This is a genomic window from Geobacillus sp. PLS 41, from assembly GCF_056494105.1.
The window spans coordinates 1-230,686 of record NZ_CM151395.1; the positions used below are offsets into that span (position 1 = coordinate 1).

General features: G+C 51.8%; 182 protein-coding genes, 2 rRNA genes, 16 pseudogenes, 4 CRISPR repeat arrays and 2 riboswitches (1 of these 206 cut by a window edge). Of the genes and pseudogenes, 64 read left to right on the forward strand and 136 right to left on the reverse strand.

All coding sequences use genetic code 11. The features are described from left to right. The 3 genes from ACVX3G_RS00005 to ACVX3G_RS00015 all read right to left on the reverse strand — a co-directional run bounded on the left by ACVX3G_RS00005 (position 1) and on the right by ACVX3G_RS00015 (position 6,527). Positions 1-2,921, reverse strand: a 23S ribosomal RNA gene (locus ACVX3G_RS00005). A gap of 731 nt (positions 2,922-3,652) precedes the next feature. Continuing rightward, a 16S ribosomal RNA gene (locus tag ACVX3G_RS00010) occupies positions 3,653-5,211 on the reverse strand. Together the 16S and 23S rRNA genes form the textbook arrangement of a ribosomal RNA operon. Before the next feature lie 452 nt (positions 5,212-5,663). After that, complete coding sequence (locus ACVX3G_RS00015; protein WP_033845649.1) at positions 5,664-6,527, reverse strand: nucleotidyltransferase-like protein; 864 nt, start codon at positions 6,525-6,527, stop codon at positions 5,664-5,666. Between the two features lie 375 nt (positions 6,528-6,902). Here ACVX3G_RS00015 and ACVX3G_RS00020 point away from each other — a divergent pair, with 375 nt between their 5' ends. Beyond that, complete coding sequence (locus tag ACVX3G_RS00020; RefSeq protein ID WP_011229983.1) at positions 6,903-7,256, forward strand: YgzB family protein; 354 nt, start codon at positions 6,903-6,905, stop codon at positions 7,254-7,256. A gap of 24 nt (positions 7,257-7,280) precedes the next feature. On the opposite strand, the gene perR is transcribed toward ACVX3G_RS00020, so the two are convergent. The 7 genes from perR to ACVX3G_RS00055 all read right to left on the reverse strand — a co-directional run bounded on the left by perR (position 7,281) and on the right by ACVX3G_RS00055 (position 12,757). Further along, complete coding sequence (gene perR / locus ACVX3G_RS00025; protein ID WP_020279379.1) at positions 7,281-7,739, reverse strand: peroxide-responsive transcriptional repressor PerR; 459 nt, start codon at positions 7,737-7,739, stop codon at positions 7,281-7,283. A 224-nt stretch (positions 7,740-7,963) separates the two neighbouring features. Beyond that, positions 7,964-8,440 (reverse strand): thioredoxin-dependent thiol peroxidase, encoded by a 477-nt coding sequence (gene bcp, locus ACVX3G_RS00030; protein WP_011229981.1) that lies wholly within the window; start codon positions 8,438-8,440, stop codon positions 7,964-7,966. 66 nt (positions 8,441-8,506) lie between these two features. Beyond that, positions 8,507-8,911, reverse strand: a complete 405-nt coding sequence (locus ACVX3G_RS00035; protein ID WP_011229980.1) for a potassium channel family protein — start codon at positions 8,909-8,911, stop codon at positions 8,507-8,509. A 169-nt stretch (positions 8,912-9,080) separates the two neighbouring features. Continuing rightward, positions 9,081-10,034 carry an L-lactate dehydrogenase gene (locus tag ACVX3G_RS00040; RefSeq protein ID WP_011229979.1) on the reverse strand — a complete coding sequence of 318 codons (954 nt, stop codon included), beginning with the start codon at positions 10,032-10,034 and terminating at the stop codon, positions 9,081-9,083. A gap of 145 nt (positions 10,035-10,179) precedes the next feature. Then, positions 10,180-10,965 carry an ABC transporter permease gene (locus ACVX3G_RS00045; protein WP_011229978.1) on the reverse strand — a complete coding sequence of 262 codons (786 nt, stop codon included), beginning with the start codon at positions 10,963-10,965 and terminating at the stop codon, positions 10,180-10,182. Positions 10,966-10,968: 3 nt separating this feature from the next. Then, positions 10,969-11,760 carry an ABC transporter permease gene (locus ACVX3G_RS00050; protein ID WP_011229977.1) on the reverse strand — a complete coding sequence of 264 codons (792 nt, stop codon included), beginning with the start codon at positions 11,758-11,760 and terminating at the stop codon, positions 10,969-10,971. Continuing rightward, on the reverse strand, positions 11,753-12,757 hold the full coding sequence (locus ACVX3G_RS00055) for an ABC transporter ATP-binding protein (RefSeq protein WP_011229976.1): 1,005 nt from the start codon (positions 12,755-12,757) through the stop codon (positions 11,753-11,755). Before ACVX3G_RS00055 ends, ACVX3G_RS00050 begins: the two co-directional genes overlap by 8 nt. Positions 12,758-13,150: 393 nt before the next feature. Here ACVX3G_RS00055 and ACVX3G_RS00060 point away from each other — a divergent pair, with 393 nt between their 5' ends. Together ACVX3G_RS00060 and ACVX3G_RS00065 are read left to right on the forward strand one after the other, a co-directional pair. Further along, positions 13,151-14,437: a glutamate-1-semialdehyde 2,1-aminomutase gene (locus tag ACVX3G_RS00060; protein WP_013146305.1), complete on the forward strand. Its 1,287-nt coding sequence runs from the start codon at positions 13,151-13,153 to the stop codon at positions 14,435-14,437. Positions 14,438-14,565: 128 nt separating this feature from the next. Next, entirely contained in the window at positions 14,566-15,645 is a 1,080-nt protein-coding gene (locus ACVX3G_RS00065; RefSeq protein ID WP_014194924.1) for an FUSC family protein, read from the forward strand. Between the two features lie 13 nt (positions 15,646-15,658). On the opposite strand, the gene nikC is transcribed toward ACVX3G_RS00065, so the two are convergent. From nikC to fabL, 7 genes and pseudogenes are all read right to left on the reverse strand, one after another. After that, entirely contained in the window at positions 15,659-16,558 is a 900-nt protein-coding gene (gene nikC, locus ACVX3G_RS00070) for a nickel transporter permease (protein ID WP_011229973.1), read from the reverse strand. A 15-nt stretch (positions 16,559-16,573) separates the two neighbouring features. Beyond that, entirely contained in the window at positions 16,574-17,578 is a 1,005-nt protein-coding gene (locus ACVX3G_RS00075) for an ABC transporter permease (protein WP_014194923.1), read from the reverse strand. A 70-nt stretch (positions 17,579-17,648) separates the two neighbouring features. Next, positions 17,649-18,476 (reverse strand): annotated as a pseudogene (locus ACVX3G_RS00080) (ABC transporter substrate-binding protein); the annotation flags it as partial. Positions 18,477-18,785: 309 nt separating this feature from the next. Beyond that, positions 18,786-19,319: a nucleoside tri-diphosphate phosphatase gene (ntdP, locus tag ACVX3G_RS00085; protein WP_011229972.1), complete on the reverse strand. Its 534-nt coding sequence runs from the start codon at positions 19,317-19,319 to the stop codon at positions 18,786-18,788. 134 nt (positions 19,320-19,453) lie between these two features. Beyond that, positions 19,454-19,663: a YgaB family protein gene (locus tag ACVX3G_RS00090; RefSeq protein ID WP_011229971.1), complete on the reverse strand. Its 210-nt coding sequence runs from the start codon at positions 19,661-19,663 to the stop codon at positions 19,454-19,456. Positions 19,664-19,890: 227 nt separating this feature from the next. Next, the gene (locus tag ACVX3G_RS00095) at positions 19,891-20,082 is read right to left on the reverse strand and encodes a gamma-type small acid-soluble spore protein (RefSeq protein WP_011229970.1); all 192 of its coding nucleotides are present in this window, start codon (positions 20,080-20,082) and stop codon (positions 19,891-19,893) included. Between the two features lie 58 nt (positions 20,083-20,140). Then, complete coding sequence (fabL, locus tag ACVX3G_RS00100; RefSeq protein WP_011229969.1) at positions 20,141-20,890, reverse strand: enoyl-[acyl-carrier-protein] reductase FabL; 750 nt, start codon at positions 20,888-20,890, stop codon at positions 20,141-20,143. A 60-nt stretch (positions 20,891-20,950) separates the two neighbouring features. On the opposite strand from fabL, the gene ACVX3G_RS00105 reads away from it, so the two are divergent. Next, complete coding sequence (locus ACVX3G_RS00105) at positions 20,951-21,175, forward strand: hypothetical protein (RefSeq protein WP_011229968.1); 225 nt, start codon at positions 20,951-20,953, stop codon at positions 21,173-21,175. On the opposite strand, the gene mutY is transcribed toward ACVX3G_RS00105, so the two are convergent. The 4 genes from mutY to ACVX3G_RS00125 all read right to left on the reverse strand — a co-directional run bounded on the left by mutY (position 21,172) and on the right by ACVX3G_RS00125 (position 25,059). Next, positions 21,172-22,272 carry an A/G-specific adenine glycosylase gene (mutY, locus tag ACVX3G_RS00110; protein ID WP_020279373.1) on the reverse strand — a complete coding sequence of 367 codons (1,101 nt, stop codon included), beginning with the start codon at positions 22,270-22,272 and terminating at the stop codon, positions 21,172-21,174. The genes ACVX3G_RS00105 and mutY overlap by 4 nt on opposite strands. Before the next feature lie 105 nt (positions 22,273-22,377). Beyond that, positions 22,378-23,643 carry an L-lactate MFS transporter gene (locus tag ACVX3G_RS00115; RefSeq protein WP_014194917.1) on the reverse strand — a complete coding sequence of 422 codons (1,266 nt, stop codon included), beginning with the start codon at positions 23,641-23,643 and terminating at the stop codon, positions 22,378-22,380. Positions 23,644-23,659: 16 nt separating this feature from the next. Then, positions 23,660-24,451 (reverse strand): formate dehydrogenase accessory sulfurtransferase FdhD, encoded by a 792-nt coding sequence (fdhD, locus tag ACVX3G_RS00120; RefSeq protein ID WP_033024728.1) that lies wholly within the window; start codon positions 24,449-24,451, stop codon positions 23,660-23,662. A 260-nt stretch (positions 24,452-24,711) separates the two neighbouring features. Beyond that, complete coding sequence (locus ACVX3G_RS00125; RefSeq protein WP_011229964.1) at positions 24,712-25,059, reverse strand: Na-translocating system protein MpsC family protein; 348 nt, start codon at positions 25,057-25,059, stop codon at positions 24,712-24,714. Between the two features lie 266 nt (positions 25,060-25,325). On the opposite strand from ACVX3G_RS00125, the gene fdhF reads away from it, so the two are divergent. The 5 genes from fdhF (at position 25,326) to ACVX3G_RS00150 (ending at position 30,764) form a co-directional block, all read left to right on the forward strand. Then, a complete protein-coding gene (gene fdhF / locus ACVX3G_RS00130) occupies positions 25,326-28,289 on the forward strand; it encodes a formate dehydrogenase subunit alpha (RefSeq protein ID WP_479454561.1) in 2,964 nt (987 codons plus the stop codon). After that, positions 28,282-28,770 carry a helical membrane plugin domain-containing protein gene (locus ACVX3G_RS00135; RefSeq protein WP_011229962.1) on the forward strand — a complete coding sequence of 163 codons (489 nt, stop codon included), beginning with the start codon at positions 28,282-28,284 and terminating at the stop codon, positions 28,768-28,770. The genes fdhF and ACVX3G_RS00135 overlap by 8 nt, the downstream gene beginning before the upstream one ends. Positions 28,771-29,282: 512 nt before the next feature. Further along, complete coding sequence (locus ACVX3G_RS00140) at positions 29,283-30,266, forward strand: metal-dependent hydrolase (RefSeq protein ID WP_011229960.1); 984 nt, start codon at positions 29,283-29,285, stop codon at positions 30,264-30,266. 107 nt (positions 30,267-30,373) lie between these two features. Then, entirely contained in the window at positions 30,374-30,535 is a 162-nt protein-coding gene (locus ACVX3G_RS00145; protein WP_011229959.1) for a small, acid-soluble spore protein K, read from the forward strand. Positions 30,536-30,602: 67 nt separating this feature from the next. Further along, on the forward strand, positions 30,603-30,764 hold the full coding sequence (locus ACVX3G_RS00150; protein ID WP_011229958.1) for a YpzG family protein: 162 nt from the start codon (positions 30,603-30,605) through the stop codon (positions 30,762-30,764). Between the two features lie 75 nt (positions 30,765-30,839). Here the strand turns inward: ACVX3G_RS00150 and ACVX3G_RS00155 are convergent, their stop codons facing one another. The 3 genes from ACVX3G_RS00155 to recX form a co-directional block, all read right to left on the reverse strand. Beyond that, positions 30,840-31,181: a YfhH family protein gene (locus ACVX3G_RS00155; RefSeq protein WP_011229957.1), complete on the reverse strand. Its 342-nt coding sequence runs from the start codon at positions 31,179-31,181 to the stop codon at positions 30,840-30,842. A 395-nt stretch (positions 31,182-31,576) separates the two neighbouring features. Continuing rightward, positions 31,577-32,857, reverse strand: a complete 1,281-nt coding sequence (locus tag ACVX3G_RS00160; RefSeq protein WP_012749415.1) for an IS110 family RNA-guided transposase — start codon at positions 32,855-32,857, stop codon at positions 31,577-31,579. A gap of 263 nt (positions 32,858-33,120) precedes the next feature. After that, entirely contained in the window at positions 33,121-33,930 is an 810-nt protein-coding gene (recX, locus tag ACVX3G_RS00165; RefSeq protein WP_011229956.1) for a recombination regulator RecX, read from the reverse strand. A 93-nt stretch (positions 33,931-34,023) separates the two neighbouring features. On the opposite strand from recX, the gene ACVX3G_RS00170 reads away from it, so the two are divergent. From ACVX3G_RS00170 to ACVX3G_RS00185, 4 genes are all read left to right on the forward strand, one after another. Continuing rightward, positions 34,024-34,941: a TIGR01777 family oxidoreductase gene (locus tag ACVX3G_RS00170; RefSeq protein ID WP_014194913.1), complete on the forward strand. Its 918-nt coding sequence runs from the start codon at positions 34,024-34,026 to the stop codon at positions 34,939-34,941. A gap of 244 nt (positions 34,942-35,185) precedes the next feature. Continuing rightward, positions 35,186-35,740 carry a GNAT family N-acetyltransferase gene (locus tag ACVX3G_RS00175; protein ID WP_047757546.1) on the forward strand — a complete coding sequence of 185 codons (555 nt, stop codon included), beginning with the start codon at positions 35,186-35,188 and terminating at the stop codon, positions 35,738-35,740. A 130-nt stretch (positions 35,741-35,870) separates the two neighbouring features. After that, positions 35,871-35,999, forward strand: a complete 129-nt coding sequence (locus ACVX3G_RS00180; protein WP_011229953.1) for a YfhE family protein — start codon at positions 35,871-35,873, stop codon at positions 35,997-35,999. Between the two features lie 89 nt (positions 36,000-36,088). Further along, positions 36,089-36,274: a YfhD family protein gene (locus tag ACVX3G_RS00185; protein WP_011229952.1), complete on the forward strand. Its 186-nt coding sequence runs from the start codon at positions 36,089-36,091 to the stop codon at positions 36,272-36,274. A 109-nt stretch (positions 36,275-36,383) separates the two neighbouring features. Here the strand turns inward: ACVX3G_RS00185 and ACVX3G_RS00190 are convergent, their stop codons facing one another. Continuing rightward, positions 36,384-37,214 (reverse strand): glycosyltransferase family 8 protein, encoded by an 831-nt coding sequence (locus tag ACVX3G_RS00190; protein WP_011229951.1) that lies wholly within the window; start codon positions 37,212-37,214, stop codon positions 36,384-36,386. 484 nt (positions 37,215-37,698) lie between these two features. On the opposite strand from ACVX3G_RS00190, the gene ACVX3G_RS00195 reads away from it, so the two are divergent. Together ACVX3G_RS00195 and ACVX3G_RS00200 are read left to right on the forward strand one after the other, a co-directional pair. Next, on the forward strand, positions 37,699-38,883 hold the full coding sequence (locus ACVX3G_RS00195; protein WP_014194911.1) for a CaiB/BaiF CoA transferase family protein: 1,185 nt from the start codon (positions 37,699-37,701) through the stop codon (positions 38,881-38,883). A gap of 109 nt (positions 38,884-38,992) precedes the next feature. Beyond that, positions 38,993-40,192 (forward strand): acyl-CoA dehydrogenase family protein, encoded by a 1,200-nt coding sequence (locus tag ACVX3G_RS00200; RefSeq protein WP_023633705.1) that lies wholly within the window; start codon positions 38,993-38,995, stop codon positions 40,190-40,192. A gap of 84 nt (positions 40,193-40,276) precedes the next feature. Here the strand turns inward: ACVX3G_RS00200 and ACVX3G_RS00205 are convergent, their stop codons facing one another. From ACVX3G_RS00205 to ACVX3G_RS00240, 8 genes are all read right to left on the reverse strand, one after another. Next, positions 40,277-40,594 carry a DUF3870 domain-containing protein gene (locus ACVX3G_RS00205; RefSeq protein WP_011229948.1) on the reverse strand — a complete coding sequence of 106 codons (318 nt, stop codon included), beginning with the start codon at positions 40,592-40,594 and terminating at the stop codon, positions 40,277-40,279. A gap of 151 nt (positions 40,595-40,745) precedes the next feature. Next, on the reverse strand, positions 40,746-43,358 hold the full coding sequence (locus ACVX3G_RS00210; protein WP_014194908.1) for a DUF2309 domain-containing protein: 2,613 nt from the start codon (positions 43,356-43,358) through the stop codon (positions 40,746-40,748). After that, the gene (locus ACVX3G_RS00215) at positions 43,351-44,856 is read right to left on the reverse strand and encodes an NADH dehydrogenase subunit 5 (protein ID WP_014194907.1); all 1,506 of its coding nucleotides are present in this window, start codon (positions 44,854-44,856) and stop codon (positions 43,351-43,353) included. Before ACVX3G_RS00215 ends, ACVX3G_RS00210 begins: the two co-directional genes overlap by 8 nt. Before the next feature lie 333 nt (positions 44,857-45,189). Then, complete coding sequence (locus ACVX3G_RS00220) at positions 45,190-45,558, reverse strand: Na-translocating system protein MpsC family protein (protein ID WP_011229945.1); 369 nt, start codon at positions 45,556-45,558, stop codon at positions 45,190-45,192. A 431-nt stretch (positions 45,559-45,989) separates the two neighbouring features. Then, complete coding sequence (locus ACVX3G_RS00225) at positions 45,990-47,696, reverse strand: ABC-ATPase domain-containing protein (RefSeq protein ID WP_014194905.1); 1,707 nt, start codon at positions 47,694-47,696, stop codon at positions 45,990-45,992. Between the two features lie 249 nt (positions 47,697-47,945). Continuing rightward, the gene (locus ACVX3G_RS00230) at positions 47,946-48,734 is read right to left on the reverse strand and encodes a MerR family transcriptional regulator (RefSeq protein ID WP_014194904.1); all 789 of its coding nucleotides are present in this window, start codon (positions 48,732-48,734) and stop codon (positions 47,946-47,948) included. Positions 48,735-48,847: 113 nt separating this feature from the next. Continuing rightward, positions 48,848-49,132, reverse strand: coding sequence for a hypothetical protein (locus ACVX3G_RS00235; protein ID WP_011229941.1), 285 nt, complete (start codon positions 49,130-49,132; stop codon positions 48,848-48,850). An 80-nt stretch (positions 49,133-49,212) separates the two neighbouring features. Then, a complete protein-coding gene (locus ACVX3G_RS00240; protein WP_014194903.1) occupies positions 49,213-50,670 on the reverse strand; it encodes a protein adenylyltransferase SelO in 1,458 nt (485 codons plus the stop codon). 193 nt (positions 50,671-50,863) lie between these two features. Here ACVX3G_RS00240 and ACVX3G_RS00245 point away from each other — a divergent pair, with 193 nt between their 5' ends. Then, positions 50,864-51,331 (forward strand): hypothetical protein, encoded by a 468-nt coding sequence (locus ACVX3G_RS00245; RefSeq protein WP_014194902.1) that lies wholly within the window; start codon positions 50,864-50,866, stop codon positions 51,329-51,331. Positions 51,332-51,523: 192 nt separating this feature from the next. On the opposite strand, the gene ACVX3G_RS00250 is transcribed toward ACVX3G_RS00245, so the two are convergent. From ACVX3G_RS00250 to ACVX3G_RS00290, 9 genes are all read right to left on the reverse strand, one after another. Next, positions 51,524-52,156 carry a response regulator transcription factor gene (locus tag ACVX3G_RS00250; RefSeq protein ID WP_013146334.1) on the reverse strand — a complete coding sequence of 211 codons (633 nt, stop codon included), beginning with the start codon at positions 52,154-52,156 and terminating at the stop codon, positions 51,524-51,526. After that, positions 52,149-53,183 (reverse strand): sensor histidine kinase, encoded by a 1,035-nt coding sequence (locus ACVX3G_RS00255; RefSeq protein ID WP_014194901.1) that lies wholly within the window; start codon positions 53,181-53,183, stop codon positions 52,149-52,151. Before ACVX3G_RS00255 ends, ACVX3G_RS00250 begins: the two co-directional genes overlap by 8 nt. Continuing rightward, positions 53,180-53,911 (reverse strand): cell wall-active antibiotics response protein LiaF, encoded by a 732-nt coding sequence (gene liaF / locus ACVX3G_RS00260; protein ID WP_011229936.1) that lies wholly within the window; start codon positions 53,909-53,911, stop codon positions 53,180-53,182. Before liaF ends, ACVX3G_RS00255 begins: the two co-directional genes overlap by 4 nt. A 64-nt stretch (positions 53,912-53,975) precedes the next feature. Then, a complete protein-coding gene (locus tag ACVX3G_RS00265) occupies positions 53,976-54,599 on the reverse strand; it encodes a PspA/IM30 family protein (RefSeq protein ID WP_011229935.1) in 624 nt (207 codons plus the stop codon). 27 nt (positions 54,600-54,626) lie between these two features. Further along, positions 54,627-54,986, reverse strand: a complete 360-nt coding sequence (locus tag ACVX3G_RS00270) for a lmo0954 family membrane protein (RefSeq protein ID WP_011229934.1) — start codon at positions 54,984-54,986, stop codon at positions 54,627-54,629. Positions 54,987-55,627: 641 nt separating this feature from the next. Next, positions 55,628-57,031 (reverse strand): 23S rRNA (uracil(1939)-C(5))-methyltransferase RlmD, encoded by a 1,404-nt coding sequence (gene rlmD, locus ACVX3G_RS00275; RefSeq protein WP_033845641.1) that lies wholly within the window; start codon positions 57,029-57,031, stop codon positions 55,628-55,630. Further along, positions 57,028-57,894, reverse strand: a complete 867-nt coding sequence (locus ACVX3G_RS00280) for a DNA-3-methyladenine glycosylase family protein (RefSeq protein WP_014194896.1) — start codon at positions 57,892-57,894, stop codon at positions 57,028-57,030. The genes rlmD (ACVX3G_RS00275) and ACVX3G_RS00280 overlap by 4 nt, the downstream gene beginning before the upstream one ends. 178 nt (positions 57,895-58,072) lie before the next feature. After that, positions 58,073-58,864, reverse strand: a complete 792-nt coding sequence (gene pdaA, locus ACVX3G_RS00285; RefSeq protein ID WP_014194895.1) for a delta-lactam-biosynthetic de-N-acetylase — start codon at positions 58,862-58,864, stop codon at positions 58,073-58,075. Positions 58,865-59,046: 182 nt separating this feature from the next. Beyond that, positions 59,047-60,594, reverse strand: coding sequence for a fumarate hydratase (locus tag ACVX3G_RS00290; protein WP_014194894.1), 1,548 nt, complete (start codon positions 60,592-60,594; stop codon positions 59,047-59,049). A 229-nt stretch (positions 60,595-60,823) separates the two neighbouring features. Here ACVX3G_RS00290 and yfkAB point away from each other — a divergent pair, with 229 nt between their 5' ends. Beyond that, positions 60,824-61,948 carry a radical SAM/CxCxxxxC motif protein YfkAB gene (yfkAB, locus tag ACVX3G_RS00295; RefSeq protein ID WP_011229929.1) on the forward strand — a complete coding sequence of 375 codons (1,125 nt, stop codon included), beginning with the start codon at positions 60,824-60,826 and terminating at the stop codon, positions 61,946-61,948. Positions 61,949-61,977: 29 nt separating this feature from the next. Here yfkAB and ACVX3G_RS00300 read toward each other — a convergent pair whose 3' ends face one another. Both ACVX3G_RS00300 and cax read right to left on the reverse strand, forming a co-directional pair. Then, a complete protein-coding gene (locus ACVX3G_RS00300; protein ID WP_011229928.1) occupies positions 61,978-62,766 on the reverse strand; it encodes a YfkD famly protein in 789 nt (262 codons plus the stop codon). A 151-nt stretch (positions 62,767-62,917) separates the two neighbouring features. Beyond that, positions 62,918-63,970 (reverse strand): calcium/proton exchanger, encoded by a 1,053-nt coding sequence (cax, locus tag ACVX3G_RS00305; RefSeq protein WP_011229927.1) that lies wholly within the window; start codon positions 63,968-63,970, stop codon positions 62,918-62,920. Positions 63,971-64,116: 146 nt separating this feature from the next. Between cax and ACVX3G_RS00310 the strand changes: the two genes are divergently transcribed. Continuing rightward, the gene (locus ACVX3G_RS00310) at positions 64,117-65,250 is read left to right on the forward strand and encodes an MFS transporter (RefSeq protein ID WP_014194892.1); all 1,134 of its coding nucleotides are present in this window, start codon (positions 64,117-64,119) and stop codon (positions 65,248-65,250) included. Positions 65,251-65,374: 124 nt separating this feature from the next. Next, positions 65,375-65,521 (forward strand): BH0509 family protein, encoded by a 147-nt coding sequence (locus tag ACVX3G_RS00315; protein ID WP_011229925.1) that lies wholly within the window; start codon positions 65,375-65,377, stop codon positions 65,519-65,521. Positions 65,522-65,866: 345 nt separating this feature from the next. Here the strand turns inward: ACVX3G_RS00315 and ACVX3G_RS00320 are convergent, their stop codons facing one another. Further along, the gene (locus tag ACVX3G_RS00320) at positions 65,867-66,700 is read right to left on the reverse strand and encodes a YihY/virulence factor BrkB family protein (protein ID WP_011229924.1); all 834 of its coding nucleotides are present in this window, start codon (positions 66,698-66,700) and stop codon (positions 65,867-65,869) included. 51 nt (positions 66,701-66,751) lie between these two features. Beyond that, positions 66,752-67,240 (reverse strand): low molecular weight protein-tyrosine-phosphatase, encoded by a 489-nt coding sequence (locus ACVX3G_RS00325; protein WP_013146347.1) that lies wholly within the window; start codon positions 67,238-67,240, stop codon positions 66,752-66,754. A gap of 349 nt (positions 67,241-67,589) precedes the next feature. Here ACVX3G_RS00325 and ACVX3G_RS00330 point away from each other — a divergent pair, with 349 nt between their 5' ends. The 7 genes from ACVX3G_RS00330 to ACVX3G_RS00360 all read left to right on the forward strand — a co-directional run bounded on the left by ACVX3G_RS00330 (position 67,590) and on the right by ACVX3G_RS00360 (position 72,994). Next, positions 67,590-67,814, forward strand: coding sequence for a DUF1128 domain-containing protein (locus ACVX3G_RS00330; RefSeq protein ID WP_011229922.1), 225 nt, complete (start codon positions 67,590-67,592; stop codon positions 67,812-67,814). Between the two features lie 129 nt (positions 67,815-67,943). Next, positions 67,944-68,048, forward strand: a riboswitch (SAM riboswitch). A 125-nt stretch (positions 68,049-68,173) separates the two neighbouring features. Beyond that, entirely contained in the window at positions 68,174-68,881 is a 708-nt protein-coding gene (locus tag ACVX3G_RS00335) for a phosphoadenylyl-sulfate reductase (RefSeq protein ID WP_011229920.1), read from the forward strand. Positions 68,882-69,154: 273 nt separating this feature from the next. Then, the gene (sat, locus tag ACVX3G_RS00340) at positions 69,155-70,315 is read left to right on the forward strand and encodes a sulfate adenylyltransferase (RefSeq protein ID WP_011229919.1); all 1,161 of its coding nucleotides are present in this window, start codon (positions 69,155-69,157) and stop codon (positions 70,313-70,315) included. Between the two features lie 12 nt (positions 70,316-70,327). Continuing rightward, positions 70,328-70,939, forward strand: a complete 612-nt coding sequence (cysC, locus tag ACVX3G_RS00345) for an adenylyl-sulfate kinase (protein WP_011229918.1) — start codon at positions 70,328-70,330, stop codon at positions 70,937-70,939. Positions 70,940-71,087: 148 nt separating this feature from the next. Next, positions 71,088-71,864 carry a uroporphyrinogen-III C-methyltransferase gene (gene cobA, locus ACVX3G_RS00350; protein WP_011229917.1) on the forward strand — a complete coding sequence of 259 codons (777 nt, stop codon included), beginning with the start codon at positions 71,088-71,090 and terminating at the stop codon, positions 71,862-71,864. A 10-nt stretch (positions 71,865-71,874) separates the two neighbouring features. After that, positions 71,875-72,621: a sirohydrochlorin chelatase gene (locus ACVX3G_RS00355; RefSeq protein ID WP_013146355.1), complete on the forward strand. Its 747-nt coding sequence runs from the start codon at positions 71,875-71,877 to the stop codon at positions 72,619-72,621. A gap of 88 nt (positions 72,622-72,709) precedes the next feature. Beyond that, positions 72,710-72,994 (forward strand): acylphosphatase, encoded by a 285-nt coding sequence (locus ACVX3G_RS00360; protein WP_011229915.1) that lies wholly within the window; start codon positions 72,710-72,712, stop codon positions 72,992-72,994. Positions 72,995-73,156: 162 nt separating this feature from the next. Here the strand turns inward: ACVX3G_RS00360 and ACVX3G_RS00365 are convergent, their stop codons facing one another. Then, positions 73,157-73,924 carry an arginase family protein gene (locus ACVX3G_RS00365; RefSeq protein WP_021321836.1) on the reverse strand — a complete coding sequence of 256 codons (768 nt, stop codon included), beginning with the start codon at positions 73,922-73,924 and terminating at the stop codon, positions 73,157-73,159. 165 nt (positions 73,925-74,089) lie between these two features. Between ACVX3G_RS00365 and ACVX3G_RS00370 the strand changes: the two genes are divergently transcribed. Next, positions 74,090-74,437, forward strand: a complete 348-nt coding sequence (locus ACVX3G_RS00370) for a YojF family protein (protein WP_011229912.1) — start codon at positions 74,090-74,092, stop codon at positions 74,435-74,437. A 13-nt stretch (positions 74,438-74,450) separates the two neighbouring features. Then, positions 74,451-75,104 (forward strand): bacillithiol biosynthesis deacetylase BshB2, encoded by a 654-nt coding sequence (bshB2, locus tag ACVX3G_RS00375; protein WP_011229911.1) that lies wholly within the window; start codon positions 74,451-74,453, stop codon positions 75,102-75,104. A gap of 182 nt (positions 75,105-75,286) precedes the next feature. Here bshB2 and ACVX3G_RS00380 read toward each other — a convergent pair whose 3' ends face one another. The 5 genes and pseudogenes from ACVX3G_RS00380 to ACVX3G_RS00400 all read right to left on the reverse strand — a co-directional run bounded on the left by ACVX3G_RS00380 (position 75,287) and on the right by ACVX3G_RS00400 (position 80,550). Beyond that, positions 75,287-76,108 (reverse strand): PhzF family phenazine biosynthesis protein, encoded by an 822-nt coding sequence (locus tag ACVX3G_RS00380; protein ID WP_014194884.1) that lies wholly within the window; start codon positions 76,106-76,108, stop codon positions 75,287-75,289. After that, positions 76,105-76,746, reverse strand: a complete 642-nt coding sequence (locus tag ACVX3G_RS00385) for a precorrin-2 dehydrogenase/sirohydrochlorin ferrochelatase family protein (protein ID WP_014194883.1) — start codon at positions 76,744-76,746, stop codon at positions 76,105-76,107. Before ACVX3G_RS00385 ends, ACVX3G_RS00380 begins: the two co-directional genes overlap by 4 nt. Positions 76,747-76,974: 228 nt before the next feature. Continuing rightward, a complete protein-coding gene (locus tag ACVX3G_RS00390) occupies positions 76,975-77,544 on the reverse strand; it encodes a hypothetical protein (protein WP_025039075.1) in 570 nt (189 codons plus the stop codon). 177 nt (positions 77,545-77,721) lie between these two features. Continuing rightward, positions 77,722-78,093 carry a DnaJ family domain-containing protein gene (locus ACVX3G_RS00395; protein ID WP_011229906.1) on the reverse strand — a complete coding sequence of 124 codons (372 nt, stop codon included), beginning with the start codon at positions 78,091-78,093 and terminating at the stop codon, positions 77,722-77,724. A 1-nt stretch (position 78,094) separates the two neighbouring features. Beyond that, positions 78,095-80,550, reverse strand: a pseudogene (locus ACVX3G_RS00400) (putative bifunctional diguanylate cyclase/phosphodiesterase). A gap of 344 nt (positions 80,551-80,894) precedes the next feature. On the opposite strand from ACVX3G_RS00400, the gene ACVX3G_RS00405 reads away from it, so the two are divergent. Further along, complete coding sequence (locus ACVX3G_RS00405) at positions 80,895-81,347, forward strand: C40 family peptidase (protein ID WP_011229904.1); 453 nt, start codon at positions 80,895-80,897, stop codon at positions 81,345-81,347. A gap of 308 nt (positions 81,348-81,655) precedes the next feature. Further along, positions 81,656-82,663 (forward strand): rod-share determining protein MreBH, encoded by a 1,008-nt coding sequence (gene mreBH / locus ACVX3G_RS00410; protein WP_011229903.1) that lies wholly within the window; start codon positions 81,656-81,658, stop codon positions 82,661-82,663. A gap of 294 nt (positions 82,664-82,957) precedes the next feature. Here the strand turns inward: mreBH and ACVX3G_RS00415 are convergent, their stop codons facing one another. Beyond that, positions 82,958-84,631, reverse strand: coding sequence for an L-lactate permease (locus ACVX3G_RS00415; protein WP_011229902.1), 1,674 nt, complete (start codon positions 84,629-84,631; stop codon positions 82,958-82,960). Positions 84,632-85,092: 461 nt separating this feature from the next. On the opposite strand from ACVX3G_RS00415, the gene ACVX3G_RS00420 reads away from it, so the two are divergent. The 5 genes and pseudogenes from ACVX3G_RS00420 to ACVX3G_RS00440 form a co-directional block, all read left to right on the forward strand. Then, positions 85,093-85,818, forward strand: a complete 726-nt coding sequence (locus tag ACVX3G_RS00420; protein ID WP_025039158.1) for a FadR/GntR family transcriptional regulator — start codon at positions 85,093-85,095, stop codon at positions 85,816-85,818. A 116-nt stretch (positions 85,819-85,934) separates the two neighbouring features. Then, entirely contained in the window at positions 85,935-86,654 is a 720-nt protein-coding gene (locus ACVX3G_RS00425) for a (Fe-S)-binding protein (protein ID WP_014194875.1), read from the forward strand. A gap of 15 nt (positions 86,655-86,669) precedes the next feature. Continuing rightward, the gene (locus ACVX3G_RS00430; protein WP_011229898.1) at positions 86,670-88,100 is read left to right on the forward strand and encodes a LutB/LldF family L-lactate oxidation iron-sulfur protein; all 1,431 of its coding nucleotides are present in this window, start codon (positions 86,670-86,672) and stop codon (positions 88,098-88,100) included. Further along, positions 88,097-88,819, forward strand: coding sequence for a LutC/YkgG family protein (locus ACVX3G_RS00435; protein WP_014194874.1), 723 nt, complete (start codon positions 88,097-88,099; stop codon positions 88,817-88,819). The genes ACVX3G_RS00430 and ACVX3G_RS00435 overlap by 4 nt, the downstream gene beginning before the upstream one ends. A 132-nt stretch (positions 88,820-88,951) precedes the next feature. Next, a pseudogene (locus ACVX3G_RS00440) lies at positions 88,952-89,357 on the forward strand (DDE-type integrase/transposase/recombinase); the annotation flags it as partial. Positions 89,358-89,626: 269 nt separating this feature from the next. Here ACVX3G_RS00440 and ACVX3G_RS00445 read toward each other — a convergent pair. The 6 genes and pseudogenes from ACVX3G_RS00445 to hutP all read right to left on the reverse strand — a co-directional run bounded on the left by ACVX3G_RS00445 (position 89,627) and on the right by hutP (position 97,810). Then, positions 89,627-90,670 (reverse strand): annotated as a pseudogene (locus tag ACVX3G_RS00445) (amidase domain-containing protein). A 646-nt stretch (positions 90,671-91,316) separates the two neighbouring features. Next, complete coding sequence (locus tag ACVX3G_RS00450) at positions 91,317-92,507, reverse strand: ISL3 family transposase (RefSeq protein ID WP_011229816.1); 1,191 nt, start codon at positions 92,505-92,507, stop codon at positions 91,317-91,319. A gap of 1,194 nt (positions 92,508-93,701) precedes the next feature. Beyond that, a complete protein-coding gene (locus ACVX3G_RS00455) occupies positions 93,702-94,634 on the reverse strand; it encodes a D-2-hydroxyacid dehydrogenase (RefSeq protein ID WP_014194870.1) in 933 nt (310 codons plus the stop codon). Between the two features lie 23 nt (positions 94,635-94,657). After that, the gene (locus ACVX3G_RS00460; protein ID WP_020279704.1) at positions 94,658-95,386 is read right to left on the reverse strand and encodes a TerC family protein; all 729 of its coding nucleotides are present in this window, start codon (positions 95,384-95,386) and stop codon (positions 94,658-94,660) included. A gap of 343 nt (positions 95,387-95,729) precedes the next feature. Continuing rightward, the gene (gene hutH / locus ACVX3G_RS00465; protein ID WP_011229889.1) at positions 95,730-97,244 is read right to left on the reverse strand and encodes a histidine ammonia-lyase; all 1,515 of its coding nucleotides are present in this window, start codon (positions 97,242-97,244) and stop codon (positions 95,730-95,732) included. Between the two features lie 119 nt (positions 97,245-97,363). Continuing rightward, positions 97,364-97,810, reverse strand: coding sequence for a hut operon transcriptional regulator HutP (gene hutP / locus ACVX3G_RS00470; protein WP_014194867.1), 447 nt, complete (start codon positions 97,808-97,810; stop codon positions 97,364-97,366). 273 nt (positions 97,811-98,083) lie between these two features. Here hutP and ACVX3G_RS00475 point away from each other — a divergent pair, with 273 nt between their 5' ends. The 11 genes and pseudogenes from ACVX3G_RS00475 to ACVX3G_RS00525 form a co-directional block, all read left to right on the forward strand. Further along, entirely contained in the window at positions 98,084-98,929 is an 846-nt protein-coding gene (locus tag ACVX3G_RS00475) for an SPFH domain-containing protein (protein ID WP_014194865.1), read from the forward strand. A gap of 15 nt (positions 98,930-98,944) precedes the next feature. Then, on the forward strand, positions 98,945-99,121 hold the full coding sequence (locus ACVX3G_RS00480) for a type II toxin-antitoxin system antitoxin (RefSeq protein ID WP_014194864.1): 177 nt from the start codon (positions 98,945-98,947) through the stop codon (positions 99,119-99,121). A gap of 92 nt (positions 99,122-99,213) precedes the next feature. Further along, positions 99,214-99,438: a hypothetical protein gene (locus ACVX3G_RS00485; protein ID WP_014194863.1), complete on the forward strand. Its 225-nt coding sequence runs from the start codon at positions 99,214-99,216 to the stop codon at positions 99,436-99,438. A 4-nt stretch (positions 99,439-99,442) separates the two neighbouring features. Then, positions 99,443-101,698: a molybdopterin oxidoreductase family protein gene (locus ACVX3G_RS00490; protein ID WP_014194862.1), complete on the forward strand. Its 2,256-nt coding sequence runs from the start codon at positions 99,443-99,445 to the stop codon at positions 101,696-101,698. After that, a complete protein-coding gene (locus ACVX3G_RS00495) occupies positions 101,691-102,134 on the forward strand; it encodes a hypothetical protein (protein ID WP_014194861.1) in 444 nt (147 codons plus the stop codon). Before ACVX3G_RS00490 ends, ACVX3G_RS00495 begins: the two co-directional genes overlap by 8 nt. Before the next feature lie 2 nt (positions 102,135-102,136). Next, complete coding sequence (locus tag ACVX3G_RS00500) at positions 102,137-103,165, forward strand: XdhC family protein (RefSeq protein ID WP_014194860.1); 1,029 nt, start codon at positions 102,137-102,139, stop codon at positions 103,163-103,165. Continuing rightward, entirely contained in the window at positions 103,162-103,800 is a 639-nt protein-coding gene (gene pucB / locus ACVX3G_RS00505; RefSeq protein WP_014194859.1) for a xanthine dehydrogenase accessory protein PucB, read from the forward strand. Before ACVX3G_RS00500 ends, pucB begins: the two co-directional genes overlap by 4 nt. Further along, a complete protein-coding gene (locus tag ACVX3G_RS00510; protein WP_014194858.1) occupies positions 103,787-106,114 on the forward strand; it encodes a xanthine dehydrogenase family protein molybdopterin-binding subunit in 2,328 nt (775 codons plus the stop codon). Before pucB ends, ACVX3G_RS00510 begins: the two co-directional genes overlap by 14 nt. Next, positions 106,101-106,943 (forward strand): FAD binding domain-containing protein, encoded by an 843-nt coding sequence (locus ACVX3G_RS00515; RefSeq protein WP_011229882.1) that lies wholly within the window; start codon positions 106,101-106,103, stop codon positions 106,941-106,943. The genes ACVX3G_RS00510 and ACVX3G_RS00515 overlap by 14 nt, the downstream gene beginning before the upstream one ends. A 21-nt stretch (positions 106,944-106,964) precedes the next feature. Continuing rightward, positions 106,965-107,441, forward strand: a complete 477-nt coding sequence (locus ACVX3G_RS00520; RefSeq protein ID WP_011229881.1) for a (2Fe-2S)-binding protein — start codon at positions 106,965-106,967, stop codon at positions 107,439-107,441. A gap of 67 nt (positions 107,442-107,508) precedes the next feature. Next, positions 107,509-108,593: pseudogene (locus ACVX3G_RS00525) on the forward strand (MFS transporter); the annotation flags it as partial. 112 nt (positions 108,594-108,705) lie between these two features. Here ACVX3G_RS00525 and ACVX3G_RS00530 read toward each other — a convergent pair. The 16 genes from ACVX3G_RS00530 to ACVX3G_RS00605 form a co-directional block, all read right to left on the reverse strand. Then, positions 108,706-109,863, reverse strand: coding sequence for a saccharopine dehydrogenase family protein (locus ACVX3G_RS00530; protein ID WP_011229879.1), 1,158 nt, complete (start codon positions 109,861-109,863; stop codon positions 108,706-108,708). Positions 109,864-110,020: 157 nt separating this feature from the next. Continuing rightward, the gene (locus ACVX3G_RS00535) at positions 110,021-111,502 is read right to left on the reverse strand and encodes an aldehyde dehydrogenase family protein (RefSeq protein ID WP_014194855.1); all 1,482 of its coding nucleotides are present in this window, start codon (positions 111,500-111,502) and stop codon (positions 110,021-110,023) included. Positions 111,503-111,572: 70 nt separating this feature from the next. Continuing rightward, positions 111,573-113,228 (reverse strand): thiamine pyrophosphate-binding protein, encoded by a 1,656-nt coding sequence (locus ACVX3G_RS00540; RefSeq protein ID WP_011229877.1) that lies wholly within the window; start codon positions 113,226-113,228, stop codon positions 111,573-111,575. Next, positions 113,225-114,403 (reverse strand): aminotransferase class I/II-fold pyridoxal phosphate-dependent enzyme, encoded by a 1,179-nt coding sequence (locus ACVX3G_RS00545; protein ID WP_014194854.1) that lies wholly within the window; start codon positions 114,401-114,403, stop codon positions 113,225-113,227. Before ACVX3G_RS00545 ends, ACVX3G_RS00540 begins: the two co-directional genes overlap by 4 nt. Positions 114,404-115,013: 610 nt before the next feature. Further along, entirely contained in the window at positions 115,014-116,132 is a 1,119-nt protein-coding gene (locus tag ACVX3G_RS00550; protein ID WP_011229875.1) for an RNA-guided endonuclease InsQ/TnpB family protein, read from the reverse strand. A 229-nt stretch (positions 116,133-116,361) separates the two neighbouring features. After that, the gene (gene thiC / locus ACVX3G_RS00555; protein ID WP_011229874.1) at positions 116,362-118,050 is read right to left on the reverse strand and encodes a phosphomethylpyrimidine synthase ThiC; all 1,689 of its coding nucleotides are present in this window, start codon (positions 118,048-118,050) and stop codon (positions 116,362-116,364) included. A gap of 171 nt (positions 118,051-118,221) precedes the next feature. Then, positions 118,222-118,335: riboswitch (TPP riboswitch) on the reverse strand. A gap of 135 nt (positions 118,336-118,470) precedes the next feature. After that, complete coding sequence (locus ACVX3G_RS00560; RefSeq protein WP_011229873.1) at positions 118,471-119,724, reverse strand: methyl-accepting chemotaxis protein; 1,254 nt, start codon at positions 119,722-119,724, stop codon at positions 118,471-118,473. Between the two features lie 657 nt (positions 119,725-120,381). Further along, entirely contained in the window at positions 120,382-120,795 is a 414-nt protein-coding gene (locus ACVX3G_RS00565; RefSeq protein WP_011229872.1) for an RDD family protein, read from the reverse strand. Between the two features lie 286 nt (positions 120,796-121,081). Then, positions 121,082-122,608 carry a PP2C family protein-serine/threonine phosphatase gene (locus tag ACVX3G_RS00570; RefSeq protein WP_014194852.1) on the reverse strand — a complete coding sequence of 509 codons (1,527 nt, stop codon included), beginning with the start codon at positions 122,606-122,608 and terminating at the stop codon, positions 121,082-121,084. Positions 122,609-122,614: 6 nt separating this feature from the next. Continuing rightward, positions 122,615-122,899, reverse strand: coding sequence for an STAS domain-containing protein (locus ACVX3G_RS00575; RefSeq protein WP_223812669.1), 285 nt, complete (start codon positions 122,897-122,899; stop codon positions 122,615-122,617). Beyond that, positions 122,796-123,416, reverse strand: a complete 621-nt coding sequence (locus ACVX3G_RS00580; RefSeq protein ID WP_014194850.1) for an ATP-binding protein — start codon at positions 123,414-123,416, stop codon at positions 122,796-122,798. The genes ACVX3G_RS00575 and ACVX3G_RS00580 overlap by 104 nt, the downstream gene beginning before the upstream one ends. 195 nt (positions 123,417-123,611) lie before the next feature. After that, positions 123,612-125,264: a helix-turn-helix domain-containing protein gene (locus ACVX3G_RS00585; protein WP_014194849.1), complete on the reverse strand. Its 1,653-nt coding sequence runs from the start codon at positions 125,262-125,264 to the stop codon at positions 123,612-123,614. Positions 125,265-125,479: 215 nt separating this feature from the next. Continuing rightward, positions 125,480-126,889, reverse strand: coding sequence for a phosphomannomutase/phosphoglucomutase (locus ACVX3G_RS00590; RefSeq protein WP_033007774.1), 1,410 nt, complete (start codon positions 126,887-126,889; stop codon positions 125,480-125,482). Further along, entirely contained in the window at positions 126,840-127,955 is a 1,116-nt protein-coding gene (locus ACVX3G_RS00595; RefSeq protein WP_011229866.1) for a hypothetical protein, read from the reverse strand. Before ACVX3G_RS00595 ends, ACVX3G_RS00590 begins: the two co-directional genes overlap by 50 nt. Continuing rightward, positions 127,936-129,123 (reverse strand): glycosyltransferase family 4 protein, encoded by a 1,188-nt coding sequence (locus ACVX3G_RS00600; protein WP_011229865.1) that lies wholly within the window; start codon positions 129,121-129,123, stop codon positions 127,936-127,938. The genes ACVX3G_RS00595 and ACVX3G_RS00600 overlap by 20 nt, the downstream gene beginning before the upstream one ends. Further along, positions 129,120-130,163 carry a nucleotidyltransferase family protein gene (locus ACVX3G_RS00605; protein WP_011229864.1) on the reverse strand — a complete coding sequence of 348 codons (1,044 nt, stop codon included), beginning with the start codon at positions 130,161-130,163 and terminating at the stop codon, positions 129,120-129,122. The genes ACVX3G_RS00600 and ACVX3G_RS00605 overlap by 4 nt, the downstream gene beginning before the upstream one ends. Positions 130,164-130,454: 291 nt before the next feature. Here ACVX3G_RS00605 and ACVX3G_RS00610 point away from each other — a divergent pair, with 291 nt between their 5' ends. Together ACVX3G_RS00610 and ACVX3G_RS00615 are read left to right on the forward strand one after the other, a co-directional pair. Beyond that, positions 130,455-131,636, forward strand: coding sequence for a Gfo/Idh/MocA family protein (locus tag ACVX3G_RS00610; RefSeq protein ID WP_011229863.1), 1,182 nt, complete (start codon positions 130,455-130,457; stop codon positions 131,634-131,636). A gap of 229 nt (positions 131,637-131,865) precedes the next feature. Beyond that, the gene (locus ACVX3G_RS00615) at positions 131,866-132,630 is read left to right on the forward strand and encodes a sporulation protein (RefSeq protein WP_014194845.1); all 765 of its coding nucleotides are present in this window, start codon (positions 131,866-131,868) and stop codon (positions 132,628-132,630) included. Between the two features lie 172 nt (positions 132,631-132,802). Here ACVX3G_RS00615 and rlmD (ACVX3G_RS00620) read toward each other — a convergent pair. Continuing rightward, positions 132,803-134,192, reverse strand: a pseudogene (rlmD, locus tag ACVX3G_RS00620) (23S rRNA (uracil(1939)-C(5))-methyltransferase RlmD). 235 nt (positions 134,193-134,427) lie between these two features. Here rlmD (ACVX3G_RS00620) and ACVX3G_RS00625 point away from each other — a divergent pair. Together ACVX3G_RS00625 and ACVX3G_RS00630 are read left to right on the forward strand one after the other, a co-directional pair. Beyond that, complete coding sequence (locus tag ACVX3G_RS00625) at positions 134,428-134,844, forward strand: Rrf2 family transcriptional regulator (RefSeq protein WP_011229860.1); 417 nt, start codon at positions 134,428-134,430, stop codon at positions 134,842-134,844. Positions 134,845-134,927: 83 nt separating this feature from the next. Further along, the gene (locus tag ACVX3G_RS00630; protein ID WP_011229859.1) at positions 134,928-135,803 is read left to right on the forward strand and encodes an SDR family oxidoreductase; all 876 of its coding nucleotides are present in this window, start codon (positions 134,928-134,930) and stop codon (positions 135,801-135,803) included. 253 nt (positions 135,804-136,056) lie between these two features. Here the strand turns inward: ACVX3G_RS00630 and ACVX3G_RS00635 are convergent, their stop codons facing one another. The 18 genes and pseudogenes from ACVX3G_RS00635 to ACVX3G_RS00720 form a co-directional block, all read right to left on the reverse strand. Next, a complete protein-coding gene (locus tag ACVX3G_RS00635; protein WP_014194841.1) occupies positions 136,057-137,526 on the reverse strand; it encodes an alanine/glycine:cation symporter family protein in 1,470 nt (489 codons plus the stop codon). Between the two features lie 408 nt (positions 137,527-137,934). Then, positions 137,935-139,194 (reverse strand): group II intron reverse transcriptase/maturase, encoded by a 1,260-nt coding sequence (gene ltrA / locus ACVX3G_RS00640; RefSeq protein ID WP_011230853.1) that lies wholly within the window; start codon positions 139,192-139,194, stop codon positions 137,935-137,937. Between the two features lie 600 nt (positions 139,195-139,794). Beyond that, positions 139,795-139,959, reverse strand: coding sequence for a hypothetical protein (locus ACVX3G_RS00645; protein WP_014194840.1), 165 nt, complete (start codon positions 139,957-139,959; stop codon positions 139,795-139,797). A gap of 65 nt (positions 139,960-140,024) precedes the next feature. Continuing rightward, positions 140,025-141,159 (reverse strand): annotated as a pseudogene (locus ACVX3G_RS00650) (IS4-like element IS5377 family transposase). Between the two features lie 105 nt (positions 141,160-141,264). After that, positions 141,265-143,400 (reverse strand): annotated as a pseudogene (locus ACVX3G_RS00655) (heavy metal translocating P-type ATPase); the annotation flags it as partial. Next, complete coding sequence (locus tag ACVX3G_RS00660; protein ID WP_011229855.1) at positions 143,393-143,761, reverse strand: ArsR/SmtB family transcription factor; 369 nt, start codon at positions 143,759-143,761, stop codon at positions 143,393-143,395. The pseudogene ACVX3G_RS00655 and the gene ACVX3G_RS00660, both read right to left, overlap by 8 nt. Before the next feature lie 299 nt (positions 143,762-144,060). Next, positions 144,061-144,861 (reverse strand): ExeA family protein, encoded by an 801-nt coding sequence (locus ACVX3G_RS00665; RefSeq protein ID WP_011229854.1) that lies wholly within the window; start codon positions 144,859-144,861, stop codon positions 144,061-144,063. Next, the gene (locus tag ACVX3G_RS00670; RefSeq protein WP_011229853.1) at positions 144,854-146,101 is read right to left on the reverse strand and encodes an IS481 family transposase; all 1,248 of its coding nucleotides are present in this window, start codon (positions 146,099-146,101) and stop codon (positions 144,854-144,856) included. The genes ACVX3G_RS00665 and ACVX3G_RS00670 overlap by 8 nt, the downstream gene beginning before the upstream one ends. A gap of 142 nt (positions 146,102-146,243) precedes the next feature. Further along, complete coding sequence (locus ACVX3G_RS00675) at positions 146,244-146,807, reverse strand: DUF6431 domain-containing protein (RefSeq protein WP_011229852.1); 564 nt, start codon at positions 146,805-146,807, stop codon at positions 146,244-146,246. A gap of 298 nt (positions 146,808-147,105) precedes the next feature. Then, positions 147,106-147,803 (reverse strand): annotated as a pseudogene (locus tag ACVX3G_RS00680) (IS66 family transposase). Between the two features lie 199 nt (positions 147,804-148,002). Further along, complete coding sequence (locus tag ACVX3G_RS00685) at positions 148,003-148,617, reverse strand: Rpn family recombination-promoting nuclease/putative transposase (RefSeq protein ID WP_011229851.1); 615 nt, start codon at positions 148,615-148,617, stop codon at positions 148,003-148,005. A 258-nt stretch (positions 148,618-148,875) separates the two neighbouring features. Beyond that, entirely contained in the window at positions 148,876-152,217 is a 3,342-nt protein-coding gene (locus ACVX3G_RS00690) for a DEAD/DEAH box helicase family protein (protein WP_025039117.1), read from the reverse strand. Positions 152,218-152,259: 42 nt separating this feature from the next. Continuing rightward, positions 152,260-153,426 (reverse strand): restriction endonuclease subunit S, encoded by a 1,167-nt coding sequence (locus ACVX3G_RS00695; RefSeq protein WP_020279715.1) that lies wholly within the window; start codon positions 153,424-153,426, stop codon positions 152,260-152,262. 11 nt (positions 153,427-153,437) lie between these two features. Then, positions 153,438-154,895 (reverse strand): type I restriction-modification system subunit M, encoded by a 1,458-nt coding sequence (locus tag ACVX3G_RS00700; protein ID WP_020279714.1) that lies wholly within the window; start codon positions 154,893-154,895, stop codon positions 153,438-153,440. A 338-nt stretch (positions 154,896-155,233) separates the two neighbouring features. Then, on the reverse strand, positions 155,234-156,607 hold the full coding sequence (gene rlmD, locus ACVX3G_RS00705; RefSeq protein WP_020279713.1) for a 23S rRNA (uracil(1939)-C(5))-methyltransferase RlmD: 1,374 nt from the start codon (positions 156,605-156,607) through the stop codon (positions 155,234-155,236). 77 nt (positions 156,608-156,684) lie between these two features. Continuing rightward, positions 156,685-157,605 carry a diacylglycerol kinase gene (locus ACVX3G_RS00710; RefSeq protein ID WP_033012836.1) on the reverse strand — a complete coding sequence of 307 codons (921 nt, stop codon included), beginning with the start codon at positions 157,603-157,605 and terminating at the stop codon, positions 156,685-156,687. 142 nt (positions 157,606-157,747) lie between these two features. Continuing rightward, a pseudogene (locus ACVX3G_RS00715) lies at positions 157,748-159,266 on the reverse strand (SPFH domain-containing protein). Between the two features lie 22 nt (positions 159,267-159,288). Next, positions 159,289-159,828: an NfeD family membrane protein gene (locus ACVX3G_RS00720; RefSeq protein ID WP_011229844.1), complete on the reverse strand. Its 540-nt coding sequence runs from the start codon at positions 159,826-159,828 to the stop codon at positions 159,289-159,291. Positions 159,829-160,040: 212 nt separating this feature from the next. On the opposite strand from ACVX3G_RS00720, the gene ACVX3G_RS00725 reads away from it, so the two are divergent. Continuing rightward, entirely contained in the window at positions 160,041-160,907 is an 867-nt protein-coding gene (locus tag ACVX3G_RS00725) for an Rpn family recombination-promoting nuclease/putative transposase (RefSeq protein WP_011229843.1), read from the forward strand. 136 nt (positions 160,908-161,043) lie between these two features. Here ACVX3G_RS00725 and ACVX3G_RS00730 read toward each other — a convergent pair whose 3' ends face one another. The 6 genes from ACVX3G_RS00730 to ACVX3G_RS00755 form a co-directional block, all read right to left on the reverse strand. Continuing rightward, complete coding sequence (locus tag ACVX3G_RS00730) at positions 161,044-161,433, reverse strand: Mpo1-like protein (protein ID WP_011229842.1); 390 nt, start codon at positions 161,431-161,433, stop codon at positions 161,044-161,046. Continuing rightward, positions 161,430-161,945, reverse strand: coding sequence for a hypothetical protein (locus ACVX3G_RS00735; RefSeq protein ID WP_223812544.1), 516 nt, complete (start codon positions 161,943-161,945; stop codon positions 161,430-161,432). Before ACVX3G_RS00735 ends, ACVX3G_RS00730 begins: the two co-directional genes overlap by 4 nt. A 125-nt stretch (positions 161,946-162,070) precedes the next feature. Continuing rightward, positions 162,071-162,817 carry a hypothetical protein gene (locus ACVX3G_RS00740; RefSeq protein ID WP_014194826.1) on the reverse strand — a complete coding sequence of 249 codons (747 nt, stop codon included), beginning with the start codon at positions 162,815-162,817 and terminating at the stop codon, positions 162,071-162,073. A gap of 168 nt (positions 162,818-162,985) precedes the next feature. Next, entirely contained in the window at positions 162,986-164,644 is a 1,659-nt protein-coding gene (locus ACVX3G_RS00745) for an IS1634 family transposase (RefSeq protein ID WP_014194949.1), read from the reverse strand. Between the two features lie 339 nt (positions 164,645-164,983). After that, positions 164,984-165,709, reverse strand: a complete 726-nt coding sequence (locus ACVX3G_RS00750; protein WP_021322237.1) for a YiiX/YebB-like N1pC/P60 family cysteine hydrolase — start codon at positions 165,707-165,709, stop codon at positions 164,984-164,986. Between the two features lie 138 nt (positions 165,710-165,847). After that, on the reverse strand, positions 165,848-166,702 hold the full coding sequence (locus tag ACVX3G_RS00755; protein WP_464314349.1) for an IS982 family transposase: 855 nt from the start codon (positions 166,700-166,702) through the stop codon (positions 165,848-165,850). A 163-nt stretch (positions 166,703-166,865) separates the two neighbouring features. Here ACVX3G_RS00755 and ACVX3G_RS00760 point away from each other — a divergent pair, with 163 nt between their 5' ends. After that, on the forward strand, positions 166,866-168,230 hold the full coding sequence (locus tag ACVX3G_RS00760; RefSeq protein ID WP_014194571.1) for an ISLre2 family transposase: 1,365 nt from the start codon (positions 166,866-166,868) through the stop codon (positions 168,228-168,230). A gap of 635 nt (positions 168,231-168,865) precedes the next feature. Here the strand turns inward: ACVX3G_RS00760 and ACVX3G_RS00765 are convergent. The 3 genes and pseudogenes from ACVX3G_RS00765 to ACVX3G_RS00775 form a co-directional block, all read right to left on the reverse strand. Next, positions 168,866-170,071 (reverse strand): S1C family serine protease, encoded by a 1,206-nt coding sequence (locus tag ACVX3G_RS00765; RefSeq protein ID WP_014194823.1) that lies wholly within the window; start codon positions 170,069-170,071, stop codon positions 168,866-168,868. Next, a complete protein-coding gene (locus ACVX3G_RS00770; protein ID WP_014194822.1) occupies positions 170,052-170,237 on the reverse strand; it encodes a hypothetical protein in 186 nt (61 codons plus the stop codon). The genes ACVX3G_RS00765 and ACVX3G_RS00770 overlap by 20 nt, the downstream gene beginning before the upstream one ends. Before the next feature lie 23 nt (positions 170,238-170,260). Next, a pseudogene (locus ACVX3G_RS00775) lies at positions 170,261-170,698 on the reverse strand (PepSY-associated TM helix domain-containing protein); the annotation flags it as partial. A gap of 167 nt (positions 170,699-170,865) precedes the next feature. Between ACVX3G_RS00775 and ACVX3G_RS00780 the strand changes: the two are divergent. The 4 genes from ACVX3G_RS00780 to ACVX3G_RS00795 all read left to right on the forward strand — a co-directional run bounded on the left by ACVX3G_RS00780 (position 170,866) and on the right by ACVX3G_RS00795 (position 177,689). Next, positions 170,866-171,528: a response regulator transcription factor gene (locus ACVX3G_RS00780; protein WP_015373859.1), complete on the forward strand. Its 663-nt coding sequence runs from the start codon at positions 170,866-170,868 to the stop codon at positions 171,526-171,528. Next, positions 171,518-172,891: a sensor histidine kinase gene (locus ACVX3G_RS00785; RefSeq protein ID WP_014194819.1), complete on the forward strand. Its 1,374-nt coding sequence runs from the start codon at positions 171,518-171,520 to the stop codon at positions 172,889-172,891. The genes ACVX3G_RS00780 and ACVX3G_RS00785 overlap by 11 nt, the downstream gene beginning before the upstream one ends. A gap of 652 nt (positions 172,892-173,543) precedes the next feature. Then, positions 173,544-175,853: a YhgE/Pip domain-containing protein gene (locus tag ACVX3G_RS00790; RefSeq protein ID WP_014194816.1), complete on the forward strand. Its 2,310-nt coding sequence runs from the start codon at positions 173,544-173,546 to the stop codon at positions 175,851-175,853. Between the two features lie 177 nt (positions 175,854-176,030). After that, a complete protein-coding gene (locus ACVX3G_RS00795; protein ID WP_014194949.1) occupies positions 176,031-177,689 on the forward strand; it encodes an IS1634 family transposase in 1,659 nt (552 codons plus the stop codon). A 441-nt stretch (positions 177,690-178,130) separates the two neighbouring features. Here the strand turns inward: ACVX3G_RS00795 and ACVX3G_RS00800 are convergent, their stop codons facing one another. Next, positions 178,131-178,442 carry a hypothetical protein gene (locus ACVX3G_RS00800; protein WP_014194814.1) on the reverse strand — a complete coding sequence of 104 codons (312 nt, stop codon included), beginning with the start codon at positions 178,440-178,442 and terminating at the stop codon, positions 178,131-178,133. A 212-nt stretch (positions 178,443-178,654) separates the two neighbouring features. Here ACVX3G_RS00800 and ACVX3G_RS00805 point away from each other — a divergent pair, with 212 nt between their 5' ends. From ACVX3G_RS00805 to ACVX3G_RS00815, 3 genes are all read left to right on the forward strand, one after another. Beyond that, positions 178,655-179,179: a hypothetical protein gene (locus ACVX3G_RS00805; protein WP_014194813.1), complete on the forward strand. Its 525-nt coding sequence runs from the start codon at positions 178,655-178,657 to the stop codon at positions 179,177-179,179. Then, a complete protein-coding gene (locus ACVX3G_RS00810; RefSeq protein WP_014194812.1) occupies positions 179,139-179,792 on the forward strand; it encodes a PspA/IM30 family protein in 654 nt (217 codons plus the stop codon). The genes ACVX3G_RS00805 and ACVX3G_RS00810 overlap by 41 nt, the downstream gene beginning before the upstream one ends. 199 nt (positions 179,793-179,991) lie before the next feature. After that, positions 179,992-181,224, forward strand: coding sequence for an MFS transporter (locus tag ACVX3G_RS00815; RefSeq protein WP_014194810.1), 1,233 nt, complete (start codon positions 179,992-179,994; stop codon positions 181,222-181,224). Positions 181,225-181,306: 82 nt separating this feature from the next. Here ACVX3G_RS00815 and ACVX3G_RS00820 read toward each other — a convergent pair. From ACVX3G_RS00820 to ACVX3G_RS00945, 26 genes and pseudogenes are all read right to left on the reverse strand, one after another. Further along, positions 181,307-181,783: pseudogene (locus ACVX3G_RS00820) on the reverse strand (P1 family peptidase); the annotation flags it as partial. Positions 181,784-182,051: 268 nt separating this feature from the next. Then, a pseudogene (locus ACVX3G_RS00825) lies at positions 182,052-182,629 on the reverse strand (P1 family peptidase); the annotation flags it as partial. A gap of 109 nt (positions 182,630-182,738) precedes the next feature. Then, a complete protein-coding gene (locus tag ACVX3G_RS00830; RefSeq protein ID WP_156773240.1) occupies positions 182,739-182,993 on the reverse strand; it encodes a hypothetical protein in 255 nt (84 codons plus the stop codon). Between the two features lie 72 nt (positions 182,994-183,065). Next, positions 183,066-185,300: a CRISPR direct-repeat array (repeat unit 30 nt; unit sequence GTTTCAATCCCTCATAGGTACGATAAAAAC). Between the two features lie 429 nt (positions 185,301-185,729). Further along, positions 185,730-185,813, reverse strand: a pseudogene (locus tag ACVX3G_RS00835) (hypothetical protein); the annotation flags it as partial. 32 nt (positions 185,814-185,845) lie between these two features. Further along, positions 185,846-186,730 carry an Rpn family recombination-promoting nuclease/putative transposase gene (locus ACVX3G_RS00840; RefSeq protein WP_020279792.1) on the reverse strand — a complete coding sequence of 295 codons (885 nt, stop codon included), beginning with the start codon at positions 186,728-186,730 and terminating at the stop codon, positions 185,846-185,848. A 209-nt stretch (positions 186,731-186,939) separates the two neighbouring features. Further along, positions 186,940-187,077: pseudogene (locus ACVX3G_RS00845) on the reverse strand (IS701 family transposase); the annotation flags it as partial. Positions 187,078-187,295: 218 nt separating this feature from the next. After that, positions 187,296-188,438, reverse strand: coding sequence for a type III-B CRISPR module RAMP protein Cmr6 (cmr6, locus tag ACVX3G_RS00850; RefSeq protein WP_020279790.1), 1,143 nt, complete (start codon positions 188,436-188,438; stop codon positions 187,296-187,298). A gap of 12 nt (positions 188,439-188,450) precedes the next feature. Continuing rightward, positions 188,451-188,855 (reverse strand): type III-B CRISPR module-associated protein Cmr5, encoded by a 405-nt coding sequence (gene cmr5 / locus ACVX3G_RS00855; protein ID WP_025039256.1) that lies wholly within the window; start codon positions 188,853-188,855, stop codon positions 188,451-188,453. Positions 188,856-188,869: 14 nt separating this feature from the next. Continuing rightward, positions 188,870-189,757 (reverse strand): type III-B CRISPR module RAMP protein Cmr4, encoded by an 888-nt coding sequence (gene cmr4 / locus ACVX3G_RS00860; protein ID WP_025039255.1) that lies wholly within the window; start codon positions 189,755-189,757, stop codon positions 188,870-188,872. Beyond that, entirely contained in the window at positions 189,757-190,887 is a 1,131-nt protein-coding gene (locus tag ACVX3G_RS00865) for a type III-B CRISPR module-associated Cmr3 family protein (protein WP_025039254.1), read from the reverse strand. The genes cmr4 and ACVX3G_RS00865 overlap by 1 nt, the downstream gene beginning before the upstream one ends. Next, positions 190,884-192,524, reverse strand: a complete 1,641-nt coding sequence (gene cas10 / locus ACVX3G_RS00870; protein WP_020279860.1) for a type III-B CRISPR-associated protein Cas10/Cmr2 — start codon at positions 192,522-192,524, stop codon at positions 190,884-190,886. The genes ACVX3G_RS00865 and cas10 overlap by 4 nt, the downstream gene beginning before the upstream one ends. Beyond that, the gene (locus ACVX3G_RS00875) at positions 192,521-193,429 is read right to left on the reverse strand and encodes an RAMP superfamily CRISPR-associated protein (RefSeq protein ID WP_020279859.1); all 909 of its coding nucleotides are present in this window, start codon (positions 193,427-193,429) and stop codon (positions 192,521-192,523) included. The genes cas10 and ACVX3G_RS00875 overlap by 4 nt, the downstream gene beginning before the upstream one ends. Positions 193,430-193,439: 10 nt before the next feature. Further along, positions 193,440-194,771, reverse strand: coding sequence for a TIGR02221 family CRISPR-associated protein (gene csx2, locus ACVX3G_RS00880; protein ID WP_240432163.1), 1,332 nt, complete (start codon positions 194,769-194,771; stop codon positions 193,440-193,442). Next, the gene (locus ACVX3G_RS00885) at positions 194,768-195,967 is read right to left on the reverse strand and encodes a putative CRISPR-associated protein (RefSeq protein ID WP_025039251.1); all 1,200 of its coding nucleotides are present in this window, start codon (positions 195,965-195,967) and stop codon (positions 194,768-194,770) included. The genes csx2 and ACVX3G_RS00885 overlap by 4 nt, the downstream gene beginning before the upstream one ends. Positions 195,968-196,350: 383 nt before the next feature. Beyond that, positions 196,351-197,490, reverse strand: a pseudogene (locus ACVX3G_RS00890) (RNA-guided endonuclease InsQ/TnpB family protein). Then, positions 197,468-198,091 (reverse strand): IS607 family transposase, encoded by a 624-nt coding sequence (locus ACVX3G_RS00895; protein WP_025039250.1) that lies wholly within the window; start codon positions 198,089-198,091, stop codon positions 197,468-197,470. The pseudogene ACVX3G_RS00890 and the gene ACVX3G_RS00895 overlap by 23 nt, the downstream one beginning before the upstream one ends. Before the next feature lie 482 nt (positions 198,092-198,573). Further along, a CRISPR array of direct repeats spans positions 198,574-199,590; the repeat unit is 30 nt; unit sequence GTTTCAATCCCTCATAGGTACGATAAAAAC. A 393-nt stretch (positions 199,591-199,983) separates the two neighbouring features. Beyond that, on the reverse strand, positions 199,984-201,264 hold the full coding sequence (locus ACVX3G_RS00900) for an IS110 family RNA-guided transposase (protein WP_012749415.1): 1,281 nt from the start codon (positions 201,262-201,264) through the stop codon (positions 199,984-199,986). 133 nt (positions 201,265-201,397) lie between these two features. After that, positions 201,398-202,028: a CRISPR direct-repeat array (repeat unit 30 nt; unit sequence GTTTCAATCCCTCATAGGTACGATAAAAAC). A 184-nt stretch (positions 202,029-202,212) separates the two neighbouring features. Beyond that, positions 202,213-202,959, reverse strand: coding sequence for a CRISPR-associated endoribonuclease Cas6 (gene cas6, locus ACVX3G_RS00905; RefSeq protein WP_025039282.1), 747 nt, complete (start codon positions 202,957-202,959; stop codon positions 202,213-202,215). 40 nt (positions 202,960-202,999) lie between these two features. After that, positions 203,000-203,263, reverse strand: coding sequence for a CRISPR-associated endonuclease Cas2 (cas2, locus tag ACVX3G_RS00910; RefSeq protein ID WP_013522869.1), 264 nt, complete (start codon positions 203,261-203,263; stop codon positions 203,000-203,002). 10 nt (positions 203,264-203,273) lie between these two features. Further along, a complete protein-coding gene (gene cas1b / locus ACVX3G_RS00915; protein WP_020279826.1) occupies positions 203,274-204,275 on the reverse strand; it encodes a type I-B CRISPR-associated endonuclease Cas1b in 1,002 nt (333 codons plus the stop codon). A gap of 2 nt (positions 204,276-204,277) precedes the next feature. Continuing rightward, positions 204,278-204,787 carry a CRISPR-associated protein Cas4 gene (gene cas4, locus ACVX3G_RS00920; RefSeq protein ID WP_020279825.1) on the reverse strand — a complete coding sequence of 170 codons (510 nt, stop codon included), beginning with the start codon at positions 204,785-204,787 and terminating at the stop codon, positions 204,278-204,280. Positions 204,788-204,796: 9 nt separating this feature from the next. Further along, positions 204,797-207,127 (reverse strand): CRISPR-associated helicase/endonuclease Cas3, encoded by a 2,331-nt coding sequence (locus ACVX3G_RS00925; protein ID WP_025039281.1) that lies wholly within the window; start codon positions 207,125-207,127, stop codon positions 204,797-204,799. 1 nt (position 207,128) lies between these two features. Further along, entirely contained in the window at positions 207,129-207,872 is a 744-nt protein-coding gene (gene cas5b, locus ACVX3G_RS00930) for a type I-B CRISPR-associated protein Cas5b (RefSeq protein ID WP_025039280.1), read from the reverse strand. 12 nt (positions 207,873-207,884) lie between these two features. Further along, on the reverse strand, positions 207,885-208,844 hold the full coding sequence (gene cas7b, locus ACVX3G_RS00935; protein ID WP_020279821.1) for a type I-B CRISPR-associated protein Cas7/Csh2: 960 nt from the start codon (positions 208,842-208,844) through the stop codon (positions 207,885-207,887). Positions 208,845-208,848: 4 nt separating this feature from the next. Next, positions 208,849-210,807: a TIGR02556 family CRISPR-associated protein gene (locus ACVX3G_RS00940; RefSeq protein WP_240432164.1), complete on the reverse strand. Its 1,959-nt coding sequence runs from the start codon at positions 210,805-210,807 to the stop codon at positions 208,849-208,851. A gap of 43 nt (positions 210,808-210,850) precedes the next feature. Further along, entirely contained in the window at positions 210,851-211,060 is a 210-nt protein-coding gene (locus ACVX3G_RS00945; protein WP_025039279.1) for a hypothetical protein, read from the reverse strand. 180 nt (positions 211,061-211,240) lie between these two features. Between ACVX3G_RS00945 and ACVX3G_RS00950 the strand changes: the two genes are divergently transcribed. The 3 genes from ACVX3G_RS00950 (at position 211,241) to ACVX3G_RS00960 (ending at position 213,987) form a co-directional block, all read left to right on the forward strand. After that, on the forward strand, positions 211,241-211,804 hold the full coding sequence (locus ACVX3G_RS00950; protein ID WP_011229852.1) for a DUF6431 domain-containing protein: 564 nt from the start codon (positions 211,241-211,243) through the stop codon (positions 211,802-211,804). A gap of 142 nt (positions 211,805-211,946) precedes the next feature. After that, on the forward strand, positions 211,947-213,194 hold the full coding sequence (locus ACVX3G_RS00955; protein ID WP_011229853.1) for an IS481 family transposase: 1,248 nt from the start codon (positions 211,947-211,949) through the stop codon (positions 213,192-213,194). Next, positions 213,187-213,987 (forward strand): ExeA family protein, encoded by an 801-nt coding sequence (locus tag ACVX3G_RS00960; RefSeq protein WP_011229854.1) that lies wholly within the window; start codon positions 213,187-213,189, stop codon positions 213,985-213,987. Before ACVX3G_RS00955 ends, ACVX3G_RS00960 begins: the two co-directional genes overlap by 8 nt. Positions 213,988-214,235: 248 nt before the next feature. Then, a CRISPR array of direct repeats spans positions 214,236-217,394; the repeat unit is 30 nt; unit sequence GTTTCAATCCCTCATAGGTACGATAAAAAC. Between the two features lie 201 nt (positions 217,395-217,595). Here the strand turns inward: ACVX3G_RS00960 and ACVX3G_RS00965 are convergent. The 5 genes from ACVX3G_RS00965 to ACVX3G_RS00985 form a co-directional block, all read right to left on the reverse strand. After that, the gene (locus ACVX3G_RS00965; protein ID WP_014194806.1) at positions 217,596-218,522 is read right to left on the reverse strand and encodes an Rpn family recombination-promoting nuclease/putative transposase; all 927 of its coding nucleotides are present in this window, start codon (positions 218,520-218,522) and stop codon (positions 217,596-217,598) included. Positions 218,523-218,664: 142 nt separating this feature from the next. Then, a complete protein-coding gene (locus ACVX3G_RS00970) occupies positions 218,665-219,885 on the reverse strand; it encodes a TIGR02679 family protein (RefSeq protein WP_014194805.1) in 1,221 nt (406 codons plus the stop codon). After that, positions 219,882-224,003 carry a TIGR02680 family protein gene (locus tag ACVX3G_RS00975; RefSeq protein ID WP_014194804.1) on the reverse strand — a complete coding sequence of 1,374 codons (4,122 nt, stop codon included), beginning with the start codon at positions 224,001-224,003 and terminating at the stop codon, positions 219,882-219,884. Before ACVX3G_RS00975 ends, ACVX3G_RS00970 begins: the two co-directional genes overlap by 4 nt. Then, on the reverse strand, positions 223,963-225,159 hold the full coding sequence (locus ACVX3G_RS00980) for a TIGR02678 family protein (RefSeq protein WP_014194803.1): 1,197 nt from the start codon (positions 225,157-225,159) through the stop codon (positions 223,963-223,965). The genes ACVX3G_RS00975 and ACVX3G_RS00980 overlap by 41 nt, the downstream gene beginning before the upstream one ends. Positions 225,160-225,161: 2 nt before the next feature. Then, a complete protein-coding gene (locus ACVX3G_RS00985) occupies positions 225,162-226,652 on the reverse strand; it encodes a TIGR02677 family protein (RefSeq protein ID WP_014194802.1) in 1,491 nt (496 codons plus the stop codon). Between the two features lie 144 nt (positions 226,653-226,796). Here ACVX3G_RS00985 and ACVX3G_RS00990 point away from each other — a divergent pair, with 144 nt between their 5' ends. Further along, positions 226,797-227,444: a hypothetical protein gene (locus ACVX3G_RS00990; protein ID WP_014194801.1), complete on the forward strand. Its 648-nt coding sequence runs from the start codon at positions 226,797-226,799 to the stop codon at positions 227,442-227,444. A gap of 128 nt (positions 227,445-227,572) precedes the next feature. On the opposite strand, the gene ACVX3G_RS00995 is transcribed toward ACVX3G_RS00990, so the two are convergent. Then, entirely contained in the window at positions 227,573-229,231 is a 1,659-nt protein-coding gene (locus ACVX3G_RS00995) for an IS1634 family transposase (protein WP_014194800.1), read from the reverse strand. A 580-nt stretch (positions 229,232-229,811) separates the two neighbouring features. Between ACVX3G_RS00995 and ACVX3G_RS01000 the strand changes: the two genes are divergently transcribed. Next, positions 229,812-230,686, forward strand: the 5' portion of a protein-coding gene (locus ACVX3G_RS01000) for a glycine betaine ABC transporter substrate-binding protein (RefSeq protein ID WP_014194799.1). Its footprint extends 28 nt past the window's final position; only the first 875 of its 903 coding nucleotides appear in the window; the start codon lies at positions 229,812-229,814; the stop codon falls past the right edge of the window.

Here is a 230,686-nt window from a genome sequence, read left to right on the forward strand (position 1 = left end):
CCCTCGATCGATTAGTATCCGTCAGCTCCACGTGTCGCCACGCTTCCACCTCGGACCTATCGACCTCGTCATCTTCGAGGGATCTTACCCGCTTCACGCGGTGGGAAATCTCATCTTGAGGGGGGCTTCACGCTTAGATGCTTTCAGCGCTTATCCCGTCCGCACATAGCTACCCAGCGGTGCCCCTGGCGGGACAACTGGTACACCAGCGGTGCGTCCATCCCGGTCCTCTCGTACTAAGGACAGCTCCTCTCAAATTTCCTCCGCCCGCGACGGATAGGGACCGAACTGTCTCACGACGTTCTGAACCCAGCTCGCGTACCGCTTTAATGGGCGAACAGCCCAACCCTTGGGACCGACTACAGCCCCAGGATGCGATGAGCCGACATCGAGGTGCCAAACCTCCCCGTCGATGTGGACTCTTGGGGGAGATCAGCCTGTTATCCCCGGGGTAGCTTTTATCCGTTGAGCGATGGCCCTTCCATGCGGAACCACCGGATCACTAAGCCCGACTTTCGTCCCTGCTCGACCTGTCCGTCTCGCAGTCAAGCTCCCTTGTGCCTTTGCACTCTCCGAATGATTTCCAACCATTCTGAGGGAACCTTTGGGCGCCTCCGTTACCTTTTGGGAGGCGACCGCCCCAGTCAAACTGCCCACCTGACACTGTCTCCCACCCCGCTAAGGGGTGCGGGTTAGAATTTCAATACCGCCAGGGTGGTATCCCACCGTCGCCTCCACCGAAGCTGGCGCTCCGGCTTCCCAGGCTCCCACCTATCCTGTACAAGCGATACCAAAATTCCATATCAGGCTGCAGTAAAGCTCCACGGGGTCTTTCCGTCCTGTCGCGGGTAACCTGCATCTTCACAGGTAGTATAATTTCACCGGGTCTCTCGTTGAGACAGCGCCCAAGTCGTTACACCTTTCGTGCGGGTCGGAACTTACCCGACAAGGAATTTCGCTACCTTAGGACCGTTATAGTTACGGCCGCCGTTTACTGGGGCTTCGGTTCGCACCTTCGCTTCCGCTAAGCGCTCCCCTTAACCTTCCAGCACCGGGCAGGTGTCAGCCCCTATACGTCGCCTTTCGGCTTCGCAGAGACCTGTGTTTTTGATAAACAGTCGCTTGGGCCTTTTCACTGCGGCTCTTCAGGGCTCTTCACCCCAAAGAGCACCCCTTCTCCCGAAGTTACGGGGTCATTTTGCCGAGTTCCTTAACGAGAGTTCTCCCGCGCGCCTTAGGATTCTCTCCTCGCCTACCTGTGTCGGTTTGCGGTACGGGCACCTCTTCCCTCGCTAGAGGCTTTTCTTGGCAGTGTGAAATCGGGGACTTCCGGATTACTCCGTCGCCGTCACCGCTTAGCCTTATGATCCGCGGATTTGCCTGCGGATCAGCCTCACGGCTTGGACAGGCTCTTCCAGCCGCCTGCTCGCCCTATCCTCCTGCGTCCCCCCATCGCTCAAACGGGAAGAAGGTGGTACAGGAATCTCAACCTGTTGTCCATCACCTACGCCTTTCGGCCTCGGCTTAGGTCCCGACTAACCCTGAGCGGACGAACCTTCCTCAGGAACCCTTAGGCTTTCGGCGCAGAGGATTCTCACCTCTGTTTTCGCTACTCATACCGGCATTCTCACTTCTAAGCGCTCCACCAGTCCTTCCGGTCTGGCTTCTCTGCCCTTAGAACGCTCCCCTACCGATGACCAACGGTCATCCCGCAGCTTCGGCGGCACGTTTAGCCCCGGTACATTTTCGGCGCAGAGTCACTCGACCAGTGAGCTATTACGCACTCTTTAAATGGTGGCTGCTTCTAAGCCAACATCCTGGTTGTCTCGGCAACTCCACATCCTTTTCCACTGAACGTGCACTTCGGGGCCTTAGCTGGCGGTCTGGGCTGTTCCCCTCTCGACCACGGATCTTATCACTCGCGGTCTGACTCCCGGGCATAAGTCGTTGGCATTCGGAGTTTGACTGGGTTCGGTAACCCGTTTTGGGCCCCTAGCCCAATCAGTGCTCTACCTCCAAGACTCTCAAACCCGAGGCTAGCCCTAAAGCTATTTCGGGGAGAACCAGCTATCTCCAAGTTCGATTGGCATTTCACCCCTACCCACACCTCATCCCCGCACTTTTCAACGTGCGTGGGTTCGGGCCTCCAGCCGGTGTTACCCGGCCTTCACCCTGGACATGGGTAGATCACCTGGTTTCGGGTCGACGACGACGTACTCACACGCCCTGTTCAGACTCGCTTTCGCTGCGGCTCCGCCTCTTCGGCTTAACCTCGCACGCCATCGTCACTCGCCGGTTCATTCTACAAAAGGCACGCCATCACCCATCAACGGGCTCTGACTACTTGTAGGCACACGGTTTCAGGTTCTCTTTCACTCCCCTCCCGGGGTGCTTTTCACCTTTCCCTCACGGTACTGGTGCACTATCGGTCACTAGGGAGTATTTAGCCTTGGGAGATGGTCCTCCCTGCTTCCGACGGGATTCCTCGTGTCCCGCCGTACTCAGGATCCGCTCGGGAGGGAACGAAGTTTCGACTACAGGGCTCTCACCTTCTCTGGCCGGCCGTTCCAGACCGGTTCGTCTACCCCGTCCCTTTCTCACTCCCATCGTGAGCGGTCCTACAACCCCAAGAGGACATGCCTCTTGGTTTGGGCTGTTCCCGTTTCGCTCGCCGCTACTCAGGGAATCGCGGTTGCTTTCTTCTCCTCCGGGTACTAAGATGTTTCAGTTCCCCGGGTGTGCCCTCCATGCCCTATGGATTCAGGCATGGATACTGCCCCATTACGGACAGTGGGTTCCCCCATTCGGACATCTCCGGATCAACGCTTGCTTACAGCTCCCCGAAGCGTTTCGGCGTTTGCCCCGTCCTTCATCGGCTCCTAGTGCCAAGGCATCCACCGTGCGCCCTTTCCAGCTTAACCTATTGCGCTCTCGGCTTCTTCCTTTGCTTTATCGGTTATCTAGTTTTCAAGGAACGAGACTGCTTCTTGAATTTGCTTCTCTGCAGTCTTGCATCGAGGAATCCCACTTCCTCGAATCTGCTAGAAGACGCAGATGCAAAGTTGCTGCCTTGAACCTGCTTCTTCGCTGGTTTGCGTCGAGGAATTCGGCTTCTCCGAATCCACTTGTAGACGCAGACGCAAACGAGACTGCTTCTTGAATTCACTTCTCTGCAGTCTTGCATCGAGGAATCCCACTTCCTCGAATCCGTTTGTAGACGCAAAGCGACTTCTTTGAACAAACTTCCTTGCGGCTTTGTGCCGAGGAATCTTGCTTCCCTGAACCTGCTAGCAGACGCAGGCACAGACGCAAAGCAACTACGTTGAAACAGCTTCCTTGCAGCTTTGCGCCGAGGAATCCAGCTTCTCTGAATTCACTTGTAGACGCAGACGCAAAGCAACTGAAGGAATTTCTCATTCCTTCAAAACTGAACGAAACAGAAGCGCGTTTTGCTTTGAATAACGACTGATGTCTAGCTCCAGCGCCTGGCTCTCTTCTGCCAAATAACCTTCCCCCTCGGGGTGCAAGCACCCCTGCGGGTGAAGAACATTTGGCTTCGAGATCGCCAGGATGGCGATATTTCGCCGTTGCCCGCAGGACGCGGGCTGCCTTTAGGCGAAATTACGGCGCTTCCGCTTTTCTTCGTCCTTAGAAAGGAGGTGATCCAGCCGCACCTTCCGGTACGGCTACCTTGTTACGACTTCACCCCAATCACTTGCCCCACCTTCGGCGGCTGGCTCCCGTAAGGGTTACCGCACCGACTTCGGGTGTTGCAAGCTCTCGTGGTGTGACGGGCGGTGTGTACAAGGCCCGGGAACGTATTCACCGCGGCATGCTGATCCGCGATTACTAGCGATTCCGGCTTCATGCAGGCGAGTTGCAGCCTGCAATCCGAACTGAGAGCGGCTTTTTGGGATTCGCTCCCCCTCGCGGGTTCGCAGCCCTTTGTACCGCCCATTGTAGCACGTGTGTAGCCCAGGTCATAAGGGGCATGATGATTTGACGTCATCCCCACCTTCCTCCGACTTGTCGCCGGCAGTCCCTCTAGAGTGCCCACCTTCGTGCTGGCAACTAGAGGCGAGGGTTGCGCTCGTTGCGGGACTTAACCCAACATCTCACGACACGAGCTGACGACAACCATGCACCACCTGTCACCCTGTCCCCCCCGAAGGGGGAACGCCCAATCTCTTGGGTTGTCAGGGGATGTCAAGACCTGGTAAGGTTCTTCGCGTTGCTTCGAATTAAACCACATGCTCCACCGCTTGTGCGGGCCCCCGTCAATTCCTTTGAGTTTCAGCCTTGCGGCCGTACTCCCCAGGCGGAGTGCTTATCGCGTTAGCTGCAGCACTAAAGGGTGTGACCCCTCTAACACTTAGCACTCATCGTTTACGGCGTGGACTACCAGGGTATCTAATCCTGTTTGCTCCCCACGCTTTCGCGCCTCAGCGTCAGTTGCAGGCCAGAGAGCCGCCTTCGCCACTGGTGTTCCTCCACATCTCTACGCATTTCACCGCTACACGTGGAATTCCGCTCTCCTCTCCTGCACTCAAGTCCCCCAGTTTCCAATGACCCTCCACGGTTGAGCCGTGGGCTTTCACATCAGACTTAAGGAACCGCCTGCGCGCGCTTTACGCCCAATAATTCCGGACAACGCTCGCCCCCTACGTATTACCGCGGCTGCTGGCACGTAGTTAGCCGGGGCTTCCTCGTGAGGTACCGTCACCGCGCCGCCCTCTTCGAACGGCGCTCCTTCGTCCCTCACAACAGAGCTTTACGACCCGAAGGCCTTCTTCGCTCACGCGGCGTCGCTCCGTCAGGCTTTCGCCCATTGCGGAAGATTCCCTACTGCTGCCTCCCGTAGGAGTCTGGGCCGTGTCTCAGTCCCAGTGTGGCCGGTCACCCTCTCAGGCCGGCTACGCATCGTCGCCTTGGTGAGCCGTTACCTCACCAACTAGCTAATGCGCCGCGGGCCCATCCGCAAGTGACAGCCAAAGGCCGCCTTTCAACCAAAGACCATGCGGTCTTCGGTGTTATCCGGTATTAGCTCCGGTTTCCCGGAGTTATCCCGGTCTTGCGGGCAGGTTGCCCACGTGTTACTCACCCGTCCGCCGCTGACCAAATCAGAGCAAGCTCCGATTTGGTCCGCTCGACTTGCATGTATTAGGCACGCCGCCAGCGTTCGTCCTGAGCCAGGATCAAACTCTCCAAAAGAAAGTTGATTGGCTTTTGCTTTGGCCAATGCGGCCTCCGCTTTTCTATTGCGCTTCGTTTCGTTCAGTTTTCAAGGAACGAGACCTCTTCTTGAACTTGCTTCGTTGCAATCTTGCGCCGAGGAATCCAACTCCTCTGGACTCCCTCAAACGCAAATGTGTTTTCCGCTTCCTAAAGCGGCCCTTACATCATAGCATTTTTATTGTTCGTTGTCAACAGCCTTTTATTCATACCGCTCCGCAACATTTTCCCGGCGCGACAGCGATTTAAAATATATCATCGTTCGACAAGGAAGTCAAGAGCTTTTTTCGGCCGGGTTGCCTCCTTCCTTCAATGATCTTGGCAACTGACATTTGTATAAACACAATGAAATTCCTAATAGCATCCATCCTCTCACCGGCTCCCTTCCATTTTTGGGGATCAGCAGAAGGGGACCGTCAAAATTCTTTTTTTTACAACGTGTAATACCGTTCGAGCATTGTATTTCCTTTTGTCGGCATTTCCACGACGGTTAGCACTTTCCTTTCGACAAGATACTCAAGCATGATAACAAGATCAACCGAGTAAGGCGCAAACTGCGGATGACCGGTCATTTCCTCAATGCTCCAAGCACCATTTTTTTCTTTCAGCGCTTCGCATAAATGAGAGGAACCTGATTCTACGTAAGAATGAATCAAAAATTCACTGGCCAGCAACAAAAGTTCCAGCCGTTTCGGAAGCGGTTCTTCACTTCCAACGAGTTCTTCATACAGTTTATAAATCCTTCCATCCATTCGCTTGACTTGATTCCATACGGTCACTTCCGGGTAAAGTCCGTGCTCGATCACGGTCAATCGCGCCAAATGATGGAGGGCTTGCACCATATGGTTGTATGAGTCGAGCCAATGCTTGGCGGCAAACAGCGCCTTGCCCTCTGTATAATGGCGGATCAGTTTGGCAAACTCGAGTCCCATTTTCAATCGCCGTTCTTTAGGCGGGAATTGCTCAAGGCGCTGGCGCAACTGCTGAACATAGCCGTTTCGGTCAAACACGACCGTTCCGTTGAACACCCAGTCGACCGCCTTTCGATGTGACCCGAGAACAAGCCATTCATTTAACTGCCGTTCACTGACTGCATAAAGCACCGCCTTTTTCTCGTTTAGTGAATACTGTCTGAGAAGCATAGGCTCGCTTTGCGGGTCGACAATGACGAGCAGCACGACATCAAACGTATCCGTTGTTGCTGCATGGCAAGCCGTTTTTTCAATCATTAAAATTCCGTGCGTGTTGCAGCGGTTTGCCCATTCGTGACAGATGGGATGCAGCAATTCTTTCATACCTCGCGTCCGTTGCAGAAAGCCGGCCGCGATATCCGGGCGGACAAATCCCTCAGATATCCCAACATATCGATTGACAGACAACCATACGTTCCTATTTTGAGCCGGCTGTTTTTTCTGCAACGTTTTTTCCTCCCTTCCACCGTCATCAATCATCACATTGCGTTTGTGCAGATGTTCAAACAATGCTGTCAACGCCTGTTTCATTTCAGAAAGACCAGAATGCTTGCATCCATGAAGCTGTCGTTTGTTGCCGTCATTCGTTATTCGACAAAAAAAGAGGAATTCCTTTCTTTAAAACGTCGATTTTGTTGATTTCTTCTTCGCGATGGGACCCCGTTTTATGGTATAGTGGTCTATGTAGGAGGGACTGTGATGAGCATCAAATATTCGAGCAAAATCAACAAAATTCGCACTTTCGCCTTAAGCTTGATTTTTATCGGTGTCATTGTCATGTATCTTGGGCTGTTTTTTCGTACGTCCCCGGTCATCATGACGTTGTTTATGTTGTTTGGGATGTTGTTTCTTGTCGCCAGTGGCATTGTATATTTTTGGATCGGCACACTCTCGACGAGAGCCGTCCAAGTTGTTTGCCCGTCGTGCGGCAAAGTGACAAAAATGCTCGGACGCGTCGATTTATGCATGTTTTGCCGTGAACCGTTGACGTTAGACCGCGAACTGGAAGGAAAAGAGTTTGACGAAAAGTACAACAAAAAAAGAAAAAGCTGATAGCCGCCTTGTGCTATCAGCTTTTTAATGCGAATGCGCCGGCGCCCCGCTTTTTTGACAGTCAGGGCAGACTCCGTACACTTCCATGCGATGATGGTCGACCTTAAAGCCGGTGACGTGAGCGGCAAGCTGCTCGACTTCATCAAGCGCTGGATAGTGGAAATCGACAATTTTGCCGCACTCTTCACAGATGACGTGATAATGATTGGAAGTGACGAAGTCAAACCGGCTTGACGAATCGCCGTACGTCAGCTCTTTGACAAGCCCGATTTCCTTAAAGACGCGCAAGTTATTGTAGACGGTAGCTACACTCATGTTTGGGAATTTCCCTTCCAGCGCTTTGTATATTTCATCAGCCGTCGGATGGGACATCGAGCTGATCAAATACTCCAATATCGCATGACGCTGCGGCGTGATGCGTATGCCAGTCTTTTTCAGCATGTCAAGCGCTTCCTTCAGTTGCTCGTTGTCAGACACCGTCATGCACCTCACTCTCTGTGCAAAGGTGAAAAAAATTATCACTTTATAATATTTATAATTAGTCTACAAAGAATACATGCCATTTGTCAATATAGATGCCATTAATATATGGGCTCAGACGCCATTTTAACAAAAAAAGGAGGCGGAAATTGTTTCCGCCTCTTATGTCATTCATTTGAGGAGGTTACTATGTATCATACGCCAAACGATGTACATTGTCTGGACGCTTACCTAGATGACGCTAGTCGGGCGACTTCCGCAAGCGCCTCATCGACATGCCCCTTCACTTTCACCCCGCGCCATTCTTGGACCAACGTTCCGTCGGGGGCGATAATGAATGTCGAGCGATCAATGCCCATATATTCCTTGCCGAAATTTTTCTTTTTCTTCCATACCCCATACAGCTCGGCCACTTCATGCCGCTCATCAGAAAGAAGCAAAAATGGCAACTCATATTTTTCGATAAACGCCTCATGCCGATTCATCGGGTCGGTGCTCACTCCTAAAATGACGGCGTTCAACTCAGCGAACTGCGCATGGCGATCGCGAAAGTCGCACGCTTCGGCTGTGCACCCCGGGGTCATGTCTTTTGGATAAAAGTAAAGCACCACATACCGGCCGCGAAAATCAGACAGCGAAACCATTTTCCCATTGCTTGCCGGCAAGGTGAAATCTGGAGCTGGCTGGCCAATGGCAATCGTCATGTCGTTCCCCCCGTCTTCTTCGTTTTCTTTTAGCGTAGCGAAGACGAAGGGAAATTGCAACTCATATCAGCGATGATCCCAGTCAAACACGGTGCGCGTCACGATGACAGCGGGCATAATGTAGCCGAGCAGCGCTTCGGCAATGGCGATCCACCGCCCGACGCCGATCGGAGTGACATCACCGTATCCGACCGACAAAAGCGTCATACCGCTTAAATACAAGCTGTCTTCAAGCAGCGACAAACGATCTTTCGATGCGCTATTTGGGGATGGGGTAAACACAGCATGGCCGTTTACTTGCAAAATCATATAAATCATGGCAAAACCGAGCAACATCGTTAAATACCATTGGACGAGAACCCATAAGCTATCGAGTGACAGGCGATGCGTCGCTTGCACGCGCACTGTCCAAAGCGAGGTGATGCTGCCGAGCAGTACGGCGGCAACAATGCCAAGGAAGGCGTAATCCATCACGTTCCCCCCATTTTTGTCCGTCGTTCATATATACGCGGACAACCGGGCGATTATACCGCATGACCCTCCGCACCCTGCTTGAATCGGCAGCACTCCTGTATTCCACCGGATCACCCGACCCATTTGACAAGCCAGCGTCCCGTCAGATGAAGCCAATCGTTGCGCTTTACTGAGCAAAATAGCGCGCCAATACACCTTTTAACGTCGCAGCACTACGGTGGAACCATTTTTTCTCCTCCTCGTCAAGTTCAATTTCAATCACTTCGCGGATGCCATTTCGGTTGATCACAGCAGGCACACCGATGTAGACATCGCGTTCGCCGTATGGGCCGTCCAAGTAAGCGGAAACGGTCAAAATGGCATTTTCATGATGCAAAATGGCGCGCGTCACGCGGGCAAGCCCCATAGCAATCCCGTAGTACGTCGCTCCTTTTTTCTCAATAATTTGGTAGGCGGCATCGCGCACATTGACAAAAATGCGCTCGAGCTCTTTTTGCGCTTCTTCCCCTTTAGACTCGACCAGCTTGCGGATCGGCACGCCGCCGATATCAGCCTGGCTCCAGACCGGGAGTTCAGTGTCGCCATGTTCGCCGATAATATAGGCGTGCACGTTCGTCGGGGCGACGGCGAAATAGTCGCCCAACAAGAAGCGGAACCGCGCCGTGTCCAAAATCGTGCCCGATCCGATTACTCGCTCTTGCGGCAGGCCGCTGAATTTCCACGTCGCGTACGTTAAAATGTCGACCGGATTGGTGGCGACGAGAAACAGTCCTTGAAATCCGGATGCCATGACCGACTCAACGATCGAGCGGAAAATGGCAATGTTTTTGTCCACAAGATCAAGCCGCGTCTCGCCCGGTTTTTGGTTGGCGCCGGCGCAAATGACAACCAAATCGGCATCGCGGCAATCATCGTAATCGCCGTGCCAAATGTCAGCCGGCTTCGGCGCAAATACTTTCCCATGGTTGAAGTCCATCGCATCGCCCTCAGCCTTGTTTTCATTTGCATCGATGAGCACGATCTCATCGGCAATCCCTTGATTCATTAAGGCAAACGCATAACTGGCGCCGACAAACCCGGTGCCGACGACCGCTACCCGATTTCCTCTCCCGTTTTTCATCACTATTCACCTCTTCTTCCTTTTTGTGAATATATTCACATTTTATTTTACGCCACAACATGCTAACGATACAGACAAGGTTGTGTCGATTGCTTGACCATTGTTTGTCATTTTGATGGCAAATGAACAAAAACGGGCGGGGCGCCTAGCTCCCCGTCCCGCGATATCGTCTCACCCCGGCGTTCCAAAGCATGACCGAAACGGTGAAGCAAACCATGCCGACCACTGGGGTGAAAAAGGCATAACTGTACCATTCCTTTTTATCAAGAAAATAAGCAGCTGGATAAACGCCGACAAAGGCAAACGGCAGCACCCACGTTAAAATATAGCGGATGACGCGATGATAAATATCGATCGGGTAGCGGCCATAGCTGCTGATGTTGTACATCATCGGCATGATGGATGTGCGGGCGTCGGCAAAAAAACTGATCGTCGCCAGTGAAATGAAAATGCCGGCATAAATCAATGCACCGCCAATGACAAACAAAATAAACACGAAGACATCATACCAATGAAATGAAAGAGACAAGCGGCTGCCGGCATACAGCATAATGATCAGCCCGGGCACAGCGCCAAGCAACGATTCGAGCTCCATCCGCTCCAAAACAATTTGAAACAGGCTGTTTAGCGGGCGCGTCAACACACGATCCATTTCCCCCTGCACAATATATCGTTCATTAAAATCCCAAAGGTTAAAAAAGGCGCCAAATACGGCATATGGAACAAGAAAAAAACCGTAAATAAACAAAATCTCATCGCGCGACCAGCCGTGAAGCAGCGTCGTATGGCCGAACACAACCAGCAAAAATACCAAGTTGACCGCCTGAGCCATAAAGTCAGACAGCCACTCCACGAACAAATCGGCTCGATATTGCAGCTTTGTCTTCATATATTGCGCCATGTATTGAAAAAAAACCGATACGTAAAACAACGTTTACCCCCCTTGCACAACAAGACGCTTTTTCGCCGCTCTCCATAACCATCCAATCGGAAAAAGCAATACGATGCACCACGTTGCCTGCAGAAGCAGGCCATCACGGACAGCAGCACCTTTAAAACTTTCTGTCATGATCATGCTTGGGATGTAGCTGATGGCTTGAAACGGGAAATACATCATCGCCCGTTGCGCCCAATCAGGATAAAAGGAAAGCGGCAAAATGAGCCCAGAAAACAAGTCGATGATAAACCGCTTCGCCCTAAGCAACCCTTCATTTCGGAACGTAAAGAACGTCACAACCCCCGCAAGCAAGTTCAGCTCCGAAAAAATGATAAAGCTGAATAGAAGCGACAAGCCGAAAGACAGCCACGTTTTGGCGTGTCCCGGAAACTGAAGCGGCAAAAAAAGCGATACGACCAAAAGCCCAGGCAGCGATAAAAAGAAAAGGCGAAACAGCCCTTCGCCAAGCCCTTGCACAGCTTTCATCCCTAAATAGCTGTACGGGCGGATCAGTTCAATCGCTACTTTTCCATCGCGGATTTCCATGGCGATTTCACGGTCAAGGTTGTTAAAATAAAACGCCCGCGCCAGCCAGGAAATGGCGACATACGTCGTCATTTGCCCAAGCGACATCCCTTGCATCGATGATTTGCCGCCATAAATAGCCGACCAAAGGAAGTAATACGCTGCGATGTTAATGGCGTAAATCAAAATGCCAGTGTAATAGTTTGTCCGGTAGGCGAGCATCATTAAAAAGCGGATGCGGACCATTTCGACATACTTACCCATGAACCGCACCTTCCTCATAAATATTGCGGATGATCTCCTCCGTCGGCACTTCGTGAATATGGATGTCATTTAACGCACAACGGGCAGCGACGCGACTGACAACTTCCGGCACGCCTCCTGATGGAACGTGCGAGACCCAAACGTTTGGCTGTTCACCTTTTTTCCAAACAACATCCAACCCTTCAGTCAACTGCTGCAAAAAAGCGGCCGTCACCGCTTCGGCAAACGTAAAGGCGACCCGTTTTCCTTGGCCCCATCTTTCTTTCAGGCGCTCAAGCGACCCGTCGTAAATGATTTTCCCTTCATCGAGCATAATGACCCGCTCGCAAAGCGCTTCAATGTCTGACATATCGTGCGTCGTCAGCAGGATCGTCGTGCCATACCGTTCATTCAATTGCTTTAAAAACTGGCGGATGTTGAGTTTGACAAGCACATCAAGGCCGATCGTCGGTTCATCCAAAAACAACAGCGGCGGGTTGTGAATGAGCGCGGCGGCAAGCTCACAGCGCATCCGCTGGCCAAGCGACAGCTTGCGCACCGGCTTATCAAGCAGCGGGCCGATCTCAAGCATGTCAATCACCTCGGCCATATGGCGGCGATATTGCTCGTCCGAGACGCGGTACACTTTTTTCAACAGCCGGAACGACTCTTGAACAGCGATGTCCCACCATAATTGCGAACGCTGGCCGAACACGACGCCGATCGTGCGCACGAATTTTTCGCGCTCTTTATGGGGATTCATCCCGTTGACGACAATGCGCCCAGACGTTGGCGTTAAAATGCCGGTCAACATTTTGATCGTCGTGGATTTGCCGGCGCCGTTTTCGCCGATATAGCCGACGATTTCCCCTTGCTTAACAGCAAACGAAATGTCATCAACCGCTCGAACGAGCGTATAACGGCGCGTCCATAAATCGCGAAACGCTCCGACAAGGCCGGAGCGGCTTTTGTGCACTTTAAATTCTTTGCGCAAATGTTCTACTTCAATCGCGTTCATCGTTCTCCTCCTGACCTCTCCTTGGCGTCAAAGGAAAAAGGCGGCTTGCGCCCTTCTCCTATGTTGCATTATACATGAATCGCCGCCATTTTCATCTTTTTTGTTTTCCAGTCTGTTGACGCCATTGCGTTAGGCGCCGCCTCCGATTTGGAAAGAACGGCAAAATGCTTTTGTCCTAAATCAATGCCCACTCGCCGATCGACCGTCGGCAACAGTTGGATGTCAGTTCCGCCCATACGGAAACAAACGATTTCCTGTCGGATTTTTTCGAATCGGCACGTCAATGATGGGAGAAACCGATCCGTCTCCCGCTTTACACCTATAGCATTGAAGTTTGAGTCTTCTCGGTTTACTATATAAAGAGGCAGTCAGCGGAAACAGGAGGATCAAACAATGCAGTGGACCAAATCAGAACAATTATATGAAGAAGCGCTCCAGCACATTGTTGGTGGAGTGAACAGCCCGTCCCGCTCATACAAAGCGGTCGGCGGCGGTGCGCCAGTCGTGATGGAGCGGGCGCAAGGAGCCTACTTTTGGGATGTGGATGGAAACAAGTACATCGACTACTTGGCCGCCTACGGACCGATCATCGCCGGGCACGCCCATCCACACATCGCGGAAGCCATCCGCCGCGCCGCCGAGACCGGTGTGTTGTACGGCACGCCAACGCCGCATGAGATCACGTTTGCCAAAATGTTAAAAGAGGCGATCCCGTCGCTCGAGAAAGTGCGGTTTGTCAACTCGGGAACAGAGGCGGTGATGACCACGATCCGCGTCGCCCGCGCCTACACCGGACGAAGCAAAATCGTCAAATTCGAAGGCTGCTACCATGGCCATTCGGACCTTGTGCTCGTCGCCGCCGGCTCGGGGCCATCGACGTTGGGGACGCCGGACTCAGCCGGCGTGCCGCCGAGCATCGCCCAAGAAGTCATTACCGTGCCATACAACGATGTCGAATCGTTCCGCGAAGCGATGAACGTTTGGGGCGAGCAAGTCGCAGCGGTCCTCGTCGAGCCGATCGTCGGCAACTTCGGCATCGTCCTGCCAAAACCGGGCTTTTTAGAAGCGATCAATGAGATTGCCCACAAGGAAGGGGCGCTCGTCATTTACGACGAAGTGATCACCGCCTTCCGCTTTATGTACGGCGGAGCGCAAAACTTGCTCGGTGTGGAGCCCGACTTGACGGCGATGGGGAAAATCATCGGCGGGGGCTTGCCGATCGGGGCGTACGGTGGACGCCAAGACATTATGGAACAAGTCGCTCCGCTCGGACCAGCGTACCAGGCCGGGACGATGGCCGGCAACCCGGCGTCGATGCTCGCTGGCATCGCCTGCCTTGAAGTGTTGAAACAAGAGGGCGTCTATGAGCATCTCGACCGATTGGGAGCAATGCTGGAAGAAGGCATCCTGGCCCATGCTCGCCAATGCGGCCTGCCGGTGACCGTCAACCGCTTAAAAGGCGCGCTCACCGTCTTCTTCACTGACGAAAAAGTGGAAAACTACAAGCAAGCCCAGCGCAGCGACGGCGAGTTGTTTGCGAAATTTTTCAAGCTCATGCTCAAACAAGGGATCAATCTCGCGCCGTCGAAATACGAAGCATGGTTTATCACCCTCGCCCATACGGAAGACGACATCGCCTACACGATCGACGCGGTCGGCAAGGCGTTCCGGCAGCTTTGAACACCAGAAATTTCTCAACGCCCCGCCTTTACCAGCGGGGCGTTATATTTTTTCCTTGCGCACATAGGATGAAACTGTGTATAGTACTGAATGGTTCACCAAAACAAAAAGGAGAGTTTTGATCATAGATGAAACTCGGTGCCCGCATTTTCAAAACGGGGATCGCAGTGGCGCTCGCCTTGTTCTTAGCAGCGCTCTTCCAGTTTCCATCGCCGTCATTCGCCGGCATTTCCGCTGTGTTCGCCATGCAGCCGACCATTTACCGCTCCTATTTATCGCTGATCGAGCAAGTGCAAGCGAATGTGATCGGCGCCTTGTTCGCGATCGCGGCGGTTTTCATTCTTGGGCGCGATCCGTTGGTCGTCGGTTTGACGCTGATGATCGTCATCGCCCTTTGCCTGAAAATGCGCCTTGAATCATCGACGATTTCCGTAGCGCTTGTCACAGTCATTGCCATTATGGAATATACAGACCGCCAGTTCATTCAATTTGCGGCCATTCGCTTTTTAACGATGATGCTCGGTATTTTCGCCGCCTTTGTCGTCAACTTGATTTTCTTGCCGCCGAAATACGAAAAAAAGGTATATGAAAAAATCAGCGAAGAAACAGAGGCCATTTTAAAATGGATCCGCCTGCATAAACAGCAAGCAGCCGACCATCACCATTTGAAGGAAGAAATTGAAGCACGACACGAAGAAATGACCAAACTCGAGCATCTATATTTTATGTACAAAGAAGAACGCACGTATTTTCGACGCCAACGCTTCCAAAAATCTCGCAAACTCGTGTTGTACCGGCAAATGATAGCAGCGGCCGATCGAGCTTTATCTGTCTTAAAATGGCTGCACCGGCTCGAAAACGAGTTCAGCCGCTTGCCCGCCGAGCTTCGTCAAGCCGTCTGCCTGCACCTTGGCTGCTTGCTTGACTACCATGAGCAACTGTTGCTGAAATTTATCCATAAGGCAAAGCCGCTCCCTCACAGCAGACGGGCCGAGGAAATTCATCATCAGCGCGAGCGGCTCACTTCCGCCTTTTATGCGGACGGCCAGCCGCCGGGCGATTATCGGTTGTTTTCTTTAATCGGAGCGATCATGGATTATGGGGATCGCCTCGAACATTTAGACAAGCTTATCGATAGTTTCCACCATTACCATTACGATGACACGCTGGAAAAAGAGCTGGGAAAGTCAGCAGGCGGCCGCTCGTAGCGGACCGCCTGCTTCAATTTTTCATCCGTGGGTCAAGCGCATCGCGCAGCCCGTCGCCCATTAAGTTAAAGCCAAGCACCGTCAGCATGATCGCCAATCCAGGGAAAATCATCGTCCACGGCGCCTGAGTCAAGAAATCTTTGGCATCCGATAGCATTTTCCCCCACTCCGGATTGGGCGGCTGCGCCCCCAAGCCTAAAAAGCCAAGTGCGGCCGCTTCGATAATGGCCGTGGCGATCGCCAGTGTCCCTTGAACGATAATCGGCGCGAGGCTGTTGGGCAAAATATGATGGATTAAAATGCGCCAGTCGCTCATGCCGATCGCTTTCGCTGCCATAATGTATTCTTCTTGCTTAATGCTTAGCACGCGAGAACGGATGAGCCGCCCAAAGTTCGGTACATTAATGACAGCGATGGCGATGAGGGCGTTTTGCAAAGACGGCCCGAGCACAGCGACGATGCCGATCGCCAATAAAATGCTCGGAAACGCCAGCATAATGTCAAACAAACGCGAAATCACCCCATCAATCCAGCGCCCATAGTAGCCGGCGATAATGCCAAGCAGCGAACCAACCATGACCGAGCCGAGCACGGAAAAAAATCCGACCCACAGGGAAATGCGGGCTCCATATATCACGCGGGAAAAAATGTCGCGGCCAAAATCATCGGTGCCGAACCAATGCTCGCTAGAAGGCGGCTGCAACCGCTCGGCCAACTGTTGGTCTTTATAATCATACGGTGCCAGCCACGGCGCCAAGATGGCGACAAGGATAAAAAACAAAACGATCCCAGCACCGACCAAGGCGATTTTATTTTTTCGAAACCGCCGCCATGCTTCTTTCCATAAAGAAACCGATTCCGTCTCCCTAATCGCCGCCGGCGGTGTTGCCGGCGTGCGCGCTAGTTCAGCCATAGGCGCCCTCCCTCCTTAATTGTACTTAATGCGCGGATCAATGATCGCATAAAGTAAATCAACGATCAAATTAATAAAAATAAAAATGGTGGCAATGATCAAAATGCCCGATTGGATCACCGGATAATCCCGATACCCGATTGCATCATAAATATAGCGTCCGATGCCGGGCCAGCTGAAAATCGTTTCCGTCAAAATCGCACCGCCAAGCAGCAGTCCTGTTTGCAGCCCAATGACCGTCAACACGGGAATAATGGCGTTTTTCAACGAATGTTTGTACACGACCCAAAACATGCTTAATCCTTTCGCACGAGCGGTGCGAATGTAGTCGGATTTCATCACTTCCAACATGCTCGAACGCGTCATGCGAGCAATAATCGCCATCGGGATCGTCGCTAGAGCCATACTCGGCAAGACAAGATGTTGAATAACTTGCCAAAATTGATCGGTATTCCCAGAGAGAAGTGTATCGATCAGATAAAGATGAGTGATCGGCTCAACAGGGTTGCGTACGTCCTCGCGACCGGACGTCGGCAGCCAATCAAGTTCAATCGAAAACAGCCACTGCTCCATTAAGCCAAGCCAAAAGATCGGCATGGAAACACCAATCAATGCCAACACCATCGCAATATAATCAAACCATGAATTTTGAAACCAAGCGCTAATAATGCCGGCGTTCACGCCAATGATCACCGCAATCAGCATCGCCGCCAGCGACAGTTCGATCGTCGCCGCTAAATACGGCCAAATTTCTTCGGCGATGGGGGCGCCGGTGCGGATCGACTCGCCTAAGTCACCGTGCAGCAAGCCGCCGATGTATTTGACATACTGCACATACCATGGCTCATCTAACCCAAGCTTATGGGTCAAAGCCGCTACAGCCTCTTTCGTCGCTTTTTGCCCTAAAATGACTTGCGCCGGGTTGCCTGGAATGGCTCGGATCATAAAAAAGACGACAAGCGACATGCCAAACAACACCGGGATCACCATCAGCACCCTTCTCACAGCATACGACAGCACCTGACTCTCCCTCCCTTAACATGCGGCAAACAAAGAGGGGAAGATGCGCTCCTTCCCCTCTCTCAGTCGATTATTTAAACTCGACTTTCGTAAACTTATCCGAACCGGTCGGGTGCGGGTTAAAGCCTTGGATATTCGCCTTGCCGGCCAACAGCGGAGTTGAATGGACGAGCGGAATCCATGGCGCTTCTTCTTTAATGATCTCTTGCGCTTTTTTATACAGCTCGTTCCGTTTGTTTTCATCGCTCACCGTTTGCGCTTCGACCAAAATTTTATGCAGCTCATCATTCGAGAAATAGGTGTAGTTGTTGCTGCCAATGCTGTCTTTGTCAAGGAGCGCATACAAGAAGTTATCGGCATCACCGTTGTCGCCCGTCCAGCCGAGCAGGAAGGCGTCCGCTTCCCCTTTGGCGAGCTTGTCTAAATAGGTCGCCCATTCATACGTCACGATTTTCGCTTTCACGCCGATTTTGGCAAAATTCGCTTGAATGGCCTCAGCGATTTTTTGCCCGTCCGGCATATACGGACGCGGTACCGGCATCGCCCACAGTTCGATTTCAAAGCCATTCGGATAACCCGCTTTCGCAAGCAGCTCTTTCGCTTTATTCAAATCAAACGGATAGTCTTGAATCGCATCGTTGTATCCCGGGATGCTGGGAGGCATCGGGTTTTTCGCCGGTTCCGCCTGGCCGGCGTAAAACGCATCGATGATCGCTTTCTTGTCAACCGCGTAGTTCAACGCTTGGCGAACCAACTTGTTTTTCAGCGGCCCTCTCGTCGCCGTCAGTCCGACATAGGCGACGTTCATCGACGGGCGCTTGAAAATTTGAAACTCTTTGTTTCCTTCCACTTGTTTTAAGTCCGTCGGATTCAAGTCTTCCATGATGTCGATTTCGCCTCCAAATCAACTGATCACTCCTGCTTGACCGTCGCCATTCCTCATGCATGCGGGAAAAAGCAGAAAAACTGCCGACTTGCGAACAGGATTTTTCATGTCGCTATTTCTCATCTCTAATCGAGACCCCTGCTTTTAAGCATAAGCGTTAGCAAGGCAGCCCAACCGTGGGACGCACGAGGATGGCTTGACTGACAGCCTGCCGTAGGACAATCCCCCGCCTCACCATCAGCTCTTCATGCGTGCCGCTTTCGACAAAAAAGCAGAAAAAACCTGCCAGCGATGCCGAACAGGCTTTTTTCATGCCGCTATTTACGTTTGGTACGCCTGAAACACTCCGTACCATTTGTCGATGAACTCGGGCGCAAACGGCCCTTTCCGCTCCTTAATCCAGCCGATCAGTTTTTGAACGTTGTTTTTTAAAATGCGGTCGATCACATCGGGATAGTGCATTTCGCGGCGATGCCGCTCATACTCATCTTCATCCAGCAGCATGTACGTCATATCGGGAAACACTTTAATATCCAAATCATAATCGATGTACTTCAGCGCTTCTTCATCCCAAACGAACGGCGAGCTTAAATTGCAATAGTAGTACACCCCGTCCTCACGAATCATGGCGATAATGTTAAACCAATGCTTAGCATGAAAAAAACAAATCGCCGGTTCGCGCGTCACCCACGTCCGGCCGTCCGCTTCCATGACGAGTGTTTTGTTATTGCCGCCGATCACATACGATGGCGTCCCTTTTAATACGACCGTTTCCTGCCAAATCCGGTGAATCGTCCCATTATGTTTGTAGCTATGGATTTGAATGATTTTCCCTTCCCGAGGGTAAACTGGCATCATTCTTCCCTACTTTCCGATGGGAGCTTCTTCGTTATATTATACCCTGTTCCTTTTGCAAAAGGAAAGAAAAGCAGGCCGCCTTACTGAGGAAAAGGCAACTGGCGCGTTGGCTCAAGGACGCAGCCTGTCCGTCAGACACCGGGTGCCATCTGCCCTAAAAATGCGCGGCGGATGGCTTCCACCTCCCGTTTCATTTGCCGCACTTCCTCGCGCAAGGCGGCGGTCGGCGCTTCACGTTCAAGTTCATCCAACTGGCGGGTGATCTCCTCGCAACGCTCCATCTCCTGTTGCAAAAACAGCGCCTCGTCGCCTACATTCGTCCATGCGTGCTCCATCGCCATTCCGTTCTCCCTTCCCCTTTGCCGTGTGATTTCCTTTCATCATTTCGCGCCCGCACCCACAAATCCCTTTCACTAATCTTGTAAAGAGATGACAGCTTTTGTCGACAAAAAAAGCAGAGGCGCGCCGCCCCTGCTTTTTCCTTCCATCTTCGGCCTATCGCCTGCGCTCTTGTAGCAACATACGCCGTCGTCACAACCGCCAGGCGTCAGCCATGGATGATCGTTGGTTATTGATTGACATTTTGCGCTTTGCGGGCTTCCGCTTGCGCATTTTGTTGTTTTACGTGTTGCACATTCGTCTCAGCCGCAAATTCCGTCGCAAATTGGCCAGCTTGAGCGGCTTGAGCCGATTGGGCATTTTGTTGTCTTACTTCTTGAATGTTTGTGCCAGCTGCTGTTTTGTTCGGTTGTTTGGCCATTGTTCTCACCTCCACGTGCTTTACTATGCCCCGGGGGTGATCGTTCTATCCGCTGACGTTACAAAAGTAAAGATCTTCCACCATCGACAATGATCGTCTGCCCGCGAATCATCTCGGCTGCATCCGAGAGCAAAAACAAAACCGCGTTGACGATATCATCGGGTTTGACCGGGCGGCCAGCCGGCGTGTTCGCAGCCGCGTCGGCGAGCAGCTCTTCACGGTTCGGGAAGTGCTTCAGCGCATCGGTATCGACCGCCCCGCCGGAGACGGCGTTGACGGCGATGTTTTTCGGCGCCAGCTCGACAGCCAAGTAGCGGGTCAGCGCTTCAAGCGCGGCCTTCGAGACGCCGACCGCCGTATAGTTTTCCAAATAGCGGATCGACCCGAGCGAGCTGATGCTCACAATTTTCCCGCCGCCGACTTGCTCCATTCTTTTGGCCGCTTCCTGGGCGCAAAACAAAAGCGCTTTGCTGTTGATGTTCATCGTCCAGTTCCAATGCGTTTCTTCCAATTCCATCGCCGGGCGCAAGACGCCGGATGCGGCGTTGTTCACGAGCACGTCGACCCGCCCGAACACCTCATCGATTTGGGCAAACATGGCGTGAATTTTCTCAACGTCGCCGACGTTCGCTTTGACGACGAGCGCTTTTCTCCCGAGCGCTTCAATTTCGCGCGCCGTTTCTTCGGCAGCTGTTTTGCTGCGGGCGTAGTTGACCACGATATCGTATCCTTCCTTGGCCAGCCGCAAGGCGATCGCTTTGCCAATGCCGCGGCTGCTGCCGGTGACCACTGCTACTTTTCCGCTCATGTTTTTCACTCCTTATACATATAATATAGCCGAATTCCATAGATGAGGGAGGGGCTGCCTATGTACGTCGGCCGCGATATGACTGAGCTGTCGATGATTCCGAAAACGGAATGGACCGATGACGAACTCGCTTATTTTCATCATTCGTTCCAACAAATCGCTCCATATTTAAACGTCGAAGGGCAGACGATTCACCGTGAAATCATCGAGGAAATCGAAGCGCGCGGCGGCCTTGGGCGCCGTGAAGCAACGTATACACACGGCACGATGCCGGTGCCTGATTAATCGGGGCGGCGTACTCCGCCCGCCCATTCTTTATATTCGCGCCAAACACGTTGATGGGACACCGGAAAGGCGTACGCTTCGAGCTCATCTTCAGACACAAGCCGAAAAGGCTCCTTGGTGGACTCGCTGCTGATCAGGCGGCCGGGAAACACGGTCAACTGCCAGACTAAATGGGAAAACGCATGCTCAAACGAAACGATCGGTTCTGTAAGCTCTACTTGCAAACCGTATTGCTCCCCAACCATTTGCTCGAGCTTCTCTTTTCCATCTGCACCGTCCGTTTCGCAGCTGGGGAACTCCCATAAATTCGCAAGCAAACCGGTGTTGTCGCGCTTGCGAATGAGAACGCGGCCTTCATCATCGGCCAGCACCGCTACTGCGAGCGGCACTTGTTTGACCGCTGTTTTTTTCGTTTTCACCGGCAGCTCTTCCGCCACCCCTTCGGCGAACGCTTGGCAGTAGACTTGCACCGGACAAAGAAGGCACGACGGGCGGCGCGGTGTGCAAACAAGAGCGCCAAGCTCAATCAGCGCCTCGTTAAACGCTCCCGGGTTTTCGTACGCCATAATTTCGCGGACGATTTGTTCAAATCGTTTTCTCGTCGACGGTTTGGCAATATCGTCTGTCACGAGAAACAGACGCGACAAGACACGCATTACGTTGCCGTCAACAGCCGGCTCCGGGACACCATAAGCGAGGCTCAACACCGCCCCGACCGTATACGGTCCGACTCCTTTCAGCCTAGAAAATTCATCTGGATCGTCCGGCACTTTGCCGCCATAGCGCGTTTTCACTTCTTTCACCGCCGCGTGCAAATTGCGCACGCGCGAGTAATAGCCGAGCCCTTCCCACGCCTTCAGCACCTCGTCCTCATCAGCGTCAGCAAGCGCCTCCAGCGTCGGAAACCGATCGATAAACTGTTCAAAATACGGAATGACCGTCTCGACGCGCGTTTGCTGCAGCATCACTTCCGACACCCATACTTTATATGGGTCGCGGCCTTTCCGCCACGGCAGGTCGCGGCGCTCGCGGGCGAACCAGTCAAGCAAATCGCGCTGAAACTCGCGCGCTGGAAATCGCTCTGTTTCTCTTGTCATTCAACGTTTCCCCCATGATGCCTATGATCCATATCCACCTTATTATATCAAAAAACCCCCGGCGTGGCTTGCCGCACGCCGAGGGAAGACGGAAGGAAATCGTTCTCAACTTTCCTTAGCCGCCGAAACATAGGCGATTTGTTCATGCTGGGCGCGCAATCGGCGAATATCGATGCGCACGAGCAACGAGATGATGAAAGCGATGACAAACAATCCGCCAAAAAAGGCCAAACTTCCTTCATAAGAACCGGTCGTGTCTTTAATATACGCAGCAAACATCGGTCCGACGAGACCAGCCGCGGCCCAAGCGGTCAAAATATAACCATGGATGGCGCCAAGCTGCTTCGTGCCGAACAAATCGCCGATATACGCCGGGATACAGGCGAATCCGCCGCCGTAGCACGTATACACAATCGTCAGCATCACAACAAACAGCCATTTGATGGACACGTTCGGCAACAGGAAGAAAATCAAGATTTGCAAAACGAAAAACGTCGTATACGTATTCGGTCGCCCAATATAATCAGAAGCCGATGCCCAACCGATGCGCCCTAACCCGTTAAACACCCCAATGGCGCCAACTAATGCCGCCGCGGCCGTTTGGCTGATGCCGATGCTTTCCACCGCCAACGGTTTGGCCACCGCTAAAACGGCAATGCCGCACGTCACGTTAATAAACAACATGAACCATAAATACCAAAAACGTCTTGTTTTAACCGCCTCATTGGCCGTCAACTGCGCCAAATCAAGCGAAGGTTTGGCTTTTCCGGCCTTCACTTTTTCCTGAAATCCTTCCGGCAGCCATCCTTCTGGCGGTTTTTCTAAATAAAGAGAAGATAACGTCATAATGACAAAATACGTAATGCCTAAAATGAAAAACGTATTTTGGACGCCGACGGAGGCAATCAAACTGTTCATCACCGGACTCGCGATCGCTGCGGCAAAACCGAATCCCATAATCGCCAGCCCTGTAGCCAACCCGCGCCGGTCTGGAAACCATTTGACAAGCGTTGACACTGGCGCAATATACCCGACGCCGAGCCCGATCCCACCTAAAACGCCATAAAACAGATAAAGCAGATACTTGGAACCGAGAGCAACAGCTAATCCAGAACCAGTCACCCCGAGGCCAAAGAAGATGGCGGCCAATAGTCCGGATTTCCGCGGTCCGTGCTTTTCAACAAAATGGCCAAGGAACGCAGCCGACAATCCTAAAAACAAGATCGCAATGCTGAACGTGAGCGCCACTTCCTGGTCCGACCATCCAAACAATTGTTTTAATGGATTGGTAAAATTGCTCCACGCATAAACAGACCCAATCGAAATATGAATGCCGACAGCCGATAACGCAATGAGCCAACGGTTTTTCACAGCCTCTCCTCCCCTTTTACCCGATGATGATCCGACTCTCATGCGTATACACGTTAAACGCCTGCCCGCGCAAAAAGCCAACGACGGTTATGCCGAGTTCATCCGCCAAATCCAAGGCCAGCGTCGTCGGCGCCGATTTTGAGAGCAGGACGCTCACTCCCATTTTCGCCGCCTTTAACAGCACTTCCGATGAAACGCGGCCGCTGAATACAATGAGCTTGTCTTTCATCGCAACTTGATGACGCAGGCAATAGCCATACAGCTTATCGAGCGCGTTGTGACGCCCGATGTCAGAACGAATCACGACCATCTCATCCGGTGTGGCGAGCGCGGCGTTGTGAAGACCGCCCGTCGCCGCAAAGTCCGTCGACCGCTCGTGCAGCGCTTTCATGAGGCGAATGCAGTCATCCGCCTTCACCGTGATGCCGCCGACGATCGTTTTCGCCGTCTTCATGTCATTGTAAAAATAAAATTGCCGGCTTTTTCCGCAGCACGAGCCGATGAACCGCTTGGCATAAAACTGTTTGGCCGGCAGTCCGCCTGCGGCGAGTTCGACATAAGCAAAGCCCCGCTCACCATCAATGGTCATCCCTTTGATGTCGCTGCACGTCCGAATGGCTCCTTCCGAAGCCAAAAATCCGATTACCAATTCATCTAGATGCGCCGGCGTGCAAACGATCGTCGCAAACTCCTCGCCATTGACCGTTATGGTCAACGGAAACTCGAGCGCGATCTCGTCCTCTTCCTCAACAAAGCGCCCGTTCCGGTATTTCGCAATCGGTCGCCATTTCGCCGCAAACCCGCTCACCTTGCCATTCCCCCTTTCCATGCAAAATAAAACCGCCGCCTTCCGGACAAGAGGACAAACTCGCCCCTGTCAGCGAAAAGCGGCGGTAGTTTGCGCCCAGCACTTCTGCAGCGAAACCAACGCACATCCGTTTCCGAAACCTGCCTGCCAAGCGGCGAAACCGTTTAGCCGGCAAGGCTTCTACTATTTTCATCGTGCTAACTATTCATAAGCATACCACGAACAGTAACGAAAAACAATTGTTTCTGTTCACAAAATCGTCACAATTCAATCGGTTTTTCAAACACGAACACCGATACGGCCATATCTTCTTCCACTTTAATGTCGCTGAACAAATAAAGAAGCTTCGAACCGATGAGCTCTTCCATGCCGTCCGGCACATGTTGGGCGTACACGTCTTGGATCATTTTCGTTCTCGCTGCATGCACCATCTCTCGGCCTTCCGGCGTGCGGGCGATAAATTTTTCTGTCGGCGTCAAATTGCCATGCAAAATCGTAATCGCCAAGTTGTCGACAAAATACGTTTTAATCCGCTCCGGCCCTTTGCCAAACAGCTGTTTGCGCACTTTGCGCACAATATCGTTGAAAGCGGCTTCTTTTTTGGACATTTTTCTTCCCCCTTTCCGAAAGCCACCAGAAAAAGTTCCAGCCCATCCGTTGTGTTCTTCGTTTTGCCGTACTATAATAAACTATAGCAAATGTATACATAGTGGAAAAATAATAAGGCAAGAAGCGGCCTTGTTATTTTTCTACTAAATATAAAAAGTTTGGATTGGTTGTTTAGTATCGTTATGCTAAAGAACTACTCCACCCACGATGAAGCATTCGTCTCGTCGCTGGTGGAGTTTTTTATTTTGACAAAGGGGGAGCGACGATGGAAGCGCAAATGGTGACGGTAACCATCAACGGGCGTGCCTACCGCGCCAAGCCCGGGATGACGATTTTGGAAGTCGTCAATGAACACGGTCTTCCGCATCCGCAAGTTTGTTATACGCCGGAGCTTGGCGCCATTCAGACATGCGACACGTGCATCGCTGAAGTCAACGGAACGCTGCTTCGCGCCTGTGCGACGCCGGTTGAGGACGGCATGGTCGTCGAACTCGGCTCGCCGCGGGCAAAGGCAGCGCAAAAAGAAGCGATGGACCGCCTGTTGGAAAATCATCTCTTGTACTGTACGGTGTGCGACAACAACAACGGCAACTGCAAGCTGCACAACACGGCGGAAATGATGCAAATTGAACATCAAACATATCCGTACCGGCCGAAAGTCGACCCGTCCGAGGTGGACATGTCGCATCCGTTCTACCGCTACGACCCGAATCAATGCATCGCCTGCGGGCAATGCGTCGAAGCCTGCCAAAACTTGCAAGTGAACGAAACGCTTTCGATCGATTGGGAAGCGGAACGGCCGCGCGTCGTTTGGGACGGTGGGGTGCCGATCAACGAATCGTCGTGCGTCAGCTGCGGGCATTGCGTCACCGTCTGTCCGTGCAACGCGTTAATGGAAAAATCGATGCTTGGCGAAGCGGGCTTTCTCACCGGCTTGGACAAAGACGTCCTCAACCCGATGATCGATTTTGTCAAGGAAGTCGAGCCAAACTATACGAGTATTTTCTCCATTTCTGAAATCGAGGCCGCCATGCGCGAACAACGGATCAAAAAGACGAAAACGGTTTGCACGTTCTGCGGCGTCGGCTGTTCGTTTGAAGTGTGGACGAAAGGGCGGAAAATTTTAAAAATCCAGCCTGTTTCCGAAGCACCAGTTAACGCCATTTCGACGTGCGTCAAAGGGAAATTCGGCTGGGATTTCGTCAACAGTGAAGAACGGCTGACGAAACCGCTCATCCGCAAAGGCGACGTCTTCGTCGAATCGACATGGGATGAAGCGCTCTCTTTGGTCGCGGAAAAACTCGGCGCGATCAAACAGCAATACGGCGGCAACGCCATCGGCTTTATTTCATCATCGAAAATTTCCAATGAAGAAAACTATTTAATGCAAAAGTTGGCACGGCAAGTATTTGAAACGAACAATGTCGACAACTGTTCGCGCTACTGCCAGTCGCCGGCGACGGACGGCCTGTTCCGCACGGTCGGCATGGGCGGCGACTCCGGCACGATTCACGACATCGCCACCGCGGGGCTTGTCATCATCATCGGTGCCAATCCAGCTGAGGGGCATCCGGTGCTCGCTACCCGCGTCAAACGGGCGCATAAACTATTCGGGCAAAAACTGATCGTCGCCGACTTGCGCCGCAACGAAATGGCGGAGCGCGCCGATTTGTTCATCCGCCCGAAACAAGGAACCGACCAAGTGTGGCTCATGGCGGTGACAAAATACATCATCGACCAAGGCTGGCATGATGAAGCATTCATTCGCGAGCGCGTCCATTTCTTTGAAGAGTTTAAACAATTGCTCGAAAAATATACGCTCGACTATGCTGAACAAGTGACCGGCATCGCCAAAGCCGATCTCATCCGCATCGCCGAGATGATCCACGAAGCAGACGGCACGTGCGTCCTCTGGGGCATGGGGGTCACGCAAAACACGGGCGGCAGCGACACGTCAGCGGCGATCTCAAACTTGCTTCTTGCCACCGGCAACTACGGGCGTCCGGGCGCCGGCGCATTCCCGCTGCGCGGCCATAACAACGTTCAAGGCGCCTGCGATATGGGTTCGCTTCCTGCCTGGCTGCCTGGCTACCAACATGTCACCGATGATGAGGCACGAGCGAAGTTTGAACAAGCGTACGGCGTCCGCATCGATGCGAAACCAGGCCTTGACAACATTCAAATGCTTGAAGCAGCCGAACGGGGCGAGCTGAAAGCGATGTATATCGTCGGCGAAGATATGGCGCTCGTCGACTGCAACGCCAACCATGTGCAAGAGACGTTGGCGAAGCTTGACTTTGTTGTCGTTCAAGACATTTTCTTGTCAAAAACAGCGCAATTTGCTGATGTCATCTTGCCAGCAGCGCCAAGTTTGGAAAAGGAAGGAACTTTCACGAATACCGAGCGCCGCATCCAACGGTTTTACCAAGCGCTGGAGCCTCTTGGCGACTCCAAGCCAGACTGGTGGATCATTCAAGAAATCGCGAAGCGGCTTGGCGCCGATTGGAATTACGCTGGCCCGAAAGAAATCATGGATGAAATCGCCAGCCTCGCCCCACTGTACTCACAAGCGCATTACGACCGGCTCGAGGGCTGGAACAGCTTATGCTGGGGCAGCCATGACGGGGCTGACACGCCGCTGTTGTACAAAGAGCGGTTCAACTTCCCGGACGGCAAAGCCCGCTTTGCGTTAGCCGATTGGGTCGAACCGGTGCAATATCCGGAAGAGTACGATTTGCTTGTGAACAACGGCCGATTGCTCGAACATTTCCATGAAGGAAACTTGACGTACAAATCCAAAGGCATCGAGCATAAATTCCCAGAAGTGTTTGTCGAAGTATCCCCTGAACTCGCCAAAGAACGCGGCATTGAAGATGGGGCGCTCGTTCGGCTCATCTCGCCGTACGGCCGCGTCAAAGTGCGCGTGCTCGTCACCGATCGAGTCAGAGGCAATGAACTGTTCTTGCCGATGCACTCCACAGCCAATGAGAGCGCCATTAACATGCTGACCGGCCCGCAAACCGACCATCGCACGAACACGCCGGCTTACAAACAAGCCCGAGTGCGCATGGAAGTCATTGAACGGTCCGGCAAGACGCCGCTGCCGCGCACAAATCCGCGCTTTAAAAAGCGGCATCCGCAAAACGGCGTCGAGGTGGAGCGGAAGTGGCGGCGAAGCGACTACGTGCCGCTCACCGAGGAAAACAAGGGGGTGACGATCGGTGGCTAAGCCGATTACCACCATTCAAAAGCGCCAAATGACGGAGGAAGAAAAACGAACTGAAGCGCTGGCCAAGCTAAAAGCCGCTGTCGGCGACAGTGAAGAGGCAGTTCGCGAGCTCTTGGCGTTCATCGAGCAGCTCCATGAAAGCGGCCTGCTCGAAGCGGCCAACGCCTTGTTAAAAGCGCGGGAAGACGTGGCGAAAATCGTCGTCGGCCAGCTCAACCAAAAACCGGTGACAACGATGATCAACCATGCGTTCGCCATAGCTGGCCTTGTTGCTTCACTTGATCCGGAGAAAACGGCGAAACTGCTTGAGCACATCGCCGCCGGCGCGCTGGAGGCGTACGAACAAAACTCCGCCGAAACAAAAAAAATCGGGTTGTTTGATTTGCTTAAAGCGCTCAATGACCCGGACATCAACCGCGCGATCCGCTTTTTCCTGTCCGCTCTCAAAGCGATCGGCAAACGGTTCAGAAATGACGGCTAATCGATCGGCTTGCAGAGAAAAGGACAGTTGACCAATGAGCCGCCAAAAGAACGGATGGTGAACCGATCTTCCATCAGCATGGAATGCTCCCCACTTACACCTATATAGACGTTGAAGTGGGGAGCTTCTCGGTCCGAGATGATCAACAAAACGTCCCGCCTCATGCGGGGCGCTTTTCGTTTTTGGTTGAAGCGCTTCCCTTTTCGTCTGACGAACGGCTTGCTTCCTGTTTCTTTTTCTCACTCCACTGTCTATCAATCGTTTCCTTTTTTGAATCGTTGTGAAATTGGTCGTTCCGCCTCTCGCCAACGATTGTCGCTCTATGATACACTAGCCATAACCTTGTTTGTCTCTCGCCTCCTTTCGGCCAATGCCTCAAACGGTTATTGGCTGAACACAAGGTGGGGCATACTAATAGTTGCATGAAAAAGAAAGATGTGCTCCGGCCGAGAGACAACAGACAGTTTCCATCCGAACATGCAACGATGCTGCAAGAAGGAGGCGCCTTCACGTTGGATACAGGCACACATGTTTTGATGGGGGTGGCGCTCGGCAGTCTTGCTTCACTTGACCCTGCGATCGCCCATGATCCGCTCTTATCCCACGCTGTGTTGATCGGCGCGCTCGCTGGCTCGCAAGCGCCGGATATCGACACGATTTTCAAATTGCGCAACAACGCCCAATATATTCGCAACCATCGCGGCATCACCCATTCGATTCCCGCCGTCGTTCTTTGGCCGTTGCTCATCGTCAGCGTGATGGCTGCCATCTATCCGAAAACGGATTGGCTTCGCGTTTGGCTTTGGACGTTTGTTGCCGTCGCCTTGCACGTATTTGTTGACATTTTTAACTCTTACGGAACCCAGGCGTTGCGTCCGTTTACAAAAAAATGGATCGCCCTTGGCGTGATTCATACGTTTGATCCGGTCATTTTTGGGCTTCATTTGGTCGGCGTCGGCGGCTTGTTTCTCGGCGCCCATCCCGGTTATACGTTTCTTGTCGTCTACGTGCTTATCGCTGCGTATTATGGGCTTCGCTTCCGCCAGCAGGCCAACATCAAACGGCTCGTGCACGCCTCGATCGCCGGGGTGACCGAGATCATCACCGTACCGACATGGCGGCCGCGCGAATGGCATTTAGCCATTTCAACCTGCGACAAATTTTACGTCGCCCGCGTCAAACGCGGCGAGCTCATCATCCTTGACCGCTTCCAAAAGCGTGCGCTTCCCGACCATCCGGTGATGAACGCCGCCAAACGCGACGAAAATATCGCCGCTTTCTTATCTTTTTCCCCGGTTTACCGTTGGGAAATGAACGAATACGATGATTACTACGAAGTGCGCTTTACTGATTTACGCTATCGAAGCAAAGGGTATTACCCGTTTGTCGCTGTCGTCCAGCTCGACCGCGATCTCAATATTGTCAGCTCATACACCGGCTGGATTTTCAGCGAAGGCAAACTGCGCAAAAAGCTCGAACTTGCTCCAAACGGCTGATGGGCTCCGCCCCAATCATTGCCACACATAAGCGCTACAGGGTGTCCCATAATAAAAATACGTGTTGGCCATCCAACACGAGCACGCCGTTAAGGAGGGAATGTGCCGTGCGGAACAAAGCGCACAACTTCCCGAACCAAAACAACAACAAGCTCGAAGGCGAACCGCGCGCCAAGGCCGAGTACGCCTCGAAGCGGGCCGACGGCACGACCAACACCCACCCGCAAGAACGGATGCGCGCCTCCGGCGAACGAAGCGATTTCTTTTAACATGAAGGGGGAGCGCGGCATCGTTCGCCGCACTCCCCCGGCACATTCCGCAGCGAGGTGAACAATCATGGGTCACCATCGGCACAAAAAATTTTATGACAACTTTTATTCGAACCCGTTTCAGCAGCCGTGGGCCAATCCAAAACACGCCCACTCGCAAGTGAACGGCGAAACGCAGCAAACGCTTGACCTCATCATTTTAGAGCGGCAGACGCGCAAGCAGTCGTAGCGGAACAACCTAGGGAGACACCCTCCCTAGGTTTTTAGGCTCGCTTTCCGTCCGACTGTGAACTTGTCCCGCCCGTCATGATTGAGGCAAATTCGGTTTACGAAGCAGTGAAATCGGCAGCGCCTCCTCCTCTCCGTTTCCTTTCAACCGCCATCCCCAGGCAAACACTCCTTTTAAATAGCGCACTTTAAAATACTCTCCAGGCGCCCCTTCAATTTCATAAATCTCCCCAGGATGAAAATCAGCTGGATTAAGCATATACGCCTTCGCCATGGCGATTTTCCGCTCGTAGACGGCGTATTCGTTCACCATCCCCATCTGCTCCGCCTTGCGTGCCTTTTCCGTCAACATGGCGATTTCTTGTTGCAGTTCTTCTTTCGTCATTTCGCTGTACCGTTTTTGTTCTCCTTTGATCATAGGCAAGCCTCCCTCTAGAAATGTTGATTTATCAAGGCTTTTCGGCCCCTCAGGGGTGTCCAAAAAATATTTTTCGACAAAATCCCTTACATCCTTTTTCAGTTTTGTGGATATCTTACAGACCTAGGGTGCGCTTCGCGGCCACGGCTGGGGATATTTTCCTTCCGTGGGGAGAAGCGTATTCGATGCACCCTTTGGATCTCCGCGTCGCTGATGAGGACGAACCCTCCCATGTCTCCGGGCGTCTTCGCGCCAACATTCCCTCGTTCGGTCTCGTCATCAGGCGGAGGCCGGCCAAGCTCCTTTGGGGACTCAAGGTCGAATGGATGAAATCACGCCAGCTTCTCCGGTGTCATCCTGTTGTCCAACGATTCTTCCGTTCGCAGGGGGAGGCCTTAGGCCGCCCGTTGCACCTGGGACAAGACGTCCTGTTTCATTCGCTCCGCGTCAAACGCTTGTTTCTTCGTACAAATCGCAAACAGCACATTCAACAGCTTCCGGCACAAGGCGACGATGGACTGCTTTCCGGTCAGCGGATTGACGGATCGGGTCGTATAATACTCATGCAGCTCGCGAAACGCCTCGTTATGCCGAATCAGCGGAATCATCGCCCGAAACAGCACCGATCGCAGCCGTTTCCGTCCCCGTTTGGAGATGTGCTTTTGCCCTTTGCGCTGGCCGGAGGAATTCTCCTTGAGCGTCAGGCCCGCCAACTTCACCAATTGACGCGGGTCCCGATAATGGGCGAAGCTGCCGATCTCCGCCAGAAGATCGATGATCGTGGCGTCTCCCAACCCGTCGACCGTTTTCAACCATTGGTACTCCATCGTCGTTTGAACCAATGCCTTCAACTCGGCGTCCAGTGCAGCGATCTCCGCCTCCAATTGGCGGTATCGGCGGACGAGCGCGGCGATCTCAAACCGGGCCATCGCTGTCCCTTCCGTCACCCCAATCGAGTCCTTCGCGGTGTTGATCAACGCCTGAATTTTGGCCTTCTGCGGGCATTTCATCCCTTCGCTTTGCCGGTACACCTCAAGAAGCTCCTCCACCGTCCGGCCGGCCATATCAGCCGGAAGCGGCGTCCACTCCAACACCGAAAGCGCCGTTTTCCCCAGGTCGCGAAACACCGTCCAAAACTCCGGAAAATATCGGTCGGTCCAGCGGACGATCGCGTTTTTCACCGCCGTCTGTTCCTTGCGGAGCTTCTCTTTGAGCGTGCTCCCCACGCGCAAATCGGCTTCAATCTCGTGCAGCAGCCGGGGAACGAGGAATCGTCCGTCTTTTGCCAGTCTGGCAATGACCAGGGCGTCTTTGGCGTCGTGTTTCGTCGGCAGGTTGTCATCAAGTTCTTTCGACCGGCACACATGCGCCGGGTTGACCATGACCAACGGGATCCCGTGCTCCTCGAGGAAGTAGGCGAGGTTCAACCAGTAGTGCCCGGTCGGCTCCACCGCGACGATCACCTGCGGCTTTCCGAACGCTTGCATCGCCTCCTGAATCGCTTCATACAGCTGGCGAAAGCCCTCTTTCGACTGGAAGATCGGGAACGATTTGCGAAGCACACGCCCCCGGTCATCCACGAAGCAGGCGTAGTGGGTTCGTTTCGCGATATCGATGCCCACGACAAGCGTTTGTTCGGTGACTTGATCAATTTTATAGTTTTGTGTACAATTCATCTGAAGTCCTCCTTGGTATGGTGAGTGATGTGTTTGACACCCCTGCATCATACCAAGAGGGCTTTTTTTGATCAAGTCCCCGGAAAAGCTCCTAACGGGAATGCTCCTTTTTGAGCATTCCCGATGGATCGTTTTCATCCACATGGAACTCGGCAAAAGGCTCAGAACATCTCTTGATTTATGGAACTGGAACGATTTTGTGATCAACATTTAACAACAAAACTGATAATATATCCCATTTTTTCAAATCCTTTCATTCGAGATCACTCGTCATTACCGTGCATGCGCAGCCATTCATTGATCAAGTCAAGTGCGAATCCTTTTCGGTACAGGGCTTGGCGCATCTTTTGCTCATAAAGCGGCCGCGGGTGGTGCGCATAACGGCGGTGCGCTTTCTCCGCCTGAACACTGAGCGCCTCCCGTTCTTCTTGTTCAGTATGAGTGCCGCCATCCGCCAAAACGGCGGCAATCACCTCATGCGGAAATCCTTTGCGCATCAGCTGCTGCCGCACCCGTTCCAAAAACGCGCGAGCCGATTCATCCCGGCGCTGTTTTTTCGCTTTTTCGTAAAGCGAGCGGGCGATGGCCATCTGTTCATCCAACGTATACTCCGCCAAACTCTGCTCGATCAAGCGGTCGGGAACGCCGAGCCGTTCCAGTTCGGCGCGCACAAGAAGCGGCCCTTTCGCCGCCGTCTTTTTTTGCGTGCGCACATAAGCGGCGGCAAACGCCTCGTCATCGACATACCGCTCGGCGCGAAGTTTTTTGAGCACTTCATCAATCACCGAATCCGGAGCGCCTTTTTTTCGCAAGTGTGCGGCGACCTCATGCTCCGAACGCATCCGGTGCGCCAAAAAGTAAAGCGCCTGTTGATACGCCTTTTTCACCTCATCGGCATACACAATATGTTGAAGCAGGTCGTCGCTGATCTCCATCCCTTTTTTCAAGCGGAATTGAAGCAATACATCTTGATCAACTGTCAATCTCAACGACGGTGCGCCGTCACGGTGCACGACAATCCAAAATCGTTCAGCATTTTGTTCGGTTGCGGCAATGTCGGCAATCGTTCCCATTGTTTGTCCCCCTTATCTTTTATCGTATCATAAGCAGGAACTTCTGACACCAAAAGCGAAGTCATAAAATAAACCAATGGAAGGGGAATCAAGATGCGCATCGCCATCAACGGCGGCACTGGGCTGATCGGCCAGGCGCTCGCCCGCCATTTTTCCAAACAAGGACATGAGATCTACATTTTCACCCGCTCTCCCAAACCTTCCGAAGGCAACATTCATTACCTTTCCTTCGACAACCACCGAAAGCCTGAAGCTGTCGATGTCGCCATTAATTTAGCCGGGGAGCCGCTCAATCGAAAACGTTGGACGGCGAAGCAAAAAGAGATCATCCTTGACAGCCGCCTTCGCGCCACCGAAGCGATGGGCCGCTGCATCGATTCACTGTCCCGCCCCCCGTCGTTGTTTATCAACGCCAGCGCCATCGGCATTTACGGCACTTCGGACTCCGCAACATTTACCGAGCAAACGACCGATTACGGCGGCGACTTTCTAGCCCAGACCGTCCAAGCATGGGAAGCATCGGCCCGTCCGATTGAGCAGCTTGGCATCCGCACCGTCTACGCTCGCTTTGGCGTCGTGTTTGCCCGACATGGCGGCGCCTTGCCGATGATGATCAAGCCGTATCTGCTGTTTGTCGGCGGCCCAATCGGCAGCGGACGGCAATGGCTGTCGTGGATTCATCTTGAAGACGTCGTGCGCGCGGTCTCGTACATCATCGAACACGAGGAATTGTCCGGCCCCATCAATTTCACCGCGCCCCATCCAGTACAAATGGAAGAATTTGGACTGACCGCCGCCCGGCTTCTTCACCGCCCGCATTGGCTTCCGGTTCCCGCTTGGGCGCTTCGCCTTCTCCTTGGCGAAATGAGCATGCTTGTCACCGAAGGGCAACGCGTCATTCCAGAGAAGCTATTGCAAGACGGCTTCCGCTTTTCGTTTCCAACGTTGGAAGGCTGTCTCACCGATTTGCTTTTGCCCCATGACCGACAAAAAATATCCAAAAAAAATTAACAAAAAAACAATTCCCTTTTTTCTTCCGATCGTGTATGATAAAGGAGACCTTAGGCTAGTTGTCGTCATAATCGCATACGGACAGGAACAAGGGGAAGGCAAATGGTGCGTCACCAGCGCTCGCGCTGGTCCTAGTGGGTTCGATTCCCACCCCGAAATTTTTTTAATGAAGTTTTAATAAAAAAATTTCGAGGGTGGGTTCCCGCTGGGAGGCTGCCCTCGGCATCCAAAGGAGGGATTGGCCATGTTGAAAAAACGCGAGCTGCAAGACTGTCATGCGCTGTACGAGCTGATGGTGCACCCGGATGTCTTCCCTTTTGTGCGCCAAAAAGCCGGCTCGTATGAGGAGTTTTTGTTCATGACGAAACAGCTCATCGAGGCGGAAGAACGAGGCGAGCTCATTTCGCGCACGATTTTGGACGAATGGGGAAACCCGATCGGCACGATCAGCCTCTTTGACATTCAAGACGGCGCCGGCTTTTTAGGAACGTGGCTTGGCAAACCGTACCACGGGCGCGGCTACAATCAGCGCGCCAAGGAAGCGTTTTTCCACGAACTGTTTTATGAGCTTTCCATCGAAACGGTGTTTTTGCGCATCCGCAAAGTCAATGTGCGCTCGATCAAAGCGGCGGAAAAACTGCCGTACGTCACGCCGGCCAATGAAACGCGGCGGGCGCTGCTCGAGCAAATCGGCGCGGATGTATACAATTTGTACGAAATTACAAAAGACAACTACACGCTCTATACAATGCGCCATCCTTCCTTTGCCCACAATGAAGAACAGCGCAAAGAGGCATAAGCCGCGCAAGAGCGCATCTGATGCAAAAAGAGGCTGTCCAAACGGACATCCTCTTTTTTACGCATAAAAACGGCTGGTTTTGCGCAAAATGGAACTAAAGGAATATTGATGCAAAGCGAGGGAACAAGCGATGGCGGAAAAACGAAAACGCGAAAAATCGAAGCATACGCTGACAAGCGCCCAAGAAGTAAGCTATGCCCGGGATTTTAAAATGGCGGACCAAGCGGGCGGCTATACGGCCAAAAAGGCGCGCCACTAGAAACGATTGCTATTTATACGCTGGCGCCGTCCATGCCATCCTAATGATTGAATCGTACGATTCACACTTTTGGATAGGGGGCATGGATGATGGGCCGTTCTCGCGGACAACGGACGCGCGACAAAAACAAGGCGACTTTGCCGCAAGTGCCGAAACAGCTGAAATCTGACGGCATCGATGTGGAATACTCGGCAGAATTTGCCGACCATGAAGACCTTGAAGCACAGGCGCGCGCTGCGGCAGCCGGCATCCGCCGGCAAGAGCGCAAACAGTAATCGAACATGGCGCCCGCTTTGATGGGGCGCCTTTTTCCTGTGAACCGCTTCCACTTCGCTTTGCTTGGAGTGAGAGACTTTCTTTGTGAAACGCGTCTCTCAAGCCGCGCTACACCGTCGCCTCGCCCTCGAGCTCCAACACTTGGCTGTACCGTTTGTAAAACCGCCCCAACTCCCCTTTGTAATTGTCTTTCCACGGTTTTTCCTTGCCGCAATAATGGATAAAAACGGTGTTTTCCTCAATCCAAGCTAAATCGTGTTTCGGGTTGGGCAAAAGCTGCAAAAAGTCATAATAGCGCGCGTCGTAGTTGTAGCGGTAGCAGTCGACCGGTTTAATTTTGTCCCAGTACAACCCATTTAACACGTCTTGGTCAGGAAGAACAAGCTTGAACCGGTTGTCGCGAATGAACTGGTAAATGTCCGCAAGCCGAACGTGTTCGCGCATCATCGCAATGTTCATCATCATCACACCCGTGTTGAAATACCCTTTCGCGTTCGGCGTTTTTAACCGCAACTTGTTGAACAAGTTTGCCACCTTCGTCGAATGGGTATGCTCAGCCGCAATGAACAAGTTCCCTTCGAAATCCATGTCATACAGCTCATCCATCGGGTTGATCGCCACAATATCCGGATCAAGGTACAAGACACGGTCGACGTCTGGCGGCAAAAACAAATGCGCCGCCAGACGGTAATACATCTCCACCGTATAGTGGCGGAAAACAGGCGCATCATGAAACAGTTGCGGATCAACGTAAATCGGCACGAGCTCATGCCCCTGCCGGCGAACAAACTCGCCAAGCGCCTGAATCTCTTCCTCGGCAATGCGCGAGTAAAGCAAGTAAAACGTAAACGGGCGCCGGTTGTTGCAAAACAGCGAATGCATCAAGACTCTCAGCGGCGGAAGATAATTGGCGTCTGTCGTCACTAACACATGGAACACGCACCATCACTTCCTTTTTTGCGTCATCGATTCCCCTTTCTCTACAATTATATAGAAATTTAGGTGAATGTTGCGCTCTTTTCATGCCAAATTGTCCGACCGCGCGATCGATTTCTTTTCATTCATTTGTATCGAAGAGCTATTCACGCGGCTACGTGCATCTTCTCCTCGCCAGCCGGCTTTCGCTGGCGAATTTCTTGTTCGACTATTTACAATTATCAAACAAATCACTATAATAAACGTATAAGCCGTCTCCTGCCAGCTTGGCCGCTTGTGCAGACCGGACGGCCCCTGCCATCTGTCCGATAGCCCCGTTGCCTGACAGGCAGCGTTGGCAGCTTTTATGCATCGACCACAAAAAGAACTGTACGGCCTGACGGCATCTCCGCGCCGGAATGCCTTCTCAGTCCGTTCAAGCCGGTTCCTATCTTGCACGCTGTATAGGAACCGGCTTTTTGCATGTAAACAGAAAGGAGGGAAATCGATGCCAGGAGCGCTCGATGGCGTGCGCGTGCTCGACTTGTCGCGCGTGTTGGCTGGTCCGTATGCGACGATGATTTTAGGCGATTTAGGCGCTGATGTCATCAAAGTCGAAGCGCCCGGGGGGTCGGATGACACCCGGTTTTGGGGGCCGCCGTTCCAAAACGGCATGAGCGCTTACTATACCGCCGTCAATCGAAACAAACGAAGCATCACCGTCAATTTAAAATCGGCAGAAGGACAAGAGACGATTCGCCGCCTCGCCGAAACAGCTGATGTCCTCATTCACAATTTTAAGACCGGAACGATGGAACAGTGGGAACTTGGCTATGAATCGTTGTCACGCCTCAACCCACGTCTCATCTACTGCTCCATCACCGGGTTTGGCGAGACAGGACCACTCGCTCCATTAGCCGGCTACGACTATATCATTCAGGCAATGAGCGGCTGGATGAGCATTAACGGCACTGCGGACACCGGCCCGCTCAAAGTCGGCGTCGCCGTCACGGATGTGTTCACCGGCCTGTATGCCGCCATCGCGATCGAAGCGGCGCTTTTGGCCCGCGAGAAAACGGGGCGCGGGCAAAAAATTGATCTCGCACTGTTTGACTGCGCCGTGAGTGCGCTTGTCAATGTCGCCGCCAATTATTTGTTATCCGGCGACGTCCCGAAGCCGCTCGGCAATGAACACCCGAACATCGTGCCATACTCAACGTACATGGCAAGCGACGGTCCGATCGTCATCGCCGTCGGCAATGACCGACAATTTCAAGCGCTTTGCTCGTTGTTGTCCGATCACTCGCTTGGAACCGATCCGCGCTTTCAAACCAATCCCGGCCGAGTCGCCCATCGCGAAGAGCTAAACCGGCGGCTGAACGAGGAAATCAAGCGGCGGACGCGGGCCGAGTGGCAGCGCCTTCTCGCCGAGAAAGGCATTCCATGCGGACCGGTGCAGACGCTCGATGAACTGTTCCGCCATCCGCAAACGGCGGCGCGCGAGATGACAGTCACGGTGCACCATCCAATCGTCGGTCCGTTAACGCTTGTCGCCAGCCCACTGAAACTGTCTGACACGCCGGTGTCTTATCGGCTGCCGCCCCCGCTGGCCGGCGAGCATAACCGCGAGGTCGAAGCTGGATGGCAAGGCAACCCGGCCGCTGAAAACGGTCCGCACGACAAAAGCCAATGAATAAACCGTTGTTCTCCTCAACCGCTTCAGCGCCCGCTGAAACAAGGGAAACGAACGTTGACACGAAAAAACCATGAAAAACAAACAGTTGCATAGGGGGATGGAAACGATGATGAACTTCGACTTTACACCCGAACAGGAAATGCTGCGGCAAACGGTGCGCAAATTCGTCGATAAAGAAATTATGCCTTATATCAAAGAATGGGATGAGCGGGGCGAATTTGACCGCAACATTTTCAAGCGGCTCGCTGAGCTCAATTTAATGGGCGTCTGCATTCCCGAAGAATATGGCGGCATGGGCATGGATTACAACTCGCTTGCCATCGTCTGCGAAGAGCTCGAACGCGGCGATACGGCGTTTCGCACCGCCGTATCGGTTCACACCGGGCTGAACAGTTTGACGCTCCTTCAGTGGGGAACTGAAGAACAAAAGCAAAAATATCTCGTCCCACAAGCGCGCGGGGAAAAAATCGGCGCATTCGGCCTGACCGAACCGAATGCCGGCTCAGACGTCGCTTCCATCCAGACGACAGCCGTCCGCGACGGAGATGACTACATTTTAAACGGACAAAAAACATGGATTTCCCTCGCTGACATCGCTGACCATTTTCTCGTATTCGCCTATACGGACAAATCGAAAAAGCACCGCGGCATTTCCGCCTTTATCGTCGAACGGACGATGCCCGGCTTTTCGTCGCGCCCGATTAAAGGGAAACTTGGCATCCGCTCTGGCAATACGGGCGAGCTGTTTTTTGACAACGTCCGCGTCCCGAAAGAAAACTTGCTCGGGGAAGAAGGCGAAGGATTCAAAATCGCCATGTCAGCGCTTGACAACGGCCGCTTCACCGTCGCCGCCGGCGCGGTCGGCCTCATTATGGCATGTCTTGAGGCGAGCGTGAAATACTGCCACGAACGAAAAACATTCGGCAAAGAAATCGGCCGCCATCAGCTCGTCCAGCAAATGATCGCCCGCATGGAAGCTGGTTTGCAAATCAGCCGCCTGCTCGTTTACAAAGTCGGCTTTCTCAAAAACGAAGGCCGGCGTTGCACGAGAGAAACATCGCTCGCCAAATGGATCGCCTGCGACTACGCGAACCAGGCGGCCGACGATGCCGTGCAAATCCATGGCGCCTACGGCTATTCGAACGAATACCCGGTCGAGCGCTACTTGCGCAACTCGAAAGCGCCGGTCATTTACGAAGGAACACGGGAAATTCATACGATCATGCAGGCCGAATATGTGCTCGGTTACCGCCAAGACAAACCGCTGCGCAAAACGCTGCCGGCATGGCGGCCGGCTGAAAACTGAATCACCAACGAAATCATGGGCGGCCAAGCCGCTGACCCGCACCAAAACGCCGCTGCCCCCCATCAACCGATGAGGGGCAGCGGCTTATGGCTCTTTCTCCTCCATTTTGCAATATTGTTTGTACAAATCTTTTAGCGCCGCGCACAGAGCAGAATGGGCTTTCCCTAAATACCCTTCGTCAAGCTCGGCGAGCAGACCGTCGATGCCATCGCGCAGCGAATGGCCGCGAAGCAGGCGGGCCACGTAATCGCGCCCATGTTCAGTAGCCAGTGTGCATGATGCCTCCACGATCACCCCGTATTTTTTATCAATTTCCGCTGTGATCGTCAGCGTATCGTAAAGGCTTTTCGCCGCCATTCCGGCCGGCAGCCGCGCATGACCGGCGATAAACTGCGTTTTCATCCGCTTTCCCTCTTTCCTCGTCTTTCCTGTTGCTGTTATACCAGCTGCTATCTTATTTCGCGGCGTGCATCCATTTTCCCTGCCTCGTTTGGCAGTCAACGAAAAAAAGCCGCCGGCCAGACAAACCCGGCAAGCGGCATATCGTTTCTTTTTAGCGCTGCTGTACCGACGCAAGACGGCCTGCCTCCCAGTTCACCCACGCCCCGCTGTCTGGGTCAATCGAGGCGAGACGGAGCCAGCCGTTTTGGACTTTGCGCCGAAATTCGCTGTTTTCATCGAGCAACCGCTCGATATAGGAAGACGGCGCTTCAATGATGACGAGCAACCGAAGCGGAGAGTGGAACCACTCACGGTCAGATGCGGCGACGGACTGCCACGGCAAGCCGGCTAGCAAGTCGCTTCCGTTCCCTTGCATGACGCCGATGCCGCCGGTCACCGTCTGGGTCGTTTTGTCGCCGCTTCCATAGTAATTCGGTGCCACTGTCGAAGCATAATATTGCAAGTTGATCCACTGCCCAACCGTGGCCGGCCCAGCGATGATGCCGGCCAGCGCCTCACCGGTCGGATCTTCGCGCCAATCGTAGCTGTGCAAAAACACCCGGCCGTCTAAATGAACGCCCTTTGTCAACGCCCGCCGCCCAATCAGGAAAGCGGCGTTCCCCGCCAATCCCCACTCCGGACGAATTTCACTCCAGTCGACGGCGCGGCGTCGGGCTTCGGCAACCGGATCGCGCGGCATGGCGCCGACATGCGGCAGCTTCGCCATCCGCTCAGCATTGGCTTGGCGGCTGACGCCGGCAAGCGCCTGTTTCAGCTGTCGAAACGCCGCCTCAGCCGCTTCGGACAACGGCGGCACTTCCACCCAACGCAACTCGTCAACGGTCGTGATATGTTCAGCGGCGACGAACACTGTCTCATCCGGGATGACGATTCCCTCTTTCGCCAATCCATCCCGCACGTGCGGCAAGTTGGCCAACGCGGCGAATACGCGGGCGTTGAACGCCCCAGCCGCGCCGCCGCACGCCCCGCAATCGAGCGCGGACGCATACGGGTTATTTGTCGTCTCGCTCTCATGGCCGCAGACGACGACAAGCGGGGCAAATGAGGACGTCAGGCCGATGTTCACGAGAAGCTGTTTTACGTATTGCACTTGCTCTTCTTTTGTCAACCCGATCGGCAGCCCAGTCGTTTCGTCATGCCCTTGGCAATCAAGCGACAGCGTCGTCTTCGGTTTTTGTTGCGCCGACATTTCCGCCTGATGAATGGCTTGCCCGGCCCAAGCCGGCGCTGCGCTGCGGGCGATCGTATGCAAACCGAGCCACGGGCCGCTCATTTCCGGAAGCAGCAAACCAGCCAGCAGATGCTGCTTGATTTTTTTAAACGTCCGGCCGACAAAGCGGAACAGATCGCGCCGCCGGCGGTACGGCGCCGCCGTTTCGGGAGAAGCGGTTTCGTTGATTTCATGCCGCGGCGCCACAATCGCCGGGCAAGACGGATGGGCGTCATCGCTGTCAAGCACGCGCGTTTGGATCGGCAAGCCGAAAAAGCCAGCGCAGCCGTACGTTTCAAACGGGCCGACCGCCTCTACATGACGGCGGAACGGCTCGGAGCGCACATCAATGCAAAACAATAGCTGCGCTGCCGCCTGCTCTTTTGGCTCCTCAGGTTGACGGGTGAGAACCGCTTCTTTCAGCTTCGCTTCATACGTATCTTCCCACGCCTCAAGCCAAAGATGGCGGCGGCCAATTCGCCAGAACCGATCGGCGAACACCAGACGAGCTTGGCGGTCTTCGAGCGGAAGGCGCCGCCAGTCGTCCAGCGTCATGCCGCCCCAGTGGATCCAGGCGGCCAACAGCGGCCCAACCGCACGATCGTCTTCGTTTTCTTCCTCCTTCAGCGGCAGATGGGGCGCTGTGAACACCCACTCCAGCGACAAACGAACGGCCAAGTAGTTGATCAGCCCGCCGATTTCGTCACCTGCACGGCGCGATTGCCAGACCATCATCCCCGCCCAGCCGGGCAGAGCTAATAAATGCGCTTCTAAATAGGCCACGGCTTCCTCATCCTGCACCCCGAGCTGCTCAAGCGCCCGTTGCAGCGCCTCCTCTGGATGGTGAGGCCAATCGAAAAGCCGTTTCCGCTCCTCCTTGGACAAGGACGGATCAAGAGGCGCCAAACGACGCCAAGACCCGTAAAAGCCGTGTTCACGATGCGGCAGCGCCCACACCGCCTCTCCCCGATCGTAAAACAGCTTGCACCATTTGATCATTTGTTGATCCAACCGCTTTTCCAAACCAAGGCGCACAGACCGCGTGCGGATGGAAACAGAGCGCAGCGGCATAGCGGCGGCCAACTCGATCAGTTTCGGCATCTGAAGCGCTTCTTCGGGCACCGCATCGTTCCAAAGGAGGGCGCGGCATAGCCGTTCCGCTTCATGGCGCGGCGCAGGAAGCGGCTCGTCATCCAACCATCGTTGCAGACGCCGCTCGATGAAGGAAACGTCAATCTCCCCTTTGGATAGCGCCGCATGAAAAACGGCCATTGGCGGATACAAGTCGATGCCGTAAGCTTCTTGCAGTCGGTCAGCCGCGTCGACAAACGACTTGTTTTCCATCCCCATCCACGGATGGCGGGCGATAAACGCGGAAATCGGCCAAAGCGGAGCGATCACCTTCGCCGCTTCGCTGACGATCGCCTCGAGCGGACAAGCGGCTGCTTTTTTTGCCTCCGTTGACCGTTCAAGTGATATGACGCTTCTACTCATGAGCCATCCCCTCCTTTAGATAGGACGCCAAATAACGCGGGTGTGCTTCGGTCGCCGCCGGACGCGGTTCACCAAGGTGAACAAGCCACATGTACAGCTGAATGGCAAGCATGGAACTGCGCCGGTTCGCGATCCATACAGCAACCAGCGCCGCGGCAACAAACAGAGCGCAGACAAGCCATTCGAACGAAGCGGGCGGCAGAAACGCGGACGGCATCCCGTTATGAAGCAGCGCCATAAATTGATTGCGCACCGTTTCGGACGCCAACGCCAAAGCAACGACAACCGCAAAGCCCAGCCAACGGCCTTCGCGAAAATCCGTAAGCCGTCCCCAGGCAACCGTTGCCGAGGCCGCAAGCAAAAGCGCGCTCAACAACCGGGCCGGTTCGTGCGGAGCCGCCTGCCAAAAGCCCCACCCAAACAGCACGCCGAGGATGATGCCGCCCGGCCACGAACTGCCTGTTTTTCGTAATCCTGCCCGACCGACTCGCGGCACGACGGACCCGGACTGCAAAAAGAGCGTCGCTTTAAACAACCCGTGCAACACTAAATGCACTACTGCGGCCCCGTAAGCGCCCAGGGCGCATTGCACAAGCATGACGCCCATTTGCGCCATCGTCGAACCGACGAGCTGGCGCTTATAGTCAACATGAACAAAGCTAACGCCCGTGCCAATCAAAATCGAGGCAAAAGCGATCAGAAACAGCGCCACATGCGCCCACGTTTCGTTAAAGAGCGGAGAAAAGCGCCAAAGCAAGAGCCCCCCAGCGTTGACAAGACCGGCATGCATCACCGCTGACACCGGCGTCGGCGTCACGGCTGATTCCATCAGCCAGCGATGAAACGGCCATTGCCCAGCTGGAATGACGGCAGCCAACATGAGCAATCCGCTCATCACCGCCCTTTCCCATAGAGCGAGACGAGCTAAACGTTCCGCCGACAACGCCGAGACGAGCGTCCATTCACCGACTCTCGCCCCAAGCCAAACAGCGGTGAGGGCCACAGCAATCCAACTTGCCAAAAACAGCATGCCCATCTGCCAGGCAACGAACTGAGCCGGCTCCCATTCTTTTTTCAACGCGGTCAACGCCACAAGCCCCACAAGCGGCAGCCCCCAGCACACTGCGATCAACCGCAAGTCGCCGGCCGCCCACGTGAGCGAAGCGGCAAATGACGTCCATGTCAAGAGCGAGAAATACAGCCGATAGCGGCGGTCGCCGTGCAAATAGCGAACCGCAAACCGTTGAATCGCCCAGCTGAGAAGCGAAATATAAACGGCGGACAGCCAGCTCGTCGCATCAAACCGCCACGGGCCGATGTCGACCGCGCCGCCGGCGCCGATCCATCCGAATAGCGCCGCCGTCCCCGGCAACAGCAACAGCCAAACGTGCACATGCACATATCGTTCCGACACGCGCGGAAACAGCCACACGATCGCACTTAGGAAAACGACCGCAATCGCCGCCAGCCATCCCCATGCGAACCATTCGTTCCCCATTGCCATCTCCTCCCCTCATCTGCTTGCACATCGTTCGAGAGAAAAAAGAAAAAACCGGCTATGTCAATCAGGCAAAACGGCCGAAAAAGGCCGTTCCATTGCCTATCGATTGCCCATAGCCGGTTTACCTTCAACCAATCATCGCTTGATTGTTTGAAGATCTCCCGTTCGTTGTCGCGCGGCAGGCGACGGTCGGTTTCCCTTCAACGAACCTAAGCCCACGTAGGTTTTTTGAAGGGCTCCCGACAGCATCGTCCACTATTTTATTCTATACTTACTATACAAAAGTTGTTTCAATTATACAATAACTTTGTTGATTTGTCATGGAAAAATTTATTTTGTCAACTGTTTCTCCAAATCGTTGAACAGCTTAAAGACAATAATCCGCTCACCCGTTCGGGTGCTTAAATCGGTATGAAAGCTTTTTACTTTTTCACCCGTGATTTCCAAAATCATCTTCTTCAAATCATCGACGCCCGATTCCACCAAACTCGTCCGCGACCGTTTCACCGCCAGCATCCCTTCCTTCGATTCACAAAGAGCGTACTCAGCAGGTGTCAAGATGCCATGCAGGGAAACGATAATCATATCACGCAAAATATCGGTTTTCACCGACACCGAGCCGCGGCCGAGAAAATCTTTTTCCCATTTCGTCAACGCTTTGCTGATTTCCGATTCCATCCAACCTTTTGACTTGTTCATGCCCTGATCCCCCTAACCAACCCGCGGCTTCCCGCCGCCATCCGCCACGTTGCACTGATAAACATTATTATAGCCGTAATTGGTGGATAGCGCTAGAGCAAAATGGGCAAGGCGCCGACAGAAAGCGGATTCATTCGCGTTTTGCCTGAGGCATGAGGCATCGTCTATTGGAACAAGAGCAGCGGCCCCGCACCGATCGCGCCTGGGTCGATACCGGCACACGGCCGCCCCTGTTGAAACAAGAGCGTCCGTTGTTCCGTTGGCCAGCAGGGAAAACAAACGCCCTTGCCTCACATCCTGCGGCCCTATTTTTTGTTGCAGCTGGGAAAAACAAAAACCAAGCCATTCCTCCTCCCCAATAACCCCGTAATCCAACCTGCACGGAAACGTCGCCAAGAAAAAGCAAACCGGCTTTCTCCTTTCCAAGCTGGCTACTGCTGGATACACCGGAGCGACCGCAGCCGGTTCAGCGCCGCCGCCAGCTCGAAGCGGCGCGGGCGAGCGAGTTCACCCGGATTCCCTTTTCGGAACGAAACTGAGCCTAGCCCTTGACGGTCCCATTGTTCTTCGATCGCATCAAGTAGTTGGCGGATGGTTTTCTTCCCGTCGAGCCATCCTTTTCGTTCCATATACAGCAGCGCCGCGGCAATCGCCCGAGTCTGGCTGTCATCGACCAGCTGCTCAAGCGCATAAAGCAATAGATCGGTTTGCCCGTACTGAATAACGTGCCGTCCGCGCGCGACGGCTTTTGCTTTTTTTCCTTTTTGGCTGTTCAAACTTTCGGGCAGGGGAATGCGCTCGCGAATGCGGCCGAACGACTCTCCGCCTTCCGCTTTCCGTCCCGACGGCATCTCTGCAGCGATCCGCTTCGCCTCCCCGGTCACATCAAACGGGACGTACTGCTCCATTTTGATCACGCAATCAGCGATATCCAAGTAATCCCCCAACCCGCCGACGACAAGAACCGTCGAAATGCCGTAATCGCGAAATAGTTGACGCGCCTTGTCGATATACGGCGTGATTGGTTCGGCTTCTTTCGCCACGAGCGCCTGCATGCGTCCATCGCGGATGAGCAAGTTCGTTGCGCTTGTATCTTCGTCAATCAAAAACGCCGATGCCCCCGCTTCAATCATTTCGATCATGCTCGCGGCCTGTGAGGTGCTGCCGCTCGCGTTTTCCGTCGAAAACTGCGTTGTCTCTTTGCCGTACGGCAACGCGCCAATGAGCGGCGAAATGTCAACACTGGCGACGCTCCGGCCGTCTTCGGCGCGAATTTTCACCGCCCCGCTGTCGGTGATGACAAACTCCCGCCCGTCGCCGGCGATATGGTCATACACGCCGTGCTCTAACGCCTGAAGCAGCGTCGATTTGCCGTGGTAGCCGCCGCCGACAATCAGCGTAATCCCTTTGCGGATGCCCATGCCTTTGATCGGTTCAGCGCGATGCGGAACGGGGATCGCAATCTCCAGCTCTGGCGGACTTTGAAACGGCACCGCTCCACGTTGCAGCGGCTTGTCGCTCACTCCGCTCTCCCGCGGCAAAACCGCACCGTTCGCGACAAACGCCACCAATCCGTGTTCACGCAAATAGCGGCGAATGGCGTGCTGCTGATCGGCAAGCTCGACTGCCGCACGAATATCCTCCTCCCGAAGGCCGTACACCGCCCGCTCGATGACGGATGGAATTTGCTCGAAAAAGATGGCCTCGGCTTCTTTCGCCAAAATGCGCCGCCCGTTCGCCGGCAACCCGACCGACAAACAGACAGTGACCGTCTCGTCCGTCACTTGCACTGCTGTCCGCTCGAGCACCTTCTGCTCCGGTGCATCGATCAAGACGAGCCCGCTTTTTCCCGATCCGCGCGCCCGCAGCGGCCATTGCCGCAATTCGCGGTGGACGCGGCGCAAAAGCAAATCCTCACAGCGAGTGCGGCGCGGTTTCGTATCGGTCCACTCCGCTGCCAGCGCCGTTTTCGCCCGCGGCACGATCACCCGCACCTTGGACGGTTCGGCAAACGGATCGCCTTGCACATGGTCAATTGCAAGCGTAAACGTTGGGAACCGATACGTACCTTCGATCGCTTTATATGCCTTATAGCCTTTTTGGTCGATCGACCGCAGCCGTTGTCTCAGTGTTTCCATCCAACCATCCCTTTCTTTTTCCCTTGACTCCTACTTCTAACAGACACCTTTCAGAATTGGATCCAACTCCAAGAATGCCCAGCCATGCCTAATGGATTCTGCGTGACACTTCCATAGCAATGTTCAGTCCTTGCCTTTGTTCTAAAACGACCCCTATGCACCATTTTGATTGTACCGCAAACCCATCCTCTTCATCCATCACCAGCAAAAACAGCGGCCCGCCTATTCTTAGGGCGAGCCGCCTGCTGCCTAACGGTCTTTCATCCCCGTATAGATCCAAATCGCTTCTTTGAAAAACTCAGCCGCTCCCGGATGCACTTGGTCATAGTAAGCTTTGAACCGTTCGTCCTCGACATACAAACGCGCCAGTCCGGCATGCGCTTCCTTGGAATAATGATCCCACCAGAGGCCAAGCCACTGGCGGTGCAAATCCGCCGCCCGTTGCGCCGCCTCTCCGGCCGGGTTGCCATCTTGCATCGCTTCTTTCAATGCCTCAAGCACATCTTGACTGAGCCGTTCCGCTTCATCAAACTGTGCCTTCGTCATCTTCCGCAGTCTGTCGTTGGAACGATCGACCTGTTCATCGCCATACTTCTGGCGAATTTCTTCTCCATATTTCCGTTCGTTTTCTTCAATCAGCTGCTCCTTGAACGCAGCAAACTTTTCTTTGTCGCTCATCATGATTCCTCCTTCTTTAGCGGCAATCGTTTTTTCAACGCTCGCAATCAACGCATCCAGATGGCGTCTTTTTTCCAACAGCTGTTGGCGGTGCTCCCTTAGCGCTTTCAATTCATCAAAGGACGGGGAATGAATGATTTGTTTGATCGTTTCCAAATCGACGCCAAGTTCACGATAAAAGAGAATTTGCTGCAAACGATCGACTTCGCGCGGCCCGTACAGCCGATAACCGGCTTCGCTCCATCGCGCCGGCTTCAGCAAGCCAATCTCATCATAATATCGAAGCGTCCGACTCGTGATCCCCGCCAGTTTCGCCAGCTCATGCACCGTGTACTCCACTTCCCTCACCTCCCTATTCATGACGATACACCTTGACGCAACGTAAAAGTAAAGAGGAAAAAAAGAAAAAAGGGCTCAAGCCCAGCCCCCCATTGAACAATCGCTGTTTCATTTGTTAAAAGCGATGCCTTTCATCAATTTTTCCTCGTTTCCTCGATATGCGGCATCTTCGTTATCACAATCGAATGGTTCAAATCGACGTTAGGCAACAGCTGTGGTTCGCTAGTTGTTTCCATCGCCCCTGCTTGTTTCACATGAGGAGAAAGCGGCTGATCAACCGAATCGCGGATGATGATACGCTGGCGAAACGACGCATATGGTTCTTTTGTTTTGTCCGTCTCAGCCAATTGCGAAGGAAAGACGGCATCACATACAAACAACATTCCCACCACGGCAAAGAGAAGAACACTTCGCTTCACTCACACCACCTCTATCCAAATTAGACGATGCAAAAGGTGATTCGTTTCTCCTTTGCCGCTAAACGAAAACGCCATCACCATTACGTCCCGCAAAACGTCCGGTACGGGCGGTCGGACGGCGGAGGCAGTTCCGCGTATTTCTCTTGTTCCGGCGAGTAGGCGTACGGGTCAGACAGCGCTTCAAGGAAACGCTCCATCACGCTGTAGTCGCCGTCATGGACCGCGGCGGCCAACGCCTCTTCAACCCGGTGGTTGCGCGGGATCACAGCTGGATTATGGCGGCGCATCCGCTCATACGCTTCTTCCCTTGACACCGATTCTTGGCTGAGCCTTGTCTGCCAGCGCTCCTGCCACTCCCGGAACTCAGCGGAATCAAACAGCGCCATTCCCGTATACTCGCCTAACGTCAACGCCCGGAACGTGTTCGTGTAATCAGCGCGATGCGCCTCCATCAGCCGCAATAAATCCGCAATGAGCTCCTGATCCCCTTCCTGCTCCTCGGCAAGGCCGAGCTTCGCCCGCATCCCGCTAAGCCAATGGTGGTGATACCGCTTCGGATACTCATCAAGCGCCCCTTGGGCAAGCGCGATCGCTTTTTCTTCATTCTCATCAAGCAACGGCAACAAGCTTTCCGCAAACCTTGCCAAATTCCAGCCCCCGATGTACGGCTGGTTTCCGTACGCATACCGCCCTTCCGTATCAATCGAACTGAACACCGTCTCCAGGCTGTATGTGTCCATAAACGCGCACGGCCCATAGTCGATCGTTTCCCCGCTGATCGTCATATTGTCCGTGTTCATCACCCCGTGGACAAAGCCGACAAGCTGCCATTTCGCGATCAGTTCCGCTTGGCGTTCGATCACTTGTTCAAGCAAAAACAAATAGCGGTTCTCAGCTTCCTCAAAGCCAGGAAAATGGCGCCAGAGCGCATAATCGGCCAGAGCGCGCAACTCCTCTATCGTCCCCCATTGCGCCGCGTATTGAAACGTCCCGACGCGCAGATGGCTCGAGGCGACACGGGTCAACACCGCCCCAGGCAATTCCGTTTCGCGCATAATGGTCTCTCCCGTTGTGACGACCGCAAGACTTCGCGTTGTCGGGATGCCAAGCGCGTGCATCGCCTCGCTCACAATGTACTCCCTCAGCATCGGCCCAAGCGCCGCCCGCCCATCGCCGCCGCGCGAATACGGCGTCCGGCCCGAGCCTTTCAGCTGGATGTCCACCCGCTCCCCGCTTGGGGTGACGTGCTCGCCCAGCAACACCGCCCGTCCGTCGCCAAGCATCGTAAAATAACCGAACTGATGCCCTGCATACGCCTGCGCCAGCGGCTCAGCTCCGCCTGGAATTTGGTTTCCAGCGAACACAGCCACCCCATCTTCACTTCGCAACGCTTCCTCATTCAACCCAAGCTTGACTGCCAACGAACGATTGAGCACCGCAAGCTTCGGCGCGCGCACCGGCGTGGGGAGGACTTTGCTGAAAAAGCGCTCCGGCAGCCTTGCATAACTGTTGTCGAACTTCCATCCTGCGTCCAACATCGTCATCTCCTTTGCGGCCAAAACAGCCTTTTTATATGAGTTTATTGTACGGCAAAGCGGACGGCATGATAAACCGAAAACGCGCGATCCTAAACCAAAAACCGAACCGTCAACGTTCGACGAAAACCACCATATTTTCTCTTTCTTTCTCGCCCCGTTTCTTTGTATAATACCTGTGAGGAGGTGAGAAAAAGTGGAAGAGAAAACAATCATTCAAGCGGTGCTTCAAGCGCTCGAACAGCATTCTGACAAAATTAGCTCGAAAATGCAGGAAATGGAGCAACGACTGCATCATGAAATGCAAACGATGGAACAGCGACTTCACCATGAAATGCAAACAATGGAGCAACGACTCCGCAGTGAAATGCAAGAGATGGGACAACAGCTCCGCAACGAGATGCAAGAAATGGGACAACAACTCCGCAGCGAGATGCAAGAAATGGGGCAACAGCTTCGGGCAGAAATCCACGCTGTTGAGACTCGGCTTGAGGCCAAAATCGACTCCCTTCGTGAGGAAATGCAACAGATGAACAGACAACTGAACGAACGAATCGACCACCTTGAAGAAGAATTAACAGATACTCAAGCCTCGATCGAAGTGTTGACAACAAAAGTGCTCCACCACGACCGAAAACTTCGCCAACTGACCAAGCAAGCGTAACTCCTCTCAGTTAGCCAGCCATTTTCCCTGTCCACCGCACGTCAAAAACCGCTTCCGTTTCATCTTCCATGTTCATCTTGATGAAACGGAGCGGTTTTGGTGTTCACAGAACACCTACTCCCTATCAAAAAATGAATCGCGTTCGACATAGCATACTCTCAATGCATAGCGCTTGTGCCACTCACACGCTCCTCATTTCACCAAGCCATGCCGAAACGCGTAAATGACCGCTTGCGTCCGGTCTTGGACGCCGAGTTTGGCGAGGATGTTGCTTACATGCACTTTCACCGTTTTAAGTGAAATGAACAATTCATCGGCCATTTCTTGATTCGTTTTCCCTTGCGCCATCAACAAAAGCACTTCCATCTCCCGGCTCGTGAGCTGCTCATGCGGCAGGCGCTCTTCTTGTTTCCGATAGTTTCGCATCACTTTTCCGGCCACTTCCGGTTCGAACACCGATTGCCCGTGGAACGTGGCGCGAATGGCGTCGGCAATTTCGCTCGCTTTCGATGTTTTCAATAAATAGCTCGTCGCCCCTGCTTCAAGCGCGGCAAACACGTTTTCATCATCCAAAAAACTCGTCACGACAATGATTTTCGCCTCCGGCCACGCGCCGATGATTTCGCGCGTCGCCGCAATGCCGTCCATCGGTTCCATCACGAGGTCCATTAAAATGACATCCGGACGCAACTGGAGGGCGAGCTCCACCCCTTTTTTACCATCTTCCGCCTCGCCAATCACCTCCATATCTGGTTGGGCGGATAAATACGCCGACACGCCAAGCCGCACCATTTCATGATCATCGACAAGCAGTACCTTAATCACGGTCATCCCCCCTGTGCAAAAGCGGCACTTTCACTTCCAACCTCGTTCCTTGACCTTTTAAGCTGACAATTTTCAACATCCCACCGATTTCCGCCGCCCGCTCATACATGTGCTGCAACCCGTACGAGCCGCTTTTCGAACGTTCCACATCAAAGCCAACGCCATCGTCGGTGACGCGCAAAATGGCAAACCCGTCCCGTTCGATGAGCAATACTTCCAACGACTTCGCTTTCGCATGGCGCAGCGTGTTGGAAAGCGACTCTTGCAAAATGCGAAACAGATGATCTTCCACCCCTTTATCGAGCGGAACGTCTTCGATGTTCCATTTCATCTCGAGCGGCACTTTGCCCGCCAGTTCAGTAAGCAGTTCGGTCATCCCTTCTTGAAGCGATTTTCCTTTCAGATGCACCGGCCGCAAGTGCAGAAGCAGCGCCCGCATTTCCAATTGCGACTGGTGAATCATTTGTTCGACCATTTTCAGTTGCTTCCGATGGCGTTCATCATCGGGCGGCATCGTTTCCATGACGGCCGACATCATCATCGAAGCGGCGAACAATTGTTGGCTTACGGAATCATGCAGTTCCCGCGCCAGCCGCGTGCGTTCTTCGGAAAGAATGCGTTCAACGAGCCGTTCTTCCTGTTCGGCCTTTTCCGCCGCTAACTTTTGCACGCGTTTCGTTTGCGCGCGCCATTGCGCTTGCAGCTTCACGATTTGCCGCCAAAGCTCTTGCAGTTCCGGCGGCGGCTCTTCCCGATGCAACTCCCCCATCTCTCCTTGTTCAATGTGCCGAAGCGCCTGCACAACCGCTTGCCATTGCTGGCGAAAGAAGGAATCAAGCATAAGTCCAACAGCAATCCCCATACACAGGCTTACAGCGAACACAAACAACAAAAACGGCAACCCCATCACAGTTTGATCCCACAAAGACGACCACATTCCAGGCGGAAGGAAATAGAGAAAGGAAATGAGCAACGCCACAGCAAGCGCAAGCGCAAGCAAAACAGAAGCGAGCATCGGTCGGCTCATACGCGTGTCACCTCGACATTGCCAATGATCATCGAGGTGACGATTTTTAGCTTTTGCTCCGCTTGATCATACGAAGAAGTTTGATAAATGAGCGTCTCGTTGAACATTTTCTCCTGTTCCTTGCCAAACAGCGAGGCAACACCAAAAATGGCGGAATGAACGAGCCGTGTTTCAATTTCGTACGGAACGAGAATTCGAATGTTGCCGATCAACCCTCTCACGATAATGACCGCTTCCCCTTTCGGAAGCACAGTATAGCTGACATCAATGACCGTATCCCCGATCCCCGTTTGGATATTGACATCATTCCACTCATACACCCGTTCTGAGGTCGCTTGCCGGCCAACCCATACATTTTGAAACAGTGGTTGACGGCGCACGATTTCCTCTCCCCCATACGAGTTCTCAGCCATAGTCGGGCGGATCACCGTCGGATGCCGCTTCGACTGAAACAATTGCCAAAGGGCATAACCCAACAGCGCGACCATGACAAAACGAGCGGCCATCATCGTTAACACATGAATGGCCAACATGATGCAGCCAAGCCAAAACAGCCATTTTCCTTTCCGCCGATGCCATTTTTTCCTTCCAACATAAATCAAACAGACCGATATACTTAACGAAAACAGCACGCCCGGGCGAAAAAACGAAATTTCGATTGCAAAAAGGAGCAGTGTCACCAAAACAACCCAACTGACATAGTCAGTTTTCTTCCGTTGATCAAGCATGTGGGGAGCCCCCTGTTGTCCAAAATGAAAAAGGCGTAACCATGTACGCCTTTAGCATATCCGGTTATTTTCCTTCCTGCAACTGCTTTTCCAGCTGAGCGATGCGCGCATCGATCGTGCTTCGGTAATAATCGGAACGAACTTGCCGCTCAAGGCGGTCAAGGTAGACTTCCGCATCAGCAAACGCCGCCAACGCCGGGCCGGCGTCCCCGTTGACCACCCGATGGATGCGGTAGTGCGCCCGAGCCGCATTCTCCCGCCCCATCAGCTCCATGCGCCGCATTTGCATATCTTTCAGCTTATGCTTCATTTCTTCATATTTCGCTTCTAACTCAAACAGCTCACGGCTCGCTTGCTCGAGCAGCTGTTTTAAGCGGGCCGCCCGCTCCGCGTATTGCGCTTGTTCGCGCCGCGCAAATTCGGCCAGCTCCATTTCCCCGGCTTGCGCCGCCACCTCCGCCTGCTTGCTTCGTTTTTCCACCATCTGTTCGGCTTCGCGATGTTCGCGGGCAAATTGCTCTTTCAGCACATATTGGCGCTCGAGCAGCTGCCGCACCCGCTCGACTTCCTGTTCACATTGGCGCAAATAGTGATTGAGAAGCGCGATCGGGTTTTTCTTTTCTTTTTCGTCAAGCCATTCATGGAGATCGGCTTCAATGATCGTTTTCAAACGTGAGAACACACTCATCATCGATTCGCTCCTTTTCCATTGATTTCATGAATAATGCTTTTGCAGCTCCGCCCATTGTTTTTCAAAGTTGACAAACGGGTCGTCTGCTTCTGGAACGACGCGCTCGTCTTTCACTCCATTCCATTTTTTATACACGACATACAACACATACGCCGCGACAAGCGCGATGAGCGCTGGCACATTCGAAGCGCTGACAACTAACGCTGCACAGCCAATCAATGCCCACACGATTTTCCCGAACGTCGACGGGGCTTTCAAACATTTCTTGAACGCATAGTACAGCACCGCCAGCGTGATTGCCAACCCGACAAGCGGCCCAAGATGAAACAGCAGCACAAGCAACGCCACCGCGCCGGCAACGAACAGCCCGATCTTTTTTGCCATCCTTTCGCCTCCTTTCGTCTTCCATCGTACCGCAGACAACCCGAATCCCATCATGTTCCAAAGATATATTTTGTCTACGACTCGAGGCGTATTTTTGCTAAGATATAATGCCTCAGCTTCCCTTTTGCTGAATTCGAAGCGGCCAGCGTCTTATTTTTCCAAATAAAAAATCCCTTCTAACGGCGAGCCCTGTTAGAAGGAATTTCTTGTTGATGCAATAGGTGAGGCAAACGTTTCACTTGATGGCATGACCCTCCTCCACATCATGGCCGTGATTGAAAAATGCGCGCTCAGCCTTGCTCTGGTTTTCTATGAGAATGTGCGCTCCTTGAGTTGCCATTTTCATGATGGAGGGAGAGCAAAAATTGCTCATGGACATCTGTATGTTCAAACAAAATAAAGGAAGTTCCGAATTTCTTAATGTTTTCTACCATGCTGGCATGATCAGGATGGAAGTGTGTCACGAACAGATATTTTATTGCCTCTGGCTTAATTCATTTTTCTCTCATTTCGATCTTTTTTCCTTGCTTTTCCAAGGGTTCCCCCACTTTTTCTTCCTCTCTTCTTTCTCCCAAAAAGGAGTGGAAGAACCCGATTTCATTTTCCATTGACACTCCACACGGCTGAAGACGCGTGGAGTGTCAAAATTGCAGCGTTAATTTCGCCACCGCTTCCACATGCGCCGTGTGCGGAAACATGTCCACCGGCTGGATGTAGTCGATGCGGTATTGTGCGGCCAAGGCATCGAGATCGCGGGCGAGGCTGGATGGGTTGCACGAGACGTAGACGACCGTTTTCGGGCGGACGTGGAGAATCGTTTCAAGCAACGCCCGGTCGCAGCCGACGCGGGGCGGGTCGACGATGATGACGTCCGGCTTCCAGCCTTCGTTCACCCATTTTGGCAGCCAATATTCGGCTTTGCCGACGACATAGTGCGTGTTGGTGAAACCATGCTTTTTGGCGTTGTTTTGTGCGTCTTCGATCGCTTCCGGAATCGTGTCCATGCCGCGCACTTCTTTGGCATCGCGAGCAAGCCACAAACCGATCGTGCCGACGCCGCAATAGGCATCCACGATCCGCTCCGTTCCGGTGAGGGCGGCCGCTTTTTTCACTTCGTCGTACAATTTCACCGTCTGCAACGGGTTGAGCTGGAAAAAGGCGCGCGCCGACAGTTCAAACGACAAATCGCCGAGCGTTTCTTGAATGTATTCGTCGCCGGCGAGCACTTCTGTCTCGTCGCCGAAAATAAGCGACGTTTTTTCGCCGTTGATGTTTTGCACGATCGATTTCACTTCTGGAAGACGGCGGCGGATTTCCTCGATCAACAGCTCTTTGCGCGGAATGTCTTTTGTCGCTGTCACAAGCACAAGCTGGATGTCGCCGGTATGAAAGCCGACGCGGGCGACGATCGTCCGCACGACGCCCATTCTTGTCCGCTCGTTGTAAATCGGGATGTGCAAGTCTTGCAAAATCGTTTTCACGATGTTCGTGACGCGCGTCGTTTGCGGGTGTTGGACGCGGCATTCCGACAAGTCGATGAGCCGATGGGAGTTGAGGCCGTACAGGCCGGCGAGCACCTTCCCTTCCTTCATTCCAACTTGAAACTGGCTTTTGTTTCGGTAATGCCACGGGTTGTCCATGCCGATCGTCGGGCGGATGTCAAGCTTGTCGACATCGAGGCGCCGGGCATGGCGGCGGAGCGCCTGGATGACAATGTCGCGCTTCGCCTCGAGCTGCGCCTCGTACGCCAAGTGCTGCAACTGGCAGCCGCCGCACTGGTCATAGAGCGGACAGGGCGGCTTGATGCGGTTTGGCGAGCGCTTGCGGATGCGCTTGATTTTCGCCTCGGCGTAGGTTGGGTGGATGTCCGTCGCCTCAACGATGACTTCTTCACCCGGCAAGGCGCCGGGGACGAAGACGACTTGTTTTTGGAAATAACCGACCCCTTCGCCGTTAATGCCGATCCGTTGAATCGTCACGGGAAATTGCTCGCCTTTTTTGATTTTGATGTTCATTTGTTGCTTTGCCATATCGGTCCCTCTCATTCAATGCTTCGCCATAAATAAAGCGCCGCATAGCTGGCGTACGGCTTCCATCGTTCGCCAAGCGCCGCCATCTCTTTTGTGGTCGGCCGCTTCGGAAGCCCGAACCATTTTTCGACCGCCCGCTGCAAACCGATATCCGCCGGCGGGAAGACGTTTGGGCGGCCGAGGCCGAAGAGGAGGAAATTTTGCACGGTCCACGGACCGATGCCGCGCACGGCGGTCAGCCTCTCCATCACCTCGCCGTCTTCCATCTGCTCGAGTTCATCAAGCCGCAGCTTCCCCTCGGCAATGAGGCGCGACACATTGACGATATATTCGGCTTTCCGCCCGCTCAGCTGCAAGGCGCGCAAGTCCTCGTACGAGCGGGCCGCGATCTCTTCTGGGCGCGGGTAAAACCAAACGCCGTCCCGCTCCTCGCCGAACGTTTTCACAAACCGCTCTGTGAGCCGATAGCCGACTTTGAGATGAAGCTGTTGGTGGATCAAACATTTGACGAGGCAAAAATACAAATCAAAATCAAGCACCAACGGCAGCCCCTCATAACGGGCAAACAGCGGCGCCAGCTCGGTCGCCTGAAAGTAGCCGTGCACCGAGGCAAGGGGCGTCCGCCATTGAAACAGATGAGAAATCCGTTCGATGATCTCCTGTTGCCGCTCGGGATGCGGCCCCGACACGATAAAGCGCGGGGCGTCTTTCGCGCCGATGCTTTCCACCACGACAGGCACCTTTACGTCATCGAGATGAAGCGGCACGGTGACGCGCTGCCGCTCTAGATCAACCGCCAGCAGCGGATCGAGCGCCAATCGCTCCAACGCATGCGCAAAATCGTACGGCGCGGGCACGGTAATCGTTTGCTTCCACATCGTTCTCACCTTTCTCATTTGTCCGTGCCCCTATTATAACGAAAAACGCCCCGTCGAACCAACTTGTTGGCAGGACGAGGCAGCGGCATATGGTTCGGTTGACAGAACGAGGCGGGTTTTCGAATGGTCCAACACACAACGTTTCGTACCACTTTTGCGCTCAAGTGATGAAAGCGGCTTATGGGCGAAACAGCCGCGGATGGAGGCCCATCTTTTTCACCATCAACTCATCTAAGCTGGCAAACGTATACCCTTGTTTGCGCAAGTCGTCGATCACCTTCGGCAGCGCTTCGGCATTGTCTTTGGACACGGAATGCAACAGCAAAATCGCCCCCGGATGGATTTGTTTCATGATTTGGTCGTAAGCATATTGCCAGCCGCGCTGGCGGTCAGTTTGCCAGTCGACGAACGCAAGCGACCAAAAGACGTGATAATAGCCAAGGTCGCGGGCGAGAGATAACGTCCGTTCGCTGAAAATGCCGCGCGGCGGGCGAAGGTACGCCATCCCTTTTTGCCCGGTCAATTCCTCGGTCTTTTCTTTTACTTTTTCCAGCTCTTCACGGAACCGCTCTTCGCTTGCCGCCGTCAAATCGGGATGGTGCCATGAATGGTTGCCGATGATATGCCCTTCCGCCGCCATCCGTTTGACTAAATCGGGCGCTGTTTGCAAATAATGACCAGTGACAAAAAAGGCGGCTGGCACATGTTTTTCCTTTAACACGTCCAAAATTTGCGCCGTATAGCCGTTTTCATACCCGTTGTCAAATGTTAAATAGATCGTTTTTTCGCTCGTGTCGCCTAAATAAAAGGCGTCATATTTGGCGAGCAGTTCATCGAGCTCTTTTCCCGCCGATGGGGGCTCGTGGTTTTCGCTTCTCTTAAATCCCCAATGGATCGGCGCATTGCTTATGGCAAAAGCAGGGGCGGGAAAAAGCGAGAGCGCTAAAACGAGAGAAATGAGCCATCTCATGCCTAGTTCCTCCTTGGCCGCCATCTTTTCCTCTTTCTTATTGTTTTCACCCCTGACCGCTTTACGCGCGCCATTTTTTGCAAAAAAAGGCCCCAAAAGCAAGCGCTTTGGGGACAGAGAAGAAAACGGGATCAGCTTGTTTGAATACCAATAGCCATGTGCTTGAAATTCAGCTCTCCTTCTTACTTGAACACCGGCTCTTTGAACTGAGCCAGCTTTTCAAGCGACGATTTTTCCACATCTTCATGCAAGCTGTTGCCGTGCGAATCCATCGTGACAACAGCAGTGAAGTTTTCGACGCGCAAATGCCACATCGCTTCGGGGATGCCAAACTCCAGCAAATCAACGCCTTCCACGGATTTGATGCAATCGGCGTAATATTGCGCCGCGCCGCCGATGGCGTTCAAATACACGCCGCCGTGTTCTTTTAACGCTTGCAGCGTCTTCGCGCCCATGCCGCCTTTGCCGATGACAGCGCGGACACCGAATTTTTTCATGATGTCGCCTTGGTACGGCTCTTCACGGATGCTTGTCGTCGGGCCGGCAGCTTTGGCGTGCCAGCGGCCTTCTTCATCTTTTAACATGACCGGGCCGCAATGATAAATGATTTGCCCGTTCAAGTCGACCGGCGCGTCATGGTCCATCAAATATTTATGAATGGCATCGCGGCCGGTGTAAATGACGCCGCTGATGCGGACGACGTCGCCGACGCGAAGCTGGCGCACTTGTTCTTCCGACAGCGGCGGAACAAGGTCGATGACGCGTGTGTCGCCTTGTTCAAGCGCCGCGGCTGCTTCCGCTTTTTCCAACTCTTTTGCAAAATCGACGTCTTCGCCGTCTTGGTACAGCCATTCGATGATCTCACCGGTCGCCGGATCGATTTTCACGCCCATGCGCCGAAACGCCCAGCAGTTGTAGGCGACCGAAACGAAGAAGCTCGCCGGGATGCGGTGCATAACGCCGATTTTACAGCCAAGCAGCGTCGATTCGCCGCCAAAGCCCATCGTGCCGATGCCAAGTTTGTTGGCGTTTTCCATAATGTATTCTTCGAGTTGGCGCAATTCTTCAATCGGATTGACATCATCGACCGGACGGAACAGCTGCTCTTTCGCCAACTCATAGCCCGATGAGCGGTCGCCGCCGATGCCGACGCCGATAAAGCCAGCGCTGCATCCTTGCCCTTGCGCTTGGTACACCGCATGCAAAATGCATTTGCGGATGCCGTCAAGGTCGCGGCCGGCGCGGCCGAGCCCCTCGAGTTCACACGGAAGGCTGTATTGAATGTTTTTGTTTTCACAACCGCCGCCTTTTAAAATAAGGCGAACGTCAATGTAATCGTTTTCCCATTGTTCGAATTTAATGACCGGCACGCCTTCCCCTAAGTTGTCGCCGCTGTTTTTGCCGGTGAGCGAGTCGACCGAGTTCGGACGCAGCTTGCCGTTTTTCGTCGCTTCGACAATGGCGGCGCGGATCGCTTTTTTCATTTCGATTTGGTTGACGCCGACCGGCACTTTGATTTTAAACGTCGGCAAGCCGGTGTCTTGGCAAATGGGAGACACGTTTTCATCCGCCATCTGAATGTTCTCGACGATCGTATTGAGCGCCATGGCCGCCCGCGTGCCGGCGTTTTCGCGCACTTTCGCTCGAGCGATCGCTCGGCGAACGTCCTTCGGCAGCTTCGTTGATGTCTCAACGATCAAGTCATACATGCTTTGCTGGAATTTTTCCATGCTGATTCCACGCCCTTTCCTTTTGGATCGCCCTATTGGCAGTTGTCTCATCTTCTTCTATTATACTGCTTTTTCTCGGTTATGGAAAAAATCTTTCTTTTCTGTCTCATCAGTCCCCCGCCCGCCTCATAGGAATGGGATAGAGGATCAGCGGCCAAAACGATTGACAAGCGGAGTGACTGTTGCCGATAATGAACGTTGGGACTTTGAATGGAAAGAGGAGAAGACCATGCGCTCATCCACCATGCCAGCCATTACACCGGCGTATGACCCTTGGGAAGCGTACGTCGATATTGAAGAATATGGAAAACTACAACTGACGAATATTGAGTTTACCACAACGACGCTTTGCAATATGCGCTGTGAGCATTGTGCTGTTGGCTATACGTTGACAATGAAAGATCCCGAGGCGCTGCCGCTTGATATGTTGCTCCGCCGGCTCGAGGAAATTCCGCATTTGCGGTCATTAAGCATCACCGGCGGCGAGCCGATGCTGTCATTAAAATCCGTCGAACAATACGTCGTTCCCCTTCTCCGCTACGCGCACGAGCGCGGGGTGCGGACGCAGCTCAATTCGAACTTGACGTTGGATTTGTCTCGCTATGAACCAGTCATTCCGTATTTGGATGTGCTCCATATCTCGCACAACTGGGGGACGATCGACGACTTTGTCGAAGGTGGTTTTGCCATGATGGAGCGGAAGCCGACGCGCGCCCAACGCGAGAAATACTTCCAGCGCATGCTTGACAATGCAAAAGCGCTGGCAAATGCCGGCGTGATGGTATCGGCGGAAACGATGTTAAACAAACGAACCGTCCGCCACTTGGAAACGATCCACCGCCAAGTTGTCGAGGCAATGGGCTGCCGGCGCCATGAAATCCATCCGATGTATCCGAGCGATTTTGCCAGCGCTTTAGAGACGTTGAGCTTGGACGAATTGCGCGAAGCGATTCACCATTTGCTTGACATTCGCGACGAAAACGTCTGGATGCTGTTTGGCACGCTGCCGTTTTACCCGTGCAGCGACAACGAAGAAGATGTGCGTCTATTGAAGCGGCTGTATGAAAGCAAAAACGTCACCGTGCGCAACGATCCAGACGGACGTTCACGGCTCAATGTCAATATTTTCACCGGCGATGTCATCGTCACCGATTTCGGTGATGAACCGCCGCTTGGCAACATCATTCACGATTCGCTGCCAGACGTGTATGACAAATGGCGGCGCTCAAAGCTTGCTAGGGAGCTTCTTTGCCACTGCCCGTCGGCACGCTGCCTCGGACCGAACGTCCTTGTGAAGCAGACGTATTACCGCGGCGTCGATTTTACGAAGCGGTCCGCGCGCATTGGCCGATAAAAAACGTCAAGGAGCTTTTCCTTGACGTTTTATCTTGGCTGTTCACTCACCACATATGACATGTACAGGCGATCCTGCACCGGAATCCACGCCCCAACCCCTCTTGTCGTCACGTTTTTGACGACAATTTTCTTTTTGTTTCCTTTGAGCACGACGTACACTTCCCCGTATGTTACTTTCCCTTTTTCATTCACCGCCGGAGCGTACGCGTACAAATAACCTATTTTTTTCGCCGGTACGTTGTACGGTTGGTCTTTTTTCGTGCCAAGGCCGACAACCGTGCTGAAAGAGAGCGGCAAGTTCGTCTTTTCCATCGCTTTGTTTAACATCATCCGCTTAACCGCGTCTTCATTCGGCACTTTCACCGTCAACCCGCCGCGGACGTATTTTTGCATTTCTTGTTTATAGTACAACTTTTGCGCCGTATCGCCGCCGCGGTTATCAAGGAAATTCGTGTTGACCTTTTGATATTCCCAGTTCGTCGACGTTTCGATCGACTGGTAATTGAGCGGCCATTGGCCTAAATAAATCGTCGCTCGATAGCCAACGGCCCATGGCGTGTCGGTCGCCGAAGATTCATTAAAGAGATGGATCAATTCGGGATTCTCAATTTTCACATTCGCCGATCTTAACAGCTGTTTTGTAAACGAGCTCGGTTCCAAATGCGGCAAATCTTGCGTCGGGTTCGGATACGTATTTTCTTTCGATATATCAATCACCGCACCGGGCGCCGGTTTGCCGGCAGCCGCCAGCGCCGAAAACGCCGCCGCATAAAGAAGAAGCACGCTCACGAACAGCGAAACAGCCCACTTTTTCATCGTCTTCACTCCTTTCTTCCCACGTTATTCACTGTTAGTTTCTTTCAAAATGCGCCGTTTATCCGCGGCGGTGAAAATTTTCCCCGTTTGGCGCCCCACTTCCCGCACCGCCAAAAAAACACCCGGACGGCGAATACCCGGATGCAGTCACTTACAGCAAGTAAAAACCGATGCCCATGATCGTATAGGCAGCGAGCAATGTTGCTCCTTCAAACCAGTTCGTATCACCATCATTTGACAGCACGATCATCAAAAGGACGGAAGCAGCCATCGCCACCAGCTCAGGAAGTGAAAAGACAAGCGGCATTTTTTCCGGAAACAAAAGCGAAACGAGCACAAGCACCGGCGCAACGAACATGGCGATTTGCAATGTCGAGCCGACGGCAATTTCCACCGCGACATTCATTTTGTTTTTGTACGCCATAATCACCGCGGAAGCGTGCTCCGCCGCATTGCCGACGATGGCCACGATGATGATCCCGATAAACAGCTCGCTCCAGCCGAATGACTCGGCGACCGTTTCAAACGTATGAACGAGCCGTTCCGATAAATAGGCGACCGCAACCGTCGCCAGCGCCAAAATGGCGGTCGCTTTCCCTTTGCCCCATTCGGGCTCTTCATGTTCTTCCACTTCTTCTGATTTATGCTGATATACGCCGCGATGGGTGACAAGCCGGAAATAAAGGGCAGCGGCGTAAAGCAAGATCATGATGATCGAAATGCCAACGCTCAACGCGACTTGTTCGCTGTGATTCATATGCATGGTAAACACTTCCGGAATGACAAAAGCGATGAAGATAGCAAAAGTCAGCAGCCCGGCATTATGACGAGCATCATAAATGTTGAATTCTTGCCGCTTATATTTTAGTCCGCCGACAAAAAACGATAGCCCAGCCACCAAAAGCAAGTTCCCGAGCACCGAACCGGTTAAGGAAGCGAGCACGACGTCAACGAGTCCAGCCTGCAAGGCAAAAATGGAAATGATCAGCTCGACCGCGTTGCCAAACGTCGCGTTCAACAGCCCGCCAATGCGCGGTCCGGCGACGATCGCCAAGCTTTCCGTCGCTCGCCCCATATAGCTGGCGAGCGCAATGATCGTCAAACAGTACAGCACAAACATCAAGACAGTCGGCCAATGAAGAAACCCGCCGATGACCGACACCGGCACGCCGATCCATGTCATCCAAGCAAACACCTTGTTCATTTCTCTTCCACCTTTCCTCTTGATTGTTTTCGTTGCATTGACCGCCGTTTCTATGTACGATGGATAAGGGCATTCATTCGCCCTAGGAAACATCCGGCCTCGCTTGTTTGATTGGCCTGCGATTTCAACTGAAATGGGGATGCACGATGCGTTTTGCCATCTTAACCGGGATTGTCGCCGTCTCTGGTCTATCGCAAGGGATGTTGCTGCCGCTTTTGGCGATGCTTCTTGATGAAAACGGCGTCTCTTCGTCCGTTAACGGGGCGCACGCCGCCGCCCTGTATATCGGTGTCTTGACCATTTCGCCATTTTTGGAACGGCCGCTGAGACGCTATGGCTATCGGCTCCTCATTCTCCTTGGTGGTTTCATTGTAATATGTTCGCTTATTCTTTTTCCACTTTTTCCTTCTCTTTTCTTTTGGCTTGTTCTTCGCTTTGCCATCGGCATCGGCGATCATATGCTTCATTTTGCGACACAAACATGGATTACGGACTTTTCGCCGCCGACTGAACGCGGACGGCGATTGTCGCTGTATGGGTGGGCGTTCGGCCTCGGCTTCACCATCGGCCCGCTGTTGGCTTCACTCGCTTCGGTCGAGAAGGCGCTTCCGTTTTATTTAGCTGCTCTCCTTAGTTTCGCCGGTTGGATCGGCGTCTTTTGGCTGCCGAACGAAAAACCAAAGCCGCTTGAACGTTCTTCGTCGGCGGCCGGTCGGTTTATTGGCGCTTGGAAACAGGCATGGCCAGCGCTTTTGTTGCCGTTTGCCTACGGTTTTTTAGAAGCGGCTGCCCATTCCATCTTCCCGCTGTACGCCTTGCGTGAGCGGATGAGCGCTGAGCAGATCGCCTTCATCTTGCCATGCTTCTCGCTTGGGGGCATCATCTTTCAGCTTCCGCTCGGAGCGCTCAGCGACCGGTTCGGGCGGCGCGAGATCATCACCGGTGCACTCTTGGCCGGCGCCGGTTGTTTTTTGATTGCCCTCACTGTCGGTGCGTCCACGGTTGGGTTGGCTGCTTGTTTGTTCACCGCTGGCATGTTTACCGGCTCGCTCTTCTCGCTCGGCATCGCCTATATGACCGACCTGTTGCCGAAAGAGCTGCTTCCCGCCGGCAATTTGTTGTGCGGGATGCTATACAGTCTCGGCAGCATGACGGGCCCGCCGCTTGCCGGCAGCGTGGTTGATCTCTCTGCTCGCGCCTTTTTCCTTGCGGTCAGCGCTGTCCTCCTCGTTCCGGCCATTTGCCTCGTCAGCCGCCGGGAACAGGAAACAGCGGCTTGACCGTTTTTTGTTTTTTATTTTTTATTTTTTTCAAAAAAATCGTTGACCATTTTGTTCCCTCTGTTATATAATAAAACCAAGATATCAAGTTTCTGTTTTAAAACAGTATAAAGGAGTGGCGATCATGAGCAGAACGGAACGGAAAAATATGATCGAGTTTATCGAAAAAGTGCGGGGATTGTCGCGCGAGGAACTCGCCTATATGACCGATGCAGAAATTGAATACATTTATGAGCGCTATTACCACCATCACGAAGAAATCGTTGAATAAAGCGGCGGCGGCTCGATGCGCCTGTGTTTGCATGAAAGGAAAGGTGCCCTCCAAAAAGGGAAGGGCACCTTTTTTTGATTTCCATCTATACACATAAAACGACCGCCGGGGCACAATATTACAATATGTTGTGCTATGTTGAACGAAGAACCACCTTTTGAGGCAGCTTCTTTCAATGATAGCCGTTTTGGCCGTTGGCACTGCCACTCGTCTTATGCTTTGGTCTGTTTTTTCCTTTTTGCTTCGTGCCCCCGTCTTTTTTCGTATGTTTCGTCATCTTGATCCCCCCTATGCCAAGATCCCCTGCATTGTTACGATATCCCGCCTCGGCACCGTTTATGCACGCTAACGCTGCCGTCTTTTCCCTTCGCGCTCACAGTCAAACATGGCGTTGAGTTCCCCGCCCAAGACAAGAATCATGCCGGACAAATAAAACCAAACCATCAACACGATCATCCCGCCAAGGCTGCCATACATCGCCGTGTAATCGGCAAAGTTGTTGACATAATACGCGAACGCCAGCGACGCCGCAATCCAGCCGGCGGTGGCAAACAGCGCGCCGCGCACGACGTTGACGCAGCGAAGCTGTTTGTTCGGCGCGAAATAATAAAGGGCAGTAAAGACAGCAAACAATAACAGCGAACTCGTCACCCAACGAAACGCGTTCCAAACCTCCAAAAACTGTTGCGACAACCCGAGAGCAGAGAACAAAAACAGCCCGATTATCCGCCCGAAGACCGGAAGCACGAGGGCAACGATGATGACAACGATCATGCCGAGCGTCAACACAATCGACAGCCCGCGTACGATCCAAAACGGCCGGTCTTCTTGCACATCATAAGCGCGGTTGAATGCCCTCATAATGGCACTCATGCCATTAGACGCTGACCAAATAGCTGCGATGATGCTAAACGACAACAATCCCCCATTTTGCTCATTCATGAGACGATAAACGTTCGTCTCGATGAGGTGAAGCGCCTCTTTCGGGGCGTATTGCCGCACGAGCGCAAGCACATCTTCATGCGGAATCGGCAAATACGCCAACAGCGTCATTAAAAACAACAAAAACGGAAAGAGCGACAGAAGAAAGTAATACGCCAATTCCGCCGACAAACGCGGGATTTCATCTTCCGTAAAACGGCGGGCCAACTCACGGATGAACGCCAAATTTACGACCATCGGCTGCCCTCCTTCCCCGTTTTTCCCTAGACGGGTGCGCCGCCCTCAAAGTCATTTTGTTTCCTCCACACCAAGTCGATGGTCGCGGATGATCCTCTCAAGCAAATGCTCGCACCCTGAGCGGACGAGGCGATACACTTCGGCAAAATTCCCGGTATAATACGGATCAGGCACATCGTCTTTTTCCCGGTCGGGAACAAAGTCAAGCAACCGGGCGAGCACCGCTTTCGAACGGGAGCCAGCCAATCGGCGCAAATCGTTCAAGTTGGCTGCGTCCATGGCGATGATGTAATCAAATTCTTCCAAGTCACGATGATTCACTTGCCGGGCGCGGATGCCGGAGTAGTCGATCTTATTTTCAGTCAAAACCCTTCTTGTCCCCACATGCGGCGGCTCACCGACATGCCAGCTGCCTGTTCCCGCCGAATCAACGGCAATCAGACCGTCAAGCCCCCGCTCTTTCACCAAATGACGGAAGACCGCTTCCGCCATCGGCGAGCGACAAATGTTTCCAAGACAAACAAACAGCACTTTAATCATCCAAACAGCCACCCCTCTCTCTATGTCCACGGTGCTTTCCACCGTTAGTTTTCCTTCATTTCTTTTCATCTAGCCCTTTTTGTCCCTAGAAGGACGGGGATGTAACGAAAAAACAACTCCAGCGGGGGAGCGTGTGCGAATGGGCCAACAACTTTTGTGCGCGTTCACGACAACCATTTTGAAGAAAACGAGGTGTTTCACCAACCTTTTAGACTGGCACTATGCATGTGCACCTACATTTTACCACATCATCCGTTTTTCATCAGAAAAGCAAGCCAGGCAATCTCTCCCCATTCTTCCTGCACCTATGGTACAATACATAGTAACTTGCCATGAAAGGAGTAAACGAATGGATTTATCAAAACGGTCGGCGGAAAACGTCGCCTACATGATCGAACAGTTGAAGCAAAAGTTGAAAGTGCTGAACTTGGATGCCATCAAGCCGTCCCATTTTTCCGAGGAATGGTACGATGAGTTGAGAGACATTTACGAGATGGTGATGAAACGCGAGACGTTCAGCCCAAGCGAAATGCAGGCGATTGTCGAAGAGCTCGGAAGCCTGCGCAAAAAATAACGCTCCCATCTGCTGCTAGGCAGGCAATGCAGCTGTTTCGTATAAAAACAATTCCTATCGAAAAACTATGATTGACATTATCGTCAATTGTGCTAAAATTTTAATCAATTAAATGACATGCGTTGCATACGTTGCTCGGGAGTGAGGGAGGAATTGGCTCAATGAACTCCGTCAACCTGCCGCCTATAGCAAAGTGCCAATTCCAGCTAAAGAAGATCTTTAGTAAAATAAGGGGCACCCTTTCTCCCGCTCTTTCTGATTCATGCAAGGAAGGATTTTCGCCGCCGAATTGCCGTTTGGCCGCTATATATCCGACTAATTACGTGGATTTTCTTTGATTTTGTGAGGAGGAGAAACCGATGCTCACGTATGATCAGTGGGAAAAGGCGGAAAAACCGTCTTTTCCGTCCGATAATGAAACAAAAGGGGCGCTTGACGTCCTTGCTTGGGCGTATCGCGAATACGGCGATGAGATCGTATACGCGTGCAGCTTCGGCATCGAGGGGATTGTGCTGATTGATCTCATCTCCCAAGTCAAACCGGACGCCGAAATCGTCTTTTTGGATACCGGCCTGCATTTTCCAGAGACGTACGATACGATCGCGAAAGTGAAAGAAAAATATCCGTCGCTTCGCATCGTGATGAAGCAGCCGCGCTTGACGTTGGAAGAACAGAAGGCGCAGTTTGGCGACGAGTTATGGAAACGCGACCCGAACAAATGCTGTGAGCTGCGCAAAGTCATTCCGCTGCGCGAGGTGCTGACCGGGGTGACGGCGTGGATTTCCGGCTTGCGCCGCGAGCAATCGCCGACGCGGCGGCATGTCGAGTACATTAACAAAGACGACAAGTTCCGTTCTATTAAAGTCTGTCCGCTCATTCACTGGACGTGGAAAGACGTATGGAATTACGTGTACAAACGCCATCTCCCGTACAATGTGCTCCACGACCGCGGCTACCCGAGCATCGGTTGCGCCCCGTGCACCGCTCCGGCTACAGATCCGAACGACTTGCGCTCCGGGCGCTGGGCCGGCCAAGGAAAGACGGAATGCGGTCTCCATCTCGCTTAAGGAGAGAAAAACGATATGCTCCTTGCCATTGCTTTGATCGCATCCTTTTTCTTCGCCATGAACATCGAGGCGAGCGGCGCGGCGGCCTCGATAGGCGTCGCTGATGAATCGGACGCCATTCCGAATCGTCAAGCTGCTGTTTGACAGCGACGTCTATACGGTCATCGCCATCTTGAGCGTCTGCTTGGCGTCATTAGCCTGAAAAAAGAGCGCTTGCCTCATGAACATGGCAGCGGCATTTCACAACATCTATCAATCTAGGAGGTTATGAACATGAGCGTAAGCATCCCGCATGGCGGCACATTGATCAATCGTTGGAATCCGGACTATCCGCTTGATGAGGCGACCAAAACGATCGAGCTCTCCAAAGCCGAACTGAGCGACTTGGAGCTGATCGGAACGGGCGCCTACAGCCCTCTCACTGGTTTTTTAACGAAAACGGATTACGACGCGGTTGTTGAAACAATGCGTCTGTCTGACGGCACCGTCTGGAGCATTCCGATCACGCTCGCGGTAACAGAAGAAAAAGCGAAAGAGCTCGCCGTCGGCGATAAGGCGAAACTCGTTTATCGTGGCGACGTCTACGGCGTCATTGAGATCGCTGACATTTACCGCCCAGACAAAACGAAAGAAGCGAAGCTCGTTTATAAAACGGATGAACTTGCTCACCCAGGCGTGCGCAAACTGTTTGAAAAACCGGATGTGTATGTCGGCGGGGAGATTACGCTTGTCAAACGGACCGACAAAGGCCAATTCGCCTCGTTTTATTTTGATCCAGCAGAAACGCGGAAAAAGTTTGCTGAGTTTGGCTGGAACACCGTTGTCGGCTTCCAAACGCGCAATCCGGTTCACCGCGCCCATGAATACATTCAAAAATGCGCGCTCGAGATCGTTGATGGCTTGTTTTTAAACCCACTCGTCGGCGAAACGAAAGCGGACGATATTCCGGCTGACATCCGGATGGAAAGCTATCAAGTGCTGCTGGAAAACTATTACCCGAAAGACCGCGTTTTCCTCGGCGTCTTCCAAGCTGCGATGCGCTATGCCGGTCCGCGTGAAGCCATTTTCCACGCGATGGTGCGCAAAAATTTCGGCTGCACGCACTTCATCGTCGGCCGCGACCACGCTGGTGTCGGCAATTATTACGGTACGTATGATGCGCAAAAAATCTTCTTGAACTTTACGGCTGAAGAGCTTGGCATTACGCCGCTCTTTTTCGAACATAGCTTTTACTGCACGAAATGCGAAGGGATGGCATCGACAAAAACGTGTCCGCATGACGCGAAATACCATGTCGTCCTTTCCGGCACGAAAGTTCGTGAAATGCTGCGCAACGGCCAAGTGCCGCCGAGCACGTTCAGCCGCCCGGAAGTGGCAGCCGTCTTGATCAAAGGGCTGCAAGAACGCGAAACGGTCGCCCCGTCAGCGCGCTAAAGGAGGATCGCGATGAGCACGAACATCGTTTGGCATCACACATCGGTCACAAAAGAAGATCGTCGCAAGCGCAACGGCCATCATAGCGCCATCCTTTGGTTCACCGGGCTGTCCGGCTCCGGCAAATCGACGGTGGCCAACGCTGTCTCCAGACGACTGTTTGAGCTCGGCATTCAGAATTATGTCTTAGACGGCGACAACATCCGGCACGGGCTCAATAAAGATCTCGGCTTTTCCGCCGCCGACCGGACGGAAAACATCCGCCGCATCGGCGAAGTGGCAAAGCTGTTTGTCGACAGCGGCCAGTTTGTGCTGACGGCGTTCATCTCGCCGTTTGCCGAAGACCGGGCGCTCGTCCGCCGCTTAGTCGAAGAAGACGAGTTTATCGAAATTTACGTCAACTGCCCGCTTGAAGAATGCGAAAAGCGCGATCCGAAAGGGCTGTATCAAAAAGCTCGCCGCGGGGAAATCCGTGAATTTACGGGCATCGACTCGCCGTACGAAGCGCCGGAAGCACCGGAGCTGACGATCGAAACACACCGTTATTCGGTTGACGAATGTGCCGAGCAAGTGCTCGCCTACCTGCGCGAGCGAGGAATGATCCCGGCCGCGAAAACAGACTGATTCCCCCGTCCTCTGCCAAAAAAGAACGGGAGGTCATTTGACAAGGTCGTTTTCATCCCAAGGCAGACCATTTACAATAAAAGCAGCCGAGCATCCATGCCGCTTTCCAGCGGCTGGCTGAATCATGCACGAAGGGGCTGAAACAACGATGGGCAAAGTATATCTTGTCGGCGCCGGCCCCGGCGACCCGGAACTCATTACCGTCAAAGGATTAAAATGCATCCAGCAAGCGGATGTCATTTTGTACGACCGTCTCATCAATGAAGAGTTGCTTTCATATGCCAAGCCGGACGCCGAACTCATCTTTTGCGGCAAGCTGCCCGGCTTTCATGCCATGCAGCAGGAAACGATCAACCATGCGCTCGTCTGGCATGCCAAAAAAGGAAAAACGGTCGTCCGCTTAAAGGGCGGCGATCCGTTCGTGTTCGGGCGCGGCGGCGAAGAGGCCGAGGCGCTGGCCAAACATGGGATCGAATTTGAGATCGTTCCCGGCATCACCTCCGCCATCGCGGCGGCGGCTTATGCCGGCATCCCTGTCACCCATCGCGCGTTCAGCTCAAGCGTCGCCTTTGTCACCGGGCATCGGCGCGACGGAAGTCGTGACGAGATCAAATGGGAAAGCCTCGCCAAAGGCATCGATACGATCGCCATTTACATGGGGGTTCATCACTTGCCATACATTTGCGGCCAGCTGATGAAATACGGCAAAGCGCCGGAGACGCCGGCGGCGGTCATCGAATGGGGAACGACAACTGCTCAACGCACCGTCACCGGCACGCTCGCGACGATCGCCGGAATCGCCGCCAAGGAAAACATCCAAAATCCGAGCATGATCATGATCGGAGACGTCGTCCGGCTGCGCGCCAACATTCAATGGTTTGAGCCGTTGCTTGCGTCATCCGCAGCCGCTGGCGCAACATCGTGAGGCGATGGCGATGGAAGCTGTTTTATATGTCAGCCACGGCAGCCGCATTGCCGCCGCGCGCCATGAAGCGGCGCGTTTCGTCGAACAGTGCCGGAGGGCCATCGATATTCCGATTCAAGAGCTATGCTTTGTCGAGCTCGCGGAACCGGACATTGTCACCGGCGTTGACCGTTGTGTCGCCCAAGGGGCGACACGCGTCATCGTCGTTCCGCTTCTCCTTCTTTCTGCAGGGCATGCCAAACACGATATTCCAGCAGCATTGGACATCGCGAGACGGCGCCATCCGTCCGTTGATATCCTCTGTGGCGCTCCGTTCGGCGTCCATGAAGCAATGATCGACATCATGATCGACCGCATCAGCGAACAGTCCGCACCGCTTGACGGTGAATCGATGATCCTTCTTGTCGGCCGCGGCAGCAGTGATCCAGACACGAAGCGCGACATGTCCGCCATCGCTGCGCTTTTAAAAGAAAAAACGAACGTGCCGCACGTGGACGTTTGTTTTCTCGCTGCCATCCGCCCGACGCTTGATGAAGGGCTCGAACGGGCCCACGCATCGGCGTATCGGCGTGTGTTTGTCGTCCCGTACTTATTGTTTACCGGCGTCTTAATGAAAACGATCGAACGGAAGTTGCAGGGGTTCTCTGTTTCCGACAAGCAGTGGCATTTATGCTCTTACCTAGGCGATCACCCGCGGCTTGTGCTGCTCATTCAACAACAAGTATTATCGCTATCATCCGTAAAAAAAGGAGCTTGAACCATCAAGCTCCTTTTTTCATGTATTTTCCGCCTCATCTATTATATGATGGAAGCAGAACAACCGTGATGAAGGAGGACTCATCGGCGTGAAAAGAGTTCATGTCATCGTGGAAGGGCGCGTGCAAGGCGTCGGGTTTCGATACTTCGTCCAACACGAAGCGCTAAAACGGCAGCTGACCGGTTGGGTGAAAAACAATGATGACGGAACAGTGGAAATGGAAGTTCAGGGGAATGAAAGCGCCCTTCAACTCTTTTTGGACACCATTGAAGCCGGAACGATGTTTGCCAAAGTCGCCCGCATGCACATCGAGCCGCGCGATGTCCGCTCCGATGAAAAACAATTTCGCATTATGTACGGGAGCGGCTTTTGACAACTAGGCTCATCCCCTCAAGCAGCGGCCTTCCCGGCTTTTTCGGCCATCGGGCCGGCAGAAGCGCCGGCCCGATGGCCAAAATCCGAAGGGACAGCGTCTTCCTTGCTTTTCTGATCGCCAAACCAAAAGCGGTTCTGCCTTTCCCGCGCTTCTCGCCGCTCACGCCGGCCGCAAATGCGGCGCCGCATAGTGGAAATATGTCTCCAAGATGGCCATGTTCGCCTGCTCATTTTTTCCCCGCGCTTCGCGACAAAGCGGGTCGAACATGTCGACAGCGGAGGGCGGGTATTCGCCGCATATGTCCACGCCGAGCACTTTTTTATGGAATAAAAGCAACCGCAGGCAGGCGAGCAGCTGGGATAGCGGAATCACTCCTTGATCCCAGTTCGTGACCGCGTCTTCGCGGCGAAGAGCGTCTTTATCGATGCTGATATAGATGCTTCCGGTCGGGATGGCCTCGATGAGCGCTTTTGGCCATTCATCATGATCATCAAATGGAAGAACAGTCATGTTCGGAGATAAACGGAGTTGATGCGAAGAAGCAGTTGGGCCAACGATAACGACTTTTTGCAACCGCGGATGCTTAAGTGCATAGGAGACCCATGAGCCGCACGAAATGACATCATCCCCTCCTTCAGCATCCGTATGGCGGTCAAAAAGCACAAGCGTAAACGGTTCGTTGATTTCTTTAAGCAATAAATACGTGACATAATGATAGTTGCCGCTGCCGATCAGCACCGCCCCGCGCTTCCGCCGCCGCTCAAGCCGCCGCTCAATTTCAGCAAGCGCCGCTTCGCTGCAATACAAATTCGTCTCCGGCACGTCGGCAAGATCGACCCATTCGTGCGGAAACTGAAACAGCCGCTTTTGCGGTCGGTACACGCCGTCAAAATTCAGCATCGTGACACCATTGCCTTGAACCCCCATCGATCATCACCCTTCTTTCGTTGAATCAGCATTCAACGCTTTGTAGGTGCGGATGAGTCCAAGATGTGTCTCTTTTTTTATTATACAATAGGAGTCGAAATATTTCCGCTCACACGCCTCGGTCATGTACAATAATAGAAAAACAAACAGCAAGGAGGGAGCCGCTTGCAACCGATCGACACGGCAGCTGTACAAGAGGCGCTGAATCGTTTTGCCAATCGTGACGTGTATATTCATTTGGAAACGACGAACGGAGCATACGCCTCCCATCATAACGAAGGTTTTTATTCCGTCGGCGCCTACATCCGCAATGCCTGCATCCGCTTCACCCGCGGCAAGATCACCGGCCCCGGGCCATATCGCGTCGGACTGAAGCTTGATCTTGGCTGGGTGTACGCCGAAGGGCTGACCCATTGGGAATGGACAGAAAAAGGACAGTTGCTGCTAGCAGGCCATGATGATCAAGGGAAATTGGCCGTGGCTCTCGAACTGAGCAACGAACCGTTTGTGTAAGGAGGGAGTTCCGTTGAACGAACGACATGTGCTCGTTGTTTTTCCCCACCCGGACGATGAAGCGTTCGGTGTGTCGGGAACGATTGCCGAGCATGCGCAAAACGGCACGCCGGTGACGTACGCTTGCTTGACGCTCGGAGAAATGGGGCGCAATATGGGCGTGCCTCCGTTTGCCAACCGCGAAACGCTTCCACACATCCGCAAGCAAGAACTGGAGGAAGCATGCCGCATTCTTGGCATTCATGATTTGCGCCTGCTCGGCTATCGCGACAAGACGGTCGAGTTTGAGGATGAAGAAGAGCTGGCTGACCAGATCGCCGCCATCGTGGCAGAAACGAATCCATCGCTTGTCATTACGTTTTACCCCGGCTACAGCGTCCACCCCGACCATGATGCGTGTGGAGCCGCTGTCATCCGCGCCTTAAAGCGCTGGCCGAAAGAAGAACGGCCAACCGTCCATTGCGTTGCGTTTGCGAAAAACTGCGAACAAGACCTTGGCCAGCCGGATGTCGTGCGCGATGTCAGCTCGGTGATCGATACGAAGCTGGCCGCCATTCGCGCCCACCGTTCGCAAACCGAAGGACTGATGCAAGCGGCATCCAAACGCGGCGATGCACTTGCTTGGCTCAAAACAGAACGGTTTTGGACGTATCGGTGGGATGACTAAACGTATACAGGCGCCGGCCGCACCTCCAAGCTGGCTGAACCGGCACGGCCGGCCCGCCGCCGAAAAAAGGAAGCCCGCCTTTCACGTGAGGCTTGGGCGCCTTTTTCGTTGGCATAGGCAGTGAAGAAAACACCAGCCCGCCCAACCGGATCCGGAACAGGCATTGTTTCCGCTGGAATGTTTCAGATGGGTTGCAATCCGAAAGCGGCCTCGGCGGCCAGATCCCCTTTCAGCACGGTGACGGCTTTTCCTTCGAGCTGAACCCTCTCGCCTGCCACCATCACCCGCACAATGCCGCCGCGGGCTGAAGCTTGGTAGCCGACTAACGTCGTTTTCCCAAGCTTGTCCGCCCAATACGGCCCGAGGCAACAGTGGGCGGAGCCGGTAACCGGGTCTTCCGGCACACCGAGAGCTGGAAAAAAGGACCGCGATACAAAATCCACTTCTTCTGCCGCTGAACGGCTTGTCACAATGATGCCGCGCGCATCTACTTCTTGAAGCAGGCGGAAATCCGGGGTCAGTCTGCGCACCTCCTGTTCTGAGCCGATTTCCACCAAATAATCGAACCGGTTGCGCCCGATAAACAGCGGTTCAGCTGGCAAGGCACCAACAAGCGCAGCAGGAGGCGACTCAACCCGCACTGGCGTTTCGTTCGGAAAATCGAGCCGAATCCAACCATCGTTGTTTATAGCCGTCAATACTCCGCTGTTCGTGAAAAAGGCAATCGCTTCATCTCGGCGGTGTTCCCCGCGCTCCCACAGCACATGGGCACTCGCCAAAGTTGCATGGCCGCACAAATCAACCTCTGCTTTAGGGGTAAACCAGCGCAGACGATAGCCGCCCTCATGTGGAACTAAAAAGGCCGTCTCAGACAAATTCATTTCTGCGGCAACACGCTGCATCCACTCATCCCCAACCGGCTGCGGCAACAAGCAGACGGCCGCCGGGTTGCCGGCAAACGGCCGGTCGGTGAACGCATCGACAATATACATCGGAATGTTCATTGCTCTTTCCCTCTTTCTCCGTTTCGTTCTTTTTCGTTCGCCAATAGCTGGGCCAACTCTTCATCCCATCGGCCGCGCTGCCGGAAGGAATCAGCAGCGAGCGCCTGAAACAGCCGCTTCCGTCCCTCAGCGTCCTCCACTTCGCGCAATACGATGCCGCGGGCCCGCTGCAAAAACTCAAGATACAGCCTGTACTCTTCGCCATACTTCTCCTCAAGCTCGCGGCGAATGCGGCGGGCAACCGCCGGACTTGCCCCTCCGGTCGACACGGCAATTGTGAGCGGACCGCGGCGGACAACAGCGGGAACGTGAAAATCACACCGCTCCGGATCATCCACGACATTTACGAGTTGACCGGGTGCTGCTGCTTGCGTCACCGCTTCATTCACCTTGCGATCATTCGTCGCGGCAATCACCAAAAAGGCCTCCGCCAAATCGTCTGGGTCAAACCGCTTTTTCTTCCAAACGATCATCCCCCCCGCGGCCAACGCTTGAAGCTCCGGCTCCGCTTCAGGCGCAATCATCACGATTTCCGCCCCTGCCTCTAACAATCCATGAATTTTCCTTGCCGCCACCTTCCCGCCGCCGACAACGACCGCCCGACGGCCGCGCAAATGAAGAATGACCGGGTATCCCATTGCCTCTTCCTCCCCGCCACGAAATCACTTTATGCTAAAATGCACGAATTCCCTCCGTCAACTTTTGGCGATGGGAACATTTGAACACCGCCGTCCCTTTCCTGTTCGTCCAAGCGGTGAAGGAATCGTGGATCAAACACCTGGCCATCCGCTCGGCGCGACGGAGGCGATGTTGAGATAAAAAAGAAGCCGTGCGTCACACGGCCTTTTTTTCATTATATCATCATATCATCCTTCTTTGACTTCCTGAAGCCATTTTGCCAACCGCTCGTTCTCCTTTTTCATATGATCGAGCCATTGCGGCAACAGTTTGGCCATCGCTTCCTTGTCGTTATTCTCCATCGCCTGTCTTGTTTGTTCATGAAGCATATGGAGCCGCTGTTTTTCTTCTTTCGTCATCCAGCGTTTCTTTTTATGTAACTGTTTCAGCTCTTGCTTGAACTGTTCTTTCGTGATTTTTTTGTCAGCAAGCTGGTCGATGAGTCGATCAAGCGCCGCTTCTCGTTCTTTTTTCATTTGCTTGCAATGTGCCTTGATCACTCGTTTCACCTTTTCGTCATCCAACTGCTGGCGCAGCGTTTTCCGTTCCTCCAGCACTTTTTTCCATTCACCGATCTGCTCTGGCGTGTACGTTTGCACCATTTCCATCCACTTTTGCTCATCAAGCGCCCTGTGCTTCCACATATGGCCGGCCGGCATATGGACATCAACGGCTTCGCCGCTCTGGCCAGCAGCAGCCACCGTCGACGGCATCGTCAGCACAAGGGCGGTGAAAAAAGCTAACCATACGTTTTTCACGATTTCATCACTCCTTTTTTGTCTAGAGATGTTCTTGCTATTTCTTCCATCAAGAGAATGCCCCCGTTCCCTCCTTTCTTTCATTCATCGTCCCTCCCTTATTTTCCCCATTTTTTGGCCATTTTTGCATAAAAAATGGGGAGATTGGCTTTTCAGCGAATCTCCCCTTCTTGGCATTCAGCGAAATTTTTCCTCAATGCGCCGCCCGTAGTCGCGCAGCGCCTTCGAATTCGTCTGCCCCCGCTTTTTCATCAATTCGGCCAAACGAAGCTGTTTTTCCGTCCACTTTTTCTCCAGCTCCCGTTTTTCCTCATCATCCTCGCAGCAACGAAGCAAGTCCTCGAGCGTCAAAAGCTCTTTGCGCAGCTCCGCTTCTTCCCTCACATAGCCGGCGTTTTTCAGCAACAAATACCCGAGCCGCAGCTCCTCTGGAATGCGGGAAAGGTCTTCAATCTCAAGAGGTTTGCCGAAGCCGGGCAAGTTGTCGAACTCGCCGTTTTTCATCGCTTCGCGAATTTTCTCCTCGGCGATGCGCCAAAATCCGTCCATGTTACGTCAGCTCCTGCGCCTGCCGCCTCACGCGCTGCCCGTTTAAGAACCGGACGAGCTCGTCATACGGAAGCGGCGGGGAAAAATAATAGCCTTGCGCCTCGTCGCACCGTTTTCCTTGCAAATAAGCCGCTTCGGTCTCCGTTTCGACCCCTTCAGCCAGCACCTTTACACCTATATTATGCCCGAGTCGGATGATCGCCGGCAAGATGACATCTTTTTTTCCTTGAATATGCTGAACGAACGAACGGTCGATCTTCAGCCGATCGATCGGCAAATCCGTCAAGTAGCTGAGCGAACTGTAACCAGTGCCGAAATCATCCATGCTGATCGTCACACCAAGCCCCTTCAGTTTCGAGAGAATATCAAGCGCAAGTTCTGTATCCATGGTCATCCGCTCCGTAATTTCCAGATCTAAATGGTGCGGCGGCAGCCCGGCGTCGGCGAGCAGGCGGGCGAGTTTATCCACAAATCGGCGGCTTTCAAATTCATATGGCGATAAGTTGATGGAAACGGACAAGTCAGGAAAACGATCAAGCAGTTGCTTCGTCTGCTCACAAGCCGTGCGGATGACCCATTCATTGATCGGGATGATCATGCCGGTCTGTTCGGCAACCGGGATAAACAATGACGGCGAAACCATCCCTTTTTCCGGATGGCGCCAGCGAATCAACGCCTCCATGCCGATCACTTGCCGGTCGTGAAGCCGAATTTGCGGCTGATAGTACAATTCAAATTCCTCATTTTCAAGCGCACGCCGCAAGTCGCGTTCCATCGCCATCTTTTCATTGAGACGAATCGCCATCGGCTCCGTGAAAAAGAGAAAATCGCTCGCCGCTTTTTTTCGCGCCTCGTAGCGAGCAATATCCGCCTTGCGAATCAACGTTTTTGCATCCTCCCCATCTTTTGGGTAGACGCTGATGCCGATGTTCACGGTCACGTACAATTCCATCCCATTGACGACAATCGGTTCGTCCGCCGCCTCAATGAGCTGTTTCGCCATTTCTTCAGCCTTTTGATGTGTGCTGTTTGGCACCAATGCGATGAACTCATTCCCGCTCCAGCGCCCGACGGTCATTCCTTGCTTTTCTTTCCATTCTTGCGCCAAATGGAGGAGCACTTCGTCCCCGACTGCGTAGCCATAAAAATCGTTGATCGTTTTCATCCCACTCACTTCTAAGAATATGACTGCCGCTTCATAGCGATGCTGTTTCGCCTCAACAAGGCAACGCTCCACCGCTTTATACATCGCCTCCTTGTTCGGCAGCCCAGTCAGTTCATCATGATTGGCGATATAACGCATCCGCTCTTCGTTTTGTTTTTGTTCCGTCAAATCGCGGACGGCGGCCACCGTCCTTTTTCCCCCTCATAATCGTAGCGGCGCCGGACGATTTCCGCTGGAAATGCGGTGCCGTCTTTTCGGCGCAGCTCGATTTCAAAGCGCTCCGATTCCTCATGCGGATGATTCAGTTTCATGGATCCATCAACGACTAACTCCCCGATCGGCAAATGAATCAGCTCGCTTTCTGAATAGCCAAGCAAACGGCACGCCGCTTCATTGACCTCAACGACTTTCCCATGCGCATAGACGATCAGCCCTTCCATCGTCATTTCCGCCAGCCGCCGCAGCCGATGCTCGTTGGATGCAAGCGTTTTTTGATAGACAGCCAACGCCTTCCGTTCCATTTGTTGATGCAAAGCGAGCAAATAGGCAACCGCCGTCGCCAAAAACATGGCCATCATCGTCCACATCGCCTGTTTCCGCCCTTGCTGCAAATGTTTCTCATACGTTTTGGCATCAAAATCGATGCCAATAACCGCATCCACTGTCCCGTCCGGTTGACGAATCGGCATAAACGCGCTGATGCTTCTTCCCCATTCATCTGTTGTCGGATGCTGTTCCATCGCAAACCGGCCGTGGAACGCCTCTTCGATCTCTGGAAAATGGCGGCGGTAAACCGTCCCAGGTGGAACAGCTTGTTCCTTTTCACCGTCAATGCGGCCGTTCCGATTGTAGTCCGTCGCTGGCGCTGCAACGAAATATAGCTCACCGCGTTCATTCTTTTTTAACGTATACACACTCAACACGCGGCCATAATGTTGCCAACGCTCCAGCACCGCCATCACCATGTGATACGCAGGCAAATGTTCCGCCCTTTCATCGAGCCGTTCGTGCCCCATGGCGGCCAAATCGCCGGCAATCATGCCGGCGATTTGCTTTGCGGCTTCCTCATATTCACGATGTTCTTGTTTTTCAGCATAATGGATATAGATCATTCCTGCCCCTAAAAAAAGCAGGGAAACGGTGGCAAACACAACAGTCAGTCTCGGCGCCGCCAGCCATGGCGCATCCCCCCAATGCCGTTTTGCCATCCAATGGCCGTATACATAGACACCGCCGACCGTCAAAAAAAGGCCAAAGATATACAAGATATATTCAAGTTGGTTCGACATCATCCATCACCGTCATCGATTCTTCGACGCTTTGCTTTCATTATAAGACGGCCATTCTTCGCGCTGCCTCCCTCCACCGTTCCTATTTGTTCGACAGCTTACGACATTCATCTGTCGGCCATAGGACTCGGGTATGAAACACCATTTCCACGCTTACGGCCATAAAGCCAGGTCGGCCGAAACGAAAATATCTATCTATTGGTATAAGCCTTTAGGACGAGGTGCTATATTTGTAACGGCGCTGTAACATTATTTAATCCAACTGTAAAAAACAAGTCTAGTTTCCTCTGCTATACTCTAGTTGAGATACGTCGAATCGGAAAAGATTTTGTCGGGGGTTAGGGGAAATGAAAAAATGGTATTCTCTCCTGTTCGTATCCATGATCGTTCTATTTTCCTCCTTCTTTGTAAGCACTTCCAATTCAGATGCAGCCGCCAACAAAGCACGGCTCATCATCGAAGCGAAAAAGCTGATCGGCACTCCTTACCGATATGGCGGGACGACGCCAAAAGGATTTGACTGCTCAGGATTTGTCTACTATACCCATAAAAAAGTTGGCGTCACCTTGCCTCGCACCTCTCGAGAAATGTACAAAAAAGGTACATACGTACATAAGTCCCAATTACAGCCAGGGGATTTAGTGTTTTTCGACACTTCCAAACAGACGAAAGGCGTCTCCCACGTGGCTATTTACATCGGCAACAATCAAGTCATCCATGCCGTTTCCCGTGGCGTGAAAATCGACAGTTTAAACAGCAGCTACTGGAAAACGAAGTATATCGGAGCCAAACGGCTGTAACAGCTCCGTCGGAAAAGCTCTCTGTCATATTAAGTCCGCTTAATAGACAGGGGGTTTTTATTATGCAAAAAAAAGCGGCCCTCCAAAACCGGAGAGCCCAATGCTATATTTCATAGGGGATCGGGGGAATACTTGGAAAACGTTACGCTATTATTCATTTCCTCCCTTTTCGTTTTTTATACATGAGATCAAAAAATTTTTATGCACGGCGAATGATCCTAGCAGACATAAATGACCGATCTCTGCCGAATAGTATAGATGGCGATTGGTTGTTCGTTCCTTCGCTTCGGCCAAAGGAGGTGTTTCCGTTGTTCGCTTCTTCAGAGCTAGGCATCGATTTAGGCACAATGAACGTTCGGCTGTTCAGCCAAACAAAAGGGATTGTGTTTGACGAACCGGCTGCGGTCGCCTACAACCGCCATACAGGCAAGCTGATGGCGATCGGCCAACAAGCAAAGCAGATGATCGGCAAAGCCCCAGCCCACATCGAAGTCACCTACCCGCTGCAAAACGGCGTTATTGCCGATTTTGAGCGCGCCAAAATGCTGTTGCAGCAAGTATTCAAGCAAGTCGGTAACCCGCTCGGCCTCGCCTTCAAAAAGCCGAGCGTCGTGATGAGCGTTCCGTTTCACGCCACCTCGGTCGAACGCCGCTCGTTTTATGAAATCGCCCAACATTGCGGGGCGAAGCACATCCATTTTATTGAAGAGCCGGTCGCTGCCGCCATCGGCGCAGACTTGCCGGTCAGCGAGCCGGTCGCCAACGTCGTCGTTCATCTTGGAGCCGGCAAAACGGAAGCGGCGATCATCTCGTTGGGCGGCGTCGTCGCCTGCCGCTCGCTCCGCATCGGCGGCAATCGGCTCGATGAAGATATCATTCAATATGTTCGCCAGCGCTACAATTTGCTAATCGGCGAACAAACCGCTGAACAAGTGAAAATCGAAATCGGCAGCACTCCCGGGACGTCTTTGACACAAGGAATGACGATTCATGGCCGCGATGTGGTCACCGGATTTCTTAAAGCCATTTCTCTTGATCCCGCCGAAGTGCAGCATGCCCTGAAAGAATCGCTTCTGCAAATTGCCGAAGCCATTCGCGCCGTTCTTGAAGAATGCCCGGCGGAATTGAGCGGGGACATCATTGACCACGGCGTGGTGCTCACCGGTGGAGGCGCCTTGCTTCACGGCATTGAGCAATGGCTTGGCGCCGAGCTGCACGTACCGGTGCATGTCGCTCCCAATCCGTCTGAAGCCGTTGCGATCGGAACTGGGAAAGCGCTGCGGGCAATGCCGAAACAGCTCAGCGCAGCACTTTAGCCTCTGCTGGGCGCCCGCTGGACATTTGGCACGCCTCGAATCGGCATCGCCGCGCCACCTTAAAAGACTAATGCAACATCCAAACAGTCGTTTTCCCCAAACAAGTCATAATGGAAAAGGTGTCCCGCTGCTTTCGGGACACCTTCTTTTTTGCTTCAAACAACCGACATTCGGCAAAAACGCCAGACTGCCGCGTTATGACGTTTTCCGAATTCGCTCTTCCTCCTTTGCCGCCTGTGCTCCTTCGACCGCTTCGATCAACAAATCGACAATACTCGTCCCCCTTTGTGGCCGTTATGGAATCATCCACGACAATACCGTCGATTGCAAGTAAACGAGAACGCCAATCAAGATGATTAAGAACACGCTATGTTTGATCGTGAAGCGGAACAAGTCGGATTCTTTGCCGGTCAAACCGACGGCCGCACAGGCGACAGCGATCGATTGCGGCGAAATCATTTTCCCGACGACGCCGCCTGATGAGTTGGCCGCCAACGCCAGCACCGGATCCATGCCAATCGATGTCGCCGTCACTTTTTGCAGGTTGCCGAACAACAAGTTCGACGACGTGTCGGAACCGGTGATAAACACGCCGAGCCATCCTAAAATCGGCGAGAAGAACGGGAACAACGGGCCTGTTTTGGCCAACGCCATTCCAAGCGTCGTGCTCATGCCTGACGAGTTGGCGATATAGGCAAAGCCGACAACCGAAGCGATCGTGATGATCGGGAATTTCAATTCGTTAAGCGTTTCCACAAACGTACGCGCCCACTCTTTCCACGAGATGCCGATGATGAACTTTGTGACGACCGCCGCCAGCAAAATCGCCGTCCCAGCCGCGCCGAGCAGCTCAAGCTTATACACCGCAGCGATCGGCTGGCCACTTGGGTTCAAAATTTGGTTGTTGAGCCCCGGCACAGGCGGCATAAACGTCAAGTGGACGCCGATAGCGTTGACCAACTTCAACAAGCCGTTTGTCCCTTCATAATGGCCGGTGAGCGCCGCCTTCACTTGCGGGATGCCCCACAGCGAGATCAAAGCCGTCAGCACAAGAAACGGCGACCAAGCGCGGAATACTTCCCCGCCGCGTTGCGTCGCGCGAGCAACTTGCCCAGCGGCCGCCACTTCCGACTCCGTTGCAAAGCGGAATGTGCTTTTCGGCTTCCAATATTTCAAAAAGACAGCCAACGCGACGATCGAAACGAGCGAGGACAAAATGTCCGGCAGCTCCGGTCCTAAAAAGTTCGAGGTGAAATATTGCGTCAGCGCAAACGAAACACCGGAAACGATAATGGCCGGCAACACTTCCATCGTCTTTTTCCACCCGGCCATAATGAGCACGAGATAGAACGGGATGAACACTGATAAAAACGGCAACTGCCGCCCAACCATTTTTGAGATTTCCATCGCCGGCACGCCAGTCGGTCCTTCCATCGAAATGATTGGAATCCCGACCGCCCCGAATGCCACTGGCGCTGTGTTGGCGATCAAGCAAATGCCCGCGGCATACAGCGGGTTGAACCCCAACCCCGCAAGAAGCGCCGCTGAAATCGCCACTGGCGCGCCAAACCCAGCTGCCCCTTCCAAAAAGGCGCCAAACGAAAAGGCAATCAGCAACGCTTGCAGCCGGCGGTCTTCGGTGAGCGAGACAACCGAATTGCGGATAATGTCAAAGTGGCCTGTTTTCACCGTCAGCTTGTATAAAAAGACAGAGGTGATGATGATCCAGCCGATCGGCAACAATCCGTACACCGCGCCTTGCGTCACTGACATAACCGCTTTTCCAGCCGGCATTCTGTAAGCGATTACAGCCAACACAACAGCAAGCAGCAACGTCGTCAGCCCCGCAACATGCCCTTTCATCCGCTTGACGGCCAACGCCCAAAAGAAATATAAAATCGGAATGAGTGCGACAATCGCCGATAACCAAAGCTGGTCGGCGATTGGTGTAAAATCTTGCTTCCACATGCGGTTTTCTCCTCCCCTTTGTGCCCGACTTGGCGGCGTTCACGAACGGTCATCCGTCCCCTTGATCGTCTCCTCCAGTCATCAGATGACCGGATAAGAACGCCGTCTGTCTCAAATTATAAAAGCGTTTTCAGCAAAAGACAATAGTTGTTTTTGTATTTTTTTGAACTTTCCATCCATTGTGTTTCCCCACGCCGATGTTGACAGAGAACGGGATGACCATCCTGCTTGTCGGTACGGTCGAAGTTTCTTGACGATGTTGACTACGACCCATCCCGTCCCTTTCACACTTCGCCATGCGCGATGGAATCACGTTGGCTTCCCCAAACCGCTGACGCCCTCGGCCGCAAGCAACAAAAAGCGCTTGTCTCGATCCATGATGCTGTATCATAATAGACAGTGCAGGAGATTTCCTTCTTCACAACCGGAAAGCTACTTTAATCGTATTTGAGGTGGATCCATTGGCGTTTAAACGGATTAAAACAAAAAAAATTTACGAAGAAGTGGCCGAAGCCATTTTTGATATGATTAAAAACGGAGAGCTAAAACCTGGTGATAAACTCGATTCCGTTCAGCAGCTGGCCGAACAGTTTCAAGTCGGACGGGCCGCCATTCGCGAAGCGCTCACTGCGTTGAAAGCGATGGGGCTGATCGAGCTCAAACAAGGAGAAGGAACGTATGTGCGCGAGTTTGACCCGACAGTGATGACGTTTCCGCTATCCATTGCTGTCTTGATGAACAAGGAAGATATTTGGCATTTGCTTGAAGTGCGCAAGCTGCTTGAGGCAGGAGCGGCCTCGCTCGCTGCCGCCAAGCGGACAGACCGAGACCTCGATGCGATGACAGAAGCGCTTCGCCAAATGAAAGAAGGGATCGGCAGCGATGAGCTTGGCGAAAAAGCGGATTTGGCCTTCCATATGGCGATTGCGGCGGCGTCGCAAAATCCGATGCTTGTAAGCATTATGAACAGCGTTTCCGGCATGATCGTCGAAACGATGCGGGAGACGCGCCGCATATGGCTGTTTTCGAAACAAACGACAACCGAAAAGCTGCTTGCCGAACACCAAGCTATTTTTGAAGCCATTCGCGACCAAAATCCGGACGCCGCCCGGACGCGCATGCTGGAGCATTTGACCAATGTCGAAAACGTGCTGCGCCGCTACATTCGCACTCAACAACCCGACTGAGTGCGTTTTTTCTTTTTTTCAAAAAAGGGCTACGAATCTGAAAAAAACATTTTATAATAGACATATAGTCATCAGATGACCCGTTCATTAAGCTCGGTACACGGGAGGGAGAACCGATGAAAGTCTCGTTATTCGTCACCTGCCTCATCGATCTCTTTTATACGGAGGTCGGCAAAGCGACCGTCGAACTGCTCGAACGGCTCGGTTGCAAGGTTGATTTTCCAGAGGCGCAAACGTGCTGCGGACAGCCGGCGTATAACAGCGGTTATGTCAAAGAGGCGAAAGAGGCAATGAAACAGATGATGCGCGCGTTCGCCGATGCCGACTATGTCGTCACCCCATCCGGCTCATGCGCGGCGATGTTAAAGGAATATCCGCACATTTTCCACGGCGACCCGGAATGGGAAGCGGAGGCGAAACGGCTCGCAGCGAAAACGTACGAGCTGACCCAATTTCTCGTTGACGTCCTGAAAGTCGAAGATGTCGGCGCCTCGCTTCACGGGCGGGCGACGTACCATACGTCTTGCCATATGACAAGGCTCCTTGGCGTGAAAGACGCACCGCTCCGCCTATTAGAACATGTCAAGGGACTCGAGCTTGTTCCGCTGCCGAACGCCCACCAGTGCTGCGGATTTGGCGGCACATTTTCTGTCAAAATGGGGCCGATTTCCGAACAAATGGTCGATGAAAAGATCGGGCATATCGAAGAAGTGGAAGCAGACTATTTAATCGGCGCTGACTGCGGCTGTTTACTAAACATCGGTGGACGCATCGCGCGGCTCGGCAAGCCGATCCGCGTCATGCATATTGCCGAAGTGTTGAATGCGCGCAACTAAAGGAGGGAAGCGAACATGCCGATGAAAATCGAAAACGGGCCGTTTTGGAAACGGGTCCGAGAGAACTTGGACAACGACTTTATGCGCGGGGCGGTCGCTGGCATGCAAGACCGCGGCTATGTGCGGCGGCTTGGCGTCATCGAAGAGCTCGGCCATTGGGAAGAGTGGCGGTCGCTTGCTGAACAAATCCGCAAGCATACGCTCGAAAACTTGGACTTTTATTTAATGCAGCTCAGTGAAAACGTTGCCAAACGGGGCGGCCACGTCTTTTTCGCCCAAACAGCCGAAGAGGCGAACGAATACATCCGCCGCGTCGCTTTGGAAAAGCAAGCGAAAAAAATCGTCAAATCGAAATCAATGGTGACAGAAGAAATCAACTTAAATCCGGTGCTTGAGGCCATCGGCTGTCAAGTGGTCGAAACCGACCTCGGTGAGTACATTTTGCAGATTGACGACCATGACCCGCCGTCGCATATCGTCGGTCCGGCGCTCCATAAAAACAAAGAGCAAATCCGCGATGTCTTTCAACGGAAGCTGGGCTATACGAAATCGTCCGACCCCGTTGAGCTTGCGCGCCACGCCCGTGAAATGCTGCGGCGCGACTATTTGACGGCTGACATCGGCATCACCGGCTGCAATTTCGCCATCGCTGAATCGGGATCGATCACGCTTGTGACGAACGAAGGCAACGCCGATTTGGTGACCGCATTGCCGAAAACGCAAATTACCGTCATGGGGATGGAGCGGATCGTGCCGACGTTTGAGGAGATGGAAGTTCTCGTCAGCATGTTGACACGCAGCGCCGTCGGACAAAAATTGACGAGCTACATCACCGTTCTCACCGGTCCGCGCGATGAAGGCGACGTCGACGGTCCGGAAGAATTCCATCTCGTCATCGTCGACAACGGGCGTTCATCAATTTTAGGCACGGAGTTTCAACCGGTGCTGCAGTGCATCCGCTGCGCGGCTTGCGTCAACGTCTGCCCGGTCTACCGCCATATCGGCGGCCATTCGTACGGTTCCATTTACTCCGGCCCGATCGGCGCGGTCTTGTCGCCGCTGTTGGGCGGCTACGACGACTACAAGGAGCTTCCGTACGCCTCCTCGCTGTGCGCCGCCTGTACCGAGGCGTGCCCGGTGAAAATCCCGCTTCACGAGCTGCTCATCAAGCATCGCCAAATCATCGTCGAGCGGGAAGGAAAAGCGCCGGTCGCAGAAAAACTGGCGATGAAAGCGTTCCGCCTCGGGACCGCCTCACCGTCATTGTACCGGTTCGGCACGAAGTTGGCACCAAGCGCCTTCGCCCCGTTTGCCGAAGACGGGCGCATCACAAAAGGCCCCGGCCCGCTGAAAGCATGGACGGAAAGCCGCGAATTTCCGGCGCCGAGCAAAGAACGGTTCCGTGACTGGTTCCAAACACGCCAAAAAGGAGGGAATCCGTCATGACGCGTGGTGCTATTCACAACCGTGACGCGTTTTTAGAACACATCGCCCATCGCCTCGGGAGAGCTCCCCGCCTGTCCGGCGTCTCCCGGCCGCAATGGAGCAATCAGCCGCAATGGAAAGTCTTGGCTGGCTATAGCCAAGACGACTTGCTGAACGTGCTGCAAAAACAATGCGGATTGATCCATACCGATTACATCGAGACGACAAGCGCCGAACTGGCCGGCGCGCTGAGGCGGCAAGTGGCCGCCTATGGCGGCGGTCCGGTCATCGTGCCGGATGACCCGCGCTTTGCCGAGTACGGGCTGTCCGCCTTGCTTCGCGACGAATGGCCCGCGGAACAAACGACCGTCCATATTTGGAATCCGGCGCTTGGACGCCAAAACATTGACGCCGCCGAGCAGGCGAACGTCGGCATCGCCTTCAGCGACATCACGCTCGCGGAATCAGGGACAGTCGTGTTGTTTTCGCGCAATGAACAAGGGCGGGCCATTCACTTTTTGCCGAAAACATATATCGCCATCGTCCCGAAAAGCACGGTCGTGCCGCGCATGACGCAAGCGGCGGCGGTCATTCACGAGCAAATTGAAAAAGGCGTCCTCATTCCGTCATGCATCAACTTCATCACCGGCCCGAGCAACTCGGCCGACATTGAAATGAACTTGGTCGTCGGCGTCCACGGGCCGATGAAAGCGGCGTATATCGTCGTCACCGACCGTTGACCAAAACGAAACGGTGCCCATTCTCGATCATAGGGCACCGTTTTTCGTCAATATTGCCGGCTCACATCGACCGCATTGTCAAGCGGTTCGCCGGCTTTTAATGAGGCAAACGCGGTCCAATAGCTGCCGGCCATCCTAGACGACTTGTCGTTTGTCGTCGACGACAATCCCCTTTACCTGCTGGTGCAGCACTTCTTTGCCCAGCACGGGATCCTGTTCGATGTCCGCCAAGTGATCGGCTGACCAACGAGGATCCGGTGTCCGAGGAGTTCCGTCCACTCAAAACCACATTGAGCGATTCAATCGGACGTTTCAAGGCAGCTGCTGATCGACTCACGGATTTGGGGCGGAAGAAGGCTCGGTGTCCTTTTTTGTCACACTGTTTGTGGCGTATTTCAACTTCCTGCGCCCACACAGCGCGCTCGAAGGCCGGGTGCCGGTCGTCATCCCGGAACTGGCGGATCTTCCGCCTGTGCCAACCCGGTGGACGAAACGGATCGCCATGGCACAAGCATTTCTCCAACAAGAGGCGCCCTGACTTTTTTGTTCGCTGGAGCCCGTTGAACAGAACTCCTGCCGGATTCGGCGAAGCGAACCCTTGACCAACCGAACACCGCCAAGGGGAAAATGCGGCAAGGGCAAGGGCGGCTTTCCTATGCCCTCTTTTTTGTCCCCGCCGCCCTTGACGACGCTTTCTCACCTTTGGCGGGTGTTGGTCAAGGGCGAATCCGGCTCCCAGGATGCCTCACGATGCTCCATGGGATGGCATGTGTGGAGTTTTCATCAAACTTTTGACGCTACCCTGTCTTATGCAATAAGTGGTCCATAATAAATCTTAATCACTCTTAATCTTGTATAATAACTGCTTGACTCAAATGCATCAATTAAACTATAATCAAGTCTTGCACTTGAATGTCCACAATAAAGAATGTCATAAGTTCCTCGCTCTGATCTCCATACCCTCTTAGTTGCATATACGGTGTGAGAATATCGAAGTTTTGTGATATTATAGAACTGTATTACATCACCAACTGTTGCATTATTAGCCGCATTGCCAGCCTCATCTCCTGAACTATACTCATAACTGTTGAAACCTTTTTTGTCAACAAGATAATCATGAAATGCCTCTACTTGTATCCAAGCGTTCGTATAAGGTTTCTATGTAGAATCTGTTTTGAATCCAGCAGCGTATAAGATCTGTGAAACAAAATTTGTACAATCATTATCATACTTTTTATATTCCGGATTGTAGGATAAGGCCCATTTTCTAGCATACTCAACAGCTTTGTCGAGAGATGTCGATTCGATAGCTGTCGAATAAAACATTTGAGTCGACGCTAAACTTGTTCTATTTTGCGTTTCATCTACAGAATATTGAGATATTGAGTCTTGTAGCTTTTTTGAGAGTTTAGCTTTTTCTTTTACAGGAATTTTGTTCTTCTTGAACATATCATAAAAATTCTTATTATAGTTTAGGTCATTAATGGCAGACTCGTTGGGAGCGCCAAGTTCATCATAGATATCCTTAGTGATTTTCCAAGCATCTTTGATATTTTCTATGACTATGATATGTTCTATTTCTTCAAGATAAGTATATGGTTCAAATTCATCTTTTTGAAAAGTAAGCTCTGTATTTGATAAGATATGCGCCACAATTCTCCCATTCTCAAGTTTAGTCTCAATATTTGATATGCTTAATTTATAGCCTAGTACTTTTTTGTTGATTTCACTATAAAAATCGATTTTGTATTGAATTGTTTCCTTTAAAATGTCTAATAAATATTTATCAGCTACTATATCATCAAAATTACTCACTTTAGAATCTTGTAGCGAAGAATATTGTCGATCCATATAATCTTTTATGATTCTTTCAATATATTGGTAATTATAATTTAATTGGGCTATTCACCAAAAGTTGTACTTGACTATCTCAGATCATGTCTTACTTGCACCCATAGAAAAAAATCAGCAAATCATACATGATTGACGGATTAAGAAAACACCTCGCTTACCATGTACATGTTGTGTTAACGCGCCAATAATTTTCGATTTACCAGAAAAATTGGTAAATAACATAATATAAAAACAATATACTATTAATGATAAGCGTAACAAACAAGATTTTGTGGATAGTTGTTTTTCTCTCTCTAACCCCCAAAAACTTAATTTGGAAAAATAAAAGTAGGATATTGAGAAAGGTAGGAACTAAAGTATAAAAATACCTTTCATCATTAATTGATACTACGCTTGGATTAAACCAATAAATGAACGCATCAGAATTTTGAATCATCAAGCTGAATAAAATAATGGGTCTTCACCATTTTCTGTGATTTCCACTCAACCCCAGAAATATGTTAGCTGGATGAAATCGGTTCATCAGTCAGGATCCTTCTTCCGCATACAGACCACGAAGTTGGTAGAATGGAAACAGTCAAGTGCTTTCCTTGACGGGTTCCATTCTACCAACTATCATACCGATAGCGGAAGAAGAGAGCGCTTAAGCAGCCTGACTACCTGTAGTGTTCCCTGTACACTCCAGAAATACACGCAAACGAAACCGTTCTCGATTTCGATAGCCATATGCCCGGCGTTTGATGTTTTTGATCTTGTGATTCGTCCCCTCGATTCGGGCATTGGTATATGGGCACAAAAAGTAGGAAAGAATCGGCTCCTTCCACCTTTCAAGCGTGTTGGCTGCTTCCTGAAAAGAAGCAAAAGGGCTCTGTTTGGCTAACTGAATCCATTCTTCCAAGCGTTCCTTTGCTTCGTTATATCCATCGGTTCGGTAAAAATCCCGAAACAACTCTTTCAGATAATAAGCAATGGAAAGTACCGGATACTCCTCCAAGATATCGTCCAATCGAAGCCGTTGGTCCTTACGAAGCTTTTCACAGCCTTTTAAGAGAAGATATCGAGCCTTTTTCAATGGAGGAAATTCCTTTCTTGCTTGATCCAAGGCTTGTGTCACTTTTTGAATCACATGGTACTTATCGATGACAATCGAAGCAGATGGAAACAGGGCGCGAACCGCCTTATGATAAGGTTCCCACATGTCAAGAATCACCGTTTGGACCCTTTCTTTCGACAGGACATTTTGGCTCAACAAGTGGAGGGCGGAGTCACATTGGCGATCGGCATGCATTCCCATGACCGATCCGGCTTTGGCATCCATCAATACGGTTTCATACTGATGTCCCTTTTTTACCGCGATTTCATCTAAGCTAAGCACCATCTCTTCTTGAGAAGATGCTTCTATCGCTGTTTGACGCTCTTTTGCTTTTTTCGATGCAATGAAGTAATAGATGCGCTCCAATGTCGTATATGGGATGCGGTGCTTTCGGCTAACCTCTTGAATGGTGGAGCCTTCACAAAGTTCATACAAGTACTCACAAAATCGATTGGTGTAGTGTTGATTGGGTTGAATCGATTCCAAAGAGGCGGAAAACACTTGGGAACAATTCCAGCACCGATAGCGCTTTACCTTTACGAACAAGTACACCGGTTGATGGAAAATCGCCAAATCCCGTACTTTTCTTGTCCGTCTGTCGTGGACAGAGGAAGTGGCAAACCCACAATGAGGGCAGCGTTCCTGTGTCTCTGTTTTCTCTACATGAATCGCATAACCATAGGAAAGAAGTTCTTGTTTAATCACTTTAAATTCTGGCAATCCTAGTGGTATCGAAAGCACTTACGAGACCTCCTTAATGTTGATTTCACCGCTAACATTATTGCCAGGATCTCGTCAGTGCTTTCTCTTTTTTGTCACTAAATCACAAAATTTGGTGATGAACCAAAATAATAAACCATGAAATAACTAACAAGAGAACCTTCATGAATATTCCACTTTTTTCAGAAAATCTAAGTTTCATAAAAGTAAAATGCCACCTACCTTATAATGATTTGGATTAGTCATGCCTTTTTCTTGTTGCTGTTGCAACACCCCTTTTTTCATAAAACATCATCATAATCTTATACATTTCTTTTTTCGAAATGATTCAAAGAAATCGAACCTGATCAAGCGATTAAACAAATGTTGTTGCACACCCCGTATAATCGCCGCAACCCAAGTGCTGTTTCAAAAAACCATTAACCGATCCATGTTCGTGATTACTGTCTTTTTCTCACTAATTAACTGTAGATGAGCAAATTCGCCAACATAAATTGACATCGAAACAAAATGGGATGTACGCCGTCCCGTTTATGTGCTGATGGACTCGTAGTATCCATCGCAGGCGCTCGTGAAAGCTTGTCTATATAGATGCAATTTAAAGCTTTAACATTTATAGCTTTTACCGGTCATTGGATCGACTGTCGGGTGACCGAACAACGCCGCTTCCAGACCCATGTATGGGTCTGTGAAGCGGGTCGTTGTTCGGTCTTCCGTCACGCTAAGGCGTGACGAAGGCAAGCTACAGGCTTGCCTTCGACAGTCAAAAATAGACAAGCCGCTTTTCCGTTAAGGATATGTTAAACGCTTTCGTTGCATCTATATAAAAAAGGATTTCACGTCATCGCCATGCTCAAAACGAACCGCATTCTCTATCCGAACGACATCGCCGTCCAAGCGAAGCAGTTGGCCCGCTCTATCGAACCAGACGACACTCTTCGCTGGGTTGTGCCTCCCCAGCCTGAGTGTGATCGTGGGCATGGCTTCGCCCCCTTTTCTTTTAAGATTCCACACCTAAAGAGAAAAATGGTGGCTCGAAGCCATCCTCTTAAGGGATTGCCGAGCAATGCCGTCTTTCATCCCACGATTGAAACCGTGGGCTTTCAGACGGCTTTTTCTGTAAATTTCAACAGGATTTCTAACATTCCTTCTTCCTTTCACAATGATGCCATAGAAAAGAGGCGTCCCATTGTGTTTTGGAGACATCTTTTTCCTTCAATATTGCCGGCTCACATCGACCGCATTGGCAAGCGGTTCGCCGGTTTCGATGCAACGGAGCGTGTCTAAAACGCTATGGGCGGCGGCGTCAACTGATGTCAGCGCCGCGATATGCGGGGTGATGATGACATTCGGATGAACCCAAAGCGGCGAGTGCGGCGGCAGCGGCTCTTCTTCGAACACATCGAGCACCGCCAGGCGGACATTTCGGTTTTCCAAGGCGCCGACAAGCGCCGTCTCATCAACCGTCGCCCCACGCCCAACATTGATAAAGCCCGCGTTGTGCAAACAGGCAAAAAACGTCTCGTCAAAGAGATGATGCGTTTCCTCTGTCAGCGGAAGCGCAGCGATCACCCAATCAGCGCAAGCAAGCGCTTCCCCCGCCTCTTCATGGCGGCAAACAGCCGAAAACGGCGGCGTGTCTCGGCCGCTTCGCGATACGCCGATCGGCGAAACGCCGAACAGACGAAGCGTTTCCGCGATGCGCCGGCCGATCTCACCCGTCCCATAAATGACAATCCGCTGTTCACCAAGCCGTTTCGGAGCGAGCGGCTTCCACTGCCGCTGTTCTTGATACCATGCATACACGTCATGACATTGGGCGTCGCGCAATAAGTAGCTGAGGCAATATTCGGCGATCTGCTCGCCAAATGACCCGATCGTCCGCGTCAGCAACACGTTCTTCTTCCATTCCCGCTTCCACAAAAACGCGTCAACGCCCGCGCCGAGCGAATGCACCCAGCGCAAATTGGCGAGCGAAAACGGCCCGGCCGGACGAAAGCCGACGTACGCATCCGCCCAGGCGAAATCATTGGCCGTCAATTCTTCTTCCGCCACAAAGCGAAACTCTTTATCCGGCCGCTTGTCCGGGAGAAGGGCGGCAAGCTCGGCATAAAGCCTTCCCGTCACGAGAATGCGTTGGATGTTCATGGCATCACACCACCCCCAACCGCTCAAATCAACGTCCCTTCTTCACGCTCGGCCTTTTTATTCGTGATATAGCCAGCTGACACGACCAAAATCGTCACGCCGGCGGCAACCGCGTAGACGAACGGGCCATAAGAAAGGTGAAACCAATGCAGCACCCCTTCATCCCCCGCCATCATCTTTCCGGCCGTCCACGCCAAAATGCCGGAGCCAACGTACGCGATCCATCGATGTTGTTCCATCACCCGGACGATCGCTTTGGAGCCGAAAATCATAATCGGGATGCTGATGGCGACCCCAAGCGCCAGCATGCCAAGATGCCCTTCGGCCGCCCCGGCCACAGCAACAACGTTATCAAGGCTCATCACTGCATCGGCAATGATAATCGTCGCAATCGCCTTCAACAACCGGTCTGCCGCTTGCACTTTGGCCTCCTCTTCCCGTTCGACAAGCACTTTATAGGCGATCCATACAAGCAGCAATCCGCCAACGAAGTGAACGAACGGGATGTTCAGTAAAAAGACAATGATGGCTGCAAACAAGATGCGCAGCAACACCGCCCCCGCTGTTCCCCAAAAAATCGCTTTGTTTCGCTGGTCTTTCGGCAGCCGCCGCGTCGCCATCGCAATGACGACCGCATTATCCCCAGACAAAATGATATCAATCGCAATAATCTTCCATAACGCCAACAGCGCCGCGGCAGAAATTGTCAATGATATACCCACCCTTTCCCCTTTGTCTCTCTTCTTCATCATACTGCAAATTCGACTGGGGGACAACAATGGAATAGACTGTCAATGCTCTCGTCCTAACCAATTATGGGGAAGGCTCACTGCATCGTCCGAACTCCGTAGAAAAAGTTAGGGAAGCAAACCATCTTCACTGATGACTGCTTCCCTATCTCTAGCGGAAAAGGTCTATATAACTACCATTTTTTCAAACACCTATCCTTGAACGCTCTCACGCCTCTACGCCCACTATGCTTTGCCCTTCTTGAAAAAGCTGGTGATTCAAGGGGAAATGCTGTCCTCCAACAGTATTTCTCAAGTTGAAAAACCTTGCAACCCCACAACTTCCTGGCTCTTTCTCACTAGACTTCTAAGCTTTCGCTTCATCGCGGAGAAAGTGATGGTTTGCCCTTTCGCTCAACCACGCCGCCACCGCTTCAATGTCATCAGAAAAGACGCGGTCAGCTGTAATGGAGGAAACAATGCGGCGCGCCTTATGGTAAAACTGCCTCGTTGACGGGGCCATTCGCTCGATGCCGCGCGCTTCAACAGCCTGCAACGCGCAAATGAGCTCAATCGCCAGCACCTTTCTTGCGTTTTGCACGATCATGTACGCATGGCGGGCGGCCGTCGTTCCCATGCTGACATGGTCTTCCTGGTTGGCCGATGACGGAATCGAATCGACGCTGGCCGGATGGGCGAGCGTCTTGTTTTCCGACACGAGCGAAGCGGCGACATATTGCATAATCATCGCTCCCGACTGCAAGCCGGGCTGTGGGCTTAAAAACGGCGGCAAGCCTTCGCTAAGCTGCGGATTGACAAGCCGTTCGATGCGGCGTTCGCTGATGTTGGCCAGCTCCGCCACCGCGATTTTCAACAAATCCATGGCGATCGCAACGGGTTGGCCATGAAAGTTGCCGCCAGAGAGCGCCGTCCCGTCCGCAAAAATAAGCGGATTGTCCGTAGCAGCGTTCATTTCGATTTCAAGCGTTTCCTTCACATAACGAAGCGCCCTAAGCGACGCTCCGTGCACTTGCGGGAGGCAGCGGATGGAGTACGCATCTTGCACGCGCCGCTCCCCTTGCCTTGTTGTGAGTTGGCTGCCAGCTAAATAGCGGCGCAGCCGTTCCGCCACCTCCACCTGCTCCTGAAACCCGCGGGCTGCGTGGATGCGGGCGTCAAACGCGTCCACAATGCCATAAAGCGCCTCAATCGTCAGCGCCGCGATCCATTCACTGTCATACGCCAGTTGTTCCGCCTCTAAGTAAGCAAGGGCTCCGACGGCCGTCATCACCTGCGTGCCGTTAATAAGCGCCAGCCCTTCTTTTTCCTGAAGGGAAAGCGGTGAAATCCCCGCTTGTGAAAGCGCTTGGGCGGCAGGCATCCGCCGCCCTTGGTACATCGCCTCTCCCTCGCCGGCAAACGCCAGCGCCAAATGGGCGAGCGGCGCTAAATCGCCGCTGGCGCCGAGGGAACCTTGCTGCGGCACGATCGGATGGATGCCGGTGTTCAAAAATGCGAGCAACTGCTCAATGACCGCCGGACGCACGCCGGAATACCCTTTCAACAACGCATTCGCCCGCAAAAGAAGCATCGCCCTCACGACATCTTCGGCAAATGGCTCGCCGACGGCACAAGCGTGCGAGCGAAGAAGATTGATTTGCAGCTGTTCAAGGTCGCTTCCTTCAATGCGCACATCGGCGAGTTTGCCAAAACCCGTATTCACGCCATAGATCGTCCGTCCATTGGAGATCGCTTGTTCCACTGCCGCGCGGCTTTTCTCGACAGCCCTCATGCTTTCCTCATCGGCCGCCACCCGCTCCCGTTCATAGACAACACGTCTTACCTCATCGATCGTCAATGTATGCCCGGTCAATACGATCATCATTCCATCTCCCTTCGTTTGGTTTCTCAATCGAACGCCTGGGCAAACAAAAAAGGAGGCGCCCTGCCATATGGCAGCGTTCGCCTCCTCATGACTTATTGCTCTAGGCACTGACCGTCTTATATATGATTGATTCCGAGCCCGGCCGCCTCGTGCTCGAGCCCGCGCACCGGAGCGCCGATCGTCCCGTACAACGCAACGGCGATCCATTCCCCTTCGTTCGGCTGTTCATATGGCATACCGCGCACCACGGCGAAACGAAGGCCAGCGGTTCTCAACAAATCTCCTAACTCTACCTGCCCTCTCGTCACGCCATGCACTGCCTCTAAAATCGCATGGTATAAGGCGTGCATCTCACGGTACAAGCCACCGTCAACCACTCCATGCCGTTTCGCCGCCGTCTCAATTGCCGCGACGATTTTTTGCGGCTCCATCGCCCCGACCCGCCCTTGACAATAGCGCCAAGCGAGCGCCTCGAGCTGGCCGAGGGCCGCTTCTTCCTCTCCCTCGTCAAGCATCGCCAGCAACAATGCCAGCCGGCCGATGCGCGCTTGTCGTGTTTCCATTGCTTCTACACACCTATTGGTCTTTTTTTCTATTGTATGATGACAATGAATGCGATGTCAATTATGAATTTCCATTTTTTAGCACATTAAAACATTAACAGGCTGAACGATCGCCCTTTATGCTTCTGGATGGAAAATAGTTAGAAACATCTGCCTCGTGGCGAGCTATGGGCGAATCCCTCTTCTCGTCCTAACATGATCAATCCCTGTTTCCATTTTTTTGATTATATGATATCATATAAATATCAAATCGACACTATTAGGGGGATAGGTATGAGAGAACAAAAAGCATGGCGCATGGATGGATTTATCGGCATCGGATGCATCGCCCTTTTCGTTATGGCTGGTTTTGTCAGCCTCATTCAAGTGCAGCTCTTATTGGCCGTTTTCTGCTTCACCCTTGCCGCCCTCTTGGCGACTGGCATCACGATCGTTCAGCCGAATCAAGCGAAAGTACTCACCTTTTTCGGCCGCTATTTCGGCACGATTCGCGACAGCGGGCTGTTTTTCACCGTGCCGCTCACCGTTCGAAAGAAAGTATCGCTGCGCGTGCGCAACTTCACGAGCAACAAGTTGAAAGTGAACGATGTTCAAGGCAATCCGATTGAAATTGCCGCCGTCGTCGTTTTCCGCGTCATTGATTCAGCCAAGGCTGTGTTCGATGTTGATGATTACGAACAATTCGTCGAGATTCAAAGCGAAGCCGCCATTCGCCATGTCGCGACAAAATATCCGTACGACACGTTTGAAGACGACAACGAGATTACGTTGCGCGGCAACGCCGATATTATTTCCGATGTTCTCGCCGCTGAGCTGCAGGAGCGATTGCGTGTCGCCGGAGTCGAGGTGATGGAAGCGCGCCTCACTCACTTGGCGTACTCCCCGGAAATTGCGAGCGCCATGTTGCAGCGTCAACAAGCAGCCGCCATTTTGGCCGCCCGGAAAAAAATCGTCGAAGGCGCTGTCTCGATGGCGCAAATGGCGATTGAACAACTTGACAAAGAAAACATTTTAGAGTTAGATGATGAACGAAAAGCCGCAATGGTGAACAACTTAATGGTCGCGATCGTCTCCGAGCGCGCCACCCAGCCGGTGATCAATACCGGCAGTCTATATTAACGGTTGTGGAGTGCGATGGCAAAGAAAAAACAATTTCCCCTGCGCATTGACCATGAATTATATGCCGCGCTCGAACAATGGGCGCAGGACGAGTTTCGCAGCGTCAACGCCCAGATCGAGTTTTTGCTGAAGGAGGCAGCGAAGCGGGCCGGACGGCTCAGGAAAGGAAAAACGGATCAAAAAAGAAGCTAGCTGTCAACAGCTGGCTTCTTTGTTTTTCAGTCATGGGCATTTGTTACAGAAATATAATGATAGCAGAGCCTTTTTTGAAAGGGGGCGAACCGATGCCGCATTCGCTGCCGCCGCTTGCCTTTTGGCAGCTCATCACGCCGCCGTTTCGCGCTGAAACAGGTGTGCCGTCGTCACAGCTTCCCATCTACGCAGCAACGACGCCTGCACCTCCCCCGTTTTTGCCGTACCGTTCCATCCGCTACACATCTTCGTATCCATCGTACCAGCAGCTGCGAGCGATTATCACCACCGATCATTTATCCTTCGTGAGGAGATGACATTATGGCTTGGGAGACGCCGCGCGAAGATATGTGCGTATATACGCAAGGCGAAATTGACAAGTGGGTGTATTCCACTTGCGGCATTTGCTCGAACGGCTGCGGCTGCTACATCGCGGTCAAAGACAACCGCATCGTCGGCATTAAAGGCAATGTCCGCTACCCAGTCAACCGCGGTCGGCTCGGCCCGAAAGGAGAAAACCAATGGTGGGCGAACAACAGCCTTGACCGGCTGACCCGGCCGCTCATCCGCAACCGGAGCGGAACACTCGTACCGGCAAGCTGGAACGATGCCCTTTCGCTGCTGGTGGAAAAAACGAAAGAATTACTTTCCGCTCATGGCCCGGAGAGCATCGCGGTTTACCATAGCGGGCAGCTGTATTTAGAGGAATATTATACGATCGCGAAAATCACCCGCGCCGGTTTGCGCACCCACCACGTTGACGCCAATACAAGGCTATGCACGGCGACAGCCGAATGGTCGCTTATCCAAAGCTTCGGCGCCGACGGTCCTCCGGCCTGCCTTGACGATTTGGATGTTGCGGAAGTCATCGTATTTATCGGCCGGAACTCAAACGAGACGAATACCGTCCTCTGGGAGCGGGTACTCGATGCCCGGCGGAAGCGCGGCACCAAAATTGTGGAAATCGACCCGCGCCTTGACATCAGCCAAAAAATGGCTGACTTATCGCTCCGGCCGAAAAGCGGCACGAACGTCGCCGTCTTAAACGGGCTGATTCATTTGCTCATCGCCAACGGCTGGATCGACCGCGGCTACATCGAACGCTATACGGTTGGGTATGAGCAGCTCGAGCGAACGGCCGCCCGCTACACGCCCGAAGTGGTGGAACAAATTACCGGTGTGCCAGAACGCGATTTGCGAACGTGCGCCGAATGGATCGGCACGTCAAAAACAACCGTCACCGTACTGCTGCAAGGCGTCTATCAAAGCATGGACGCTACGGCCGCCGCCTCGCTCGTCAATTCGATGCACTTAATCATGGGCAAAATCGGCAAGCCGGGGGCGGGGCCGTTTCAGCACGCCGGGCAGCCGAGCTCGATGTCCAACCGCGAAGTCAGCGGCGCCGGCTTTTACCCCGGATACCGGAACGATGAAAACCCGAAACATTTGCAAGAAATCGCTGATTTATGGAATGTCGATGTCGAGACGCTGCCGGTCGGCCCGCAAACGCATGTCATGGAGATGCTTCGGCTGATCGAGGAAGGGCACATCCGCATGTTTTGGGTGATCGCCACCAATCCGGCCGTTTCGCTGCCGAACCGCAAGCGGGTGATCGAACTGCTCAAACAGGTGTTCCTTGTTGTCCAAGATCCGTTTTTCAACGAAACAGCCGAGTTCGCCGACCTCGTTCTCCCGGTCGCTTTATGGGGAGAAAAGGAAGGCACGATGACGAATTTGGAGCGGCGCGTCAACGTGCTTCGCAAGGCGGTCGACCCGCCGTTCGGCTTGCCGTCCGACTTGGAGCTGCTGATCGAATTTTCCCGGCGCATGGGGTTTCGCGACCGAAGCGGGCGTCCTCTCATCACCTACCGCACACCCGAGGAGGCATTTAACGAATGGCGCCTCGTCTCAAAAGGTCGTCCGTGCGACATGTCGGGCATGACCTATGAAAAAATCGAACGGCTTGGGGGCATTCAGTGGCCGTGCAACGAACAATATCCCGAAGGAAAAAAACGGCTGTACACCGACAACGTGTTTCCGACGGCTGTCGATGAGGCTGAGTCATACGGTCGCGACATGCGGACAGGACGGGCGCGGACGCGCGAAGAGTTCGCCGCCATCGGCGCCAACGGACGCGCCATTTTGTACGGGATCGACTGGTCGCCGCCGCTCGAATGGCCGGATCGGGAATACCCGTTTTGGCTGAATACCGGGCGCAACGTCTTCCATTGGCATACGCGGACGAAAACCGGGCGGGCTCCGCTTTTGCAGCTGTCGGCTCCGGAAGGGTATGCGGAAATTCATCCGGACGACGCCGCCCGCTTGCAGATCCAAATGGGCGACTGGGTGCGCGTCTCAAGCCGCCGCGGTGAAGTGATCGTTCGCGCTCGCCTCACCGACTCCGTGCTGCCGGGCATGGTGTTTCTTCCGTTTCACTACGGATCACTGCTTGAGCAGGAAGCGGCAAACGAGCTGACACTCGATACGTGGGATCAAGTGTCAAAACAGCCGCATTTTAAAAACGGCGTTTGCAAAGTCGAAAAATGGTTAGGGAGAGAACAGGATCGCGATGAATGAACAATGGGACAATCGAAAAGAGATAAGCGGTCTGCTCAGCGACATTCAAGCGGCCAATGAAACGATCCAGCAACAGCTGCGCCCATACGTGCAAGAACATCGGTATACCTATCCGCTTTTTCAACGGCTCGCCGCATTGGCCGAAGAACTCAGCGAACACGTCTCCACCCTTCTTAGCGGACCGCTTGAACGAAACGAAGCAAAATATCATCTAAGCGTGCTGTTTCGCACGGCCGAAGCCATGGCAGAAACGAACGAGATGCTCAAAGCGGTCGGTCGGTTCCACCCGAGCGTGCCGCTTCAAGCGCTCACGTACGCGCTGATGCGGCTCGTGCCGACGGTGGCTGCCGCTTACGGCCATTATGAAAGTTTATTGATCGTCACGCCGCGTTTTCAACAGCTTAGCCGCCTTTGGCGCCATGCGGAAGGAGGATAAGCATGGAAAGCTACTATGCCGCGCTCAATGCCATGGCCGCCGCGCCGAACGATGGTGTATTCGCCATCACGATTGACGTGGAAGGCTCGGCCTACCAAAAGGAAGGAACATGGATGTGGATCGGAGCAGACGGAAAGACAACCGGCTTATTAAGCGGCGGATGCCTCGAAGAAGCGGTGGCTGCGCATGCGATCGAAGTGCTGTCAAGCCGGCAGGCGGCGGCCCTATCGTTTGACTTGCGCACAGAAGATGACGGAGGGTGGGGGCAAGGAAGCGGATGCGACGGCGTCATCCATGTTTGGCTTGAGCCGGTCACAAACGAGACGAAACCGGATTGGCTTACGTTGAAACAGCGCCTTGACCGCGGCGAACATGTGCTGATGGCGCGAAGCATCGCTCATCCTAAGGAACCGCCGTTTTTCCAAAGCGAAACAGGGGAACGCTTCGGCGGCTATGTTTCACCGCCGAGGCCGGAATGGCTCAACGCGCTGCATGGCACCCCGTTTTTCCGCGGCCGGAACGGGGTGCAGGAAACAGATGACGGCGCGTTTTACATCCAACATTTTTGGCCGAAACCGCGCCTCGTCATTTTCGGCGCCGGTCCGGACGCCCCGCCGCTCGTCGCGGCGGCCAAAGCGGCGGGATTTTCCGTTACCGTGAGTGATTGGCGCCCAGCGTTTTGCCACCCATCCCATGTTCCGGACGCCGACGCCTTCGTCATGGGCTTTCCGCATGAAACTGTTCCGCGGCTTCGCCTAAACGAGCGCGACTTTGTCGTCATCACGACCCATCAGTTTGAACGCGACCGCGAACTCGTTTCCTTGTTAGCCGACATGCCGCTCGCTTATCTGGGCGTGCTCGGTCCGCGGCGGCGCACGGACCGCCTCTTTCCTTCCGGCTCGACGCCTCCATTTGTCCGTTCGCCGGCAGGGCTTTCCATCGGCGCACGCGGTCCGTATGAGATCGCCGTTAGCATCACCGCCGAATTGATCAGCGTCCTTCGCGGGCGATCAACGGAGAGAGTATCATGAATGGCCCAACCATCGCTGTCATTTATTTGGCGGCTGGAGAAAGCCGGCGGATGGGAACGGATAAACGCGCTTTGCCTTGGGGAGAAAGCACGCTGGGGGCCGCCAGCCTTAAAGCGGCGCTTCGTTCCCGCCTTTCGCCCGTCATCGTCGTCGTTCCTCCGGACGATGCGCTCGCGTGGCTTCCAGACGAGCTTCGGAATCATGAAAACTGCCGCTTCACCCGTTGCGCTGACCATTGCCGTGGGCAGGCGCATTCGCTTGCCTGCGGCTTGCGGGAATCGCTCGCTAGCGGGGCGGACGCCGCTGTCGTATTGTTGGCGGACCAACCATTTGTCACTGCGGACGTAATCAATGCGCTTACCGACCTTTACCACCGCCACCGTCCTGATTACGTCGCCTTCACCCGCTTCGGCACGCCGATGCCCCCAGTCATTTTTGGGAAACAAACGTTCCCTGCCTTGCTTGCTCTAAGGGGCGATGCCGGGGGGCGCACACTGTTTCACCATCCGCGTTGGCGCGGTCTCTTGTATGAAGGCGATGAGACGATCGGCATCGACATTGACACGATAGACGATTATAAGCGTGCCGTCATGGATCGAGAAGAAAAGGAGGGACGCCACCGTGGCCATCGGTAAAAGCATCATCCGCAAAGAAGCGTGGGATAAAGTGACCGGCCGGGCGAAATATACGAACGATTTCAAAGAACAGGGGATGCTTCATGCCGCTCTAGTAACAAGCCCATACGCCCATGCGCGCATCCTCTCGCTGGATGCACGCCGCGCGCTCGCCGTCCACGGCGTCCATGCTGTTGTGACCGGCGAAGGGCTTCCGCTCACCGGTGAAGACATGCGCGATCGTCCGCCGATCGCCGTCGACAAAGTGCGCTACTATGGCGAAGTCGTCGCCGTCGTCGTAGCCGATACGCTCGCGCAAGCCGAACAAGCGGCCCGCCTCGTCCGCGTCGTTTACGAACCGCTTCCAGCCGTCGGCTCGCCGCGCGAGGCGTTGAAAGAAGGCGCTCCATTATTGCATGAACATCTCGACCGCTATGAAAAAAACAAAACGACTCATCCTGAGCCAGGGACAAACGTCGCCCACCGGACGAAAATCCGAAAAGGCAACATTGAACAAGGGTTTGCTGAAAGCGACGTCATCGTCGAAACAAGCGTATCGTTCGCCCCTTCCGATCATATCGCGATGGAAACACGCTGCGCCACGGCAGAAATTTGGCCGGACGGCACGATCCATATTTCCGCCTCCTCACAGTCACCGTTTATGATCAAGAAGTTGCTTCATACGTATTTTGGCGAAGAAACCGGCAAAGTCATCGTCCATACGCCGCTTGTCGGCGGCGCCTACGGAGGAAAAGCGCCCGTCCAGCTTGAGTTGCTTGCCTACCTTGCCTCCAAAGAGGTCGGCGGCCGAAAAGTGAGCGTCTGGAACAGCCGCGAGCATGACATGGTCACTTCGCCCGTCCATATCGGTTTGGAGGCAACCGTCAAAATCGGCGCGACAAAAGAGGGCTTGCTCAAGGCCATGGAAATCTTATTTCTATTTGACGGCGGGGCTTATTCCGACAAGGCGATCGATGTCAGCCGCGCCGCAGCCGTCGATTGCACCGGCCCGTACCATGTCGAAAACGTCTTTTGTGATTCATTGTGCGTCTATACGAATCGCCCGTACGCGACGCCGTTTCGCAGTTTTGGCCATTGCGAACAGGCATTTGCCGTCGAGCGGGCCATCGATGAATTGGCACGAACGCTTCAACTTGACCCATGGGACGTGCGGCGCAAAAATGCCATCCGCCCGGGGCATACGACCCCGACGCAAGTGCGGCTCACAAAAAGCAACGTCGGCAACATATCAGCCTGCCTCGACCGGTTGCGCGAGCTGATGCGCTGGGACGAGTGGCAGCGCGTCGAAGTGGACGCTTATACGGTAAGAGCAAAGGGAATCAGCAGCGGCTGGAAAACATCGACGATCGACACAGATGCTAGCTCGGGCGTCATCTTAACGTTCAACTCCGACGGCAGCGTCAACGTCATCTCCGGCGTCGTCGAAATCGGAACCGGAACGAAAACGGTGCTCGCGCAAATCGTTGCTGAACGGCTGAAGATGGACGTCGATTGTGTCCATGTCAAAATGGATATTGATACGCAAACGACGCCGGAACATTGGAAAACAGTCGCCAGCCGCGGGACGTTTATGGCCGGACGTGCGGCGCTTGCCGCTGCCGACGACGCCATCCGTCAGTTAAAAGACATCGCCGCCTGCGTCTTGCGGGCCTCGCCGGACGATTTGGAAGTCGGATTCGGGCGCGTCTTTTTGCGCGATGACCCGGCCATCTTTCTTCCGATCAAAGACATCGCCTATGGCTACAAGTTTCCGAACGGCAACGCCATCGGCGGGCAAGTGATCGGGCGCGGCCACTACATTTTGCGCCACTTGACCCCGCTTGACCCGGAGACCGGCGCCGGCAAACCGGGACCGGAATGGGGCGTATGCGCCGAGGGAGTGGAAATTGAGTTCAACCGCCGCGACTACACGTATCGCATTGTCAAAGCGTATGCGGTCATTGATGCCGGCAAAGTGCTCAACCCAAAGGCAGCGCTTGGCCAAGCGATGGGGGCGATGAGCATGGGGCTAAGCTTTGCCAGCCGCGAAGGGTTTCTTTTTGACAACGAACAGCGCGTGTTAAACCCACAGTTGCGCACATACCGGCCGATTCGCTTCGGCGAACATCCAGAGTACATCGTTGAGTTTGTCGAAACGCCGCAAATCGATGCCCCATACGGCGCTCGCGGCATCGGCGAACATGGCTTGATCGGCATGCCCGCCGCCTTGGCAAACGCCTTGTCTCTCGCTGCCGGCGTGCCGCTCAATGAACTGCCGCTTGTGCCTGAACTCATTTGGCGGACACAGAAAGGGGACTCCTATGGTTCCGTTTGACTTTGCCTACTACCGGCCGCAGTCGATCGCCGAAGCGACAGCGCTGTTTGCGGCGCTCGAGCGGGATGGAAAACGACCGCTCTACTACGGCGGCGGCACGGAAATCATCACGTTGTCTCGGTTGAACCTTGTCCGCACCGCGGCCGTCATTGACATAAAATCGATCCCTGAATGTCGGTCGCTTGATGTCGACAATGGTTCTCTCGTGCTCGGAGCGGCGCTCTCCCTCGGCGAGCTCGAAGAAGCAAATCCGTTCCCGTTATTGACAAAAGCGGCGCGAGAAGTCGCCGACCGGACAGCGCGCAACCAAATTACGCTCGGCGGCAACATCTGCGGACAAATTTTTTACCGTGAGACCGCACTGCCGCTATTCGTCGCCGAGGCGGATGTCATCATCGCCGGACCATACGGCATCAGGCAATGCCGCTTCCTTGACTTGTTTCATCAACAGCTGCAGCTTGGCCGCGGTGAATTTGTCGTCCAGTTCAAGGTTGACCGTGCCACCGCCACCCTGCCCCATTTCCACCGCAAGCGCCGCAAGCAAGGGGAAGTCGGCTACCCGCTTGTGACGATTGCAGCGCTGAAAAAAGACGGGACGGTTCGCGTTGCCCTAAGCGGCATCTGCCCGTTTCCGTTTCGCTCGGCTGACGTTGAGGCGCACCTCAACGACCGGAACCGCCCAGTTGGTGAACGAATCCAAGCAGCGGTTGACGCCTTCCCGCGCCCGATTTTGCACGATATTGAAGGCTCAGCAGACTACCGGCTGTTCGTGGCCGCCCAGCTGCTTGAAGATATGCTTCGTGAGCTCGGAGACGGAGAAACCGTCTAAACAGGAGGTGAGCATGCGGACATGGAGGAAACGACAAAGCGGGAGCTTGTGCTGCACGTTAATGGAGAACGAAGATCGATCGTCACTCGCCAAGCCGAAACGCTGCTGTTTGTTTTGCGCGATGGGCTGGGGCTGACCGGGGCCAAGCCAGGCTGTTTGAACGGCGACTGCGGCGCCTGCACCGTCTTAGTCGACGGCACGCCAATCAAATCGTGCATGATGCTCGCGATTGAGACAGTCGGCAAAGAAATCACCACGATCGAAGGGCTTGATGATGCCCCCATTCAGCACGCCTTCGTCCGCCACTTCGCCTTTCAGTGCGGCTATTGCACTCCTGGATTCATTATGAACGCCCACGCACTCATCGAGCGGCATCCGGGCGCGGATCAAGCGACGATTCAAGAATGGCTGGAGTCCAATATTTGCCGCTGCACGAGCTATCAGGAGATCGAGGCAGCGGTAAAAGAAGCGCTTGAAGCAAAAAAAGCGGACATATAGCCTTCACATAACCGGATATCCCGAGTCTAGCGGGGATATCTTTTTTTGTTTTGTGCGACGTTTTTTCGTCGTCGATCCGATTTTGCCGGTCATCGCCGAAAGCATCGGCGCGACCCACTGGCAAGTGGAAATGTTGTTTACCGCCTATATTTTTACGATGGCGGTCATGATGATTCCCGTTGGCCTTGTCGTCAGCCGCGTTGGTGATAAACAAATGATGGTGATCGGACTTGGCCTTGTCACGATTTTCTCATTATTGTGCGGTTTCGCCGCCGACATTCCACAACTGTCGATCTTCCGCGCCGGTTGGGGGCTTGGCAATGCCACCTTTTTTGCAACGGCTATGACACTGTTAATCGCTTTGACACCGCAGGCAAGCACCGCTGTCGGCTTGTATGAGGCGGCGATCGGCCTCGGCATGGCCGGCGGTCCGCTCATCGGTGGACTGCTGGGCCAACATTCATGGCGCTACCCGTTTATCGGCACAAGCGTACTCATTTTTATCGCCTTTTTGCTTGTCGCATTTTTTGTGTATGATCCAAACAAAGGAAAACCGAAAAAAGCAGTCGGATGGCAGGAAATGCGGCATCTGCTCGCCTTTCCGCCGTTTTTAAAAGGGGCGATCGGCGGGATGCTTTATTATTACGGCTTTTTCGTTGTTTTGGCCTATTCGCCTCTGGTCATGAAGTTATCGGCGATTCAAATCGGTCTTGTCTTTTTCGGCTGGGGGCTTTGCCTCGCCTACGGATCGCGGCAGCGTTGGCCCACCGGCTTGAAGCAAAATACGAACCGAAACAAATATTGCCTTACAGCTTATTGCTGTTTGCCGTTTTATTGCTGCTTTTAGCGGTCGCTGAACAAACATGGTTCATGATCGTCCTTATCATTTTGTCGGGCCTTGTATCCGGCTTAAACAACGCCTTGTTTACAGGCTATGTGATGGAAACATCGCCGTATGAACGCGGCGTCACTTCCGGCATGTACAACTTCGTTCGCTGGATGGGGTCGGCCATCGCTCCAGTGCTATCTGGCGTCATCGGTCATGCCGTTTCCGCAAAGGCGCCGTTTATGATCGCCATGGCGCTGTCGCTTGTTGCATTCCTTTTCCTTGCCTGGCGCAAACGGGAGCCATCGGCAACGAAAACTGTATAAAAGCAACCGTTGCGGACAAAACGAAAACACGCCCGTTTCTCGGTGAGAAACAGGCGTGTTTTTTATTCGGATCATTGTCATCATCTCTTATCATCACTCTATGATGCTTTTTTCATAAGCGAACCGTTTTCTTCTCGTTAATCACCACTCCTCGTTTTTTCATCTCGTCCATATATACATCCCCCGGAACGATTTGCTCCGGCGGATAGACGCCGCGCTTTGTGATCACCCCACGGCCGATGAGCTGGGCGACAGCGGAAATGGTGTAGGCCGTCGTACGCGCCATCGCCGTCACCTTATTTTCGCGGTCATTGAACGTGACGGTTTCGTATTCCAGCACCGTTTCTTTTCCATCTTTTCTACCGCCGACGATGACCCGAAGCAACACCACATCATCTTTTCCTTTCAAATCAAGCAGCGGCTTCAGGACGGAAAGCAGCACATCGCGCGGCTTGACTCTGCATCCATTGATCTCAACTTCCACATCGTTGCGTGTCAAATTCAAATCGACAAGCAGCTTGCATTTTTCCGCATGGCCGCGGTAGCGGATCGTTTTGTACTCGAGCCGCTTCAAGTTCGGAAACGAGCGCGAGAGCGTCGACGTCCCGCCTGAGGTGTGAAACGCTTCAAGCGGCCCGAACCGGTCGAAATAAATCGGCTCGACTTCCGAAAGGGACGGCACTTCCTGCTTTTGGCCGTTGCGGATGATCAAGGCCGGATCGGTGTAATGGTCAAGCAGCCCCTCGAGCGAAAACACATGGTTGTACTCCAGCGGCGGTTCGGGGCGGACGGGGATGCCGCCAACATACAGCAAGATGGATTCCACCTCATCGAGTTGACTCGCCCCATAGCCGGATAAAATGTTGATCATTCCGGGTGCGACGCCAAGGTCGGGGATGATGGTCACCCCAGCGGCTTGGGCTTGTTCATGCAGCTCAAGCACCCGGTCGGTGATATGGCCGATATGGCCGCCTAAATCGACAGAATGGACGCCAGCTGCAATAGCTGTTTTCGCCACCGTTTCGTTAAACTGGTAAAACAAGGCGTTGACAACCACATCGTGCCCTTTCATGAAAGCCGACAGCTGCTGCTTGTCGCTGGCATCCACCCGCACAGCGGCAAGCTTTTTGGAATGAAGCTGCCGCACCGTCTGCTCCGCCTTGGCCAAATCGACATCCGCCAACGTCACCGCCTCAACATCTTGGCTTTGCACTAAATCGCGTGCTGCTTCTTTGCCCATCAGCCCCGCTCCAAGCACGAGCACTTTCATCGTTCTTTCCCCCTCTGTCACCGATTCTTTGCCATACGCTCACATGACAGCCGCTTTTTTCACATCTTTGCCGCGGCCGCTGCTTCGATTCACGATATATGTTCCACGTTGATCTTCGCTTCTCTTTTGCCGGCCATGTTGCAAGCGACAGCCCGGTTCAATCATCGGTATCGATTTGCGCCCGCTGCAGCTTGCCGCTGAAATCGACATAAATGCTCCGCCATTCGGTGAATACGTCAAGCGCAGCGACGCCGGAGTCGCGGTGGCCGTTGCCCGTCCCTTTCGTGCCGCCAAACGGCAAATGAATTTCCGCTCCCGTTGTGCCGGCGTTGACATACACGATGCCGGTGTCCAAATCACGCATCGCTCGGAATACATTGTTGACATCGCGTGTGAAAATGGCGCTTGACAGCCCATAATCGACGCTGTTGTTGACGGCGATCGCTTCGTCCAAACTGCGGACGGAAATGATCGACACAACCGGGCCGAAAATTTCTTCGCGGGCGATGCGCATATTCGGCGTGACATCGGTGAAAATCGTCGGCGCGTAATAAAAGCCGCGCGCATAGTCGCCCTCGCGCAGTCGATGACCGCCAATCAGCAATTTCGCCCCTTCTTCTACACCAATGCGCACGTAGCGGTCGATCTTTTGCAGCGCCTCTTCATGGATGACGGGTCCGACTTTGACCGTTTCATCCAACCCGTTGCCGATTTTCAATGTTTTCACGGCTTCAAGCAGACGCCGCTCAAGCTCCTGTTTCACCCGCTCATGGACGATGACCCGGCTGCACGCCGTGCACCGCTGGCCTGATGTGCCGAACGCACTCCAGATGATGCCGTCAACCGCCAATGTCAAATCGGCATCATCCATGACGATCACCGCGTTTTTCCCACCCATTTCGAGCGACACTTTTTTCAACAGTCGTCCGCATTTTTCCGCAATCATCCGCCCGACTTCATTCGATCCGGTAAATGAGATGACCTTGACATCAGGATGCTCGACGAGCGCATTGCCGACTGTCGGCCCGTCACCGTGAACCACATGAAACACTCCCGGCGGCAAGCCCGCTTCTTCAAAAATGCGGGCTAATTCCTGCGCCATGATCGGTGTCTCGGGCGCTGGCTTCCATACGACCGCATTGCCGGCAACAATGGCCGGAAACGACTTCCAAGTGGCGATGGCAATGGGAAAATTCCATGGCGTGATGATGCCGACCACTCCAACCGGCACGCGGACACTCATGGCAAATTTGTCCTTCAGTTCAGACGGCGTCGTATCGCCGAACAACCGCCGTCCTTCTCCCGCCATGTAAAACGCCATATCAATGCCTTCCTGCACTTCGCCGCGCGCTTCCTCAATCACTTTGCCCATTTCCATCGTCAACATCCGGGCCAACTGTTCTTTCCGCTCCTTTAGCAGCATCCCAACTTTATACAAGATTTCCGCGCGTTTCGGCGCCGGCACGAGGGCCCACTGTTTTTGCGCTTCTTTGGCTGCCTGAACCGCTTCATCGATATCGTTTGGCCCGGACATCGCCACCTCGGCAATCGTTTCCCCCGTCGCCGGATTGATCACCGGCGCAAATTGCCCGGTGCTTGGCTCCTTCCATTCTCCATTGATATAGTTTTGGATTTTCACTGTATACTCCCCCCATTTTTCTAGATGATTTATTGAGATAATTTATACATTGAACGCCGAGCGATGATCGTCAGGACTTCCTCTTGGCCCGCAAGTCTTGGATCGTTGCCGCCACCGAAATGTGGTTCGGATCGGTCAACACTTCAATCACCGTCGGCTTCTTGGCTTCAAGCGCCAACAGAAGCGCTTCCGTGAACTGTTGTTCCGTCTGCACTTGGAATCCGCAGCTGTTCAAGCATTCTGCCAACCGGGCAAACGACACGCGGCCTAAATCGGTGCCGATGACCCGCCCCGGAAACTGCAATTCTTGATGCATGCGGATGGTGCCGTACATATGATTGTTAAACACAATGCTAATGATCGGAATATCGTATCGAGCGGCCGTTTCCAACTCCTGCACCGTCATCATAAAGCCGCCATCCCCGGATAAAGAAACGACGGTCCGGTCGGGAAAGGCCAGTTTCGCGCCAATGGCAGCCGGCATGCCATATCCCATCGCTCCTGACGTCGGGCCGATGTACGTGTGCCCATCCCCAAACGGGAAAAAGGCGTGAAGCCAACCGGCGAAATTCCCAGCATCGTTCGTAATGACCGCATTTTTCGGCAAATGGTGACCTAAACTCGCCATGACCGCTTCATGGAGAGTTCGTTTTTCAAGCGGCAGCGCGGCCGTTTGTTCGTACCGTTCCCTCCGTTCAGCCGCCCATTCCTGCCAAGACGGCTGCACCGCGATATCGAGCAAACGGGACAGCGCTTCCCGACAGTCAGCCCAAACCGCGATATCCGGTGCATACACTTTTCCGAGCCCATCGCTGTCAATATCGATATGAATCAGCGTCTGCGTTGGAGATAGCAAACGGTAATCTTGCGTCGTCACTTCCGACAGCCGCGTCCCCAACGCAATCACCACATCGGCCTGCTCAGCCGTTTCCATGACCTCTTTCGGCGTCCCTAGGCCTAGGTGGCCGACATAGCACGGATGGTTGTGGGGAAACACATCATGCCTCCGGAACGCCGCCATGACTGGAAGTGCATACTTTTCCGCCCATAAGCGCAGCAGCTGCTCGGCTCCCGACCATTTGACGCCGCCGCCGGCAATCACGAGCGGCCGTTTGGCGCGCTCGAGCCGCTCCTTTATATTCCGTATATCCTCTTGCCTTGGGGCCGGCTTCGGCACATAGGTCTCGGCCATCACTGCTTCCGTTATCGTTTTGGAAAATACATCTTCTGGCAGTGAAACGACGACGGGGCCGGGCCGCCCTGTTTTCGCGGTGCGAAACGCCCGTTGCACCAGCTCTGGCACCCGCTCGGCTTCGCGAATTTCGACCACCCATTTGGCGATCGGACGAAAAAACGCTTCCATATCGACTTCCTGAAATCCTTCACGTCCTAGGAAGCGGCTGTTCACTTGCCCCAAAAACACGACCATCGGAGTGGAATCTTGCCTGGCGGTATGGACGCCGATCGTTAAGTTCGCCCCGCCAACCGCCCTTGTAGCCAGCACGACGCCGCACTTCCGCGACGCTTTCGCATACCCTTCCGCCATAAAGGAAGCACCCCCTTCATGGCGGGCGGAGATGAACTCGATGGATGGCTCATCATAGATGGCATCAAGCAGGGGCAAATAACTTTCCCCCGGCACACCAAACACATAACGGATTTGTTCCTGTTTGAAACATTCGACGATGGCTTGAGCCACCGTGATGTGACGCATCGTTCTCTTCATCGCGCCGATTCCTCCCAATCCACTTGCTTCCATCGTTCAACGGCTTGCTGCAGACGCTCCATCGGCGCTGACAGCGATACGCGGACATATCCTTCCCCTGCGGATCCAAACGCTGTTCCCGGTGTTACGATGACTCCCGCTTCTTCCAGCAATTTGGCGGCAAATCGTTCGGACGAGTATCCGTCATAGACCGGGATCCACAAGAAAAAGGTCGCTTTCGGCCGCTGCACGTCGATGCCCAGTTCTCGAAGTCTCTCGACCATCATATTCATGCGTTGTTCATAAATGCGGCTATTTTCTCGAATAAACGTCCGTCCGTTCGTCAAAGCGGCCACCGCCGCCTTCTGGATCGGAATAAACTGGCACGTATCCGTGTTGCTCTTGATCACCGAAAGCGCTCGAATCATGTCCCGGTTTCCGACTACGTATCCGATGCGGCAGCCGGCCATGTTATAGCTTTTGGACAACGATCCAAATTCCACCGCCACTTCCTTTGCCCCGTCCACCTGCAAAATGCTCGGCGCTTGAAAACCGGCAAACGTCACGAACGAGTAGGCCGCATCATGAGCAATGAACATCTGGTGCTGACGGGCAAGTGAAACGGCTTCGGCAAATACATCCAAATCGACAGCGGCGGCCGTCGGATTGCTCGGATAATTGAGAAACATGATTTTCGCTTGGTCATAAACGGACGAGGGAAGCGCATCAAACCGAGGAATATAACCATGTTGCGCATCGAGCGGCAGCGATAGGCTCTGGCCGCGGGCAAAATGGACGGCCGTCCGATAGACGGGATAGCCCGGATCAGGCACTAAGGCGAGCTCGCCGGGATTGAGAACGGCTTGCAGCAAATGGACGATTCCTTCTTTCGAGCCGATTAACGCCAACACCTCGGTCTCCGGATCGAGCTTGACGCCATATTCCCGTTCATAAAAACGCGCGACCGCTTCCCGATACTCCCTGCAGCCGCCATACGGCGAATACGTATAGTGTTCTGGCGCATCGAGCGCTTCTTTCAACTCTTCGATGACAAAGGAAGGGGGCGGCAAATCGGGGGCGCCGATCCCTAAATCAATGACATCGACCCCGAGCTTTAGCAATTCTTCTTTTTTCTTCTGAAATCGGGAGAACAAATATGGCGGCATCGTCTGCACAATATCGGAAAATGTGTTCAATCCCATCCCTCCTCATAGCCCTTCGTTTCAGTTTATGCGCACGCCCATCACCCTCATGCCCGTCTCACGTTCAAGAAGCAGCCTATCATACCAATGGCTTTCTCACATCAAGACATCATCAAAATCTTTTTTCTCGAAAAGCGGTCGATGCAGGAGAAGGGGTTATTTTTTCACTAAGCTGCTAGAAAAACGCGATCAACCTTCTGAAACCCGGCCCTTTCGCCATAAAAAGAAGCGGCCGGCATCATCCACGGTTCGATGACGCAACTGGCCGCTGTCTATGGAAGCGAAGCGCCGGCGAAGGCGCCGCGATAGACTGCGCAGTTTTCCCCGCATGATCATTCTATGACTAGAAATTTGCACCTTATGCCATTATCATAATCAATCCGAAACGATTTGTAAATATATTTTTTAAAAATTATATATTTTTAAAATAATAAGGAACCGGACCAATTTGCACAACAAACAAGAGGGGCGGTCAACTACCCCCACTTAGCTAACGCTTGAAGTGGGGGCTTGCAACTCCCCAGAAGTGCGAGCGGACTTCGTCCTCCTTCCTTGACTTGGGGTTGCATCAGGGGGCAGGTTGACAACTACCCAACGACGCAGGTCATGCCTGTGTCGTTCCTTCAACGATGTACTCTATTCCTTTTCGTTGAAGGTTCATAGCACCAATGCGGTCATCGTTTGAGGTATATCCGCATGTTCGACAACAAAAGGTGTGTGTACGTTTCTTTCGATTGGCTTTTTCCGTATGACCACACTTTGGACATGTCAAAGAGGTGTAATGCGGAGCAACCACAATCACTTTTGACCCATGCAAACGTGCCTTATACTCTAACATTTGACGGAACTGATAGAAAGCCCACGATACGGTTTCATATCGGTCATGGATACGTACACGTTCTGTTTTTTCACGAATGCCTGTTAAATCTTCTAATACAAAAAGGGTACGTTCTCCATATTGACGAACGAGTGCCTTCGTGACAGCATGGTTCACATCCGTCATCCAACGGTTTTCTCGTTGTCCGATTGTTTTCAACTTCCGACGCGCAGAAGCCGTCCCTTTTTGCTGGAGGGTTTTTCGCATTCGTTTGTACTTGGCACGCATATGCTTGATTTTTCGTCCGTTAAAAAAGATAGTTTTCCCTTGCGAATCATAAGCTACTGCAAGAAAGTTAACCCCTACATCGACACCGACCACTTGGCGAATGTTGTGTTCATCTACGGTTGGAATTGTTTTGGTCATGGGGATGTGCAAAAAGAATTTGTTATGCTTGTAGACGAGTTTGGCTGTGCCAAACGTCCATGAGCCATCAAAATATGGTTCCATGCCTTTTGGTTCGAATGACACTTTGATTCGTCCTTCTAGCGTATTGACAGAAAATAACCCTTGAACAATGGAGTAATCTCGATTCCAAACGAGATCATATTCAGGCTTTTTAAAGCGAACCAATGTCCATTCGTGACCATTGCTTTTTAGGGAGCGGTATCTAGCGATCACCGTTTTAATCACAGATTGCGCCATTTGCGAACGCAAAGCGTAGTTTGATCGAAGTAGACGATAGGTCATGTCGTGTAACTTGGCTTGTGCAAGCACTTTTGTGTCAAAAATCACAACAGACACAGCGTTGCACGCTTGTCGATAAGCGGAAAGGGTGGCTTTCAATACTTCTGCTTGTTCCGCTGTTGGGTAAATTTTTATTTTGGCTGTTAACGTCATGTCCATTTGTCTCACCTCTCTTTCACTAAAAGTGATACAAAAACACAAAAAAAGCGATTCCTCCCCCACTTACTCCCTTTGGTCGTTGAAGTGGGGGTCTCCTCGCCAAAGACGATGAACGTTCGCCCCCCTCCGCTGCTTCGATCAGCACCGAGCGTTTTCCAGCTCATGCTTTTTCCGTTGATCGAACTTCCATATCCTCTCCACCATGCCGAGCATCGCAGCCCGCTTCTTGTCATTGATACAGCGACGACCCTTGCCGAATAAATTGTTGCGCTTTTTCTTTCATCCCCTCCTCTTTGATTTTCCGTTGCAGTTCATGTGAAATGTTCATGGAACAAAATTTCGGCCCGCACATCGAACAAAAATGAGCTGTTTTCGCCGCCTCAGCCGGCAATGTTTCATCATGATACTCGCGGGCCCGTTCCGGATCGAGGGATAAATTGAACTGATCGTTCCAACGAAATTCAAAGCGCGCTTTCGAGAGCGCGTCGTCACGCTGCTGAGCGGCTGGATGCCCTTTTGCCAGATCAGCCGCATGGGCGGCGATTTTATAGGCCACGACCCCGGCGCGTACGTCCTCTTTATTCGGCAACCCTAAATGTTCTTTGGGCGTTACGTAACAAAGCATCGCCGTTCCATAAGCGCCAATGATGGCGGCGCCAATCGCTGACGTAATATGGTCATACCCGGGCGCGATGTCGGTGACAAGCGGCCCTAACGTATAAAACGGCGCTCCATGACAAATTTCCTGTTCCCGCTCGACATTTTCGCGAATTTTATGCATCGGAATGTGCCCCGGCCCTTCGATCATCACCTGCACATCATGCTTCCAGGCGATTTTCGTCAGCTCGCCGAGCGTCTTGAGTTCCGCAAACTGCGCCTCATCGTTCGCATCGGCGATGGAGCCGGGGCGCAAGCCGTCGCCAAGGGAGATCGCGACATCGTATTGTTTCAAAATCTCGCAGATTTCTTCAAAATGCGTATACAAAAAGTTTTCTTCATGGTGGGCCAAACACCATTGGGCGATGATCGAGCCGCCGCGCGAGACAATTCCGGTCGTCCGGTTGGCGGTGAGCGGAATGTAATGAAGCCGCACACCGGCGTGGATCGTCATGTAGTCGACTCCTTGTTCAGCCTGCTCGATGAGCGTCTCGCGGTACACGTCCCATGTCAGCTTCTCCGGCACCCCTCCTACCTTTTCGAGCGCCTGATAAATCGGCACCGTTCCCACGGGGACCGGCGAATTGCGGATGATGTACTCGCGCGTTTCATGAATGTGTTTGCCGGTCGATAAATCCATGACCGTATCGGCGCCCCAACGCACTGCCCAAAGCAATTTTTCCACTTCGTCTTCAATCGATGAAGAAACAGCCGAGTTGCCGATATTGGCATTAATTTTCACATGGAAACGACGTCCGATGATCATCGGTTCGCTCTCTGGATGGTTAATATTGGCCGGAATAATGGCCCGACCAGCGGCGACTTCTTGGCGGACAATTTCTGGATCGATTTGTTCACGAATCGCGACAAACTCCATTTCTGGCGTAATGATCCCCCGTTTGGCGTAATGCATTTGTGTCACTGTTTTTCCGGGCTTTGCCCTCAATGGACGGCGCACAAACGGAAGCGAACGTTGGATCGCAACAGAAGACCGCTCCATTTCCTCCACATCGCCGCGCTCGACAATCCAGCGGCGGCGAAGAGGAGGCAAGCCTTTCTCCACGTCCGGTTCAAAATCGGGATCCGTATACGGGCCCGTCGTATCGTAGACACGCACCGGTTTGTTTTCCACCATTCCTTGCGGCGTTTTCGTTGGCGATAAAGCAATTTCTCTCATCGGCACGCGCACATCCGGGCGCGACCCTTCGATGTACACTTTGCGGCTTTCCGGAAACGACATAAACGAGCGGATGTTTTCCATGCGTGGCTTCCCCTTTCAACATAAAATGATGAAAAATCAGATCTGAAGCCACACCGTCTGAAGCGGGGCAAACACGAGAATAGGCGATGGCGGCCGATTCAAAATAAAAACAGGTTCCGACACCGGAACCTGATCGAAGGCAAAAGGCCAAATGAACAAGACACGTCCATCTGTTCCCGCTGCCTGCTTCCCTACGCTGGCATGACCCAGATCAGGTTCAAAGGGTCAAAGAACTTCATCGCGTTCTTTTCTCAGCCCGGCTCTCGGACTCCCCTAGCAGATAAGCGTATCACAATGATGACTGACTTTTTTTATTCTATCAGGCAATTGGCAAAGATGCAAACCATTTTATTCCAAACGTTGACTCCCACACGTCGTTTGAAAGCCCCTCTTTCTCGAAGAAAGCGTCCTTTTCCTCACTCACACAGAAAATTTCTTCAGCATTGCCCGCATCTCGTCCGCCATCTGACCGAGCGATGTCGACGAAGAGGCGATTTCCTCGACGGAAGCCATTTGTTCCTGGGTCGCTGCCGATACGTTGGCCGCACCAGACGCTGACTGTTCGACAATATTGGTCATCTGTTGGAGTGCGTCGTTCACTTGACGAGCATGCTCCGTCATTTGCTCGATGGCGGACGATACTTGTCCAATTTGTTTGCTCACTTGGCCGACCTCCTCGCGGATATGGGCAAATGATTGGCCGCATGCCGCCGCAACGTTCAATCCTTTCGCCACTTCGGCGATCACCTGTTCGGCAGACGCAACTGCCCGCTTCGTTTCTTCTTGAATGTAACCGATCAGCTCGGAAATTTGTTGCGCTGAGCGCGCTGATTGTTCTGCGAGCTTCCTCACTTCGTCCGCGACAACCGCAAACCCTTTCCCTTGCTCGCCGGCGCGCGCCGCTTCGATCGCCGCATTGAGCGCCAACAAATTCGTCTGCGACGCAATGCCGGTGATCGCTTCCGTAATCTGTCCAATCTCGTTGGAGCGCTCCCCAAGCCCTTTCACCACCTGGCCGAGCGTTTGCACATGATCGTAAATGAACTGCATTTGCTTGGACATTTGTCCGATTGACTGCTTGCCGTCCTCTGCTTTCGCCGATGTTTTCTCAGCCTGGTGCGCCACTTCTTTCGTATGGAAAGCGACGTCGCTCAATGTTTGGGAAATATCATGCACGGACGCGGCGGTGGTGCGAACAGCATCGGCCTGCTCCTCCGCACTTGCCGCAAGCGTTTCCATCGTTGTCGCAATTTGCTCTGTCGCTTTCGTCGTCTGTTCGGCGACGGCGGCAAGCTGCTGAGAATATTGCGCTACTTCTTCGGCATGATGTTGGACTTGCCCCATCACACTTTGCCAAGCGTTTGCCATATCGTTTAACGACGCCGCAATCGGCCGCAGCTGCTGGACGCGATCAAGAGGTATGCGCACCGTCAAATCTCCGCCTGTCATCTTGCCTAAATGTTCGTTAATAACGGCAATCGGGGCAACAAACCGTCGATAGTTGAGCGTTGCCGAAACGAAGCCGAGCATCGCGCCAAACAGCACCGTAGCAACAAGCGTCCACCAAAATGCCGCCCCGCGAATGCCGTTGACCAGGCATGTGGCCATGCCGATCGCCGCTGTGCCAGGAATGACAACGAACATTGTGCGGATAATATAACTGGATAAAGACAAAGTCGTTCTCCTCCTTTTCCATTATGCAATCGTCTTTTCTTTATCTTCACCGCTTAAATAGATTCGTGAATGATCATTCATTTTCCTTCCTGGCCATAATCATGAATGTGTGGATTTGCAAAGATTTTCTAGTCTAAAAGGCTGGTGAAAAACAACGGATTCGCTCGGTTTGGGAGAAATCGCAAGGAATTAAGTTGTGGCGCCGCAAGACTTTTCAATTTGAACAACAGTGTTGAAGAGCAATATTCCCTCTTAAATCGCCAGCCTTCTAAAAGGCTGGTGATTTAGTGAAAAGCCGCGGAAAACGGAATCTCTTCTCAAATTGAGAAGTCCTGTAAAATCAACGCTTCTCTTTCAGCCGAAAGCAACGGGTTCGGCGAAATCGGTCGTTTTTCACCAGCCCTCTAAAGGGCTGATGATTTAGTGAAAAACGCGGCTGATCCCGGTCGTTTTTTCATTTGAGAAACATTGAGAAATCAACTTTCATTTTTTGGAGAAATGCCGCTGATTGGCGTGCGACAGCCTTTTTTCACCGGCCTTCTAAAAAACAACAAGGCCCCACTCAAAAGCGTCATTCTTTTGATCGTTGATGATCCGTCACGAAAGATAAGAAAAGGCGTCCCGACCCTCTTGGGACACCCCCTGCTGTTTTCTGCTTTACACCGTCGGTTTTTCCGTTGTCACATACGTCCCAGCGATAAAATCGTGAATCGACCGTTTGTCTTCTCTCGCAGCGACCATAATCGCACTAATGATGAGACCAATGCCAAACGTGATAAAGTATACGAGTCCGCCAACGAACGAGCGCAAAAACATCGTGCCGACCCCAACTTTTCCGCCGTTGACTTTCGCAATCCGGATGCCAAGCATCCGCTTGCCGACCGTATATCCGTACCAAACAGCCGGGACGATTAACGCGTAAAGGATGTTCGCTAATGACGTAAACCAGTTCGTTTCCCAACTGCCAGTGATGAAATAGCCGATGATCGAAATCGGAATGCCAACGACAATCGCATCCAACAAGTTAGCCAACAGCCGCTTCCAAAATCCAGCCGGATTCGTCACCGCCATATGTCTTCCCTCCTGTTGCCTTTTCTATATTGTATTCGCAATCAACAGCGTAATTGTCTTTATTTTAACCTGAATTGTGGAAAGGAATCTATACTATAGTTTGGTGTTTGCCGCCATTATTGGGCGGCAGGAGTGAATGCGTCTTTTCACGATTCGTAAAAAAGATAGCCCAAAAGGCCATTTTTGCAACCGAGACACAGTTGGCTGCCGTGCCGTTTCATACATAAAGAAAAAGCAGCTTGTGAAGCGGATCGATCATCCGAATACAGGCGGCTTTTCCCCTCGTTTAGCCAAGCTTGGCCACCACCGCCGAAAAATCGTCCGGAAGCGGCCCTTTTTGCGCAAAATGGCGGCGCAGATGGTCCAAAAGCACCTGCTCGTCCAATAAAATATGCGGCGTTAGCGCATCGCGGAACGCTTCAATCTTTTGCCGAACGGATCCCGCCCCCCCTTCAATCGCCCCGTCGGAATACAACACAAGCGTCGCCCCCGGCTCGTAGCGCAACCGGCCGCTGTCGACAAAAAGGCGCGGAAGCAGCCCGATCGGCGCGCAGCCGCGGTCCAACTCCGCCACCGTTCCGTCCGGTTGGAACAAAAACCCCGGCGGATGGCCGGCTGATGCATATTCAATCATCCGTTCCTTGACATCCACAAGAACATACACGGCGGTGAAATAATACGTCATCCGCCCGTTTTCATGGTACAACTGGCGCATATGGCGGTTCAACTCGCGAAACACTTCCGTCGGAACGATCCCTTTGCGGATGACGCCGTTTAAGAGCGAGCGGACCGACATGCAAATGAGTGAAGCCGCTGCCCCATGACCCATCACATCCATTAAAAAAATGCCGTACCGCTGTTTGTCGATCGGATACCAGGCGTACATATCGCCCCCCAGCTCCCGTGATGGGATGTACGTTCCGGCAATCTGGATTCCTTTGGCCGACAACGGCTTGCTCAACACGCGCTTTTGCACCTCGCGGGCCAGCCGCAAGTCATCTTTCATCGCTGCGATGTATGGGTTCTCATAAGTTGGACCGGCAAATAAAAACAAGTAAAAAGCGATTCCTCCATCATGGCCAGGCACAGCCCGCACCGTCGTCTGCCTGACATAGACCGAACCGTTTTTCCGCCGCCAGCGCACCCACCCCCTCCATTCTCCACTTTCCCCAGTTCCCGCTTGAATCACCTCATAAAGCCAGGCCTCGTAATAACCCGCGTAAAGCGTATGCAGCGGCTGACCGACAATCTCTACACCATGGCCAGTGATTTTTGTGAACGCCGGATTGACAAACTGAACGACAAACTGGCCATCGGTTACGAGCATCGCCTGTTCCATCGCTTTGTACACTTGTTCAGCGAGCTGCCGTTCATTCTCGTTTCGCTTTGCTTCTGTCAGATCAGCGACAACTCCGCTGACGAGCCTCACTTCCCCGAATTGGCCAAGCACAGGAAACGTCCGTTCAAGCACCCAGCGGACGGAGCCATCCCGCTGATTGATGATGCGATACGTTTGGGCACCCGCATCCGCCCCCGAAAGAAGCGACCATTTTCTTTCCGCCTTGGCGCGGTCATCCGGGTAGGACACTTTTGCCCATATGTCTTGATCGCGGTAAAAGTCGTCCGGAGGCAGGCCGTACAGCTGCTCGCATGATGACGAAATGAACAAGAGCCGCCTTTGTTCCGGCGCTGCGAGCCAATACACATAATCGCCCGGCCCAACGAATACATTCATTTTTTCCAAGCCGAGAAGCAACTCTCGCCACGCGAGGTGGTCATAACGTTGAACATGTTCCCAAAACCCATCCACCATAGAACGTCATTCTCCACTGAAATAATCCATGGCTTCCTTCTCTGTGGCAAATAGTTTGATAAACGAAGAAAATTTGACGATATGGAAAATTTCTGCAAGCGACCCTTCCACTCCGGCAATGACCAACTCTTTTTGTCGGGCTCTCGCCGCCATGACGCTGTCAGCGATGACCCCGAGTCCGGCGCTGTTAATGTATTTGACCCCCTCCATGTTGACGATCAATTGATCCGCCTGTTTGTCCAGCAACTTTTCCAGCGCTTGACGGAACGATTCGACATTGTTTAAGGTAATATCTTCTGCCCATGTAAGCGTGCAAATTGCCCCTTGTTTTGTCTCCATCTTGTTTCCTCCAATAGTCACTCTTTTTTTTGCATTTGCACATGCAAAACAAGACGTTGTTTCCCGCTTGCTTCACGTATACATCGTCGACGATATGGGTGATCAGCTGCAGCCCCCTGCCGCGCGGCCCAGTGTTGACGACATCAGTTTGGGCTACGGAGAAGCATCCTCCTCGCTGTTTGACAATGATCATAAACTGTCTCGCATCAATTTTCCAAAATATCCTAAATGGCAGTTTTCTCGTTTTTTGACAATATTCATACGCATTCGTGCACGCTTCCTCTGTCGCGAGCCGAAGAAAAAGGCAATCGCGCGGCAAAAACCCCATTCTCTTCGCCAGTTCCTCGGTAATGTCCATCGCTTTTAAAATGTCCGCCGTTTTCACGATCGCCATCGTTCGGATCATGGCCTTGGGCTTCATCGGCATTCCCCTATCCTTGTTATGCTTATGCGCCGGCCAAAGCAACATGGCAGCTTTTCCACTATCCCACGTTCCAGCGCTGGGGAAAACGGATTCGAATGCTATTTTTCTCCTTTATTGTTCCATCTATCGAAAAATAGTTCTTATTTACTACAACTCATTATAATACAAAATGGGGTTCATTCCAATTTCCTACATCCAAAAAAAAAGACATCATGGCACCCATCGTCCAATGATGTCCCCTTAGCGGCGCTGCCGGCGGTGGTTTAGTTGATACACAAGGGCGATCAACTGCGACCGGTCATTGACGCCAATTTTTTGAAAAATGTTCGTAATATGATTTTTCACGGTATGGACGCTAATGAACAACCGTTCTGAAATTTCGCGGTTGCTGCAGCCTTGAATGAGCAGCTCCAATACATCCATCTCCCGGGCTGTCAACTGCTCGGACAGCATGTCGATATTGACCGTCCCATCATTCCCACCGTGGGCCTTGCCGCTAATCATCATCGCACCAATCGCGGCCAGCGCCGTCATATACACTTCCGCCTCTTTCGCTTCCCTTCCTTTCTTTATATGAACGGCGAGAACGCCATAGCGGCCATCGCCGACGAAAAACGGCACTTCCATCACCGATTTGCCCTCGACATCAAGCAACGCCGGCACCTCGCTTTTCGCCTTCTCGCCGTGACAGCCATAGCGACGGCAGACATCATCCCGATAACGAACGGCCATTTCTACGTCCATCGCTCCTTCGTGGACAACGGCTGTTTGGCCATCGCTAGACCATACCACGCAGACGAAATCGCCGTAAGCGAGCTCCGCGGCGAATTCGGCCATCATCCGGATGATTTCTTCCTCGTTCTGCACCATACGCATGGCCCGTCCAATTTCCATCAACATCGAAAGGCGCATCAAATGGCGGTCCATTTTCATATCGGCCTCTGTACATTTAGCCAGAAGCAGCCAATGTTGAACGAGGGCGGAGCCGACCGAACGAAGCGCCGCTGGCAGTGAAGAGGCCGCCTCACTGCCGATCATGACCCATCCTTCCATTGTTTTCCCGTACATCGCCGGATACGCAATCATCGCTTTCGGGCGGATGCCATGGCGGACAAAAAAGGAAAAGCGTGGATCCAAAGCGGCATCTTGAACGTAAACCGAACGAAGCGGCGGCTTCGAAGACGAAAGCGGCGGAAACAACGCATCGATCATCTTGCCGCGCAGCTTTCCGGCCTTTTCCCCGCTTGCCGCCGCCACCATCCATCCTTGCGGACACTTGGCGATATACAACGCCATATCGACGCGTTCATCGAACGCCCGCAACTCAAAAAGCAGCTTGTCCACGTCCGCTAGGGCGGAGCTGTCCGTGACCACTGCTTCAAGCCGTTTTCCGTATTCACAGCATTGCTGCTTGCGGCGCTCGCCGCTGATTAATTCCCCGCATATGACCGCCATCTTTTCTATATCTTTTAACTTCGCTTCGACTGCCCGCGCCGGCAGCGCCACCGATCGTTCGATGGCTGACACCCACTTTCCGCCGGCTGCCAGCGGCTGTTCGCAAATGAGCCATTTCGTCTCTTCCTCGATAAACACGCCCGCCCAAATCCAATATTCCGCCTTCTCATCGACAAACACGGGAGCGACGATGCTTTTCATGCCAAAACGCCCGACCGGTACGACCGATGGACGCTGCCATCCGTCAATAACAAGTTCTCGCGGGCAGAAAAACGATGGCGCTTCCCTTTCAGCTGCAAACAAAACGAGCTCCGCCAGCTCGGTCATATTCGATACTTTCGTCACGGGAGCGCCGTGATCATCGACGATAAGCATGCTCAACTCCGTCAATGCCGCGTATGCATCTTGAATATATTGCAACGATTCACGGATCACCACGCCTTCAACTCTCCTACAACTCGTTTTTACCCCTATCTATTATGGACAAATAACTGGCAAGAAATCAAGCTTTAACCCCCTGCGACAGCAAAAACAAACCGGCGCCGGCGGCCCGCACGAGATAGCGGGCGCCGCGCCGGAAAAGAGTTTTTGCGCCAAACAGAGCGCACCATCAAGAACAGGCCCAAGCATTTCGGGCAGCTTGGAAATGAACATCACCAATCGATGCACAATTCAAGAGCATGGAGACAATCAGCCAGTTGCCGCTTAATCTCCGCCAGCGCTTCCTCCGTCTTCGCTTCTGCGCGTAAGACGAGAATCGGCTGCGTGTTCGACGGCCGCACCAACCCCCAGCCTTCCGGGAACTGGATGCGGGCGCCATCGACGTCAACAACCGGATAGCGGCCAGCGAACCGGTTTTTCACCGCAGCAATGGCAGCTGGTTTTTTCTCTTCCGGACAAGCAACTCGCGTCTCCGGCGTCGCCGCGTACCGCGGCACATCGGCAAACCACTCGGACAGCGGGCGCTCATCGTGCGACAGTAATCGAAGCAGGCGCCCAGCGGCGTACAGTGCATCGTCATAGCCGTAAAACTCATCATTGAAGAACAAATGGCCAGACATTTCACCAGCAAACGGGATCTCCGGACGACGGCGCAACGTCGCTTTGACGTGCGAATGGCCGGTGCGATGGAAGAACGGTTTCCCGCCGAGCCGCTCAATTTCCTCAACAAGCGCTTGCGAACATTTCACTTCAACGGGCGCGTCGGCTCCCGGATAGCGCTTAAGAATCTCGCGCCAGAACAGCACCATCAGTTGGTCGCCCCAACGGATCGCACCCGTTTCATCCACAACCCCGATCCGATCACCGTCGCCGTCAAACGCGATGCCAAGATCAGCCTGCTCCTTGCGCACCATCTCAATCAAGGCCGTTAAGTTCTCCGGCACGACCGGGTCCGGATGATGGTTCGGAAACGTTGGATCGGATTCACAGTAAAGCGGGACGACATCGCATCCCCACTCTTTGAGCACTTGTGGCGCAATGATCGATGGGGTGCCGTTGCCGCAGTCGACGACGACCTTCAGCTTGCGCGGACCGAGTTGGATTTTCTCCTTCAACATCTTGATATATGCCGGAGCAAGGTCCAACGTTTCCTCGCGCCCGCGCGCTGTTTCAGGCCGCGGCTGTTCCTGGCTGAGCCGCTCCATCGCCCGCCGCAACGCTTGGATGCGCTCGCCATAAATTGTCGTTTTTCCCATGGCGATTTTAAATCCGTTCTCATCCCCTGGGTTATGGCTGGCGGTGATGATCATGCCGCATGGAATGTTCGTGTAGTATAAGCTGTAGTAAAACATCGGCGTCGTCGAAAGCCCAATATCGACGACATCGCAGCCGCCATCGAGCAGCCCATCTTTGAGCGCCCGATGCAAGCCAGGCGATGATAGACGATTGTCATGACCGACAACCGCCCTCTTCTCGCCTTCCTTTTGCATCATGTCGGCAAAGGCCCGTCCGAGCCAATACGCGAACGACTCATCGAGCTCCTCTCCGGCTCGTCCGCGGATGTCGTATTCTTTAAACACGTGTGCCGGCCATGCGAACGGTTTCGTTGTTGACGTATTCATCGACAACCACCTCCACCGAAATCGATTGAGCGATTGCTGCTGTTAACAAGTACGACAATGTTGACTCCGCCCCCCGATTCGGGTTCGGGCCGTTCGGGCCAAGCCCGTCGCAGCAACTGCCGTCGCTTGGGTCGGCAAGCGGCGCGTTGCCGTCGTTTTGTCCGTAAAACCAAGCGAGGCAGCGGCGGACGACGCCGCGATAACGCTCGTCGTCCGTTGCCCAATACGCTTCGCGCGCCGCCAAAGCGAGCTTCATCACATCAAGCGGCTGTTGATCCCAATCGGCGCGGTAGCGGCGGCTGCACCAGCCGCGGTTGCCGACCGGACGGATGACACCTCCCGGTCCGCTCATTTTTTCAATAAGGAAAGCAAGGCTTTTTTCCGCCACTTCCTTCACCTCATCCCGAGGCGCGCGCCGATATGCCGTCCAAAGCGCCCACGGCAGCACCCCGTTGGCGTACGTCAACTCCGGCTCATACCAATACCAATCGTCGCCAGCATGCTCCCAATACGCCGCAAGCAGCCGCTGCTCAAGCCGTGCAGCCAAAGCTGCCACTTCCTCTTGATCGACGCCAAGCGGGCGTCCTTCTGTCAATAAGACGCCGCAAGTGGCCACCCCCCAGGCGACGCCGCGCAGCGAACGAAGCTCCCAAGCCGCCGGCATGGCCCGCCGCAACATATCTGCTGCCGCCTCGCGCCGCGCCGGATCGCTGAGGCGAACGTAAGCCAACGCCGTCGCCCAAAACGACCGCCCGAAGCAGTCGTCTGACGGCGTTTCCTCTTCTTTTGTCCGATCGAAGAAAAAGTTGTTATGGAACGTGCCATCATCGTTTTGCGCCCAAAGCAAAAACGCCAAATACCGGTCAAGCAAACGGTGCAGCCGCTCTTTCTCTCCTTTGTCTTCACATAGCGCCATCCATTCCAGGCACGCCCAGATGGCGCGGGCGTTGTCATCGGTCGAATAACCCTCGCGACGGCGCGGGATGCGGCCAAGGCTATGCTCAAGCAATCCGGTGTCGTCAGTCATGCGCTCGAGATGGTCGAACTTAATGACTGACGGTGCCAATGGTCTTCACCTCCCCACGTTTCGCGTCGCACATGCGCGCAAACAAGGCGACATGCTGTTCGCCGACGCGCGGCCAATGCGTGTTTGCCCCGATTTGGCGCACCTTTTCCTCCCATCGCTTCAGCGCCGCCTCGTCGGCCAACAGCTGCCCGAGCCGCTCTTCCCAGGCGGTCGTATCGCCATACGGCAACAACAGCTCTTCACAACCTTGCAACAAATCGCGCGCATGCTCATACGGCGTCGAAACGACCGGACGGCCGACGCCGACCGCATAGGCAAGCGTGCCGCTTGTGATTTGCTGCATGCCCGGGTACGGGGTGACGTATAGATCGCACGCCGTCAAATAATCGATCAATTCCTCTTCGCTGAAATACCGATCTTCCATGTAGACATGGAGCTCAAGCCCTAAACGGTGAATGAGCGATTTCAACTCCTCGCGATATGCTTCTCCTTCCCTCTTTTTCACTTCTGGGTGCGTCTGTCCGGCAATGACATACAGCGCTTCCGGCACCTTGCGCACAACGCCCGGCAATGCGGCCAAGACCGATTCAATCCCTTTGCCGCGGCTGAGCAGCCCAAACGTCAACATCACTTTGCGGCCGCTGAATCCGAGGCGTCGGCGAAGCGAATCGCGATTTTCGCTGCTTGGGCCTGGAGCACCGTGCGGAATGTAGACAATTTTTTCTTCCGGCAGGCCAAACGCTTTGACCAAATACGGAATCGCCTGCCGGTTCATGACGATGATCGCATCGCTTGCCGCCGCGATTTTCTCTTGAATCGGGCGATACGGCAACGGCGGGTCGGCAAACACCGTATGGAACGTCGTTACGAGCGGCTTGTTGAGCGCGGCGATGAAATCAAGAATGTATTCGCCCGCCTCGCCGCCGAAAATGCCGAACTCATGCTGCAATAAAACGACGTCGATGTCGCTTTCATTCACCCTTTTGGCCATCTCGGCATACGCCGCGCGGTTTTGCGCCGGAAGCGGCCAATACGCCGGGTTGTGGCGATAGGCGTCATCGCCGTCGCTTTCGTTGTACAACACGATGACGCGGTCGCCGTCGGACGGGCCCCGGACGCCGTCAATGCTTTGTCGCAAATGTTCCGTAAACGTCGCCAGCCCGCACCGCCGCGGCGGGTACGTGCTGACGTAGGCAATTCGAATCATGCTTGCACCGCCTCCTTGAACTGATTAATAATCGAATCTTCGAACACTTCTCCCGCCGGCGTCACCGTCCGATAGCCGAAAATGCTGTTTTGCAAACGGCTGCGGTCACGAATGACAGAGCGGTCCCAAACGATTGTCTGCGCGCAATGGACGCGGGCGCCAATTTGGCAGCGGTCGCCGATGACCGCATTTGGGCCAATGACAGCCTGCGGACCGATTTTCACGTGGTCGCCGATGAGCACAGGCGGCACAAACAAGACGCCAGACCCAATCTCCACGTTTTCACCAACAAACACGCCCGGTTGAATTTCACGTCCTTTGAGCGGAATCGGAAACTCCCGGCTCAACGCATCCCAATGCACTTGGCGGTAGCGGGCCGGCGTCCCCATATCACGCCAGTATCCGGTGCTGACGATGCCATATACACCGACATTCTTCTCGATCAGCAGCGGGAATGTTTCACGCTCGATCGACACTTCCCGCTCAGCCGGAATATAACGCATCACGTCCGGCTCGAAAATATACATGCCGGCATTGATGCGGTTCGATGGCGCTTCTTCGCGGCGCGGCTTTTCGACAAAGCGTAAAATTTGCCCACGATCGTCTTGTTCGACCACCCCATAGGAAGAAGGATCGTCTACTTCCGTTAAGACAATCGTCGCCAAACCGCCATGTTGACGATGGAAATCAAGCAGCGGGATCAATTGCGGCAAATGCACAATGTCGGCGTTAAACACGAGAAACCGTTCCTTCAGCCAGCGCTCGGCGTTTTTGATCGCCCCAGCCGTTCCGAGCGGGAACGGTTCGAGCGCGTATGTAATCTTGACGTTCCAGCGCTTCCCATCTTCGAAATAGCGACGGATCACTTCTGAACAATGATGTGCGGCGATGACAAATTCGTTGACTCCTTGGTCGCGAAGATGAACGATGAGGTGTTCAAGCCATGGCCGGTTCGCAATCGGGGCCATCGGTTTGGGGATGTTTTCGGTCAATGGACGAAGACGCGTACCTAATCCTCCTGCCAGCAACAATGCTTTCATTTCGTCATCCCTCCATATCTTTTTTTCACAAAAATAGACACCTTTTTTGACGGATGAACGAGAAAATGAAAGTAGTTCATAGATTGCTAGCACTCGGCTGCGATGGTTGCTAATAATAATATACATAATATTCCTCCTTCTATGCAAGCGAAATAATTGTCGGATGGTGTCGATGAGGAATGATTGATGCTTGCAAATTTCAAAACTTTCATTTTCTCGTTCTTCTTTTTCTTTGCGGTATAATGAGTATCGTTAATGCTATATATATGTGAGGGAGGAGGAGAATACGCCATGATTTCTTCATCATCTTTCCGTTACCATGTTGGCATTGCCGGTGCCGGCGCATTCGCTGAATTTCTCGCCGGCGCGCTCGCCCCGCTTCCTTCCTTCCATCTCGCCGCTGTCGCCGGGCGGACGGACGAAAAACGCCAGCGCGTCATCGACGCCTATCGCCGCCGTCAGGCACAGGCGGGCGACGTGCGCGAATACCGCGAAGCTGAAGAATTGATCGTTGACCCGCATGTTGACATCGTCATTCTCACCACCCCGCCGCATTTGCACGCCCCGCTTGCCAAGCGGGCGCTTGAGGAAGGCAAACATGTGTTGCTTGAAAAGCCAGGCGGCCTCACCGCCGAGGCGCTGCGGGCGAACATCCAGCTCGCCGCCCGCCAAAACCGGGCGTTGGCGGTCAATCTCGTCCTTCGCTACCACCCGCTCGCAGAAGCCGTCAAGCAACTCATCCACCGCGCGTTTCTTGGCCCAGTGGACTACGCAAGCCTTCACAACGCGGCTCACCGTGTCGCGGAAGGCCATTGGTTTTGGGACGAGCGGCGAAGCGGCGGCATCCTGATCGAGCACGGCGTCCACTTTTTTGAAGTCGGACGCGACTGGTTTGGCGAAGCGGCTTCCGCACGCGGATTCGCGTTGCGAGAACCAGACGGCACACGGCCGCGCGTCGGCGCTACGGTGATTCATGAAAGCAACGGCTGGCGCATCCCCGTCCATTATTACCACGGCTTTACGATGGACCCCGCCGCTTCGGAATCGACGCACTGGGACATTCATACGGCACGCGGGCGCATCGTGCTTGAAGGCTGGATTCCGACGCAGCTATCCGTCTCCGGCCTCGTCTCAACCGATGAGGCAGCGCATATGGACGCTTTGCTTGATGCCATTCCGAAACAACCGTCCTCCCGCGCCATCGAACAAGTCAGGCAAGCGGCCAACCGCCTGTTGCCGTCGGTTCCACGGTCAGACGCCCCGCGCATCCCGTACGAGCGCACCGTGGTGCTCTCGGACCGCCACGGGTGGTACGAAGCGATTGCCCAAACGCGCTTTCTTGATTTTTGCCGTTTGATCGAGAACCCGAGCTGGCGCGTCCTCGTCACCGCCGAAGACGCCGCCGCCGACCTCGCTTTGGCGGAAGCGTGCACCGTTGCAGATGAAGAAACCGATCCGCTCGGCATCCGTTAACACAACGAAACAAAAAGGAAAGGTGTCCCAAAAAGATCGGGGCACCTTTTTTGATTGCCGTATATAATTGTTAAAAAGCAATATATTGCGTTTCGCTTCTTGAACATCGCCCTTTGGCGTCAGACTCTTGGCGGGACGGTATCGTTCCCACCTTTTTAATTAAGAAGGACGGAACCTTTTCACCAGGCGCTCCGTATTCTCAACTGAAATCGATGACAAGGAGGAGAACTTGTTGTTCAAAAAACTGTTAAGTTCTATCGGCATCGGAGCAGCCACTGTTGATACGAAATTAGCGAAAGCGCAATATGTCCAAGGCGAAACAGTCGAAGGGATTGTCGACATTCGCGGCGGCAGCATCGAGCAGCATATCGACGAAATTTACTTAGCGTTAGTGACGACCTACCTTCGAGAAATCGATGATAAGAAACACGAGGAAAAAGCGGTGCTGGCAAGGTACAAAGTAAGCGGCTCGCTGACGATTGGGCCGAACGAAACGAAAACGATCCCGTTTCAATTCGCCTTGCCGTACGACGTGCCCGTCACGCTCGGCTCTTCGCGGGTATGGCTGCAAACCGGCCTTGACATTAAAATGGCGCTCGACCCGCAAGACCGCGACCATCTCGCCATCGAACCGCACCCGCTCGTCGCCGCGTTTCTCGAGGCAGCCCGCCAATTAGGATTCCGCCTCCACCATGTGCAGTGCGAACAAGCGCCGCGCTATTGGCAACGGCGGTTGCCGTTTGTCCAAGAGTTTGAATTCAAGCCGGCAAGTGGACCGTTCAAAGGCTGTCTTGATGAATTGGAAGCGATCTTCTTTTTGTCTGAAAACAGCGTAGAAGTCTTGCTGGAAATCGACCGCAAGGCACGTGGACTTTCTGGGTTGTTCGCAGAGGCGCTCGATATGGACGAGACGTTTGTCCGGTTCACATACGGCACAGGCGACATCCCGGCATTGCCGCAATTACTGGCAGATGCGATCCAGAAGTACAGTTAGACGGAAAAAACGAAAAGGGCCGTCCGCCATCTTTTTCCTTCCGCTTCTGAAGTTTGTAGGTGGGGCATAGGTTGCACATCTATCCCTGTAAATGATTTCTATTTGTTTCAAAAAAGGATGGCAAAAGCAATAAATCCCGTTTCTCCCTATCCGAGAAACGGGATTCCTTCCATCATGATCCCCGAACAAGCAACGCACAGCACTCGACATGGGCCGTATGCGGAAACATGTCCACCGGCTGGACGGTTTTCAATGTATAGCCGAACGAGACTAGCTCCGTAATGTCTGACGCAAACGTCTCCGGATTGCACGAGACATACACAACCCGCTCCGGCCGCGCCCGGCCGATTTTGCGCATCACCTTCCCGCCCGCCCCCGAACGTGGAGGATCCAAAAGCAGCAGCTCCGGCCGCCCGAACTGTTCCAACACTTCATCAATCCCGCGTCTTGCATCCCGAGCCAAAAAGTACGTATTATCAATGCCGTTGTCCTTCGCATTTCGCTTCGCCGACTCAATCGACGTTTCAACAATTTCAATGCCAGCTAACGCTTTGACCCGTTTCGCAAATGGCAGGGAAAACGTCCCGACTCCGCAAAAGAGGTCGATCATGTTTTCATGAGGCTGCGGTTTGCCCATCTCCAACGCCAGTTCAACCAATTTGGCCGCCTGCACTGGGTTTGTTTGAAAAAACGTATCAAACCAAAGGCGGTAGCGGAAGCCGCACAATTCATCGTAAATGAAATCACGTCCGGCCAACACATGGGTTTGTTCCGCTTGGGTGCGGTCCGCCCACGCCCGATTCTCGAGCCAAAGCAAACTTTTCACTTGCGGGAGCATTTTGGTGATCCGCTCCGTCAAATCGGCCGCCGCTTCTTTCAGATCCCCTTCCGGCGCCTCGGTCGCAAAGAGCGCCACCATCACCTCTCCTGTCGCAAACGACTCGCGCACCATGAGGTGGCGAAGCAGCCCTTCGTGGGTATCTTTGTGATAACCAGGCAACCGGTGATCGCGCGCCCAACGCGCCACCTCCATGGCCGCTTTGACGATCTTCTCGCCGGCAATGAGGCATGTCTCCAACGAAATGACTTGCCGGAAGTTCCCTCGCTCGTGCAGTCCAAGCAACCCTTCCGGAGAAAACGTAAACTCCATTTTATTGCGGTAATGCCACGGATGTTCCATGCCAATCGTATCGCGGACAACGCCAGGGTCAAATCCGTGCTCTTTCAAGAGCGTCTTGACATGCTCCGTTTTATGGCGCAGCTGCCCTTCATAGCGCCAGTGCTGCCAGACACAGCCGCCACAGCGGTCAAAGTGCGGACACGAAGGCGCAAGCCGTTCCGGATGCGGCTCGATCACTTCTTCCACTCGGGCATGGGCCCTCCGGCGTTTCGGCCAATCGATCAAAACCCGCACCTTTTCACCAGGAAGCGTGGACGGAACAGTGAGTTTGAGCTTTTTTTCTCCTCCCTTCTTCTTCCTGCCAAACGACCGCTTGTCCCGCTCCTTTTTTATCCAACTGATGAATGTCCGTAATGAACGATTGTTTTCCGCTGTCTGTCAATGGCTTTCCTCCTTCCGAGATGAACGATGTTGTCACCCTTTATGTATTGTACACGATCAGCGGGCGAATCCAAAGCACCTTTCCGTCACGGCGTCAACCCCTCTTCTCTCCGGCGCGGCCTTTGGCGGGGATTTATCCCTTTCCGACCGGAAGCACGATTGATCCAAAACGGCCAGCACCAAAGTTGACTTTTCCTGAAGATATAACTATAATGGTTACAACGGTGGTGTTTTACGTGAAACAAATTAGCACACGATTTTCGATGGCCGTGCACATCCTTTGCTTGCTTGCGACCAGCCCGGCCGATTGCACCGGAGATTTCATCGCGCAGAGCGTCAATACAAACCCTGTCATCATCCGTCGAATTATGGGCATGTTAAAAAAAGCGGGGTTGGTTGACGTCCGCCCCGGAGTCGGCGGCGCTTCGCTACGCAAACCTCCCGACCAAATCACGCTGTTAGACGTGTATCGGGCCGTCGGTGTCGTGGAAACGGATCAACTGTTTCGCATCCATGAACATCCGAACATTCAGTGCCCGGTCGGGCGGAATATCGAGGCGGTTCTGCAAGCCGAACTGAAAGCGGCGCAGGCGGCCATGGAAGAGCGGCTTTCGCAAACGACGATCAGCCGGCTGATCGCTCAATTTCAATAATAAAAGCTCTTAACAGGGCTTTTATTTATACATCGGTTGTAACCAAACTGGTTATAACAAAACAAATGAGGAGGTCTAGGCGTATGAACATATTAGTCACCGGGGCAACCGGAAAATTAGGAACGAAAGTCGTCGAAACGCTGTTGAAATCCGTGCCGGCTCACCAGCTGGCCGTCAGCGTCCGCCAGCCGGAAAAAGCCGAACATCTTCGGGCCCGCGGAGTCGACGTTCGCCATGGCGATTTTGACCGCCCCGAAACGTTGGAGACAGCCTTTCAAGGGATTGACCGGCTGTTGATCATCTCCACCGACGGAGACAACGAAACAAGAATCCGCCAGCACACAAATGCCGTCAACGCCGCCCAACGCGCCCAAGTCGGATTCATTGCGTACACAAGCCTGGCGAATGCGAATGAAAGCCGGCTCGCCTTGGCCGAAGTGCATCGGGTGACGGAAGAAGCCATCGCAAACACCGGCATTCCGTACTCCTTTTTGCGCAACAACTGGTATTTGGAAAACGAAATCGGAACCGTTCAAGCCGTCCTCGCCGGGGCGCCTTGGGTGACATCAGCCGGGACAGGCAAAGTCGGCTGGGCCCTTCGCCAAGACTACGCCGAAGCCGCCGCTGCCGTCCTCGCCGGAGATGGCCATGAAAACACAATTTACGAACTTTCCGGCCCCCTCATGACCCAAGAAGAACTCGCCGCCGCCCTCGGCGCCGTCTTAGGCAAAGACGTGCCGGTGCAACAAGTCAACGATGCTGCCTATGCTGATATCATGAAAAAGGCTGGTTTGCCCGATCCGCTCGTGTCGTTTCTCGTGGACATTCAACGCGGCATCCGCGAAGGCTCCTTAGAAATCGAAAGCAACGACTTTGAAAAACTGCTCGGCAGACCGGTGACGCCGATTCACGACGCGCTGGCCCAACTTGTTCGTGACCTAAAGGGAACAACCCATTAATTTCCACAAAAACCGGCCCTGCGGCCGGTTTTTTTACGAAACAAACTTCCTCCCCCTCTCCCCTTTTCCATCTTCCCGACCGCCATCCCCGTCAGCTCATCAACCGTTTCGTCATCATCTCCTGTTTCCAACTTTTTTTCAATATCTGCTTTGCCTAACAGGATTCCAAAGCGGCCATTCCCAGGATGCCGGACGCACAAAAACGGTGTCCCGAACGCAGCGGGACACCTCCAACTCTACAACGTATGATGGCTTATAACGCTTGTTCCTTCTTTTCGTCCACTCTCGTATACCCATTTTCCCAAAATGTCGCGTTCTTGATCCCGTATTTTGACGCATTGAATTCCGGATCCTTGCCTTGCTTCAGCTGCTCCTCATAATCTTTTAGCGCAATATAGGCCGGTTTAAACAACAACAAGATCGCGATCAAGTTGAGCCACACCATGATGCCAAGCCCGATGTCGCCCATCGCCCATGCCGTTGTCGCCGTTTTGACCGTTCCATAGAAAGTGGCGGCCAAAAAGATCACTTTGAGGGCAAAGAAGGCCGTTCCCCTCTTTTCACCGCGCACAAGATAGGCGAGGTTCGTCTCGGCAATATAGTAATAGGCGTACATCGTGGTAAAGGCGAAGAAGAACAGAGCGATCGCGATAAAGGCCGAGCCAAACCCCGGGAAGAGGGTGTCCACCGCCGCTTGCGTATACCCTGCGCCCGGTTCTACCCCTTCAAGGTTGACGACAATCGGCTCCTTGGTTTTTTCATTAATGACATTATACTGGTTAGTAAATAAAATCATCAGTGCCGTCGCCGTCACGACCAAGAACACGTCCAAATAGATCGAAAACGCCTGCACAAGCCCCTGCTTCGCCGGGTGGGACACTTCCGCCGCCGCTGCCGGGTGGGCGCCCGTCCCTTGCCCCGCTTCATTCGCATAAAGGCCGCGTTTGACCCCCCACATCACCGCCGAACCAAGAATGCCGCCAAACACTTGATCAGCGCCAAACGCGCTTTTGAAAATCAAACCAAACACATCCGGGACTTTCTCAATATTGGCCGCAATAATGGCAATCGCGACCAACAAATAGCCAACTGCCATAAACGGAACGACAATTTCCGCCGTTTTGGCGATCCGCTTCACTCCTCCAAAAATCGTAAAGCCAAGAACAGCGATCACGAAAATTCCCGTCACCAATTTCGGAATGCCAAACGCATTCGAAAACCCATCCGCGATCGAATTCGCTTGAATCCCCGGCATCAATACCGCCATGGAGAGAATGATCGCCCCGGCAATCACAACCGCAAACCATTTCCAGCCAAGGCCTTTTTCAATGTAGAACGCCGGACCGCCGCGGTATTGTCCGTCTTGTTCCTCTTTATAAATTTGCGCCAGCGTCGACTCGACATACGCCGTCGCCGCTCCGATAAAGGTGATCACCCACATCCAAAAGACCGCGCCCGGCCCCCCGTACGCAATCCCCGTCGCCGTCCCAGCGACGTTCCCAACGCCAATGCGGCCGGACAACGACATCGTCAACGCCTGGAAAGAAGACACCCCGGCCTCAGAGCCCTTCCCCGTCGTCACAAGCCGGATCATCTCTTTCACGTGGCGGATTTGCAGGAAGCGGGTGCGAATGCTAAAATACAAACCACAACAGACAATAAAAGCAATTAAGAAAGGGCTCCACAGCCACCCGTTCACCGTTTCCACGAGCTTTTCAATCAATCCAATCCCTCCTATGCCAGCTGATTACTTTTGTTGTATAACACATAACCAAATAATATTATAAATACTACACACTTCTGCTTCAATAATTTTTTTATATATCATTCTTTTCTGCATTTTCTTTATATCCCCTACACTTTTCCTTGTGCAAAAAAATGAATCACTTTCTTCGTTGTTTTTTTAAAATAACTACCAAACCAAAAAATGGTAGATGAAGCAAGGCGGGTGAACCCGCCCTGAACGGCCGCCTCCCCTTGCAGCAGGGTCCCAGTCCTTGAGGCCTTTAAGCACGAGTCCCATCTTCTCCGAATGATTCCCTCCCGAAGCGCCGCAAATCGAGTAGGAGAGGGTGACTAACCCTCGTCCTCTCACACCACCGTACGTACCGTTCGGTATACGGCGGTTCCATTAAGTCTGACGCAGAGATTCATATCGTTGATAAAGACTCTTCAGCCCTTGGCTCTCCCAATAGGAGTTGCCAAGGGCTTTATGCAGGATGGGACTGGCGGCCACTCTCCAATATTTCTTCCGAGTGTTTCCCCATTCATATGCTTTCTGCTTGGGCACTCCTAAACTTTGCAGTTTTCGGACTCTGGTTCTCGGAAGTTTCCACTCTTTCCATTGGCACATGCGCAGCCTTCGTCGAATCCATCCATCTAGTTCTTTGAACACACTTGGGGTCTCTGCTAGCGAAAAGTATCCACACCATCCCAGAATGTATTGATTGAGCTGTTCGATTCGTTCGGGCATGGGAATCGGTTTCGATCGGCTCGTCATGGTGCGTATCCTTTGCTTCATGCGCCGAATGCTTTCCTTTGCAATTCGGATTTTTGGCTCCTTACTTGGGGTGAAGCTAAAACCGAGGAATTTTCTCCTCCACGGACGATCCACTGCCGATTTGGTTTCGTTGACTTTCAGCCGGAGTTTCTTTTCGATGAATGCCGTGATCGATTTCATCACCCGTTCCCCGGCCTTCTTCGTCCTTACGTAGATATTGCAGTCATCCGCATACCGTACAAACTTGTGCCCTCGTTTTTCCAATTCTTTGTCCAGCTCATCCAGGAGAATGTTGGACAGGAGTGGACTGAGCGGCCCTCCTTGTGGAGTCCCCTCTTGTGTTTCCATGACCACCCCGTTGATCATGACCCCTGCCTGTAGATACTTCCGTATCAACTTTAGGAGGATTTTGTCTGGAATTCGTTTCGCTAATATCCCCATCAGTTTGTCATGGTTGACTCGATCAAAGAACTTTTCCAAGTCGATATCTACCACCCATGTATATCCTTCCTGAATATACTGCTTCGCCTTTTTCACCGCGTCGTGTCCTCTTCGACCGGGACGAAACCCGTAGCTGTGTTCCGAAAAGGATGGGTCAAAGATCGGCGTGAGCACTTGGGCGATGGCCTGTTGGATGAACCGGTCTGTCACGGTCGGGATTCCTAGTAACCTGACTCCTCCGTTCGGTTTCGGGATTTCGACCCGTCGGACCGGGCAAGGTTCGTAGGTCCCTTCTTCTAAAGCGTGCCGTATCGCGTCCCAATGTTCCACGAGGTGTCTTCGCAGGTCTTTGACGGACATTCCATCGGTTCCATGGGACCCTTTATTCTTTTCCACTTGTTTGAGTGCTCGCAGGAGATTCTCTCGTGACATTACCTGTTTCATCCACATTCCGATTCTTCCTCTCTACGTGAACGGTCCGTTCTATTTGTGCCATCTTCTTCTCCACCCTCTTGAGGTTCCCCATGGACTTCACCATTTCCCCCCTCAAGCAGGCCCTTTCGGGTTATCTGCTTCATCAAAGAAGATGAACGCCTAGTGGCCGTTCTCCTTCATGGTTCGGTCCTTCCCCTTCTATCTAAGCTAGACGGGTACTATGACCTCTGCTGACTTCTGTCCGTTCAGCGTTGGATCGCTCCAACGGTTGCCAAGCGCACTTGGCTTCCCGGACAGACCTCCCCGGGTAAGAGTGCAGTCTTTCCTTCCATCCATCTGCTTCATTTACTCGGTATCACCTTCGGCAGAAAGGGCTTCGTTTTGTCGTGCAAACTCACCCAATGATACCCAGCCTCCTATGAAGTTCGTGTTCCTCAGACCGGAAGTTTGCCGCCCGCTTCCTTCAGATTCTGCGTCGCCGCAGACACCCTTGCGTTAAGCTACCTGCTACTTCTGCCTTCGCAGTTCGGGACTTTCACCCTATAGACTGCACCCATGCCGGGCGCACACGCAAAGCCGAACACACAGAACAGCGTGTTCGGCTTTGGCTTTCCGTTACATATAACCGATGAGAAACACGACAAAACCCGCTAATCCGACCGATGCTATGAAGAGACCAAAGGCGATCCGTTTGGCGGCTTTGCTCTTTTGGACAACGCCATACACGAACAACACGATCGACATGATCAACAAAAGCAAAATGAGAGACGAAATGCTCACGTTCAGCGCTCCTTATCATGCACTGCCACTTGTGGTGAAGAGCCTATTCTTTACACGAGTGTTGATTATCCAAAATTATACATACGCCTTCCATAAATTTGGGCATACTCAAACAAAGCAGCGGCCATCTCGGATTTCCAATCGAGAGGAAGCTGCCCAGAGAAAAAAACGGCGAACGAACGAAATGAAGGAAAGAGAGACGTTCGTCTGTTTTTTGGTTTGATCATACAGCCATCGCAGCAACACATACGCGATGAACGCCGCAAACAGTTGGTTGTATACCGCATTTTCCGTCGTGCCAAACAAGGTCGGGACATTCAGATATTGCTTCACCCAACGGAAAAAGACCTCAACAGTCCAACGTTGTTGGTACATGTCGGCAATGGTTTCCGCAGACGCATGGAAGAGGTTCGTCACGACCCGAATGTCGCGGCCATTCGCATCTCGAAAGATCACCACCCGGTGACGCTTGGTGGAGCGGCATTGTTTCGTCCCCAACTGGCACGTGAAGTCGGCTTGAACCGATGAGGATGTGCTGGAAAGGCGTTTCAAGCTTTTTTTCTGATGAAGTTCGATGTTGTCCTTCATCCGAATGACAAAGAGCTGATGCTGCTCCACAAATCGATCGAGGCGTTCGATTTTGAAATACGCCCGGTCTTCCACCAGCACTTGTTGAGCGTTCGTCAACTGTTCTCCCACCGGGCCATCATGACGCAGTCCGATGGTTTCCACCACGTCTGCCGGCAACGAGGATTCCGGCGAATACGCGACGTGCAGCTTCACTCCGGCGCGTTCGCCGTGATACGGCGCCCATGGCAGGCGGTTTTTCCCGACCGTGACGGTCGTCGAATCCACCACCCGAAGCGGTTTGGGAAACCGAAGCGAACGGCGGGTTTGGCGGTTGCACTTGGAAATGATCAACGCCAACAAGCGTTTCATGATGTCATAGGGAACTTCTTTCGCTTTCTTGGATACAGTTGAATAATGGAATCGCGGCAATCCATACAGAGGCCCCACATCGGCTCCGTGGCGAAAGCTTTTCCATTGATGCATGGCGGCCAGCAGGAAGAAGTGAATCAACTCGCGCAACGTAAAGGTTCGAGACGAATCACGATCCCCAACCGCTTCGGCAATCAGTTGAATCTCTTCATCCGAAACAAGTTTTTGCATCAAATTCGGGAGTGTGGTATGCTTGTTCATAGAGAGCACCTCCTGGGTTTGTTTGTGTCGCTACTCACATTCTACAGGAAAGGTGCTCTTTTTTCTATACCCTTTGGATTTTATTGGATAATCAACACGCCTGTATTCTTTAACTTTTAGCAATCGCATGCTGTTTAATGTTACGAGTAATGTTGCTCCCATATCGGCAAATATCGCTAACCATAGCGTTAACCAACCAGGCACAATTAACAGTAATGACAATGCCTTAATCCCTAAAGAGAAAGTAATGTTTTGCTTAATAATCGCTAAAGCTTTGCGGCTCAATTTAATCGTATATGGCAATTTGCTTAAATCATCAGACATTAAGACAATATCGGCTGTTTCTAGGGCTGTATCGGTTCCAGCACCACCCATTGCCACACCAACGGTTGAAGCTGCAAGAGCTGGTGCATCGTTCACACCATCTCCAACCATCGCCACGCTTTGATGCTTGTCACGAAGCTCTTTGATGAAATTCAGTTTATCTTCTGGAAGTAAATCGGCTTTAATATCGGAAACGCCGACTTGTTTTCCGATGGCTTCGGCTGTTCTTTGGTTATCCCCTGTCAACATTACCGTTTTTTCAATACCGACTTGATGAAGTTTTCGAATAACCTCTTTGGATGATTCTCTTATTTCGTCTGCCACGGCAATTAACGCCAGAATTTCTTTTTCCGTTCCTAACGCCATGACCGTTTTCCCTTGTGTTTGAAGGGTTGTCATTTGTTCTTTTATTTCTGATTGGATGCCATTTGGAAGAAGTTCTTCAAAAAGACCTGGACTTCCGACATAATACATTTCGTTGTTTACTTTGGCTTTGACCCCTTTACCTGTAATGGATTGGAATTCTTCAACCGATACATCATTAAAATTCAATCCATCTTCTTCTGCTTTTCTTATAATGGCGGAAGCAAGTGGATGTTGTGAGCCTTTTTCAATGGCTGCTGTAATGGTCATTAGTTCATTTTCATTGCCATTATAAGTGACCACATCGGTGACGGAAGGAACACCTTTTGTTAATGTTCCTGTTTTATCAAAAGCGATGACTTTTAGAGATCCTGCTTCCTCTAAATAAATACCACCTTTAATTAACACACCGTTTTTCGCTGCATTTCCAATGGCAGTTACAATCGAAACAGGCGTGGAAATAACCAACGCACACGGACAACCAACCACTAATACAGCTAGACCTCGATAAATCCATTCGCTCCAATCAGCACCCATAAATAATGGAGGAATAACGGCTAGTAAAAGAGCAAAAATGATAATGGCTGGTGTATAGTATTTGGCAAAACGATCTACAAACGCTTGAGAAGGTGCTCGTTCTGCTTGAGCTTCTTCCACTAAATGGATGATTTTCGAAAGAGTTGTATCTTCCACTCGTTTTGTCACTTTTACTTCCAATAACCCTTCTTCATTCAATGTTCCTGCAAAGACTTCATCACCGACTGTTTTGGTTACTGGAACACTTTCTCCCGTAATGGCAGCCTGATTTAGCGTAGATGTACCCTTGATGACGATTCCATCCATCGCTAATTTCTGACCAGGCTTTACGATCATAATATCTCCGACTTGAATATCGTCAACAGGGACCATCATTTCTTCATTTCCGCGACGAATTAATGCTTCTTTTGGAGCAATATCCATCAACGATTCAATGGATTGACGAGCTTTATCCATGGAATAACGCTCTAAGGCTTCGCTAATGGCGAATAGAATAACAACCGTTGCACCTTCTCCCCATTCACCAATCGCTGCAGCTCCTAAAATCGCCACTGTCATCAGCGTATTCATATCAAAATTCAATCGAACTAGGTTTTTGAAACCTTTTATAAATAACGAATATCCACCGATTAAAATTGCTGCAGCATATCCAATTGTCGCAAAGATATGCTCTTCTCCGTATTGCTTCCCTAAAAACCAACTGATCACAAGCAAAACGGCGGAAATATACACTTTAATGTTCTCTTTTTGCTTCCAAAAAGGTTCACGCTTGACTGATTTTTCTTTATCTTCCCGAACCTTTAAGTTTTCAAAAGCTCCTGCTTTTTCTAATTCTTCGATGGTTGTTGTACCCCAAACGGTAATTTTAGATGCTCCAAAGTTTACTTTAGCATCTTGAACACCGGGCAATGATTTTACATTATTTTCAAACTTTGCCGCACAGTTTGCACAAGTAAATCCTTGAACACGGTAGGTTTTCGCTTCTGATTTAGATAATTTTGCTTGTTGTTCAGACACGGACTTTCACCTCTTTCTCATGTACTAACGCAATCATGATTAACTGCTTAATATGGTCATCATCCAGCGAATAAAATGCTAGCTTTCCTTCTTTTCGATACTTTACAATCCCTTGTTTATAAAGAGTCCGTAAATGATGGGAAGTGGTTGCAACAGAAGCCCCAATGATATTGGCAATATCACATACACATAACTCTTTATCTTGGCAAAGTGAATAGACAATTTTTGCCCTATTTTCATCTGCCAGTGCTTTAAACAACAGGACAACACTGGATATATCTTCTTTTTGCAATTCCCCTTGTATTCGATTGACTTTTTCTTCGTCATAACAATAAATTTCACATGTATCTTTCTTACTCATTCATTATCCCCCTTTCATATTCAAATTTCCGTTTGAATATATTATACCCCATTTCTTTTATTATTCAAGTATTTATTTGAATGAAAAACAAAAAAAGAATGGATGTAAATTAGCACATTATTTCAGAATCCCTTTTTCAAATTATTTCGGACGGATTCGGAAATAATGTGCAAAATCTTTGCGAATTATTCCAGGTTTTGCAGATTATTTCCGAACATTTGCACATTATTTCGGATGATTAACTAGAATGAGGATGGATCGGGATGAAACATAACAGGGGCCGATCAGCCCCTGCTGTGTCAGTACCCCATTTCTTCGGCTGCCATACGCACAATGTCTTCGTCAATCATATGTTTTTTTAATTGAGCGCCGTATAACAGGCAAGTGGTGGCGAGGTTGTTGATGATCCGCGGCCACCCCTGCGACTGCAGGGCGATCGCTTCTAAGGCAGCTGGGGTAAAAATCGGGTGTTTCGCCCCCGCCTGTTTCAGGCGGTGTTCGATATATCCTACCACTTCTTCCTTATCAAGAGGCCCCATCTGGTATCGCATGATGATTCGTTGGTGAAGCGGACGGTGTTGATTCAAGCGTAGTTTTGCCTGTAAATGGGGCAGCCCCGCCAAAATCAAGACAAACGGATTTGTTGAGTCCATGTGAAAGTTGAACAGGATCGCGATATCCTGCAGAAAGGCATCCTTCGCTAAATGCATTTCATCGAGGATGAACACTGACGTTACCCGTTGTTCATGATACAAGCGCTCGATCCCTTGTTGGATTTGATAAAACAAGTCGACCTTGCGGTATTTCGGCTCTTCCCCGAGCCCGAAGGCAAGGCCGCGATAAAAGTCCATCACGCTTCCCGTTGACAATGGAAAATAAACGACGTGATACAGTGACGGATTCAGGGATTCCTTAAACGCCCGAAGGGCGAATGTCTTGCCGGCCCCTGGTTCACCGATCAATAGCCCGATCCCTCTTGTTCGTTTCACGTAGTCCAAAGCGGCGAGGGCCTCTTGATACGAGGCCCCTTGATAAGCCTCTGGTGGATTCGTCTCCTTCGAAAACGGCTCTCGGGAAAGGGAATAAAACGTTTTATACATCGTTTTCGCCTCCCTCTACCGGAACCGCCGCAAACGGTGACCGATGGCGTTTCACATAGGCATTGTCCTCGAAGCGAACAAGGACCGCTTCGGCGACCCGTTGACCGTCTTCGTACACATACACGCCTTGTTCATCATAACGGAGTTCGATCGATTGTCCGATGAACCGGGGCGGAACTTCATACAGCTGCTTGTTCAACGTGACCGTACCATCGGCCTTCACTTTACGGTATTCGCGTTTCAAAAAGATCGAGTCGAGCCAATCCGAATCCTCGACGAACGACACCAAATGGACTTGCGATTGAAACACTTCATGTGGCGTCTTCCCGTTCAACGAGGCATGCGGTTTTCGATGGTAATCTTCCTCCAACCACTTCCAAAATCGCTCGTTTAGCTCTTCGAGCGACTTCGGTGAATTCATTTCGAGCAACGGGTAAAACCGCGTCTGTACGGTGCGGAAAAATCGTTCGATTTTCCCTTTGCTTTGCGGATCGTACGGCTGGGTATGGATCAAGGTGATCCCTAACTCCGCGCAGGCGTACTGCAAGGGTTCCGCCCGATAAATCTTGCCGTTATCCGAGTAAATTCGCTTCGGCTTTCCGTATCGAAGCAGCGCTTCCTTGGTTACGATCCGCAACCCGTCAAATTTCTCGGAAGAGAAAAACTGAGCGTACGGCACGACCCGCGAGCAGTCATCGATATAGGCAATCAAAAACGTTTTTTGCGTTTTGCCATTCACGCGAATCAACGGGCCATGGGACAAATCACCTTGCCAGAGCTCATTGACCTGATCGTACGCGAATCGTTTTCGTTCAGGAATCGGTAAAATTTCTTTCCCCACGAGGTTGTATTTTTTTAAAAGTCGGTATATAGTGAAATAAGAGATGGATTGGATTTCCCCCTGCTCGATAAGGTGTTGGTAAAACACCGTCACGGGCATGTGGGGGTGTTTTTTTCTCAGGGCTAAAATGTGATCCTCTTCTTCAGGTGACAGCCTCCGGGAATGGCCACGGTCCGACCGTCGTTTCGGCTTCAGCGCCTCAAAGCCCCCTTTTTTGTACTGCGTGCACCAGTCGAGGATCGTTTTGGCGGCGATGCGTTTCTCTCCATGGTGGGGAACTTGATGGATCCGTTCCGCTACTTCCTTCAAGTACGTTTTTGGATCGACTTGTCCATTCACCAATGGAGCGATCAATCCATACCGAAATAAAGCGATCTCCTGTCTCATCGACTCATTCATTTCGATCTCCTCCTTCGTTCATCCCATTCTAGGACCTTATCGGTCCATCCTGTCTCTATCCTATCGGATCATTCCCCCGACCGTCGAGAGGAAAGGTTTGTGGAATCTATAAATGATTCCATATAAGGGGATATAAGTAAAATCAGGAAATGAATGTACGTGCAAAAAGATGCGTCGATCGGTGCTCCCATATCTCTTGGATGACGAAAAAGAGGCCGATCTCCTCCATCGTCTGGATCCACCATAGGGCTCGTTCTCTCGCTTGGGCGATGGCAGGACCAATTTTTCTCCAGCGCTCCGCAAAAAACCAATGAAGGTGGTTCAAATTTCGGAATAAACGTCGGACATAAAATAAAACCCCTTCATCCGTAGGAAGGAGTGGAGCCTCCTCCATCCCCCGTTTCGGAGTCAGGCCCAACCGTTCTTTCACCACTCTCCATATGGTGGGCAACGTATACTGAAAATAAGGGAGAAGAAATGAAGGCAACACGGCCACCGTCCTCCTGCACTCCGGGCAGCGATACCGAGCGATCCAAATGCGATAAGACTGATGCGACGTCACGGCATTTCGTTCGTAGTACCCATGGCGATAAAGAGGGCGTTTTGCCTGGCAATGAGGGCACCGCTTAAGAAGGGGAAAGTCGTTTTGTTTTCCCCGCTGGGCATATGTCTGGACATCGACCTGAAAGTCATGAAACCGAATCACGTCCTCGTCCCCCCTCTGGAAATCACCCATGTCCCATTCCGAAATAATTCACAAAAAATTTAGCACATTCTTTCGGAAAGGGGGAGAGGGATATTCCGAAGGAATGTGCAAAAAAGAGTCTTTTTTGTGCGGAAATAAAGTGATAATTTACAAATGGAATTTAAAAAAATCAACCCAATATTTACCGTGCGATTCATTTAATTAGCTACATCAAAAAATTCTATTGTAACTATTCACTCCGATAGTAGTATGTAAAGAAGCGCAACACAAATAGGGCATCCCCGTAATAGAAAATGCCCTAAGTGGTAGAAAGAACACGATCGAGCGTTTCGCCTGTCAACAGAAGACATAACGAATCCCACACGTTTTTTTCGTGTTTCGTCAGTGTGGAAACGATGCTTCTTGTGATACAAAAAGACTGGGCGAATGTTTCTTCGCGAAACGTACCCGAAATGTTCTCTTTGACTTTAACCATGCGAAGATCGCGTTCGGCTTGGTTGTTATCAAAGGGAACATGTACTTCACGTAAGAAACGCAGCGCTTCTTCCTTTCGTTTTTGAAGGCGTCGAACAAAAGCGAGTGCTTTTTCGGAAGAGGTGTCATCGTTTCCAATCGGTGCTGTGCTTTCGCTAGGATACGATCATACACTCGTTCCCACCGTCTCGCTTCTTCTTCGGAAAGTGCACCGTGATGGGCTTTGACGGCTTGCTTGGCGGCTAACAGAAACGTGGTCATGCGCATCGCCCACGTATGCCCTTGTTCGATGAATCCTTTTAACTCACGCAAATGGTGGGCATGACAAAGGGCATGGGTGGCATGTGTGTATTTCGGATACGTACCGAACGCATCGTGCATCATCGTCCCTTCATATCGGGGAAGAATCCCGATATCATCGGTCGCTTTTTTTCCACGAGAAGCGTGAGGAGCCAAGTATGTATTATTTCGATGTGCACGCGACATGAACAACAGTGCCTGGCACCGTTCGCTAATGAGCATCGCTAGTAAGAGAAAAACCGCAGTGCTGCCAATAAGGCAACACGGCGGTTTTTCATTTTAATACTTTTTCGATGATTTAATTCAGGACGTATTTGAACAGCGAATCGATTTTCTGATCGCTCTCCAATCACCTGTGCAACATCATTGACGTGGGACAAAGAGGGACACAACATAGTTGAACAGCACCCGACACCGTTCGCTAATCTCCCAACCGCTCCCGTACTTCCTCCTCTGTCATGTCGAGAATATGGGCAACGTCTGTTATACTCATTCCTTTTTCGACCATTTTTCGAATCGTTTCATTTTTCCCTTCTTCTCGACCTTGTTCTAATCCTTCTTTCAATCCTTCTTGTCTTCCTTCTTCCCGACTGCCGCGAATGTTTGAGAGTTGATCAAGGAGCCATTTCAGCCGCATTTCGTATGCGTAACGGTTTTCGGGGTCGACGCTTAAGTTTTGCCATTCTTCTAGCGCTTCTAAAATGTCTTGTTCTGTCATGGCTATTCCCTCCAATTCACGAAACATCTCTTCATCCATTTTTTTCGTTCGTCCATCGACAGCCGACAACATCGTTAGCCATGGCCATTCCGGTGACTGTTTCACTTCTCTCCGATATTTCTTCCATTTTACCATAAATTGTGACAAGTCGAGTACATGAAATTCAAGGTGATGGCTCCAAAGAAACTGTTCTTCGTCTTCACGAATGTGAAAAACGGTATGGAAGCGATCTGTTTCATGTGGGAAAAGGGGATAATTTAAGATGGCGATCATAATCGTTGGAGGGAGGTAATGAAAATTGGAAATCGGGTGGCTCATTTTTTATGTGATCGAACCGTTGAAAAGTGGCTCAATTTTAGATTATCAAATACATGGATATTTGCCGAACCATTTCGACTCAATATGGGCTATCTACACAACATTTATACTCGTTTCGTTCTATATGTATAAGAAATAGAAGGCACCTTTGAGATGCTTCACTCTCAAAGATGCCTTAACACCAAAGAAAAACAAAATATATTGAAACGTTAGCAACAACACCCAACGGCTAACTAGATACCACAAAGAACGCTTTTGCTACGCCCCCACAATATCTTCTGAATTTCTGTTAATCTCATCGATAATGCGAATAATCTTCCGCGCGTCATCCATGTTGTCTTGAAAGAGTTCAACAATGCTGCCGACGGTTTTAAACGGTTCTTCCTGCAGCACCCGCTTGTCCATGACTCCGTTTTTTACAAAGTAATCGACGATTAGTTTGACAAAACGGCTTTGCTGGATGTTCAACCGTTCGCTTGATAAAAATTCGGAAAACGCTTCGTTGGCGGCCTGCGGGTCAAGGCCGACGATTTGGCGGACGAGTTTTGTAATCGGTGTGTCTCCGAATTCTCTTTGATAATCGTCTTTTGTGCCAAGCTCGCTCCAAAGGATATGCTCGAGCGTTTTCAAATCTTGCACCGTTAACTTTTTGTTGTTTCGCAGCTTGTAAATGGCCATCTGGTCGCGGTGTTCGTGCAGATAATGTTCCACCTTTTTCCGATAATTTTTCAGATCATTGACATTAAACATCGGGCCGTTTTCTTTGACCTCTAAAATTTGGTCTTTAAAGTTCGTATAGTAAATTTTTTGCGTTTCTTTTTCAAGGAATTTCACTAAATCACGCAACGCTTCGCGAACGGCTTCCAATTCGAAAATATCGGCTTCGCTCCAAAACTCTTCCGTCTGCACCTTTTCGATGATGTATTTTTGCTCCATCACTTGAGGAATCGAACCGAGCTTCGATAACGCCTCTGCGGTGCGAATCACACTGCGAATCGGCTTTGTGGCATTTTTCGTTTGCAGCTTCGCCAATTCGATCGTGTACATAAGCAAATCAAACCGTTTCGCCAACTCATCATCGTTTAGCGGAACAATCAACGGCGAAAGATGTTCTTTGATTTCATTAACATCTATCGCTGTTAAGGAGTCCCATTTCGTCCTGTTTTTAAACTTGTGTACGTATTGAATATGTTGGCGTACACGGAAGTTTTCTTCGTTTAACTTATTGATTTCCGCTAGCACCTCGTCAATCAATTCATTGCGATAGGCAATATACTCTTCTTCTTGGTATTGTAAATGCTGCAGTTCTTTAATGATTTCGATTTTGGCATTAAATAGACGCTCCGTTAAGCTCTCCACCGCTTTTCCTTCGATTCCCTTTGGATTTTCGCGGAAAAACTCGAAGTTGCCGCAATAGTCAAAAATAAGGAAATGCGTTTTATCTTGTCCGACTCCGAATAAGTCTTTGCATAAACGGGTTCCACGCCCAATCATTTGCCAAAACTTTGATTTGGAGCGTACTTTCTTGAAGAACACAAGGTTGACGACTTCCGGAATATCCACTCCTGTATCGAGCATATCAACCGATACCGCAATTTGCGGCCATTTGTTGCGGTCGGAAAAATCATCGATTAATGTTTGGTAGTAGTTCACGCTGTAATCAATGACCCGTGCAAAGCCGCCCTTGTATTCAGGGAACAATTGATCAAAGCGCTCCACAATCCGTTCCGCATGGCGATGGTTTTTCGCAAAAATAATCGTTTTGCCGAGTTTGTCCCCGCCTTCGACGCGAATTCCTTTTTCCATTAAATCTCTCAGCACCGTATCAATCGTATCATCGTTGAACAGCCATTCGTTTAACGCGGTACTGTCAATATCCTCGCCTACTTCATCATCAAACGTTTCTTCATACCGCTCTTTTTCTTCATCCGACAACTCATCGTAATGAATGCCATCTTCCAAAAATTTCAACTTTGTCTCAATGGTGCGGTAATCGACTAAATAGCCGTCTTGCACCGCCTGGTCCAACTCGTACGCATACGTCGGCACGCCGTTTTCCAGATCAAACACTTCATACGTATTGCGGTCAATTTCATCTTTTGGTGTGGCGGTAAGCCCGAGCAATATGGCATCGAAATAGTCGAAAATGGCTCGGTACTTCTTGTAAATGCTCCGATGCGACTCGTCGATGATGATGAGATCAAAATGCCCGACCGTAAAAAGCCGTCTGCCGTCTTTCCACTTCGCATCATCAATCGCGTTCATCATTGTCGGGTACGTCGAAAACACCATGCGGCTTTCCTCTGGATTGTCTTTGTTATCAAGCAAATTACAAAGTGTCAAGTTCGGCAACAAATGGCTAAAGCTATTTTTCGCTTGCGTTACAAGCGTTTTGCGGTCCGCTAAAAACAAAATATTTTTTACCCAATTATGACGGGTAAGAACATCGACAATCGAAATCGCCGTCCGAGTTTTGCCGCTCCCCGTCGCCATGACAAGCAACGCTTTGCGCCGTTTGTTCTCAAGCGCGTCACATACGGCTAAAACCGCTTCTTTTTGATAATAACGATTCGCGATGTTGTCATTGATTTGCACATTTTTTAGCGGCTTCTTCATCGTCCGACGATCAATAAGCAAGCTTAATTCTTCCTTATTGTAAAAGCCGGAAACTCTCCGCGCCGGATAGTTAAGGTCGTCCCACATATACGTTTCAAACCCGTTTGTGTAAAAAATGATCGGACGTTGGCCGTGCATCTTCTCAATGCAGTCGGCGTATAGTTTGGCTTGCTGCTTTCCTTTGTTCGGATCATCGGTTGTCCGCTTCGCTTCGATCACCGCCAGCGGCTTTCCGTTGTCGCCAAACAGGACGTAATCGACATAGCCGACTCCTTCTTGATTCGGCATGCCAACGACAGGATATTCCACAACAACGTCCTTTTTAAATTCCCAACCCGCCAGCTTCAAATCTAAATCGATGTATTTCTTTCTTGTTTCCCATTCGCTCAGTTCATCGACTTGGAAGTGGTACTCTTTTGTATTCTCTTCCCGTTTGGCGGTGAGAAGAGCGCGGAGCTGTTCGTTTTCTTTCATCATTTCTTCCAAACGCTTGTCTTTGGAGCTTAACCGCTCGTATAAATCTTTCAGCTCTTCCGGACGCTCGCGCTTTTCCTCGCCGATTGGCAGCAATGATTCGTCAAAATCCGTAGCCGTATATTCATCTGAATAACAATAATCAATCCAAGACACAAACTGATGAAGATTATGCAGGGAAAGAATCGCTTCTTCCCTCGTAATCATCGAGTTCGTATGAACCGCGACATTTCCCAGTTTGACAATGTAACGCAACAACGGCAACAAGTCTTCATCAATAATGGACAAAAAGACGTTGTCATGAATCAAACTGGAAAGATTATCTTGATACGGAACTTTCAACGCGCTGTCAAAGCTGTACACCCACTTAACGGCAAGCTCCAGCGCACGGCGCGTCAAAATCGCGCACGTCGCTGGACTCACAACCAAACTTTTCTCCGCCTCTAAACACGCATTCGTAAAGCTCTCATAATGAGGCTTCCCTACTAAAAAATGAAAGTTGGACAACAACAAACACCCCTCCCTTGACCAGCACGAATTTCTTTTACATTACTAATCGTTGAACAATTCTCCCTTAAACGCACGTTGCATGAGGGAGTTGAAATTTTTTTCTAACTCTCTCAAGCTTTTGTGAAGAATTGACTTCTGAGAATCAATTTTTTTTACTATTTCAGAAAATTTGTCTTGCAAATCTCTTGGCGGCAACGGAATTTCCATATTTCTTATATCCGTTAAAGACAAGAACTTTTGTGTTCCTCCACGTTTATTTTTATTGAGAATATAATCAAGATAATGTGAATCCAGTAAATATTTTAGGTATATATTGACCAAAAGAGGATTATTAAATTTTATTAATGCTACATTCTTTATCGCAAAATTTGGCTGTTCGTCGACGATAATTGGATTTCCGATTGTGCCAATCATCGGCATAATAATATCTCCTATATCAACTTTAGACCTCTTATTAATATTTATAAAGTCTTCTTCCGAGATGTAGTTTACATTACTTAAATCAATTTTCCCGTTTTTAATATTTTTAGAAGTTACTAAAGGATAACCGTTTGGAACATACTTAGGCGAATCGTGTGTTCCATCTCTTACATCTGCAATATCTTTAAGCGGTCGTCTCTCCCATGTTTTATTGGAAACAGGATCCCCAAACATCTCCAAAAACACACTTTGCGTTAACTGATCTAACGCTTCGATTTGGGCTTTTCTTTTATTAATTAATGCTTGTGCTTTGCGTAAAACTGATGCAATTTTCTTTTGAAGTGTAAGAGGAAGTATAGGAACTTCTAAATTTGAAATTAGATTAACTGTAATGCCCTTAACCGTAGCACCTTTTCCCTTAGATTCAATAAAATTAGATTTACTCTTCAGAAAGTAAAATAAATAGTAAAGGTCTAACTGACTATTATCTTTTATTATCAACGCTTTTAGATCCTGATTAATTGCTACATCAATCTGATTTATTGCAACCTTACCGAGCGCCATCCTTGTAGGTAATATAATATTTCCTTTTGGAATCAACTTGGCACTTGATTTTTCTAATCCTTCAGTGGTTATAGTTTCTAGTGATGAAGATATTGTATCCCCTACGAGATCTTTTACTGAAATCCAATTTATATCTCCATTCCAAAAATGTGGTTTATTTCTATCAGGTGTTCCACCACCGATAATCGTGACTAACTCTCCTAACTTTTTATAATGAAACGCCATAACAAAATTCACTACCCTCTAATCATTTCTTTCAACTCTTGTAATCCCTGCATAATCTCTTTTTCCAACGCTTCCACTCTTTCAAGTATCACACTCGGTGCTTCATACTCTACCTCTTCATACTCAATCTCTTTATATTTGTTAATCGAAAGGTCATAGTCATTTTCACGAATTTCTTCCACCGGCACAAAGAACGACTGCTCCGTGCGTTTCCGTTCTTTCTCTGCTTCACGGTTATGGAAGCGCGCAATGATATCCGGAATGTCGTTTTCTTCAATCGGAGTGCGCTTGTCATCCAATGAATAGCCATCCGCTTTCATGTCATAGAACCATACTTGATCCGTTCCGCCGAGGCCCGTTTTCGTGAAAATCATAATCGCCGTCGATACGCCCGCGTACGGTTTAAAAACGCCGCTTGGCATCGAAATAATCGCTTCTAATTTATGATTTTCCACAATTTCTTTGCGGATGTCTTTATGCGCCTTCGAGCTGCCGAACAATACCCCATCTGGCACGATGCAGGCACAGCGTCCGCCCGTTTTTAAAATGCGTAAGAATAATGCCAAAAATAAAAGTTCGGTTTTCTTTGTCTTTACAACTTTTAACAAATCATTTGAAACTGCATCATAATCTAATGAACCTTTAAAAGGCGGATTGGCAAGGATAAGGGTGTATTTGTCCTTATCTTTGTTTTGTTCCGACAAGGAGTCGCGATATTCGATATTCGGATTTTCAATGCCATGGAGCATCATGTTCATCGCGCCAATCCGCAGCATCGTGCGGTCCATATCAAAACCGTAGAACATATGGTTATTAAAATGTTCTTTTAAACTTTGCACTAAAAATAAGTCACTGCGATGTTTGCGCAAATATTCGCCCGCCGCCACCAAAAACCCCGCCGACCCCGCCGCCGGGTCGACGATGATGTCTTCCGGCGTCGGTTTCATCAGCTCGACCATCATGTGAATGATATGACGCGGGGTGCGGAATTGGCCGTTCGTGCCTGCGGTGGCGATTTTCGATAACAAATACTCGTACAAATCGCCTTTCGTATCGCGGTCTTTCATCGGAATGCGGTCAATGCCGTCGACGATTTTGACGAGCATTTGCGGCGTCGGGATCATGAAAATGGCGTCGCCCATATATTTTGCATAGGCCGATTCCCGATTGCCGTGCAAGTTTTTGATGAACGGAAACACTTCATTGGACACGACATCGTACATATGGGCGGCTTCAAAATGTTTGAATTTGCTCCAGCGCAAGTGTTGCTTATCGGGAGGAAAGATGCGTTCCGATTCAATGCCGAGCAGCGCATCCTCCTGCTCGCGCTGTGTTTCGACTTCATCCAAGCCTTTGATGAACAATAAGTAGGTAAACTGTTCAATGACCGTCAACGGATTTGTTATCCCGCCTGTCCAAAACGTTTCCCATATTTTATCGACTTTATGGCGCAATTCGCCTGTGAGCATGGCTTCTATGTACCTCCTTGTGATTTCCAATCTCTATTATATACGGTTTTCGATACAAAAAGGGGAAGAAAAATACGTTTTATGCCGGTTGACGCTCAGGAAGACAGAGGGTGACATTTGGGGCAAAGAAACTCCGACTGTGCTTTGCATGAAGCGGGAGTCGTTCACCATAACCGTTCGAGGAACACTTGCAAGTGTTGTGGATTCTCAATAGGATGGATCTCATCCAGCCCCCAGTTTTGCAGGCGGATGAAATCTTTATCATGTCATTCGTGTCGTCATGGCCGTTTGCCCAATTCGACTGCAAACAACAAGGCCGGATCCACCGGCCCGTTGTCTTATCTCAACCGAATTTTCGCCACACACTCCACATGCGCCGTGTGCGGAAACATGTCCACTGGCTGGACTTCGATCGTTTCGTAGCCGCCGTCTTCTAGGATGCGCAAGTCGCGGGCGAGCGTCGCCGGGTTGCACGAGACGTAGACGACGCGGGACGGTTTCATGGCGATGATCGTCTCAAGCAGCGCGGCGTCACAGCCTTTGCGCGGCGGGTCAACGACCAAGCAGTCGGCGCGGATGCCTTCTTCGTACCAACGCGGGATGACGTCTTCGGCGGCGCCGACTTCGAAGGTGACGTTTTGGATGCCGTTGAGTTTGGCGTTGCGCTTGGCGTCTTCGATCGCTTCGGGGACGATTTCGACGCCGTAGACGTGTTTCGCTTTACGCGCCAAAAAGAGCGAGATCGTGCCGATGCCGCAGTAGGCGTCGATCACCGTCTCCCGCCCGGTCAGCTCCGCGTATTCGAGCGCTTTGTCATACAGCACTTTCGTCTGTTCGGGGTTGACTTGGTAAAACGAGCGGGCCGAGATGGCGAATTGGATGCCGCCGATGCGGTCGGTGATGAACTCGCTTCCCCATAACACCCGCGTTTTGGCGCCGAAAATGACGTTCGTCCGCTCGGGGTTGACGTTTTGCACGATCGATTTCACGCCCGGAATGGCGCGGACGATGTCACGGACAATGTCCTGTTCGTGGGGCAGATGGTCCGTGCGGGTGACGAGAACGACCATCACCTCGCCTGTTGCCGCGCCGTAGCGGGCGACAATATGGCGAAGAACGCCCTTGTGCGTAGCTTCGTCGTATGGGGGAATACCATAGCGCTCGGCGATGCGCTTCACGGCCTGGACGACGACATCGTTCGCCTCTTGCTGGATGAGGCAGGCGTCCATATCGATGATTTCATGCGTCCGCTCCTTGTAAAAGCCCGCGACCAAGCCCCCTTCGCGCTCGCCAACGGGCACTTGCGCCTTGTTGCGGTAGCGCCATGGGTTCTTCATCCCGATGACGGGATGGACGGTGACGCCTTCTAGCTTGCCGATGCGGGCGAGCACTTCTTTCACCTGCTTTTCCTTCGCTTTCAGCTGGCCTTCGTAGCTGAGGTGTTGCAGCTGGCAGCCGCCGCATTGGCGATAGACGGGGCACGGCGGCTCAACGCGGTCGGGGCTTGGTTCGTACAGCTCCACGAGGCGGCCGTACCCATACCCTTTTTTCACTTTGATCGCTTTCACCTTCGCCCGCTCCCCGGGAAGCGCGTGTTTCACAAACAACGGAAAGCCGTCGACTTTCGCCACCCCGAGCCCGTCGTGGGTCAAATCGGTGAATGTGACGTCATAATACTCGTTTTTGGCGACTGGTGGTTGCTGCTTGGTCATGTCCGTCTCCTTTCTGTCGATCGGTTTATACCGTTAGCGTTCCCTTATTGGCTTAGAGGCATAAGAAAAGAACAGGCTTATCTTCCTGTTCTCACTTGTTCCGCCTTGTCTTTCGGCATGATGACTTCCAAATGGCGGTACAAATTGACAAATTCCCCTGGAAGCATGCCCCCGAATTCGCCGTCTAAGTTTAGCTGCATCGGCGACCGCACCTTCACTCGGTTCGCTTTCGTGTAAATGATATGCGGGTCGTTGATATGCTCGCCGCGCGCGGCGAGCGTGACAAGGCGAATGAATTCGGCCAAGTTCGTTTTTTTGACGATGATGAAATCGAACAGACCGTCATTGAGCGACGAATCGGGCGCCAGTTTTTCAAAACCGCCGACCGAGTTCGTGAGCGAAACCAAAAACATCATAATCTCGCCTTCAAACAGTTTGCCGTCGTACTCGATTTGCGCTTCGGTCGCCTTGATGGACGGAAGCATCTCGATCCCTTTTAAGTAATAGGCCAGCTGGCCGAGCATCGTTTTCAGCTTGCTTGGCACTTCGTAGGTGAGCTCCGTCAGGCGGCCGCCGCCGGCGATGTTGATGAAATAGCGTGTTTTGTCTTCGTTCGTCACACAGCCGATGTCAATGGGTACGGGCTCGCCCGTGGCGATCACCTCGCACGCCCCTTCGATCGAGCGCGGCACGCCGATGGCGCGGGCGAAATCGTTCGTCGTCCCGACAGGAATGACGCCCAGTTTCGGCCGATACGGCTGATCGGCGATGCCGTTGACAACTTCATTGATCGTTCCATCGCCGCCCGCGGCGACAACGAGATCAAATTCCCGCAGGACGGCCTGACGCGCCGCTTTCGTCGCATCTCCCGGACCCTCGGTGGCGTGGCACGACGTTTCATAGCCCGCTTTTTCCAACCGAACGAGCACATCGGGCAAATGGCGCCTAAACAGCTCGCGCCCTGATGTCGGGTTATAAATGATTCGAGCTCGTTTCATCATCCTCAACCTACTTCCTTTTTTCCATTCCACTCGTTCCCATCATAGCGAAACAATGCTTAATACGCAACTCCGAAGAATGTCGCAAGTATGACCACGAAAAAAGCGCCCTTCGTTCGATCAAGGGCGCCGCACACCATGTTCATGACTGGCTCGCATTCGCCTCTTCGGCAACGGTTGGCTTGGCCGTGACGGCCGATGATGCACCGCTTGTCGTGAGATTCTCAAGCAGCTGCTTCACATCGATGCCCGTCGAAGCTTTTAACGTCTCCTGCAAGCTCGCCATTAAGTTCGTCGCATAGCCCGTGACACGGTTGGCGCCGCCTCCTGCCCCTGAGCCAGTGTCGACGATCGTCAGCTTCTCGATGTTCGCAAGCGGGCTCGCCACTTGTTTTGCATATTCTGGAAGCATCTTGATGATCATGTCGAGCACAGCGGCTTGGCCGTAGCGCTCAAACGCTTCGGCGATTTTTTGTTTCGCTTCCGCTTCGGCGAGACCTTTCAGGCGGATAATTTCCGCTTCTGCCTCCCCCTTTTGCTTTCTCGGCCTCGGCTTTCGCCAGCCCGTCGAGACGGATGCGCTCCGCTTCCGCTTTCGCCAGCGTTTCGACGCGGTATTTTTGCGCATCGGCTTCGGCGATTTGCTTCGCCTTTTCCGCCGCCGCTTTTTGTTCAATCGCATAGCGTTCAGCGTCGGCTTTTTTCTTCACTTCCGAATCGTACTGGCGCTCGCGGCGCAAAATTTCTTTTTCTTCCAGCTCGATTTGTTTTTGCCGCTCGATGATTTTAATTTGCATTTGTTGCGCCATGACTTCCTGCTTCGCCTTCGCTTCTTCGAGGTGGTACGCCTGATCGGCGCGCGCTTTGGCGATGTCTTGCTCGCGGCGGAACTCAGCGAGCTTCAACTGGTTGATTTTCTCCGCCTCCGCGATTTCCGTCAGCCGCTCGAGCTCCGCCTTGCGCGCTTCCTTGTCTGCTTCAGCCCGCTTGATGCGCGTCTCTTTTTCCGCCTCGGCCGTGGCGATGTCAGCATCGCGCTTCACTTGGGCGATGCGCGGCTTCCCGAGCGCATCGAGGTAACCGTTTTTGTCGCGCACGTCTTTGATCGTGAACGAGACGATGACCAACCCCATTTTCGCCAAATCTTGCGAGGCGACACGCTGCACTTCTTGCGAAAACTTGTCGCGGTTTTTATAAATTTCTTCAACCGTCATCGACCCGAGAATGGAGCGAAGATGGCCTTCAAGCACTTCACGCGCTTCGTTTTCCATGTCTTGACGCGTTTTGCCTAAAAACTGCTCGGCCGCAGTCGCGATTTCGCCAATCGAGCTGCCGACTTTGATGATCGCCACCCCGTCCGCCATCACGGGCACGCCTTGTTCCGTATACACTTCCGGCGTTTGTACATCCAATTTGATCGACAATAAACTAAGCGGCTCGGCCTGCTGGAAAATCGGCACGACGAACGTGCCGCCGCCGCGGACAATTTTAATTTTGTTTCCCGATTCGTCCACGTGGACGTTTTTGCTTCCTAAATAGCTGCCAGTGACAATAAGCGCCTCATCCGGCCCGACCGTGCGGTAGCGGGCGATGAAAATGGCAATGAGTCCGACAAGAAGCAGGACGACGACACCAATGACAATCAACCATGGCGCAACCATTGACAGGTCCCCTTTCTTTGTTTTAGATGGAAAGGTGATACGGATCGTGCCTCGCCACCACAGCGACGCCGTTTTCCATTTGTACGATGATGACCTCTTCCCCTGACGGAATGGCCTCATTATTTGCGCTTTTCGCCGCTTTGGCCACCGCGCCGCTTTTACGGGAGATGAGAATTTCGCCCAACCCGTCAGGCGGCACCGAGACGATCACTTTAGCAAGCGCCCCCTCCAAATCGGCGTCCGTATACCCAAGCGACGCCTCGGCCGAGCGGAGCGGCAAAAAAACGAAAAAGTGCAACAGCAACACAGCAACAAGCGCCACACCGATGGCAAGCCACAGAACCAAGCTCGATGCCCAGTCTGTGTACCATTCCGCCAGCAATCCGACCGCGCTGCCAACAATGAAAAACGATAAAACTAGCTGCGGGCTGAACAGCGGATGATCGGCTACATCGAACAGGCCGTCAAGCACGTCGCTGAAGAAAAAATACAACACCGTCAGCAGCGCACTGACCACCAACACCGCTCCGTATACGACTTCAGGCGGATGACCGAACCACATCCCCCTCCCCTCCTTTCCCGTCAATGATTCATACGGCCGAAGCATCAGTTGGTTTCATCATTTTTCCATCAGCATCAAAATTCGACAGCATTTCTCTTATTTCCTGTCTTCGAACAAAAAACTTCTGTGAAAAAGCTGTGATCAGGCAGGATTTTGCCTTGCATGGATCGAATAAAATAATGGGAGTCTAAAAATAAATAGGGAGGGAGACCATGTCAGAAACGCGCATTGACCATGATCGCCTGTTTAAAGAGTTGTTAAGCACGTTTTTTGAAGAATTCGTTCTCCTCTTCTTCCCGCGCGTATACGAGCATGTTGACTTTAACCATCTTTCCTTTTTATCAGAAGAAGTGTTGACTGATGTTACTGCAGGGGAAAAACATCGAGTCGATCTATTGATCGAGACAAAGCTAAAAGGGGAAGATGGACTGATCATTGTCCACATCGAACACCAAAGCTACATCCAACCCGCTTTTTCGGAGCGAATGTTCATTTATTTCAGCCGTTTATTTCAAAAACACCGCCGCCGTATTCTTCCGATCGCTATCTTCAGCTATGACGCCATCCGTAATGAACCTTCCTCTTTCACTGTGGAGTTTCCGTTTTGGGCTGTTCTCGATTTCCGTTTTTTGGCCATCGAATTGCGCAAACTCCCGTGGCGCGAGTACATCCGCCATGACAACCCGGTCGCCGCCGCCCTGTTAAGCAAAATGGGGTATAATGAAGATGAGAAGGTGGAAGTGAAAAAGGAATTTTTGCGCATGCTCACCCGCCTCGAGCTCGATGAGGCGAAACAGCGTCTGTTGTTCGGCTTTTTCGAAACATATTTGCGGTTATCGGATGAAGAAGAAATCCGACTGCGAAATGAGGTGAATACAATGGAGGAGAAGGAGGCTGCCAAAGTCATGGAACTCATCGTTTCATACGAGCAGAAAGGCATGGAGAAAGGAATGGAGAAAGGAATGGAAAAAGCAAAGATGGATGTTGCGAAACGAATGTTGGCAAAAGGATATGATGCCGACACGATTCATGAACTGACCGGGCTGCCGCTTGAAAAGATTGAACAAATGAAGAAGTAATGCGGGGACAAGGGCCTTTCTCCCTGATATTTCATCCCGGATTGTCGTCGTCCTTCGATCCCTCAAAAGCCTTGAGGATCGACGACAATCACTGATAGAAGAAATCAGTCGGGAGAAAGGCCTCTCAACGTGATTCTTATCCATTTTGGCTGACATCCCGATCCTCTGAAAGCCCAATCCGCTCAAGCTCACGCCCCAAGCGTCCCGCAAGCATCAGCCCGTACATGTGAAAATCAGCTCGAAGCGACCAAAGCGGATGGCCGAAGGTGGCGGGTTTGTTTCCTTCGATGAAAAAGTGGCTGAACCAAGCGAGCGTGTAGGCGGCAATCGGCGCGCCAAGCAGCCACCATGCGTTTCCCGTTACAGCCGCGATGATGATGAACAAAAAGACAAAGCTCGTTCCGACAAAATGCCAGCGCCGCGTCGCTCGTTTGCGATGCTGGGTCAAATAGAACGGCCAAAATTCTTCATAGTCTCGGAATTGTATGTCCCTCTCCCCCCTTGCCGTCATCTCCTGCACTATCATTGTATTTCATCCATCACGTAAAATGTCTGCAAGTTGTGCTTTTGTTTCGGCACAGTAAACTTGGCGGCAAGTTGGGCCGTACGCAGCTGGAAGATGTTCATTTCTCCTGCATTGTCCGCCTTGTTCCCCTCCTGCGGCTCGAACAATATATACACATAATCGCCGTGAAACCGTGCTTCCCAGTACACAGAAGGCAGTTCATGCTTTTCGATCAGCTTGAACTGATCGTTCAAAGCAATCCACCCCGACTTTTCCCTCTGGACATAGCTCACCCACAGCGCGTCTCCTTTCACTTGGAGCTGATCGAATCGTGTTTCCTCTTGCCCCATGTCCCAATATGTCACTCGCCATGAATGCGGATCAATGATTGTGAGACGAGGTTTCGTGGCGATGACAAGGTAGTTGCGGAAAGCCGCCATCGATCGGGCGGAGGAAGTGAGCAACGGAATTTCTTTCACGACCTCACCGCGTTGATCGATCACATACAATACGCCTTGTTCCTTTTCAATCACATCGGCGAACACATAGAAATACGGCGCTACGTGCAAAACTTGAAGAACGTAGGGAGGGAATCGTTTAGAAAATAACAATTTTCCCTCTTTTCTTACTTCTAGTTTATTGGTTTTTACATCTTGGTTCAGCGAACGAATATCCCACTCTCCCTCCAATGAGGCAAAGGAAAGAGGGCTGGAGACCGCTTTTGATCGACAACCGTCCATGTGTCTGGATTTAGTCGATACACATACTTTCCTGTATAATCGGACCACAACAACAGTTCCTTTGTTGAAGAAGCGGGCGAAAGGTGAGAGATTCCAACTGCTTTCAGCGTCACCACTTTGCGCACATGATGTTCGTCCGCCTCCACGATATATGACTCCCGCTCCAACGGGTGAGAATACAAAAAGAAAATACGCGCTGACGGACCGTGCGGCAAATGAGCGTTGGACGGTTCGTACGTCCGCACCGAGGAGACAACGGAATTGTCAATGTTCTGCACCCAATATACGATGACAGGCGCGGCTGCAGCCAGCACAACCCATATCCATCTCTGCCGCTTCCACCAAGCCTGCCCTTCCTTTTTACCTCCTATGCGCTGGACAAGCAATCCCCAGTACCATACGATGTAAAGGAACAACGCAAGCGACAGCCACGCCCACCATTGCCCTTCGATAAGGGATTGCTGCCAATAGTCGAACGGATCGACACCGACCCTGGCGATCGTGTGAAAATTGTTCAGAAAAAAGAGCGGCACTGCGATCACTGCAACGAGCGAATACAAGCGGCGAACCGTTCCTTTCACCAGCATCACCACACCGGCGAGCAACGTCGCGGTGCACATGAGGTAGTACAACATTGACATCCATAGCGGTGCACTTGGGCCCATGTTGAATCCCCTTCCATCCATGGTGGTTGTAATATTCTATCTCACATTTCGCACCCTAACAAGGTCAAAACAAAGGATTTTTTATTTAGTTTTTCAGAATAACTTTTTGACCAACACAACGAGCGATGGCAATCCTTTTTTTACCATCGCTGGTCGTTCCGTATCACGTTACACGTAGATGCTCTCATCCATGCCCAATCCCTGCAGAATCCTTCGCTGATCAGGGGTAAGGGAGCGATCCAGTGAGCGTTGGATGCGCCCATCCGGCAGCTTGAACAGGACGACGTTCACATATTGAAACAGCTGAAAAATCGCCTGTCCCGTCGGCCGGGTCAGCTTGCGGCCTCCAGGACCCTTCAACGGGTGTTCTGGAGTAATAAACTGACGCACTCGGCGCTGAAAAACGCGGTAAATCGCCAAGGCCAACAGAAACAAATAGCCTAATACTGCGACCCGTTCTGGTTTTTTGACGTAAATCTCATCCGTGAAAAACGGATCTTTCAAAAAAGCGAAGTTCATTTCCACCGAGATCTGCCCTTTATACAGCTTCAAGATCTCTTGGGCATCCATGGGTTGGCCCTTCCATTCCTTCGGAACGGTCGTGACGAGGACAAACCGGGACGCTTTCCGTCTCGCCTGTTCCCACGCGTCTTGGTCGAATTCGACGTCAAGGTGCAAGAAATACAGCGTCTCCACCTCGGGTTCCGCCCCTTTTTTCGGCCGTCCGCGCCGTTTTTTCAGGCGTACGATCTCTTCGACCGCGGCCTCAACCCGATGAAACCGGGGGCGAAGGGACGCCTTGAGGGACGCCAAGGCTTGTTCGGCATCTTCCCGGCAGGAGAAGGGGTGACGCTCCCAACGGGCTTGTTCCTCGCGAAGAAGCTCCGCTTCTTTGGTTCGTTCTTTTTCAAGCGTCTTTCCTTTTCGCTGGTCGAGCGCGCTCGATTCAACAACGATCAGCCGAACGGGGTGGCCTTCATACGTCGAGGCCGTTTCCCATACCCGGTACGTGGCGCCGTTTCTCTCCGCCAACGTAAAGGGATCGCTCCACGTCGTGTCCTCAGCATCCGCTTCGGCCAGCGCGGTTTTCACGATCCGGAGCGACGAAGGGCCTCTGGTGATCAAAAAGGCGTTGGCCGCTTTGGTTTGCGCCAGGGTCTCTTTCGTCATCGCGGCGGAATCGGCCACGTAAATCCATTCGTCTTCGATTTTGGCCTGCTTCAGCTGTTCATGGACACGAGACAGCACCTCGGGATTCCATGTTTTATCGGGCAGGTTGCCATCGTGCACATCGCCGTAAAACGGGATGCCGTCCTCGTTGCCGACCAGTCCGAAACCGATCTGTTTTTGCCAACGATGATGGCGGTTGTAGCCATGTGTGATCTGCAAAGCCTCTAATGAGGCCGATTCATACGCGCCGTAAACCGTCTTGTCCGTCGTATCGGCGTGAAAGGCTCGGAGGGAAAGGCCTTCTTTGCGATAAATGTGAATCAAGCAAGTGCTGATCACCTTGTGAATATCGGCCTCATACAAGCGGTCGAGATGACGAGCCAAGGCATCGTCGTTCAACCAGGAAGGATGGAGACCGGGACGGATGAGTTTCTCTAGATCGATCTCCTGAGCCCATCGTTCCACGTGAACGAGGGCTTGCCGGCCGTCAAACATATTGTAGATGATGGCCTGAACGGCATCGCTGACTCGAGTCTGGCACTGTGGATCAACGGGAACGAGATGGTCAATCAATTGGGGCAGGCCCAGTTTCTTGAATAGGGCACTTATTATATTCAAATAATGATTGCGATAGACCTTTTTGACTTGAACGTTCATAAGAGAAAAACTCCTTTACGTTCCTTGTGTGTCAAGGATTCATTCGACATCGGAACGAAAAAATCCTCCCGATTTTCGTCGAGAGGGTGCGAAATGTGAGTTCTATGAAATCGAGAACGTTTCCTTCCTTGCAGAAAGATTTGCACCCCCTCTATGATGAAGCAACTGCTCAAATTCACAACACGCTTTGCTTACACCCTCAAAGTCAGTAAATCCACGTTTTTCCCTCCGTAATGTTTTCAAGTTGCGGGGATGAACGGATAAAAATAGAAGGGCATAACCGTTATTTGGATGGTATACCCTTCTACACACACATTGAAATATCCTCCGTCCGCTCTTTTAGTTGCTGCTAGCATAGGTTATTGTCTCAGAGTCTTGATCCAAGTCAGACGGGGTCACGATGATGCCTCCATCGTCATCCAAATCAAATCCTCGATTCTCCCACGCTTTCCACACGAGCAACGAGCAATACCATTTTGATGATTGACCTTTTGTGGCTGTTAAACTATACGGCTCACCGATTTGTGCTCTAGCGTATGACTGTGCTGATGTATAATCCTCTCCCATTGCCCCTTTCACCCAAAGTCCTTTCCATGTTTTCCAACGTGTTTTCCAGTTGTTAACGTAGTAGCGGACTCCTTCACCTGGCCATGCTTCAATTATATATTCACCATCCCAACGGACAATGGCAGCATGACCATGATTCCATCCAGAACTTTCACTATCATAAGTAATTAAGATGTCCCCATTAGTTCCTAAGGCACCACTTGATGCTAATGCTGATACCCCTTTTGCCTGTTGCCCGCTAATAACTTGATTATACTTGTCAGGAGCATTCTTTTTCATCCACTCTATTTCTTTCTTCACGGCTTCTTGATCAACAGGTTCATTGATTAAATTTATGATTTCTTGCCGCTCTTCTCGTTGTTTCTTTTCCATCTCTTGTTCGATTTGGATCTTCGCCTTATTCACTTGCGCATCCACCTGAGCGTACGCCATCGGAACTCCTGAGGTGCCAATGAGGCCTAAAGCTACAATCGAAGAAAGCAGGAAAGATTTGTTCATAAAATACAAATACCTCCTTTAATTTTATATTTTAACAATTGAAATTTTATTAGAAATAAAAAAAAAAAAAAAAACAGAGTCTTTATTACCATTTAAAGTATAGTAATATGTTCATAAACCCGTGGTGCTAGTTGAGCGTCAGCGCTCAACCAGCCCTAGTGTGACCAAGGAATAAGCCAACAAGATGCCATCGAGTGCCACTTCAAACCCGGCCATGGAATTCGCTCGAATGTCGGTGATCCGGTATTGGTCTACGAGAATCGAAAACACCGTCTCGATGACTTTGCGTTTTTTCCTGATCCATTCTTCCCATGCCTTGGATGGGCCGTGCTTTTGATTGTGTCGAGACGGTGTCCAGAACGCGGCTTGGTGTTCTTCGTACAGCTTTTCTCGAAGAGCGTGGCTGATGTACCCTTTGTCCCCAAAGTTGTAGGGATGAGGGATTTGAGTCATCACCGTTTCAGCGGCTTTGACGTCGTGGCAGGACGATTCCGTCACGACATAGCCCATGGCCAGCCCTTGATTGGTCACTTGAAGATGCAGCTTGAAACCGTAGTACCATTGCTTTTTGGAAGCACAATACCCCATATCCGCGATCCCTCGAAATCGCTTGACGCGCTGCATTCTTGCGGGATGGCACAACGGAAGAGGCAAGCTGTCGACGACCGCATAAGCATGGTGTTGGCCACGTTTCGCCAGCTCATGACGGATCCATTTGATGGCGAAACCAAGCGCTCGGCAGCGGCGGTTGTATCGGGAGCGTTCAAGAAACGAGCCGTTTGTGAACAAATTTCCCGTGACAAAACGATGCCAGGCTCGTTCGGAAGAAAAGCCCAGCAGCTTCCCCAAAAGGTGAACCGCCATGACCACTTCGTCTTCTTGCTTGACCAAGTGACGGTTGCGGCGATGAAGATACATTTGAATCAACGACAGTTGGGCAGAAACAAAACAGAAAATAGCGGCATGTGTGAGTAAAATATTTGTGGGTGACATTCCGAAATGATCCCCGACGAGGGTTGCGAACTTTTGTTCGCGACGCTCGTCGGGGCCACCAAGCGAAGCGCGGTAGAAAAAAGCAAATGTCATGCAAAAAGGACTCTCTCCCTGCTATGATGGTGATTGTCAACATCAACCGAAAACAGGAGGGAGAGAGTCCATGAAACATCTTACCACAGAATGGCCTTTATTAAAAGAGCTGGAGGAACAATTAGTCAGAACTCTTCAAAAGGTGTTCGCTGTCTTGTTGGCGGCCCTTTTGGAGGAGATTGATCAACAACTGGCGGAAGCGCGGGACAAGCGCCGGTATCAGCTGAAAGACAAACGGCCGACCACGATCCAAACGCTGTTTGGAGAAGTGACGTTTCGACGGAACTACTACTATGATCGGCAGGCGGGGGCGTATACCTTCTTGCTGGATGCCGAACTGGGCTTTGATGGAGCGCAGTCGATCAGCCCTTGCCTCGAGGAAACGGCGGTCGAGTTGGCCGTAGAGTGCTCTTCCTACCGCAAAGCGGCCCGTACGTTGGAGTCGATCGTGGGGTATGCGGTCCTAAGCCACGAGGCGATTCGCCAACTGGTGCTGGAGGCCCCTGTCTCGCTGCACCACCCTGTTTCCCAACGGCACGGCCGAGTGCTGTTTGTGGAGGCGGATGGGCTGTTCATTTCCCGCCAGGGGAAAGGGAAACGGGCGAAAGAAGAGAAAATCCTGGCGATTCACGAGGGATGGAAACGAAACGGTTCGCAGCTTGAGCTCGTGAACCGGCGCCACTACCTCCATGAAGGGGAGGGAGACGTGTGGGAACGGTTTGAAGAGTGGCTGATGAACGAATATGCCTATGATCCGTGCCGGGACCTTTTGATCATCAACGGCGACGCGGCGTCGTGGATCACGGCCTGCCGGGAGTATTTTGGGAAGCGGGCGTGCTTTCAGCTGGATCGATTTCATGTGGCGCGGGAGTTGCGTCAGTGTCTGTCCGGCCATTCGCGTTGGCGGGAGGTGCGGAAGAAGCTGGCGAAACAAGACGAAGAGGGGCTTCTCGTGGAGCTGAACAGCGCGGTCGGCACGTTGGAGGACGAAGCGAAAGAGAAGCAGATGGCTGCCATGATCCGCCGGATCGAGTCGATGCCGGGATGCATCCGGGACTATCGGGAGTGGCTGTCGGAGCAAGGGGTGGAGACGACCGGCATGCGTCCGATGGGCCACGCCGAGAGCGTGATGAGCCGGTTTGCGCATCGGGTGAAATCCCGCCGCAGCTGGAAAGACCAAGGGCTTCGGGCGTTTCTGAGGGCGATGGCAGCCCGAATCGACGGGATCGGGTGGAGAAAGGGACGGTGGGAGGAGCAAGAGCCCCAGTCGGCCGTCTCGGCCTCAACAAAGTCCAAGCGGATCGAACAGGCCAAACGGAAGGCCGGACGGTTATGGGCAGATGTGGTGCGTCAGAATCTACCGTGTCTGCAGCGGTCATCCGGGACGCCGATCCATCAAGCGTTGTCGGCGCTCCGGGATGGTGGTTGGGTGTAAAAAAATGGAATATCGTATCATCGCCTCAAGATGAGGGATGAGAGTCCGAAAGCGCTTACGATATCAATTCCTGAAAATGGTTCGCTAACTAGTGATTGACAACACCCGTAGTGAACCGAAAAAATGTTCTCCACAAAGTCTTGACTGACTCTAGCGGCATATTGTTTTTGAAGTTTGGCTGGATCTGTAGTAAAATGAAAGTGCTCTTGCATGGGGGATCTCTCCTTTCGAATGTTGGGTGACACTTTCATTCTACTGGAGATCCGCCAGCAAGGGCTATTTTTATGCTTGTCTGAGTTTTATCTAGCACCACGGGTTCATAAAAATCAAAAATCTCTAACACTTTCTTATCTGCGTGTAGATAGATGTGAGAGAATCTTCGGAACATCCGTCCCGTAGCGCTTGGCTGCCTTCAGTCAACAGCCAACATGGCCCTTCCCACGCAACAGTCTTCCGAGCGGCGTTGCGGTTTCAGTCATGGGCACTCCCCATTGTACACACACTTGCTTGTGGACATGCAGCCGTTTCTTGCCATCCTAAGACAACATGGGACCACTGACACAGACCCGCTTTTGTTGGATCCACAAAAAATCGCCCCTTCCCCGCCGATTCGCTGGAAAAGAGGCGATGTCTTCTTATGACTGGCTGCTGTCTCTCGCTTTTAAGGTAACCGATACGGTCGTCTCAAACCCGTCGCGATAGATCGTCAGTTTGATGCGATCACCGACCGCTGTTTTCGTATACAAATATTTGCGCAACGCGCTGACGCTGTCGATTTTCTCCCCGTTGATCGCCGTGATGACGTCTTTCGATTTCAATCCGGCCTCGGCGGCTGGGGAGAACGGTTCGACGGACGTGACGGCCGCCCCGCTTGTGATGTTCGACGGCAATTTCAATTCATTCGTGCGGACGTCATCGGACAAATCCGCCACATCGACAAGCTGGACGCCAAGGTACGGGCGTTTGATTTTCCCATCTTTCATCAGCTGCTCGACGATCGGTTTGACGTTTTCGCTCGGGATGGCAAAGCCGAGCCCTTCGACGCCCGTTTCCGCGATTTTCATGCTGTTGATGCCGATCACTTGCCCCGCGCTGTTGATGAGCGCTCCGCCGCTGTTGCCCGGGTTGATCGCGGCGTCCGTTTGGATGACGTCGATTTCCCAATCCCCCGCTGACGTCGAAACAGGCATCGTCCGTTTGCCGCTGACGATCCCTTCCGTCACCGTCCGCGACAAGTCAAGGCCGAGCGGGTTGCCGATCGCCGCGACAGGCTCGCCGATTTTCACCTTCGACGAGTCGCCGAAGCTCGCCACTTTCGTCACCCCTTCAGCAGGGATTTTCAAGACGACGAGGTCGGTGAGTGCATCCGCGCCGACGATCTCGGCTTTCACTTTTTTCCCGTTCGCGAGCGCCACTTCGACTTTGTTCGCCCCTTCAATGACATGGTTGTTCGTCACAATGTAGGCCGCATCGCCTTCTTTTTTGAAAATCACACCCGACCCCGTCCCCGCTTCCGTATCTTGTGCTTGATCAGAGAAAAAGTCGACTTGCTTTTGAATGTTGACGACGCCGACGACCGCATCGGCCACTTTATTAATGGCGGCGATCATGTTCGTGTTGACGTTCGCCGTCGGCTGCAGCGGCAGCGCCTCGCTTTTTGCGGTCGTTTCCGCTGTTTCCGTTTGGGAATTCGTTTCTTCATGCATCCATTTCGGCGCCACATACCACGTCGCCGCGCTCCCAATCACCGCCCCTGCGACGGAAGCGGCGAGCCACGATACGAAGCGGCCGCGGCGTTTCGGTTCTGGCGTTGGGGTTGGTTCAAATGGCATCATGTCCATGGCTCATCTCCTCCTTCGTGATCCCTAATCGCATATACGACATTTTTGTGCGAATGGCCGCCAAGCAGTGAAATGGCGGGCGAAATACGACGATGCCACCGACATCGATCGGCCTTGCATAAAGAGAAGACCAGCGTCGCTGTTTCTTTCGGTTGTTCTGATGCATCGTTTCATCCCTTCCTGCGTACGTTATGTCGTCTCCGGCGCTGGCGTCATCCGCTTCTGCTTCCGCCTCCGTCCCGCTGCGAGCGTGCGGATCGACAGGAAAATCCCCGTCGCGGTCAAAATGATCATCGCCACCGCCGCGACATCAACCGCCCAGCGGATGTCAAGCGAACCGATTCTCCCTTCGTGCAGCTGGCGGACGAACATCATGAGCGACGATCCGCCTCCCTCGGCGCGCGGTGCCATCGGGGCCGTAGATGCCCCCGCTCCCGACGTCTGCCCCGCCCCGAACGCGTTCATTCTTTCCTGCGCGGCGCGGTGCATCTCGCCGCGCTCCGCCTGGCCGATCAGCCACGGCTCGGATAGAAGGAGCCCCGTCACCGCCTCAACAAGCAAAAAGATCGAACTGATCAGCCCAATCCAAAGATGCAAATTCCTCATTTTCCTCATCGCCGTTTGCCTCCTTTTCCTCTTCGTCCATCATGATAGCCAAGGAAGGTGAAAAAATGGTGAAAATTCTCTTTCAGAGAACCGTCATCTGCACGGCGAATGGGCTGCGTTTTCACCGTTTTTTCACGAACGATTTGATATGATTAAGAAGGAAGAGAGACAGAACGGGAGGAATGGCGATGAAAATTTTGCTGGCCGAGGACGATCTTCACCTAGGGGAGCTGATCGTTCATTTATTGAAAAAGAAAGGCATCGACCATATCGATTGGGTGCAGGAAGGGGAAGATGCGTACGATTACGCCATGGCGGAGTTTTACGATGTCGTCGTGCTCGATTGGATGCTTCCAAACGGCGATGGGGTGGACATTTGTCGACGGTTGAGGCAAAACGGCTACACAGGCGCGATTTTGATGTTGACGGCGAAAGACGCCGTCCACGACCGCGTCACCGGGCTTGAGGCGGGAGCGGACGATTACTTGGTCAAACCGTTTGAAATCGACGAGCTCGTCGCGCGGCTCAAGGCGCTCGCCCGGCGCACGTTCGTCCCGCTTCAAGAGGAAAAAGTGGCGTTTCACGGCTTCACCTTAAACCGGACAAGCCATACGCTCCATCGCGGCGATGAAGAGATTTTCCTCACTCCACGCGAGTTTCAGCTTCTCGATTTGCTCGTGCAAAACCAAGGGCAAGTCGTGCCGCGCGAAACGATATTGGACCGCGTTTGGGGGTGGGATGCCGATGTGTCAATGAAAACGATCGACGCGACAATCAAGCTATTGCGCAAAAAGTTGAAAGACGATGTCATCCAAACCGTTCGAGGAGTGGGGTATAAAATTGAAAAATAACTGGAGGGAATGGCGCGACTGGCTGCGCCGCCTAGGAAGCGCCGACTTGTTCCGCCGCGCCCATTGGCGGCTGACGGCGCTCTACAGCGGCATTTTCACGTTGTTTCTCGCCTTGTTTGTCATGATCGCCGCGGCCTTGTTTTACTGGATCGCTACCTCTGACCAAGAGCGGCGCATCAGCCGCCTCGCCGAGCAAGAGGCGAATACGATCGAACAAGTGCTGCTCAAGCAAAGCAATTTCGACTTGTTTGATGATGAAAATGTCATTTTGTTAAGCGAAGACCAACTCTTTTTTTACGTCATCGGCCCGGACGGGGGCCTGCTCGCCGGGGATGAAGTCCACCCGCGCCTGCGTCCGTATTTTTTAAACGCCTTGTCCCATCTCAAGGCAAATGAGCGCGCTCCCGTCTACATGAGCGTCTCTTTGCCGGAACATATGCCCGGCCTCGCGCGCGAAGCGGCCCGCGACTGGCGCGTGCTCGCCGCCGCCCGTCCGCTCGTCATCCACGGCGATTTCGTGGGCATGCTGTATATCGGCATGGACGTCACGTCGTTTTTCGGCGTGTTCCATTGGCTGCTCATTGTGCTCATCGGCTTGGCCGTTTTGTTTCTCGCCGTCGGCGTCGCGCTCAGCTTCTTTATGTCCAAGCGTGCGCTCGCACCGATTGAAGAGGCGTACGAGCGGCAGCGCCAGTTCGTCGCCGACGCCTCTCATGAGCTGCGGACGCCGCTCAGCGTCGTCTTCTCGTCCGTCGAGGCGCTTTCGCTTGAGGAAGATGTGATGAAAAACGACTTTGCCCGCCGCCTGCTCGACCGCCTGCGTGACGAATTGAAGCGAATCACGAAACTGATGAACGACTTGTTGACGCTCGCCCGCGCGGATGCGAAACACGCCGCGCTGGAGCTTTCAAAACAAACGTTCGATTTCCGCCCGCACGCCGAGCGCACGTTCCAGCTCATGTCGGAACTGGCGGCGAAAAAACAGATTACGATGCATTTTCACGCTCCCGAGCAAGCGCTCGTCACCGCTGACCCGGACAAATTGACGCAGCTGTTGTACATTTTGCTCGACAACGCGATCAAATACACCCCCGAAGGCGGCGAGGTGACGCTGTCGATCCGCACCGAGCCAAAGCACGTGTTCCTTTCCGTCAAAGACACCGGCATCGGCATCCCGCCGGAAGACATCGGCCGCATTTTCGACCGCTTTTACCGCGTCGACAAAGCGCGCTCGCGCCAACAAGGCGGCCACGGCCTTGGGCTGTCGATTGCTAAGTGGATCGTCGAGGCTCACGGCGGCACGATCCACGTCCAAAGCCAACTCGGGCAAGGGTCGGAGTTTCTTGTCCGTCTGCCTGCTTAGAAGGCCGGTGAAAAACGGCTGTCACGAGCAAATCAGCGGCATTTCGCCAAAAAAGAAGGATGATTTCGCAAGGTTTTTCTAATTGGGAAATAGATGGAACTAGCAGCATTTTGTACTAAATCACCAGCCTTTTAGATCTTGCGGCGCGCTGTCATTGATAGGCGGCAAGGCGCGCCTTCTTTTTGAACATGATGAAATTGATTTTGCATTCAGCTGGCTACTCGCCACGTTTCACACTCAGCTTGTATGGAAGATGAAAACGGAAAATCGGAAATTTTATAGATGAACGATGGGCTTTATATTTTATCGCACTTCAAACATGAATGAATCATTTCTGCTTATTGCATGCAGGTATTGTTTATGATAAGATATAAAACGAAATGACCGAAACGTCCATTTGGTCAAAAAGATGAACGCCCCTGTTAGATAAAAAGAAACAAATGATTGATGCAACAACTCATCAGAGTGAATGGCACATGACTTTAAACGTTGATTGGGGGAAGGAACGCGAACCATTGTTTCAACAAAAGATTGCCCAACGGTTCGGCTGATATCGGTAAAAAGGATTGTCTCCATGACCATCCTTCTCTTTTTTACAAAAAATGACTAAATGGACAAATCGGTCAATATTATTAAAAAGGAGGTTCCGCATGTGCGTGCATTTCAATTATGGATGCAGGAATGGAAAGCAGTTGCATCCAATCGGAAAACACTGATTCCGATTATAGCTGTCTTATTTATTCCGCTTCTATACAGCGGCATGTTTTTATGGGCGTTTTGGGATCCATACGATCATTTGGACGAACTTCCTGTCGCCGTGGTAAACAAAGACAAGGGGACAACGTTTGAGGGGAAAGCGTTTCATCTCGGCGATGATCTTGTTGAAAAGTTAAAAGAAAAAAAACAGTTTAACTGGCATTTTGTAAACGAACATGAAGGGGAAAAAGGATTAAAAGAACAAAAGTACTATATGCTCATTCAAATCCCTGAAGATTTTTCACAAAATGCGACGACGTTGCAAGACGATCACCCGAAAAAACTTCAACTTATTTACAAGCCCAATGAAGGATTTAACTTTTTATCAGCCCAAATTGGCGGAACAGCGGTTGAAAAAATCAAAACAGAAGTAGCCAAAACGTTAACGGAAACGTACGCAGAAAATATGTTTGAAAACATTCAAACATTAGCAGACGGGTTAACAAAAGCGAGCGATGGAGCCAAACAATTACATGATGGTCTCGGCGAGGCAAAAAATGGAACAAACAAACTGTATGATGGAATGAAAAAAGCGGAGGATGGATCCAAAGATTTGCATCATCATTTAGCGACACTTGCCGAAAAATCCATGGCCTTTACTGACGGATTGAATCAAGCAGTCAATGGTTCCACGCAAGTTCAAGCAGGGGTTCAAATGCTTGACAACGGGATGAAACACATGGCCGACGGGCAAGGGCAGCTGCTTGACGGAGCAAAACAGGCGCAAGAGGGAACCGCAAATCTTGCTTCCGGTGCAAAACGCGTATATGAAGGAATGCAAACACTCGATGCCCGCATGCCGCAGCTTTTGCAAGGTTCGGAACAATTAAGCGGGGGAGCCGAAAAGCTAGCATCATCGCTTGCGCAATGGCAACAAGGGGCGGCTCGGGTTCAAACAGGGGCGACCCAAGTAACAGGCGGGCTTGAACAGTTAGCGGCGCAGCTTGATGCACTCATTGCTCAAACCCCCGATCCGACACAAAAGGCGGTGTATGAGCGGCTAAAGGAAAATGTTGAGAAATTATCATTCGGAAGCAAACAAGTCGAAAACGGCATTGCGCAGTTAAACGATGGAGCCAAAGCATTACAATCAGGAGCAGCGTCGTTAAACAGCGGGGCGAAACAGCTGCATGAAGGGCATATTGCTCTCGACCGCGGGGTCGACGAACTGCTTTCTGGACAACAGCAGCTTGTCAATGGCGCCAATGCACTCTTGAACGGCCAAGAAAAGCTTGTCGCAGGCATGAACACGTTGCACGAAAAAATGAAAGAAGCGGAACAAGGAGCTGACAAACTCGCGAAGGGCGGCCAAACACTGACCTCTGGTCTGCAAGTGCTTGCTCAAGGAGCTGATCGGCTGCAAGACGGCGCCCATCAATTGGCGGATGGTTCGCAGCAACTAGCAAGCGGAATGAATGAATTAACGAGTGGGACAAGGCATTTGCAAGATGGTATGAATCGACTGACAGACGGCTCAGAAGAACTAGCGGATCAGTTAAAAGAAGGGGCCAAAAAAGCAAGCGACGTAAAAGCAAATAAAGACGTATACGACATGTTTGCAGAACCGGTGAAAGTAAAAAATGAAAAAGTGAATGAAGTGCCAAACTACGGAACAGGATTTACACCATATTTCTTGTCGTTAGGCTTGTTTGTTGGGGCGCTTTTACTCTCGATTGTCTTCCCGCTTCGCGAACCAGCAGCGGTTCCACGTTCGCCATTTCATTGGTTTTTTGCAAAATTTGGTGTGCTCATTGGGGTTGGGATTTTTCAAGCGCTTCTGGCCGATAGCGTATTGCTTTACGGACTTGACTTACAAGTGAAAAGCGTTCCGTTCTTTATCTTGTTTAGCGTTGTCACAAGCATTGCCTTTTTATCTGTCATTCAATTTCTCGTCACAACCTTCGGGGATCCGGGACGGTTTATTGGGATTGTCGTATTAATTTTGCAATTAACAACAAGCGCCGGAACGTTCCCGCTCGAGCTCATTCCGCGTTCGTTGCAGCATTTTAACGCATGGCTCCCAATGACCTATTCTGTTTTCGGATTCAAAGCGGTCATCTCAAGCGGCGATTTCTCATTTATGTGGGAAAACATCGGTAAGTTGCTACTGTTTATCGTCGCCATGATGGTTGGAACGATGGCGTATTTTACGATGCAACATCGCCGGCGATTTGCAACAGCCGTCGAACAAGCTTCTGAGGCATAATATGCTTCAGAAGCTTTATTTTTCACCTCACATTTCGCACCCTCCCGACGAAAATCGGGAGGATTTTTTCGTTCTGACTCACATTTCGCACCCTCTCGACGAAAATCGGGAGGATTTTTTCGTTCCGATGTCGAATGAATCCTTGACACACAAGGAACGTAAAGGAGTTTTTCTCTTATGAACGTTCAAGTCAAAAAGGTCTATCGCAATCATTATTTGAATATAATAAGTGCCCTATTCAAGAAACTGGGCCTGCCCCAATTGATTGACCATCTCGTTCCCGTTGATCCACAGTGCCAGACTCGAGTCAGCGATGCCGTTCAGGCCATCATCTACAATATGTTTGACGGCCGGCAAGCCCTCGTTCACGTGGAACGATGGGCTCAGGAGATCGATCTAGAGAAACTCATCCGTCCCGGTCTCCATCCTTCCTGGTTGAACGACGATGCCTTGGCTCGTCATCTCGACCGCTTGTATGAGGCCGATATTCACAAGGTGATCAGCACTTGCTTGATTCACATTTATCGCAAAGAAGGCCTTTCCCTCCGAGCCTTTCACGCCGATACGACGGACAAGACGGTTTACGGCGCGTATGAATCGGCCTCATTAGAGGCTTTGCAGATCACACATGGCTACAACCGCCATCATCGTTGGCAAAAACAGATCGGTTTCGGACTGGTCGGCAACGAGGACGGCATCCCGTTTTACGGCGATGTGCACGATGGCAACCTGCCCGATAAAACATGGAATCCCGAGGTGCTGTCTCGTGTCCATGAACAGCTGAAGCAGGCCAAAATCGAAGACGAATGGATTTACGTGGCCGATTCCGCCGCGATGACGAAAGAGACCCTGGCGCAAACCAAAGCGGCCAACGCCTTTTTGATCACCAGAGGCCCTTCGTCGCTCCGGATCGTGAAAACCGCGCTGGCCGAAGCGGATGCTGAGGACACGACGTGGAGCGATCCCTTTACGTTGGCGGAGAGAAACGGCGCCACGTACCGGGTATGGGAAACGGCCTCGACGTATGAAGGCCACCCCGTTCGGCTGATCGTTGTTGAATCGAGCGCGCTCGACCAGCGAAAAGGAAAGACGCTTGAAAAAGAACGAACCAAAGAAGCGGAGCTTCTTCGCGAGGAACAAGCCCGTTGGGAGCGTCACCCCTTCTCCTGCCGGGAAGATGCCGAACAAGCCTTGGCGTCCCTCAAGGCGTCCCTTCGCCCCCGGTTTCATCGGGTTGAGGCCGCGGTCGAAGAGATCGTACGCCTGAAAAAACGGCGCGGACGGCCGAAAAAAGGGGCGGAACCCGAGGTGGAGACGCTGTATTTCTTGCACCTTGACGTCGAATTCGACCAAGACGCGTGGGAACAGGCGAGACGGAAAGCGTCCCGGTTTGTCCTCGTCACGACCGTTCCGAAGGAATGGAAGGGCCAACCCATGGATGCCCAAGAGATCTTGAAGCTGTATAAAGGGCAGATCTCGGTGGAAATGAACTTCGCTTTTTTGAAAGATCCGTTTTTCACGGATGAGATTTACGTCAAAAAACCAGAACGGGTCGCAGTATTAGGCTATTTGTTTCTGTTGGCCTTGGCGATTTACCGCGTTTTTCAGCGCCGAGTGCGTCAGTTTATTACTCCAGAACACCCGTTGAAGGGTCCTGGAGGCCGCAAGCTGACCCGGCCGACGGGACAGGCGATTTTTCAGCTGTTTCAATATGTGAACGTCGTCCTGTTCAAGCTGCCGGATGGGCGCATCCAACGCTCACTGGATCGCTCCCTTACCCCTGATCAGCGAAGGATTCTGCAGGGATTGGGCATGGATGAGAGCATCTACGTGTAACGTGATACGGAACGACCAGCGATGGTAAAAAAAGGATTGCCATCGCTCGTTGTGTTGGTCAAAAAGTTATTCTGAAAAACTAAATAAAAAATCCTTTGTTTTGACCTTGTTAGGGTGCGAAATGTGAGTTCTGATATCAAATGAATTTCCTTTTGAGTCAGTCCCATGCCTAAAATGAGAAATATTCTTTTCTTCATCCCATGGCACAAACACTATGTATGGATAGAGCGATTTTTAACGCTGAACTTGACGGATATGGACATGGATGAGAGCATCTACGTCTAACATGATACGGAACGACTAACGATGGTCAAAAAAGATTGCCATCGCTAGTCGTGTTGGCCAAAACGTTATTCTGAAAAGCGAGATAAAAAATCCTTTAGCCTAGTCGATAAAAAATCGGGAAAGATTTTAGAAACATACGGTGAAATTATACAGCCCCTAGAACAAGTTGCAACAAAAACACGCATTCACGATGGCATTGACATAGGGCATGACCAAGTCTCCGACATCTCGGATTTCGATGGGAAACAGGCGGATGATGATGACAGAGATCGCGATGATGAGGAACAAACCGATTAGAGCGCCACCCAACCGCGCATGCGGATTCCATCGAATTCTCGCCAAGCCGACGATCAACGAGCCGATGGCGAATCCGAGAAACGAGCCGTACGCATAATATCCGACATCAAACGTCGGAAACAAAAAGGAAAACAAGAACACAAAACAAAGCGCCGCCAACATCAAGCCCATACGACCGAACCACGTCTTCCCCTCCTTCGTCCCCACAATGTCAGAAAAAACAGATGCCCGTCAAAATCATCGTCCATCTCGCGGCGGATCCCCTATTCATGATATACTCAAAAATCCTTCAAAAAAATGTTCGCTTTTCACCTAATTTTCTCCTTCCCCCTCTACAATACAAACCGTAAGCCAGTCCACTGCCGAAAAAAGGAGGTGACGATGTGAAAAAGGCACAAACGTTCCTATTCATCGCGCTCGCTGCTCTCGTTGGATGGAGCGCGTTTCATGTTCTGACGCCGCATGAAGTGATGGCGCACGGCCGTCCGGGCGTTCCATTTGCCGGCGTGCACGATGGATTCGGACATCACCATCGAGAGTTCGGCATGGGATCGCGCGAAGGCTGGATGATGGCAGGTTTGTTCATGTGGTGGCTCATTCCGTTTTTGCTCGTGGGCGCGGGGGCGATATGGCTCGCCGCGGCGCGGTCGAAGCGCTGGATCGGTTGGGCGCTTGTCGCTTTAGGCGTTGCTGCGATCTTGCCGAAATGGGTGCTGATCTTGCTGGCGCTGGCCGCCGTGTACACCTTAGGGCGCCGTCAAGCGCGAAAAACGGCAATTGCCGAAGCATGGGCGCCAGCACTGCCGTCCGTTCCCGTCGATTGGTTGGATGAATGGGAAAAAACAATACAAAAGGAGGCCAAACAACATGGGCATTTTTCGCCGGATCAAAACGATTATTCTCGCTGAGGCGAATGAACAAATTGACCGCTGGGAAGACCCCGTTGCCATGACGAAACAATATTTGCGCCAGCTTGAGCAACAACTCGAACAAGGCCGCCAAGCGCTCGCCCAACAATGGGTCGCCGAGCGGCGCTATGAGACGCTCATCGCCCAAGCCGAAGCGACCATTGAGAAACGAAGCCGCCAAGCGAAACTGGCGCTCGAGCGCAACGAAGAATCGGTCGCCAAACTGGCGCTGCGTGATAAACTGTTGTACGAGAAAAAGCTGGAGGCGTACAAACAACAATACGACGCCATCAAAGCGAAAACAGTTGAGGTCGCCAATCGCTTGAACCAACTACGCGAACGGTACGACGGACTCGCCGCCAAGCAGCTCGAGCTCGCGGCGCGGGTGAACGCCGCTCAAGCGTTGAAACAAATCGACACGGCGCTCGCTTCGTTTTCCGCCGATGAGGCGCTGCGCGGCTTCGCCCGCATGGAAGAGCGCGTCATCGCCTTAGAAGCCGAAGCGGCCGCCGCCCGGTTCGGTACGAATGCTGCGTTGTCCCCCGTGCCATTTGATGAAGAAGTCGAACGTGAGTTAGCCAAGTGGAAAGAAGCCCAAGCCAATAACGCCTAATCCCCTCCCCCTTTGACATAGATGACCCCCTTGCCGGGCAGGCAAGGGGGATGGTGTTTGTTCAGGGAAATGACACCGCTCCCCACCGTCGCACGGCCTGACTCTCGCTTTCCCCCGTTCGGAAGCAAAATCGTTTCCTTTGTTTTTCCATCGTGGTAAAATCATTAGAGAAACGAAATAATACAGGAGATGACCTCCTATGAACTGGAAGCGAAGCGTCCGCGTTCTTTGGCTGTGCAATTTCATGGTTTCTGCCGGGATGACGATGGTCATTCCCTTTTTGTCGCTCTTTTTATGGCAAATGGGCGTCACTGAGCACCACGCCTTGAGCATCTGGACAGGACTTGTGTTTTCCGTCACGTTCCTATCAGCCGCTGTCATGGCGCCGATTTGGGGGGTATTCGCCGATAAGTACGGCCAGCGCGCCAACCTCATCCGCGCGGGGATCGGCATGGGCTTGATCACCGGATGCATGGCGTTCGCCGCCTCACCGATGGCGCTGCTTGCTCTCCGATTTCTTGTCGGCTTTTTCTCTGGATTTATCACTGTCTCGTTTTCATACTTGGCCCGCGTTGTGCCGAGAGACCATAGCGGCGAGGCGCTCGGGACGCTGCAGACGGGAAGCATCGCCGGCAACATCATCGGGCCGCTCATCGGCGGCGCCTTATCCGACCTGTTCGGCTTCCGCCCGGTGTTTCTCGTGACCGGGCTTTGCATTTTACTGACGCTCTTGCCGGTCATTTTTTGGCTCGAAAAAGATCCCGTCGTGCCGCAGACAAAAGAAAACAAGGCCAGCTTCAAAGAAGTATTCAGACACCGGCCGCTCATCGTCTTATTTATCGCCACGTTTCTCGTGCAAATTGCGGTTCTTGGCGTCAACTCGATGATGACGATTTTTGTCCAATCGCTCATCGGCCATTCTAGCAATCTCGCCTTTCTATCCGGCCTCGCCTCGTCGATCACCGGCATCGCGACGATCATCGGCGCACCGTACTTAGGGAAACTCGGCGACCGAATCGGGCAGGAGAAAACATTACCGATACTGCTTGTGCTGTCCGGCTTGTTCGCCTTGCCGCAAGTATGGACGGACAACATTTATGAGCTGTACGTGTGGCGCTTCTTGCAAGGGCTTGTTGTTGGCGGCGTATGGCCGTCTATTCAAGCGCTCATCAACGCGCAAAGCCCGCGCCGCATTCAAGGGCGGGTGTTCGGCGTCACGGCAAGCAGCCGCTTCCTCGGCAACTTGACTGGCCCGACCGCCGCAGGCGCGATCGCAGGGTTCTTTTCCATTTCCTCCATTTTCGTCTTATCTGGTCTCTTGTTGATCGCCACCGGCGCATTGGTCGGGTATGCGACGCATGACCGTGCATGGCGCGAGGAAATGAAAGAGAAGATCGCCGCTTGGACACATCGTCTCCATAGTCGGTACTGACAACCACAGCGGCAAGAGGCGCGGCAGAAAAAACGAAACGGCCCGAAGAACCATTCCTTTCGGGCCGTTTCCTCTCATCGTTTCATTTCTCCGTCCATTTGATCCATCGAAGCAACGAATACGGAATCGCTTCCCCGACGCGTCCATTTCGCCCGGTCGTCGTCTCCGCCATCGTCAATGAATTCCAAATCGCTTCCTCTGTCGCCTCAACAGCCGCCTGAAACAACTCGTTCATGAGCGGCGCATCATCGCGGACAAGCGGCGGCAGCGCCTGATGCGCTGAATCCACAAAATGCGGAACCGTGTATGCCGTCGAAAAGGCGATGACGATGTCGCCGCTGCCATGATGAACGTGGCTTCCCGTCCGCGCCAGCCCCACCGCCGCCCGCTTCGCCAGCCGCTTCAACTGCCGCGCATCAAGCGGCGCATCGGTCGCGACGATCATCATAATCGAACCAGCCGGCACATCCCGTTCATCAAACGACGGCGGCACATACGGCACAAACCGCAGCTCTTCACGCCGCCCGAAATTGCTCACGACCAGCGCCCCGACCGTATATCTGTTTATTGCAAAATTAAAGTGCAGAGATGTGCAAAATTTCTATGCAAATGGTTATGCAGAGGGGCTTTACATGGAGGGGTAGCCATGATAACCTGTTTGGGTTTGCCAAATCTGTTACAGCTGGCCGCTTGGCAAAAGAATCATGGCTGCAGAGGCTCCATGTCAAGCCCTTAATAGCGAGAATTCAGATTGAATTTTTATGCGGTATAAACGAATTTATATACTGCAATACTCTGCACTTTTTTCTTGCAAAAAACACGTATATCCCCTGCTCACGACCCGCGACGAGCTGCCAACGCCCCCTTTCCAACCGAAACACATCATCCCCGTTCCTGCCCCGACCTCTCCTTCTTCCATCTCCACCCGCGCCGCGGCAATCGCCTCTTTCGCATGCTCCTTCGTCACCGAAAGCGCCCGCGCCGTATTCAAATAGCTGTCATTGCATTCCCCGACGACAATGTTGGCCGACCCGGTCGTATCTCCGATCTCCGGCGTCATCGCAAGCATATACTCAAGCGTCCCTTGCCAGACAGCGCCGACACTGAACGTATTGGTCAGCATAATCGGCGACTCGATCAACCCAAGTTCCTCGACCTGCACCAACCCGACCGTTTTCCCAAAACCGTTCAAAACAAAACAAGCCGCGGGCACCTTCTCCAAAAACCAGTTGCCCCCATGCGGCAACACCGCCGTCACCCCAGTGCGGATCACTGTCCGCTCATTCATATCTTCCCGAATCGTCACATGACCGACCCGCACCCCAGGCACATCGGTGACTTGATTGCGCTCCCCTGTCGGAAGCGTGCCGATGGAAAAACCAAGATCGCGAAGTTTGCGGCGCATCCATCCCACCCCTGTCGCTTTTCTCCGCCTTCTTTCAAACCGTCCAACGCCAACGCAGCATGTCCGCCGACACGACGGTGAACGAGAAAGAAGCGTGATTGTTCCCATGTCAAGTATATCGCATCGGACTGAGGAAATGCAGCAGCGGCAAAGAAAGGCGGTGAACAACCATGCCTGGTGGATCAATGGGGCCATACAAAAAAAGCAGATGCCAAAACGTTCTCCATGTGCGAAACAAAAAAGCGGCTTCCTGCAAAGCAAGCGGCGCAAGAATGAGCAGCCGAAGCAAAACGAAGCGGTCGATCGGGGAAGTGCAGCCATCCGGTTTCTTCAAACGGAAGACGTTCATACGATGGCGTGACATTGAAGAGGGTTTCGCCTCTTATAGGCGCGACAAAAACTGGGCGGAAACGCGTGGAGAAAGCGGCCGACTCCGGTTTCAATCCCTCGTAGGTACGATAAAAACCATTGATAACAGCCAAAATATTATAAAGGTCAAACGGGTTTCAATCCCTCATAGGTACGATAAAAACGACAAATTTCCGAGACACAGCGAAGGAGCTAAAGGTGTTTCAATCCCTCATAGGTACGATAAAAACATGAACTTGATTGACCATATCGAAAATCTCGAGCGTTTCAATCCCTCATAGGTACGATAAAAACACGTTTTGCAATTTCCTTCACCTCTATTTCTAGAGAGTTTCAATCCCTCATAGGTACGATAAAAACAATCGCTAGTTTCTTACTTGCAAGCCCGTTTGTCACGTTTCAATCCCTCATAGGTACGATAAAAACGAATCTTGGCTGGTTTTCGGCTTCGAAGCCGGACAAGAGTTTCAATCCCTCATAGGTACGATAAAAACTGAAAGCCAAAACAGGTTTGTTTACGGGCATCTCGTCCGTGTTTCAATCCCTCATAGGTACGATAAAAACCTTATCCAGTTCGACCGCCTCGTTGATCGCAATATCTTGTTTCAATCCCTCATAGGTACGATAAAAACCGGAGATGGAGCTATATTAGGGGGATATTGAAAAATTTGTTTCAATCCCTCATAGGTACGATAAAAACGTGTAGCATTGTACGACTTTCCGGAACCAACAAAACCCGGTTTCAATCCCTCATAGGTACGATAAAAACGGGGCGACCTCAAAAAGACACTTAAAGTGGTTGAGGGTTTCAATCCCTCATAGGTACGATAAAAACGCCAAAACGAATCTACAGAACAAGGAGTGACTGAAGTTTCAATCCCTCATAGGTACGATAAAAACTTTCTCACAGCGTTAGTAATCACGCCAACCTTTGAGTTTCAATCCCTCATAGGTACGATAAAAACTTCCTCGAGCTTTTGCAATATCTGCTGATTTTCAGTTTCAATCCCTCATAGGTACGATAAAAACTCGATAAATTTAATAAGTTAACTGCGGCCAGAGCGATCAGTTTCAATCCCTCATAGGTACGATAAAAACTAGTACCGCTGTTTCTCTTCGGTACGAAGGGTTTCATAGAGTTTCAATCCCTCATAGGTACGATAAAAACGAAAGCGAACGTCAAGAAACATTGACAGACGCTTAGTTTCAATCCCTCATAGGTACGATAAAAACAGAAAAACAGCCTTTCTTGTTGAATGGGTAGACGGTGTTTCAATCCCTCATAGGTACGATAAAAACGGGAATTAGTTTTAAAAAATTGGTTGAGTTGTTTGGTGTTTCAATCCCTCATAGGTACGATAAAAACTTTCGTGCAGTACAATGACGTCGTCCATATATCGAATGGTTTCAATCCCTCATAGGTACGATAAAAACTATGCTTGCAGCGTGCCAGCACACGCTTGGGGAAATAGGTTTCAATCCCTCATAGGTACGATAAAAACTTTGTTGCTTCTGCGCCACTTTTTCGAGCTGGGAAACGGTTTCAATCCCTCATAGGTACGATAAAAACATCGCTCGATGATCGCAACCGAGTTTTTGAGATTGGTTTCAATCCCTCATAGGTACGATAAAAACGAAAAGATGTTTACAAATCACCAAATGATGATATAAGTTTCAATCCCTCATAGGTACGATAAAAACGTATTCCACTGATGTTGTCGTAGCCATAGCGAGCCTGTTTCAATCCCTCATAGGTACGATAAAAACATGTGCTGAATGTGCTGACACGCATCCGGAACGAGATGCGTTTCAATCCCTCATAGGTACGATAAAAACTGGGCAATAGTTTCACCAACGCTTTCGCCTCGGCCTCGGCGTTTCAATCCCTCATAGGTACGATAAAAACGTAGTTCCGGCTGTTGTTTTCACTACAAGCGTGGAGTTTCAATCCCTCATAGGTACGATAAAAACGCTCCGGCGTCAGCTGATATGTCCGTACCGTTGTGTGTTTCAATCCCTCATAGGTACGATAAAAACTCGGCTTCACTGTACCGAGTCAGCTGTTTCAGCGAGTTTCAATCCCTCATAGGTACGATAAAAACTGGCGATGTTTTCTGCTTTGTCCTCGATCGCTTCTTGGTTTCAATCCCTCATAGGTACGATAAAAACCTTTTTCGTGCTTCGTGTGGGCGAAACTTCCCCCGTCGTTTCAATCCCTCATAGGTACGATAAAAACTCGACTTGCTGTTTATACTTCTCAACATCTTCGCGAGTTTCAATCCCTCATAGGTACGATAAAAACCCCAAAAAGGCTTGTTCCATCAAGCTTTTCGGTTTGGAGCTATTTTCAGCATAGCACGTTTCAAAAATTCTGTCAATGACTTTCAATCGTGATGGCTGTAGGCTTGGAGCGTCAAAAACCATTGTCGTCGATCCCCCGGGTTTTTTGCATGATTGGAGGTCGACGACAATGCAAAGGCGGGTTGACTTCTTCGGCTGTTCGATCTTTTCCGCCGGCAGCCCGGTCAGTTCGTGGATCGTGTCGATATCCTACCCTTTCATCAACATTTCCTTCGCGATGTCGGGTTTCCCTTCCTCGATCCTTTTTGGCGTCCTTGTTCAATCCCATGCTTCATTCCCTGCTTGATCCTTGTCCGATTTCGCCGAAACTGCTCTCGTTTGATTGACGCTCCGAAGGCTTCACTTCCCGTGCAACTCACGGTACCAGTCGCTATGCAGGATATCTCGAAAGATTGATACTGTCGTTTCGATCTCTGTCAAGTTCAATTCCACAATCATCACATCGAAATACCCTCGTTAGATGGCCACCTCTTGTGTTTGATTTCCCTACTCTCTAAGCAATCCCCGAACATCTTCCTCTGAAAGATCCACCAACCGAGCAATGTCTTCCACCGTCATTCCTTTGCGTGCCATGTTACGAATCAGCTGTTTCATTCCTTGTTTCATTCCCTGTTTCATTCCTTGTTTGATGCCTTCTTCCAACCCTTGTTTCCTTCCCTTTTGCTCATAGGAAATGATCAGCTCCAACACGTTCTCTTTTTCTTTCGTTTCCATCGCCCTCACCTCTCTTTGGAGTTGTTGCTCTTCCTCCTCCGACAACTTCACATACGTTTCAAAAAAACCCAAGAGCAGCCGCTGCCTCGCTTCATCCAGCTCCAATCGCACCAACATGCGCAAAAACTCTTTTTTCAACTCGACTTTCTCACTTTCAGTATACCCCATTTTGCCAAGGAGGGCAGCCGCGATCGGATTGTCATGCCGGATGTAGTCCCGCCAATGTTTCTTGCGCAACTCCACCGGGAAAAAGCGGAACTGCAGCACCTCGCCAAAGGGAAACTCGATCGAAAACACGGACGGCTCCTCGCGGAGGGCATCATGGCTGAAGACGGCGATCGGAACGATGCGGGTGCGGTATTTTTCAAACAGACGGCTGAAATAGACAAACATGCGCTCTGGAAACGATGGCTGCACGTAGCTTTGATTCTCCACATGAACGATGATCAGCCCATCTTCTCCTTTCAGCTTCGTCTCGACCAACAGATCGACGCGGTACTTTTCTCCTGCGGTCACATCAGTGAACAGTTCTTCGGACAAAAAGGACAAATGGCGGAAATCGATATGCTCGTGGATGTCGGGGAAAAAGAGAAGGAGAAACTCTTCGAAGAACGTTTGGATCAGTTCTTTGAACAGCCGGTCATGGTCAATGGCCATTCCATCACCCCTCTTTGAACATGTTCAACATATCGATTCGCGGGCAAGAGGCAAAAATCCTGCATGGAAGATAGAAAAAATGGAGAGCTAGGATGTACATCAGCACATTGTGTCAGAATCCTGCCTTCAAATTAGTAGATGTGCATTTTTAAGAGAGGCAAACAAGGGGCCCCTTAGTCGGCATGAGGCTGGTTTTTGATTGCATCATCGAGAACGGTCAACGTTCCGGAAAATCCCTTGGTGATCAAGGCGGCGACGAGACGAACGTGATGCTTCAAAACCGAAAAGGTGAACCCCAATGTTATGAAAAACTTGTGAGCTCCTTGATAACGTGCTTATCCATTCATGAGACATGAACCTGTAGGAATGGTTGGCACATTGATTCTAACCAAGGAGTCCGGTTCATGTCTCCTTTTTTGTTTGGTTGCAAATTTATTACAGTTCATTTGCTCATCTAGAGAAATGATCTATCCATAAAAGAAAACAGGTTCTATTGAAGTTCGAAATCTTGTCGTCGATCCCCCGGATTTGGACACAATGGGGGTCGACGACAACTGGGATGGTGTCATTCGTCATTTAGCAGCTGTTGAAGCTTGTCAATTTTTTGCTTTTGTTTTTTGCTGATGCCTTTTCCCCATTCGCCGATGCGTTGCCAATACGCCTGCAAGGCAAGGGCGGCTTGTTTGTTTCGCTGCTCAAGGACTTGCTGGTACAGCACGTCTTTGCTTCGCTGCTTATCCGCTTCGCTGTCGGCGAGCCGTTCAATTTCGGCCACCAACCGTTCTTCGGGGGAGAGAAGAGCCAGCCTTGCTCGTTCTTCTTCCTCGCGTCTCTTTCGCTCCACCATTTCCTGCTCGATTTTTCGACGCTCAAGACGGGCGCGCTCTTTTTGCACCATTGGGAGGAATTCGGTTTCCGTCACGTCGTCCACTTCAGAAAATCGACCGTAGCCTGACGATGTTTTCGAACCGATCCCCCATTCCATCAACGCCTGTTTTGTGTATAACGATGCTGCCTCCAACAAACGGGCGGTTTTTTCATCGTCTCGAAAGCCATAGGCCGTTAAATAAATGTCTGCCTCTGCAGCCATGACCGTCCAAAACGAAACGGGAACAGGTTTTTGATTATCTGTCGCAGCGTTTTTTCCCTCATAATACTCCTTCATATGTACAGCGAGCACATCCTTTTCCAACCGCAATCCATCGATGAGAAAGATGTCGTAAAACTGCACCTGTCCTTTATTGCCTTGCGTCCCAAAAATCGCGCGTCCGTCTTCATGCTCGCCGAGCCGTTTCTCGTCCCCTTCGCAATACGCCTCGATAAACCAATGGCGCACAAGGCCTTTCAGACTGGAGGCAGGAATGTAAGGAAGACCGTACACGGGGTGGATCGTCAATGACGTCTCGCGAACATGCCCCGCGCCCAGTCCGTGGACAATTCGGCCAGAGAGGCGGGCTTTCAGCTTCTTGACTCCCCCTGTTTGCGCCCATTCCACCATGGCCTGTTCTCGCTGCGCCCGCAGCTGCTCGCCAACCTCTTTCAGCTCTGGGAGAATCGGGGCGGATTTCAACTGTTTCGAAGGTTCCCACACTTTTTTACGGTCATTCCACCGATGCTCAATAAAATAATGGAGATGGTACGCCAAATGCCCGATCGATTTATTGGCCTTTTGCACGACTTCTAGGGTGTCCTTTGGATGAAAAAGCATGCCCTCCCCTCCTTACTCTGCCGCCTTTGCATCGTCTTTCGCCATCCCGTCGGCAAACTTGCGCATCCAATCTAACAGCGCCATGGCTTCCATCGTCCATAACCGGTAATCAGCGCTCGATAAGTTGACGACAGCCTCGACGAGTTCTTGGTTTGCCGATGAAAATTGATCCGGAAACTGTTCCCTCATCCATTTTGCGAGGGATTGATAAATCGCCTTGTATTCCTTCCCTTTTTGAAAACAAAACGCCAATGCTTGTCCGAGACCGTTGACTTGAATTAAGGACGGCATTTTTTTGACGTAAGAACGATAGTTTTCGAAGCTTCCTCTCAATCGTTCTTTTGCCTGTTTCACTTCTTGAAACGCAAATGCGGCTCTCCCGTTCTCAATCCCCACACGCTTCACGTTTGTTTCCATGGCTTCTCCTCCGTTCACACCCAAATCGTTCTCATCATTCCGCGACCTAATGTACTGTTCCCGCCAAGCTGAAAGACGGATGGAAATTTGTTTTCATTCAGAAAGTACCGTTCAATATCCGCAGCCTTCGCAAGACCGTCTATTCCGTCTCCCCGTACATCACCAATGTAGAGGAAACTGTAAAAAACCGTTTCTGGCGGAACATTTTCCTCATACCAGAGCGCACCGTTGTCAACGGTCCCTGTCTCCGGTGAAATGCGAATGCGCGCGTTAATTTCGGTCGACAATTTGACGAAATCCGTGAAATCGTCATCGGAGAGAACAACGAGTCGATCTACAAGACGCAGGCGGCAATGCTCCCCAAGGAGGGCGGCAAGTTGTTCCGCCAGCTGTTTCGCTTCAGAAGAGACGGTGACCGAAAACGCATACTCCTCCAACACAATGCGTCCATTGACCGCCATCAACCGGTCGGAACTGACCGTGTTCGGTGCGGGCATCGGAAGAAGTTGAACTTCTTTCCCGATCGATTGCTGATGAACGCTCATCTCTTGATTCCACCGCTCAATCACAAACGGGCACGTAATCCAAGCAAATACGCCGCGAAGCGATTTAACCGGAAACAGCAAAACACGTGCATCACTCAGAGCAATGGCGCTCGCTTGTGTGACGCTTTCCTGTCCTTTGTCCGCGCCGAAAATCAGTTCAAGCTTCTTCCTATCTTCAGGAAGCGACTGTGTCATGTGATACCGAAGCGCGCCTTTGAGCGAGGAGCTTTCGATTTTTGGAAATCCTGTATGCTTCTCCCGCTGGATAGGCAAGTCGACAAACCCGATCTCGCTCCCACTCCCCGCATGGACAGACGTAATGGCATGCATAAGAAAAGGCCGTACGATCGAATACATTACAACTCCTCCTCGCTTTCTTTTGCACTCGTGATCACCGCAAACCCAAACCCTTCCTCTGCCCCTTCATCAGTGAAATGAACACCGTCAAGGGCAGAAAAGACATGGGGCAAATCATCATCCCGCTCGATCTTCACGTAAATGACAGAACCCGCTGGAACCATCCATTTTCGCGGTTTTGGACGATGTCGGACGATGTCCCATCCTCCGTACAACTCCGGTCGTCCGATGGAAGCGGCAAGCCATGTCACCACCGCTCCGTTCGGCCATGTCCACCGATCACCGTCCATCGCAATCGGACGAGAGCCGTTGGCGAAAATCGCAGGGGACAAAAAGATAATCTTTGCCAGCCTCGTCCGCTCGATGTCTTGTTCAATCCTCTTTTTCTCGTCCGGATTCCATATACGAAGCATTTCCGGCTGCTGGCGGACAGACCACGGCCGGTTTTCCCCGCCGATCCGAGCCCACTTGACATCAGAGAAATCCGGTCCATCACCGACGAAAGCGACAAGGGACGCCCCGTCTACAAAACGCCCTTTCGCCACCCGGTATAAAAGCCCCTTTTGGGCTGTTCGGCTGGACGTGTCGAGTTGAATTCCCACCTTATCTTCCCAAGCGATGAACGATGACAATGAACAAAGGGAAGAGATTGGCTTATTCTCCAGAAGCGCCTGCTTCCATTCCTCCATCGGGACGTAATAGTGCTGTGGACTTTTCGTTTTGTCACGCCGTGAAGAAGCAAGTCGCCACATTGAAGAAGATGACGAAAGCTTCCGGTCTCGGACAAGCTGCAATGGATACGCTTTGAGCGATTTTTCCTCCTCTATGACTTGATAATCAAAGGGCAGGGGAAAGAACAAGACGTCTTCTTTCGCCAGCGTGCAATAATGGAGACAGAACTGCCCCCGCTCTGTCGGGGTGCCCATCCATCTCCTCACCTGTTCATCACTGCCCCTCGCAAAGTCGTCAAACGTGCTGTACGCATAAATGTACGCCGCCCGCAGCGCGCCGTAAATCGTATTCGGGCGCGGAGGGAATATCGACTCCATCACCGTCGCCTCCCCCGCTTGCGTCGCATGATGGTTTTTAAAGAAAAACGTGTCTACCGGTGTCAAGACTAATTTTGTCATTGCCCGTTCCCCTCGCTCCGTTTGAAAAAGGTCAATATCTTTAACAGATACAAAAAGTCATAGCCGCTGCGAACCGCTTCATGCAAAGACAAAAGAACTTGCGCGTGATTGGCGATCTCTTGGACGCTCAGATGGCTTCCCTCTTTTACAGACCGCTTAAGCAAACGCCGAAGCTCTGTCGCGAGCATGTCGCCATTCTCCCATTTAGGACAGTGCCGCTCATGCAGCAGCGGGGCAAACGCGGAAGCGAAATGAAAAATAAAGTTCGGCGACAGGGATGTTTTCAACAGATGAATCCATTGATCCAATAATTGTGAAACCTTCTCTCCCCCAATCATCCATGGGAGAACCGCTTCCGAAATCTCACCAGAGCGGGTGTGAAGCGCTAAAGCAAGGGCGTCCTTTTGCTGCCCCGTCTTGTCGTTGGAATACTGTTTCGCCTTTTTCTCCAACGCTCTGACAGCGTTAAGAACGAGATGGAGCGGCGACTTTTTGTGAGCGATGACCACGCCAAACGAGGCGGTCGCTCCATGACCTAATCCTTTCCATTCATCGCCAAACGCCAATCGGAGCTCCTCCGCCGCTTTCAGCACCGTCTCGGTCGGCAAGAAGGCGAGAACATCATCGCCTCCTGCATAAACAAGCTTGCCGTGGCATTGTTCTTCGACAATTTGAGGAACGACTTCTTTCGCAAATCGCGCCAACTTTTTACTCGTTTCGCTATACTCCTCTTTCCGCTCCCCGGAGAACCATTTCCCCATGTTGTCCCCATCCATCATGAGCACAGCGTAATAATCGCCCGCTCCGATCTCGAGGACAGACGGAAACGACAAAAACGAGGCGCCAAACAACTTGGAAAAATAATCGCGGGCGGCCCGTTTTCCTAAACAAATGCCGCATAAAAATTCATTGTCTTGAATCCGTCCCGCGCGGCGGTCATCTTCTTCGCCCCCAGCTCCTTGAAATTCCGCCGCCCGCCGCTTCCAAAGGTGGAGCGTTTTCCGCTTGATCTCACCGTAATGATCCGTTTCCTTCATCTCGGCAAGCCGCAACGCCTCCCTTTCCTTGCAGACGGAGCAAACAAGGCCGGATTGGGAAACAGGAATGTAATGCTTCTCATTTTTCAGCGCCCCCAACCGCCGTTCGGCGCGTTCACGCACGGTCCGGAACGAAGCGGACGGCTCATACGGTTCAGCGACCCAGTACACTTCTAAAAACGACTGCACTTGTTGTTCCACCATCATCTCCAGCCATTCATACTCTTCAGCAGTGAGATGTGGAAACACGCGTCGAATGGCTTGAAAGCAGAAGTCCAGAAACACTTGGCGAACATTGTCCTCCACTTCGCGCAGCCAGCCGCCAACCTTTTCTTCTGTTCCCTTCATCACCACCGTCACGCGGTTCGGGATCGAAGCAATGCGAAAATCCCGCGCAGATGGCGACCGCAACTCCTCCCTTGTGACGAGCGGGTATACGACTTCACAGTTGGCGTCCAATTGGTAAAACTGTTTGATCGCCTCTCGCACCAAGTGGGACAAAATATAACTTCCGCTCCAAAAATCTTCCGTTTTGCGGGCTGAAGCGATAAACGACTGCACAGGCCCGACCGTAAAAATGACGATATAGCGATTGGTCATATCCTCACCCCAACGATCTCTAAAAACCGGTTTCGATCCCGCTCATAGCGCGGCTCGCTGTAGCGCGAGCCGCCGCTTCTCACTTCCGTCACAATCGGGTGGTACCGATTCCCAATTTTTCTCACCGTGCACCATAATGGCGAAGAAAGCTTTTTGCTTCCTTGCACAAAACCGAGATTTCCATAGCGGTTCGCTTCATGCGACGCTTTTCCAAACGCCCTTGTCACTTCCGCGGCGCTTTCTTTCCCCTCCCCAATCCACACTGCGGACAACACAGGGTGCAGCGTCCGAATGTCCTCGCGGCGCGCCACGAGGCAGCCGTCCTCCGCAAAGGAAAACGCCTCCGCCACTCCGATGTGCTCAAGCACCGTACGCAAACTTTTGGCGTATTCCCCAACGTTATTCCACTGATGCCCCGTCCATTGCACAGCTCCGAACCCGCGGCGCGACCGCTGCCCGAATCCCGCCAGGTGAAGCATATACTGAAAGTGCCATTCATACGCCGGAAGCAGCTGCTCATGCCGCTTCCGCACCGAAAGCGTCACCGTCACCTCCCCACCGGCAGGAAGGGCGGGGACAGGCACAGGAGATGTGCGGTGCGGCAACATGTTTTCCCGTTTCGTTCCTTCCATCACGCCCGCCATGGATAAATGAACGGGGGATTGCTGCTTCGTCTCTCGCGTGCCGCCAAACCATTCTTCTTCTTTGGCAAGCAAATCGCGGTGGTTCGTCTCGCTTTGCAACGTCCGCCACCAGTACCGCCATACCCCGCGCAGCGACGGAATGCGAAACTCCGCCTTTGCCTTCGGATCAAACCCGTGAATGGCGGCCGGCGTCAACAGAACAAGCTGATACGGCGACTGAACAATGGCAGACGCTTCGTTCCATTTCAAACGTTCCATCATCCGCTCTCCTTTACGTTTGCATCGACTTTGCCAACATCGACATTTTCTCAAAGAATGTAAAAAGTTCCTTAAATGTCGTCTCGGCATCCGGCCAAAATTTTTCCGCTTTTAACGGCTGCGGGCGCGCCCCAGCGTGATTGATATCGTTGCGCCGCTCCTTCACCAAGCCAAACGGTTCCAAGTCGTTCCGATAAGGAGACAAGGCGTTGACCATTTGTTCGACCCGCTCCATAGAACGAACACGCCATTGGTCCTTCGGAATATTGCGCAACAAAATTTGAATGGCAGAATGAACGTCGCTCCGAATCCCCTCATTTCGCGGGTCGAACCCAAACACCCGGCAAATGGCCGTCACCCCGTTTTCCTCCAACATCGTCAACGCCGATTGAATAAGACCGTGATCCAGGCACCAACGTACAACTTTCCAGCTGTTCATAATCGGGTCATCATCAAACATCGCGTACTTTTTCTCCATGGCATCCAGCAACGGAACGAGCGGTTTGATCGCTTCCGTCGGCGACGAACGAACACGGTCGAGCTGCTGGCGAAATTTCTGCACTTCCTCATCGATTTGCAGGCTTCTGCACGTGCGGATCGCTTTCTCCGTCTGATCGAGCTGTTCCGTCAACTTGTTTAACCCCGCCACCTCCTTCCGCATCTCTTGGCTCGAAGACGGATTGCGGAACACTTCACTGTTTTCCTTCTTGGTCAGCGCCCGAATGATGGAAGCATCTCCGGTGCGTAAAAATTGGTCGACCCCGTTCGTCCAATCGAGCAACCCCGCCATGCCCGTCAAATTGACAATCGGCGCCAACCGCCGTTCTGGAGGCAGCTGTTTGACATCGGCTGGACGCCCAAGCATTTCAAACCAGCCGTAAACGATCGCGCCAATGTCCGCTTTTTTCACAAAGCGGGCGTAGTTCAACACGATGAGCGCGACAAACGGGATGGAACGGAAACTGTGGGTGATGTCAAAATAAATCGTATCCCCTTCCCGAATTTCATTCAGAATGCAGTCAAACAACCGCCAATTGGCCTGTTCATCCTGACGGCTTTCCATTTCCACGAGCTTCACATTCGCCTCAGGGGCGATGCGCTGAAAAGCGGTGGTCAAGCCCTCCAGCCGCTCCTCCCCTTTCAAGCGGTCTTGCCCATTCCGCTCCCGCGCCTCTTTCGTCGCAAACACCACCACATCCATCGGCCCATCCCCGCGAAACAACTCATACACCGCTGTCTGGATAAAACGCGTATAAGAAGACACGTTGCCCTCGTATGTGTAATAACAATATTCATAATCGCTCAATCCGAGAAATGACAACAGTACTTTTCTTCCCACGCTCATCTCTCCATTCCCACCAACCGTCTCGTCATATCGACAAACGGCGAATTATCTTCATAAATCCCTTTCCCTTTCGACGCTTCCCGCTCATAACGATTATGGTCGAGCCATAAATAGTTGGCGTACAGCCGATCTTCCCGCTCATCATACCGGTAGGCAAGGCGAAACGCTGTTTGCCCGTTGCTGGCTCCTTTGTACAAGTGATATTTCACTTTGCGCCCATCGATCGTTTTGAAGGCTTTTTCATGATGCAACACCGCAACGTCGCCCTCTTTATGCTTCAGCTTCTTCGCCAGCTCCCGCATCTGCTGGTGCACAAACAACGACTGATGGTGATTATGCCGAAGTAGATCGGCGACTTGTTTCGATACAAGGTACGTTGTCGCAAACAAATGTTTATATTTTTCATTCTCAAGCAAAAATTGCCCAAACGCGCTTAAATACACCAACTCCTCTTCTTGATGAAACAAAAATGGATACTGAAGAACACATTGTTTTTCATGGTAGGAAAGCGAATCCACGCTGACCATATCTTTCTGGCATTTCCGCAACAAGTCGAAATGCTCATGGACAAACTGCTCGTCAATATGTATGGGCACAGGAGGAATCTCATGCAACACTTGGCCGTCCTCATGCATATAAGCCGTCGGGTAGTGCAGAAACGCCCCGACGATGTAGCCCAACGATGTCATCACTTTATACCCGCCAATCGGCGCAAAACAAGTTGTTGACGGTTCCCCGTGGGAGAGAGCATCCGCCACCTTCCACATGTATTCCCCCAATGTCTCTTGCATCCGTCTTGGATGATTCACATCCACATCCACGTACATGACGCGAACATTTGCCGCAAAGTCTTCCTCAAGCAATCTCGTCAACACGGCTTCCACAATCCGTCCTCCCACCGTGTCTGTCGCAATGAGGACAACCGTCGGCCTCTCCGCCAATTTCCCTTGTCGACGAAGTTCATAAATCATCGAATACTCCGCCGACACACGGTTGGGATCCCGGGCGGCCTCATGAGCAAACTGCCTGGCATGACGAATCCATTCGTCAATTTTTCGTTGTTTTTCCTCATTGATGTTGGCCGCGCTCAACCAAGGACGAATCTCCCCCATGATTTCATCCCGATTCATCGAGAAAACGTTCCTGTTTCCTGTCAACAGCGACACACCACACGTTACAACAATATGCTGGTACAACCGCCCTTCCCCTCCATATTTCTTTCATCTTGGGAAAATATAGCTATGTTTATATCAATTATATCCTATTTTTCAAGTATAGAGGGAGATATTTTTCAACAATTCCAAACATTTTACCGCTGAAGAGACGGGTGAAAAACGAATTTTCCACCCAACTCCGCGAAGGCGAATGGAAAATAACAAGGCCCCTCGAAAGTAAAAGAGCGTCTCTTCCAGCTGGTTTTTCCGCTGCTCCCGTTACGCAAAACTTACAAAACTCTACAAGAGACTTGCAGAAGTTTTCGTTTGCTTCCTTGTTCATCGCGTCCGATTTCGCCGAAGCTACTCTCGTTTGGTTGACGCTCCGAAGGCTTCACTTCCCGTGTAACTCACGGTACCCGTCACTATGCAGGATATCTCGAAAGATTGATGCTTGCATTTAAATCTCTGTCCATTTCAAGTCCACAAGCCTCACATCGAAATACCCGTTCTGACAGCTTGAATGATTGTTTTACATCCCCGCATGAACTGCACGTTTTCGATGATGGATGCCATCTGTCGGCTTCCACCCATTCGATCCCATGCCATTCACATTTGTGTTTGATTTTTTGTTTCAGCATGTACAAACGTTGTTGTTGAATGGCTTTGGATAGATGACGGTTTTTCATCATCCCCTGAATGTTTAAATCTTCCATTACCATACGAGAAGGCTTGGTTCTCACCAACTCGTTGACGACTTTGTTTTCGTAGTCCACGCGTTTATGTTCCAATCGAATCCGCATCTTCTGCATCTGTCTCTCGAGTTTTGCAATGTTGCGTGTTTTGACGTAACGGACTGCACCACCTTTCTCTTGAATTTTATTCATTTCATACTTTCTTGAGCATTGGCGTTGCAACCGACGCAAACGCTTTTCTAGTTTTTTGATTTCTTTCGTTTTGTTTATGTTTTGGAATGCCCGACCGTCTGAACAAACGGCCAGATTTTGTATTCCCACATCAATTCCTAGCGTATGGCTGTTTAATGCGATAGGCGGCTTTTGGATATCATATCCTACGGATACATACCAATGCACACCGTCAAACGTGATCCGAGGGTTTTTATACTTTGTATTCGTTGGAATTTTTCCTCATTCGGATAGGCGCACCCAGCCGACTTTTTCGAGATATACATGCGTATCGCGAAACTTGATTTTGGCTGTGTCGTGATAGAAGGACGGTTTGCTTCTCTTTTTGCTTTTAAACCTCGGCTTTCTTGCTTGCCCCTTAAAGAACTTCTTGTATGCCTCGCAAGCATCCTTAATGGCTTGTTTGGTGATGTTGTTGGAATACTGATATAGCCATTGATAATTTGGATCGTTTTGTTTTAAAGCCGTCAGCCTTTTTCGCAACTCCCCATCCTTGATGAATGTGCCGCCCTTTTTGTAGTTGGCTTCTTGTTGTTCAAGCGCCCAATTGTATGCCCAACGAGCCACACCAGCGGAGCCAAATAATGCGGTCTTTTGCTTGTTGTTTGGCTCTAGCCTAACTTTGATGGACCGAATCATCCTCAAGCCACTCCCTTATCATCTTCTTGACTCGGTTGGCTCTTTTCCCTTGAAGTTTACAACTGAAAACGGTAATAATTTGGACTAAATCCTCGACCAGCTCTTGTTCTTCTGTTTTTTCTGTTTGGTCAATGATTTCAATTTCTGTCCCATAACGTTGACAGATTTGTTCAATCAGTTCAAACCCAAAACGAACGAATCGGTCTTTATACAAAACAACAATTTTTTCCACTTCATGATTACAAACCATGTCGATTAGGCGGCTTAATCCCTTTTTCGTGTAGTTGATTCCACTTCCAATATCTTCGATGATTTCAAACGAATACCCTTTTGCAATCATATACGTGCGTACTGCTTCAACTTGCCGTTCCAACTCATCTTTTTGTTTCCGACTCGATACTCGACAATAACCAACGACTTTTTTAGGAGGAGTTGCCTTTTTGATCCCAAGTATTTGATGAAGCTGTTCTTCTGAATAATAGCGAAATCCTGACGGTGCAACATAAGCAGGCTTTAAAACATTATTTTTATCCCAATTTCGCAAAGTTTGCTGACTTTTTCCGATAAGTTTTGCAAATTCGCCAATACTATAATACTTCACAACAATCAACTCCCTACATAAATAACACCATAAAATTTATTATTTTTGTAGAGAGTTTTATAAAAAATTATAGAAATTTATTAACTGTTTCACCCCCCTCTTAAGGAGTGACACAAAACAACGTCGGAGGACGAAACACAAAAAAAGAATCCCCTGCTCAAAAGGGATTCCCTCGATCGAAAGATGCCGCCGACATAAATCGCCGCCATCTTATTTTTTCTCCCGCCTCTTGGAAAGGCAACCTGTGAGACTAGAAATGCCTTTGCCCAACTTAGAATGCTGTGCTGCCTGTTCCGCAGGCGCCCATCCGTTGCGCACAACGCTTCATCTCCGCAAACGAAGCACATGAGAGATGTGGTCTAAACTAACTCTGCGATAACAACGAGCCCCCCATCACACCTGCGCGCGAAGATGGAGAGGGTTCAGTTCCTTGTGGATACGATAAAAACATCATAGATTGGCTTGACCGCCGCAAGCGAAAAGTTTCAATCCCTCATAAGTACGATAAAAACCGTATGCGTGTTCGTCGACACATCGGGATCTGTTTCGTTTCAATCCCTCATAGGTACGATAAAAACTCCGAGAGTTTAGGGAAACTACCGTTGAAGATGTACGTTTCAATCCCTCATAGGTACGATAAAAACCTCATTTTTTGCTGGTGATCGATCTCAACGATGTGAGTTTCAATCCCTCATAGGTACGATAAAAACGGTGCGCCTCAATTCGCGGATCACCGCACATCATGGTTTCAATCCCTCATAGGTACGATAAAAACGGTTTGGGATGCCGTCAACATCACCAAACGCATTGTTTCAATCCCTCATAGGTACGATAAAAACACTTTCGCTTCGATGTCATGCATCATAGCATCATGGTTTCAATCCCTCATAGGTACGATAAAAACGTGTTACAGTCATAACAAACCATCGGAAATTCTTGTGTTTCAATCCCTCATAGGTACGATAAAAACTACAAAAGGGTGCGCTTCTGCCACTCGTCGAGGAGGTTTCAATCCCTCATAGGTACGATAAAAACAAAATTCTCCTTACCATACTTTCTTATAGCCTGGCAGTTTCAATCCCTCATAGGTACGATAAAAACTTTGTGAGTTCATCGAATTTCTCCGGTCCCGCTTCAAGTTTCAATCCCTCATAGGTACGATAAAAACTAAAATCACCTGTACTATTCGCTGTTGCGATTCCGCGTTTCAATCCCTCATAGGTACGATAAAAACTGTTTCTTCCGATCCCTTTTTGATTTTTGGTTCAATGTTTCAATCCCTCATAGGTACGATAAAAACGTCATTGAGATGATCGATGCGAGGTTAGGACATGAGGTTTCAATCCCTCATAGGTACGATAAAAACTTCAAATTTTAGCCCGTATGGCGTTTTTCTTGCGAGGGGTTTCAATCCCTCATAGGTACGATAAAAACGCAGCCCTCAATCGCGGGCTGTTTGATGAACAGATGTTTCAATCCCTCATAGGTACGATAAAAACCTCCACCTCCCTCTAGAAATGTTGATTTATCAAGGCTTTTCGGCCCCTCAGGGGTGTCCAAAAAATATTTTTCGACAAAATCCCTTACATCCTTTTTCAGTTTTGTGGATATCTTACAGACCTAGGGTGCGCTTCGCGGCCACGGCTGGGGATATTTTCCTTCCGTGGGGAGAAGCGTATTCGATGCACCCTTTGGATCTCCGCGTCGCTGATGAGGACGAACCCTCCCATGTCTCCGGGCGTCTTCGCGCCAACATTCCCTCGTTCGGTCTCGTCATCAGGCGGAGGCCGGCCAAGCTCCTTTGGGGACTCAAGGTCGAATGGATGAAATCACGCCAGCTTCTCCGGTGTCATCCTGTTGTCCAACGATTCTTCCGTTCGCAGGGGGAGGCCTTAGGCCGCCCGTTGCACCTGGGACAAGACGTCCTGTTTCATTCGCTCCGCGTCAAACGCTTGTTTCTTCGTACAAATCGCAAACAGCACATTCAACAGCTTCCGGCACAAGGCGACGATGGACTGCTTTCCGGTCAGCGGATTGACGGATCGGGTCGTATAATACTCATGCAGCTCGCGAAACGCCTCGTTATGCCGAATCAGCGGAATCATCGCCCGAAACAGCACCGATCGCAGCCGTTTCCGTCCCCGTTTGGAGATGTGCTTTTGCCCTTTGCGCTGGCCGGAGGAATTCTCCTTGAGCGTCAGGCCCGCCAACTTCACCAATTGACGCGGGTCCCGATAATGGGCGAAGCTGCCGATCTCCGCCAGAAGATCGATGATCGTGGCGTCTCCCAACCCGTCGACCGTTTTCAACCATTGGTACTCCATCGTCGTTTGAACCAATGCCTTCAACTCGGCGTCCAGTGCAGCGATCTCCGCCTCCAATTGGCGGTATCGGCGGACGAGCGCGGCGATCTCAAACCGGGCCATCGCTGTCCCTTCCGTCACCCCAATCGAGTCCTTCGCGGTGTTGATCAACGCCTGAATTTTGGCCTTCTGCGGGCATTTCATCCCTTCGCTTTGCCGGTACACCTCAAGAAGCTCCTCCACCGTCCGGCCGGCCATATCAGCCGGAAGCGGCGTCCACTCCAACACCGAAAGCGCCGTTTTCCCCAGGTCGCGAAACACCGTCCAAAACTCCGGAAAATATCGGTCGGTCCAGCGGACGATCGCGTTTTTCACCGCCGTCTGTTCCTTGCGGAGCTTCTCTTTGAGCGTGCTCCCCACGCGCAAATCGGCTTCAATCTCGTGCAGCAGCCGGGGAACGAGGAATCGTCCGTCTTTTGCCAGTCTGGCAATGACCAGGGCGTCTTTGGCGTCGTGTTTCGTCGGCAGGTTGTCATCAAGTTCTTTCGACCGGCACACATGCGCCGGGTTGACCATGACCAACGGGATCCCGTGCTCCTCGAGGAAGTAGGCGAGGTTCAACCAGTAGTGCCCGGTCGGCTCCACCGCGACGATCACCTGCGGCTTTCCGAACGCTTGCATCGCCTCCTGAATCGCTTCATACAGCTGGCGAAAGCCCTCTTTCGACTGGAAGATCGGGAACGATTTGCGAAGCACACGCCCCCGGTCATCCACGAAGCAGGCGTAGTGGGTTCGTTTCGCGATATCGATGCCCACGACAAGCGTTTGTTCGGTGACTTGATCAATTTTATAGTTTTGTGTACAATTCATCTGAAGTCCTCCTTGGTATGGTGAGTGATGTGTTTGACACCCCTGCATCATACCAAGAGGGCTTTTTTTGATCAAGTCCCCGGAAAAGCTCCTAACGGGAATGCTCCTTTCTAGCGCGCATCGTCAAAGGTGAGTTTCAATCCCTCATAGGTACGATAAAAACAAGGACGCGGACACTGCGTCTTTTCTTTTTTCGGAAATGTTTCAATCCCTCATAGGTACGATAAAAACGGTAAAGGCGCGGAAAAACGGCTTCCAGACACTTTAGTTTCAATCCCTCATAGGTACGATAAAAACTCCTTCACCATTACTCCTCTCCGAGCCATTTCGGCCTGTTTCAATCCCTCATAGGTACGATAAAAACTTTTCATCTTTTGTCACCTCCTTTTACTCAAACGAGGTTTCAATCCCTCATAGGTACGATAAAAACGCCATGCCTTTGGCACCGAAGCGTAGCTCGTCTTACGTCGTTTCAATCCCTCATAGGTACGATAAAAACCTACCTGCATATGTGCCGTATCTGCTAGCATATCCAAGTTTCAATCCCTCATAGGTACGATAAAAACTTGTACCCGCCCTTCATGTCCGCAGCTATAGGTGCCGGTTTCAATCCCTCATAGGTACGATAAAAACCCGCGATTTCTTCAAGTGTGTAACCTGCTAATCTTGGTTTCAATCCCTCATAGGTACGATAAAAACATAGGCATCACAATATGCCGCGAGCGCGTTCACGTGTTTCAATCCCTCATAGGTACGATAAAAACCCCCCAAAAATGCTTGTTCCATCAAGCTTTTCGGTTTGGAGCTGTTTTCAGCATACCACGTTTCAAAAATTCTGTCAACGGCTTTCAACCTTGATGGCTGTAGGCTTGAGGCGCTAAAAACCATTGTCGTCGATCCCCCGGGGTTTTAGCACGATTGGAGGTCGACGACAATCTCTTGACCCGTTTATTCGCTTTTAAGGCGAAACATGCCGAATCCTTGTGAATTTCGGCTGCCTAGGCCGACATGATATAAAAATGTCAGCTGTTCTGGTGAAGAACAGAGGCGGTAATAGCCAAGCCACCCTGTAATATACATATTCTTGAACATTGTCACCACACGATGACGATGATGAACGTGAACCGGCTCGATCAACAGTCTTTCCGTCGGCGGAACGCCGTAGTACGCTTCATATTTATGACGGAAATTCAATTCAATCAGGTGGGGGAACACCTCATCATCGGGGTCAAAAAATTGCGTTTTCTTTCTTCCGTCGAACGTTTCATATGTGCTATATACGGTCAATGGAGAGAGCATGACAATGTCAATTTCGTTTTCGCGTATGTCGATGTTCTCCATTTTGACACTTTTCACTTCGATCAGCTGTCCGTAAAGCTCAATCTCTCTCTGCAACAAAAATCGCTGTCCAAGTTGCTGAGTCAGCTCTGGGAGAACGGTGTCGATATGCCATTGGAAATCATCCAAAAACCGAATCGCTTTTTTTCCCCGATCCACTTGGTGCGTTCCAAATAAACGGCTAAACGTGAAGAGTTTAAATGACCGTTTCCCGTGACGGAATCCTTTGTCATGCAAAAATGCAGCTAACTGCTCATTTTCTAACGAACGATACAACATCCCTTGCAACAAATGCTGGTAATGGAGCGGCAAGGAAACAGGCCCTTGCCGCCCGCTCATCGTGATTGTCAATCTCATATGTTATCCTGCCTTCCTTGTTGAGTGCCGTCCTTTGTTCTTATAAAATGAATTCGTCCCCACCCTTTTTCAATCCCATCTCTTCTCTTTTCGAATACTTTTGGGTGCGAAACGTGTAAAAAATAACTGAATCCTCATCGGGATCCATAAGTTGGCGCAATTCCATCTTTAACTTTTCGTAATTGGCTGACGTAATTTCCCCTTCGAATACAGAGTTTTGCACCCAGTGGAGATATTTGCGGGCAATCTTCAACGCCTTGGCTACACGCTTTTCATTGAAATCATACACAAGAATCACGAACAAACGATCCCACCTACCAGCGAGCCGCATATGGCTCGTACGTTTTTTCGCCAAGAATGTGCTTTTGAATTTTATACAGTTCAAGTCGAATCAGACGGCGATAGGATACAGACTTGCCAAGATGGCGATGCTGGACGGTCGTCTGCATTTTTTTCTCGAGTTCACTGACGAACAGTTTTCTTCCTTCTTCATTCAGCATAATGCCGTTTGTCAACTTCTCAAAATGTTTACTGGACAGCATTTTCTTATTTACTAATGCAAAGATCAAGCGATCTACAATGATCGGTTTGAAAATTTCCGCGATGTCCAAGTTCAAGGAGAAACGGCGAAAGTTCGTACTGTGCAAAAACCCGATGCGCGGGTCTAGGTATGTCTTATAAATCTCACTGAGGCACATTGTATACACAATCGAATTGCCGAAGCTGATCAGCGCATTTAAACGGTTATGCGGAGGACGCTTTGTCCGTTTCTCGAACACAAAGTCCGGATGGCGAATGATGGAATCAAACGATGCATAGTATACCTCGCGAATATGACCTTCTACCGCCATTAACTGCTCCACCGTTTCCGCCTGATCAAGCTTCGCCTCTTCTTGTTCAATCGATTGCAGCGCCTTTTCCAATTCCTCTGGTTCGGAAAGGCGAGGGCGGTAATATTTTAGCACCCGCTCCATTTGACGGATGGAGCCTTGGACAAACAGACGGGCAAGTTCCAACCGTTTTCGAGGATCGAGATAATGTTCTGCCTGCTTCAACACGACATGACCTGAATTCAAGTGTTCCCGCGGATAAAAAGAACCAACGTAGTACCCGTAATGGTTAAAGTAATGAACGATGATCTCTTTTTGCGCCGCAAATTCCAAAAATCGCTTGGACACATCCACTTCGCCGAAAATATAAATATCATTTGTGTTTTCAACCGGAATGTACCGTTTCCGCTCTTCCGTTTCAAAGTATAAACTATTATCTTTACGGCGCAGTTCACCATTTTGGAAAATATACAACGTCTTTTTCATTCTTATTCCTCCGCCCAACAATATTCACGATAGGCGCATTTACCGCAGAATGAGATCTTTTTTGGCGGCGGTGGGACGGGCATTCGCGCGATGCGGCGGATGTCTGCCACGGCGCGTTCCAGCTCGCTCCGCGCTTTTTCCGTCCATTCGATCCGTTCTTTCTTCCGCTCTTTCGGAAACAACAGTTCCCCTTTCGCCTCAATTCCCGCTCTCTTTAACGTATCCAAATAGTATAGCAGCTGCATTCGGGCGCTTTGGGAATAGCTCGATGATTTTTTGACTTCCCCAATGATCAGCTCTCCTTCTTCTTGACGAATGCGGTCAATGACAATATGGCCGATCGACAGTTCCTTTTTATCCCGTTGATAATATGTTTCAGAAAGAAATCGTCCAAGTTCTAACGCCTCATCCTCTTGATCGGGGGCAATTTGATGTTTCATAAGCCAAACTTCGCGCGGGCAAATGTAATAATACCAAATATCCGTTCCGGTGACAGGCATTTCATATTCCATTGACTTCACCTACCAGATCAAGCCTTCGCTTTTCGTTCGATAACCGAGTTTCTCGTCGTAAAAATCGTTCAGGGAGTCTCTCCCTACATACCCAATGCCATGGACAATCGGGGGCTGATGGTCCACTTTCGCAGGAATGGCAATCACATATTGGGAAAAGCGGCTCTTTAACGACGCAAACCGTTTTCGGCGCTCCCAACGGTCATGCAGGCGCAAAATGGCCTCATATTCGCGAAATACATCAACAGCCTCTTCATCTAATTCAATAAAGACATTCATTTTTTCTCCATCCCCTTCAATCAAACGAAAATGAGACACAGGGATTCGGTCAATCGTTTCCTCGCCATCAAAATACAGCGTCATCATCCCTTTTAACAACCGCTCCGATTCCGCATTGCTCATCCGGGCTGCCAATGTTTCAAAATAAGATGTAATCAGCCGCAAAAACTGCCCTTCATGCACTTCCTTATTTCCTTTTAACAACGTTTGGGTAATATCCAACCGAATGGCATCGTAAATATAGCTTGCATATAACCGCCTGTTGTCTGTCAAGCGCACAACGTGCACTTCCCCGGTTCGATGCCCGTGGCGATTGCACCGCCCGGCAGCCTGTTGAATGGAATCAAGCGGCGCGAAGTCGCGGTACACCACGTCAAAATCAATATCGACGCCCGCTTCAATCAGCTGAGTGCTGACGACAATTCGATATTCGCCATTTTTCGCGGCCTTCACCCTCCGCAGACGCTCTTTAGGTGGAATATGAGTGGATAAAAACGCAACCTCCGCTTCATCGATGCCTTCGTCTAAAAGCGTCTTGTAAAAGGTTTTAGCGCTTTCAATCGTATTCAAGATAAACAAATACGTTTTCTCTTCGTCCCACTCAATGCGGCGGACAAACTCCTCGATCGTCATCGGTTTGTCGATATCGGGATACAGTGCCACACGGGAAAGCGGCTGGAAATAGGCCTGTTCATTCACAAGTGAAATCGCTTCAGGGAACCATTTCGGATCCGTGGCCGAACTGAACAGGAAATAACAGCCAAGTTCTTCCGCCATGGCCTCAAACAACTGACGAATGGCCAGCCAATATCGATGAGGCACGGCCTGCACTTCATCAATCAAAATAATGGAATTGGCCAGCCGATGAAATTTGCGCAACGAGGCATTGCGATTGGAAAAGATCGTTTCAAATAATTGCACAAAGGTCGTCACGATCAATTCCGAATGCCAACCTTCGATCAATAGCTTAGCAGCTTCATAATCCGCATCATATCGTTCATCATCTTGCTTGGTCGTATAGCGAATGTCAGCGAGGTGATGGTGCGCGAGCCACAGTTGGTGATCTTCCCCGACTCCATTGCAAGAAAATATCTCTTTAAGTACATTCGCCGTTTGGTCAATGACGCTAAGAAACGGCAAGGTATAGATGATGCGCGGCTTGATCCCTTGTTGCCGCTCAATGGTTTCACGCAAGCGCAACGCAAAATGGAGGCTTGCCAGCGTTTTCCCCATCCCTGTCGGCAAATTGAGTCGGTAAAAGTGTTGGCTTAGGTCGATCGGCGTTTCATCCACCTCACGGAACGCCCGCTCCCTTAGCTGATTGAGCGCTGTTGTTTCCCATGATTGTCTCTGTTTGTAGCGCAAAATGAGATCCGCGGGGATCTCTTTGCGCGCGGAAAATGACCATGACTGCTTTTGGACGATCCCTGCCTCCGACTTGTCCGCATCAATCAGCAAAGAAAAAAGAAACAATACTCGTACATACGGAGCGAGGGACTTGTTTTCCCGGTTCCATGACATGATGAAACGGCGCAAGGACCGGGCCTCGGTGAAAAATTCATCGAGCCATGCCGACCAGGTTTCTTTTGTCCAGATCCCCTCTTTCCCTAAGCCAGCAAGCGCCATTTGTTCCGCCAATGCTGCATAATCGACGGCTTCAACTTGACGCCTAAGCAGCGCCTTCGTCTCCTCCCCCATCCGTTTCAACTCTTCGAGCCAGTCATCTAAGTTCCCATGGTGACGCTTCACGACAAGAAAGGCCAACAACCGCCAAAACTCGTCAATCCCCTTCTCCTTAAGGAACATCGCTAATAGGACTGCCGATAAAAGAGCGTGGCTTTTGAGCGCTGGCGGACCTTGAAACGCATCAGGCGATTGGATGTATTGCTGGAAGAAGGCATGGCCCTTGCCAAGATCGTGAAAAAGTGCGATCCAACGGTTCATCTTACCCAATAGCACTGGATCGGCTAAGCGAATGGACTTTTCAGACAAAAAGAGGGAGGAAAGCTGCTCCACCCCCCGCAAATGTTCAGATAATAAATAGTGAGGATGGGAATACATCTTACTCTCCCCTTCCATCGGAATAGAAAAAGACGATCCGCTCCCCGTGTTCATTCTCCCAATAGTGCGGGACAGAGGCGAGAATGGGCTGTCCTCCCGCCTCAAACACCACCTCTTCGTACTGGGAAACAACCCGTTCCGCATTCATCTTCCAAGCCACCCGCTCTTTGCGATACTCTTTGCCTGGCTCCACTTTCAACGCTCGCATCCCGTTTCCAGGAATCACCGAACAAATCGGCACGTGATCCTCTCCATCCACTTTGACGAAGCGAAACTCTTCCATCGCGACAAACTGGACATTCGCCAAACATTCGCTCAAACCAAGGCATGGCGTGTATACGCTTTTGTGCTGGCGAACAAGATCCACAAGCTGCGAAAACCGTTCCTCGTCCTTGAGCGAAACATAACAACGGAAATGAGGAAAACGCAAAAACTCCACACGAATTTGCGTCCGCGCTCCTTCACGCCGCTGTTTTGGCACCCATATGTTCCCTTTCGTATTTACATAGTTGATGCCCACTCTTGTCTTCCGCACTGGACCCATGAGGCGTACGGCCACATTGGTCGTCTCATGGTTGAACACTCGCAAATACTCGTTTTCCTCTTTTCCCGCCCCTGTGATCGCGCCGAGCAACCCAAAAAGCGCGGTCGGCGGAATGAAAGAATATGTGAGCGGAGAAGAAGTCGAGTACAGCTGGCGAAAATGCCCGAAATCGGCCCGAATATCAAATACAAGCACATTCATCGCGCTCATTCCTTATGATCGAATATCCACAACAATGCCTTCTTGACGCAATCGGTCAGCGAGCTGTTCGCTGCACACAAGCCTTTCATCTTGCCGCAGCTCAATCTTCGCAATCTTTTCCTTTTCCCTAACCAATACCTTAATGAGCGGAGATACATCCAGCACATAATCTCGGACATCGCGAATTTCCTCTTCCGCCTTTTCCGTATGCAGGGAAATGTATTGATCCAGTTCGCCGATATGGAAGTGAGGCTCTTGATAAACGACACGCAAAAGCAGCCTTGGGACATGGCCGACTTTCGAGCGGGAAATTAAATTTTTCGTCCCCTCCCACATCGCTTCAACCAGCAGCTCTACATCTTCTTCTGTCAGTCTCGTCGAACGGGCCGCGGTCTCATTGACCACCCCATAGAACGCAATAAGAGAATACGGAAGCACATATTCTTCACGAAACGTCTTCTGCGTCATTTGCCCGCCCGAGGCAAACGCGCCGGTTCCTTTGATATATTCCAGCTTGACACGATGGAGCGACTGCCCCATTTTAAACTGGACAGGCCCTGTGTGAGTAATCGATCCTTTTTCCCTTGAGCTTTTTTCAATCGGCAAAGTGACGCCGAACAGCCTTACATCAATGCATTGACGCAACACCTCATCATTGATGATTTTTTTCATTTCACTTAAGGTTAATTTTGATTTTTCTAATTTCCCCCCGTCTCGAACCAAAAAATCTTCCGCTCTTGCCTTCGCATCTTGAATATACTCATCATCTTGCGCAATTTCACGGACGAAAATTTCTTGCCCGCGATACTCATACAAGTAGTCGCGAATCGTCCGTTTTAAGCGCACATCGGTGACGATGTTTTTCCCTGTTTCCTCATCAATGCGCGGCTTATTGCCATCCAACGGATCGCCATTCGGATTCGCCCACTGCACATCGTACAAAAAGAGCAGTTCTGAACGCTGTTTCACCATAATATTACTGTTCCTCCTTACTCCAGATGATTTCTTTGACTTGCGATGTTAGGTTCATCCCACATGCAAAATAAAAATTCAGTTCATCCACCGACAATTTCCACCTTGGGGAAGAGGACAAAAATAAACGGGAAATTTCTTCAGCGAGCTGGCGATGCCCGCCGTAGTAAGACTCATATTCTTCCAGCTTTCCAATCACTTTCGGAAGCAGCCCTTTGATGGCCCGCTGATCCATTTTGAGCCCCATGAGTTGTTGCAAGAATGGCTTGCTGCCGCGTTGTTTCTGCTGGATGTCCAGCAGCATTTGCGTCAATGCCCCAAGCAGAAAAACCGCTTGTTTCTCCTTTGAATCCAGTTGTCCTCCATATGCTTCGAACAAACGGGCAAATTTTCCTTCCACCACCCGATCCCCTTTCCTTATCAATACTCCAGCCTGCTCCAAGAAAACCATGACCGCAATGGCTTGACGCGTCTTAGCGGCAAAGAACCCATCACCGGTTTCATAATCGTGAAAATCAGCCCGCAACTGCTCCATAAAAAAAGAAGCAAAAAACGAAAGCGGCAACGCTTTCTTTTGAAATACGCATTCCACCACTTGCAAAAAATATTTATCATAGACACCGATAGGAAAAAACGTGCGAATAAAGCCAAAATGGAAGGGATGATTACCTTCCCTGTACAACAATGTTTCCGTCGCCTTTTTCGCTCGGAACAGTTCGCTGATTCGCGACGGCAATACATCCTCAATCAGCAACAAAATCCGCTCCGCACTTTGAATTCTCTGCAAAAACAACAACTGCAGCGAAAGAGAATTGTCATAATCCTGCAACGTTCCAAGCAAATCTTCTTCCGTAGTCATAAACGATTCCGCTTGGTCTTGATGGATGCGGATATCCTTTTTCCCATTCACCAAATACTCCAACAGCTCATCCAATACATCACGACCGGCAGGAATCAGCAGCTTGGGAATCGCCAAATAAGAAAACCCATAAAACCGATACTGCAAATACGATTCAATAAATTTTCTTCCTTCCTCAATATGGGATTTGCAGGACAAACAGACAGGATAATTTCGCCATGCCTTTGCCTCATCGAACCCCCCGGTAATAAACCCCGGTTTGTCCAACGTATAAAAACGAAAGACGGATAACTTACCAATCACCGTTTCCTTGCGTTCTCCGCAAATCGCGCACACTTGATGGCGGGCTGCCAATTCCATATCTTTTTCATTCACCAAATACAAAAAAGCGTCCTGAAATGGCGTCCAACCGTACAAATAAGCACCATTGATTTTCAATGAGACGATGGCACGTTCGCCAGAAAGCGAAAGCTTGTCTTTCATTTCGTGCAAAATCGCTTCTTGTTGCTGCACAAGCACATGCTCGATAGAACGGAGAAACGGGTCATCCATCACCCGATTCACTTTGCGAAACCATCCGAGAACTTTTTGATCATATGTATTTTCGATCGTCGTAATTCTCGCTGTCGGAGAATAATTGATTCCGCGCGTTGATCCGGAACGAAACAAATATTTCTTATAATCACTTCCGCATTCCTCAACCTCGCATCCTTCCCAGACAGCGTTTCCCTCACCATCCACACGCAATGAAATGAGCACACAAGAAGGATAACCTGGATTCTCAACCAGCTGATCAATGACCGACACTTCTCCTTGCTTCTCGAGCACCATCTTTCCGATTCGGGCGATTGCTTCGATCAATCTATCACCCCTCCGCATCGTTTGGACTAATCTAATTATACCATATAGACAAAAAAATGGTATAAAAATCGAGACTGTTTTTATAAAATTCAGAATTACGATGCTACCGCAAAACATGTAACTCTCATAAAAAAACGCCGAACGTTTTATGACGTTGGCGCAGGTTTCATCCCTTATAGGTACGATAAAAACAAAACTATATGAAAGCATTTTATGTACGTTTATCAAGGTTTCATCCCTCATAGGTACGATAAAAACTCAACCACCTAAATGTGATTCAGCGCTTTTAACCAATAATTTCAATAGATTTTATTTCGTTTTCTAGAACCCCATAAACAATCCCCAGTTCTTTTGCCTCTTGGTTTGTAATTACCAAGCTGTCAATCCCATCCTCACTATCCTCTCCATCGCAGTAATCACGGACAAATCCCTCTAGCACATCTCCGTCTTTGTATATAATTCTTACCCTTTTACCGACATATTCCCACAGCTTCATCATTCCTCACCTTTCTTTATTGTTGGAATGTAAATTATCACTTTATTTCCGCACAAAAAAGACTCTTTTTTGCACATTCCTTCGGAATATCCCTCTCCCCCTTTCCGAAAGAATGTGCTAAATTTTTTGTGAATTATTTCGGAATGGGACATGGGTGATTTCCAGAGGGGGGACGAGGACGTGATTCGGTTTCATGACTTTCAGGTCGATGTCCAGACATATGCCCAGCGGGGAAAACAAAACGACTTTCCCCTTCTTAAGCGGTGCCCTCATTGCCAGGCAAAACGCCCTCTTTATCGCCATGGGTACTACGAACGAAATGCCGTGACGTCGCATCAGTCTTATCGCATTTGGATCGCTCGGTATCGCTGCCCGGAGTGCAGGAGGACGGTGGCCGTGTTGCCTTCATTTCTTCTCCCTTATTTTCAGTATACGTTGCCCACCATATGGAGAGTGGTGAAAGAACGGTTGGGCCTGACTCCGAAACGGGGGATGGAGGAGGCTCCACTCCTTCCTACGGATGAAGGGGTTTTATTTTATGTCCGACGTTTATTCCGAAATTTGAACCACCTTCATTGGTTTTTTGCGGAGCGCTGGAGAAAAATTGGTCCTGCCATCGCCCAAGCGAGAGAACGAGCCCTATGGTGGATCCAGACGATGGAGGAGATCGGCCTCTTTTTCGTCATCCAAGAGATATGGGAGCACCGATCGACGCATCTTTTTGCACGTACATTCATTTCCTGATTTTACTTATATCCCCTTATATGGAATCATTTATAGATTCCACAAACCTTTCCTCTCGACGGTCGGGGGAATGATCCGATAGGATAGAGACAGGATGGACCGATAAGGTCCTAGAATGGGATGAACGAAGGAGGAGATCGAAATGAATGAGTCGATGAGACAGGAGATCGCTTTATTTCGGTATGGATTGATCGCTCCATTGGTGAATGGACAAGTCGATCCAAAAACGTACTTGAAGGAAGTAGCGGAACGGATCCATCAAGTTCCCCACCATGGAGAGAAACGCATCGCCGCCAAAACGATCCTCGACTGGTGCACGCAGTACAAAAAAGGGGGCTTTGAGGCGCTGAAGCCGAAACGACGGTCGGACCGTGGCCATTCCCGGAGGCTGTCACCTGAAGAAGAGGATCACATTTTAGCCCTGAGAAAAAAACACCCCCACATGCCCGTGACGGTGTTTTACCAACACCTTATCGAGCAGGGGGAAATCCAATCCATCTCTTATTTCACTATATACCGACTTTTAAAAAAATACAACCTCGTGGGGAAAGAAATTTTACCGATTCCTGAACGAAAACGATTCGCGTACGATCAGGTCAATGAGCTCTGGCAAGGTGATTTGTCCCATGGCCCGTTGATTCGCGTGAATGGCAAAACGCAAAAAACGTTTTTGATTGCCTATATCGATGACTGCTCGCGGGTCGTGCCGTACGCTCAGTTTTTCTCTTCCGAGAAATTTGACGGGTTGCGGATCGTAACCAAGGAAGCGCTGCTTCGATACGGAAAGCCGAAGCGAATTTACTCGGATAACGGCAAGATTTATCGGGCGGAACCCTTGCAGTACGCCTGCGCGGAGTTAGGGATCACCTTGATCCATACCCAGCCGTACGATCCGCAAAGCAAAGGGAAAATCGAACGATTTTTCCGCACCGTACAGACGCGGTTTTACCCGTTGCTCGAAATGAATTCACCGAAGTCGCTCGAAGAGCTAAACGAGCGATTTTGGAAGTGGTTGGAGGAAGATTACCATCGAAAACCGCATGCCTCGTTGAACGGGAAGACGCCACATGAAGTGTTTCAATCGCAAGTCCATTTGGTGTCGTTCGTCGAGGATTCGGATTGGCTCGACTCGATCTTTTTGAAACGCGAATACCGTAAAGTGAAGGCCGATGGTACGGTCACGTTGAACAAGCAGCTGTATGAAGTTCCGCCCCGGTTCATCGGACAATCGATCGAACTCCGTTATGATGAACAAGGCGTGTATGTGTACGAAGACGGTCAACGGGTCGCCGAAGCGGTCCTTGTTCGCTTCGAGGACAATGCCTATGTGAAACGCCATCGGTCACCGTTTGCGGCGGTTCCGGTAGAGGGAGGCGAAAACGATGTATAAAACGTTTTATTCCCTTTCCCGAGAGCCGTTTTCGAAGGAGACGAATCCACCAGAGGCTTATCAAGGGGCCTCGTATCAAGAGGCCCTCGCCGCTTTGGACTACGTGAAACGAACAAGAGGGATCGGGCTATTGATCGGTGAACCAGGGGCCGGCAAGACATTCGCCCTTCGGGCGTTTAAGGAATCCCTGAATCCGTCACTGTATCACGTCGTTTATTTTCCATTGTCAACGGGAAGCGTGATGGACTTTTATCGCGGCCTTGCCTTCGGGCTCGGGGAAGAGCCGAAATACCGCAAGGTCGACTTGTTTTATCAAATCCAACAAGGGATCGAGCGCTTGTATCATGAACAACGGGTAACGTCAGTGTTCATCCTCGATGAAATGCATTTAGCGAAGGATGCCTTTCTGCAGGATATCGCGATCCTGTTCAACTTTCACATGGACTCAACAAATCCGTTTGTCTTGATTTTGGCGGGGCTGCCCCATTTACAGGCAAAACTACGCTTGAATCAACACCGTCCGCTTCACCAACGAATCATCATGCGATACCAGATGGGGCCTCTTGATAAGGAAGAAGTGGTAGGATATATCGAACACCGCCTGAAACAGGCGGGGGCGAAACACCCGATTTTTACCCCAGCTGCCTTAGAAGCGATCGCCCTGCAGTCGCAGGGGTGGCCGCGGATCATCAACAACCTCGCCACCACTTGCCTGTTATACGGCGCTCAATTAAAAAAACATATGATTGACGAAGACATTGTGCGTATGGCAGCCGAAGAAATGGGGTACTGACACAGCAGGGGCTGATCGGCCCCTGTTATGTTTCATCCCGATCCATCCTCATTCTAGTTAATCATCCGAAATAATGTGCAAATGTTCGGAAATAATCTGCAAAACCTGGAATAATTCGCAAAGATTTTGCACATTATTTCCGAATCCGTCCGAAATAATTTGAAAAAGGGATTCTGAAATAATGTGCTAATTTACAGTTGGAACAATATGAGTACCGGTTTTAGAGTAGTGTATTCTGAAACTAATTGGTTTCAATCCCTCATAGGTACGATAAAAACTTTTATGGGCGGCATGGAATCACCCATTCTATTTCTGTTTCAATCCCTCATAGGTACGATAAAAACGGGAGCGGGGAAAAGCCCGTAGGAGCGCTGGAGTGGTTTCAATCCCTCATAGGTACGATAAAAACTGTTTCGGCAACGGCATAGTCATCGCTCCTTATTGTTGTTTCAATCCCTCATAGGTACGATAAAAACCGGCATTCAGTTTGTTTGCGATCGCTGCACGTTCGGAGTTTCAATCCCTCATAGGTACGATAAAAACGAATGAGGTGTTTGAGGATTAGAGCCTACTCCCAACGAGGTTTCAATCCCTCATAGGTACGATAAAAACAACGAGCCACCACTTCCTGCACATTTCCTCGAATGTTGTTTCAATCCCTCATAGGTACGATAAAAACGGTATGATCGCGGAAAAAGCGCTACTGGGAACATTTAGTTTCAATCCCTCATAGGTACGATAAAAACCTCAACAAATGATGGCTGGGCAAATGGACCTAGCTGGTTTCAATCCCTCATAGGTACGATAAAAACTAACGGCAATTTGATGATTGCTGGCAATAAATTGTTGTTTCAATCCCTCATAGGTACGATAAAAACGCTATGAGTCCAGCCGACCAAGAGAAAGTAAAAGATGGTTTCAATCCCTCATAGGTACGATAAAAACCTCTCTTCGCGCTGGACGGTCATAGTCGTCGAGTGTGTTTCAATCCCTCATAGGTACGATAAAAACGATTTGACGAAAACTTAACATTGTTGGTTACGTGTGTTTCAATCCCTCATAGGTACGATAAAAACCTTTTTCAGTTCGAAAAATTGGCTATCCGTCAGTTGTTTCAATCCCTCATAGGTACGATAAAAACAACATTGAAATCGCAAAACTAAAAGGAGGAGTCAACGTTTCAATCCCTCATAGGTACGATAAAAACGCGGAAGCGTTGCGGTGGAAAGCGGCGTATGTAGGTTTCAATCCCTCATAGGTACGATAAAAACGCGTGAAGAACTCAAAGAGACATATGAGTTTTTGAGTTTCAATCCCTCATAGGTACGATAAAAACCTGGGAAGGCTGTTTTGAGTTTGCTGATCACCGCATCTCGTTTCAATCCCTCATAGGTACGATAAAAACGAATACATGAACCGAATTGTGCGTGCAGTGAATCGCCGTTTCAATCCCTCATAGGTACGATAAAAACTGTACGCTCAACAGATGGTGGAGACAGAAAGAAAGCTGTTTCAATCCCTCATAGGTACGATAAAAACGCTGCTTTCCTCCTCCGTTTCATCCGTATCGATCGCGTTTCAATCCCTCATAGGTACGATAAAAACCGAGCTCTTCCTCGGTTTTTTCGGCCTGCTCCTTGAGTTTCAATCCCTCATAGGTACGATAAAAACCCAGGAAGCCTGCGCAAATCATCGTGAAGCCGAACGGGTTTCAATCCCTCATAGGTACGATAAAAACTGGTTTTTTCATTCGTGGGATCAGCTCCCGACCGATTGTTTCAATCCCTCATAGGTACGATAAAAACCCTGGAATGAGTATGGATGTATCCTCACCGCTCATGAAGTTTCAATCCCTCATAGGTACGATAAAAACAAACCGTCTGTAAACTCAAAAACATCGTCCCCTTCAGTTTCAATCCCTCATAGGTACGATAAAAACCTCTCTACGCTCTGATTTTACTTGCTTAATTAGTTCGTGAGTTTCAATCCCTCATAGGTACGATAAAAACGTTGTTGACTCCTTTCGATAGGGCCTCCATCTGCGTTTGTTTCAATCCCTCATAGGTACGATAAAAACGTACTGTTTCGAATGATTGCGAAGAGTTTCCTTCGATGGTTTCAATCCCTCATAGGTACGATAAAAACTGATGAAGCCACCTCCTCACGGTACACTTCAATTTTGTTTCAATCCCTCATAGGTACGATAAAAACACAATGCTTGGGCGCACATCCACTCTTCGCGACGAGGTTTCAATCCCTCATAGGTACGATAAAAACCTCCAAACGTAGTACAATTGCTAATATCGCCACTAGGTTTCAATCCCTCATAGGTACGATAAAAACTGAACGCGACGCTGGCGGCGTTCTCCAACAACATGCGTTTCAATCCCTCATAGGTACGATAAAAACTAAATATCACCCGCATTTAAAGGACGCGAAGCACTGTTTCAATCCCTCATAGGTACGATAAAAACGTCCTTGATCGTTCCAAAAGACATTCAGACGCGCATGTTTCAATCCCTCATAGGTACGATAAAAACTGAGCTTGGCGCGAATATTTTCAATCCCTTCCGGAGTTTCAATCCCTCATAGGTACGATAAAAACGGAGCATCACCGCGGTAAGACCGGAGTTCACCAATCGTTTCAATCCCTCATAGGTACGATAAAAACCATCGTATTCCGAAGGGAACCTTCTAGCTCTACAAGTGGTTTCAATCCCTCATAGGTACGATAAAAACGGATTATGTCCGTAATGATTCGTTTCCCGTTGTCGCCGGTTTCAATCCCTCATAGGTACGATAAAAACTCAATCGCAAGGTACACCTCGACAACCGGCGCTGCGTTTCAATCCCTCATAGGTACGATAAAAACAATGCCGCTGTACAAGTTGGCATTCTGTCACAAGAACCGTTTCAATCCCTCATAGGTACGATAAAAACGACGGAACCGTGACAATCTCGACGTCATCCAACGAAGTTTCAATCCCTCATAGGTACGATAAAAACAGTCGGCGCCGTTTATTATCTTTTCGATCATGGACCAAAGTTTCAATCCCTCATAGGTACGATAAAAACCTTTATCCAGCAAGGTTGGATTCAAAGGTATTGCGTTTCAATCCCTCATAGGTACGATAAAAACACCTATCGTTTTTGCGGTCCCGGACGTTGCAAAAAGGTTTCAATCCCTCATAGGTACGATAAAAACACGATGATCTCAAGCGTATCGTCGTCGGACTCTTTGTTGGTTTCAATCCCTCATAGGTACGATAAAAACGTCTTTTCGTGTCACCGCGTTGCCGACTGCCCATGTGTTTCAATCCCTCATAGGTACGATAAAAACCTTTTCGTCGTCTAAGTACGTAGAATGATGAATGAAAGTTTCAATCCCTCATAGGTACGATAAAAACCCCAAACCATGCGCATCAAATCAAGCTTTTTCCCTTTGGGTTGTTTCCAGAATACCACATTCCAAAAATTCTGTCAATATGGTTCAGCCGTGATGGCTGTAGGATTTTTGCGCAAAAAACATTGTCGTCGATCCCCCGGGATTTTTGCACGATTGGGGGTCGACGACAATGTGAGGCTCGACGGCGAAGAGTCTGCTCTGCTTACCCCTTCACCCGTTCGATCTTCTCAACCGGCAGTCCGGTCAGTTCGTGGATCGTGTCGACATCGTATCCTTTCGCCAGCATTCTCTTCACCACGTCGAGCTTCCCTTCCTCGATCCCTTCTTGGCGTCCTTGCTTCATCCCTTGCTTCATCCCTTGCTTTATCCCCTGTTCGATTCCTTGTTGGATTCCCTTTTCCAGCCCCCGCTGTTCGTATGAGACGATGAGCTCCATCACACGCTTTGCTTCCTTCGTTTCCATTTGGCTCACCTCGTTTCGCCGTTTTGCTTCCTCCTCTTCGGATCGCCGCAAATACGTCTCAAAAAAACCGAACAACAGCCGCTGTTTCGCTTCATCCAGTTCGAGACGGACAAGCATGCGCAAAAATTCCTTTTTCACGTCGACTTTCTCCTCTTCATTATACCCCATTTTGCTTAACAAGGCAGCGGCGACGGGATTGTCATGGCGGATGTACGCGCGCCACGGCAGTTTGCGCAGCTCCACCGTCAAGTAACGAAAATCGAGAACCGTCAAAAACGGAAACTGGACGACCAATGAGGAAGGTTCATCGTGGTGTTCATCATAGCTGAAGATGGCGATCGGAACAATACGGCGGCGGTATTTTTGAAACAAGCGGCTGAAGTAGAGGAACATTCGCTCGGGGAAGGTCCGCTGTGCGTAGCTTTGGTGTTCGACATGGACGATGACGAGCCCGTCTTCCCCTTTCATCTTCGTTTCCACCAACAAATCGACGCGGTGCTTCTCTCCGGCCGTCACGTCGGTAAACAGTTCTTCTGTGAGGAAAGAAAGGTGGCGAACGTCGATGTGCTCGTACACGTTGGGAAAGAAAAGAAGCAAAAACTCTTCGAAAAACGTCGACAGCAGCTCTTTGAACAACCGGTCGTGATCGATTCGCTGTTTGGCCACGTTTCCCCTCCTTGCGACATGGAATTCACGATATGTATTCGCTCTACGCGACGCAATTCCTTCTCATGAATGTAACTTTTTAGGAAGGAGGCCCGATCGCTTTGGGCTCCTTCCCTTGTCCTTCCTCTAGCTCGTGAATGGACTACCCGTTGATATCCCCTGTCAACCTCCCAATGATCGCCTCTTGATACCCGGCTTTTTTCTTTCGCCCGATGGCTTCTTTCACCGGCCGCAATGGTTCCGATGTGACGGATGCGAGTTTGGCGAGGCGCTCGGGTGTGAGTTCAACGACTGGGTTGGCGGCCGCATAATCGTCCAAGGAAAAGCGCCAGAGCGTGACGGCCTGTCCATACCGTTCAAGCAGCCGCTCTGCCATGGCCAATCCTTCCGGATCGAAGTCGCCGGAATAATACAGCTTGGCGCCTGAAGAGGCGAGAAGATCGAGCAGCTTCATCGTCGCCAAGTTCATTTGCCCGTTCGTGCTGACAAGCGGGGCGCGGGTGTCAAGCAGCGTCGAAAAGACGCCCGCGTTTTCGACAATGTACACCGTCCCCCCATGGGCAGGGCGGGCGCGGACAAGCGACAGCACATCTCTAAGCGGCATGTTCAGCGCCGTGTTCGCCTCCCAGGCAGCGGAGAAAACAGGATGCGGTCCGTCCTTGGTTTCAGCAAGAATGTTGGCGCATGTGACAAAGTTCAGGATATCCTCACGGAGCAAGCCGACGGACTGGAGCAACTCGTTGACGCTCTCTACAGATGCCATGTCCCAATCCCCGGGCACGGTCGCTTGCAACGCCGAAAGCAACAATCTCCCCGGTAGCGTGGACAAATCGAACGCATGCGGGTCGCCCGCCACTTGCTGGGCAAAGAGCGGGAGGCGCATGTATGACGGGAGCGGGAGGCGGCCGAGAGCCGCGCTGACAAGGCGGATGGCCTCCTCCAGGCTGCGGCGGTCGGTTTCGTACGCCGTTTGGACGAAGCGCTGAGGGCGGACCGACTCAACCCAATGATGCTCCTCGGTCAGACGCGCAAAAAAACGATCCCGTTCCTCTTCCTCCGCCTGGCGCCGTTCTTTGTTTGAGACAAGCGGGGCGCCGAAGTACTGTTCAAGCAGCTCGACAAGCCCAACGCCCGCAAACCTCGTCTGTCCGAGCTGTTTTTCAAACGCGATAAGGGAGACGCGGGAGACGTCTTTGCCGAAAAAGGCGGCCACCGCCTCCCGCTCTTCATCGGTGAACGCCTCTAAAGACACCGCGCCGCCGACGCGGCCGAGCGACTCGTACTTGTGCTTCATCTCGATAAACAGACGGCGGAAGCCCGGTTCAGAGCGGAAAAAGGCAGCCGCCTCCTTGGCCGTGCTCACGTCTCGATCGTCTCCCATTCTTTATCATTGACCATGAGCTGTTTGACGCGGCCGTTCCAACGGTAATGAATGACGGTCACAAACGACGCATTGCGCGGGCGGACGAGTTCGCAAATGGACAACGCGGGCACGGTGTCGTAGTCGCCCCAAAGCGCCTGCGAGTTCATGATATAGTTAAAGCCAAGCTGTTCGACAAGGCCGAACAGATTGCGGATGTTGTTTTCATCGACGCCGGCGAACGCCTCGTCGAGCGAAATGATGTACGGGGCATCATCGCCCGCTTCTTGGTAGCGCGAATACGCCGCGGCGAAAAGCGGAATGTACATCGCCATCGCCTTTTCCCCACCGCTGAATTGGTAAAAGCGGTGGTTCGTCAGCTCGCGTTTCGGCTCGTTTGTTTTTTCATAGTACAAAGTGAAGGAAAACCATTTCCGATAGTCGAGCACTTCTTTAATGATTTGATGGAGCGTGCTGCCTTGGCCGCGCTCTTCAAGCAATTCGCGGGCGCGGGCGATTTTCGAGCGGAAATGGTTCGTCACTCGCTGTAAATCTTCCTCTCTAAGCAGCCGCGGATCGAGCCGCAACAGGCGCACCAATTCTTTCGTATCGAGCTCCGCTTCCGTCTCCGCCGTTTTCGGCTTCCATTGAATGGACAGCACAAGCCCTGATGATGTGTCGAGGCCGCCCATCAGTTTATTCATATCATTCACCCACCGTTCGGCGCGCTGAATGCGGCTGCGCAAAATGCGGCCGACTGATTTTAAGATGACGTCCTCATACAGCTCGCGGTCTTGTTCTTTCATATACTCGTGCTGCAAGACGATGTCGCGCTCCACTTCCGCCAGCACCGCAAACGGCGTGGCGCGCTCGCCTTTGTAGTCGAGGTAAATGACGTGCCGTTCTTGTTTCTCCCGCCAGTCCGCGGCTTTCATGGCCATCTCATCGTCTGGGGCAGCGGCGGTCCATTCGGGCTTCGTTTGTTCTTCCAGCGGCTCGAAGGACGCCCGATATTCGGTCAAGTTGGACGACTCTTGGAAAAAGACGGTGTTCAGCCGCGCCAGAAGCGAGGAACGCGTCTCTTTTAACACTGCTTCGTACCGTTGTTTCGCTTCTTTCGCCTGCTCCAGGAGGGAGCGGGAACGATCAAGATCCACAAGCCCAAGCGCCGCTTCACGGGCAAACGACTTTTCCCACATCGCGGCGAGCTCGCGGGCGAACGCTTCCCGCCGCGCCTCTTTTTCCCGTTCTTCGGCCAGGCGCATGAGCTGCTGTTCCGTCCGCGCCCGTTCGTTGACAAGGCGCGGAATTTCGCGGCGCAAAGACGCCAACCGTTCTTGAATGCGGGCGATTTCGGCGCGAATGTCATCCGCTCCCATTTGTGCGAGCGTCCGTTCCATCTCAACGATCTCCAAGGAGATCCGCTCTTTTTCATCCCGAATCCGATTTCGTTCGCCTTTCGCTTCGTCGATCTCCGTTTCCAGCGCCGCGAGCCGCTCGCGCTGTTGGGCGATCATGGCCTCGGTATGGCGCGTTTCGCGGTAAAGCACTTCGAGTTCGTGCAAATGGCGGACGTACGATTTCATGGCGAGCTGGGCTTGTTCGCAGCCGTCCAAGGTGAAGGCTAAATCAAGCTCAGCCGATTCGTCACGAAGCTGCTGTTTGATTTGTTTCCATTCGCGCGCAAGGAGGGCCGCTTTTTCTTCTTGCCGCTTCCATTCCCGCTCTTTGCTTTCCGCTTGGCGGCGGGCTTCTTGCCCTTCCTCAAACGCGGTGCGCACATCGCGGTCCGCCGGGAAGGACGCCAACCAGTCGGCGAGCGCTTGGATGGCCGCTCCCACCGCCTGATGCTCACGACGTAGACGGTCGATCTCTTGTCCCACAGCGGCGATCTCGGCTTCCAGCGCCGCGATGTTCTCAAGCCGCCACCGCTCCCGCGCCGCACGGCCGATGAACATCGCCCGCGCTCTCCGCGGCGCATGGCCACGGACAAGGCCGAGCGAATAGCGTCCTGTTTCGTCGATCGTCATGCCGCCTTCTTGTTCCGCATCGGTGATCACGATGCTTCGGAGCACTTCGTCAATCCGCTCCGCCGACACAGGGGCATCCGCATCTGGGCGCAAATAATCGGCCAACGTATGCACCATATGAACCGGTTTCGGGATGAGCACACGGTCGCAGTCGACGTCGACATCGCGGGCCGCAATGAGGGCGTCAAGCAACCCAGCGTGCGAAAGCGCCGATTCGATCCGCTCGCGCACATCGTCAGGCACATCGTCGACAAATTCGACCGCGGCATAAAACGGGACAAACGGAATCCCTTCCCGTTCCAATGCCAAGCGGGCGGCTGTCGTTTGTTCATCCCGTTCGGGTTCAGGGTCGCGTTGTTCCCGCCATTGACGCAGTTCGGCCTCACGTTCTGCCCGTTTCTCTTCCAACAGACGGATGTCATGTTCGAGCCGCCATTTCTCATCCTTTTTCTTACCGACGGCATCGTAATACGCTTGAACGAACGGGCGCTTCAGATCATCGAGCGAATACAGCTCATAGAGGGCGCCCATTTGTCGCAAAAACGCCTGAATGTCCGCTTCGGAAACGTCGATTCCTCCTTGCTCGACCCAGGCAAGCACGGCTTGTTCAAACCGCTCTTTCTCCTGCTCGAGCAGCTCTTCCCATTTCTGTTGCTGATGACGCCATTCGTCCATTTCCCGCCGCCGCTCGCCCGCTTCGGTGCTCGCTTCTTCATAGCGTCGTTTCACATCGTCATGCCTGCGCCAAAGGCGCGCCAACTCCTCGAGCTGCTCGATATGGCGGTCAGCTTCCTGTTTCCAAGCGGCAAACGAAAACTCTTGTTGCTTTTGGCGATGGCGGTGAAAATCGTCTTCGTTCGTTTCATGCAAAGAAAAGGCTCCTTCTTCCGCATCCGCTCGCAGCTGCGCCAACTCGTCTTCAAGTTTCCGTTCAAGGTCATCCAGCCGCGCTTCCGATTCATCGAGGCGGCGGCGATGTTGGCGTTCCAGCCGTTCTTTTTCCGCGATCGTCTGCTCGTGCCGCTCCCACCGCTCCTGCAGACGCTCCCTCTCCGATTTCAACTGTTCATACTTCTCCGCTTGCTGGAACACTTCGTGGCCAGCCAAGTCGATTTCGCGTGAACGCAGCACGTCTTCTTCACGGCGGAGGCGGGTGATGGACTCATCAAGCTCATCAAGCGTCTTTCGCGCCTGCTCTTCTTCATCGTGAAGGCGGTGTTGTGCAGCAGCGAGCTGTTCGGCTTGCTTGACCGCTTTTACGTATTCTGTCGCCTTTTCGGCGATCATATATTCGTTGTAAAGGCGGTATTGATCGCAAAGACGCTTCAACGCCCGCTCGTCGCGTTCGAGCTGCTCAAGCTGCTGCTTCGCCTGGTCCATGTTTTCGATCGTGTCCGATAAATGGCGGAGCTCGTCGTCGGTCAACGGAGGCAGCGAGCTTTCCAAAATTTCATAAATCACGGTCGGCTTAAAGTCTTTGGACAGCTTCGGGCTGCGCAGTTGAATGAGCAGCTCGATCAATTCTTGAAACGCCTCAAGCGATTCAAAGCGAAACACATGCTTATTGACGAGCTCCATATAGTCTTTTTGCGTCTCGACGACCGTCCCGCCCGCGCCGAGCGCTGTGGCCAGCTCCCGCTTGGTCAGCGGGATTTTTTCACCTGTTTTTTCTTGTTTATACAACTGAAGGTCATAGCCGATGCGGCGGTTGTCAAAGAGGACAAACCCCCAGAAATCGAGGCTTTTTTGCCGCTTCGCGCGCAGGCCGATGCCCGTTGTGACGTATTGGTCGGATTCTTTCCGTTTATATTCCAAAAACAAATACCCGGTCCGCTCATCGCGATTGACGACATCTTTTTCCCCAAGCAAGTAGTCTTCCATGCGCCGCGCCCGTGAACCGAACGGATCGAGGCGATCGGGCGTCTTCTTGCCGTCTAAAAGCACCGGGATCAAGCTTTGCATCGTCACCGACTTGCCCGCCCCGTTGCTTCCCCGCAAGAGCAGCTTACCGTCAGCGAAATGAAAATACTGCTCGTCGTAATACCAAAAATTAATCAGCCCCGCACGATGAAGCACCCATGGATTCGCCATGTTCTCCTCCCTCTTTCGCGTCAAAATCATCCGGATACCGTCCCGACATCCGCCCGAGGAGGGGATAAAGGACGATCATTCCGGTGTCGTGCTCCACATCGGCCATGCGCCATTCGTTGAGCGCCGAAAGCACTTCGCGGACAAGCTCGGCAGCCGACATGTCGCGGTACGTTTTCCCCCACCCAGCCCCGTAGCGGCGCCGGCAATCGGCAAGCCAGGCGGAAAATTGTTCAGGCGTCAATCGTATGCGGCCGTATTCATCCGGCGGATATTCCCCAAGCCGCTCGCGCACCAAGGCGGCAAAATGAAGGATGACCTCCGACGTTCCTTTCTGATCAGGAAATACGGTGTACGGCGCCTGCCGTTCGGGAAGCGTCAACATGGCGGCGTTTTTGTACAATTCATACCGAAACGGCGTATGCGCTTCGATATCATCCCGCAGCCGATGGCGGAAGTTGCGCAAGTAGTAAAAGTCTTGCTCGTCCCCTTCCGTCCGGTGCACCGCCGGGGATAAAAACAGCTTTCGATACAGGCGATGGCGCCGATAATCTTGCGGTGATGCTTTCCACTCCTCGGCGAGCAATTCGTCGATCGATTCATATTGCAACAAATCTTTCGGATACGTGCGCATAAAATAACGAGCCAACACTGGCACTTCGTACAACGCCTCTTCCTCCACATGCTGGGCGAACGCCTCAATCTCCCCATCCATCCGGCGGACGAGTCCGATTTGTTCCGCCGTTTTCAACACGCGGATGAGCGCGCGCCGATGCGAATAGTTCGTCCAATCGACCGGTAGATCACCCGGGTACATGGCGCGGATTTCTTCACATACGTCAGAAAGCAAAAACTTTTCTTCCACTGCTTTTCCTTCCAAATACGCCATCAAACAGCAAAACAACGCATAGTCAAGCGGCTCTTGAAACGACTCGATGCCCATCCACGGCTCCGGTTCGGCGGGAATTTTCTCGAGCTTGGCAAAATAGCGGTGAACGATGAGCCGATAGCCAAACTTCTCCTCCACATACTTTTTCAACACATGTTCGCGCTCACGGACGAGCTGATACAAATCCGGCTCTTTGTCGCGAATGATCCAAAATTGTTCGAACAGCGCGGCGAGCGCCTCTTTCGCCTTGTCGTCAAACGCCGTTTCCATCCTCACTCACCTCGCGAAAGCACATGAATTTCGTAGTTCGGCATTACGAGTTCTCCATCTTCTGCGCGAAGGCAAATCGTCCCCTCTTTGTTCACCACGTTGACAACCCACCCGTTTTCCGTCTTCATTGCTTGCCCCTCGCGCCCCATCGCTTTGGCGATCCAGCCGAGCAGCGTTTTCCGTACGTATGGGGTCACCTCAGGAAGGTCGGCAAGCACGATTTTCCCGTCGGTCACAAATTGCTTCAGCTCGGCTTCCTCGCGCGCTTTTTCTTCCAAATAGCGAAGACGCGCTTCTTCTTTCTCCCGTTCTTTGTCTTCAATCGCCTGCGGCTTTTTCTTTTCCCCATAATGGCGGACGCGCGGTTTCGTCACCCACTCGGCTGGCGGCTCGTCCCATACGTCGCGGTATATGTTGTCTGTCGCCCCGAAATCGGCGACGAGATGTTTCGTATGGAAGCAACCGAACACGACCGCTGACAGGCAGTGCGCCTCTTCAATCGATTCAAGGCGGGAAAACCAACGGGCCAAATGCAAGTAGTCGCCTTTGCGGCTGCGAAAATGGTGATGCCGCTCGCCAAGCCGTTGCACGACGCGCGTCAGGCGGCGAATCGCCTCATTCGTCTGGTATTGCAAAAACGAAAGCTCGCTCTCGCGCCCATCGCGGCCTAAAAACCATTCGCACAGGCTGCGCCACGTCTCCCATTTTTCTTCAATCTGGACAGCGCGCGGCGGCAGCGCATCGGCAAAGCGAGGGATGGACCTCTCATAGTCGACGACATGCTCGATGAACTGCCGAACCCCGTCTTCCGGCAAGTCTTCAAGCAATTGCTCAATCTGCATCGACGTTTTTTGCAAGGCGACGATAAAATCGCGCAAATAAGCAGTAAACTGCTCTTTATAAACGAGAAACGACTCCGATGTCATCCGCTCTTCCAAATTTTCACCGTGCAAATAAGCGATATAGTCGGCGGAATTTTGGATGATTTTTTTGAAATAATCGAACGTCTCTTCCCATACTTGATGCATTTCATCCGGCTGCTCTTGAAAATCAGAGGCGATGATCGTTTCCATGCGAGAAAGAGAGGCATACAAACGGTCAAACCGCGTTCTCTCGAGCGACCCCCCAAATGAATCCCCAAGCTGCTCGAGCGTGCGGATCATCCGTTCGATTTCGACCGTGTACGGGCTGCATTGATAGCGGAACCGCTTTTTCTTAAACTCTTCAATCGTCCGCACGTGAGAAGTCTCTTGACGGGCGATCAAGTTGTTCCATTTGACGAGCTGGTCGAGGTCTTGCTGCAGCTCTTCCTCAGTGTAATCGGCAAACTCCTCGTGCTGCTTTAAAAAGGCGTACACTTCTTCCGGAAACAAATATTGCCGCATCCGCTCGTGCTGAATGTAGAAATAGCGCAAAATCGCCCGGTAGCGGTGCGCGTTTTCCGTCGATAAATATTTTGTTTCGACAATGGGCTTCAACCACGTGGCGTCCATCTCCGTCCACCTTTGCTTCGGTTTTTTCCTATGTTTATTGTAACGATTTTCTCCGCTCTTTTTCTAGCAAAAACCGTTTTCCTATTTTTTCTCGCCATCGGCGCGCGTTTTTTGTAAAATAGAGGGGAAAAGGAGGTGAAACGAATGGAAGCGTTGCTGCGGGAAATTTTGCATGAAGTGAAAGCGACGCGCACGGCGGTCGAGTCGCTCGAGCAGCGGGTTGGCGCCTTGGAGGGACAAGTGGCCAATCTCAATGAAAGAACGGGTGCCCTTGAAGTGCTGGCGGCCAACCTTAATGAACGAACGGGCGCTCTCGAAGCGCAAATGGCCCAGCTCAATGAGCGGACGAGCGCCCTTGAGCAACAATTCACTCAGCTGAACGAGCGGACAAGCAACCTCGAACACCAAGTCGCCCAACTGAGCGAACGCATGGGCACCGTCGAACACCAAGTCGCCCAACTGAACGAACGCATGGGCACCGTCGAACACCAAGTCGCCCAACTGAACGAACAGACGAACACGCTTGCACGGCGAATCGACCTGCTTGATGAGCGCACGAACGAAACGAAGGCGATCGTTGAAGCGCTCCGCCATGGGCAAGAAGTGCTGACCGCCAAATACGAGGCGATGGCGCACGACCTTCATCATATGAAAGGCGACCTCACCCGTATCACATCCATCCTTGAAGACAAAGTGCTGCCTGCCCTCGCCGAACATGAAGCGGGACTCTCTGTTTTAAACGCCCGCGTCTTCAAAACGGAAAGCGCCCTTCATCGCCTTGTTTATGCGTAACTCACATTTCGCACCCTAACAAGGTCAAAACAAAGGATTTTTTATTTAGTTTTTCAGAATAACTTTTTGACCAACACGACGAGCGATGGCTATCCTTTTTTTACCATCGCTGGTCGTTCCGTATGACGTTACACGTAAATGCTCTCATCCAGCCCCAACCCCTGCAGAATCCTTCGTTGTTCAGGGGTGAGGGAGCGATCCAGTGAGCGTTGGATGCGTCCATCCGGCAGCTCCAGGAGGACGACGTTCACATATTGAAACAGCTGGAAAATCGCCTGCCCCGTCGGTCGGGTCAGCTTGCGGCCTCCGGCGCCCTTTAATGGGTGTTCGGGTGTGATGAACTGGCGCACCCGGCGCTGAAAGACGCGGTAAATGGCCAAGGCCAAGAGAAACAAATAGCCCAATACCGCAACTCGTTCTGGCTTTTTGACATAGATCTCATCCGTGAAAAAAGGGTCTTTCAAAAAAGCGAAGTTCATTTCCACCGAGATCTGCCCTTTATATAGCTTCAAGATCTCTTGGGCATCCATTTGTTGGCCCTTCCATTCCTCCGGAACGGTCGTGACGAGGACAAACCGGGACGCTTTCCGTCTTGCCTGTTCCCACGCGTTTGGGTCGAATTCGACGTCAAGGCGCAAGAGATACCGCGTCTCCATCTCGGGTTCCGCCCCTTTTTTCGGCCGTCCGCGCCGTTTTTTCGGGCGTACGATCTCTTCGACCGCGGCCTTGACCTGATGAAACCGTGGGCGAAGGGACGTCTTGAGGGACGCCAAGGCTTGTTCAGCGTCTTCCCGGCACGAGAAAGGGTGGCGCTCCCAATGGGCTTGTTCCTCGCGAAGAAGCTCCGCTTCTTTGGTTCGTTCTTTTTCGAGCGTCTTTCCTTTTCGCTGGTCGAGCGCACTCGATTCGACGACGATCAGCCGAACGGGGTGGCCTTCATAGGTGGAGGATGTTTCCCATACCCGGTACGTGGCGCCGTTTCTCTCCGCCAGCGTAAAGGGGTCGCTCCACGGGATGTGGGCCGAATCGGCCTCCGCGAATGCCCGTTTGACGATGCGGAGCGACGAAGGGCCTCGGGTGATCAAAAAGGCGTTGACCGCTTTGGTTTGCGCCAGAGTGTCTTTTGTCATCGCGGCGGAATCGGCCACATAAATCCATTCGTCTTCAATCTTGGCTTGTTTGAGCTGTTCGTGGACACGGGACAGCACCTCCGGATTCCACGTTTTGTCAGGCAGGTTGCCGTCGTGCACATCGCCGTAAAACGGGATGCCGTCCTCGTTGCCGACCAGTCCGAAGCCGATCTGTTTTTGCCAACGATGATGGCGGTTATAGCCATGTGTGATCTGCAAAGCCTCTAATGAGGCCGATTCATACGCGCCGTAAACCGTCTTGTCCGTCGTATCGGCGTGAAAGGCTCGGAGGGAAAGGCCTTCTTTGCGATAAATGTGAATCAAGCAAGTGCTGATCACCTTGTGAATATCGGCCTCATACAAGCGGTCGAGATGACGAGCCAAGGCATCGTCGTTCAACCAGGAAGGATGGAGACCGGGACGGATGAGTTTCTCTAGATCGATCTCCTGAGCCCATCGTTCCACGTGAACGAGGGCTTGCCGGCCGTCAAACATATTGTAGATGATGGCCTGAACGGCATCGCTGACTCGAGTCTGGCACTGTGGATCAACGGGAACGAGATGGTCAATCAATTGGGGCAGGCCCAGTTTCTTGAATAGGGCACTTATTATATTCAAATAATAATTGCGATAGACCTTTTTGACTTGAACGTTCATGAGAGAAAAACTCCTTCACTTTCCTTGTATGTCAAGGATTCATTCGACGATGGACACAAAAAATCCTCCCGATTTTCGTTGGGAGGGTGCGAAATGTGAGGCGTAACACGTTCCCCACAGAGAAATGTTCAACACCTATTCCCTTTTCACTAGGCAGCCGTGAGCTGCCTTTTTTGTTCGAGTGTTTATCGATTAGCCTTCACCTTGACCATTTGCCAAGGCGCCGGCCTTCTCGCGGCAAGTGGTAGCATCACCCCGCACTCTCGATGAACGGCGCGGGTCATGCCTGGCTGGCGCATCGATGGATGAACACGAGGCTTATGCAAACATCTCGAATTCGGAGCATCTAGGAGGATTCGCAAGCATTCCCGAGCATTTTTCAGGATCAAGGAGGAGAGAACGCTCATCGCCGCGAGAGCAAGCGAGAAGCAAACATATCGGCCGATACCAAATTTGCCAGCCGCACCCAAATTACGGTATCCTTTGTTTGTGACGCTTTTTCACCTCCCTCCGCGTCCTTTTGCTGCTTTTTTTATCCCCGTTCATTTGTATGATATCAGCTGAAAAAGAAGGAGGAATTGTGTTGCGAAAATGGATGATGACTTTGCTCGCTGTCGGGCTTGTATTTGGACTAGCGGCCTGCAGCGGAACGAGTGATGCGAAAGGAAAAATTGTTATCAGTGGGAAGAAGTTTACCGAGCAAGTTATTTTGACGCATTTACTGGCGGAGTATGTGAAGGCCAACACCGATTTGGACGTGGAAGTGAAGGACAGTCTAGGCGGCGCGTTTATGCTCCAGCAGGCCATTGAAAATGGCGATGTCGACATGTATGTCGAGTACACGGGGACAGGGTATTTAAACATTTTAAAACAGCCGTACGATCCTAAAAAGACGCCCGAACAAATTTACAACGAAACAAAGAAATTATATAAGGAAAAATACAACATCGCTTGGCTCAAACCACTCGGGTTTAACAACACCTACGCCTTGGCCATGCGCAGAGACTTGGCGGAAAAGCTCGGGGTAAAAACGTACTCCGATTTGGCGAAACATTCGTCTTCCCTCACCTTTGGGTCAGACGCCGAGTTTTTTGAGCGAAGCGACGGCTATGACGGGCTTGTTGATACGTACGGGTTTCAGTTCAAGAAAAAAGTGACGATCGACCCAGACTTGCAATACGAAGCAGCGAAAAATGGAGAGATTGACGTCATCACCGCCTACACGACCGATGCCCGGATAAAAAAATATGATTTGGTCGTATTGAAAGATGACAAACAGTACTTCCCGCCGTACCACGCCGTGCCGATCATCCGCCAGGAAGTGTTGGATGCCAACCCGGATCTCGAAGAAAAACTGAACAAGTTGGCCAACATTTTGACCGATGAAAAAATGATGGAACTAAACGGCGAAGTGAACTTGGAAGGAAAACGGCCGCGTGAAGTGGCGATTGACTT

Coding starts and splice junctions, on each gene's coding strand:
- ACVX3G_RS00945 (WP_025039279.1), bottom strand. CDS start 211,060: ATGAAGCTGTGGGAATATGTCGGTAAAAGGGTAAGAATTATATACAAA.
- ACVX3G_RS00335 (WP_011229920.1), top strand. CDS start 68,174: ATGCTCACGTATGATCAGTGGGAAAAGGCGGAAAAACCGTCTTTTCCG.
- ACVX3G_RS00475 (WP_014194865.1), top strand. CDS start 98,084: ATGAGAGAACAAAAAGCATGGCGCATGGATGGATTTATCGGCATCGGA.
- cas1b (WP_020279826.1), bottom strand. CDS start 204,275: ATGAAAAAGACGTTGTATATTTTCCAAAATGGTGAACTGCGCCGTAAA.
- ACVX3G_RS00105 (WP_011229968.1), top strand. CDS start 20,951: ATGTACGTCGGCCGCGATATGACTGAGCTGTCGATGATTCCGAAAACG.
- sat (WP_011229919.1), top strand. CDS start 69,155: ATGAGCGTAAGCATCCCGCATGGCGGCACATTGATCAATCGTTGGAAT.
- ACVX3G_RS00725 (WP_011229843.1), top strand. CDS start 160,041: ATGTCAGAAACGCGCATTGACCATGATCGCCTGTTTAAAGAGTTGTTA.
- ACVX3G_RS00485 (WP_014194863.1), top strand. CDS start 99,214: ATGCCGCATTCGCTGCCGCCGCTTGCCTTTTGGCAGCTCATCACGCCG.
- ltrA (WP_011230853.1), bottom strand. CDS start 139,194: ATGTGGATGAAACAGGTAATGTCACGAGAGAATCTCCTGCGAGCACTC.
- ACVX3G_RS00740 (WP_014194826.1), bottom strand. CDS start 162,817: ATGGGCCCAAGTGCACCGCTATGGATGTCAATGTTGTACTACCTCATG.
- ACVX3G_RS00710 (WP_033012836.1), bottom strand. CDS start 157,605: ATGAAACGAGCTCGAATCATTTATAACCCGACATCAGGGCGCGAGCTG.
- ACVX3G_RS00455 (WP_014194870.1), bottom strand. CDS start 94,634: ATGAACATCCAACGCATTCTCGTGACGGGAAGGCTTTATGCCGAGCTT.
- ACVX3G_RS00695 (WP_020279715.1), bottom strand. CDS start 153,426: ATGGCGTTTCATTATAAAAAGTTAGGAGAGTTAGTCACGATTATCGGT.
- ntdP (WP_011229972.1), bottom strand. CDS start 19,319: ATGCCAGTTTACCCTCGGGAAGGGAAAATCATTCAAATCCATAGCTAC.
- cas7b (WP_020279821.1), bottom strand. CDS start 208,844: ATGGTGAAACAGCGTTCAGAACTGCTCTTTTTGTACGATGTGCAGTGG.
- ACVX3G_RS00480 (WP_014194864.1), top strand. CDS start 98,945: ATGGCAAAGAAAAAACAATTTCCCCTGCGCATTGACCATGAATTATAT.
- rlmD (WP_020279713.1), bottom strand. CDS start 156,607: ATGACCAAGCAGCAACCACCAGTCGCCAAAAACGAGTATTATGACGTC.
- ACVX3G_RS00830 (WP_156773240.1), bottom strand. CDS start 182,993: ATGTCACGCCATCGTATGAACGTCTTCCGTTTGAAGAAACCGGATGGC.
- ACVX3G_RS00255 (WP_014194901.1), bottom strand. CDS start 53,183: ATGAGCCGACCGATGCTCGCTTCTGTTTTGCTTGCGCTTGCGCTTGCT.
- ACVX3G_RS00315 (WP_011229925.1), top strand. CDS start 65,375: ATGAGCAGAACGGAACGGAAAAATATGATCGAGTTTATCGAAAAAGTG.
- ACVX3G_RS00600 (WP_011229865.1), bottom strand. CDS start 129,123: ATGATTCGAATTGCCTACGTCAGCACGTACCCGCCGCGGCGGTGCGGG.
- ACVX3G_RS00660 (WP_011229855.1), bottom strand. CDS start 143,761: ATGAGTAAGAAAGATACATGTGAAATTTATTGTTATGACGAAGAAAAA.
- ACVX3G_RS00665 (WP_011229854.1), bottom strand. CDS start 144,861: ATGTATAAAACGTTTTATTCCCTTTCCCGAGAGCCGTTTTCGAAGGAG.
- ACVX3G_RS00195 (WP_014194911.1), top strand. CDS start 37,699: ATGCCAGGAGCGCTCGATGGCGTGCGCGTGCTCGACTTGTCGCGCGTG.
- ACVX3G_RS00065 (WP_014194924.1), top strand. CDS start 14,566: ATGAAACTCGGTGCCCGCATTTTCAAAACGGGGATCGCAGTGGCGCTC.
- ACVX3G_RS00990 (WP_014194801.1), top strand. CDS start 226,797: ATGGAAGCGTTGCTGCGGGAAATTTTGCATGAAGTGAAAGCGACGCGC.
- mutY (WP_020279373.1), bottom strand. CDS start 22,272: ATGACAAGAGAAACAGAGCGATTTCCAGCGCGCGAGTTTCAGCGCGAT.
- ACVX3G_RS00550 (WP_011229875.1), bottom strand. CDS start 116,132: ATGGACATGACGTTAACAGCCAAAATAAAAATTTACCCAACAGCGGAA.
- ACVX3G_RS00765 (WP_014194823.1), bottom strand. CDS start 170,071: ATGGACATGATGCCATTTGAACCAACCCCAACGCCAGAACCGAAACGC.
- fabL (WP_011229969.1), bottom strand. CDS start 20,890: ATGAGCGGAAAAGTAGCAGTGGTCACCGGCAGCAGCCGCGGCATTGGC.
- ACVX3G_RS00265 (WP_011229935.1), bottom strand. CDS start 54,599: ATGAGTGTGTTCTCACGTTTGAAAACGATCATTGAAGCCGATCTCCAT.
- fdhF (WP_479454561.1), top strand. CDS start 25,326: ATGGAAGCGCAAATGGTGACGGTAACCATCAACGGGCGTGCCTACCGC.
- ACVX3G_RS00155 (WP_011229957.1), bottom strand. CDS start 31,181: ATGATCAAAGGAGAACAAAAACGGTACAGCGAAATGACGAAAGAAGAA.
- ACVX3G_RS00630 (WP_011229859.1), top strand. CDS start 134,928: ATGAACATATTAGTCACCGGGGCAACCGGAAAATTAGGAACGAAAGTC.
- ACVX3G_RS00925 (WP_025039281.1), bottom strand. CDS start 207,127: ATGTATTCCCATCCTCACTATTTATTATCTGAACATTTGCGGGGGGTG.
- ACVX3G_RS00940 (WP_240432164.1), bottom strand. CDS start 210,807: ATGAGGGATGAAACCTTGATAAACGTACATAAAATGCTTTCATATAGT.
- ACVX3G_RS00435 (WP_014194874.1), top strand. CDS start 88,097: ATGACGCGTGGTGCTATTCACAACCGTGACGCGTTTTTAGAACACATC.
- ACVX3G_RS00415 (WP_011229902.1), bottom strand. CDS start 84,631: ATGTGGAAGCAAGATTTTACACCAATCGCCGACCAGCTTTGGTTATCG.
- ACVX3G_RS00760 (WP_014194571.1), top strand. CDS start 166,866: ATGAAACATCTTACCACAGAATGGCCTTTATTAAAAGAGCTGGAGGAA.
- bcp (WP_011229981.1), bottom strand. CDS start 8,440: ATGACGATTGCCATTGGCCAGCCAGCTCCAGATTTCACCTTGCCGGCA.
- ACVX3G_RS00570 (WP_014194852.1), bottom strand. CDS start 122,608: ATGGTGGATGGGTTTTGGGAACATGTTCAACGTTATGACCACCTCGCG.
- ACVX3G_RS00780 (WP_015373859.1), top strand. CDS start 170,866: ATGAAAATTTTGCTGGCCGAGGACGATCTTCACCTAGGGGAGCTGATC.
- ACVX3G_RS00300 (WP_011229928.1), bottom strand. CDS start 62,766: ATGAAAAAGTGGGCTGTTTCGCTGTTCGTGAGCGTGCTTCTTCTTTAT.
- ACVX3G_RS00040 (WP_011229979.1), bottom strand. CDS start 10,034: ATGAAAAACGGGAGAGGAAATCGGGTAGCGGTCGTCGGCACCGGGTTT.
- cas4 (WP_020279825.1), bottom strand. CDS start 204,787: ATGGAATATGAAATGCCTGTCACCGGAACGGATATTTGGTATTATTAC.
- ACVX3G_RS00975 (WP_014194804.1), bottom strand. CDS start 224,003: ATGGCGAATCCATGGGTGCTTCATCGTGCGGGGCTGATTAATTTTTGG.
- ACVX3G_RS00580 (WP_014194850.1), bottom strand. CDS start 123,416: ATGTTGCTTTGGCCGGCGCATAAGCATAACAAGGATAGGGGAATGCCG.
- ACVX3G_RS00720 (WP_011229844.1), bottom strand. CDS start 159,828: ATGTGGTTCGGTCATCCGCCTGAAGTCGTATACGGAGCGGTGTTGGTG.
- ACVX3G_RS00395 (WP_011229906.1), bottom strand. CDS start 78,093: ATGGACGGATTTTGGCGCATCGCCGAGGAGAAAATTCGCGAAGCGATG.
- ACVX3G_RS00755 (WP_464314349.1), bottom strand. CDS start 166,702: ATGTCACCCACAAATATTTTACTCACACATGCCGCTATTTTCTGTTTT.
- csx2 (WP_240432163.1), bottom strand. CDS start 194,771: ATGAGCGTGGGAAGAAAAGTACTGTTGTCATTTCTCGGATTGAGCGAT.
- ACVX3G_RS00730 (WP_011229842.1), bottom strand. CDS start 161,433: ATGATAGTGCAGGAGATGACGGCAAGGGGGGAGAGGGACATACAATTC.
- ACVX3G_RS00685 (WP_011229851.1), bottom strand. CDS start 148,617: ATGAGCCACCCGATTTCCAATTTTCATTACCTCCCTCCAACGATTATG.
- ACVX3G_RS00490 (WP_014194862.1), top strand. CDS start 99,443: ATGGCTTGGGAGACGCCGCGCGAAGATATGTGCGTATATACGCAAGGC.
- cmr6 (WP_020279790.1), bottom strand. CDS start 188,438: ATGCTTTTTCATCCAAAGGACACCCTAGAAGTCGTGCAAAAGGCCAAT.
- ACVX3G_RS00180 (WP_011229953.1), top strand. CDS start 35,871: ATGGCGGAAAAACGAAAACGCGAAAAATCGAAGCATACGCTGACAAGC.
- nikC (WP_011229973.1), bottom strand. CDS start 16,558: ATGGCTGAACTAGCGCGCACGCCGGCAACACCGCCGGCGGCGATTAGG.
- hutH (WP_011229889.1), bottom strand. CDS start 97,244: ATGATCGTATTGACCGGGCATACATTGACGATCGATGAGGTAAGACGT.
- ACVX3G_RS00520 (WP_011229881.1), top strand. CDS start 106,965: ATGGAGGAAACGACAAAGCGGGAGCTTGTGCTGCACGTTAATGGAGAA.
- ACVX3G_RS00280 (WP_014194896.1), bottom strand. CDS start 57,894: ATGTGGAAGCAAACGATTACCGTGCCCGCGCCGTACGATTTTGCGCAT.
- cax (WP_011229927.1), bottom strand. CDS start 63,970: ATGAACAAGGTGTTTGCTTGGATGACATGGATCGGCGTGCCGGTGTCG.
- ACVX3G_RS00530 (WP_011229879.1), bottom strand. CDS start 109,863: ATGAAAGTGCTCGTGCTTGGAGCGGGGCTGATGGGCAAAGAAGCAGCA.
- ACVX3G_RS00460 (WP_020279704.1), bottom strand. CDS start 95,386: ATGATGAAGAAGAGAGACAAAGGGGAAAGGGTGGGTATATCATTGACA.
- ACVX3G_RS00050 (WP_011229977.1), bottom strand. CDS start 11,760: ATGGGTAAGTATGTCGAAATGGTCCGCATCCGCTTTTTAATGATGCTC.
- ACVX3G_RS00365 (WP_021321836.1), bottom strand. CDS start 73,924: ATGGGGGTTCAAGGCAATGGTGTCACGATGCTGAATTTTGACGGCGTG.
- ACVX3G_RS00230 (WP_014194904.1), bottom strand. CDS start 48,734: ATGAATAGGGAGGTGAGGGAAGTGGAGTACACGGTGCATGAGCTGGCG.
- perR (WP_020279379.1), bottom strand. CDS start 7,739: ATGACGGTGTCTGACAACGAGCAACTGAAGGAAGCGCTTGACATGCTG.
- hutP (WP_014194867.1), bottom strand. CDS start 97,810: ATGGAAACACGACAAGCGCGCATCGGCCGGCTGGCATTGTTGCTGGCG.
- ACVX3G_RS00865 (WP_025039254.1), bottom strand. CDS start 190,887: ATGACAAAATTAGTCTTGACACCGGTAGACACGTTTTTCTTTAAAAAC.
- ACVX3G_RS00425 (WP_014194875.1), top strand. CDS start 85,935: ATGAAAGTCTCGTTATTCGTCACCTGCCTCATCGATCTCTTTTATACG.
- cmr5 (WP_025039256.1), bottom strand. CDS start 188,855: ATGGAAACAAACGTGAAGCGTGTGGGGATTGAGAACGGGAGAGCCGCA.
- ACVX3G_RS00355 (WP_013146355.1), top strand. CDS start 71,875: ATGGAAGCTGTTTTATATGTCAGCCACGGCAGCCGCATTGCCGCCGCG.
- ACVX3G_RS00290 (WP_014194894.1), bottom strand. CDS start 60,594: ATGGAAAAATTCCAGCAAAGCATGTATGACTTGATCGTTGAGACATCA.
- ACVX3G_RS00700 (WP_020279714.1), bottom strand. CDS start 154,895: ATGCTCACAGGCGAATTGCGCCATAAAGTCGATAAAATATGGGAAACG.
- cmr4 (WP_025039255.1), bottom strand. CDS start 189,757: ATGTATTCGATCGTACGGCCTTTTCTTATGCATGCCATTACGTCTGTC.
- ACVX3G_RS00055 (WP_011229976.1), bottom strand. CDS start 12,757: ATGAACGCGATTGAAGTAGAACATTTGCGCAAAGAATTTAAAGTGCAC.
- ACVX3G_RS00810 (WP_014194812.1), top strand. CDS start 179,139: ATGGGCATTTTTCGCCGGATCAAAACGATTATTCTCGCTGAGGCGAAT.
- cas10 (WP_020279860.1), bottom strand. CDS start 192,524: ATGACCAATCGCTATATCGTCATTTTTACGGTCGGGCCTGTGCAGTCG.
- ACVX3G_RS00405 (WP_011229904.1), top strand. CDS start 80,895: ATGAAAAAATGGTATTCTCTCCTGTTCGTATCCATGATCGTTCTATTT.
- ACVX3G_RS00610 (WP_011229863.1), top strand. CDS start 130,455: ATGATTTCTTCATCATCTTTCCGTTACCATGTTGGCATTGCCGGTGCC.
- ACVX3G_RS00090 (WP_011229971.1), bottom strand. CDS start 19,663: ATGGCGATGGAGCACGCATGGACGAATGTAGGCGACGAGGCGCTGTTT.
- ACVX3G_RS00995 (WP_014194800.1), bottom strand. CDS start 229,231: ATGAACGTTCAAGTCAAAAAGGTCTATCGCAATTATTATTTGAATATA.
- ACVX3G_RS00900 (WP_012749415.1), bottom strand. CDS start 201,264: ATGAATTGTACACAAAACTATAAAATTGATCAAGTCACCGAACAAACG.
- liaF (WP_011229936.1), bottom strand. CDS start 53,911: ATGCTTGATCAACGGAAGAAAACTGACTATGTCAGTTGGGTTGTTTTG.
- ACVX3G_RS00745 (WP_014194949.1), bottom strand. CDS start 164,644: ATGAACGTTCAAGTCAAAAAGGTCTATCGCAATCATTATTTGAATATA.
- rlmD (WP_033845641.1), bottom strand. CDS start 57,031: ATGAGAGGGACCGATATGGCAAAGCAACAAATGAACATCAAAATCAAA.
- cas5b (WP_025039280.1), bottom strand. CDS start 207,872: ATGAATGTGCTTGTATTTGATATTCGGGCCGATTTCGGGCATTTTCGC.
- ACVX3G_RS00955 (WP_011229853.1), top strand. CDS start 211,947: ATGAATGAGTCGATGAGACAGGAGATCGCTTTATTTCGGTATGGATTG.
- pdaA (WP_014194895.1), bottom strand. CDS start 58,864: ATGAGATGGCTCATTTCTCTCGTTTTAGCGCTCTCGCTTTTTCCCGCC.
- ACVX3G_RS00175 (WP_047757546.1), top strand. CDS start 35,186: ATGTTGAAAAAACGCGAGCTGCAAGACTGTCATGCGCTGTACGAGCTG.
- ACVX3G_RS00095 (WP_011229970.1), bottom strand. CDS start 20,082: ATGGCCAAACAACCGAACAAAACAGCAGCTGGCACAAACATTCAAGAA.
- ACVX3G_RS00240 (WP_014194903.1), bottom strand. CDS start 50,670: ATGTTGGACGCAGGATGGAAGTTCGACAACAGTTATGCAAGGCTGCCG.
- pucB (WP_014194859.1), top strand. CDS start 103,162: ATGAATGGCCCAACCATCGCTGTCATTTATTTGGCGGCTGGAGAAAGC.
- ACVX3G_RS00980 (WP_014194803.1), bottom strand. CDS start 225,159: ATGGAAACGGCGTTTGACGACAAGGCGAAAGAGGCGCTCGCCGCGCTG.
- ACVX3G_RS00185 (WP_011229952.1), top strand. CDS start 36,089: ATGGGCCGTTCTCGCGGACAACGGACGCGCGACAAAAACAAGGCGACT.
- ACVX3G_RS00035 (WP_011229980.1), bottom strand. CDS start 8,911: ATGGATTACGCCTTCCTTGGCATTGTTGCCGCCGTACTGCTCGGCAGC.
- ACVX3G_RS00270 (WP_011229934.1), bottom strand. CDS start 54,986: ATGGCAAAAAAGATCGGGCTGTTCGTTGCCGGCGCGGTGGCGTTGCTT.
- yfkAB (WP_011229929.1), top strand. CDS start 60,824: ATGCGCTCATCCACCATGCCAGCCATTACACCGGCGTATGACCCTTGG.
- ACVX3G_RS00815 (WP_014194810.1), top strand. CDS start 179,992: ATGAACTGGAAGCGAAGCGTCCGCGTTCTTTGGCTGTGCAATTTCATG.
- ACVX3G_RS00565 (WP_011229872.1), bottom strand. CDS start 120,795: ATGGCGGTGACGAATCCGGCTGGATTTTGGAAGCGGCTGTTGGCTAAC.
- ACVX3G_RS00670 (WP_011229853.1), bottom strand. CDS start 146,101: ATGAATGAGTCGATGAGACAGGAGATCGCTTTATTTCGGTATGGATTG.
- ACVX3G_RS00225 (WP_014194905.1), bottom strand. CDS start 47,696: ATGGAAACACTGAGACAACGGCTGCGGTCGATCGACCAAAAAGGCTAT.
- ACVX3G_RS00125 (WP_011229964.1), bottom strand. CDS start 25,059: ATGTCCAAAAAAGAAGCCGCTTTCAACGATATTGTGCGCAAAGTGCGC.
- ACVX3G_RS00500 (WP_014194860.1), top strand. CDS start 102,137: ATGGAAAGCTACTATGCCGCGCTCAATGCCATGGCCGCCGCGCCGAAC.
- ACVX3G_RS00750 (WP_021322237.1), bottom strand. CDS start 165,709: ATGAACAAATCTTTCCTGCTTTCTTCGATTGTAGCTTTAGGCCTCATT.
- ACVX3G_RS00985 (WP_014194802.1), bottom strand. CDS start 226,652: ATGGACGCCACGTGGTTGAAGCCCATTGTCGAAACAAAATATTTATCG.
- ACVX3G_RS00385 (WP_014194883.1), bottom strand. CDS start 76,746: ATGGGATACCCGGTCATTCTTCATTTGCGCGGCCGTCGGGCGGTCGTT.
- ACVX3G_RS00840 (WP_020279792.1), bottom strand. CDS start 186,730: ATGGCCATTGACCATGACCGGCTGTTCAAAGAACTGATCCAAACGTTC.
- ACVX3G_RS00540 (WP_011229877.1), bottom strand. CDS start 113,228: ATGAAGAGAACGATGCGTCACATCACGGTGGCTCAAGCCATCGTCGAA.
- ACVX3G_RS00015 (WP_033845649.1), bottom strand. CDS start 6,527: ATGAAAGAATTGCTGCATCCCATCTGTCACGAATGGGCAAACCGCTGC.
- ACVX3G_RS00430 (WP_011229898.1), top strand. CDS start 86,670: ATGCCGATGAAAATCGAAAACGGGCCGTTTTGGAAACGGGTCCGAGAG.
- ACVX3G_RS00605 (WP_011229864.1), bottom strand. CDS start 130,163: ATGAAAGCATTGTTGCTGGCAGGAGGATTAGGTACGCGTCTTCGTCCA.
- ACVX3G_RS00515 (WP_011229882.1), top strand. CDS start 106,101: ATGGTTCCGTTTGACTTTGCCTACTACCGGCCGCAGTCGATCGCCGAA.
- ACVX3G_RS00320 (WP_011229924.1), bottom strand. CDS start 66,700: ATGGTCGTAAATTTGGCGTTCATCCGTGAGTTGGCCCGCCGTTTTACG.
- ACVX3G_RS00495 (WP_014194861.1), top strand. CDS start 101,691: ATGAATGAACAATGGGACAATCGAAAAGAGATAAGCGGTCTGCTCAGC.
- ACVX3G_RS00220 (WP_011229945.1), bottom strand. CDS start 45,558: ATGAACAAGTCAAAAGGTTGGATGGAATCGGAAATCAGCAAAGCGTTG.
- cobA (WP_011229917.1), top strand. CDS start 71,088: ATGGGCAAAGTATATCTTGTCGGCGCCGGCCCCGGCGACCCGGAACTC.
- ACVX3G_RS00325 (WP_013146347.1), bottom strand. CDS start 67,240: ATGATTAAAGTGCTGTTTGTTTGTCTTGGAAACATTTGTCGCTCGCCG.
- ACVX3G_RS00020 (WP_011229983.1), top strand. CDS start 6,903: ATGAGCATCAAATATTCGAGCAAAATCAACAAAATTCGCACTTTCGCC.
- ACVX3G_RS00200 (WP_023633705.1), top strand. CDS start 38,993: ATGATGAACTTCGACTTTACACCCGAACAGGAAATGCTGCGGCAAACG.
- ACVX3G_RS00150 (WP_011229958.1), top strand. CDS start 30,603: ATGGGTCACCATCGGCACAAAAAATTTTATGACAACTTTTATTCGAAC.
- cysC (WP_011229918.1), top strand. CDS start 70,328: ATGAGCACGAACATCGTTTGGCATCACACATCGGTCACAAAAGAAGAT.
- ACVX3G_RS00875 (WP_020279859.1), bottom strand. CDS start 193,429: ATGATGGAACGTTTGAAATGGAACGAAGCGTCTGCCATTGTTCAGTCG.
- ACVX3G_RS00060 (WP_013146305.1), top strand. CDS start 13,151: ATGCAGTGGACCAAATCAGAACAATTATATGAAGAAGCGCTCCAGCAC.
- ACVX3G_RS00330 (WP_011229922.1), top strand. CDS start 67,590: ATGGATTTATCAAAACGGTCGGCGGAAAACGTCGCCTACATGATCGAA.
- ACVX3G_RS00795 (WP_014194949.1), top strand. CDS start 176,031: ATGAACGTTCAAGTCAAAAAGGTCTATCGCAATCATTATTTGAATATA.
- ACVX3G_RS00210 (WP_014194908.1), bottom strand. CDS start 43,358: ATGAGTAGAAGCGTCATATCACTTGAACGGTCAACGGAGGCAAAAAAA.
- ACVX3G_RS00160 (WP_012749415.1), bottom strand. CDS start 32,857: ATGAATTGTACACAAAACTATAAAATTGATCAAGTCACCGAACAAACG.
- ACVX3G_RS00215 (WP_014194907.1), bottom strand. CDS start 44,856: ATGGGGAACGAATGGTTCGCATGGGGATGGCTGGCGGCGATTGCGGTC.
- ACVX3G_RS00380 (WP_014194884.1), bottom strand. CDS start 76,108: ATGAACATTCCGATGTATATTGTCGATGCGTTCACCGACCGGCCGTTT.
- recX (WP_011229956.1), bottom strand. CDS start 33,930: ATGGGAACGATTGCCGACATTGCCGCAACCGAACAAAATGCTGAACGA.
- ACVX3G_RS00170 (WP_014194913.1), top strand. CDS start 34,024: ATGCGCATCGCCATCAACGGCGGCACTGGGCTGATCGGCCAGGCGCTC.
- ACVX3G_RS00590 (WP_033007774.1), bottom strand. CDS start 126,889: ATGAATACGTCAACAACGAAACCGTTCGCATGGCCGGCACACGTGTTT.
- ACVX3G_RS00770 (WP_014194822.1), bottom strand. CDS start 170,237: ATGCATCAGAACAACCGAAAGAAACAGCGACGCTGGTCTTCTCTTTAT.
- ACVX3G_RS00205 (WP_011229948.1), bottom strand. CDS start 40,594: ATGAAAACGCAGTTTATCGCCGGTCATGCGCGGCTGCCGGCCGGAATG.
- ACVX3G_RS00800 (WP_014194814.1), bottom strand. CDS start 178,442: ATGGGCTTGATGTTGGCGGCGCTTTGTTTTGTGTTCTTGTTTTCCTTT.
- cas6 (WP_025039282.1), bottom strand. CDS start 202,959: ATGAGATTGACAATCACGATGAGCGGGCGGCAAGGGCCTGTTTCCTTG.
- ACVX3G_RS00960 (WP_011229854.1), top strand. CDS start 213,187: ATGTATAAAACGTTTTATTCCCTTTCCCGAGAGCCGTTTTCGAAGGAG.
- ACVX3G_RS00310 (WP_014194892.1), top strand. CDS start 64,117: ATGCGTTTTGCCATCTTAACCGGGATTGTCGCCGTCTCTGGTCTATCG.
- thiC (WP_011229874.1), bottom strand. CDS start 118,050: ATGGAAAACATCCGCTCGTTTATGTCGTTTCCGGAAAGCCGCAAAGTG.